Source organism: Actinomadura macra NBRC 14102, assembly GCF_001552215.1.
GTDB lineage: Bacteria > Actinomycetota > Actinomycetes > Streptosporangiales > Streptosporangiaceae > Spirillospora > Spirillospora macra.
The window spans coordinates 283,159-508,323 of sequence record NZ_BCQT01000002.1 but is presented as its reverse complement, the minus strand read 5'-3'; the positions used below and the strand labels follow the sequence as shown (position 1 = coordinate 508,323).

221 protein-coding genes, 5 tRNA genes, 2 pseudogenes and 2 riboswitches (2 of these 230 cut by a window edge) are annotated in these 225,165 nt (G+C 70.1%); of the genes and pseudogenes, 124 read left to right on the top strand and 104 right to left on the bottom strand.

Features of this window, described 5'->3' with window-relative positions; translation table 11 throughout:
- The 3 genes in view from AMA02S_RS03620 to AMA02S_RS03610 are tightly spaced (each overlapping or abutting the next) and all read left to right on the top strand, a layout consistent with a single transcriptional unit that may run on beyond the window.
- Positions 1–1,016: the 3' portion of a replication initiator gene (locus AMA02S_RS03620; RefSeq protein ID WP_084264492.1), read on the top strand. Its footprint begins 676 nt before the window's first position; 1,016 of the gene's 1,692 nt are visible here — the last part of the coding sequence; its start codon lies beyond the left edge, outside the window; it ends in the stop codon at positions 1,014–1,016.
- Positions 1,013–1,261, top strand: a complete 249-nt coding sequence (locus AMA02S_RS03615; protein ID WP_245667331.1) for an excisionase family DNA-binding protein — start codon at positions 1,013–1,015, stop codon at positions 1,259–1,261. Before AMA02S_RS03620 ends, AMA02S_RS03615 begins: the two co-directional genes overlap by 4 nt.
- Positions 1,261–2,442: a tyrosine-type recombinase/integrase gene (locus AMA02S_RS03610; protein ID WP_067451391.1), complete on the top strand. Its 1,182-nt coding sequence runs from the start codon at positions 1,261–1,263 to the stop codon at positions 2,440–2,442. The genes AMA02S_RS03615 and AMA02S_RS03610 overlap by 1 nt, the downstream gene beginning before the upstream one ends.
- Positions 2,443–2,515: 73 nt before the next feature.
- Here AMA02S_RS03610 and AMA02S_RS03605 read toward each other — a convergent pair.
- Positions 2,516–2,586: transfer RNA gene (locus tag AMA02S_RS03605), tRNA-Gly, on the bottom strand.
- A gap of 88 nt (positions 2,587–2,674) precedes the next feature.
- On the opposite strand from AMA02S_RS03605, the gene dcd reads away from it, so the two are divergent.
- Positions 2,675–3,250: a dCTP deaminase gene (dcd, locus tag AMA02S_RS03600; protein WP_067451388.1), complete on the top strand. Its 576-nt coding sequence runs from the start codon at positions 2,675–2,677 to the stop codon at positions 3,248–3,250.
- Positions 3,251–3,252: 2 nt separating this feature from the next.
- Here the strand turns inward: dcd and AMA02S_RS03595 are convergent, their stop codons facing one another.
- Positions 3,253–4,008: a ZIP family metal transporter gene (locus tag AMA02S_RS03595; protein WP_067451386.1), complete on the bottom strand. Its 756-nt coding sequence runs from the start codon at positions 4,006–4,008 to the stop codon at positions 3,253–3,255.
- Between the two features lie 309 nt (positions 4,009–4,317).
- On the bottom strand, positions 4,318–6,432 hold the full coding sequence (locus AMA02S_RS03590; protein ID WP_067451383.1) for a (Fe-S)-binding protein: 2,115 nt from the start codon (positions 6,430–6,432) through the stop codon (positions 4,318–4,320).
- Between the two features lie 259 nt (positions 6,433–6,691).
- On the opposite strand from AMA02S_RS03590, the gene AMA02S_RS03585 reads away from it, so the two are divergent.
- On the top strand, positions 6,692–7,285 hold the full coding sequence (locus AMA02S_RS03585; protein ID WP_067451380.1) for a TIGR03086 family metal-binding protein: 594 nt from the start codon (positions 6,692–6,694) through the stop codon (positions 7,283–7,285).
- 20 nt (positions 7,286–7,305) lie between these two features.
- Here AMA02S_RS03585 and AMA02S_RS03580 read toward each other — a convergent pair whose 3' ends face one another.
- Positions 7,306–8,514 (bottom strand): acetyl-CoA C-acetyltransferase, encoded by a 1,209-nt coding sequence (locus AMA02S_RS03580; RefSeq protein ID WP_067451378.1) that lies wholly within the window; start codon positions 8,512–8,514, stop codon positions 7,306–7,308.
- A 123-nt stretch (positions 8,515–8,637) separates the two neighbouring features.
- On the opposite strand from AMA02S_RS03580, the gene AMA02S_RS03575 reads away from it, so the two are divergent.
- Positions 8,638–10,191 carry a 3-hydroxyacyl-CoA dehydrogenase gene (locus tag AMA02S_RS03575; RefSeq protein ID WP_067451376.1) on the top strand — a complete coding sequence of 518 codons (1,554 nt, stop codon included), beginning with the start codon at positions 8,638–8,640 and terminating at the stop codon, positions 10,189–10,191.
- Positions 10,192–10,202: 11 nt separating this feature from the next.
- Here AMA02S_RS03575 and AMA02S_RS03570 read toward each other — a convergent pair whose 3' ends face one another.
- The 3 genes from AMA02S_RS03570 to AMA02S_RS03560 all read right to left on the bottom strand — a co-directional run bounded on the left by AMA02S_RS03570 (position 10,203) and on the right by AMA02S_RS03560 (position 13,519).
- Positions 10,203–11,282, bottom strand: coding sequence for a CU044_5270 family protein (locus tag AMA02S_RS03570; RefSeq protein WP_067451373.1), 1,080 nt, complete (start codon positions 11,280–11,282; stop codon positions 10,203–10,205).
- A gap of 2 nt (positions 11,283–11,284) precedes the next feature.
- Positions 11,285–11,884, bottom strand: a complete 600-nt coding sequence (locus tag AMA02S_RS03565; protein ID WP_067451371.1) for an RNA polymerase sigma factor — start codon at positions 11,882–11,884, stop codon at positions 11,285–11,287.
- Between the two features lie 135 nt (positions 11,885–12,019).
- On the bottom strand, positions 12,020–13,519 hold the full coding sequence (locus AMA02S_RS03560; protein WP_067451583.1) for an MFS transporter: 1,500 nt from the start codon (positions 13,517–13,519) through the stop codon (positions 12,020–12,022).
- A 123-nt stretch (positions 13,520–13,642) separates the two neighbouring features.
- Between AMA02S_RS03560 and AMA02S_RS03555 the strand changes: the two genes are divergently transcribed.
- From AMA02S_RS03555 to clpB, 6 genes are all read left to right on the top strand, one after another.
- Positions 13,643–14,362: a TetR/AcrR family transcriptional regulator gene (locus tag AMA02S_RS03555; RefSeq protein ID WP_067451368.1), complete on the top strand. Its 720-nt coding sequence runs from the start codon at positions 13,643–13,645 to the stop codon at positions 14,360–14,362.
- Positions 14,363–14,620: 258 nt separating this feature from the next.
- Positions 14,621–16,486, top strand: a complete 1,866-nt coding sequence (dnaK, locus tag AMA02S_RS03550) for a molecular chaperone DnaK (protein ID WP_067451365.1) — start codon at positions 14,621–14,623, stop codon at positions 16,484–16,486.
- Positions 16,483–17,103: a nucleotide exchange factor GrpE gene (grpE, locus tag AMA02S_RS03545; RefSeq protein WP_067451362.1), complete on the top strand. Its 621-nt coding sequence runs from the start codon at positions 16,483–16,485 to the stop codon at positions 17,101–17,103. The genes dnaK and grpE overlap by 4 nt, the downstream gene beginning before the upstream one ends.
- 141 nt (positions 17,104–17,244) lie before the next feature.
- A complete protein-coding gene (dnaJ, locus tag AMA02S_RS03540) occupies positions 17,245–18,408 on the top strand; it encodes a molecular chaperone DnaJ (RefSeq protein ID WP_067451360.1) in 1,164 nt (387 codons plus the stop codon).
- A gap of 3 nt (positions 18,409–18,411) precedes the next feature.
- A complete protein-coding gene (locus AMA02S_RS03535) occupies positions 18,412–18,864 on the top strand; it encodes a heat shock protein transcriptional repressor HspR (protein ID WP_067451358.1) in 453 nt (150 codons plus the stop codon).
- A gap of 37 nt (positions 18,865–18,901) precedes the next feature.
- The gene (gene clpB, locus AMA02S_RS03530; RefSeq protein WP_067451355.1) at positions 18,902–21,499 is read left to right on the top strand and encodes an ATP-dependent chaperone ClpB; all 2,598 of its coding nucleotides are present in this window, start codon (positions 18,902–18,904) and stop codon (positions 21,497–21,499) included.
- 7 nt (positions 21,500–21,506) lie between these two features.
- Here clpB and AMA02S_RS03525 read toward each other — a convergent pair whose 3' ends face one another.
- The 3 genes from AMA02S_RS03525 to AMA02S_RS03515 are packed head-to-tail and all read right to left on the bottom strand — an operon-like array spanning position 21,507 to position 24,459.
- The gene (locus AMA02S_RS03525; protein WP_067451352.1) at positions 21,507–22,754 is read right to left on the bottom strand and encodes an RNA polymerase sigma factor; all 1,248 of its coding nucleotides are present in this window, start codon (positions 22,752–22,754) and stop codon (positions 21,507–21,509) included.
- Positions 22,751–23,080: a YciI family protein gene (locus tag AMA02S_RS03520; protein ID WP_067451349.1), complete on the bottom strand. Its 330-nt coding sequence runs from the start codon at positions 23,078–23,080 to the stop codon at positions 22,751–22,753. Before AMA02S_RS03520 ends, AMA02S_RS03525 begins: the two co-directional genes overlap by 4 nt.
- Positions 23,068–24,459, bottom strand: a complete 1,392-nt coding sequence (locus AMA02S_RS03515) for an MFS transporter (RefSeq protein WP_067451347.1) — start codon at positions 24,457–24,459, stop codon at positions 23,068–23,070. The genes AMA02S_RS03520 and AMA02S_RS03515 overlap by 13 nt, the downstream gene beginning before the upstream one ends.
- A gap of 389 nt (positions 24,460–24,848) precedes the next feature.
- Between AMA02S_RS03515 and AMA02S_RS03510 the strand changes: the two genes are divergently transcribed.
- Positions 24,849–25,778, top strand: coding sequence for an SH3 domain-containing protein (locus AMA02S_RS03510; RefSeq protein WP_067451343.1), 930 nt, complete (start codon positions 24,849–24,851; stop codon positions 25,776–25,778).
- A gap of 15 nt (positions 25,779–25,793) precedes the next feature.
- Here the strand turns inward: AMA02S_RS03510 and AMA02S_RS03505 are convergent, their stop codons facing one another.
- Entirely contained in the window at positions 25,794–26,441 is a 648-nt protein-coding gene (locus AMA02S_RS03505; protein ID WP_157430351.1) for a hypothetical protein, read from the bottom strand.
- A gap of 105 nt (positions 26,442–26,546) precedes the next feature.
- Positions 26,547–26,843 (bottom strand): helix-turn-helix transcriptional regulator, encoded by a 297-nt coding sequence (locus AMA02S_RS03500; RefSeq protein WP_067451337.1) that lies wholly within the window; start codon positions 26,841–26,843, stop codon positions 26,547–26,549.
- A 185-nt stretch (positions 26,844–27,028) separates the two neighbouring features.
- On the opposite strand from AMA02S_RS03500, the gene AMA02S_RS03495 reads away from it, so the two are divergent.
- Positions 27,029–27,496, top strand: a complete 468-nt coding sequence (locus AMA02S_RS03495; RefSeq protein WP_067451334.1) for an STAS domain-containing protein — start codon at positions 27,029–27,031, stop codon at positions 27,494–27,496.
- A 150-nt stretch (positions 27,497–27,646) separates the two neighbouring features.
- Entirely contained in the window at positions 27,647–28,357 is a 711-nt protein-coding gene (locus tag AMA02S_RS03490; RefSeq protein ID WP_067451331.1) for a hypothetical protein, read from the top strand.
- A gap of 30 nt (positions 28,358–28,387) precedes the next feature.
- Here the strand turns inward: AMA02S_RS03490 and AMA02S_RS03485 are convergent, their stop codons facing one another.
- Positions 28,388–28,828 carry a VOC family protein gene (locus tag AMA02S_RS03485; protein WP_067451328.1) on the bottom strand — a complete coding sequence of 147 codons (441 nt, stop codon included), beginning with the start codon at positions 28,826–28,828 and terminating at the stop codon, positions 28,388–28,390.
- A 285-nt stretch (positions 28,829–29,113) separates the two neighbouring features.
- Complete coding sequence (locus AMA02S_RS03480; RefSeq protein ID WP_067451325.1) at positions 29,114–29,719, bottom strand: TetR/AcrR family transcriptional regulator; 606 nt, start codon at positions 29,717–29,719, stop codon at positions 29,114–29,116.
- Positions 29,720–30,019: 300 nt separating this feature from the next.
- On the opposite strand from AMA02S_RS03480, the gene AMA02S_RS41300 reads away from it, so the two are divergent.
- The 3 genes from AMA02S_RS41300 to AMA02S_RS03470 all read left to right on the top strand — a co-directional run bounded on the left by AMA02S_RS41300 (position 30,020) and on the right by AMA02S_RS03470 (position 32,136).
- On the top strand, positions 30,020–30,175 hold the full coding sequence (locus tag AMA02S_RS41300; RefSeq protein WP_157430349.1) for a hypothetical protein: 156 nt from the start codon (positions 30,020–30,022) through the stop codon (positions 30,173–30,175).
- Between the two features lie 362 nt (positions 30,176–30,537).
- Positions 30,538–30,969, top strand: a complete 432-nt coding sequence (locus tag AMA02S_RS03475) for a beta/gamma crystallin family protein (protein ID WP_218004825.1) — start codon at positions 30,538–30,540, stop codon at positions 30,967–30,969.
- A 171-nt stretch (positions 30,970–31,140) separates the two neighbouring features.
- Positions 31,141–32,136: an NAD-dependent epimerase/dehydratase family protein gene (locus AMA02S_RS03470; RefSeq protein WP_067451319.1), complete on the top strand. Its 996-nt coding sequence runs from the start codon at positions 31,141–31,143 to the stop codon at positions 32,134–32,136.
- On the opposite strand, the gene AMA02S_RS03465 is transcribed toward AMA02S_RS03470, so the two are convergent.
- On the bottom strand, positions 32,118–32,639 hold the full coding sequence (locus AMA02S_RS03465; protein WP_067451316.1) for a tetratricopeptide repeat protein: 522 nt from the start codon (positions 32,637–32,639) through the stop codon (positions 32,118–32,120). The two genes, AMA02S_RS03470 and AMA02S_RS03465, sit on opposite strands and share 19 nt — an antisense overlap.
- A gap of 386 nt (positions 32,640–33,025) precedes the next feature.
- On the opposite strand from AMA02S_RS03465, the gene AMA02S_RS03460 reads away from it, so the two are divergent.
- Positions 33,026–34,639 (top strand): alkaline phosphatase D family protein, encoded by a 1,614-nt coding sequence (locus AMA02S_RS03460; RefSeq protein ID WP_067451313.1) that lies wholly within the window; start codon positions 33,026–33,028, stop codon positions 34,637–34,639.
- Here AMA02S_RS03460 and AMA02S_RS03455 read toward each other — a convergent pair.
- On the bottom strand, positions 34,629–36,377 hold the full coding sequence (locus tag AMA02S_RS03455; RefSeq protein ID WP_157430347.1) for a hypothetical protein: 1,749 nt from the start codon (positions 36,375–36,377) through the stop codon (positions 34,629–34,631). The genes AMA02S_RS03460 and AMA02S_RS03455 overlap by 11 nt on opposite strands.
- A 345-nt stretch (positions 36,378–36,722) precedes the next feature.
- Here AMA02S_RS03455 and AMA02S_RS03450 point away from each other — a divergent pair, with 345 nt between their 5' ends.
- The 3 genes from AMA02S_RS03450 to AMA02S_RS03440 all read left to right on the top strand — a co-directional run bounded on the left by AMA02S_RS03450 (position 36,723) and on the right by AMA02S_RS03440 (position 39,563).
- Positions 36,723–36,938: a hypothetical protein gene (locus AMA02S_RS03450; RefSeq protein WP_067451308.1), complete on the top strand. Its 216-nt coding sequence runs from the start codon at positions 36,723–36,725 to the stop codon at positions 36,936–36,938.
- 522 nt (positions 36,939–37,460) lie between these two features.
- The gene (locus AMA02S_RS03445; protein ID WP_067451305.1) at positions 37,461–38,825 is read left to right on the top strand and encodes an NYN domain-containing protein; all 1,365 of its coding nucleotides are present in this window, start codon (positions 37,461–37,463) and stop codon (positions 38,823–38,825) included.
- Positions 38,826–38,915: 90 nt separating this feature from the next.
- Positions 38,916–39,563 carry a tetratricopeptide repeat protein gene (locus AMA02S_RS03440; protein WP_245667330.1) on the top strand — a complete coding sequence of 216 codons (648 nt, stop codon included), beginning with the start codon at positions 38,916–38,918 and terminating at the stop codon, positions 39,561–39,563.
- A 36-nt stretch (positions 39,564–39,599) separates the two neighbouring features.
- Here the strand turns inward: AMA02S_RS03440 and AMA02S_RS03435 are convergent, their stop codons facing one another.
- Positions 39,600–40,151 carry a lipase family protein gene (locus AMA02S_RS03435; protein ID WP_067451299.1) on the bottom strand — a complete coding sequence of 184 codons (552 nt, stop codon included), beginning with the start codon at positions 40,149–40,151 and terminating at the stop codon, positions 39,600–39,602.
- A 115-nt stretch (positions 40,152–40,266) separates the two neighbouring features.
- On the opposite strand from AMA02S_RS03435, the gene pyrE reads away from it, so the two are divergent.
- Positions 40,267–40,803, top strand: coding sequence for an orotate phosphoribosyltransferase (gene pyrE, locus AMA02S_RS03430; protein ID WP_067451296.1), 537 nt, complete (start codon positions 40,267–40,269; stop codon positions 40,801–40,803).
- Between the two features lie 27 nt (positions 40,804–40,830).
- Here the strand turns inward: pyrE and AMA02S_RS03425 are convergent, their stop codons facing one another.
- Together AMA02S_RS03425 and AMA02S_RS03420 are read right to left on the bottom strand one after the other, a co-directional pair.
- On the bottom strand, positions 40,831–41,292 hold the full coding sequence (locus tag AMA02S_RS03425; protein ID WP_067451293.1) for a hypothetical protein: 462 nt from the start codon (positions 41,290–41,292) through the stop codon (positions 40,831–40,833).
- Between the two features lie 9 nt (positions 41,293–41,301).
- Positions 41,302–42,045 carry a DedA family protein gene (locus AMA02S_RS03420; protein ID WP_067451290.1) on the bottom strand — a complete coding sequence of 248 codons (744 nt, stop codon included), beginning with the start codon at positions 42,043–42,045 and terminating at the stop codon, positions 41,302–41,304.
- 326 nt (positions 42,046–42,371) lie between these two features.
- Here AMA02S_RS03420 and fbaA point away from each other — a divergent pair, with 326 nt between their 5' ends.
- The 7 genes from fbaA (at position 42,372) to AMA02S_RS03385 (ending at position 48,739) form a co-directional block, all read left to right on the top strand.
- On the top strand, positions 42,372–43,394 hold the full coding sequence (fbaA, locus tag AMA02S_RS03415; protein ID WP_067451287.1) for a class II fructose-bisphosphate aldolase: 1,023 nt from the start codon (positions 42,372–42,374) through the stop codon (positions 43,392–43,394).
- Between the two features lie 68 nt (positions 43,395–43,462).
- Complete coding sequence (locus tag AMA02S_RS03410; protein ID WP_067451284.1) at positions 43,463–43,912, top strand: winged helix-turn-helix transcriptional regulator; 450 nt, start codon at positions 43,463–43,465, stop codon at positions 43,910–43,912.
- Between the two features lie 153 nt (positions 43,913–44,065).
- Complete coding sequence (locus AMA02S_RS03405) at positions 44,066–44,551, top strand: GNAT family N-acetyltransferase (protein ID WP_067451281.1); 486 nt, start codon at positions 44,066–44,068, stop codon at positions 44,549–44,551.
- A gap of 47 nt (positions 44,552–44,598) precedes the next feature.
- Positions 44,599–45,018, top strand: coding sequence for a DUF3151 domain-containing protein (locus AMA02S_RS03400; protein WP_067451278.1), 420 nt, complete (start codon positions 44,599–44,601; stop codon positions 45,016–45,018).
- Positions 45,019–45,239: 221 nt separating this feature from the next.
- Entirely contained in the window at positions 45,240–46,400 is a 1,161-nt protein-coding gene (locus AMA02S_RS03395) for an FAD-dependent oxidoreductase (protein ID WP_067451275.1), read from the top strand.
- Between the two features lie 9 nt (positions 46,401–46,409).
- Entirely contained in the window at positions 46,410–47,225 is an 816-nt protein-coding gene (locus tag AMA02S_RS03390) for an alpha/beta fold hydrolase (protein WP_084264488.1), read from the top strand.
- 200 nt (positions 47,226–47,425) lie between these two features.
- Positions 47,426–48,739 (top strand): MFS transporter, encoded by a 1,314-nt coding sequence (locus AMA02S_RS03385; protein ID WP_084264486.1) that lies wholly within the window; start codon positions 47,426–47,428, stop codon positions 48,737–48,739.
- 12 nt (positions 48,740–48,751) lie between these two features.
- Here AMA02S_RS03385 and AMA02S_RS03380 read toward each other — a convergent pair whose 3' ends face one another.
- Positions 48,752–50,200 carry an FAD/NAD(P)-binding protein gene (locus AMA02S_RS03380; protein ID WP_084264534.1) on the bottom strand — a complete coding sequence of 483 codons (1,449 nt, stop codon included), beginning with the start codon at positions 50,198–50,200 and terminating at the stop codon, positions 48,752–48,754.
- Between the two features lie 118 nt (positions 50,201–50,318).
- On the opposite strand from AMA02S_RS03380, the gene AMA02S_RS03375 reads away from it, so the two are divergent.
- The 6 genes from AMA02S_RS03375 (at position 50,319) to AMA02S_RS03350 (ending at position 56,145) form a co-directional block, all read left to right on the top strand.
- Entirely contained in the window at positions 50,319–51,410 is a 1,092-nt protein-coding gene (locus AMA02S_RS03375) for a response regulator transcription factor (RefSeq protein WP_218004824.1), read from the top strand.
- A 120-nt stretch (positions 51,411–51,530) separates the two neighbouring features.
- Positions 51,531–52,814, top strand: a complete 1,284-nt coding sequence (locus AMA02S_RS03370) for an adenylosuccinate synthase (RefSeq protein ID WP_067451269.1) — start codon at positions 51,531–51,533, stop codon at positions 52,812–52,814.
- A 37-nt stretch (positions 52,815–52,851) separates the two neighbouring features.
- Positions 52,852–53,229 (top strand): VOC family protein, encoded by a 378-nt coding sequence (locus AMA02S_RS03365; protein ID WP_067451266.1) that lies wholly within the window; start codon positions 52,852–52,854, stop codon positions 53,227–53,229.
- A gap of 60 nt (positions 53,230–53,289) precedes the next feature.
- Complete coding sequence (locus AMA02S_RS03360) at positions 53,290–54,153, top strand: glycerophosphodiester phosphodiesterase family protein (RefSeq protein WP_067451263.1); 864 nt, start codon at positions 53,290–53,292, stop codon at positions 54,151–54,153.
- Positions 54,154–54,486: 333 nt separating this feature from the next.
- On the top strand, positions 54,487–55,332 hold the full coding sequence (locus AMA02S_RS03355; protein ID WP_067451260.1) for a radical SAM/SPASM domain-containing protein: 846 nt from the start codon (positions 54,487–54,489) through the stop codon (positions 55,330–55,332).
- 63 nt (positions 55,333–55,395) lie between these two features.
- Complete coding sequence (locus AMA02S_RS03350; protein ID WP_245667329.1) at positions 55,396–56,145, top strand: protein kinase; 750 nt, start codon at positions 55,396–55,398, stop codon at positions 56,143–56,145.
- Between the two features lie 452 nt (positions 56,146–56,597).
- Here AMA02S_RS03350 and AMA02S_RS03340 read toward each other — a convergent pair whose 3' ends face one another.
- Entirely contained in the window at positions 56,598–57,677 is a 1,080-nt protein-coding gene (locus AMA02S_RS03340) for a magnesium and cobalt transport protein CorA (RefSeq protein WP_245667328.1), read from the bottom strand.
- A gap of 358 nt (positions 57,678–58,035) precedes the next feature.
- Between AMA02S_RS03340 and purD the strand changes: the two genes are divergently transcribed.
- The 4 genes from purD to AMA02S_RS03320 are packed head-to-tail and all read left to right on the top strand — an operon-like array spanning position 58,036 to position 62,323.
- A complete protein-coding gene (purD, locus tag AMA02S_RS03335) occupies positions 58,036–59,280 on the top strand; it encodes a phosphoribosylamine--glycine ligase (protein ID WP_067451247.1) in 1,245 nt (414 codons plus the stop codon).
- 52 nt (positions 59,281–59,332) lie between these two features.
- On the top strand, positions 59,333–60,643 hold the full coding sequence (gene purB / locus AMA02S_RS03330; RefSeq protein WP_067451244.1) for an adenylosuccinate lyase: 1,311 nt from the start codon (positions 59,333–59,335) through the stop codon (positions 60,641–60,643).
- Positions 60,644–60,689: 46 nt separating this feature from the next.
- Positions 60,690–61,469, top strand: a complete 780-nt coding sequence (locus tag AMA02S_RS03325) for an MOSC domain-containing protein (protein ID WP_067451240.1) — start codon at positions 60,690–60,692, stop codon at positions 61,467–61,469.
- Complete coding sequence (locus AMA02S_RS03320) at positions 61,466–62,323, top strand: phosphoribosylaminoimidazolesuccinocarboxamide synthase (RefSeq protein ID WP_067451237.1); 858 nt, start codon at positions 61,466–61,468, stop codon at positions 62,321–62,323. The genes AMA02S_RS03325 and AMA02S_RS03320 overlap by 4 nt, the downstream gene beginning before the upstream one ends.
- Positions 62,324–62,388: 65 nt before the next feature.
- Here the strand turns inward: AMA02S_RS03320 and AMA02S_RS03315 are convergent, their stop codons facing one another.
- Entirely contained in the window at positions 62,389–63,435 is a 1,047-nt protein-coding gene (locus AMA02S_RS03315) for a suppressor of fused domain protein (RefSeq protein ID WP_067451574.1), read from the bottom strand.
- A gap of 293 nt (positions 63,436–63,728) precedes the next feature.
- On the opposite strand from AMA02S_RS03315, the gene murA reads away from it, so the two are divergent.
- Positions 63,729–65,015 (top strand): UDP-N-acetylglucosamine 1-carboxyvinyltransferase, encoded by a 1,287-nt coding sequence (gene murA / locus AMA02S_RS03310; protein WP_067451571.1) that lies wholly within the window; start codon positions 63,729–63,731, stop codon positions 65,013–65,015.
- 910 nt (positions 65,016–65,925) lie between these two features.
- Positions 65,926–67,257 (top strand): transcriptional regulator, encoded by a 1,332-nt coding sequence (locus AMA02S_RS03305; RefSeq protein WP_084264482.1) that lies wholly within the window; start codon positions 65,926–65,928, stop codon positions 67,255–67,257.
- Positions 67,258–67,403: 146 nt separating this feature from the next.
- Here AMA02S_RS03305 and hisC read toward each other — a convergent pair whose 3' ends face one another.
- The 7 genes from hisC to AMA02S_RS03270 all read right to left on the bottom strand — a co-directional run bounded on the left by hisC (position 67,404) and on the right by AMA02S_RS03270 (position 72,993).
- Positions 67,404–68,504: a histidinol-phosphate transaminase gene (hisC, locus tag AMA02S_RS03300; RefSeq protein WP_067451236.1), complete on the bottom strand. Its 1,101-nt coding sequence runs from the start codon at positions 68,502–68,504 to the stop codon at positions 67,404–67,406.
- A 53-nt stretch (positions 68,505–68,557) separates the two neighbouring features.
- A complete protein-coding gene (locus AMA02S_RS03295) occupies positions 68,558–68,845 on the bottom strand; it encodes a DUF6401 family natural product biosynthesis protein (RefSeq protein WP_067451233.1) in 288 nt (95 codons plus the stop codon).
- A gap of 50 nt (positions 68,846–68,895) precedes the next feature.
- Complete coding sequence (locus tag AMA02S_RS03290; protein WP_067451230.1) at positions 68,896–69,585, bottom strand: NUDIX hydrolase; 690 nt, start codon at positions 69,583–69,585, stop codon at positions 68,896–68,898.
- A gap of 82 nt (positions 69,586–69,667) precedes the next feature.
- Positions 69,668–71,011, bottom strand: coding sequence for a flotillin family protein (locus tag AMA02S_RS03285; protein WP_067451227.1), 1,344 nt, complete (start codon positions 71,009–71,011; stop codon positions 69,668–69,670).
- 100 nt (positions 71,012–71,111) lie between these two features.
- Positions 71,112–71,315, bottom strand: coding sequence for an NfeD C-terminal domain-containing protein (locus AMA02S_RS03280; protein WP_067451224.1), 204 nt, complete (start codon positions 71,313–71,315; stop codon positions 71,112–71,114).
- A 112-nt stretch (positions 71,316–71,427) separates the two neighbouring features.
- Positions 71,428–72,153 carry a hypothetical protein gene (locus AMA02S_RS03275; protein ID WP_067451220.1) on the bottom strand — a complete coding sequence of 242 codons (726 nt, stop codon included), beginning with the start codon at positions 72,151–72,153 and terminating at the stop codon, positions 71,428–71,430.
- A gap of 165 nt (positions 72,154–72,318) precedes the next feature.
- Entirely contained in the window at positions 72,319–72,993 is a 675-nt protein-coding gene (locus AMA02S_RS03270) for a lysophospholipid acyltransferase family protein (protein WP_067451217.1), read from the bottom strand.
- 395 nt (positions 72,994–73,388) lie between these two features.
- Here AMA02S_RS03270 and AMA02S_RS03265 point away from each other — a divergent pair, with 395 nt between their 5' ends.
- On the top strand, positions 73,389–73,787 hold the full coding sequence (locus AMA02S_RS03265) for an STAS domain-containing protein (RefSeq protein WP_245667326.1): 399 nt from the start codon (positions 73,389–73,391) through the stop codon (positions 73,785–73,787).
- A gap of 63 nt (positions 73,788–73,850) precedes the next feature.
- Here the strand turns inward: AMA02S_RS03265 and AMA02S_RS03260 are convergent, their stop codons facing one another.
- The 5 genes from AMA02S_RS03260 to AMA02S_RS03240 form a co-directional block, all read right to left on the bottom strand.
- Positions 73,851–74,675: a glutamate ABC transporter substrate-binding protein gene (locus AMA02S_RS03260; protein WP_067451214.1), complete on the bottom strand. Its 825-nt coding sequence runs from the start codon at positions 74,673–74,675 to the stop codon at positions 73,851–73,853.
- Positions 74,676–74,719: 44 nt separating this feature from the next.
- Entirely contained in the window at positions 74,720–76,231 is a 1,512-nt protein-coding gene (locus tag AMA02S_RS03255) for a GlnX family signal transduction membrane protein (RefSeq protein WP_245667325.1), read from the bottom strand.
- The gene (locus AMA02S_RS03250; RefSeq protein ID WP_067451211.1) at positions 76,228–77,106 is read right to left on the bottom strand and encodes an FHA domain-containing protein; all 879 of its coding nucleotides are present in this window, start codon (positions 77,104–77,106) and stop codon (positions 76,228–76,230) included. The genes AMA02S_RS03255 and AMA02S_RS03250 overlap by 4 nt, the downstream gene beginning before the upstream one ends.
- A gap of 3 nt (positions 77,107–77,109) precedes the next feature.
- On the bottom strand, positions 77,110–78,492 hold the full coding sequence (locus AMA02S_RS03245) for a vWA domain-containing protein (protein WP_067451208.1): 1,383 nt from the start codon (positions 78,490–78,492) through the stop codon (positions 77,110–77,112).
- 75 nt (positions 78,493–78,567) lie between these two features.
- The gene (locus AMA02S_RS03240; protein ID WP_067451205.1) at positions 78,568–80,628 is read right to left on the bottom strand and encodes a serine/threonine-protein kinase; all 2,061 of its coding nucleotides are present in this window, start codon (positions 80,626–80,628) and stop codon (positions 78,568–78,570) included.
- On the opposite strand from AMA02S_RS03240, the gene AMA02S_RS45250 reads away from it, so the two are divergent.
- Entirely contained in the window at positions 80,564–81,133 is a 570-nt protein-coding gene (locus AMA02S_RS45250) for a hypothetical protein (RefSeq protein ID WP_439951578.1), read from the top strand. The two genes, AMA02S_RS03240 and AMA02S_RS45250, sit on opposite strands and share 65 nt — an antisense overlap.
- On the opposite strand, the gene AMA02S_RS03235 is transcribed toward AMA02S_RS45250, so the two are convergent.
- Positions 81,096–82,310 carry a hypothetical protein gene (locus AMA02S_RS03235; RefSeq protein WP_067451202.1) on the bottom strand — a complete coding sequence of 405 codons (1,215 nt, stop codon included), beginning with the start codon at positions 82,308–82,310 and terminating at the stop codon, positions 81,096–81,098. The genes AMA02S_RS45250 and AMA02S_RS03235 overlap by 38 nt on opposite strands.
- 336 nt (positions 82,311–82,646) lie before the next feature.
- On the opposite strand from AMA02S_RS03235, the gene AMA02S_RS03230 reads away from it, so the two are divergent.
- From AMA02S_RS03230 to AMA02S_RS03220, 3 genes are all read left to right on the top strand, one after another.
- A complete protein-coding gene (locus tag AMA02S_RS03230; RefSeq protein WP_157430345.1) occupies positions 82,647–84,032 on the top strand; it encodes a hemolysin family protein in 1,386 nt (461 codons plus the stop codon).
- Positions 84,020–85,036: a hemolysin family protein gene (locus AMA02S_RS03225; RefSeq protein WP_067451196.1), complete on the top strand. Its 1,017-nt coding sequence runs from the start codon at positions 84,020–84,022 to the stop codon at positions 85,034–85,036. The genes AMA02S_RS03230 and AMA02S_RS03225 overlap by 13 nt, the downstream gene beginning before the upstream one ends.
- A 161-nt stretch (positions 85,037–85,197) precedes the next feature.
- On the top strand, positions 85,198–87,768 hold the full coding sequence (locus AMA02S_RS03220; RefSeq protein ID WP_157430344.1) for a hypothetical protein: 2,571 nt from the start codon (positions 85,198–85,200) through the stop codon (positions 87,766–87,768).
- A 22-nt stretch (positions 87,769–87,790) separates the two neighbouring features.
- Here AMA02S_RS03220 and AMA02S_RS03215 read toward each other — a convergent pair whose 3' ends face one another.
- Both AMA02S_RS03215 and AMA02S_RS03210 read right to left on the bottom strand, forming a co-directional pair.
- A complete protein-coding gene (locus AMA02S_RS03215) occupies positions 87,791–88,165 on the bottom strand; it encodes a phage holin family protein (RefSeq protein WP_067451188.1) in 375 nt (124 codons plus the stop codon).
- Between the two features lie 117 nt (positions 88,166–88,282).
- Complete coding sequence (locus tag AMA02S_RS03210; RefSeq protein WP_067451185.1) at positions 88,283–88,774, bottom strand: hypothetical protein; 492 nt, start codon at positions 88,772–88,774, stop codon at positions 88,283–88,285.
- 194 nt (positions 88,775–88,968) lie between these two features.
- Between AMA02S_RS03210 and AMA02S_RS03205 the strand changes: the two genes are divergently transcribed.
- A complete protein-coding gene (locus AMA02S_RS03205; protein ID WP_084264480.1) occupies positions 88,969–89,631 on the top strand; it encodes an HAD family hydrolase in 663 nt (220 codons plus the stop codon).
- A gap of 45 nt (positions 89,632–89,676) precedes the next feature.
- On the top strand, positions 89,677–91,527 hold the full coding sequence (recQ, locus tag AMA02S_RS03200; protein WP_067451178.1) for a DNA helicase RecQ: 1,851 nt from the start codon (positions 89,677–89,679) through the stop codon (positions 91,525–91,527).
- Positions 91,528–91,609: 82 nt separating this feature from the next.
- Here recQ and AMA02S_RS39855 read toward each other — a convergent pair whose 3' ends face one another.
- Positions 91,610–91,756, bottom strand: a complete 147-nt coding sequence (locus tag AMA02S_RS39855; protein ID WP_084264478.1) for a sigma factor — start codon at positions 91,754–91,756, stop codon at positions 91,610–91,612.
- Positions 91,757–91,958: 202 nt separating this feature from the next.
- Between AMA02S_RS39855 and AMA02S_RS03195 the strand changes: the two genes are divergently transcribed.
- The 3 genes from AMA02S_RS03195 (at position 91,959) to AMA02S_RS03185 (ending at position 94,701) form a co-directional block, all read left to right on the top strand.
- The gene (locus AMA02S_RS03195; RefSeq protein ID WP_067451174.1) at positions 91,959–92,429 is read left to right on the top strand and encodes a hypothetical protein; all 471 of its coding nucleotides are present in this window, start codon (positions 91,959–91,961) and stop codon (positions 92,427–92,429) included.
- Positions 92,430–92,692: 263 nt separating this feature from the next.
- Positions 92,693–93,370, top strand: coding sequence for a response regulator transcription factor (locus tag AMA02S_RS03190; protein WP_067451169.1), 678 nt, complete (start codon positions 92,693–92,695; stop codon positions 93,368–93,370).
- Positions 93,367–94,701, top strand: coding sequence for a sensor histidine kinase (locus AMA02S_RS03185; protein ID WP_067451167.1), 1,335 nt, complete (start codon positions 93,367–93,369; stop codon positions 94,699–94,701). The genes AMA02S_RS03190 and AMA02S_RS03185 overlap by 4 nt, the downstream gene beginning before the upstream one ends.
- 272 nt (positions 94,702–94,973) lie before the next feature.
- Here AMA02S_RS03185 and AMA02S_RS03180 read toward each other — a convergent pair whose 3' ends face one another.
- Positions 94,974–95,390 (bottom strand): hypothetical protein, encoded by a 417-nt coding sequence (locus tag AMA02S_RS03180; RefSeq protein ID WP_067451559.1) that lies wholly within the window; start codon positions 95,388–95,390, stop codon positions 94,974–94,976.
- A 309-nt stretch (positions 95,391–95,699) separates the two neighbouring features.
- Between AMA02S_RS03180 and AMA02S_RS39850 the strand changes: the two genes are divergently transcribed.
- Positions 95,700–97,379 carry a serine/threonine-protein kinase gene (locus AMA02S_RS39850; RefSeq protein ID WP_084264476.1) on the top strand — a complete coding sequence of 560 codons (1,680 nt, stop codon included), beginning with the start codon at positions 95,700–95,702 and terminating at the stop codon, positions 97,377–97,379.
- 38 nt (positions 97,380–97,417) lie between these two features.
- On the opposite strand, the gene AMA02S_RS03175 is transcribed toward AMA02S_RS39850, so the two are convergent.
- A complete protein-coding gene (locus AMA02S_RS03175) occupies positions 97,418–97,981 on the bottom strand; it encodes a helix-turn-helix transcriptional regulator (RefSeq protein ID WP_067451164.1) in 564 nt (187 codons plus the stop codon).
- Positions 97,982–98,104: 123 nt separating this feature from the next.
- Here AMA02S_RS03175 and AMA02S_RS03170 point away from each other — a divergent pair, with 123 nt between their 5' ends.
- Entirely contained in the window at positions 98,105–98,452 is a 348-nt protein-coding gene (locus AMA02S_RS03170) for a hypothetical protein (protein WP_067451161.1), read from the top strand.
- Positions 98,453–98,603: 151 nt separating this feature from the next.
- Positions 98,604–99,323 (top strand): hypothetical protein, encoded by a 720-nt coding sequence (locus AMA02S_RS03165; protein WP_218004823.1) that lies wholly within the window; start codon positions 98,604–98,606, stop codon positions 99,321–99,323.
- A gap of 155 nt (positions 99,324–99,478) precedes the next feature.
- Here AMA02S_RS03165 and AMA02S_RS03160 read toward each other — a convergent pair whose 3' ends face one another.
- Positions 99,479–99,652, bottom strand: a complete 174-nt coding sequence (locus tag AMA02S_RS03160; RefSeq protein WP_157430343.1) for a hypothetical protein — start codon at positions 99,650–99,652, stop codon at positions 99,479–99,481.
- A 405-nt stretch (positions 99,653–100,057) separates the two neighbouring features.
- On the opposite strand from AMA02S_RS03160, the gene AMA02S_RS03155 reads away from it, so the two are divergent.
- From AMA02S_RS03155 to AMA02S_RS03140, 4 genes are all read left to right on the top strand, one after another.
- Positions 100,058–100,267, top strand: a complete 210-nt coding sequence (locus AMA02S_RS03155; RefSeq protein WP_169806763.1) for a transposase family protein — start codon at positions 100,058–100,060, stop codon at positions 100,265–100,267.
- 224 nt (positions 100,268–100,491) lie between these two features.
- Positions 100,492–100,878 (top strand): hypothetical protein, encoded by a 387-nt coding sequence (locus AMA02S_RS03150; RefSeq protein WP_157430342.1) that lies wholly within the window; start codon positions 100,492–100,494, stop codon positions 100,876–100,878.
- A gap of 514 nt (positions 100,879–101,392) precedes the next feature.
- Positions 101,393–101,695 carry a DUF6247 family protein gene (locus tag AMA02S_RS44885; RefSeq protein WP_067451147.1) on the top strand — a complete coding sequence of 101 codons (303 nt, stop codon included), beginning with the start codon at positions 101,393–101,395 and terminating at the stop codon, positions 101,693–101,695.
- Between the two features lie 255 nt (positions 101,696–101,950).
- Positions 101,951–102,226 carry a tyrosine-type recombinase/integrase gene (locus AMA02S_RS03140; protein WP_067451144.1) on the top strand — a complete coding sequence of 92 codons (276 nt, stop codon included), beginning with the start codon at positions 101,951–101,953 and terminating at the stop codon, positions 102,224–102,226.
- Positions 102,227–102,232: 6 nt separating this feature from the next.
- Here AMA02S_RS03140 and AMA02S_RS03135 read toward each other — a convergent pair.
- Positions 102,233–102,305, bottom strand: a tRNA-Arg gene (locus AMA02S_RS03135).
- Between the two features lie 213 nt (positions 102,306–102,518).
- On the opposite strand from AMA02S_RS03135, the gene AMA02S_RS03130 reads away from it, so the two are divergent.
- Positions 102,519–102,734, top strand: a complete 216-nt coding sequence (locus AMA02S_RS03130) for a hypothetical protein (protein WP_067451141.1) — start codon at positions 102,519–102,521, stop codon at positions 102,732–102,734.
- Positions 102,735–103,030: 296 nt separating this feature from the next.
- Complete coding sequence (locus AMA02S_RS41295; RefSeq protein WP_157430341.1) at positions 103,031–103,168, top strand: hypothetical protein; 138 nt, start codon at positions 103,031–103,033, stop codon at positions 103,166–103,168.
- A 105-nt stretch (positions 103,169–103,273) separates the two neighbouring features.
- Here the strand turns inward: AMA02S_RS41295 and AMA02S_RS03120 are convergent, their stop codons facing one another.
- Positions 103,274–104,038, bottom strand: a complete 765-nt coding sequence (locus AMA02S_RS03120; protein WP_157430340.1) for a hypothetical protein — start codon at positions 104,036–104,038, stop codon at positions 103,274–103,276.
- Between the two features lie 403 nt (positions 104,039–104,441).
- On the opposite strand from AMA02S_RS03120, the gene AMA02S_RS03115 reads away from it, so the two are divergent.
- The 5 genes from AMA02S_RS03115 (at position 104,442) to AMA02S_RS03095 (ending at position 109,103) form a co-directional block, all read left to right on the top strand.
- A complete protein-coding gene (locus AMA02S_RS03115; RefSeq protein ID WP_067451133.1) occupies positions 104,442–104,861 on the top strand; it encodes a hypothetical protein in 420 nt (139 codons plus the stop codon).
- 121 nt (positions 104,862–104,982) lie between these two features.
- Positions 104,983–105,072, top strand: a tRNA-Ser gene (locus tag AMA02S_RS03110).
- Between the two features lie 733 nt (positions 105,073–105,805).
- Positions 105,806–107,032, top strand: a complete 1,227-nt coding sequence (locus tag AMA02S_RS03105) for a hypothetical protein (protein ID WP_067451130.1) — start codon at positions 105,806–105,808, stop codon at positions 107,030–107,032.
- 323 nt (positions 107,033–107,355) lie between these two features.
- Complete coding sequence (locus AMA02S_RS03100) at positions 107,356–107,862, top strand: RNA polymerase sigma factor (RefSeq protein WP_067451127.1); 507 nt, start codon at positions 107,356–107,358, stop codon at positions 107,860–107,862.
- Positions 107,859–109,103 (top strand): hypothetical protein, encoded by a 1,245-nt coding sequence (locus AMA02S_RS03095; protein WP_067451124.1) that lies wholly within the window; start codon positions 107,859–107,861, stop codon positions 109,101–109,103. The genes AMA02S_RS03100 and AMA02S_RS03095 overlap by 4 nt, the downstream gene beginning before the upstream one ends.
- Positions 109,104–109,691: 588 nt before the next feature.
- Here AMA02S_RS03095 and AMA02S_RS03090 read toward each other — a convergent pair.
- Both AMA02S_RS03090 and AMA02S_RS39845 read right to left on the bottom strand, forming a co-directional pair.
- Complete coding sequence (locus tag AMA02S_RS03090) at positions 109,692–110,441, bottom strand: alpha/beta fold hydrolase (RefSeq protein ID WP_084264472.1); 750 nt, start codon at positions 110,439–110,441, stop codon at positions 109,692–109,694.
- A gap of 89 nt (positions 110,442–110,530) precedes the next feature.
- Positions 110,531–111,481, bottom strand: a complete 951-nt coding sequence (locus AMA02S_RS39845) for a TauD/TfdA family dioxygenase (RefSeq protein WP_157430339.1) — start codon at positions 111,479–111,481, stop codon at positions 110,531–110,533.
- Between the two features lie 185 nt (positions 111,482–111,666).
- Between AMA02S_RS39845 and AMA02S_RS03085 the strand changes: the two genes are divergently transcribed.
- The gene (locus AMA02S_RS03085) at positions 111,667–113,355 is read left to right on the top strand and encodes a hypothetical protein (protein ID WP_157430338.1); all 1,689 of its coding nucleotides are present in this window, start codon (positions 111,667–111,669) and stop codon (positions 113,353–113,355) included.
- A 264-nt stretch (positions 113,356–113,619) separates the two neighbouring features.
- Here AMA02S_RS03085 and AMA02S_RS03080 read toward each other — a convergent pair whose 3' ends face one another.
- From AMA02S_RS03080 to AMA02S_RS03045, 8 genes are all read right to left on the bottom strand, one after another.
- The gene (locus tag AMA02S_RS03080; protein ID WP_067451114.1) at positions 113,620–114,003 is read right to left on the bottom strand and encodes a VOC family protein; all 384 of its coding nucleotides are present in this window, start codon (positions 114,001–114,003) and stop codon (positions 113,620–113,622) included.
- An 83-nt stretch (positions 114,004–114,086) separates the two neighbouring features.
- Entirely contained in the window at positions 114,087–115,295 is a 1,209-nt protein-coding gene (gene kynU, locus AMA02S_RS03075) for a kynureninase (protein WP_245667324.1), read from the bottom strand.
- A 207-nt stretch (positions 115,296–115,502) separates the two neighbouring features.
- A complete protein-coding gene (locus AMA02S_RS03070) occupies positions 115,503–116,546 on the bottom strand; it encodes a ribonucleotide-diphosphate reductase subunit beta (protein WP_245667323.1) in 1,044 nt (347 codons plus the stop codon).
- The gene (locus AMA02S_RS03065) at positions 116,537–118,816 is read right to left on the bottom strand and encodes a ribonucleoside-diphosphate reductase subunit alpha (protein WP_067451108.1); all 2,280 of its coding nucleotides are present in this window, start codon (positions 118,814–118,816) and stop codon (positions 116,537–116,539) included. Before AMA02S_RS03065 ends, AMA02S_RS03070 begins: the two co-directional genes overlap by 10 nt.
- 99 nt (positions 118,817–118,915) lie before the next feature.
- Positions 118,916–119,143, bottom strand: a riboswitch (cobalamin riboswitch).
- A gap of 64 nt (positions 119,144–119,207) precedes the next feature.
- Positions 119,208–120,296 (bottom strand): TolB-like translocation protein, encoded by a 1,089-nt coding sequence (locus AMA02S_RS03060; RefSeq protein WP_067451105.1) that lies wholly within the window; start codon positions 120,294–120,296, stop codon positions 119,208–119,210.
- Entirely contained in the window at positions 120,293–120,862 is a 570-nt protein-coding gene (locus tag AMA02S_RS03055; protein WP_245667322.1) for a SigE family RNA polymerase sigma factor, read from the bottom strand. Before AMA02S_RS03055 ends, AMA02S_RS03060 begins: the two co-directional genes overlap by 4 nt.
- 177 nt (positions 120,863–121,039) lie before the next feature.
- Positions 121,040–121,432: a hypothetical protein gene (locus tag AMA02S_RS03050; RefSeq protein WP_067451102.1), complete on the bottom strand. Its 393-nt coding sequence runs from the start codon at positions 121,430–121,432 to the stop codon at positions 121,040–121,042.
- A complete protein-coding gene (locus AMA02S_RS03045) occupies positions 121,432–121,833 on the bottom strand; it encodes a rhodanese-like domain-containing protein (RefSeq protein ID WP_067451100.1) in 402 nt (133 codons plus the stop codon). The genes AMA02S_RS03050 and AMA02S_RS03045 overlap by 1 nt, the downstream gene beginning before the upstream one ends.
- Before the next feature lie 278 nt (positions 121,834–122,111).
- Between AMA02S_RS03045 and AMA02S_RS44880 the strand changes: the two are divergent.
- Positions 122,112–122,234, top strand: a pseudogene (locus AMA02S_RS44880) (helix-turn-helix domain-containing protein); the annotation flags it as partial.
- A gap of 414 nt (positions 122,235–122,648) precedes the next feature.
- Here the strand turns inward: AMA02S_RS44880 and AMA02S_RS43910 are convergent.
- Complete coding sequence (locus tag AMA02S_RS43910; protein WP_245667321.1) at positions 122,649–122,798, bottom strand: hypothetical protein; 150 nt, start codon at positions 122,796–122,798, stop codon at positions 122,649–122,651.
- A 100-nt stretch (positions 122,799–122,898) separates the two neighbouring features.
- On the opposite strand from AMA02S_RS43910, the gene AMA02S_RS43905 reads away from it, so the two are divergent.
- Positions 122,899–123,312 (top strand): hypothetical protein, encoded by a 414-nt coding sequence (locus tag AMA02S_RS43905; RefSeq protein WP_067451094.1) that lies wholly within the window; start codon positions 122,899–122,901, stop codon positions 123,310–123,312.
- Positions 123,313–123,457: 145 nt separating this feature from the next.
- On the opposite strand, the gene AMA02S_RS03030 is transcribed toward AMA02S_RS43905, so the two are convergent.
- Positions 123,458–123,832, bottom strand: coding sequence for a hypothetical protein (locus AMA02S_RS03030; protein WP_157430337.1), 375 nt, complete (start codon positions 123,830–123,832; stop codon positions 123,458–123,460).
- Positions 123,833–124,076: 244 nt separating this feature from the next.
- On the opposite strand from AMA02S_RS03030, the gene AMA02S_RS03025 reads away from it, so the two are divergent.
- On the top strand, positions 124,077–124,601 hold the full coding sequence (locus AMA02S_RS03025; protein WP_067451090.1) for a peptidylprolyl isomerase: 525 nt from the start codon (positions 124,077–124,079) through the stop codon (positions 124,599–124,601).
- 46 nt (positions 124,602–124,647) lie between these two features.
- Entirely contained in the window at positions 124,648–125,535 is an 888-nt protein-coding gene (locus AMA02S_RS03020; protein ID WP_067451088.1) for a rhomboid family intramembrane serine protease, read from the top strand.
- Positions 125,536–125,685: 150 nt separating this feature from the next.
- Here the strand turns inward: AMA02S_RS03020 and AMA02S_RS03015 are convergent, their stop codons facing one another.
- A complete protein-coding gene (locus tag AMA02S_RS03015; protein WP_067451086.1) occupies positions 125,686–125,943 on the bottom strand; it encodes a cell division protein CrgA in 258 nt (85 codons plus the stop codon).
- 81 nt (positions 125,944–126,024) lie between these two features.
- On the opposite strand from AMA02S_RS03015, the gene AMA02S_RS03010 reads away from it, so the two are divergent.
- The 4 genes from AMA02S_RS03010 (at position 126,025) to AMA02S_RS02995 (ending at position 128,269) form a co-directional block, all read left to right on the top strand.
- A complete protein-coding gene (locus tag AMA02S_RS03010) occupies positions 126,025–126,777 on the top strand; it encodes a DUF881 domain-containing protein (protein ID WP_084264466.1) in 753 nt (250 codons plus the stop codon).
- A 97-nt stretch (positions 126,778–126,874) separates the two neighbouring features.
- Positions 126,875–127,489, top strand: coding sequence for a class E sortase (locus AMA02S_RS03005; protein WP_245667320.1), 615 nt, complete (start codon positions 126,875–126,877; stop codon positions 127,487–127,489).
- A gap of 8 nt (positions 127,490–127,497) precedes the next feature.
- Entirely contained in the window at positions 127,498–127,683 is a 186-nt protein-coding gene (locus AMA02S_RS03000) for a hypothetical protein (protein WP_067451080.1), read from the top strand.
- A 1-nt stretch (position 127,684) separates the two neighbouring features.
- Entirely contained in the window at positions 127,685–128,269 is a 585-nt protein-coding gene (locus tag AMA02S_RS02995; protein ID WP_067451077.1) for an anthranilate synthase component II, read from the top strand.
- A 257-nt stretch (positions 128,270–128,526) separates the two neighbouring features.
- On the opposite strand, the gene pknB is transcribed toward AMA02S_RS02995, so the two are convergent.
- Genes pknB through AMA02S_RS02960 form a run of 8 tightly spaced genes read right to left on the bottom strand, consistent with a single transcriptional unit; the run spans position 128,527 to position 137,826 of the window.
- A complete protein-coding gene (gene pknB, locus AMA02S_RS02990) occupies positions 128,527–130,338 on the bottom strand; it encodes a Stk1 family PASTA domain-containing Ser/Thr kinase (protein ID WP_067451074.1) in 1,812 nt (603 codons plus the stop codon).
- 22 nt (positions 130,339–130,360) lie between these two features.
- A complete protein-coding gene (locus AMA02S_RS02985; protein ID WP_067451071.1) occupies positions 130,361–131,797 on the bottom strand; it encodes a serine/threonine-protein kinase in 1,437 nt (478 codons plus the stop codon).
- A complete protein-coding gene (locus tag AMA02S_RS02980) occupies positions 131,794–133,275 on the bottom strand; it encodes a peptidoglycan D,D-transpeptidase FtsI family protein (RefSeq protein WP_067451068.1) in 1,482 nt (493 codons plus the stop codon). Before AMA02S_RS02980 ends, AMA02S_RS02985 begins: the two co-directional genes overlap by 4 nt.
- Complete coding sequence (locus AMA02S_RS44590; protein ID WP_281181832.1) at positions 133,272–133,400, bottom strand: hypothetical protein; 129 nt, start codon at positions 133,398–133,400, stop codon at positions 133,272–133,274. Before AMA02S_RS44590 ends, AMA02S_RS02980 begins: the two co-directional genes overlap by 4 nt.
- A 10-nt stretch (positions 133,401–133,410) precedes the next feature.
- The gene (locus AMA02S_RS02975; protein ID WP_067451065.1) at positions 133,411–134,997 is read right to left on the bottom strand and encodes an FtsW/RodA/SpoVE family cell cycle protein; all 1,587 of its coding nucleotides are present in this window, start codon (positions 134,995–134,997) and stop codon (positions 133,411–133,413) included.
- The gene (locus AMA02S_RS02970) at positions 134,994–136,559 is read right to left on the bottom strand and encodes a Stp1/IreP family PP2C-type Ser/Thr phosphatase (protein ID WP_067451062.1); all 1,566 of its coding nucleotides are present in this window, start codon (positions 136,557–136,559) and stop codon (positions 134,994–134,996) included. The genes AMA02S_RS02975 and AMA02S_RS02970 overlap by 4 nt, the downstream gene beginning before the upstream one ends.
- A complete protein-coding gene (locus tag AMA02S_RS02965; protein ID WP_067451059.1) occupies positions 136,556–137,059 on the bottom strand; it encodes an FHA domain-containing protein FhaB/FipA in 504 nt (167 codons plus the stop codon). The genes AMA02S_RS02970 and AMA02S_RS02965 overlap by 4 nt, the downstream gene beginning before the upstream one ends.
- Before the next feature lie 11 nt (positions 137,060–137,070).
- On the bottom strand, positions 137,071–137,826 hold the full coding sequence (locus AMA02S_RS02960; protein WP_067451055.1) for an FHA domain-containing protein: 756 nt from the start codon (positions 137,824–137,826) through the stop codon (positions 137,071–137,073).
- 128 nt (positions 137,827–137,954) lie between these two features.
- Between AMA02S_RS02960 and AMA02S_RS02955 the strand changes: the two genes are divergently transcribed.
- Together AMA02S_RS02955 and AMA02S_RS02950 are read left to right on the top strand one after the other, a co-directional pair.
- Positions 137,955–138,037, top strand: a tRNA-Leu gene (locus AMA02S_RS02955).
- Between the two features lie 659 nt (positions 138,038–138,696).
- A complete protein-coding gene (locus tag AMA02S_RS02950) occupies positions 138,697–140,445 on the top strand; it encodes an alpha/beta hydrolase (protein WP_218004822.1) in 1,749 nt (582 codons plus the stop codon).
- 76 nt (positions 140,446–140,521) lie between these two features.
- On the opposite strand, the gene AMA02S_RS02945 is transcribed toward AMA02S_RS02950, so the two are convergent.
- The 5 genes from AMA02S_RS02945 to AMA02S_RS02930 all read right to left on the bottom strand — a co-directional run bounded on the left by AMA02S_RS02945 (position 140,522) and on the right by AMA02S_RS02930 (position 144,782).
- On the bottom strand, positions 140,522–141,775 hold the full coding sequence (locus AMA02S_RS02945; RefSeq protein ID WP_218004821.1) for a DEDDh family exonuclease: 1,254 nt from the start codon (positions 141,773–141,775) through the stop codon (positions 140,522–140,524).
- A 64-nt stretch (positions 141,776–141,839) separates the two neighbouring features.
- Complete coding sequence (locus tag AMA02S_RS41290; RefSeq protein ID WP_157430336.1) at positions 141,840–142,115, bottom strand: hypothetical protein; 276 nt, start codon at positions 142,113–142,115, stop codon at positions 141,840–141,842.
- A 41-nt stretch (positions 142,116–142,156) separates the two neighbouring features.
- Complete coding sequence (gene lexA, locus AMA02S_RS02940; protein ID WP_067451046.1) at positions 142,157–142,819, bottom strand: transcriptional repressor LexA; 663 nt, start codon at positions 142,817–142,819, stop codon at positions 142,157–142,159.
- A 92-nt stretch (positions 142,820–142,911) separates the two neighbouring features.
- The gene (locus AMA02S_RS43900; RefSeq protein WP_067451043.1) at positions 142,912–144,135 is read right to left on the bottom strand and encodes a M48 family metalloprotease; all 1,224 of its coding nucleotides are present in this window, start codon (positions 144,133–144,135) and stop codon (positions 142,912–142,914) included.
- Between the two features lie 5 nt (positions 144,136–144,140).
- Positions 144,141–144,782, bottom strand: coding sequence for a hypothetical protein (locus AMA02S_RS02930; RefSeq protein WP_067451039.1), 642 nt, complete (start codon positions 144,780–144,782; stop codon positions 144,141–144,143).
- A gap of 203 nt (positions 144,783–144,985) precedes the next feature.
- Here AMA02S_RS02930 and AMA02S_RS02925 point away from each other — a divergent pair, with 203 nt between their 5' ends.
- On the top strand, positions 144,986–146,938 hold the full coding sequence (locus tag AMA02S_RS02925) for an Hsp70 family protein (RefSeq protein ID WP_067451036.1): 1,953 nt from the start codon (positions 144,986–144,988) through the stop codon (positions 146,936–146,938).
- 45 nt (positions 146,939–146,983) lie between these two features.
- Here the strand turns inward: AMA02S_RS02925 and AMA02S_RS02920 are convergent, their stop codons facing one another.
- Together AMA02S_RS02920 and AMA02S_RS43365 are read right to left on the bottom strand one after the other, a co-directional pair.
- Positions 146,984–147,199 carry a heavy-metal-associated domain-containing protein gene (locus AMA02S_RS02920; RefSeq protein WP_067451033.1) on the bottom strand — a complete coding sequence of 72 codons (216 nt, stop codon included), beginning with the start codon at positions 147,197–147,199 and terminating at the stop codon, positions 146,984–146,986.
- Entirely contained in the window at positions 147,196–147,414 is a 219-nt protein-coding gene (locus AMA02S_RS43365; protein ID WP_067451030.1) for a hypothetical protein, read from the bottom strand. Before AMA02S_RS43365 ends, AMA02S_RS02920 begins: the two co-directional genes overlap by 4 nt.
- A 75-nt stretch (positions 147,415–147,489) precedes the next feature.
- Between AMA02S_RS43365 and AMA02S_RS02910 the strand changes: the two genes are divergently transcribed.
- Complete coding sequence (locus AMA02S_RS02910; RefSeq protein WP_067451027.1) at positions 147,490–148,089, top strand: TetR/AcrR family transcriptional regulator; 600 nt, start codon at positions 147,490–147,492, stop codon at positions 148,087–148,089.
- Here the strand turns inward: AMA02S_RS02910 and AMA02S_RS02905 are convergent.
- Both AMA02S_RS02905 and AMA02S_RS02900 read right to left on the bottom strand, forming a co-directional pair.
- Positions 148,078–148,755, bottom strand: coding sequence for a permease prefix domain 1-containing protein (locus AMA02S_RS02905; protein WP_067451024.1), 678 nt, complete (start codon positions 148,753–148,755; stop codon positions 148,078–148,080). The genes AMA02S_RS02910 and AMA02S_RS02905 overlap by 12 nt on opposite strands.
- Positions 148,752–149,087, bottom strand: a complete 336-nt coding sequence (locus AMA02S_RS02900; RefSeq protein WP_067451021.1) for a PadR family transcriptional regulator — start codon at positions 149,085–149,087, stop codon at positions 148,752–148,754. The genes AMA02S_RS02905 and AMA02S_RS02900 overlap by 4 nt, the downstream gene beginning before the upstream one ends.
- A gap of 81 nt (positions 149,088–149,168) precedes the next feature.
- Between AMA02S_RS02900 and AMA02S_RS02895 the strand changes: the two genes are divergently transcribed.
- Together AMA02S_RS02895 and AMA02S_RS02890 are read left to right on the top strand one after the other, a co-directional pair.
- Complete coding sequence (locus AMA02S_RS02895; RefSeq protein ID WP_067451018.1) at positions 149,169–149,627, top strand: hypothetical protein; 459 nt, start codon at positions 149,169–149,171, stop codon at positions 149,625–149,627.
- Positions 149,628–149,630: 3 nt separating this feature from the next.
- Complete coding sequence (locus AMA02S_RS02890) at positions 149,631–149,891, top strand: hypothetical protein (RefSeq protein WP_067451015.1); 261 nt, start codon at positions 149,631–149,633, stop codon at positions 149,889–149,891.
- 10 nt (positions 149,892–149,901) lie between these two features.
- Here AMA02S_RS02890 and AMA02S_RS02885 read toward each other — a convergent pair whose 3' ends face one another.
- A complete protein-coding gene (locus tag AMA02S_RS02885; protein WP_067451012.1) occupies positions 149,902–151,200 on the bottom strand; it encodes an APC family permease in 1,299 nt (432 codons plus the stop codon).
- 103 nt (positions 151,201–151,303) lie between these two features.
- Here AMA02S_RS02885 and AMA02S_RS02880 point away from each other — a divergent pair, with 103 nt between their 5' ends.
- The 3 genes from AMA02S_RS02880 (at position 151,304) to AMA02S_RS02870 (ending at position 154,178) form a co-directional block, all read left to right on the top strand.
- Positions 151,304–151,765, top strand: coding sequence for an Lrp/AsnC family transcriptional regulator (locus AMA02S_RS02880; protein ID WP_067451009.1), 462 nt, complete (start codon positions 151,304–151,306; stop codon positions 151,763–151,765).
- A gap of 123 nt (positions 151,766–151,888) precedes the next feature.
- Positions 151,889–152,695 (top strand): SDR family NAD(P)-dependent oxidoreductase, encoded by an 807-nt coding sequence (locus AMA02S_RS02875; protein WP_067451006.1) that lies wholly within the window; start codon positions 151,889–151,891, stop codon positions 152,693–152,695.
- A 115-nt stretch (positions 152,696–152,810) separates the two neighbouring features.
- A complete protein-coding gene (locus AMA02S_RS02870; RefSeq protein WP_067451003.1) occupies positions 152,811–154,178 on the top strand; it encodes an FAD-binding oxidoreductase in 1,368 nt (455 codons plus the stop codon).
- 110 nt (positions 154,179–154,288) lie between these two features.
- Here the strand turns inward: AMA02S_RS02870 and AMA02S_RS02865 are convergent, their stop codons facing one another.
- The 6 genes from AMA02S_RS02865 to AMA02S_RS02840 form a co-directional block, all read right to left on the bottom strand.
- A complete protein-coding gene (locus AMA02S_RS02865) occupies positions 154,289–155,764 on the bottom strand; it encodes a DHA2 family efflux MFS transporter permease subunit (RefSeq protein WP_067451000.1) in 1,476 nt (491 codons plus the stop codon).
- Positions 155,761–156,333, bottom strand: coding sequence for an NADPH-dependent FMN reductase (locus AMA02S_RS02860; protein ID WP_067450997.1), 573 nt, complete (start codon positions 156,331–156,333; stop codon positions 155,761–155,763). The genes AMA02S_RS02865 and AMA02S_RS02860 overlap by 4 nt, the downstream gene beginning before the upstream one ends.
- Positions 156,334–156,650: 317 nt before the next feature.
- Positions 156,651–157,199 carry a TetR/AcrR family transcriptional regulator gene (locus tag AMA02S_RS02855; RefSeq protein WP_067450993.1) on the bottom strand — a complete coding sequence of 183 codons (549 nt, stop codon included), beginning with the start codon at positions 157,197–157,199 and terminating at the stop codon, positions 156,651–156,653.
- A 346-nt stretch (positions 157,200–157,545) separates the two neighbouring features.
- A complete protein-coding gene (locus tag AMA02S_RS02850) occupies positions 157,546–158,055 on the bottom strand; it encodes a lytic polysaccharide monooxygenase auxiliary activity family 9 protein (RefSeq protein ID WP_067450990.1) in 510 nt (169 codons plus the stop codon).
- A gap of 443 nt (positions 158,056–158,498) precedes the next feature.
- Positions 158,499–159,362, bottom strand: a complete 864-nt coding sequence (locus AMA02S_RS02845) for a hypothetical protein (RefSeq protein ID WP_067450987.1) — start codon at positions 159,360–159,362, stop codon at positions 158,499–158,501.
- Entirely contained in the window at positions 159,359–160,048 is a 690-nt protein-coding gene (locus AMA02S_RS02840) for an RNA polymerase sigma factor (protein WP_245667319.1), read from the bottom strand. The genes AMA02S_RS02845 and AMA02S_RS02840 overlap by 4 nt, the downstream gene beginning before the upstream one ends.
- Before the next feature lie 125 nt (positions 160,049–160,173).
- On the opposite strand from AMA02S_RS02840, the gene AMA02S_RS41280 reads away from it, so the two are divergent.
- The 3 genes from AMA02S_RS41280 to AMA02S_RS02830 all read left to right on the top strand — a co-directional run bounded on the left by AMA02S_RS41280 (position 160,174) and on the right by AMA02S_RS02830 (position 163,803).
- Positions 160,174–160,671: a hypothetical protein gene (locus AMA02S_RS41280; RefSeq protein WP_157430334.1), complete on the top strand. Its 498-nt coding sequence runs from the start codon at positions 160,174–160,176 to the stop codon at positions 160,669–160,671.
- 38 nt (positions 160,672–160,709) lie between these two features.
- The gene (locus AMA02S_RS02835) at positions 160,710–162,929 is read left to right on the top strand and encodes a bifunctional polysaccharide deacetylase/glycosyltransferase family 2 protein (RefSeq protein WP_067450981.1); all 2,220 of its coding nucleotides are present in this window, start codon (positions 160,710–160,712) and stop codon (positions 162,927–162,929) included.
- A 265-nt stretch (positions 162,930–163,194) separates the two neighbouring features.
- Entirely contained in the window at positions 163,195–163,803 is a 609-nt protein-coding gene (locus AMA02S_RS02830) for a TenA family protein (protein ID WP_067450978.1), read from the top strand.
- 14 nt (positions 163,804–163,817) lie between these two features.
- On the opposite strand, the gene AMA02S_RS02825 is transcribed toward AMA02S_RS02830, so the two are convergent.
- Positions 163,818–164,900, bottom strand: a complete 1,083-nt coding sequence (locus AMA02S_RS02825; protein ID WP_067450975.1) for an alkene reductase — start codon at positions 164,898–164,900, stop codon at positions 163,818–163,820.
- 103 nt (positions 164,901–165,003) lie between these two features.
- Here AMA02S_RS02825 and AMA02S_RS02820 point away from each other — a divergent pair, with 103 nt between their 5' ends.
- Positions 165,004–165,447: a MarR family winged helix-turn-helix transcriptional regulator gene (locus tag AMA02S_RS02820; protein WP_067450972.1), complete on the top strand. Its 444-nt coding sequence runs from the start codon at positions 165,004–165,006 to the stop codon at positions 165,445–165,447.
- A gap of 78 nt (positions 165,448–165,525) precedes the next feature.
- On the opposite strand, the gene AMA02S_RS02815 is transcribed toward AMA02S_RS02820, so the two are convergent.
- From AMA02S_RS02815 to AMA02S_RS02800, 4 genes are all read right to left on the bottom strand, one after another.
- Entirely contained in the window at positions 165,526–166,293 is a 768-nt protein-coding gene (locus AMA02S_RS02815; RefSeq protein ID WP_067450969.1) for a GOLPH3/VPS74 family protein, read from the bottom strand.
- A gap of 164 nt (positions 166,294–166,457) precedes the next feature.
- Positions 166,458–168,791, bottom strand: a complete 2,334-nt coding sequence (locus AMA02S_RS02810; protein ID WP_067450966.1) for a heavy metal translocating P-type ATPase — start codon at positions 168,789–168,791, stop codon at positions 166,458–166,460.
- 30 nt (positions 168,792–168,821) lie between these two features.
- Complete coding sequence (locus AMA02S_RS02805; RefSeq protein WP_067450963.1) at positions 168,822–169,775, bottom strand: DUF8832 domain-containing protein; 954 nt, start codon at positions 169,773–169,775, stop codon at positions 168,822–168,824.
- A 55-nt stretch (positions 169,776–169,830) separates the two neighbouring features.
- Positions 169,831–170,037: a heavy-metal-associated domain-containing protein gene (locus tag AMA02S_RS02800; RefSeq protein ID WP_067450960.1), complete on the bottom strand. Its 207-nt coding sequence runs from the start codon at positions 170,035–170,037 to the stop codon at positions 169,831–169,833.
- Between the two features lie 307 nt (positions 170,038–170,344).
- Between AMA02S_RS02800 and AMA02S_RS02795 the strand changes: the two genes are divergently transcribed.
- Positions 170,345–171,208, top strand: a complete 864-nt coding sequence (locus AMA02S_RS02795) for an Fpg/Nei family DNA glycosylase (protein WP_067450957.1) — start codon at positions 170,345–170,347, stop codon at positions 171,206–171,208.
- Between the two features lie 89 nt (positions 171,209–171,297).
- Here AMA02S_RS02795 and AMA02S_RS02790 read toward each other — a convergent pair whose 3' ends face one another.
- A complete protein-coding gene (locus tag AMA02S_RS02790) occupies positions 171,298–171,738 on the bottom strand; it encodes an SSI family serine proteinase inhibitor (RefSeq protein ID WP_245667318.1) in 441 nt (146 codons plus the stop codon).
- 70 nt (positions 171,739–171,808) lie between these two features.
- On the opposite strand from AMA02S_RS02790, the gene AMA02S_RS02785 reads away from it, so the two are divergent.
- From AMA02S_RS02785 to AMA02S_RS02770, 4 genes are all read left to right on the top strand, one after another.
- The gene (locus AMA02S_RS02785; RefSeq protein WP_067451545.1) at positions 171,809–172,141 is read left to right on the top strand and encodes a rhodanese-like domain-containing protein; all 333 of its coding nucleotides are present in this window, start codon (positions 171,809–171,811) and stop codon (positions 172,139–172,141) included.
- A 26-nt stretch (positions 172,142–172,167) separates the two neighbouring features.
- A riboswitch (TPP riboswitch) is annotated at positions 172,168–172,281 on the top strand.
- Entirely contained in the window at positions 172,274–173,626 is a 1,353-nt protein-coding gene (locus AMA02S_RS02780; RefSeq protein ID WP_067450953.1) for a purine-cytosine permease family protein, read from the top strand. It overlaps the preceding riboswitch by 8 nt.
- Before the next feature lie 143 nt (positions 173,627–173,769).
- Positions 173,770–175,776 (top strand): sensor histidine kinase, encoded by a 2,007-nt coding sequence (locus AMA02S_RS02775; protein WP_084264463.1) that lies wholly within the window; start codon positions 173,770–173,772, stop codon positions 175,774–175,776.
- A gap of 398 nt (positions 175,777–176,174) precedes the next feature.
- Entirely contained in the window at positions 176,175–176,720 is a 546-nt protein-coding gene (locus AMA02S_RS02770) for an ATP-binding protein (protein WP_067450950.1), read from the top strand.
- A 798-nt stretch (positions 176,721–177,518) separates the two neighbouring features.
- Here AMA02S_RS02770 and AMA02S_RS02765 read toward each other — a convergent pair.
- A complete protein-coding gene (locus AMA02S_RS02765) occupies positions 177,519–178,739 on the bottom strand; it encodes an arginine deiminase (protein WP_084264462.1) in 1,221 nt (406 codons plus the stop codon).
- A 42-nt stretch (positions 178,740–178,781) separates the two neighbouring features.
- Here AMA02S_RS02765 and AMA02S_RS02760 point away from each other — a divergent pair, with 42 nt between their 5' ends.
- The 3 genes from AMA02S_RS02760 to AMA02S_RS02750 all read left to right on the top strand — a co-directional run bounded on the left by AMA02S_RS02760 (position 178,782) and on the right by AMA02S_RS02750 (position 182,461).
- Positions 178,782–179,981, top strand: a complete 1,200-nt coding sequence (locus AMA02S_RS02760; RefSeq protein ID WP_067450948.1) for an MFS transporter — start codon at positions 178,782–178,784, stop codon at positions 179,979–179,981.
- Between the two features lie 235 nt (positions 179,982–180,216).
- Complete coding sequence (tuf, locus tag AMA02S_RS02755; protein ID WP_067450945.1) at positions 180,217–181,401, top strand: elongation factor Tu; 1,185 nt, start codon at positions 180,217–180,219, stop codon at positions 181,399–181,401.
- A 157-nt stretch (positions 181,402–181,558) separates the two neighbouring features.
- A complete protein-coding gene (locus AMA02S_RS02750; RefSeq protein ID WP_067450942.1) occupies positions 181,559–182,461 on the top strand; it encodes an endonuclease/exonuclease/phosphatase family protein in 903 nt (300 codons plus the stop codon).
- A 10-nt stretch (positions 182,462–182,471) separates the two neighbouring features.
- Here AMA02S_RS02750 and AMA02S_RS02745 read toward each other — a convergent pair whose 3' ends face one another.
- Positions 182,472–184,028, bottom strand: a complete 1,557-nt coding sequence (locus AMA02S_RS02745) for a long-chain-fatty-acid--CoA ligase (RefSeq protein ID WP_067450940.1) — start codon at positions 184,026–184,028, stop codon at positions 182,472–182,474.
- A gap of 85 nt (positions 184,029–184,113) precedes the next feature.
- Positions 184,114–184,284: a hypothetical protein gene (locus AMA02S_RS42750; protein ID WP_169806762.1), complete on the bottom strand. Its 171-nt coding sequence runs from the start codon at positions 184,282–184,284 to the stop codon at positions 184,114–184,116.
- 266 nt (positions 184,285–184,550) lie between these two features.
- Here AMA02S_RS42750 and AMA02S_RS02740 point away from each other — a divergent pair, with 266 nt between their 5' ends.
- Together AMA02S_RS02740 and AMA02S_RS02735 are read left to right on the top strand one after the other, a co-directional pair.
- Positions 184,551–185,246, top strand: a complete 696-nt coding sequence (locus tag AMA02S_RS02740; protein WP_067450937.1) for a response regulator — start codon at positions 184,551–184,553, stop codon at positions 185,244–185,246.
- 7 nt (positions 185,247–185,253) lie between these two features.
- Entirely contained in the window at positions 185,254–186,369 is a 1,116-nt protein-coding gene (locus AMA02S_RS02735) for a sensor histidine kinase (RefSeq protein ID WP_067450932.1), read from the top strand.
- 69 nt (positions 186,370–186,438) lie between these two features.
- Here the strand turns inward: AMA02S_RS02735 and AMA02S_RS02730 are convergent, their stop codons facing one another.
- Positions 186,439–186,810, bottom strand: coding sequence for a hypothetical protein (locus AMA02S_RS02730; RefSeq protein ID WP_067450929.1), 372 nt, complete (start codon positions 186,808–186,810; stop codon positions 186,439–186,441).
- Positions 186,811–187,062: 252 nt separating this feature from the next.
- Between AMA02S_RS02730 and AMA02S_RS02725 the strand changes: the two genes are divergently transcribed.
- From AMA02S_RS02725 to mptB, 3 genes and pseudogenes are all read left to right on the top strand, one after another.
- On the top strand, positions 187,063–187,398 hold the full coding sequence (locus AMA02S_RS02725; protein ID WP_067451538.1) for an STAS domain-containing protein: 336 nt from the start codon (positions 187,063–187,065) through the stop codon (positions 187,396–187,398).
- Between the two features lie 90 nt (positions 187,399–187,488).
- Complete coding sequence (locus tag AMA02S_RS02720; RefSeq protein ID WP_067450927.1) at positions 187,489–188,220, top strand: glycosyltransferase family 2 protein; 732 nt, start codon at positions 187,489–187,491, stop codon at positions 188,218–188,220.
- Positions 188,217–189,458, top strand: a pseudogene (gene mptB, locus AMA02S_RS43895) (polyprenol phosphomannose-dependent alpha 1,6 mannosyltransferase MptB); the annotation flags it as partial. The gene AMA02S_RS02720 and the pseudogene mptB, both read left to right, overlap by 4 nt.
- A gap of 181 nt (positions 189,459–189,639) precedes the next feature.
- On the opposite strand, the gene AMA02S_RS43890 reads toward mptB, so the two are convergent.
- Positions 189,640–191,946, bottom strand: coding sequence for a hypothetical protein (locus AMA02S_RS43890; protein ID WP_245667317.1), 2,307 nt, complete (start codon positions 191,944–191,946; stop codon positions 189,640–189,642).
- 209 nt (positions 191,947–192,155) lie between these two features.
- On the opposite strand from AMA02S_RS43890, the gene AMA02S_RS02700 reads away from it, so the two are divergent.
- The 6 genes from AMA02S_RS02700 (at position 192,156) to AMA02S_RS02675 (ending at position 198,227) form a co-directional block, all read left to right on the top strand.
- Positions 192,156–193,547: a glycosyltransferase 87 family protein gene (locus AMA02S_RS02700; protein WP_084264459.1), complete on the top strand. Its 1,392-nt coding sequence runs from the start codon at positions 192,156–192,158 to the stop codon at positions 193,545–193,547.
- Positions 193,547–194,005: a DUF4446 family protein gene (locus AMA02S_RS02695; protein WP_067450915.1), complete on the top strand. Its 459-nt coding sequence runs from the start codon at positions 193,547–193,549 to the stop codon at positions 194,003–194,005. Before AMA02S_RS02700 ends, AMA02S_RS02695 begins: the two co-directional genes overlap by 1 nt.
- Before the next feature lie 210 nt (positions 194,006–194,215).
- Positions 194,216–195,145 (top strand): prephenate dehydratase, encoded by a 930-nt coding sequence (pheA, locus tag AMA02S_RS02690; protein WP_067450912.1) that lies wholly within the window; start codon positions 194,216–194,218, stop codon positions 195,143–195,145.
- A 17-nt stretch (positions 195,146–195,162) separates the two neighbouring features.
- On the top strand, positions 195,163–195,969 hold the full coding sequence (locus AMA02S_RS02685) for a class I SAM-dependent methyltransferase (protein ID WP_067450909.1): 807 nt from the start codon (positions 195,163–195,165) through the stop codon (positions 195,967–195,969).
- A gap of 90 nt (positions 195,970–196,059) precedes the next feature.
- Positions 196,060–197,319, top strand: coding sequence for a serine--tRNA ligase (gene serS / locus AMA02S_RS02680; protein WP_067450906.1), 1,260 nt, complete (start codon positions 196,060–196,062; stop codon positions 197,317–197,319).
- Between the two features lie 104 nt (positions 197,320–197,423).
- Positions 197,424–198,227 (top strand): HAD family hydrolase, encoded by an 804-nt coding sequence (locus AMA02S_RS02675; protein WP_067450903.1) that lies wholly within the window; start codon positions 197,424–197,426, stop codon positions 198,225–198,227.
- A gap of 220 nt (positions 198,228–198,447) precedes the next feature.
- Here the strand turns inward: AMA02S_RS02675 and AMA02S_RS02670 are convergent, their stop codons facing one another.
- Positions 198,448–198,990, bottom strand: coding sequence for a bacterial proteasome activator family protein (locus AMA02S_RS02670; protein ID WP_067450900.1), 543 nt, complete (start codon positions 198,988–198,990; stop codon positions 198,448–198,450).
- 13 nt (positions 198,991–199,003) lie between these two features.
- Positions 199,004–199,960, bottom strand: a complete 957-nt coding sequence (locus AMA02S_RS02665) for an NAD(P)H-quinone oxidoreductase (protein WP_067450897.1) — start codon at positions 199,958–199,960, stop codon at positions 199,004–199,006.
- 154 nt (positions 199,961–200,114) lie between these two features.
- Between AMA02S_RS02665 and AMA02S_RS43885 the strand changes: the two genes are divergently transcribed.
- The 5 genes from AMA02S_RS43885 to AMA02S_RS42745 all read left to right on the top strand — a co-directional run bounded on the left by AMA02S_RS43885 (position 200,115) and on the right by AMA02S_RS42745 (position 203,504).
- Complete coding sequence (locus AMA02S_RS43885) at positions 200,115–202,211, top strand: MinD/ParA family ATP-binding protein (protein ID WP_245667316.1); 2,097 nt, start codon at positions 200,115–200,117, stop codon at positions 202,209–202,211.
- A gap of 54 nt (positions 202,212–202,265) precedes the next feature.
- Positions 202,266–202,640 carry a cupin domain-containing protein gene (locus AMA02S_RS02655; RefSeq protein ID WP_067450894.1) on the top strand — a complete coding sequence of 125 codons (375 nt, stop codon included), beginning with the start codon at positions 202,266–202,268 and terminating at the stop codon, positions 202,638–202,640.
- Positions 202,641–202,666: 26 nt separating this feature from the next.
- Positions 202,667–203,095 (top strand): hypothetical protein, encoded by a 429-nt coding sequence (locus AMA02S_RS41275; RefSeq protein ID WP_157430333.1) that lies wholly within the window; start codon positions 202,667–202,669, stop codon positions 203,093–203,095.
- 59 nt (positions 203,096–203,154) lie between these two features.
- Positions 203,155–203,246: transfer RNA gene (locus tag AMA02S_RS02645), tRNA-Ser, on the top strand.
- Positions 203,247–203,336: 90 nt separating this feature from the next.
- The gene (locus AMA02S_RS42745) at positions 203,337–203,504 is read left to right on the top strand and encodes a hypothetical protein (protein ID WP_169806761.1); all 168 of its coding nucleotides are present in this window, start codon (positions 203,337–203,339) and stop codon (positions 203,502–203,504) included.
- A 30-nt stretch (positions 203,505–203,534) separates the two neighbouring features.
- Here AMA02S_RS42745 and AMA02S_RS02635 read toward each other — a convergent pair whose 3' ends face one another.
- On the bottom strand, positions 203,535–203,927 hold the full coding sequence (locus AMA02S_RS02635; RefSeq protein ID WP_067450885.1) for a hypothetical protein: 393 nt from the start codon (positions 203,925–203,927) through the stop codon (positions 203,535–203,537).
- Positions 203,928–204,029: 102 nt separating this feature from the next.
- Positions 204,030–204,776, bottom strand: coding sequence for a M15 family metallopeptidase (locus AMA02S_RS02630; RefSeq protein WP_067450882.1), 747 nt, complete (start codon positions 204,774–204,776; stop codon positions 204,030–204,032).
- A 161-nt stretch (positions 204,777–204,937) separates the two neighbouring features.
- Here AMA02S_RS02630 and AMA02S_RS02625 point away from each other — a divergent pair, with 161 nt between their 5' ends.
- A complete protein-coding gene (locus AMA02S_RS02625) occupies positions 204,938–205,363 on the top strand; it encodes a hypothetical protein (protein WP_067451529.1) in 426 nt (141 codons plus the stop codon).
- Here the strand turns inward: AMA02S_RS02625 and AMA02S_RS02620 are convergent.
- Positions 205,353–205,814 (bottom strand): MarR family winged helix-turn-helix transcriptional regulator, encoded by a 462-nt coding sequence (locus AMA02S_RS02620; RefSeq protein WP_067450879.1) that lies wholly within the window; start codon positions 205,812–205,814, stop codon positions 205,353–205,355. The genes AMA02S_RS02625 and AMA02S_RS02620 overlap by 11 nt on opposite strands.
- Positions 205,815–206,014: 200 nt before the next feature.
- Between AMA02S_RS02620 and AMA02S_RS02615 the strand changes: the two genes are divergently transcribed.
- Both AMA02S_RS02615 and AMA02S_RS02610 read left to right on the top strand, forming a co-directional pair.
- The gene (locus AMA02S_RS02615) at positions 206,015–207,028 is read left to right on the top strand and encodes a pirin family protein (protein WP_067450876.1); all 1,014 of its coding nucleotides are present in this window, start codon (positions 206,015–206,017) and stop codon (positions 207,026–207,028) included.
- 247 nt (positions 207,029–207,275) lie between these two features.
- Positions 207,276–208,469 carry an ATP-binding protein gene (locus AMA02S_RS02610; protein WP_067450873.1) on the top strand — a complete coding sequence of 398 codons (1,194 nt, stop codon included), beginning with the start codon at positions 207,276–207,278 and terminating at the stop codon, positions 208,467–208,469.
- Between the two features lie 347 nt (positions 208,470–208,816).
- On the opposite strand, the gene AMA02S_RS02605 is transcribed toward AMA02S_RS02610, so the two are convergent.
- Together AMA02S_RS02605 and AMA02S_RS02600 are read right to left on the bottom strand one after the other, a co-directional pair.
- A complete protein-coding gene (locus AMA02S_RS02605; RefSeq protein ID WP_067450870.1) occupies positions 208,817–209,668 on the bottom strand; it encodes a MauE/DoxX family redox-associated membrane protein in 852 nt (283 codons plus the stop codon).
- Positions 209,662–210,687 carry a hypothetical protein gene (locus AMA02S_RS02600; RefSeq protein WP_245667315.1) on the bottom strand — a complete coding sequence of 342 codons (1,026 nt, stop codon included), beginning with the start codon at positions 210,685–210,687 and terminating at the stop codon, positions 209,662–209,664. Before AMA02S_RS02600 ends, AMA02S_RS02605 begins: the two co-directional genes overlap by 7 nt.
- A gap of 338 nt (positions 210,688–211,025) precedes the next feature.
- Here AMA02S_RS02600 and AMA02S_RS02595 point away from each other — a divergent pair, with 338 nt between their 5' ends.
- Positions 211,026–211,523 carry a SigE family RNA polymerase sigma factor gene (locus AMA02S_RS02595; RefSeq protein ID WP_084264457.1) on the top strand — a complete coding sequence of 166 codons (498 nt, stop codon included), beginning with the start codon at positions 211,026–211,028 and terminating at the stop codon, positions 211,521–211,523.
- 183 nt (positions 211,524–211,706) lie between these two features.
- Here the strand turns inward: AMA02S_RS02595 and AMA02S_RS41270 are convergent, their stop codons facing one another.
- Together AMA02S_RS41270 and AMA02S_RS02590 are read right to left on the bottom strand one after the other, a co-directional pair.
- Complete coding sequence (locus AMA02S_RS41270) at positions 211,707–211,910, bottom strand: hypothetical protein (protein WP_157430332.1); 204 nt, start codon at positions 211,908–211,910, stop codon at positions 211,707–211,709.
- Positions 211,911–212,144: 234 nt separating this feature from the next.
- Entirely contained in the window at positions 212,145–212,399 is a 255-nt protein-coding gene (locus tag AMA02S_RS02590; RefSeq protein ID WP_067450865.1) for a hypothetical protein, read from the bottom strand.
- A gap of 212 nt (positions 212,400–212,611) precedes the next feature.
- On the opposite strand from AMA02S_RS02590, the gene AMA02S_RS02585 reads away from it, so the two are divergent.
- Positions 212,612–214,462: an RNA polymerase sigma factor gene (locus AMA02S_RS02585; RefSeq protein WP_067450862.1), complete on the top strand. Its 1,851-nt coding sequence runs from the start codon at positions 212,612–212,614 to the stop codon at positions 214,460–214,462.
- 4 nt (positions 214,463–214,466) lie between these two features.
- Here the strand turns inward: AMA02S_RS02585 and AMA02S_RS02580 are convergent, their stop codons facing one another.
- Positions 214,467–215,234, bottom strand: coding sequence for a MerR family transcriptional regulator (locus AMA02S_RS02580; protein ID WP_067450859.1), 768 nt, complete (start codon positions 215,232–215,234; stop codon positions 214,467–214,469).
- A gap of 91 nt (positions 215,235–215,325) precedes the next feature.
- Here AMA02S_RS02580 and AMA02S_RS02575 point away from each other — a divergent pair, with 91 nt between their 5' ends.
- Positions 215,326–216,312 (top strand): adenylate/guanylate cyclase domain-containing protein, encoded by a 987-nt coding sequence (locus AMA02S_RS02575; RefSeq protein ID WP_067450856.1) that lies wholly within the window; start codon positions 215,326–215,328, stop codon positions 216,310–216,312.
- A 170-nt stretch (positions 216,313–216,482) separates the two neighbouring features.
- Here AMA02S_RS02575 and AMA02S_RS02570 read toward each other — a convergent pair whose 3' ends face one another.
- From AMA02S_RS02570 to AMA02S_RS02560, 3 genes are all read right to left on the bottom strand, one after another.
- Complete coding sequence (locus AMA02S_RS02570; RefSeq protein ID WP_067450853.1) at positions 216,483–217,451, bottom strand: aldo/keto reductase; 969 nt, start codon at positions 217,449–217,451, stop codon at positions 216,483–216,485.
- A 26-nt stretch (positions 217,452–217,477) separates the two neighbouring features.
- Positions 217,478–218,329 (bottom strand): inositol monophosphatase family protein, encoded by an 852-nt coding sequence (locus tag AMA02S_RS02565; protein ID WP_084264455.1) that lies wholly within the window; start codon positions 218,327–218,329, stop codon positions 217,478–217,480.
- A 66-nt stretch (positions 218,330–218,395) separates the two neighbouring features.
- Entirely contained in the window at positions 218,396–219,832 is a 1,437-nt protein-coding gene (locus AMA02S_RS02560; RefSeq protein ID WP_067450850.1) for an amidase, read from the bottom strand.
- A 93-nt stretch (positions 219,833–219,925) separates the two neighbouring features.
- Between AMA02S_RS02560 and AMA02S_RS02555 the strand changes: the two genes are divergently transcribed.
- The 6 genes from AMA02S_RS02555 to AMA02S_RS02530 all read left to right on the top strand — a co-directional run.
- Complete coding sequence (locus AMA02S_RS02555) at positions 219,926–220,849, top strand: LysR family transcriptional regulator (protein ID WP_067450847.1); 924 nt, start codon at positions 219,926–219,928, stop codon at positions 220,847–220,849.
- A 157-nt stretch (positions 220,850–221,006) separates the two neighbouring features.
- Complete coding sequence (locus AMA02S_RS02550) at positions 221,007–221,864, top strand: ABC transporter ATP-binding protein (protein ID WP_218004819.1); 858 nt, start codon at positions 221,007–221,009, stop codon at positions 221,862–221,864.
- Entirely contained in the window at positions 221,861–222,763 is a 903-nt protein-coding gene (locus tag AMA02S_RS02545; RefSeq protein ID WP_067450841.1) for an ABC transporter permease, read from the top strand. The genes AMA02S_RS02550 and AMA02S_RS02545 overlap by 4 nt, the downstream gene beginning before the upstream one ends.
- Entirely contained in the window at positions 222,760–223,875 is a 1,116-nt protein-coding gene (locus tag AMA02S_RS02540) for an ABC transporter substrate-binding protein (RefSeq protein ID WP_067450838.1), read from the top strand. The genes AMA02S_RS02545 and AMA02S_RS02540 overlap by 4 nt, the downstream gene beginning before the upstream one ends.
- Positions 223,872–224,510: an NADPH-dependent F420 reductase gene (locus tag AMA02S_RS02535; protein ID WP_067450836.1), complete on the top strand. Its 639-nt coding sequence runs from the start codon at positions 223,872–223,874 to the stop codon at positions 224,508–224,510. Before AMA02S_RS02540 ends, AMA02S_RS02535 begins: the two co-directional genes overlap by 4 nt.
- 11 nt (positions 224,511–224,521) lie before the next feature.
- A protein-coding gene (locus tag AMA02S_RS02530; RefSeq protein ID WP_067450833.1) for an amidase family protein crosses the window boundary here: on the top strand, positions 224,522–225,165 show its beginning. It continues 766 nt past the right edge of the window; the window shows 644 of its 1,410 coding nt (coding positions 1–644); it begins with the start codon at positions 224,522–224,524; its stop codon lies off the right edge, out of view.

Below are 225,165 nucleotides of genomic sequence, written 5' to 3'. Positions count from 1 at the left end.
GCTCGGACGGAACGCCGGTCGACCCGGCCGCCTACGACTACACGCGGGCCGCGCGGGACGCGCTGCATTTCTCCAAGCTGGTGGACCGGTTCGTGCAGAACCTCCGCCGGTTCGTCGGCTACGACGTGCAGTACTTCGCGACCGTCGAGCCGCAACGGCGGTTGGCGCCGCACCTGCACATGGCGATCCGCGGAACCATCTCCCGCACTGAGTTGCGTCAGGTGGTGGCGGCGACCTATCACCAGGTGTGGTGGCCCTCGACCGATCGGGTTGTCTACGAGGGGGATCGGCTGCCGGTCTGGGACCAGGCCGCGGGCGAGAGCGGCGGCTATGTCGACTCGGCAACCGGCGTGGTGCTGCCCACCTGGGATGACGCACTGGACGAGCTGGGCCAGGACGAGAACACCGAACCCTTGCATCTGCTGCGGTTCGGACGCCAGATCGACGCACAAGGCGTCATGGCCGACACACCCCAGTCCCGAAAGCTGATCGGCTACCTCACCAAGTACCTGGTCAAGGGCGTCGCCGAATGCCACCGAGCCGACACCGGTCCGCAGCGTGAGCACGTCGACCGGATGGCCGAGACGCTCCGCTACGAACCGTGCTCCCCGACGTGCGCGAACTGGCTGCGCTACGGCATCCAGCCCAAGAACCCCCGGCGGGGGATGGCTCCGGGGTTCTGCAAAGGCAAAGCCCACCGGCGCGAACACCTGGGTTACGGCGGGCGCCGTGTGCTGGTCTCGCGCAAGTGGTCGGGCAAGACCCTGGCCGACCACAAAGCCGACCGCAAAGCCTGGGTGCTCGCGCGGCTGGCAGAGGCCGGAATCCCCGTGATCAACCCGACCGACCCGAACACCGTCTACGTCTGGGAACGCGCCGGACCCGCCGACCCCGACGTCAAGCCCATCGAACGACGCCTCCAACTCCTGATCACCGAACGACTCACACGACACGCCCAACTCGATCAAGCAACCCAGCCCACTTCGGATCTTTCGGCAACTGCGGAGGCAGCGTGACCGGTAGGCGTAAGAACTTGACGGACCTCGACCCTGATGACCGTCTCCTGACCTACACCCAAGCGGCTGGGGTGCTCAACACCACTCCGCGCTTCCCCCGGCGTCTGGTGGAGGAACGGCGCATCCGCTTCGTCAAGGTCGGGCGGTTCGTCCGTATCCCCGAATCCGCGCTCCGAGAGTTCATCGCGGCCGGTCTCGTCGAGCCGATCACTCTTCGCGGCAAGCACGCAAGGAGGGCTGCCTGATGGCTGGCAAGCGACGCTTCGGGCGCGTTCGGCAACTTCCCTCCGGACGCTGGCAAGCCCGTTACCCGGGACCAGACGGCAGAGATCACAACGCTCCGCACACCTTCCCCCGCAAGAAGGACGCGGAACAGTGGCTCACCCTCAAAGAGGCGGACCTCAAGCGGGGTGACTGGTTCGACCCTGCGGCCGGTGCCATCCCGTTCGCCGTCTACGCGGCCGATTGGGTCGAAGAACGGGAGTTGAGCCCGAAGACGGTCCAGCTCTACGAACTGCTGTTGCGCCTCCACCTCAACCCGACGTTCGGAGAGACGCACATCAGTGACGTCCGTCTGGAGGATGTTCGGAGGTGGCGGGCGTCCCGTCTTAAGGCGGGTCCAAAGAGCAAACCATCCTTCGGGCCGGTGACGGTGGCCAAGGCGTACCGGCTCCTCCGGGCGGTCCTCAACACGGCAGTGCAAGACAAGCGCATCAAGGAGAACCCGTGTCAGATCCCTGGCGCCGATCGGGAGTCGAGCCCAGAACGGCCAGTACTGAGCGTGGCCGAGGTCTTTCGGATCGCTGAGGCGATCGCCCCTCGCTACCGGGCCCTGGTGCTCCTCGCGACTTTCGGCAATCTGCGTTGGGGCGAGCTGGCGGGTCTCCGGCGCAAGAACCTCGATCTGGACGCGGCAACGGTCCGCGTGGACGAAACCGTGTACGAGTTGGGTCCCCTGGTGAAAGGAACGCCCAAGTCGGAGGCCAGCCGGCGGAAGGTCGTGATCCCTGATCTGATCATCCCGGACCTGCGGAGGCACCTGAACGAGTACGCCCAACCAGGCTCGGCCGGGTTCGTGTTCGTCGGTGTCCGGGGCGGTCAGCTCCGGCGCAGCAACTTCTCCAAGCCTTGGGCGCGGGCACTGGAGAAGGCGGAGTTGGAGGTCGGGGAGATCCATGTGCATGACCTTCGGCACACCGGTAACACGTTCGCGGCCGAGTCGGGTGCTTCACTGGCCGAGATGATGAGCCGGATGGGCCACTCGTCCACGCGGGCAGCGCAGGTCTACTTGCACGCGCGGCGGGAGCGTGATCGGGAGATCGCTTCCACGCTCGGGAAGATGGCCGCGCGCGAACTCAAGAAGGCGAAGAAGGCCGAGAAGCGCCGGAAGGGGCCGGGAGGCTCCGGCGAGACATCGGGCACGTAGCGGGCACGGCGGGCGATGAACGCGAAAGGCCCAGCGTCAGTGATAGGTCACTGGCCTGGGCCTTTGTGGTGGGAGCGGGTGACGGGAATCGAACCCGCGCTGTCAGCTTGGGAAGCTGAAGTTCTACCATTGAACTACACCCGCGTGGGGCGGTGTGGGTGCCCGCCGCCCGGTCATCGTACCGGATAGTCGGTGTGCGCGTGCGGGTGGTGGGGACGGTAGCTTTTCTGACGTGCTGCTCTCCGATCGCGACATCAGGTTCGAGCTCGAGTCCGGGCGAGTGAAGATCGACCCGTATGAGCCGGGGATGGTCCAGCCGTCCAGTGTGGACGTGAGGCTGGACCGGTACTTCCGGGTGTTCGAGAACCACAAGTATCCGCACATCGATCCGGCCGTGGAGCAGAGCGATCTGACGCGGCTGGTGGAGGTGGAGGCGGACGAGGCGTTCGTGCTGCATCCGGGGGAGTTCGTGCTCGCGTCGACGTACGAGGTGTTCGGGTTGCCGGACGATCTGGCCGCGCGGCTGGAGGGGAAGAGCTCGCTGGGACGGCTGGGGCTGCTCACGCACTCGACGGCGGGGTGGATCGATCCGGGGTTCGGGGGGCATGTGACGCTGGAGCTGTCGAACGTGGCGACGCTGCCGATCAAGTTGTGGCCGGGGATGAAGATCGGGCAGATGTGCCTGTTCAGGACGAGCTCGCCGGCGGAGTATCCGTACGGGTCGGAGAAGTACGGGTCGCGGTACCAGGACCAGCGGGGGCCGACGCCGTCCAGGTCGTATCTCAACTTCCATCGGACCCGGGTCTAGCGTCAGCCTGCGACGCCGACGCTGAAGACCACGGCGAGCAGGCCGAGCCCGGTGGCGCAGAGCGTCATCACGCGGGGGTGGCCGCTGTGCGCCTCGGGCAGGATCTCGGCGGCGGCGAGGTAGAGCAGGACGCCGCCGAACACCCCGAGGTAGGGACCGAGGACCGCGTCCGGGACGGTCACCAGCAGCGTGAGCGCGGCCCCGACGATCGGGGCGGCGGCGTCGGCGAGCAGCAGGAGCATGGCGGGACGGCGGTCGTCGCGGTTCAGCGATGCGGCGGTGAAGGTGTTGAACCCGTCCGCGAAGTCGTGGGTGATCACGGCGAGGGCGACGAACACGCCGGTCTCCATCCCGGACTGGAAGCCGAGGCCGATGCTGAGGCCGTCCACCAGGCTGTGCCCGACGAGCGCGCACGCGGCGAGCAGCCCGGCCTTCCCTTGTGGTCCGCCGTGCGAGTGGCCGCCGGGGTGGTCGTGCGGGGCGTACTCGCCCTCGTGCCCGCGGTGAATCGCGACCGCCTGCTCCACCACGTGCAGCAGCAGGAACCCGCATGCGAAGCCGATCATCGGCGCGGGGACGCCGAAGACGAGGTCGTGGGTCATCTCCAGCGATTCGGGGATCAGGTCGAACGCCACGACGCCCAGCATCAGCCCGCCGGCCAGCCCGAGGACGAGGTGCCGGTGGTCGCGGACCCGCATCGCGGCGAGACCACCGGTGAGCGTCATCAGAAACGCCAGAAGGGACACGAGCACGGCCATCCCCGGTTAATACCAGTCCGGGGCCCTACAAAGCACCATGAACCGCTACAGAACGCTTGACTTCTCATGAAAACCCCGTGCATCACATGGCCCGGAATCATCAAAAAGCCACACCCGAAAATTCACCCCAGACACGCACATCCTGCCCTGCCCCGCGCGCCGCTTACCTCAGCCAGGGCAGTTGCGAGCCTGTGAGCAGCTGATCGCGTAGCGAGCCCTCTAGGACGAGCCGAAGCGATGCGGCGATCGCCGCAGGGCCCGCCGGAGGAGGGGCCGTCAAGGCCCGACCGCCAGGGGCCCTGCGCTGAACTACGCGCTCCCCTTGATGGAGCGGATCAGCAGTTGGGAGACGTCGACTACCTCCAGCGACTCCTTGGCGTCGCCTGAGTTCTTCTTCTCGTTGATGGCGTCGCCCAGCATGACGAGGCAGAACGGGCAGGCCGTCGAGACGGTGTCGGGGTCGGTCTCCAGTGCCTCGTCGACGCGCTCGGTGTTGATGCGCTTGCCGATGCGCTCTTCCATCCACATCCGCGCGCCGCCGGCGCCGCAGCAGAAACCGCGGTCCTTGTGCCGGTGCATTTCGCGCGTCCGGATGCCGGGGACGGTGGCCATGATGTCGCGCGGCTGCTTGTAGACCTTGTTGTGGCGGCCGAGGAAGCAGGGGTCGTGGTAGGTGATGTTCTCCTCGATCGGGGTGACCGGAGTGAGCTTGCCTTCCTCGACGAGGTGCGCGAGCAGTTGGGTGTGGTGGACGACCTCGTACTCCCCGCCGATCTGCGGGTACTCGTTGGCGAGGGTGTTGAAGCAGTGCGGGCAGGTCGCGACGATCTTCTTGGCGCCCGCCTCGTTCAGCGTCTCCACGTTCTGCTGGCCGAGCATCTGGAAGACGAACTCCATGCCGAGGCGGCGCGCGGGGTCACCGGTGCACGCCTCCATCGGGCCGAGGACGGCGAACTTCACGCCGGCGATGTGGAGCAGTTCGGCGACGGCCTTGGTCGTCTTCTTGGCGCGGTCCTCCAGGGCGCCGGCGCAGCCGACCCAGAAGAGGTACTCGGTGTCCTCGGGGAGCTTCTCGTCGACGACCTGGACCTCGAAGTCCAGTTCCTCGATCCAGTCGAGGCGCTTCGTCTCGGACATGCCCCACGGGTTGCCCTTGTTCTCCAGGTTCTTCAGCATGACGCCGGCCTCGGACGGGAACGAGGACTCGATCATGACCTGGAAGCGGCGCATGTCCAGGATGTGGTCGATGTGCTCGATGTCGACCGGGCACTGTTCGACGCAGGCGCCGCAGTTGGTGCATGACCAGAGGACGTCGGGGTGGATGACGCCGTCCTCGGCGACGAGTTCCTTGTCGACCTGCATGGCGAGCTTCTGCTCGTCGGTGAACTTCTCGCGCTGCTCCTCGGACGCGGTGAAGTACGGCGCCTTGGCGAGGGCGTGGTCGCGCAGTTCCAGGACGACCATCTTCGGCGACAGGGGCTTGCCGGTGTTCCAGGCGGGGCACTGCGACTGGCAGCGGCCGCACTCGGTGCAGGTCGCCATGTCGAGGAAGCCCTTCCAGGTGAAGTCCTCGATCTTGCCGCGGCCGAAGACGTCCTCGTCGGGGTCGGCCTCCTCGAAGTCCAGCGGCTTGCCGCCCGACATCATCGGCTGGACGGCGCCGAGGCCGTCCGGGCGGCGCTTGAACATGACGTTCAGCGGCGCCAGGAAGATGTGCAGGTGCTTGGAGTGGACGACGAAGACCAGGAAGATCAGCGCGACCGCGATGTGCAGCAGCAGGCCGACGGACTCCAGCACTTCGAGGGTGTCATGGCTCAGCCCGTCGAACAGGTGGCCGACGGCGTAGGAGAAGTAGGCGGCCTTGCCGTAGTCCAGGTTGCCGCTGGCCCATTCGACGCCCCGGAAGAAGAACATCGTCCAGATCACGTTGAAGATCATGAAGAGGGTGATCCAGGCGCCGCTGAGGTGCGAGCCCTTGAAGCGGGATCGGCGGCCGATGCGCTGGGGGGAGTTCTTGACGCGGATCGCGGTGAAGGTGATCAGTCCGGCGGTGCAGGCGAGGGCGATGGTGTCCTGGACGAAGCCGATCGGGCCCCAGGTCTGTAGCCACGGGATGTGCTTGTCGAGCCCGAACAGCAGGGCGACGGCCGCCTCAAGGTAGACGGTGGCCAAAAGGAAGAACGCCCACATGACGGCGGCGTGCGCGGCGCCCGCGACCGACCATTTGAGCAGCTTGCGCTGGCCGAGAACTTCGGTGACCTGGCCTTCGATGTCGGCCTTCGGGTCACGTTTGACCTGGAGGACCCGTTCGGGGTCGGGCTGTCCGCTCTTGGCGATGGCGTAGAGGAACTGCACCCGCCGTCCGGCGAGCGCCAGCGCGACCGCGGTTCCGGCGAGTCCAATGACCAACGTGATCCAGAACACTGTTCCGTCCTCCTGGGGTACGGGCGATGGCAGTCAGCGTAAGGCTGGCGACAAACCGCACGTCATCCGGGGCCCGAATACTACTCGGCGGTAGCTTATGCGTCACACTCGCAGGTCAGCGGCAGACCGTCCCGCGGGGTCGCGCGACCACCCGCCCGCCGTTGACCATCCCCACACCTTAGAGATGAGGAGCGGCGATGAATATCGTGCGGCTTCGGAGTCCACTCACCAGGACCGGACGACCATCGAGGAGCGAAGGATGACCTCTGCACCCGACCTCGCGCCCGCCGCCCGGCGGCTGGGCCTCCTGCTCGCCGGCGTGCGCGACTCGCAGCTCACCGCGCCGACGCCCTGCGAGAACTACACGCTCGGGGACCTGATCGACCACGTGAACGGCCTCTCCATGGCCTTCACCTGGGCCGCCGCGAAGCACTGGCCGGACCTCCCGTCCGCACCGCCGTCCGGCGACGCCTCCCAGCTCGCCCCGGACTGGCGGACGCGCATCCCCGAGCAGCTCGACGCGCTCGCCTCGGCCTGGAACGACCCGTCCGCCTGGGAGGGCATGACCAAGGCCGGCGGTGTGGACCTGCCGGCCGAGGTCGCCGGACGGGTCGCGCTGAACGAGATCGTCGTTCACGGGTGGGACGTCGCCCGGGCGAGCGGGCAGCCCTACGAGGCCGAGCAGCGTGAGATCGATCTGTGCATGGACTTCGTGGGCGCGGCCGTCCAGGACGGCGACGCCGCGCCCGACGGCCTGTTCGGCGCCCCCGTCCCGACTCCGGACGACGCCCCGCCCCTCGACCGCATGATCGGCTTGACCGGACGCGACCCCGCCTGGGCCCCGCCCGTCTGATCAAGCCCGTCCGAATGGCGTCACACTCGTTCGAACACCGCCGCGAGGCCCTGGCCACCGCCGATGCACATGGTCTCCAGCCCGTAGCGGGCCTCGCGGCGGCGCATCTCGCGGGCGAGCGTCGCGAGGATGCGGGCGCCGGTCGCACCCACCGGGTGGCCGAGGGAGATGCCCGAGCCGTTGACGTTCACGCGGTCCCAGTCGTCGTCCTTCAGCCCCCACTCGCGGGCGACGGCCAGCACCTGCGCGGCGAACGCCTCGTTCAGCTCGATCAGGTCCATGTCGGAGAGGGACAGTCCCGCCGCCTCCAGCGCCTTGGCGGTGGCGGGCACCGGGCCGATGCCCATCGTGCGGGGCGGGACTCCGGCGCGTGCCCACGAGACGAGCCGGACGAGGGGCCGCAGCCCCAGCTCGGCGGCCCGCTCGGGGGTCGTGACGACGCACGCGGCGGCGGCGTCGTTCTGCCCGCTGGAGTTGCCCGCGGTGACGGTCGCGGCGTCGTCGGACTTGCCGAGGACGGGACGCAGCTTCGCCAGCTCTTCGACGGTGGTGTCGGGACGCGGGTGCTCGTCGGTGTCGACGACCGTGTCCCCCTTGCGCGACCGGACGGTCACCGGGACGATCTCCTCCGCGAAGACCCCCGACTGCTGGGCGGCGACCGCGCGCTGGTGGGAGCGGACGGAAAGCTCGTCCTGCTCCTCGCGGCCGATGCCGTACTCGCGGCGCAGGTTCTCGGCGGTCTCCAGCATCCCGCCCGGCACCGGGTGGCTCGCGCCGCCGGCCGTGACGCGGCCCCGGGCGAGCGAGTCGTGCAGGTTCAGGCCGGTGCCGCGGATGCCCCAGCGTGCCTCGGTCGTGTAGAAGGGCGCGCTGCTCATGCTCTCCGCGCCGCCGGCGATGATCACGTCGCTGACGCCGGTCTGGATCTGCATGGCGGCGTTGACGACGGCCTGGAGCCCCGATCCGCAGCGCCGGTCGATCTGCAGCCCGCCGACCTCGATGGGCAGCCCGGCGTCCAGCGCGGCGACCCGTCCGATGGCGGGGGCGTCGGACGTGGGGTAGCAGTGGCCGAGGATGACCTCGTCGATCGCGTCGCCGGGCAGCCCGGTCCGTTCGACCAGGGCCTTGATGACGGTGGCGGCGAGGTCCACGGGCGAGACGGTCGTGAAGACGCCGCCGAACCGGCCGATCGGGGTACGCAGCGGCTCGCAGATCACCGCGTCGCGCATGGTGTGCTCCTCAAAGTCCGGGTCAGGGGGGCTATTGGCAGGTTACGGCGTCGCTTTGACAGACCGGACGGCGGGCTTCCATCCAATGGACGGTTGAATGGGCGGACGAGCGAGGAGGCGGCTATGGAGCAGTGGGCGCGGCGGGTCTCGACGGTGCGGGTGATCGGCACTGGGGCGATGGGGCGTGGGATCGCGCAGTGGGCGGCGGCGGGCGGGCTCACGGTGGAGCTGGCCGACGTGCGGTTGGAGGCGGTGGCCGAGGCGGTGGAGTACGTCGGCGGGATGTTCGCCCGGCTGGCGGCGAAGGGACGGATGTCCGCCGACGACGCGGCTGCGGCCACGGCGCGGCTGCGGCCGGTCGGGGAGCCGCTCACGCCCTTCCAGAACTGCGATCTCGTGGTGGAGGCCGTCCGGGAGGACCTGGAGACCAAGCGGGAGTTGTTCGCGGCACTGGAGAAGGTCGTCCCCGAGCACACGGTCCTGGCGACCAACACCAGTTCGCTGCCGGTCACGGCGATCGGTGCGGCGCTGTCGGACCCGTCCCGGCTGGCGGGCCTGCACTTCTTCAACCCGGTCCCGCTGATGAAGCTGGTCGAGGTGATCCCCGGCGCGCGGACGGCGGGCTGGGTCACGGACGGGCTGGCGGAGCTCGTCCGGAGACTCGGCCACGCGCCCGTTCTCGCCCCGGACACGCCCGGGTTCCTGGTCAATCACGCCGGGCGCGGGCTGGTCACCGAGGCGTTGCAGATCCTGTCCGAGGGCGCCGCCGAGCCCGTGGACATCGACCGCATCGCGCGGGACGTTCTCGGGCTGAAGATGGGGCCGTGCGAGCTGCTCGACCTCACGGGGCTGGACGTGTCGCACCCGGTGATGGAGAGCATCTGGACGGGCTTCTACACCGAGCCGCGGTTCCGTCCGTCCCGTATCGCGCGTGCCCGGGTGGAGGCGGGGCTCCTCGGACGCAAGACGGGTCAGGGTTTCTACAAGTACGCGGACGGCGCCAAGCAAGAGCCGGCTGAGGTCACCGCGCCGGACGTGGAGGCGCGTCCGGTCTGGATCCACGACGGGGAGCCCGGTGTAAGGGAGGGGCTGGGGGCGCTGCTGTCCGAGGGTGGCGTGCAGGTCGAGTCCGGTAGCGAACCGTCCGCTGAGGCGATCGTGCTCGTGGCGCCGTTCGGACGGAGCGTCGTGGACGTCGCTCAGGGGTCGCCTGGTGGTCTTCCCCTTGAGCGCACCCTGGGCGTGGACCCGTTCGGTGGGTTCTTCACCCGCCTCACTCTTACCGTGCACCCCGGCGTCGACAGGGAGGCGGGGCGTGCGGCGCTCGCCGCCCTCATCGCGACAGGACGGGACGTGAGCGTCACCCGGGACGCGCCCGCGACCGTCGCGCAGCGGCTCCTTGCCTCGGTCGTGAACGTCGGCTGCGGCATCGCGGAACAGCGGCTCGCCGGCCCGGCGGACATCGACACCGCCGTCCGGCTCGGCCTCGGCTACTCGCGCGGACCGCTGGAGTGGGGGGACAACGTGGGTGCCGGGCGGGTGCTCGACCTCCTGCGCGGGCTGCACGCGGCGACCGGCGATCCGCGTTACCGTCCGAGCGCCTGGCTGGCCGAACGGGCGGCGCTCGGCCTCCCTCTCGTGGAGTCCGGCACCGTTCCGTCCGACCTGGCGGGCTGACGGGGTCCGCGTCAGGGAAGCGCGGGCACCCGCGGGCCGTCGTCGGTCCAGCCGACCTGGAGGTAGACGGTCACGCCGGACTTGCTCTTCAGCTTCGCCAGCTCACCGGTCTGCGCCACCGACTCCGTCAGGACGAGGGAGGTCTTCGGGTCGATCACCAGGCGGGTGACCGGGCGGCCGGCGCCGTCCTGCAGGACGAGGCCGATCCCCTTGCGTCCGCGCTCGTCGGCGGTCGGGCCGGTCACCTTGACGCCCGGCATGGTCGCCAGCGCCCGGTAGGCGGCTCCGCGCACCTTCGGGTGCGCGGGAATGTCCGCCAGCAGGCCCACCAGGCATTGCTGGACGAACCCGTTCTGCGCGTCGGCGGGCACCCGGCCGTCGTCGTTGTTCCGCATCGCTTTCACGACGGCGTTCTTGAGGGCGGCAGGCTCGGCGGGCAGCGCACGCACCTGCTTGTAGGACATCTCCTTGTCACACACGTTGAAGGTGTTCGACCCGGCGGTCTTGGTCACCCGACCGGGTTGGGGGGTGGCGTAGACGAAGATGTGGGCGCCGTCCACGGTGTCGCCCTTGCCGAGGTCCCACTTGACGGGCGAGCCGTCGCGCTTCCACGCCGCCGCGTCGGCCTGTGAGGAGGGGCGGGCGCCCACCTCGCGGAAGCCGGAACTGGAGCGCCCGCTGGGCTGGGTCCAGGTCTCGTCGACGAACCGCCGGTCCACCCAGTACCGGTTTCCCGCCGGCCCCACCTGGACGGGTCGGGTCATCATGATGCGCACGTGCCAGTACCGGCCGGTGGCGGGCGCCGCCTCGGCCTGTCTGGCCGCCGAGAGCAGCACCGCCTGGGCGGACATCGGACGGGCGTCCACGGGGTCGGGTGCGCGGGGAGAGGTTCCGGAGGACAACAGCAGCACACCCGCGACGCCCGCCGCGGTGGCGGCCAGGCCGATGCCCCCGAAGAGCGGCAGGCGCTGCAGCGCGGGACGGCGGCGCGGGTGGCGGATCTCCGTGGTGAGGCGGCGTCGCCCGGCGGCGGCGGCTTCGCCGGACGGGGGCTCGTCCAGCAGGGTGGCGATCATCTGGAACTCGTCCATGGTCACGGTCCTTCCGTGTCGAAAGCGTCTGGGGGCAGGTCGGCGCGCAGCTTCCTGCGCGCCCGGTTGAGGCGGGAGCCGACCGTCCCGTACGGGATACCGAGCACGGCGGCGATCTCCTCGTGCGAGAGCTGGCCGAGCGCCTTGAGGAGCACGACGTCGCGGTCCTTGCGCGACAGCGCCGCGAGCGCGCGGGCGAGCGCCGGCTGCATGCGCTCGGCGGTCACGGAGGCGGCGACGCTGTCCTCGTGGCCGCCGGGGTCGGGTTCGGGGCCGAGGCGGGCGAGTGCCTGGTAGCGGCGCGTCTCCACCCGCCTGTGCTGGGCGATCAGTTTGGTCGCGAAGCCGAACAGCCAGGGGCGGACGTCGCCGCGCGAGGGGTCGAACGTCGCCCGGCGGCGGAACGCGGCGAGGAACGTCTCGGCGACGACGTCGTCGGCGACCTCACGTCCGAGACGTCCCGCGACGTAGCGGTACACGGCGGGGAAGTGCCGGTCGTAGACGGCGGTGAAGAGCTCGGCGTCGCGCAGGGACGCGGCGACGAGCCCGGCGTCGTCCTCGCGGGTCCCGCCCGGCTGGGCGAGGTGGGGCGGGGCGGTCACCTGTCCGCCCCGCTGGTGGGGTCGGGCATGAAGAACCTCCGGGGGTCGGTGTCATCCTGTACTCCGCACCGTCCCCGGATCGCTTTCACGCGCGCCGGACGTTTACGCGTCCGGACCGTCCACGTGCGCTGGAGCTCACGTGTGCGGGACGGATTCGCGTGCCGGGGTGGAGTCTGTGACGGGTCGGTGGCCGCCGCGTAGGACGAGCAGTGCGAAGACCGCGGCGGCCAGCATCGTCGCGCCCGCGGTGAACGAGCCCACCGCCTGTGCGTGGACGAACGCGTCGCGGGCGGTGCGGGCGAGGCCGGGGTCTCCGAGGGCGAGGGCCTCGCCGAGGGAGTGCCGCGCGGGGGCGGGCGCCGCGTCCGGGAGGTCTTGCCTGTACGAGGCGGAGATGACGCTGCCGATCACGGCGACGCCGAGCGCGTTGCCGAGTTCCTGGCCCGCGTCGTTCACGGCCGAGCCGACGCCGGCCTCCTCGCGCGGGATCGCGGCCATCAGCGTGCTGTAGGCGGCGGGCGCGCCGAGGCCGGCGCCGAAGCCGAGGACGACGAGCCCGATGACGATCGCGCCGAAGCCGTCGCCGGGGCCGACGAGGCCGAGCGCCGCGAATCCGGCCGCGGCGATGGCGAACCCGGCGGCGATGGCGTTCCGCCCGCCGATCCTGGCCTCCAGTGCGGCGCCGAGGCCGTTGCCGAGGCCGGCCGACACGGCGACGGGCAGCATGGCCAGTCCCGCCTTGAGCGGCCCGTAGCCGAGGACGAGCTGGAACATCTGGGTGAGCGCGAACAGAGTCCCGGCCAGCGCGAACCCGAAGGCCGCGATGATGACGGCGGCGCCGGAGAACTGGCGCCGCCGCAGCAGCCGCAGGTCGAGCATCGGCTCGGGGTTGCGGTGCTGCCAGCGGACGAACAGGCCGAGCGCCGCCACGGCGACGGCGAGCCCGCCGAGGGTACGCGGTCCCGTCCAGCCGTGCTCGGGCCCGGTGATGATCGCCCATACCAGCGCCGACATGCCGAGCGTGGACAGCACGGCGCCGAGCACGTCCGGGCGGCGCCGCGGTCCGCGCGTCTCCGGGACGAGGACCAGCAGCCCCACGACGGCGAGGACGGCGACGGGCACGTTCACCAGGAAGACCGAGCCCCACCAGGAGTGCTCCAGCAGGAAGCCGCCGAGCGTCGGTCCGGCGGCGATGCCGACCATGGACGTCGCGCCCCAGATGGCGAACGCCTTGGGGCGCTCGTCCGCGCCGAAGACCTGCGCCATGATCGACAGCGTTCCGGGCATCAGGAACGCGCCGCCGACGCCCATCAGCGCGCGCATGGCGACGAGCTGCGCCGGGTTCTCGGCGAAGGCCGCGAGCAGCGAGCCGAGCCCGAACAGCGCGAACCCGATCAGCATGGCGCGGCGGCGGCCGTACCGGTCGCCGAGGCTGCCCGCCGTGACCAGCAGGCCCGCGAAGACCAGCGAGTAGGCGTCGATCACCCATTGGACGTCGGACGTGGTGGCGTCCAGGTCGTCCAGCAGGGACGGGATCGCGACGTTGAGGATCGTGTTGTCCACCACGACCACGAAGAGGCTCAGGCAGAGCACGCCGAGGATCTGCCAGCGCCGCGGATGCGCGGCCGGGCTCATGGGGTCCACTGGGTTCGCTCCCTCTGCTCGTACAGTGTTCTAGTTGCCTCGAACACTGTATGAGCTTCCTCGTACACTGTTCAAGCCCCGGTACCCTGTACGAGAGTCAGCAGAGGAGGCCCCATGGCCGAGGCACCGGCGCGCCCGACGTCCGTCTGGACCCGTCCGGCGAGAGCACGGCGCGACCAGCCCACGCTCACCCGCGACCAGATCGTCGACGCCGCGCTGGAGTTGCTCGACGCCGAGGGGCTCGACGGGCTGAGCATGCGGCGGCTCGGCACGCGCCTCAATTCCGGCGCCACGTCCGTCTACTGGCATGTCGCCAACAAGGACGAGCTGCTGGAGCTGGCGCTCGACCGGGTCATGGCCGAGGTGGAGGTCCCGGACCCGGCGGACGGCGGCTGGCGCGCGGCGGCCACCGGCTACGCGCGCAGCTACCGCGCGATGATCCACCGGCACCCGTGGACGGTCACGCTGTTCGGCAGCCGTCCCATGGTCGGACCCAACGCCGTCCGTGTCCTGGACGAGGCGCTCGTGCTGTTCGGCGCGGCCGGGTTCACCGGCTTCGGGCTGGAGTACGCGTGGTCGCTCGTCGTGGACTACGTGATCGGCGCGGCCGGGAGCGAGGCGAGCTGGCAGGTCAACCAGGCGGGCACGACGGTCGCCGCCTGGATCGAGACGCTCGGCCCCTTTCTCGCGGAGACCGCCGAGCGCAGCCCCCGCCTCGCGGCACACCTCCGCCAGATCTGGGAGGACGAGACCGCCGACGTCCTGGAGGGCCGTTTCGCGTTCGGGCTCGACTGCGTCCTGGACGGCATCGAGCGCCGCAGGCCCGCCCGGTAGCGGTATCCAGTGGTCGCGGCCCGGTAGCGATCAGTCTCAGCAGGCCCTCGTCAGGACCAGCCCCGGGAACCGGAATAGGGCGCTCAATCGTCCTGTTGTAGAGGACGTCAGCAAAGTTGAGTCGGGTAGGCTCAAGTCATTTGACAACACGGAACGGGCCCGGCACTCTTGCGAGCAGAGACTCGACCGGACGCAGGACCCAGGGGGACGCGGCCGGAACGTGATAACCCGGCACGTAACGACGGAGGACGAACAGACATGGCATCACGTGCGGTCGGCATCGACCTCGGGACGACCAACTCGGTCGTCGCGATCCTGGAGGGCGGCGAGCCCACCGTCATCGCGAACGCGGAGGGGTCGCGGACCACGCCGTCGGTCGTGGCCTTCGCCAAGAACGGTGAGGTGCTCGTCGGCGAGGTGGCCAAGCGCCAGGCGGTGACCAACGTGGACCGGACGATCCGTTCGGTCAAGCGCGAGATGGGCACCGACTGGAACACCACGATCGACGGCAAGGACTTCACCCCGCAGCAGATCAGCGCATTCGTGCTGCAGAAGCTGAAGAGGGACGCCGAGTCCTACCTCGGTGAGACCGTCACCGACGCGGTCATCACGGTGCCCGCCTACTTCTCCGACCACCAGCGGCAGGCCACCAAGGAGGCCGGGCAGATCGCGGGGCTGAACGTCCTGCGCATCATCAACGAGCCCACCTCCGCGGCGCTGGCCTACCACCTGGACAAGGAGAACGAGGCCACCATCCTGGTGTTCGACCTGGGCGGCGGCACGTTCGACGTGTCCCTGCTGGAGGTCGGCGACGGCGTGGTGGAGGTCAAGGCCACCAGCGGCGACAACCACCTGGGCGGCGACGACTGGGACCAGAAGATCGTCGACTGGCTGGTCGAGAAGTTCAAGAACGCCAACGGCGTCGACCTGTCCAAGGACAAGATGGCCCTCCAGCGGATCCGTGAGGGCGCGGAGAAGGCCAAGATCGAGCTGTCCGGCTCGTCCGAGACGACGATCCACCTGCCCTACATCACCGCGTCGGCCGAGGGCCCGCTGCACCTGGAGGAGAAGCTCACCCGCGGCGAGTTCCAGCGGATGACCTCCGACCTGCTCGACCGGACCAAGGCGCCGTTCCACTCGGTGCTCAAGGACGCCAAGATCTCCGTCGACGGCATCGACCAGGTCGTCCTGGTCGGCGGCTCGACCCGGATGCCCGCGGTGTCGGAGCTGGTCAAGGAGCTGACCGGCGGCAAGGAGCCCAACAAGGGCGTCAACGCCGACGAGGTCGTCGCGATCGGCGCGAGCCTCCAGGCGGGCGTGCTGAAGGGCGAGGTCAAGGACGTCCTGCTGCTGGACGTGACGCCGCTGAGCCTGGGCATCGAGACCAAGGGCGGCATCTTCACCAAGATCATCGAGCGGAACACCACGATCCCGACCAAGCGCTCGGAGACCTTCACCACCGCCGACGACAACCAGCCGTCCGTGGAGATCCAGGTCTACCAGGGCGAACGCGAGATCGCCGCGTACAACAAGAAGCTCGGCACCTTCCAGCTCACCGGCCTGCCGCCCGCGCCGCGCGGCGTCCCGCAGATCGAGGTCACCTTCGACATCGACGCCAACGGGATCGTCAACGTCTCGGCGAAGGACCAGGGCACCGGCCGCGAGCAGTCGATGGTCATCACCGGCGGCAGCGCGCTGCCCAAGGACGACATCGAGAAGATGATGCGTGACGCCGAGCAGTACGCCGAGGAGGACCGCCAGCGCAAGGAGGAGGCCGAGGTCCGCAACCAGGCCGACACCCTCGCCTACTCCACCGAGAAGTTCCTGCGGGAGAACGACGAGAAGGTCCCCGCGGAGCTCAAGACCGAGGTGGGCGACGCGGTCGCCGAGGTCAAGAAGGCCCTCGAAGGCACCGACGTCGAGGCGATCAAGTCCAGCGCCGAGAAGCTCGCCCAGATCAGCCAGAAGATGGGCGCGGCGATGTACGCGCAGAACCCGGAAGGCGCGCAGGCCGGTGAGCAGGACCACGGTCCGACCGCCGGCGCCCAGGCCGGTGACCAGGACGACGAGGTCGTCGACGCCGAGATCGTCGACGAGGACAAGCCGAAGGGTGACGCGTCGTGACGACCTCCCCCGATGAGGGCGAGGAGAAGGAGGGCCCGGTGATCCGCGACAAGCGGCGCATCGATCCCAAGACGGGGAAGGTCCGGGAGTCCGGCGGCACGCCGGCCCCGGAGGCCCCCGCCACGGGCGACGCCGCGGTCACCGGCGAAGCGGACTCCACGCTCAAGACCCAGCTCGCCGAGCGCCTCGCCGATCTTCAGAGGCTCAAGGCGGAGTACGACAACTACCGCAAGCGCGTCGAGCGCGACCGGGTCGCCGTCCGCGAGCAGGCCCTCGGGCAGGTGTTGTCCGAGCTGCTCCCGGTGCTGGACGACATCGGCCGGGCCCGCGACCACGACGAACTGACCGGCGGGTTCAAGTCCGTCGGCGACCGGCTGGAGTCGGTCACGGGCAAGCTCGGGCTGGAGCGGTACGGGCAGAAGGGGGAGCCCTTCGACCCGACCGTGCACGAGGCGCTCATGCACTCGTACTCGGCGGAGGTGACCGAGACGAGCGTCGCGGACGTCCTCCAGCCCGGCTACCGGATCGGTGAGCGGATCCTGCGCCCCGCCCGCGTGGCGGTGGCCGAGCCCGACCCGAACGGCGGCTCCGGCGAGGAACCGGCCGGCGCAGAGTGACCTCCTGGCTCTCGCCAGGGGGACCGGGGGCCCGAGCCCCCGGAATCGACCCGAGGGTCCCGTCCCGGCCGTGCGGCCGGGACGGGTCTCCGGGGCATGGAAAGACATGTGGCAAGTGGCGATAGCAGAGAGCGGGGCGCCGTGAGCACCAAGGACTACCTGGAAAAGGACTACTACAAGGTCCTCGGTGTCGCGAAGACGGCCTCGCAGGAGGAGATCAAGAAGTCCTACCGGAAGCTGGCCCGCAAGTACCACCCGGACGCCAACAAGGGCGACACCGACGCCGAGGACCGCTTCAAGGAGGTCTCCGAGGCCTACGACGTCCTGTCGGACGAGAAGCGCCGCAAGGAGTACGACTCGGTGCGGTCGATGCCGGGCGGTTTCCGCGGCCAGCAGGGCGGCGGTTTCCCCTTCGACCTGGGGGACATCTTCGGGCAGCAGGGCGGCCCGCAGACCGGCGGCGCCGGCGAGCGGATCGGCGACCTGTTCGGCGGGCTGTTCAACCGGGGCGGCGGCACCCGCACGACCGGGACGCGGCGGGCCAGGCGCGGCGCGGACGTCGAGACGGACGTGACGCTGTCGTTCGGCCGCGCGATGAACGGCGTGACCGTCCCGATCAAGCTGACCAGCGAGGCCGCGTGCGACGGCTGCCGCGGGACCGGCGCGAGGGCGGGGACCGTCCCGCGCGTGTGCCCGAACTGCGAGGGCACCGGGCACGAGACCCGCAACCTCGGCAACTTCGGCTTCCAGGAGCCGTGCAAGGAGTGCCACGGCCGGGGCCTCGTCGTGGACGACCCGTGCCCGAAATGCCACGGCAGCGGCCGCGCGACCGGCACCCGCACGATCCAGGCGCGCATCCCGGCGGGCGTCGCGGACGGGCAGAAGATCAGGCTCAAGGGCAAGGGCGCGCCGGGCGAGAACGGCGGCCCGAGCGGCGACCTGTACGTCAACATCAAGGTGCGGCCGCACCAGGTGTTCGGCCGCGGCGGCGACAACCTGACACTGACCGTCCCGGTGACGTTCCCCGAGGCGGCGCTCGGCGCGGAGATCCGGGTGCCGACGTTCCAGGGGCAGCCGGTCACGCTGCGCCTGCCGGAGGGCACCCCGAACGGCCGCACGTTCCGGGTCAAGGGCCGCGGCGCGCCCCGCCGCGACGGCACCAAGGGCGACCTGCTGGTCACCGTGGACGTCCAGGTGCCGCAGAAGCTCGACGACCAGGCCCGGGAGGCGCTGACCCGGCTCCGCGAGGCCGGCACCGGCGACGATCTGCGCGCCGACCTCCTCCAGCAGGCGAGAACGGAGTGAGCCATGCAGACCGATCCCTTCGGTGACAGCACCCCGGTCTACGTGATCTCCGTGGCCGCGCAGCTGTCCGGGCTGCACCCGCAGACGCTGCGGACCTACGACCGGATGGGCCTGGTGTCCCCCGGCCGGACGGCGGGACGCGGCCGCCGCTACTCGATGCGCGACATCGTGATGCTCCGCGAGATCCAGCGGCTCTCGCAGGAGGAGGGCATCAACCTGTCGGGCATCAAGCACATCCTGGAGCTGCAACGCGACAACGTGCGGCTCCGCGAGGAACTCGCCAAGGCGCACGCCGCGCTGGCGGACCTCGCGAACGAACTCGAATCGACCCGGGCGGTAGCGGCGCGGCTGGCCCAGCAGCGCCGGCACGGGGAGCCGGGCGGCACGCCGGGCTCCGACCTGGTGCCGATCAGGCATACGAGTGTCGTGGTCTGGCACGAGCGGAACCGGGACTGACCCTGGGGGGCGTCCCTCGTCGCAGGGGAGCGGAACTATGGACGTCAAGCTGACGCAGAAGAGCCAGGAGGCGGTGTCGGTCGCGGTCCGCCGGGCGGCGGCCGAAGGACATCCCGAGGTCGAGCCGCAGCATCTGCTGGTGGCGCTGATCGGGCTGCCGGAGGGCACCGCGGTGCCGCTGCTGGAGGCCGTGGGCGCGGACTGGCAGGCGATCCGGCGGCGGGCCGAGGAGCAGCTCGCCGCCAAGCCGAAGGCGGCGGGCTCGACGGTCGCGACGCCGCGGCTGTCGGGGCAGTTGCAGCGGGCGATCAACACGGCGGGCAACCGGGCGAAGCAACTTGAGGACGAGTACGTCTCGACCGAGCACCTGCTGGTCGGCCTCGCGGCCGACGGCGGCCCGGCGGCGGGGCTGCTGAAGGAGTTCGGCGCGACGCCGCAGGCGCTGCTGGAGGCGTTCGAGAAGGTGCGCGGGCACGCCCGGGTCACCAGCGAGAACCCCGAGAGCACCTACCAGTCGCTGGAGAAGTTCGGTGTCGACCTCACCGCGGCGGCCCGCGACGGACGGCTCGACCCGGTGATCGGACGGGACGCGGAGATCCGCCGGGTCGTCCAGGTGCTGTCGCGGCGGACGAAGAACAACCCGGTGCTGATCGGCGAGCCGGGCGTCGGGAAGACCGCCGTGGTCGAGGGGCTCGCGCAGCGGATCATCGCGGGCGACGTGCCCGAGTCGCTGCGCGGCAAGCGGCTGGTGTCGCTGGACCTCGGCGCGATGGTCGCCGGCGCGAAGTACCGGGGCGAGTTCGAGGAGCGGCTGAAGGCCGTCCTGAACGAGATCAAGGAGAGCGACGGGCAGATCGTCACGTTCATCGACGAGCTGCACACCGTCGTCGGTGCCGGCGCGGCCGAGGGCGCGATGGACGCGGGCAACATGCTGAAGCCGATGCTGGCGCGCGGCGAGCTGCGGATGATCGGCGCGACGACGCTGGACGAGTACCGCGAGCGCATCGAGAAGGACCCGGCGCTGGAGCGCCGTTTCCAGCAGGTCCTCGTGGGCGAGCCGTCGGTCGAGGACTCGATCGCGATCCTGCGCGGGCTGAAGGGCCGCTACGAGGCGCACCACAAGGTGCAGATCAACGACTCGGCGCTGGTGGCGGCGGCGACGCTGTCAGACCGCTACATCACGTCCCGGTTCCTGCCGGACAAGGCGATCGACCTCGTGGACGAGGCCGCGTCCCGGCTGCGGATGGAGATCGACTCGCGGCCCGTCGAGATCGACGAGCTACAGCGCGCGGTGGACCGGCTGAAGATGGAGGAGCTGAACCTCGCCAAGGAGACCGACGAGCCGTCCCGGCAGCGGCTGGAGCGGCTGCGCGCCGACCTCGCCGACAAGCAGGAGCAGCTCAACGGCCTGGTCGGGCGGTGGGAGCAGGAGAAGGCCGGGCTGAACCGCGTCGGTGAGATCAAGGAGCGGATCGACCAGCTGCACGGCGAGGCCGAGCGCGCCCAGCGCGACGGCGACCTGGAGACCTCCGCGCGGCTCACCTACGGCGAGATCCCCGAGCTGGAGAAGCAGCTGGAGGAGGCGTCGCAGGCGGCCGAGCACCGCGACGCGATGGTCAAGGAGGAGGTCGGCCCGGACGACGTCGCCGACGTGGTCGCGTCCTGGACGGGCATCCCGGCGGGGCGCCTCCTCGAAGGCGAGACCGAGAAGCTGCTGCGCATGGAGGACGAGCTCGGCCGGCGCCTGATCGGCCAGGCGTCGGCGGTGCGGACGGTGTCGGACGCGGTGCGGCGGGCCCGCGCCGGGATCTCCGACCCGGACCGTCCGACGGGGTCGTTCCTGTTCCTCGGCCCCACCGGCGTCGGCAAGACCGAGCTGGCGAAGGCGCTCGCCGAGTTCCTGTTCGACGACGAGCGGGCGATGACCCGTATCGACATGAGCGAGTACTCGGAGAAGCACAGCGTCGCGCGGCTGGTCGGCGCGCCTCCCGGTTACGTCGGATACGAGGAGGGCGGGCAGCTCACCGAGGCCGTGCGGCGCCGCCCGTACTCGGTCGTCCTGCTGGACGAGGTGGAGAAGGCGCACCCCGAGGTGTTCGACATCCTCCTCCAGGTCCTCGACGACGGGCGGCTGACGGACGGGCAGGGCCGCACGGTCGACTTCCGGAACACGATCCTGATCCTCACGTCCAACATCGGGTCGCAGTTCCTCGTCGACCCGACGCTGGAGAACGGCGCGAAGCGCAACGCAGTGTGGAACGCCGTGCGCAACTCGTTCAAGCCGGAGTTCCTCAACCGGCTCGACGATGTGATCCTGTTCGACGCGCTGTCGACCGACGAGCTGACCCGCATCGTGGACCTCCAGGTGGACCGGCTCGCCGAGCGCCTCGCCGACCGGCAGCTCACGCTGCGCGTCACCGACGCGGCCCGCGAGTGGCTGGCGCTGACCGGCTACGACCCGCTGTACGGGGCGCGCCCGCTGCGGCGGCTCGTCCAGACGGCGATCGGCGACCAGCTGGCGCGGGAGCTGCTGTCGGGCGAGGTCCGCGACGGCGACGAGGTCGTCGTCGAGCTGGACGAGGCCGCCGACCGCCTGACCGTCGGACCTTCCCGGGGCCTGACCTTGACGAAGTGATCGGCGTTCAGGCGCCCGGTCCGGGTGGTCTCTCAGGTCCGGGTTGTGTTTCGGCGAGCCGGCGGGTGAGGAAGCGGCGGTCCGCTTCGGTGCGGGCCAGCTCAAGCGCGGCGCGGTAGGCGTCCGCCGCCTCGGCGTCGCGGCCGAGGCGGCGGAGCAGGTCGGCGCGGGTGGCGGGGAGCAGGTGGTAGCCGTCCAGCCGCCCGTCCAGCTCCCGGACGAGTGCGAGACCCACCGCCGGCCCGTCCGCCATGGCGACCGCGACCGCGCGGTTGAGCCGGACGACCGGCCCCGGGTTCATCTCTTCGAGGCGCCCGTACAGGGCGGCGATCTGCGGCCAGTCGGTTTCCGCCGCCGTCGGGGCGGACGCGTGACAGGCCGCGATGGCCGCCTGCACCTGGTAGGGGCCGGGCTTCCCGCGGCGCAGCGCGGCATCCAGCAGCCCGGTGCCCTCGGTGATCGCGCCGCGCTCCCATCTCGTGCGGTCCTGCTCGTCGAGCGCCACCAGGTCTCCGGCCGGATCCATACGTGCGTTACGGCGGGAGTGCTGGAGCAGCAGCAGGGCCAGGAGCCCGCGGACCTCGGGCTCGTCCGGCATCAGCTCGTCCAGGACGCGGGCGAGCCGGATCGCCTCGGCGCACAGGTCAGCGCGGACCGGGCCGCCCTCCGTCGCCGCGTACCCCTCGTTGAAGAGCAGGTACACCACGCCCAGCACCGCGGCCGTCCGCTCGGGCAGCAGGTGCGCGGCGGGAACCCGGTACGGGATGCCGGCCTCGCGGATCTTGCGTTTGGCCCGGACGAGCCGCTGCGCCATCGCCTGCTCCCGGGTCAGGAACGCCCGCGCGATCTCCGCGGTGGTCAGCCCGAGCAGGGTGCGCAGGGTGAGCGCGACGCGGCCCTCGATCGGCAGCGCGGGATGGCAGCAGGTGAAGATCAGCCGCAGCCGGTCGTCGGCCACCCCGGCGGTGCCCGGGGGTTCGTCCGCGCCGGTCATGACGCTCACCTGCCTGAGCTTCTCGATCTCGGTCGCGCCGCGGCGCAGCCGGTTCAGCGCGTGGTTGCGGGCCGTGGTGGTCAGCCAGGCGCCCGGCCGCCGCGGGACGCCATCGCCCGGCCACCGTTCCAGGGCGCGCGCGAACGCCTCCTGCGCGCACTCCTCGGCGAGGTCCCAGTCGCCGGTCACGCGGATGAGGGTCGCGACGACCCGGCCCCACTCCTCGCGGAAGGCCGCCGCGACCTCGTCCTCGACGGTCATGGCGTCCAGATCGGCCTGACCTCGATCCCGCCCAGCCGCGCCGAGGGATGCTTGGCGGCGATCTCCAGGGCCTCCTCCAGGTCGGCGCAGTCGATCAGGTCGAACCCGAGGATCTGCTCCTTGGTCTCGGCGAACGGCCCGTCCGACAGCAGCGTCTCCCCGTCCCGCACCCGGACCATCGTCGCGGTCTCGGTGGGACGCAGCCGGTTGCCGGTCTTGCGGACGCCGCGCTCCTCCATCTCCGCGACCCATGCTCCGGTGTCGGCGAAGACCTCGGGTGCCACCTCCGCGTGCTCGTCACCGCAGATCAGCATCATGTACTGCATATCTTCTCCTCCTCGATAACAGTGACCTCCGGCGGTCCCGGAACTCGTCGCATCACGAGCGCGAACCCCGCGACCGCCCCTCCCGCGAGGGCGATCCCAGCCGACACGTCGAACGCCAGGCGGAAGCCCGGCAGCGCGGCGCGCGAGAGCTCCACGGTCGACGCGACGGCCACGCCGAGCGCGCCGCCGAGCTGGAACGCCGCCGTGTTCAGACCGGACGCGAGGCCGGAGTCCCGCTCCGTCGCCCCGGCCAGCGCGGTCACGGCCGCCGCCACCCCGCACGCCCCCAGCCCGAACCCGAACACCAGCAATCCGGGCAGCAGCCCCAGGACGTAACCGCTGCCGGTGGTGACCCGGCCGAGCGCGAGACAGCCCGCACCCATGAACCCCATGCCCGCCACCGCCACCGGCCGGGTCCCGACCCGTCCGATCGCCGCCTGCGCCGCGTAGGATCCGGCGACCGCCATCACCGGCAGCACGGCCGTGGCCAGCCCGAACTCCAGTGGCGTGTACCGGAGCAGCCCCTGCGCGTACCGCGACACGGTGAACGACGTCCCGAACGCGGCCATCGCCGTCAGCAGCATCACCAGGTTCCCGCCCACCACCGGTCGCGACCGGAAAACCCGCAGCGGGACCAGCGGCGCCGCCGACCGCGACTCGATCCACACGAACAGCGCGCCCGCCAGGACGGCTCCGCCGAACACTGCCATCGTGGACGTACTGCCCCAGCCGACCTCGGGCGCCCGCACCACCGCGTACACGGCGGCCGACACCGCCACGGTGACCGTCAGAGCACCCGCCGGGTCGTAGGCCCGCGCCCGCCCCCGGCTCTCGCTCAGCAGCAGCGGACCGAGCACCAGCAGCGCACCGGCGACCGGCACGTTGAGGAAGAAGACGGCGGGCCATCCCCACAGGTCGGTCAGGCTCCCGCCCACCAGCAACGCCGCTGTGGCCCCGAATCCGCCGACGCTCGACCAGATCGCCAGCGCCTTGTTGCGTTCGGGACCCTCGGCGAACATCGCGGTCACCACCGCGAGCGCACTGGGCGCCATCAGCGCGGCCGACACGCCCTGCACCACCCGCGCGGCGATCAGGATCCCGCCCGTCCAGGCGAACCCGCACAGCAGGGACCCGACGAGGAACAGCGCCGTCCCGCTGAGGAACGTCCGCCGCCTCCCGAGGAGATCCGCCGTGCGGCCGCCGAGCAGCAGCAACCCGCCGAAGCCGAGCAGGTAGGCGCTCAGCACCCACTGTGCTCCACCTTCCGCGAACCCCAGGTCCCGCTCGATGGACGGCAGCGCCAGCAACACGATCTGCGAGTCCAGGATCACCATGAAGTTCGCCGCGCACAGCAGTGCCAGCGCCGTCCACCGTCGCATGTCCGTCTCCTCCCGCTCGGGCCCGTCGTCCTCTCGACAAACGGGATCCGGCGGAATCGACACCACGGCGAAAATTCGTCGCCGGCACTTCACGATCCCGGCTGCGGCCGGTGCCGTGCCGACGGCGTCCGACACCCGTGTCCAAGGGAGTGGGCGAGCGCCTTGCCGGTGACGCACGCATTGATCATCCGTGGCCGCGGATTCTAGAAGAAACGTGCCATGCGTGTGCGCCCTCTGACGAATTCCGAATGTGCGTTCCGATGAAGACTTGGACAGGCCAGAATCAAACGTGGCCCCCCGCCCCATGACCTGACCCGCGGTGGGACACAACGAAAGATCGAGATACGCAAGGTTGTGACCTGCACGAACGTCGCTATGGGACGGGACGGGTGACCAAGGTGGAACAGCAGCGCGAACCGGACCCGGATCGGCTTCCGTCCCCCGAGCGGCACACTCTGAGCGCCATGATCGACGCACTGGCGAAGCGGACGCGCCAACCCACGATGAGAACTCAGGCCGAAGCACTGGGACTCGACAAAAGCACTCTGGAACATTGGATCAAGGGCCTGAGTCTTCCCGATCAAGTGGCCTACGCTGATCTGCTCGAACGGGCCGATCTACCCGCCGACGAACTCCACGAACACTGGACCGCCTACCGGGTCGCCGCCTCCAGCCCGTCCGTCCACCTGCCGGCGGGCACGCCTGATCCCGGCGAGGAACGCGAGCCCACCACGCCTCGGCCGGATGCCCCGATCAGGCTGTCGCTCGTCCCCGCCGCCGCGCCGCCGCCCGTCCCGCCCGTCCCGCCTCGCCCGCCCGCGAAGCCCCTCCCCGACCCCGACCCGTGGCATCCGCCGCGCTTCAGGTCGTGGGAGAACCCGGCCGTGCTCGCCCTGATCGGCACGGTCGCCCTGGTCGGCGTGACAGCCCTGCTGATACGCAGCTCCGGCCAGTTCTCGCCACGGGACCGGCCGACGGCACCCGCGCAGTACCCGGAGACGACACCGACCGAACGTCGTGACGACTCCAGCGAGGACGACAGCAGCGCCCAGGGCCCCAGCCCCGCTGTCTCCTCCACGGCTTCCCGCCGGTCCGGGCCGGCGGCCCAATGCGACCGTTATGTAGTCATCGCAACGGACCTGTCCCTGCGGACGCGGGACGACGAGCGAACCGGTGAGGTCGTCACGCAGGACACCGAACTCACCGTGAGAAAGCGCGGTGCCCCCGACGACCCCACCGGACTCTGGTACGTCACCGCCGCCGACGGCCGGTCGGGCTGGATCCATCCCGACCGCCGCCACTGGAAGCCCCTCTGCTGAACCGCACGCCCGCGATCAGTAGGCGAGATCCGCGGACGTGCAGGCCACCTGCTTGCCGTTCTTGTTCCAGGTGCACTTGTCGTCGAACGTCCAGAACTTCTTGGCGTATCCAGATCCCACGTACTTGTACTTGCCGTTGAACACGCAGTACGCCCCGCCCTGACCCCCGGCCTGGAGGTTGCCCAGGGCGTCGTAGACGTTGAACTTGTAGACCTTGAAGCCCTGGCCCATCCGGAGGGTGTAGTGGCGGCGCTTCTTGAGCCGCCACCGGTGGGAGACGTCGGTCGAGTTCTCCTTCGTCACCTGGAAGCCGACGGCCGCGTTGATCGACTTGATCGGCGCGCCGAGGGTTCCGGTCACGACATTGGAGACCTTCACCCCCTTCTTGATCTCAACGCTCTTCGGGCCCCAGGCGGAGGTGCGCCAGGGGTAGACGTTCTTCCAGACGTACTCGGTCCTCTCGAAGTGCCGGTACTTGGCCGTCCTGGCGCCGGAGACGATGCACGGCGCCCCCGCCTTGGAGAGGCTCTCGCCCGCCGACACCGTGGCCGCCCTACCGGTGGCCTCCTGGTTCTGGACGAGCGCGGTCAGCCCGGCCCCGCCGACACCGGTCACCGCCGCCGCGATCACCGCGACGCGCACTGCTTTTCGAGACACCCGCATGGAGGTTCCTTCCGACCATGACTCGCTTCTGGGAAGGAATCTAAGAGCGGAACAGGCACGCAGGTCAGAGCCCTAGGACCCCAGTGGCGGCAGGGCCCTAAGGCCCTAGTCGGCGAACAGCTCGATCAGTGCCTGGACGTCGTGGTCGGCCTCGGCGGGGTGCCGGAAGGGCCGGTCGGCGTTGATGGTGTAGGTGTTGCGGCGCCCGACGCGGACGCGGGTGAGGTAGCCCGCCTCCTCCAGGTCGGTGATGATGAGCTGCGCCGCGCGCTCGGTGATCCCGATCTCCTGCGCCACGTCCCGTACCCGGAGGTCGGGGCTACGGGCGATGCAGATCAGCACCCGCGCATGGTTGGTCAGGAACGTCCACGGCTTGTCGGGCCACTCCGGCGTGCTCCCCATCACTCCACCCCGTCATGTCCTGCTCACTCGCACCCCGGCAGCCCCGGGTGCGCTCCATCACGGGCAGTGCGATGGAGATCACCGGATCATCATACGAGAAACTTTTACCGAAGAATCTTTCGTGTAATATTCTTGAGGTGTCCGCACCCCTCGGTGAACCGGCGAACGTAAGGAGGGTGCTTGTCATGCTCGCGCAGCCCACCCCGCAGCCCACAACGATCGTCGTCCCGCCCGTGCCCAGTGCCCCGGTGACCCACGCCTCACCCTCACCCGACCGGCCGAGGCTGACCATGAGCTCCGCAGCCCACGACGAGGGAGTGGTCCTGACCATGACCGGCCACCTGGTGTCGGAGACGGTGGTGACCGCGGAGGCGAACATCCTGACCACGATCGTGCTGGCCGAGCAGCCCCTGCGGCTGGCGCTGGATCTCTCGCGGATCGACGTGATCGACGCCCAGGGCGCCAACCTGCTGACCAAGGCCCGCTTCACGGTGCGCGCCGCCCGCGGCACGCTCTACCTGATCGCCCCGGAGGGCAGCCCTGCCCGACGGATGTTGAACCGGCACCTGCTGAAGTCCGTGGTAGAGCGCAGGGAGGACCTCCCACCGGCGGGTTGCCTATCCACCTATACCCCCACCGAAAGCGCCGCCTGACGCCCGTGCCGCGCCTGGGCCCCGCAAGCCGCCCCATAGGGCCCTAAGGCCCTGGTGACGAATTTCGCACCATTCTAGATTCAACTCCCAGCTGGACACCTGAAGTGCCCATTCGACACATGGGCGAGGGTTCACGCGGAGGAGAAGAATATGAATAACGCGAAGCGCGCGGCGGTGCTGGTGGCGTCCGGGCTCGTCCTGGCAGGCCCCATGCTGACCGGCTGTTCGGGGGACGCGACGGAGAAGGCGGCTGCTCCGCGAGCGGCCCACGCCAAGCAGGGCGAGGCGGAATCGCAAGGTAAGAGGGCCCCAGCGAGAACGCACTACACCAAGAAGTACAGCCGATGGGAAGAGAAGTATTTCTCGGGAATCAAGCGGTGCGTGCGAGTGAGCATCTGGGGCACGGCGAAATACGATGTCGAGCACACCGTCACCGGATCGGTGCCGGTCCACGCCTATAAGAGTCTCAAGGTCTCCGCCCCCACGATGCGCGCTTCCGTCCTTGCCAAGTGCGGCAAGAAGAAGACCTCGAAGGCCAAGGCCGCCAAGCTGACCCAGAACTGGTACCAGACCACCTGTTCGGCGGACGTCCAAGTGGGCATCCCATGGTCGGTCGGCGCCACTCCCCACTGCGGCAACGGCAAGGTCGCCGGACGGACCACCTCCCACAGCGGCACGAGCACGACCTACACGCAATACAACTCCCAGGCCAACCCCGTGAAGTGGTCCGACCAGGGCCTGCCGAGCTGGGCCACCGTCAAGAAGTCGATGTGTCTGACCACGTACTCCACGGCGGTCATCTCGGTGGGCTCCAAGTCCGACCGGGGCAGCTACAAACTGACCCAGTGCTGGAAGCCGTAAGGGCCGTTGACGAGAAGGGCCGGGCAGCCTTCAGCCGAGCTGCTCGGCCAGTCCGACGATGATGCCCTCGGGGCCACGGACGTAACAGAGTCGGTAGATGTCCTCGAACCGCGCCACTTCGCCCACGAGTTCGGCACCGTGGGTTCGCAGGCGGGCGATGACGTCCTCGATGTCGTCGACGGCGAACATGATGCGACGAATGCCCAGCGTGTTCGCCGGCGGGTCCTTCGGCTCGGGTGTGATGGCCTTCGGCGTGTGGAACTTCGCCAGCTCCACTCGGCCATGGCCGTCCGGAGTCCGCAGCATCGCGACGTCCTGCCGGACGTCGTTGAGCGCGATGACGCGCTCCGCGAATCCTCCCTCAAGTGACCCCTTGCCCTCCAGTTCCATGCCGAGTTCGACGAAGAACGCAATGACCGCGTCCAGGTCGTCGACGACGATAAGGACGTTGTCCATCCGCTGAATCGCCATGCTGGGTCTCCCTGTATGTGGTGTGGCCACGTCTACCTCTGAGACGGAACCGACAGGCCATTATCGACAACCGCCGTCCGGTTGCCGGCGAGCACGGCACCGCGAAGCCGTACAGCCTGACGTCGCGGCACCGGCCCCAGCGCGGCGATGTACCCATGCTCGACCTGCTGGCGGCTGTCAGGTGCGCTGACGCTCGTCCTGCTGCCGGATCAGTTCTCATCCGGTCGCACCCCTCGCCGCGCTACGCCAGGCCGCCTGCCCCGGCGAAACGCATGGTGTTTCGAGCTAGGCGGTGCCTTGCGGATCTTGGGGGTGATGGTCGGGGATGAGACGGCCGATGAGGTGGGCGACCAGGTCGTCGGTGTGGGTGATGGGCAGGGCGCCGGGGATGAGGACCTGGTGGGTGACCAGTGAGTGCAGTGCCATGTACATCAGGGTGAGATCGCGAGTGTCGCCGGGGCTGTGGCGGGCGGCGAGGTCGGTGAAGTCGTCGCCGATGCCGGTGCGGGTCATCTGAACCATGATCGGTTGCAGGTCGGGCGTACGAGCAGCCTCCAGGGCCAGCTCGATCGAGGCGATCTGGAGGGTGGGGTCGGCGACGGCCTGACGGACGCTGCGCTGGAACAGGGCGATCATGCCGTCACGGTCGAGCGGGCCGGTCACGGCTTGGCGGTGCTGGTCTTCGCGCCGCCGGTAGCGCTCCAGGACGCGGTCGGCGATCTGGTGGAGCAGTTCCTTGCGGTTGCGGAAGTAGTGCAGCGCGGTGCCGGTGGGCATACCGGCGTGGGCGTCCAGAGCCCGATAGGTGACGCCGCGGGCTCCACGCTGGGCCAGCAGTTCGATAGCCGCGTCCAGCAGAGCCGCTCGCCGTTCAGGGTTGGTCCGCACCATCGGCCGTCCTGTCCGTGTTCTCGATCGCGGAGACCCACTCGCCGCGCGTTCGGGCGGTGCTCTTCGCCGCGGTTGACGCTCCAGGTAGCCGATCGGTGACAGCATCCTCGCACTTCAAGGCGATCTCTTGTCGTTCTGTGAGTATAGAACTACCGTCAGTGTTGACCGCAGCAACTGTACCGATCTGATCGTAGCGAATCACTTGTAGCGGTATCGCCCCCTCGTCACCCGTGCCCGCGGTCGGCCCGGGCCCCACAACCCGTCCCCAGGGCCGACACCAGTACCGGCCCGGCTCTGACTATGCGCGGCGACTTGGTCTACATGACCTGGAAGGGAGTGGACGGCGACCAGCGCATCCTCTTCAGCCGTCGCAGCGGCGTCACCTGGACCCCTCCCCAGTCGATACCGGGCGCCAACACCAGCTTCCGACCCGCCCTGGCAACCACCGGCGACTGAATCAGACATCGCCGAGACCACGAGCGCGACGCCCATGCCACCGCCCCGGTACCAGTCGCTCCCAGTCGCGCCCGGACGAGGACTCCGCTCGCAATCCAGAACCTCACCTCAGAATCGAATCGGAGAGCACAATGCGCAGATCAATGATGAAGATGCTGCTTCCTGCCCTCACCATGCTCGGCGGTCTCTGCATCGCCTCGAATGCTTCGGCGGCCCCGTCAGTTCGTCCGGGATCCCAGCCGGCCCTGGGCGACGTCCAGATCGCCCCGACGCCGGGAGGGGCCGGCCAACCGTCGACCGGCTCGGCACCAAAGGCACCAGCGGGCCGGCACTGCGTGGTCGATCTGTCCCACGACAACGCCATGACCTGTCACGGCAGCTTCGCGGAGGCGATCGCCGACGCGACCGGTGGCCGGATCACCAACGCACCCGGCAAACCGGGCGACGCCCTACGGGACCCGCGGTTCAACGCCGCCATCGAGGACGCCGGCAGGCGCGACGGCCAATACGTCACCTCCATCGAGTTCGTGGACGGCAACTTCGGCGGCCAGAGCGTCGCCTTCTCCACCGACCATGCATGCACCGGGCCCACCTCCGACGTCGACTATGAGTACCCCAACCTGCACGCCATCGGCTGGGGCGACCTGATCTCCTCCTACAGGACCTACTCCGGCTGCTGGGTGAGCCACTTCGAGCACACGACTTTTGGAGGCACCAGCACCGGCTACCAGTCGACCCGCAACTACATCGGCAACGCCATGAACGACCTGACCAGCTCCCTGCGCTGGTCGTAAACACCTACAGGTGACACGAGCGGGGGCACCGGGATCGTGACCGGGCTCCGGACGGGTTCCCGCGCATGGCGCGGGAACCCTTTTCCGTCGTCGAGTCAGGGAGGCGCTGGGGGTTCCGCTGTCAGCGTGCAGGTGTTCCGTACAGTACGTACGTTTGGCAGAGTTTCAGGCATGAGGCTTCTGATGCTGGGCGGGACCGAATTCGTGGGGCGCGCCATCACCGATGACGCTCTTGCGCGTGGCTGGGAGGTGACGGCTTTCCACCGGGGGCGTCACGAACCGCCAGAGGGTGTGGGTTCGTTGCACGGCGACCGGACGGAGGACGACGGGCTCAAGGCGCTCGCCGAAGGGGAGTGGGACGCGGTCGTCGACACGTGGTCGGGTGCACCGTCCGCAGTGCGCGACGCCGCGCGGATGCTCTCCCGACGTGTCGGACGCTACGTCTACATCTCCAGCCGTTCCGTCTACAGGTTCCCGACACCGCCCGGGCTCGACGAGGGGGCGCCCGTGGTGGACGGCTCCCCCGATGACGGCGACGTCGAGTACGCCGAGGCCAAGCGGGGTGGTGAGCTCGCCGCGATCGACGCGTTCGGGGATCGGGCGCTGCTCGTACGGGCGGGGCTCATCATCGGCCCGTACGAGAACATCGGGCGGCTGCCCTGGTGGCTTACGCGGATGGCGCGCGGCGGACGGGTGCTTGCTCCCGGCCCACGTGACCTCGGGTTGCAGTACATCGATGTCCGTGACCTCGCGGTGTGGACGCTGGACGCCATCGAGAACGGCCTTGGCGGCCCGTACAACCTCGTCAGCCCGCCCGGCTTCACGACGACGGGCGAGCTTCTGGAGACCTGCGTCCGGGTGACCGGCTCGGACGCGGAACTGGTCTGGAGTGATCCGGCGCCCCTTCTCGCCGCGGGAATCGAACCCTGGATGGATCTCCCGCTCTGGCTTCCGCCCGGCGAGACCTACGACTCGCTGCACCGGGGGGACGTGACGAAGGCCCTGAACACCGGGCTTCGCTGCCGTCCTGTAGAGGAGACGGTCGCCGACACGTGGGCGTGGCTCCACCGGATCGGCGGGCAGGCTCCGCTGCGTCCCGACCGTCCAGGAGTGGGGTTGAGCCCGGAGAAGGAGGCCGAGTTCCTGAGTCAGGCGGAATCGACCTGATCGGGTGGGGTTCGCTGGCCCTGGTCGAACTCGGACTCGAAACGGGTCGCGCCCAAGGCCGCGCGGGCTGATGCGGTGATTCGGTCAACGTCGGTGCGTTCGGCAGGGGGCAGCGGGGCATCGACGGACGTGCGGAGCGCGGCGGCCGAGCCGAGCAGGCGGGCCGCCGCTGCGGGGTCTCCGTCCAGGGCGCGGACGCCCGCGATGCCCTCGAAGGCGACCGCGACGGCGCGCGGGTCGCCGATCTTACGGGCGGATTCGAGGCCGTCGCGGTGCCTGGCGAGTGCGGTGGACGGGTCGCCGCGGAGTTCGGCGATGAACCCGAGTTCGGCCAGGTCGAGCGCCAGGCCGGGCTCGCCGTGCACCGTCCGCACCCAGGGCAGCCACGGGGCGAGGTGCGCCTCCGCGTCGTCCAGGTCGCCGCGACGGCGGGCGGCGAGGGCCAGGCCGACTTCGGCGAAATGCTCGGCGACCCTGTCGGACTGCCGGGCGGCGAGACGCATCGCGCGGCGGTGGTGATCGGCGAGGGTGTTCGCGGCCGCCGTAGATCAGCCTCTACGAGGGACTCTCCGCTTATCAGGCTGTCGACAACTTCCAGTACCTCACGCAGGCTCTCCGCGACATGAACGCCTGGTCGGTCGACCAGGGCCTGAGCCCAGAGGTTCTTCCTGACCACCAGGTCGGTCATTATGACGGGCGTCCGTGCTCGACCGCCATGCGTGCCTGGGCGCGGGCTCCGCTGTGTTCTCCTGCCTCCACGACGACCGTCGCCCGTCATGCGCGAGAAGGTCATCCGGCTCCCGTGAGGCACGTTCCCGGGGTGCTGTTCACCTTGTAGATCGTCTCTTCAGTGGACGCGGCGCCCTCCCGTCCGCTAGAGAGACGTTCTATGACCGCTTTGGTACTCGGGCCCCACCTCCGGCATGTGAGCGCGCACACCGCGACGATCTGGGTCGAGACCGACCAGCCGTGCGAGGTCCGCGTCGTCAACGCCGAGCATGGGCTGGACGCGGGCGCCCGCACGTTCACCGCGCACGGCCACCACTACGGGCTCGTCGAGATCGACGGGCTCGACGCCGGCGCGCGAATCCCCTACGAGGTCGTCCTGGACGGCGAGAAGGTCTGGCCCGAAGCCCCCGACGGCTTCCCCGCCAGCCAGATCAGGACCCTGGACCCCGGCGGCACCCTGCGGATCTCCTTCGGGTCGTGCCGCCGCTCGCCCGGCACGACGGAGGAGTTCGGCCACGACGCGCTCGCCGCGTTCGCCCACCGCCTCCGCAGCGGCGCCGCCGAGGTGTGGCCCGACATCCTGCTCATGGTCGGCGACCAGGTCTACGCCGACGAGTTGAGCGAGGAGATGCGCACGTTCATCCGCGGCCGCCGTGACGCCGACGAGCCGCCCGTGGACGAGGCCGCCGACTTCGAGGACTACACCCAGCTCTACAAGCTGGCCTGGCGCGACCCGGCCGTGCGGTGGCTGCTGTCCACCATCCCCACCTTCACGATCTTCGATGACCACGACATCCGCGACGACTGGAACACCTCCTACGCCTGGCGGCAGGACATGTGGTCGCGGCCCTGGTGGAGGGCCCGCATCACCGGCGGCATCGGCTCCTACTGGATCTACCAGCACCTCGGGAACATGTCGCCGCGGGACCGCGCGTCCGACCCCGTCCACAAGGCGGTGCGCGCCGCGTCCGGCGACGTCGGTCCCATCCTGGACGAGTTCGCCGAGCAGGCCGACAAGGAACCCGCGACCACCCGCTGGAGCTACGCGCACGACTGGGGCGGCACCCGGTTGATCGTCGTGGACAGCCGCTGCTCCCGGCTGCTCACCGCCGACCGGCGCGGCATGCTCGACGACGAGGAGTTCCGCTGGCTGGACCAGCAGTGCCGCGGCGGCATGGACCACCTCCTCATCGCCAGTTCCCTGCCCTACCTGCTGCCGCGTGCGATCCACCACGCCGAGTCGTGGAACGAGGCCGTCGCGGGCGGCGCGTGGGGCAAGCGCGGCGCCGGGCTCGGCGAGAAGATCCGGCAGGCCGCCGACCTGGAGCACTGGGCCGCGTTCGAGCGCTCGTTCCGCGAGGTCGCGGGCGACGTCATCGCGGTCGGACGCGGCGACCGCGGACCCGCGCCGGCCAGCATCTCCTTCCTGTCCGGCGACATCCACTACTCCTACCTGTCACGGGTCATCGCCCCCGACACCCAGTCGAAGATCACCCAGATCGTCTGCTCGCCCCTGCGGAACCCCCTCATCGGAAAGTTCCGCTGGGCGAACCGGATCGCGTGCGCACGCGTGACGTCCGCCCCCTTCCGCGCCCTGGCGAAACTGTCGAAGGTCCCCCCGCCGCCCCTGCGCTGGCGGATGACGGACGGCCCCTGGTTCGACAACGCCATCGCGACCGTCGAACTGTCAGGCCGCGAATGCAAGGTCCGCTGGGAGAGCCCGCAGAACGAGAAGACCCTCACCGAAATGGGCCGCGCCACCATCACCGACTGACCGTCCGACCGTCGGCGTCATGGCGGCGAACGGCGCGAACCCCTGGGCTGCCGCACCGCCCTTCCAACAGAGCGGCCTGCGGGTTCGCGCCCATCCGCCGCAACGCGTCCAGGAGTCGCCGCACGGCGTACGAATTGGTGACACGGCAATCGGCTGCGACTCGCTCAGCGAGCCGGGCGGCCTGCGCGTCCGCACCGATCCGGCGCATCGCGTCCAGCAGTCCCGCGACCTCGGCCGGGTCGCGGACCGGGCAGGACAGGGCGGCCCGCTCGGCGAGCGCCGCAGCCGGCGCCTCAGCCTCGATCCACTGCAGTGTGTCCAGCAGCCGTCCCACCGTGTTCAGCTCGCTGACCGGGCAGTCGGTGGAGATCCAGTCAAGGAACGCGTTGGCCTCCGGTGCCTCCAGGGCCTGGATCAGCGATCCCATGCCGTTCCGATTGATGGAGGCCTCGAGCGCGGCTCGTGTGGTCAGCTTCACTGCCTGCGCCTGCCCGCCTCTATCCTGCAGCACGATCAGAAGCCTCTTCACCTCCAGCGGATCTGTGAGGGGGAACTGCAAGACCGCGCGCTCGGCCAGTCTCAGCGTCTGCGTGGTAGCCCCTGCCTTCGCCAGGACGTCCAGCAGCCCTCCTACGCTGCCCGCAACTGCGCACGGGGCAGTGTCGGCGACCCGCTCCGCGAAGGCTGCGGCTTGCCGATCGGCTCCTGCCGCCCGCAAGCCGCGCAACACCAGTGCCACGTTCCCCGGGTCGGCGGACGAAGCTTCGGAGGCGATCCGTGCGGCGTACACACCGATCTGCGCTCGCGCCCCCATCTTCCGCAGAGTGCTCAACAACTCCCCAGCGGCGGCCGCATCGGTGCATGGGCATTGCTCGGCGGCCAGTGCCGCGAGTGTCGCAGCCTGCGTTTCGGCCCCCATCTCACGTAGATCCCGCAGATGCTCCGCTACGGCGGCCGGCAGTGCGAATGGGGCTTGGGCCGCGACCCGTTCGGCGAACTCCGTGGCCAGCAGGTCGGCCCCCAACTTCCGCAAGGCATCCAGGAGCAGCCTCGCACCGGTGCTGTCGGTGAACGGACAACCGCCGGCCGCCCTTTCGGCGAGTGCCACGGCCTGCTCTTCGGCCCCCATCTCGCGAAAGGTGTCCAGGAGCCGCGCCACGGCGCCCGCATCGGTGAGAGGGATGTCGCGAATGGCGCCGCCCGGGGCACTCGGCGACGAGGACTCCAGCCGGTCGAGGAGGTCTTCGAGGGACTGGCAGCGTTGCTCGGCCTGTGCGGTGCGATGGCGGGCGTGCTCCAGCGAGCTGGTGAGATCTGCGATCTCCCGTTCCAGGCGCTCCCTCTCGGCGCGCATGGCCGCGCGGTCGGCGTCATGGGCGGCCCGTAACCGGCAGTGCTGGTCGTTGAGCTCCTCGAACCGGCGGATCCGGTCGGCGAGTTGCTCCTCCAATGAGCGGGCGTAGCGTTCGGCCTCGCGGCGGCCCACGTCCGCCACTTCCAGTTCGTCGCTGATCAGCCGCACCCGGTATTCCTGCGGGTGGGCGACTTCAAGCGCCTCCAGTTGGAGCCGGGCCAGATGCTCGCGAACCTCCTGGGAGACCTCTTTGCCCTGCTCGGCCAAGACGATCAGCAGCTTGTCCAGGAACCAGTGGTCGCGGGGCACGCGCTTGCCGTTCAGGTAGCGCGACAACGTGCCCTTGTCGACGGGGTACAGGGCCGCGAAACGGTTGATCGACATCCCCGCGATCCGCCAGACCTCGCGTAGCTCCCCTGCCCAGGCCCGCACCTGCGGGGAGAGGGTGGGGTCCAGTTTCTTAAGGGCGGCTGAAGTTCCGGGGACGAGATCTGTCATGGCGCTCATCTTCGGTGTCCGAAGGCGCGAGCACAGTGTCGTTGTCCATGTCCGGGTGTTGCCATTCGGTGCAACCCCCGACGAACCGTCGTTGCGGCGTGGTGCAACCCAATGCGGGGCTGGCTTTCTGGAACCGCACCCCGGCGCCGCACGCGCATCGGGGCCAGAGAGGAAGACGACGTGGGCTCCGAAAATCGCCCGGTTCCGGCCAGATTCCCCGATGTTCGCGCGGTGGTGATCCTGATAACCGCCTGCCTCGCCGGGGCCATCGCCGGCACCGTGAGTTTCCTGTGCTTCCGGTCACCGGCTCAGGCGCTGCGCGACGCCGTCACCGCCCTGTGCGGGGTCACCGGCCTGCTCAACCAGGTCAGTGCCGCCAGCGCCGCACCGCCCGTCCGGGAGGGCGGCGAGCGGAACGCCGGCGATGAGGATGAGGACGGCTCCTAGCTGGCCAGGGTCTGTCTCGAAGTGGCCCAAGCCGCGGCGCGAGCGCGCTACCTGACCGGTGCGGCGACGCCGGCGGCGAGCCTCACCGGGAAGATCGCGAAGCGATGTCACACTCGCCCGGGCACGGTCACGGTGCGAGCCGCCAGGCGAGCACCGTGGGCCGGGACTCTGAAACACTGCCGCCATGGGCGCCTTAAGGGCGGGTAGCGTGCACCTCAAGTGAACCTTCGACCTGCTGCTTCCCGTAAAGATCATGGGGTTCCCTCAGGACGAGCCGGAACGGCTGGTAGCGTCCGCCGCGGCTCCCGATTCGTAGTTACCGGGGAGTCGCGAACCGGCGCGGCGTCATGAAAGAGTGGCGAATCACCGTATTGGCCTACGGGGCTTATGGGCTTCACTACGCTATAAGCGGCCCCGAGGTCACTACGCCGGCCCGCATCCCCGAGCGCAGGAAGGCAGGCCGCCGCACGATGGTCACTCCCGCCAGCCTGACGGCCCCGTGTTGAGGAAGGGCGGTGTCGCATGGATCGCTGCGCGCTGTTCGTAGACGCCGGCTACCTGCTGGCCGATGGCGCGATGGCGGTGCACGGAACCCGCCATCGCGAGACGGTCTCGTGGGATTTCGGCGGCCTCCTGCAACTGCTGAGCAACCTCGCGAGGGAGCGCACCGGCATCCCGCTGCTGCGCTGCTACTGGTACGAGGCCACCATCGAGGCCAGGCGCTCCGCCGAGCATGAGGCGCTCGCCGACCTGCCCGGGCTGAAGCTGCGGCTCGGCCGGATCCGGCCCGGCCGGCGCGAGGGCGTGGACACCGAGATCCACCGCGACCTGATGACGCTCGCCCGCAACGAGGCGCTCGCCGACGCGGTCGTCGTCAGCGGCGACGAGGACATCGCGCGGGTCGTCGCCGACGCCCAGGACCTCGGCGTCCGCGTCACCATCGTGCACGTGGCCGTGGACGGCAACTGGACGATCTCCCGGGTGCTGCGGCAGGAGTGCGACGACCTCATCGAGATCGGCTCCGGGCACCTGCGGCCCTACGTCAACCTGCTCGCCGGCGTGGACGGGTCGTCCTCGCTCGGGACGAGTCCGCTGTCCAATGGGCACAGCAACGGCAGCAGCAGCTCGCTCGGGTCGCTGCAGTCGACCCCGCAGAACGGGCCGCCGCCGTCGTCGCCGCTCGGGGGGCAGCCGGTGCCGTCCGCGCCGTCCGTCCGCGATCTGGGGCCGGCGATGACGTCGAACACGTCGATGGCCACCGGTCCCCTTCCGCTTCCCAGCTCCAACGGGCCCGGAGGGGCGACCAGGCCCGGCGGCTCTGCCGGGTTCGGCTCCTTCGGCAATGGTGCCGTGCAGCCTCCCGCTCCGCTCCAGGCAGCACCCACGTACGGCCCGTCCTCCACGCAGGCGCCGCCACAGTTGCCGGCGACCGGTTCGCAGTACAACTCGCCGGCCCCGTCACCGTCCTCACAGCCACCGCCGCAGTCCTTGCCGCAGTCCTTGCCGCAGCCGCTGCCGTCCAACCAGTCGCAGCCGGTGCAGCAGCAGATGCAGCAGCCGGCGCAGCAGCCCACCGGGCAGCCGCACGGCCCCTACACCGGCCCGCAGCAGATCGCACCCGCCCCGGCCCAGCAGAGCGCCCCCACCCTCGCGGACGCGGTCAAGGCGGCGCACCAGGAGGGGCAGGACTTCGGTGAGTCCGTCGCCCGGGACGCGCCGGCGCTGTGGCTGGAGGCCGTCCTCGCCCGCAAGCCGCGCATGCCGTCCGATCTTGAGGCGCGCCTGCTCCAGGGCTCCTCGCTGCCCATCGACTTCCTGCTGCACGACGAGGTACGGCACGCTCTGCGGCGTGGGTTCTGGGATGCCCTAGAACGTTCCCGCAGGTGAACGACATCCACCGGACGCATTCGCGTAGGTAATTCACGATCATCATCGATTCGCCCGCTTCGGTCGCCGGACGACGGGTAGCGTTGAAGCGTGACGCATGTGACGGAAGACGATCTCGACGATCTGGAGTTCGACACCCTGCGCACCGGCGATCACATCTCGGCGGCCCGGCGCCTGTCCGAGCTCGCCGAGGCGGTGTCGGGCGGGGTCTCGCGCGCCAACGTGCTGCTGCGCGCGGGCGAGCAATGGCAGCACGCCGGCGACCATGCCAGGGCCGCCGAGCTGTACCGGCGGGCGCTGGACGACGGCGGCGAGGTCTACGGCGACCCGCGCGCCTACCTGGCCGACGCTCTCTTCGAGCTGGGCCGGGGCGACGAGGCGCGCACGCTCGTCGAGGAGATCCGCGCCGACAAGCCCCGCGACCCCGAGGTCTATCGCGCCGTCGCCGAGGTCCTCTACGCCCAGGGCGACGCGTCCGGCGCCCACGAGTGGGCCACCAGCGGCGCGGACGTCGTCCTCGCGCTACGCGACCGCGTGGTCGGCACCGGCGTCGGCGGCCCCGACGCGGCGCCCGCGCCCGTCGCCGAGTCGCTCACGCCCGGCCTCGACGACGTCGCGCTCGCCGAGGACAGCCTTGAGGCGCTCCTCCGCCTGCGCTACCGCGCCCGCATCGACCTGGGCCGCGCCGAGGACGACTACGACGCGCTCCTCGACGACCTCCTGAAGAACGACGCCTGACCTCCGCGCCCGCACGTCCCCGCACGTCCCCGCACGTCACAGGGTCGCGACCAGCTCGCCGAGTGCCTGGGCGACCGCCGCCGGAGGTTCGTGCTCGATGACCGGCCAGCCGCGCAGCCGGGCCTCCCTGACCATCTGACCGTGCCGCGACGCGCCCTCCGACGCCCCGATGCGGTCGGCATGGGTGCGGAGATAGCCGCAGGGGGCCTCCGGCCAGTCGGGGGGTATCGGGACCCGGCCCTCGTCCCGCGGGGCGTCGTGGTCGTGGTCATGGGCGCGCAGGGGGCGCGGCAGGTCCGCGTCCAGGAACACGTAACCGCCCACCGGACGGTGCGCCGCGCGCTGCGCCAGCGCGATGGCGGGCAGCAGCGGCCCCGCCGCGCCGTGCGCGATCAGGACGAGCGGGACCACCGGGTCGGTCGCGCTGATGATCAGAGAGACGTGGGCGACATAGCGGGCTCCGGTGCCGTCCGGTACGTCCGGGGCGATCACGTCCAGGCCGTAGGAGCGCAGCATCTCCGGAAGGTCGCCCCAGGACGCGGACGTGGCGTTCGGGGCGTGCAGCAGGACGAGGGAACCGGGCGTCACGTCCTCACCGCCTCGACCACCGTGCGCGAGGCGGCCCGCCGCCGCGTCGCCTCCGGAAACCGTATCGGGCGGAGCGCGTGCACGGGCGCCGGGCAGGGTGAATAGGGTTCCTTCCGTGACCGATCGTGATGAGCTGCTGAACGCAATCAAGGACAAGGCCGTCGTCCACGGCGACTTCGTGCTCTCCTCCGGCAAGCGCGCGTCCTGGTATGTGGACCTGCGCCGGGTGACGCTGGACGGGACGGTCGCGCCGCTCGTCGGCCGGGTGATGCTGGACGAGACCGCCGACCTGGCCTACGACGCCGTCGGCGGGCTCACCCTCGGCGCCGACCCGGTCGCCGCCGCCATGCTCCACGCGGCCGCCGCACGCGGACGGAAGCTGGACGCGTTCGTCGTCCGGAAGGCGGGCAAGGCGCACGGGCTTCAGCGGCGCATCGAGGGCCCGGACGTGACCGGACGCCGCGTCCTCGCCGTGGAGGACACCTCCACCACCGGCGGCTCGGTGCTGACCGCCGTCGAGGCGCTCCGCGAGGCCGGCGCCGAGGTGGTCGCGGTCGCCACGATCCTGGAACGCGGCGCCGCCGGACGCATCGCCGCGGAGGGTCTGGAGTACCGCCACCCGTTCGACGTCACCGATCTGGGCCTCGGCTGACAGGTTCGTGGGGGAGTTCCGGGTGGCTCAGCCCCTCGCCGCCACGAACCATTGGCCGCGCTGGCCGGCCGGCTTCGCCGGCTGCTGCCTGCCGTAGATCACGACCCGCAGCGAACCGCCGTTGGTGGCGACGACCTGGAGGGGCGTTTCCTCGTACTTGCGGATATCGCCGGTGGACAGGGTGCCCTGGGTGAGTACCTCACCGGTGTCGGCCACCCGGACGACCACGGCGGTGGCCGGCCCGGTCACCGTGATCACGAGCGGCAGCACCGCCGACGCGGAAGTCGGCGTCCGGCTCGGACCTGCCTTGTTCTGCCCGCCCTCCCCCGGTGTCGGGGAGACGGTCGTCGGATCGGGATCGGGATCGCCAGAGACCGCGTTCACCAGAGCCGTGCCGCCGACGACGAGCAGAGTCAGTGCGGCGACCACGGCTACGGCCGCGATCAGTATGCGCGCGAGACCACGAGGGTCCGACCGATGACGTCCCACATGGGGAGGTTAGCGATAACTGTCACCGCTGAGCGACGGACGTGACTCTTCAGAGCCATTCTTATTCGTACCGTTGTGCTTTGCCCCCTTGTGCGAGGATCCGCGACCCTTCATGATCTCGCGCACGATGGGGATGACCGACAGGATCAGGATCACGGCGACGCCGGGCAGGATGTAGCGCTCGACGTCGGGCACCTCGGAGCCGAGGAAGTGGCCGAGCAGGAACAGGGCGTCCGTCCAGATGACGCCGCCGACGACGTTCCAGATGAAGAACTTGCGGGTGTCCATGCCGAGCATCCCGGCGAGCGGGTTCAGGAACGTCCGCACGATGGGGATGAACCGCGCCAGGACGACCGCCCTGGCCGGGCCGAACCGGTTGAAGTAGTACTCGGCCTTCTCCACCCACTCCTGCCGGAAGATCTTGGAATCGGGTCGTTCGAAGAGTCTGCGGCCATAGCGCGCGCCGAGCCAGTGCCCGAGCTGCGCGCCGGTGATCGCGGCGATCGGGCCGCCGATCAGCAGCCAGGGCAGCGACAGCGGCTGGAATTCCTGCCCGTTGACGGTCGAGACCGCCGTGAGGATCCCCGCCGTGAACAGCAGCGAGTCGCCCGGCAGGATGCAGCCGATCAGCAGTCCGGTCTCCGCGAAGATGATCGCGAGGACGCCGATCGTCGCGAACGTGCCGAACAGCTGCAACCAGGCGGTCGGGTGCAGCCACTCGGTGATGTCAAGGGGAAGGGTCGTGAGATCCACACAGCGAGCGTACCCGTCCTGACGCTGCGAATAGGTGGGAAACCGCACCTGACGCGCCGTCCGGACACCCCTGAGCAGCAGGCTGGCGTACGCACGGGAATCCGAGATACTGGTGCTTCCGCAGAGGCGAGCAATCCAGGGACAGGAGACTGGCCGATGCGGCGCCCCCCTGTGGAGTGGGCGACTCTCGCAACGAAATACTGACCGTGGACGGCATGCCCTGCCCGGACCGCGTGACCAGGGCGCTCACCTGGGTACGCGGTCGACGGGTGCTACCGCCCGGCCGGATGCCCGGCGGCACCGCTGCGTACGAAAGGACGCTGACAATGCCCATCGCAACGCCCGAGGTCTACGCGGAGATGCTCGACCGAGCGAAGCAGGACGGCTTCGCCTATCCCGCCATCAACGTGACGTCCAGCCAGACGCTGAACGCCGCGCTGCGCGGCTTCGCCGAGGCGGAGAGCGACGGGATAGTCCAGGTGTCCACCGGAGGCGCCGAGTACCTTTCCGGCTCCACGGTGAAGGACATGGTCACCGGCTCCACCGCGCTGGCCGAGTACGCCCGCGTCGTCGCCGCCAAGTACCCGGTGAACATCGCCCTGCACACCGACCACTGTCCCAAGGACAAGCTCGACGGCTTCATGCGCCCGCTGATCAAGATTTCCCAGGAGCGGGTGGCGCGCGGCGAGGAGCCCCTGTTCCAGTCCCACATGTGGGACGGCTCCGCCGTGCCGCTGGAGGAGAACCTGCAGATCGCCACGGGCCTCCTTGAAGAGTGCGCCAAGGCCCGCATCATCATGGAGATGGAGATCGGCGTCGTCGGCGGCGAGGAGGACGGCGTCGCCAACGAGATCAACGAGAAGCTCTACACCACGCCCGGCGACGCCATCGCCACCGCCGAGGCCGTCGGCGTCGGCGAGAAGGGCCGCTACATCCTCGCCGCGACGTTCGGGAACGTCCACGGCGTCTACAAGCCCGGTTCCGTCAAGCTCCGCCCGGAGGTCCTGAAGGAGATCCAGGACGCGGTCGGCTCCAAGTACGGCAAGGAGAAGCCGTTCGACCTGGTGTTCCACGGCGGCTCCGGCTCCAGCCTGGAAGAGATCCGGGAGGCCGTCTCCTACGGCGTGATCAAGATGAACGTCGACACCGACACCCAGTACGCGTTCACCCGTCCGATCGCCGACCACATGTTCCGTAACTACGACGGGGTGCTGAAGGTCGACGGCGAGGTCGGCAACAAGAAGCAGTACGACCCGCGCTCCTGGGGCAAGGCCGCCGAGGCCGCGATGGCGGCGCGCGTCACCGAGGCCAGCGAGCACCTGCTGTCGGCCGGCAAGAGGCTGAAGTGACCCCGCGGGGCCCGGACCTGCGGTTCGGGCCCCGCGTTTCATGACAGGACTCCGGTAACCTCGAAGGCGTGGCACTGCCCCGCACGTACGAGTCACAGAACTGCTCGATCGCCCGCTCCCTGGAGGTCGTGGGCGACCGCTGGACCCTGCTCGTGATCCGCAGCGCCTTCGAGGGCATCCGGCGCTTCGACGACTTCCAGGACGCCCTGGGCGTGGCCCGCAACGTCCTGACCGAACGCCTCTCCCGCCTGTGCGACGAGGGCATCATGCGCCGCGTCCCCTACCAGGACCGCCCCGAACGCTTCGAATACCGCCTCACCCGCAAGGGCGTCGAACTGTGGCCCGCCATGATGACCCTCCTGATGTGGGGGGACCGCCACTACGCCCCCGACGGCCCACCCCTGCTCATAGGCCACCAGGGCTGCCCCGGCATCCTCACCCCCCGCTTCACCTGCGACACCTGCGACGCACACCTAGGCCCCAGCGACGTAGAACCCCGCCCCGGCCCAGGACTCTGACCCCAGCCAGCACGGCAGGTGTGGCCCCCAAGCCTGCCAGGCATGAAACTCCAGTTGCTTCACGCAACTTTGTGCGGTGCAATGGGTTGCATGACGCAACTCGATGTTCGCGGGGCTGCTCGGGTCGTTTCGCCGGTTTCTGGGTGGCCTGGGGTGCCCACCCTGGAGGACGTGCGGGTCCGGCCGTACGGGGTGGGGGACCGGGAGCGGCTGCGGCGAATGTCGAGGCATCTGTCCAGGAACAGCCTCTATCTGCGGTTCTTCTCGGGGACGCCGCGCATCCCCGATCACTACGTCCGGGCGATGGACCGGCTCGACCACTGGGACCGGGAGGCCATGGTCGCGTTGCTGGCGGGCGAGATCATCGGGATCGCCGAGTACGTCCGGGACGATCAATCGACGTGGCGGGCGGAGATCGCCGTGCTGGTCGCCGATCCCTGGCAGCGGTGCGGAATCGGGGGGCGGCTGGTGGCCGACCTCGCCGGGCTGGCCGGACGGCGGGGGATCACCGAGTTCCGCGCGGACGTCATCCAGACCAACCGGGAGGTGGTTCTCGCCGTCCGCGACGCGTGGCCCACGGCGACGTCCCGGACCGCGGAGGGCGCCACGCGGTTCCGGTTGCCGCTGCCCATGCCGTGACCACGCATGCCACCCGGGTTGATGCGGACGGGCCACGTCGACTTACGATGACCCGCATGACCCAGAACCTGCTCGGCGGCCTGCCTCCGACCGAACTGCCGGACAACGCAGAGGCCCGCGAGGCCCTGGCGAACGGCGTGGACCCGTTCGAGGTGGCCGCGCGTCACCCGGATCACCCGGGGGCGTGGGCCGAGCTGGCCGACCGTGCCTTCGCCAGGGGCGGTGTCATCGACTCCTACGCGTTCGCGCGCACCGGCTACCACCGGGGCCTCGACCAGCTGCGCCGGGCCGGTTGGAGGGGGCAGGGGCCCGTACCGTGGGAGCACGAGCCGAACCGGGGCTTCCTGCGGGCCCTGCACGCCCTCGGCCGGGCCGCCGCCGCGATCGGCGAGGACGACGAGGCCGAGCGGTGCAAGACGTTCCTGCGCGACAGCAGCGCCACGGCGGCCGACGAGCTCGGCGCCTGAGGTCCGATCCCGCTCTGGAGCGTCGGCGAGTCTTCTAGCGCGCAGAAGCCGGTCAGGATCGGCGATCTGGGTCGAAGTGGCTGAAGGGCATAACGAGACGTATAGCCGTCTCGTTATGCCCTTCTGCGAAAGAAGCATTAGTCAGGTATGAGCCCTGGTCACAAGATGGTCTGCATCACACCACACCTGATGCCGCATCACCCGACCGGGAGGAAACGACCGTGCAGCCGAGGAAGACCGCGGAAGTGATCGGGGCCGGGCTGGCCGGGCTCACCGCCGCGACCGCGCTGGCTCAGCGTGGCTGGTCGGTGCGCCTGCACGAGCGCGACACCGAGATCCGCGCGATCGGCGCCGGCATCTACGTGTGGGGCAACGGCCTGGCCACGCTGGAGGCATTGGGCCTGTACGAGGAGGCCGCGTTCAACGCGCACGTCGGCCCGGTGCTGGAGACCCGCGACCACCGCGACCGCGTCGTCGAGGAGGTGCCCATCAACGGGCCCGGCCAGGCGCGCGTGCTCACCATCATGCGGGATCACCTGATCAGCACGCTCATCGGCGGCGCCGAGAAGGCCGGGGTGGACATCCGCACCGGCTCGGAGGTCGTCGAGGCGAGCCCCGACGGCCGCGTCATCACGCGTTCCGGTGAGGCGTCCCGCGCCGACGTCGTGCTCGCCGCGGACGGGGTGAACTCCCGGATCCGCGGCCAGTACGACATCGTGGCCCACCGCGCCCAGGCGAGGCAGGGCGCGACGCGGCTCACGGTGCCTCGCTCGTCCGGGTTCGTGGCTGAACAGGATCAGGGCAAGTACATCGAGTACTTCAGTGGACGGCGCCGCGTCCTGTACACGCCCAGCAGCGAGAGCAGCCTGTACGTCGCCCTCGTCGCCGACGAGCGGGACCGGGCGGCGAGCCGCATACCGGTCGACACCGCGGCGTGGATCCGCTCGTTCCCCCATCTGGAGACCCTGCTGAGCGCATGCGCCGGGCTCCCGGGGCGCTGGGACACCTTCCAGTTCCTCACCCTCACCCGCTGGTCCATGGGCAGGCTGGCGTTCCTCGGCGACGCCGCGCACGCGCAGCCGCCCTACCTCGGGCAGGGCGGCGGCTGCGCGATGATGAGCGCCCTCGGCCTGGCCGACGCCCTCAGCGGCTCCGCCGCCCCCGTCGACCAGTTGCTCCGCGACTGGGAGTACGCCGAACGGCCGACGGTCGAGCACACCCAGCGCTGGTCCCACCGGCTCGGCCGGCTCAACTACGTTCCCGACGCCGCCCGCGCGTCCCTGCTGAAGGGCAGCAGGTACCTGCCGCGTCTCGGCGCGTCCCGGCTGCGGGCGGCACTGACGGTCCCGACCGGCGCGGGCCGGTTCGCCGGCGGCCACTGAGAGGAAGGCATGACCCACACCGACCTGAAGACCCTCTGGATCGACGGCAACCCGATCAGCTACCAGGACCAGGGGCCGCGGGGGGCGCCCACCGTCGTGCTCCTGAGCGGCTGGTGCCACGACCATCGGCTCTTCGACCAACTCGTTCCGTTCCTGAGCGACGATCTGCGCGTTCTGTGCGTCGACTGGCGCGGGCACGGCGAGGACCGCACCCCGGTCGCCGACTTCGGCTACCGCGAGCAGGCCGCCGACACCATCGCCGTCCTGGACGCCCTCGGCGTCGACCGTTTCCTCCCGCTGTCCCACTCGCACGGAGGCTGGGCGCTCCTGGAGATCGCCGAGCGTGTCGGCACCGCGCGCGTGCCGCGGATCCTCGTCGCCGACTGGTTGATGACTCCCCCGGCTCCGGAGTTCGCCGCCGGGCTCGCCGCCATCCAGGACCCGGCCCGCTGGATCGAGGGCAGGCGGAACCTGTACGAGGTGTGGCTGAACGGCCGGGACCACGAGCGTGTGCGGCGCCACCTGGACGAGGAGATGTCCGGGTTCGGGTTCGAGATGTGGGCCCGCTCCTGCCGGGTCATCGCGGGCGCCTACGCCGAGTTCGGCTCCCCGCTCCAGCGGATGGCCGGCCTCACCGAACCCCGTCCGGTCAAGCACCTGTTCTCCCAGCCCACCGACCCCGAGTACGAGCGCGCGCAGATCGAGTTCCGCGCCGGGCACCCGTGGTTCGACTACCACGTGCTCGGCGGCCCGACGCACTTCCCGACCCTCGACGTCCCCGACAAGGTCGCCGCCGAGATCCGCGGTCACCTCGTCCAGGGCTGACCACGTCATCCTCTTTGCAGGACACCGCACCGCATGGCGGACACCCACCGCCGGTGAGGACGCAGGCGGTCCCGGACCGGGACGACGCCGAGGTGTTCCTGCACTCCACCGCTCCCCTTACGCGGACGTCCTGACGGAGCCGGCCGGCCTCAGGCTTCCCAACCGCTCACCTGCCGTTCCGTCCCCGCAAGGAGCCCACCATGCGCGACCCAGGTCCCACCATGCCCGAAAACGACCCGCCGGCCACCCGATGGGTCATGCTCGCGATCGTCTCCGCCGGATTCATCGCCATGACCATCAACTGGTTCGACATCTCCACCGGCTTCCCCGCGATCGGGAAGGAGTTCGACAAGCCGATCCCGGACGTGGCGTTCCTCATCTCGGTGTTCGTCGCCGCGTACGGCATCCTGCACATCCCCGGCGGCCTGCTCGCCACCAAGTGGGGCCTGCGCCGGACGCTCGCGCTCGGTCTCGCGATCGAGGCGGCGGGATCGCTGCTGTCGGCGACGTCGACGTCCTTCGCGCAACTGGTGCTGTGGCGCGCCGTCGCGGGCGTCGGCGCGTCCGTCTTCGCCGCGGTCGGCATCGCCGCTGTCAGCATCTGGTTCCGCGACCACCAGCACGCCCTCGCGCTCGGCATCTCCTCGGCCGCCTTCAGCGTCGGCACCGCGCTCGGCCTGTACGCCTTCGCCGACCTCACCGACGCCACCTCCTGGCGGACGTCGATCGTCATCGGCGGCGTGCTGTGCCTCGTGGTCGCCGCGGTCAGCGCGCTGTTCTTCCGGGTGCCGCGCGACGCCGGTCCCCTCGCCGGCGCCCACCTGACCCGCGCCGGCCTCCAGCAGGCCCTGTTCAACAAGGACATCTGGCTGTACGGCCTGGCGTTCTTCGGCGCGTACGGCTCCTACCTCGGCGCCTCCCAGCTGATCTCGGGCTACGGCGACGACCGGCACATTCCCGGCGACCAGGTGGGCGCGGCCGCCTTCCTCATCGGCATCGCCGGCGTCCCCGGCAGCATCGCCGCGGGCTGGCTCGCCGACCGCTACCTGAGCCCGCGGACCCTGTTCGCCGCCGGCGCCGTCCTGGAGGCGGTGGCGCTGGCCTGCATCCCGCTGTCCGGCCCGCACACGTTCTGGATCCCCGCGTTCGGTGTCGGGTTCATGTTCAACTTCGTCTTCGCGGTCTGGCAGACCGTCCCGGGCGGCATGAAGGGTCTCGCGCCGGAGAACATCGGCACCGCCATCGGGCTCATGCTCACCATTTCGGCCGTCGGCGGGTTCGTCCTGCCCTGGGCGTTCGGGCACATCGTGGACGGCCCCGGATACGCCGCCGCCTGGACGTTCCTGGCCGCGGTCAGCGCCGTCACCGTCGCGTTCTGCCTGTTCACCCGCTCCGGCAGCCGTTCCCTGGCCACGGCGCCGGGCCCGGCAGGCGGCCCGGCGCCCGACGCCGGCAGGGGCACGTCCTTCCTGCGCGACAGCAGCCCCGCGGCGGCCGACGAGCTCGGCGCCTGACCTGAGCCGACCTCAGGCGTCGCGCAGTGCCACGCTCATCCGAGACCGGTCAGGGGACTCATCCCCCGACCGGTCTTGGATGGAGCGCGCCGTCCGGTGGGCCTGGGCGGCCACGCCGGCAATGCCCGAAGTGATGAAGGGACCGCCGCCGGCGAGGTCACCCACCACGTGCAGGCGCGGGTCAGCGCGTCCGGCGACGACGAGATGCCCGGTGTCGACGGTGAGACCGCCGTCGAGGTGCCGGGACGCGCCCTGCGCGAGCAGGGACGTGACGAGCGGCTCGGCGCGCTGGGGGATCGCGTGCGGCGGCGGGTTGACGGCGTTGATCACGACGTCGGCGGCGCGGGTCCCGGTGGCGTGGCCGAGGCGGAAACCGGCCTCGATCCCGGTCATTCCGGAGAGCAGTTCCAGGGCGCCGGCGTCCAGCAGTTCCAGCAGGACGGCGGCGTTCCCCGGGATCATGGGCGAGGCCAGGCCCGTGATCGTCCGGAAATGGTCCTCGCGCAGCCGCCGCCGGTCGGGTTCGGGAAGGAGCCGCCAGACGGCGGGGCCCAGCGTGTGCGCCGTCTCCTGAAGGATCCGGCGGCCCCGCAGCGGCGCGTCCACCAGGGCGAGTTGTTCGCGCAGGGCCGTCACGGGGTCCGGCGGCATGGCGATGGCGGCGGCCAGGTCGTCCCAGTCCTCGTGGTGTTCCGCCAGTTCCCGGCGGATCAGGTCGGACAGGGTGCCGAGCGTGACCGGGCCCCGCAGCCGGTCGGCCGTCAGGTGTTTGATCTCCGTCTCGACCGGGCGTTGCCAGACGTACGGAAGCGCACCGCTGCGCGACGCCAGGCTGATCCTTCCGGTGTGCCCGCGCGCGGCGAGCGAGACGACGATGTCGACGGCGGTCAGGCCGCTGCCGAGAACGATCACGTCCTGGCCGGACGGGATCGTCGCGAGGGTCTGTTCCAGCGGGTACGGATCGGCCACGAAGCCGGGAACGCCCGTCAGGCCGTAGAGGTCGCGGGGAGTGCCGCCGCCCACGCAGAGGACGACCTGGTCGGCTGTGTAGCGGGCGCCTGCGGTCTCCACCACCGGCCGCTCGCCCAGCGAGATCCCGGTGACGGCCTCCTGAACCAGCCTCGCGGCGGGGAAACGGGCGAGGGCCGTCTCCGCTGTCTCCGCCAGGTACTCCCCGTAGACGGCGCGGGGTGGGACGGGCCGTCCGAGCCGTTCGTCGAGGTAGGCGCCCGGAACATTCTCGTCGAGCCAACCCGCGTAATGGTCCCGGTCACCGGCCCGGATCGACATGATCTCCGGAGGGGCGTTGACGAGGACGGACGCCAGGTCGGGCCGGTACGGGCGACCACGCCACGGCAGCGGCGCGGGGTCGAACACGGTGACGGTCTCCACAAGGGCGGGGTCCAGTGCGTCCAGCAGCCCGACGGCGGCGGCACCGGCCCCGATGATCGCAATGTTCATGGCGTCAGCGTCGTCGGCCGCCCACGCGCGTCCCATCCCTTCGGCGCGGGGTTCTCCCAGCCCGGAATCCCCCATGTGAGGGGGTCAGGCCGCGCCGGACGCGAGGCAGCCTGGACGGGTGATCGACCAGCGGGAACGGCGAACGATCCTCGACCGGGCGAAGCACGCACACGACGCCTCCGACCTCTTCAGAGGCACGTCCGCGCGGCTGCGCCGCCTGGTGGGGTACCAGGCGGCGGCCTGGTCCGCGACCGACCCGGACACGGGACTCGTCACCGCGCCGATGCGGGTGGAGAACCTCGGACGGGGCGAGGAATGCTTCGCCTACTGGGAATGCGCGCTGCTGGAGGAGAGCGTCATCCCCTACCGCGAGCTGGCGCGCGCCGCCGTCCCCGCCGCCGGGCTGCGCGCGAGCACCGACGACCTGCCCGCGCGCAGCGCCCAGTACCGCAAGCTCCTCGCGCGCCGGGGAGTGGGGGACGAGCTGCGCGCCGTCCTGCGCGTGGGTGGACGTCCGTGGGGCGTGGTCAGCCTGTTCCGCGACGAAGGACGGGGGCCGTTCGGGCCGGACGAGGTCTCCCTCGTCGCGAGCCTGTCCGCACCCCTGGCCGCGCGGCTGCGCGAGCTCACCCGCCCCGTCAGTGCTCCCGGATCCGTACAGGGGCAGGATCCGGGCCTGATCCTTTTCGACCCGTCCGGCACGCCGATCTCGATGAACGACGAGGCGCGCCACTACCTCGCGCTGCTGCCGGACGGGCCGTCCGCCCCCTCTCCGCTCGGTCCGCCGCTGCCGATCTGGCTCGCCGGCACCGCCGCCCAGGCGCGCGCCGTCGCCGCCGGACACGACCGCGGGGCCGCCCGCGTGCGGATCCGCACCCGCGAAGGCCAGTGGCTCGTCTGCCACGCGTCCTGCCTGGACGGCCCCTCCGGCGGCCACGTCGCGGTGATCGTCCAGCCCGCCGCCAGCTCCGACATGGCGCCGATCATCGCCGAGACCTACGGGCTCTCCGCCCGGGAGCTGGAGATCACCCAGCTCATCGCGCGCGGGCTGTCCACCGGCGGCATCGCCGCCGCGCTGATGATCTCGCCGCACACCGTCCGCGACCACGTCAAGACGGTGTTCGCCAAGACACGCGTGTCCAGCCGAGGCGAGCTGGTGGCCAGGCTCTTCGCCGAGAACTACTGGCCGCACCGCGCCACGCGGCCGTGACCAGCGGGTGAGCACCGCTCCGGTTTCCTTGTCGGCCCGGTACGGGTACGATTTGATCGCAAGAGGCCCCTTCGCTCTTGCAGCGACCAGGGGCCTTCGTCGTGGGAAGGAAACAGCCGCATGCCGGCCATCGTTCTTGTCGGAGCCCAATGGGGAGATGAGGGCAAGGGCAAGGCCACCGACCTGCTGGGCGGGAGCGTCGACTACGTCGTCCGCTACCAAGGTGGCAACAACGCCGGCCACACCGTGGTCATCGGCGAGAAGAGCTACGCACTGCACCTGCTGCCGTCCGGGGTCCTGTCACCCGACGTCGTCCCGGTGATCGGCAACGGCGTGGTGATCGACCCGGCCGTACTGCTCCAGGAGATCGACGGCCTGCGGGACCGCGGGATCGGCTGCGAACGCCTGCTGATCTCGGCGAACGCGCACCTGATCATGCCCCACCACCGGGCCCTGGACAAGGTCACCGAACGGTACCTGGGCAAGGCCCGGATCGGGACGACCGGCCGCGGCATCGGCCCCGCCTACGCCGACAAGATCAACCGGATGGGCGTCCGGGTCCAGGACCTGTTCGACCCGAACATCCTCACCCAGAAGCTCGACCTGTCGCTGCGCGAGAAGAACCAGGTCCTGACGAAGGTCTACAACCGGCGCCGCATCGAGACCGGCCCGATCGTCCAGGAGTACCTGGCCTACGGCGAGCGCCTCAAGCCGTTCGTCGCCGACACCACGCTCGTCCTGAACCAGGCACTGGAGGACGACAAGGTCATCCTGCTGGAGGGCGCCCAGGGCACCCTCCTGGACATCGACCACGGCACCTACCCGTTCGTGACCTCCTCCAGCCCCACCGCCGGCGGCGCCTGCGCGGGCTCCGGTATCGGCCCCACCAGGATCACCCGCGTGATCGGCATCCTGAAGGCGTACACGACCCGCGTCGGCTCCGGCCCGTTCCCCACCGAACTGCTCGACGAGTGGGGCGAGTTCCTGCGCACGACCGGCGGCGAGTACGGCGTGACCACCGGCCGCGACCGCCGCTGCGGCTGGTTCGACGCCGTCATCGCCCGCTACGCCACCCGGGTGAACGGCATCACCGACTACTTCCTCACCAAACTGGACGTCCTGTCCGGCCTGGAGCGCGTCCCCGTCTGCGTCGCCTACGAGATCGACGGGCACCGGGTCGAGGAACTGCCGACCACGCAGACCGAGTTCCACCACGCCAAGCCCATCCTGGAGTACCTGGACGGCTGGCAGGAGGACATCACCAGCGCCAAGACGTTCGACGACCTGCCGAAGAACGCGCAGGCGTACGTCCGGGCGCTGGAGGAGATGTCCGGCGCGCAGATCTCCGCGATCGGCGTCGGCCCCGGCCGCGACCAGACACTCTCGCTGCGCCCCCTCATCTAGCGCCGCGCGCCAAGTCTCACGATCATAGGGAGAGGCCGTGGCAAGCCGCATCACCGAACTCGTGCTGGACTGTCGTGACCCGGAGCGCCTCGCCGCATTCTGGTGCGAGGTGCTGGGCTTCGTGATCCTGCTGCGAGATGGCGAGGACATCGAGATCGGTCCCCCACCAGGAACCGGCGGTCTCCAGCTCACCCTGGTGTTGAGCAAGGCACACGAGCCGAAGAACGGCAAGTTGCCCCTGCACTTCGATATCAACGCGACCGACCGCGACCAGGACACCGAGCTCGAACGCCTCCTGGCCGCGGGAGCACGGTTCGCCGACATCGGCCAGACAGGCGAAGAACCCTGGCATGTCCTCGCCGACCCAGAGGGCAACGAGTTCTGCCTGCTCCAAGCGCGCGTATCCGCCACCTGACCAGGCGTTTTCACCCTTCATCCACCGGACGTTCGGCCACGAGAGGTAACGTGCGGTGCCGTGTCCGCCCCTGAGGTCCACGGTCACCGCGGCGCGCGTGGCCTCCGCCCGGAGAACACCCTGCCCGGCTTCGTCCACGCCCTGGAACTGGGCGTGGACGCCATCGAGCTGGACGTGGGCATCACCGCCGACGGTGTGGTCGTCCTCTGCCACGACCAGCTCCTCTCCCCGGTGACCCTCACCGACACGGCCCCAGTCCACTCGGGCGACCCCGCGTTCCCCTACGTCGGCAAGCCGATCAGGGACCTGACGCTGGCGCAGCTGAAGACCCTGGACGCCGGCGTCCGGCATTCCGACGACGCCTTCACGGCGACGCAATTCCCCATGCCCGGCACCCCGATCCCCACGCTCGCCGAGGCCTGCGCCCTCCTCGCCCCGTCCGACGTCCGGCTCGCCGTCGAGCTGAAAACCGACCCCACCTGGCCCGACGAGGACGTCGCCCGTTTCACCTCGGCCGTCGCAGCCGTCCTGGAATCCGCCGGTCTGACCCTGCGCAGCCGCCTCCTGGCCTTCGACTGGCGCGTCCTGACCGAGGCCCGCCGCCACCACCCCATGGTCGGCCGAGTAGCGCTGATCGAGCGTAAGACCCTCGCTCCCGGCACCCCCTGGCTGGCCGGCCAGGACCCCGCCGACCCGATAGCCGCCGCCGTGGCAGCGGGAGCGACAGCCCTGTCCCCCGACCACACCCTGATCACCCCGGGCCTGGTCGAGGACGCCCACGCCCTGGCCCTCCCGGTGGTCGCCTGGACGGTCAACGACCCCGAGGACATGTCCCGCCTGACCAAATACGGCGTGGACGCCCTGGTCACCGACTACCCCGACCGCGCCCCCACCCCGCGAACAAAGCCGCGCACTAGCCGATAGTCAGCCGAATTCCGTGCGGTCCGAGGTTTCGCACGCCAGGCATGTCCGGAACTGCGCGCACACGCGATCTGCGGGGCCCGCCGCCAGGACGCCGCATATGCGCGTCCCGCAGCAAGCACGGCGTCACGTCCAACCCCGACACGACATCCCCTCCTGTCCGGAGCTGAGACAACCAAGCACAATGGTCGCTTTGTAGCGAAAATTCCACATTCTTGGACAGCAAATACATCACTTCACAGGAACACCATGCTCACACGCCTATGCACCTGGCCACTCAAGCCGTAGCGTCGATTAGTGCCACAGAAACTGTGATCAGAATAAGGAGACCACGCATTGATCACAGCGACGGAGATCAGCGAGCGGGCGGCCACTCGTTTCCTCTGGCTTGATCTGACCCGAAAGTGCCAACTCCAATGCGGTCACTGCTATAACTCATCGGGACCGGAGGGCACGCACGGCACCATGACGCGGGACGATTGGATCAGTGTCCTCGATCAGGCCACATGCTGCGGAGTGGGCGGCGTCCAGTTCATCGGCGGAGAACCGACCTTGCACCCGCATGCCGTCGAACTAGTGGAGTACGCACTCTCCCTGGGCCTGCGGGCCGAAGTGTTCACCAATCTGGTCAGCGTCCCTGGAGTGTGGTGGGAACTGTTCCAGCGCGACGGTGTCTCACTGCGCACCTCGTACTACTCAGATCAGCCCGACGAACACAAAACCGTCACCGGGCGACCGAGCCACCAACGGACACGCGAGAACATCATCAAGTCGGTCAAGCTGGGCATCCCGCTCCGTGTGGGAATCATCGCCACCAGGGATGCACAGCGCATTGACGCGGCACGTCGGGATCTGGAGGTTCTCGGCGTTCGCGACATCCGTGTGGACAGCACCCGGCCCTTCGGACGGGCCGCCGCCGATCAAGAGCCCGATCCCGCCCGTCTCTGCGGGGGATGTGGCTTCGGGCGCGCAGCGATCGGCCCGGACGGCACCGTGTCCCCCTGCGTCATGTCGGGATGGATGGGCGTGGGCAAGGTCCAGGAGGAGTCCCTCGCCGATATCCTCGGCGGTGTCACCATGTCACACGCGAAGGCCATCATTCAGGCGATGACCGGCGGGCCGGACGAGGACGACGAATGCACCCCGGGTTTCCCGGGTAGTGGGTGCAGCCCAAGGAATTGAGGTAGTTCTGTGCGGCTTCCCGGACCTGAATTCGTCGCGTTACTCCAACAGCAAACAGGCGAAGTGACCAACATTCGCCCATCCGAGGCCGGAAACAGCTCCGACGTCACTGCGTTGGTCGAGTGCGAAAAAGGGCCGTTCTTCGTCAAGGCGTTCCGAAACCGGCCCGGTGGGCGGCGTGACTCCCTGATCCGGGAAGAGTCGATCAATCCGCACGTCGTCCCCCTCTCCCCAACGGTGTTGTGGCGGGTCGAGGACGAGGCGTGGCTGGCGATCGGGTTCGAAGTGATCGAGGGGCGGCCGGCGGACTTCACCCCAGACTCGCGGGACCTGCCTGCGGTGATCGACCTCCTGAACCGGATCGGAGGCCTGCCTCTGCCCGAGGTGGCCCGAGACTGGCCCGAAACACGATGGGATCGGTTCACCGCCGGCAATGCTGAAGCCGCCATGTTCCAGGGCGACAGCCTCCTGCACACCGACATCAACCAGTCCAACCTGATCATTGGGGCCGGACGGACGTGGGTGGTGGACTGGTCTTGGCCGACACGCGGTGCGGCCTTTATCGACGCGGCCCTGCTCGTCTTCCAACTTATCGCCGCCGGGCACACTGCCTTGGCGGCCGAGACGCTGGCCGCCGGATGCGTGGCGTGGGCAGATGCCGACCCTCGCGCGATCGATGCGTTCGCTGCCGCGAATCTGCGCATGTACCGACGGCGGGCGGACCGGTATCCCAACGAGTCGTGGCTTGAGGCTATGGTGGCCGCCGGCCGGCGGTGGACTGAACATCGCGGAGTCGTGGCGCAAGGCCACTGATGCGAGGTTCCCGAGGTCCGGCGCCTCACATGCCCGCAACGGGCAGGACAGCGAGTCCTAGAGCGGACTACCGGGGGCGCAAGGTGGCCCCCAAGACCTGGTGGACGGTAGTTGTGGGGTGGCCGATGGTGACTTCCAGCGTGGGGTTGGTCCGGCCAGTGATGCGGCTGAGGATTTCCGCCACGTCGCCGAAGTCCAGCGTGTAGGGAGCCGTCAGCGGTGGCGTGATCCCGTCGAGGGCGGGCGTCTTCGGACAGGTCGAGGGCCGCGGCCTCTGCCAGGTCCTCGTGGGGACTCTCAGCAAGGCTGAGGCCACGCTCCTCGACGAGTGGCTACAACGCTGACCCAGCCGTCGTCTCCCGTTCCCGAGGGTTACGGGACAGGCACGCGGAGCGAGCTCTGCGAGTGAGGAGGAGGGCGAGCAGCCGGGGGGCTGGGTGCTCCCCCAAGAACTACAACCAGCCGTTGCGGCGGAAGCCTCGGTAGAGGGAGAAGCAGGCCAGGGCGATGAAACCGAGGATCATGGGATAGCCGTAGCGCCATTCGGTTTCGGGCATGAAGTCGAAGTTCATGCCGTAGACGCCGGCGATGGCGGTGGGGACCATGAAGAGGGCACCCCAGGCGGAGATCCTGCGCATGTCCTGGTTGTCGGCGACGGTCACCTGGGTCATGTGGGCTTGCAGGATCGGGTTGAGGAGCTCGTCGTAGGACTCGACCTGCTCGCGAACGCGGGTGAGGTGGTCTTCGACGTCGCGCAGGTATTCCTTGATCTCGGTGGGGACGAAGCGGCGGCCCGAGAGGTTGCGCAGGGGGCCCGCGAGGGGGCCGACGGCGCGCTTGAGCTGGATGACCTCGCGCTTGAGGCGGTAGATGCGGCGCGATTCGTCGGTGCGTTCGGGAGAGAAGACGGCCTCCTCCACCTCGTCGATGTCCTCCTGGACGGCGTCGGCCACGCAGACGTAGCCGTCGACCACGCGGTCGGCGACGGCGTGCAGGACGGCCGCGGGGCCCTTCGCGAGCCGGGCGGGGTCGTCTTCGAGGTGTTCGCGGACGGAGCCGAGCTCGCCGTGGGCGCCGTGCCGGACGGTGACGACGAAGTCCGGGCCACAGAAGATCATGATCTCGCCGGTCTCGACGACCTCGGCGCCGCCGGAGCCGCTGGCGACGTAGCCGACGGTCTTCATGACGACAAAGTGGACGTCGTCGTAGCGTTCGAGCTTGGGGCGCTGGTGGGCGTGGATGGCGTCCTCGACGGCGAGCGGGTGGAGGCCGAAGACCTCGGCCAGCTCGGTGAGCTCGGTCGCGGACGGCTCGTGCAGGCCGACCCAGACGAAGCCGGCGGAGTCGCCGTCGGCGGTGAGCCTGCCGTCCCGGATGAGGCGGACGGCGTCGCCGACGGTGGCCGTGGAGACGCGGTGGCCGTCGATGTAGGCGGCCCAGTCGATGACGGCGGAGTCGCGGCTCTGTACCGGCACTCCGGTGGGGCGGCCGCGCGTCTTGAACAACGCGCGGCTGGGACGAACTCGTGTCATGGCCATGAGGTGCTCCTAACCCTCCGGCCACGCACGTATCGCGCGCTCGACCCTGCTTGTCAGCGAAGGGAGCGCGCGGAGGCGACGGCCGGACGCATGGAGGCGGACGGATGGACAGTCCTGTCCGGACTATGAGGGTTCTCCGGCGAACTGCAAGGATCACCAGGAATCATCCCGACCACCTCCTTTCACGCGCCTCGACAGCGGGGCGTCAAGCCCGTCGCAGCTTACCAGCCGACATTTAAGACGCCGCCGCCCTCGGGAAGGTTCACCTGGGGCATGTGTGACGGCCGCCTCATCGTCACCGGAGGCCGTCCGCGGGACGTTTCGGGAGCGGGGCGCACTAAGCTCGCGTGACGTGCGAGTACTCGTCCTTGGATCGGGTGGCCGCGAGCACGCGCTCGCCCGCGCCCTGCATCGTGACCCTGCCGTCACCGCCCTCCACTGCGCCCCGGGCAATCCGGGCACGGCCGAGATCGCGGACAACCACCAGCTCGATCCCACCGATCCCACCGCCGTGACCGAGCTGGCAGGACGGCTCGGGATCGAGTTGGTCGTGGTGGGCCCGGAGGCGGTGCTCGTGGCGGGGGTCGGTGACGCCGTCCGCGCCGTCGGGATCCCGTGTTTCGGGCCCGATCGCGCCGCCGCGCGCATCGAGGGTTCTAAGGCGTTCGCCAAGGAGATCATGGCGGCGGCGGGGGTGCCGACGGCGGCGGCGCACGTGTGCGAGACGACCGCGCAGGCAGAGGCGGCGCTGGAGGCGTTCGGCCCGCCCTATGTGGTGAAGGACGACGGGCTCGCGGCGGGGAAGGGCGTCGTGGTGACCGAGGACCGCGCCGCCGCGGCCGCGCATGCCGCGGCCTGCGAGCGGGTCGTCATCGAGGAGTTCCTGGACGGTCCGGAGGTGTCGCTGTTCGCGCTGTGCGACGGGCAGCACGCCGTACCGCTGCTGCCCGCGCAGGACTTCAAACGGGCCTACGACGGCGGCGAGGGCCCCAACACGGGCGGGATGGGCGCCTACACGCCGCTGCTCTGGGCGCCGCCCGGCCTCGTGGACGAGATCATGTCCACGGTCGTGCAGCCCGTCGTGGACGAGCTGCGCCGCCGCGAGACCCCGTACGTCGGCGTGCTGTACGCGGGGCTGGCGCTGACGTCCCGGGGCGTCCGGGTGATCGAGTTCAACGCCCGGTTCGGTGACCCGGAGGTCCAGGTCATCCTGGACAGGCTCGCCACGCCGCTCGGGACGCTCCTTCAGTCCTGCGCGATCGGCGGGCTCGACCCCGATCTGCGGCCGGAGTGGCGTCCGGGGGCCGCCGTCACCGTCGTGGTGGCCGCGGAGGGGTACCCGTCCGCGCCGGTCAAGGGCGACGAGATCACCGGCCTGGACGAGGCGGACGCGGTCGAGGGCGCCTACGTCCTGCACGCGGGCACCGCACGGGACGCGGAGGGGCGCCTCGTCGCGGGCGGGGGGCGCGTCCTCGATGTGGTGGGCTCCGGGCCGGACGTGGCCGGCGCCCGCGAGGCCGCCTACGAGGCCGTCGCCAAGATCGGTCTGCGGGGCGCCCATCACCGCACCGACATCGCCTTGAACGCGACTTCGTAAAGCATCCCGCCCCGGCCCGAACTCCGGTCGGCCGACCTGGGACAATCGTCGGGTGATTGAGCGGTACACACTTCCGGAGATGGGGCGCGTCTGGAGCGACGCGCACAAATACGAGCTGTGGTGCCAGGTGGAGGTCCTCGTCGTCGAGGCCCACGCCGAGGCCGGCACGATCCCGCCGGAGGTGGTCGAGCCGGTCCGCAAGGCGCCGCCGCCGACACCGGAGGCGGTGCACGAGATCGAGGCGGTCACGCAGCACGACGTGATCGCCTTCCTGTCGGCGTGGGCGGACAACACCGAGCCGCGTGAGGCGGCCCGGTACGTCCATTTCGGCATGACCTCGTCCGACCTGCTCGACACGGCGCTCGCGCTCCAGCTCGTCGAGGCGTCCGACATCCTGCTCGCCAAGGCCGACGCGCTCGTCGCGACGCTGCGCGACCACGCGCTGGCGCACCGGGCGACCCTGCGGGTGGGCCGGACGCACGGCATCCACGGCGAGCCGGACGTGTGGGGCCACCGCGTCGCGGACTTCGCGTTCGCCATGGCGCGCTCCCGCGACCGGCTCCGCCGCGCCCGCGAGGCCGTCGGCGTGATGGCGATCTCCGGCGCCGTCGGGACGTACTCCAACATCGACCCGGCCGTCGAGCTGCATGTCGCGCGCAAACTCGGGCTGAAGAGCGCGGACGTCTCGACGCAGGTCGTCATGCGCGACGGCATCAGCGAGTGGGTCTCGGCTCTGGCGATCATGGCGACGGTGTGCGAGGCGGTGGCGCTGGAGGTCCGGCACGGCCAGCGCACCGAGGTCCGCGAGTTGTGGGAGCCGTTCGGCAAGGGCCAGAAGGGTTCGTCGGCGATGCCGCACAAGAAGAACCCGATCATCTCCGAGCGGCTCGCCGGGATGGCCCGGATCGTCCGCGCGCAGATCGTCCCGGTGCTGGAGGGCATCCCGCTCTGGCACGAGCGCGACATCTCGCACTCCTCCACCGAGCGGATCGCGCTGCCGGACGCGTCCGTCGCGCTCGACTACATGCTGAACCTGACCAACAGGCTGATGTCCGGCCTGGTGGTGGACGAGGCGCGGATGAAGGCCAACCTGGAGTCGACCGGCGGGCTGATCTACACCTCGACCGTGCTGCTGGAGCTGGTCGAGGCGGGCATGTCGCGCGACGACGAGGCGTACCCGCTCGTCCAGAGGGCTGCGATGGAGACATGGGAGACGGGTGTCCCCTTCCGCGAGACGCTGCGCAAGCGCGCCGCCGAGGCCGGCCTCACCCTGGACGAGGCGCGCCTGGACGCGGTGTGCCGGCCCGAACGCTTCGTCGAACGCCTCACCCCCGTCTTCGACCGTCTGACGGCCCTCGCCTGACCATGGGGGGGTCCGTGGAGCGCATCCGAGCCCCGCTGGAGGGACCTTGCCGGCGACCCTGACCGAGCTGAACGTCTACCCGCTCAAGAGCGGCCGCGGCACGTCGCTGACCTCCGCCGAGCTGACCGCCCGGGGGCTGCGGTACGACCGCGAGTTCATGCTCGTCACACCCGAGGGGCGGTTCCTGTCGCAGCGGGAGCTCGCGCCGATGGCGTTGATGCGACCGTCGTACGACGGCACGGTCCTGACGGTGAACGCGCCGGGTATGGCGCCGCTCGTCCACAAGGTGGTGGACGACGGCCCCGTCCTGGACGTGATCATCCACCGGCACGACTGCCAGGGCATCGGGCAGGGTGACGAGGCGGACGCCTGGTTCTCCGCCCTCCTGGACCGCGACTGCCGGCTGGTGCGCTTCACCGGCCGCCGGGCCACGTCCCAGGGCGACGAGCTGATGTTCGCCGACCGGTATCCGCTGCTGGTCATCTCCGCCGAGTCGCTCGCCGACCTCAACGGGCGGCTGGACGAGCCGCTCCCGATGAACCGGTTCCGGCCGAACCTCGTCATCGAGGGGCTCGGTGCGTACGCCGAGGACTCCGTCCGGCTGCTGCGGGTCGGCGAGACGGTGATCGAGCTGCTCAAGGCGTGCAGCCGCTGCGTCCTCACCACCACCGACCAGGACACCGGCGAGCGTGGCCGCGAGCCGCTGCGGACCCTCGCGACCTACCGCACCATCGACCAGGGGATCATGTTCGGGCAGAACGGGACCCCTCGCACGCCGGGCCCGCTCGCGCTCGGCGACCCCGTCGACATCCTGGAGGCCACGTGAAGCACCTGCACAGCGGCAAGGTCCGGGATCTGTACGAGCTGCCCGGTGGCGAGCTGCTCATGGTGGCCCGCGACACGATCTCGGCGTTCGACTACATCCTGGACACCCCCATCCCGGACAAGGGCCGCGTCCTCACCCAGCTCTCGCTGTGGTGGTTCGAGCGGCTCGCGGACCTGCTGCCCAACCACGTCCTCTCCACGGACCTGCCGGAGGGCGCGCCCGCGGAGTGGGCCGGCCGGTCCGTCGTCGCCCGCCGGCTCGACATGGTCAAGGTCGAGTGCGTCGCGCGCGGGTACCTCACCGGCTCCGGTCTCACCGACTACCGGGCGACGGGGGCGGTCTGCGGGATCCCGCTGCCGCCCGGCCTCGCGGACGGCTCCCGGCTGCCCGAGCCGATCTTCACCCCGACGACCAAGGCCGATGTCGGCGAGCATGACGAGGCGATGACGTTCGCGCAGGTCGAGCAGGCCGTCGGTGCGGACGTCGCCGCCCGGCTCCGGGACGCGACCCTCGCGGTCTACCGGCGCGGCGCCGAGCTCGGCCGCGAGCGCGGCATCATCGTCGCCGACACCAAGATCGAGCTGGGCTGGGCGCCGGACGGCGAGCTCGTCCTCGCCGACGAGGTCCTCACACCCGACTCCTCCCGCTTCTGGCCGGCGGACGCGTGGGAGCCCGGCCACGCGCAGCCGTCGTTCGACAAGCAGTTCGTCCGCGACTGGCTGCTGTCCCCCGAGTCAGGCTGGGACCGCGCGTCCGGCGAGGCGCCGCCGTCCCTGCCACCCGCGATCGTCGAGCGCACCCGCGCCAAGTACGTCGAGGCCTACGAACGCCTCACCGGCCGCACCTTCGACTGACCGACGGGCTCGCCTGACCGACGGGCTCGACTGAGCGAGTCTCGGGTGAGCGATGCCCCCCGGCCTCAGCCGACGACCTCGCCGGTCTCGTTGCCGTAGCGGTCGCGCATGGCGGTGGGGACGATCTCGACGGTGAGGCCGGGGAACGCGCGGACGGGCCTGCTGCCCGCGGTCGGGCGCAGCGTGTCGGCGAGGTCGTCCAGGGCGGCGGGCGGGACGTGCACCACCAGCACACCATCTTCGGGCTCCTCCACCGCGAACGCGTCGGACGGGCGGAACGTCAGCAGCGTCTCGTCGGTCTGGAGGAGCAACTCACGTCCGAAGGGCAGCCGTCCGCGCAGGGATTCGGCGACGGCCGGGGCCTGAAGCGCTCCGAGCCGCAGCGTCGTCCCGTAGGCGCCGCGCGTCCAGTGCGCGGTGGTCACGTACAGCAGGCCGCTGTTCGAGCCGTCCCGGTCGACGCCCTCCCGGACGGTGCGCGCCAGCTCCGGACGGGCGAGCAGGGAGCCCCGGTCGACGTCAGTGACGAACAGCGGCAGATACGGGGCGAGCGCCTCCATGAAGGATGCCGCGTTCCATTGGCGGATCGCCTCGTACTCCTCTGTCGCGAGACCCACGACCTGGAGGAACTTCAGGCGCCCGTGCGGTGTCGAGATCTCCGCCAGCTCCGGGTCCAGGACGAAGGCGACGGCGCGGATGTCGGAGCCCTCGCGCTCGGCGGCGATCGGACCGTTGACGCTCATGTGGTGGCCGGGCTCGAACCAGTTGCCCGAGTGGAACACGTACCGGCCGAGGTTCTGCAGCAGGTTCGCCGCCCAGATCGGCGGCGTCTCCTCGGCCGGGTCACGCACGACCCGGAACGTGAACTCAAAGCCCCAGCCCGACTCGTCCGGGTCGCTGGTCTCCTGCTTGCCGTACAGCTCGGACATGCCGTAGGAGATGAGATGCCAGTGCGGCACCGGCTCGGTCCGCGCGTAGATGCTGATGCCGTCGAGCGGATCGGGGCCGCCGAGCGACCACTTCACCACCGACGCCAGATGGTAGGGCTTGACGTCCCCGTAAAGGGGGCGCAGCGCGGCGTCGATGGCGTCCCAGCCGGGCGTCTCGTCCATGAAGATCACCCTAACGGCGGGCGCGGACCCGCACGTCCGGGGGCCGAATTTGCTCGCCAGGCCGAACCTTTGCGATGGGCCGGGTATCTAAGCGAGCAGACCGGCGCCGAGGTGGCGCGGGCCGGACACCTCACACCCGGCTCGATGGTTTACTTGGGTCGCGTTGGCGCAGAGGGGGGACACCGTTCGGCGCTCGGCCCTTGTGATCCGCCGTAGTCCCACTTGATCCGGTGACACCTTGATCCGGTAGACACCGTTGACCGCACCCGAGAAGGAGTAAGGCGGAGATGAGCATGGGCCATGAGGTTCGCTACCGCGTGCGCGGAGGCCGGCAGCTGCAAGGCACCGTTTTCATCCAGGGGGCCAAGAACGCCGTCCTGCCGATGATCGGTGCCTCGCTGATGGCGTCCACGGGACGTACGGTCCTGCGGAACGTCCCGATCATCGAGGACGTGCGGCGCGCGGTCGAGCTCGCCCGGGCCATCGGCGCCAAGGCCGAGTTGCACGAGACCGAGCGGACGCTCGTCATCGACGCGTCCTCGCTCAGCACACCGGTGCTCCCCGCCGACATCGCCTCCCGGTTCCGCGGCTCGTTCCTGTTCGTCCCCGCGCTGCTGCACCGGCTCGGCGAGGCCGTGATCGAGGGCGTCGGCGGATGCAACCTCGGAAGCCGCAACCTGGACTTCCACTACAACGGCTTCAAGCGGATGGGCGCCACGGTCACCGAGCACGTGGCCGACAACGGCGACGGGATCATCCACATCAAGGCCGGCGACCTGCGCGGCGGGACGCTGTACTGCGACACCCCCTCGCACACCGGCACCGAGAACCTGATCATGGCGGCCGCGCTGGCCCACGGCACCACGCTGATCAAGAACGCGGCGCTGGAGCCCGAGGTGCTGGACAACATCGCGATCCTGCAGGCGATGGGCGCCAAGATCAGCGGCGGCGGCACCGGGTTCATCACCGTCGAGGGCGTGGACGAGCTGACCGCCGTCGAGCACACCGTGATGCCCGACCGCATCGACGCCGGCGTGTTCGTGATGGCCGCCGCGATCACCGGCGGCGATCTGAACCTCGTCGGCGCCACCCTGGAGCACCTCGGCGTCGCCGCGGACAAGCTGGAGCAGATGGGCGTCGAGTTCCACCAGCAGGGCGCCGTCCTCCAGGTCCGCCGCGAGCGGACGCTCCGCCCGATCAACGTCATCACCGACGAGTACCCCGGCTTCGCCACCGACCTCCAGTCGCCGATCATGGCGCTGTCGTGCCTGGCCGAAGGCCCGTCCTATATCTACGAGCGGATCTTCGACGGCCGGTTCAAGCTGGCCGAGGAGCTCGGCAAGATGGGCGCCGACATCGAGGTGGACGGCAACCGCGCCAAGGTGAACGGGCCACGCGGCCTGCGCGGCGCCGAGGTCGAGGCGCACGACCTGCGCTGCGGAAGCGCGCTCGTCCTGGCCGGCCTGGCGGCCGAGGGCGAGACCACCATCACCTCCGCGTACTACCTCGACCGGGGCCACGCGCACACGGCCGAGCGCCTGTCCCAGCTGGGCGCCGAGATCGTCCGCGAAGCGGACTGACCCGGTTCGGGTCCGGTTGGCGGGTCGGTCCGCGAAGCGGACCGAAGCGGTTCGAGAGTCGGTTCGAGAGTCGGTTCGAGGGCGGGTCCGGACGGTCTACCCGATGGGGCGGGATGGCCGTCTGGGCCCGATTCGGCGGGGCCCGCAGGGTGACTCGGACACGGGCGCGCTGGCACGGAGCGTCACAGCCGACCGGGTGGTCACTCGCGGTTCGACAAACGGCCGCAAGTGGCCGGGGGTGGCCGCCAGACCTGACCAACTTTCAAGTGGGTCCTTACCGGAGCTGTTACCCCCCACTCCAAAACCCTTCAGCATGGCGTCACCTTCCCACTACACATAGCTGCGAGGTGACGGTTCTCTGTCTGCTCTGGCGCACCCCTGACCTGGGATGTAATCTCTGGAACGCTCCCGGTATGCACGACCGTAACGCGGTAAAAAATCACCGCTTCGGAGCGTGAGGGCCGTCCGAACGGATCACTCGTCTTTCCGGGCGTCCAGGCAACAGTACGTTCGATTTTCGGCCCGCGCGTAAACCAAACAGACACTGCAAGGGTCCCCTGTGTGCACAACAGCGTCAGGGAAGGGCCCTAGCGGTGTTTTCGGGTCTTGTTTTTCAACTTCGGACGACCGAAGATGCAGGATCAAGGCTGGCCGAATGGTGACAAATTACTGACCAGGGGGTCGCGTAGGTTACTTTTTCGCCGCACTCTTGATTCGATTTCGCGTCTGGGCGTCACACATCGTCGCCCTGACCCGATCTGCCCACTGAGGAACGAATCGCACGGGAACTGCGGTGCTGGGTCAGAAGGCAGGGGCGACAAGCCATGAGTCAACCGTTGGGCGAAGCGTGCGCGAACGCATGGGCGGGGGACCCCCGCCGAGAGGATGGACCGGAAGCGAGCGATCATCGATGACGGCCGCACGAACGGGATCGGTGACACCCGATCTCACCATCGGCGTCGTGGGTCCGCATGACCTTGTCGAAAGGGTCATGTTGATGGGCCACGGCCCCACACCGGTACCGAGCCGGCTAGTGGCTGCCGCATATCGGGACGAACAGGAAGCGGCCGACAAGGTCGTACGGTTGGGATCGGGCGTGGACGTTTGTCTGTTCGCCAGCCCGGTGCCGTACGACTTCGCCCGCAAGGCGGGCGTGCTGACCATGCCGGCCACCTACGTCCCGTTGAACGGCGCCGCACTCCAGGGCGCGCTGCTGCGCGCCTCCCTTGACGAACGATTCGACCCGTCCCGCGTGAGCATCGACGTGCTCGGCCGGGCCGAGGTCGAAGAGGCGTACGCCGAGATCAGTCTGGGCACCGAACAGGTGCACCTGCGAGAGGAGGCGGCCGGGCCCGGAACGCTCGCCGCCTTCCATGAGCGGCTGTGGCGGCGCGGCGCGACGACGGTCGCGATGACCTGCGTCCACGCGACGGCGGAACGGATGGAGATGGCGGGCGTGCCGACCATCCGGGTCCGCCCGACCGGCGCGGCCATCCGCAGTTCACTCCAGACGGCGGCGCTGCTCGGCGCCCACCACCGGCTGGAGGAGTCGCAGCTCGTCGTCGTGCTCGTGGACGTCCCGACGCTCCGCGAGACGCCGCGCCGCGTCACCCCGCGCTACTGGCGCGACGAGCTGAAACTCGCGCTGCACCGGGTGCTGCTCCAGGAGGCGCACCGCATGAACGCCTCGGTATGGCCGCTGGACGACCACAGCTACCTGGTCATCGCCACGCGAGGCTCGGTCACCGCGTCCACCGAGGGCTTCCGCACGCCGCCCTTCGTCGAGCGTGTCCGCGAGGAGCTGGGGCTCGCCATCGAGGTGGGCATCGGCATGGGACGGACGGCGCACGAGGCGGAGAACCACGCCCGCGCGGCGCTGGCCCGGTCGCAGAGCTCGCAGCGGGCGCAGGGCTTCGCGCTCGACCGCGACGGCCGGGCGCTCGTCCCCGCGCCGCGCACGCCCCCACGCAGCCAGCCGCAGGCCAAACCCAAGGGCCTGGAGATCCTTGCGCGCCTCGCCGACAAGCTCGGCGACCAGGAACAGCCGCTGATCGTGGACGCGGAGAACGCCGGCAAGATGCTCGGCGTCACCCCGCGCACCGCCCGCCGGCTGCTCCGCACCCTCGTCGAGGAGGGCCTGGCCTGGCCGCTCCCCCCGAACCGGACCCCGCAGCCGGGCCGTCCCCGCCAGCTCTACCGCCTGATCGTCGAGAAACTCGGGCCCAAGGCCACCACAGGCTGACACGACCGCCCCCGGACACGTGCCGGTCCGGGGGCGTGAGGAAGCCGAGCGGCCGGGCGCCCGCCTTCCGGCCGACAGCGCCTCACCGGCCCACAGCGCCTTACTGGCCGACGGCGGGGGGCGCCGCGAGTCGGCCGGCCGGGTCATCAGTTCCGGTGGTGGAAGGCCCTCGCGACGGCCAGGAAGGCGTCGTTCTCCTCCGGAGAGCCGATCGAGACGCGCGCTCCCTCCCCGGCGAACGGGCGGACGCTGACGCCCTCCGCATCGCACGCGTCCGAGAACTCCATGGTCTTGTCGCCGAGCCGCAGCCAGACGAAGTTCGCCTCCGTCGGCGGTACGGTCCAGCCGTCGTCGACCAGCCCGCGGCGGACCCGGTCACGCTCCTTGACCGTGCCCTCGACCCGCGCCAGCAGCTCGTCGGTCGCCGCGAGCGAGGCGATGCCCGCCGCCTGCGCGACGGAGTTGACGCTGAACGGCAGGAACGTCTTACGGATCGTTCCCGCCACCAGCGGGTGCCCCACGAGGTAGCCGATCCGCAGGCCCGCGAGCCCGTACGCCTTCGAGAAGGTGCGCAGGATCGCCAGGTTCGGCCGGTCGCCGTACAGGGTCAGGCCGTCCGGGACCTCCTCGTCTCGGATGTACTCGCGGTACGCCTCGTCCAGCACGACAAGGCAGTCCGCGGGGACGCGGTCCAGGAACGCCTCGATCTCGGCGCGGCGGACGACCGTCCCGGTCGGGTTGTTCGGGTTGCAGACGAAGATCAACCGGGTGCGGGGGGTGATCGCGTCCGCCATCGCGGCGAGATCGTGCGTCTCGTTGCGCAGCGGCACCTGGACCGGTGTCCCGCCCGACAGCGCCACCAGCAGCGGGTACGCCTCGAACGAGCGCCACGCGTACACGACCTCCGCGCCGGGTTCGGCGACGGCCTCCAGGAGCATCTGCGTCATTCCCACCGATCCGCAGCCCACCGCGACGTGGTCGACCGGGACGCCGCAGTGCGACGCGATGGCCTCGCTGAGCGCCGTGGCGTTGTTGTCGGGGTAGCGGTTGATGTTGCGCGCGGCCTCCCCGATCGCGTCCAGGACGGACGGCAGGGGCCCGTGCGGCGACTCGTTGGAAGACAGCTTGAACGAGCGCCCCTCAGGCGACACCACGACCTTGCCTGGCTTGTAGGCCACGAACCGGTCGAGGACGGATCGGAAGCGGGGAGTGGTTACTTCGGACACCGTTGTCCTCCAGGTGAACATGGGTGGTCGACACCAGCCTACGGCCGCCCGTGCGGCACCCGGCGGCCGGTCGTCTAGCGGTCCGCCACCTGCCGCATCAGCCAGCAGACGGCCACGATCCGGACGAACTCCCAGTCCCGGGTGCTGTGCGGCCACCAGCCCCGCCTGAAGGCGTCCTCCGCGAAATCCCGTAGATAGCCCATGAGCTCGTCCTCGTCGGGGCTGCCGAGCTCTTCCCGGAGGCTCGCCACGTGCTGGTCGACGGCGGCCGCGAGGCCCGGCGAATCTGCCATCTCGGCGACGCCGGCGTCGCCGATGTCCCGGACGAGGAGTCCCAACACTTCGGACGAGTCACCGTTCATAGGGTGAGAACCTAGCAACGCGCTCACCATGCTCGGTACATCGGCCCAGGTCAAACCACCCGGCGCTCCGGCGGGGGGCGCAGCATCGGGGGCCGGAGCTGCTCGGCGTCCCCCCGCCCGTACAGCCGGGCCGGGCGGCCGCCGTCGCGGGTCGTCGTCCGATCGGTGGGGACGAGGAACCCGTCCGCCCCGGTGACCTTCCGGTGGAAGTTCCGCGGGTCCAGGACAGTGCCCCAGACGATCTCGTACACGCGCCGCAGCTCCGCCACCGTGAACTCGGGCGGGCAGAACGCGGCGGCCAGCGAGGTGTACTCCAGCTTGGCGCGGGCCCGTTCCACCCCGTCGCACAGGATCCGCCGGTGGTCGAATGCCGCCCGGTCATGGTGGATGAGGTCATCCACGGCCGTCCACAGCACCTGCGCGCGGCTGGAGGCGGGCAGATCAGGAGCGAGCCCCAGATAGGCCACGCTCACCACGCGCTGCCGGGGGTCGCGGTCGGGATACCCGTAGGTGGCGAGCTGTTCCAGGTGGATCCGCACGTCCGCGAGCCCGGCCCGCTCCGCCATCAGCCGGGACGCCGCGACCGGCAGGTCCTCCTCCAGCTGGATGAAGCCGCCGGGCAGCGACCACGCCCCGTCGTAGGGCGCCCGGTCCCGCCGCCACATCAACGCGCAGAGCCGCTGCTCCCGCACGGTGAGGACGACAAGGTCGACGGTGACGGCGAGCCGCGGGACGGACATGAACGAAGTCTATGGGGGTGTCGTCGTCACGAAGGCCCTGCCGGAAAGTCCGGCAGGGCCTGGGTGGGGCGGGCGAAAGACCTCAGTCTTGCTTGGGGGTTTCCAACGGGACGGTGGGGATGGAGGCGGTGGAGGTGGCCGACCCGTTCTGGCCGTTGCCGCCGCTCATCCCCGCCAGGAGCTGGCGGGCGACGCCGAGGCCGGTGCCGCCCAGGGTGAGGGCCTTGGCGAGCATGTCCTCGATGCCCTCGGCCCCGTTGAGGACCACCATGTTGTCGACGTTGCCGAACACCCGCGCGCCGGCCTCGACGATCTCGGGCCACTGCTCGGCGAGCTGCTGGGCGATGACCGCGTCGGTGTTGTGGGCGAGCGCCTCCGCACGGGCCTTGATGGCCTCGGCCTCTGCGAGGCCCTTGCGGCGGATGGCGTCGGCCTCCGCCTCGCCGAGCAGGCGGGTGGCCTCGGCTTCCCGCTGGGCCCTGAGCTGGATCTCGGTGGCGGCGGCCTGGGCCTGGGCGATGCGCTGCTCGCGGTCGGCCTCGGCCAGCTTCACCTGCTCGTACGCGCGGGCGTCGGCCGGCTTGCGGACCTCGCTCTCCAGCCGCTTCTCGGTCCGCTCGGCCTCCAGCTCGGCGTTGCGGGTCTCCTTGAGGATGACCTCCTGGCGGGCCTGCTGCGCGGCCTGGCTGACCTGGCCCTCGTACTCGGCCTTCTTGATCTCGGTGTCCCGGATGACCGCGGCGTTCTCGCGCATGGCCTCCTGCTCGCGCTGGGTGGCCTCCTGGTCGCGTTCGGCCTCGGCGATGCGGGCGACGGAGGCGACCTTCGCGGCGTGCGGACGGCCCAGGTTGGTGATGTAGCCGGTCTCGTCGTCGATCTCCTGGATCTGCAGCGAGTCCACGACGAGGCCGAGTTTGCTCATCTCGTCGGCGGCGGACCCGCGGGTCTCGCTGGTGAGGCGCTCGCGGTTGAGGATGAGGTCCTCGACGGTGAGGCCGCCGATGATCGAGCGAAGGTGGCCGGTGAACAGCTCGTGGATCGCGCCGTCCATGGAGCCCTGCTGCTCCAGGAAGCGGCGCGCGGAGTTGGCGATCGAGACGAAGTCGTCACCGACCTTGTAGATGACGACGCCGCGGACCTTGACCGGGATGCCCTGCTGGGTGACGCAGTTGACCTCCAGGTTGGCGGCGCGGCTGTCGAGCCGGAGCCTGCGGGCGACCTGGAAGCCGGGCAGTACCGAGGTGCCCTTGCCCGTCACGATCTTGAATCCGAGGCTGTCCAGACCGTCGATGGGCTTGGATCTGGCGCCCAGCCCGGAGATGATCAGGGCCTCGTTGGGCTCGGCGACCCGCCAGACCATCTTGAACAGCACAATCAGCACGATGACGGCGACGACCACGGCGATCGCCACGACGACCACGGGCATTCGGCCTCCTCTCCGCTTGGACGCGGGTGCGCGTTTCCCCCTAGACGCAGGTAGAGCCTGATCGGTTCGCCTTTGGACCGTTTTGTTACAGACGAGTTCGTTACAGACCGAGCGCGGGGGCCACGTACACGGTGCGGGGCGGGTGGTACTCGACCACGACGATGATCGTCCCGACGCCGATCTCGTCGCGCGGATCGACCGGGTGGGCGTAGAACGCCTCGACACCGCCGCGGATCGGGATCATCACCTCACCGACCAGGCCCGGACCGATCTTGCCGGTGACCCGGCCCTCCTTGCCGATCAAGGGACCCCCACTGGCTCACGTACTCGGTCGTCGCACGGCGCGCGGCGGTCACCTCGGGTGCGCCGCGTAAGGGAACGGTATCCGCTGGACGCGACACGCCGCGAGTGCGGTTTCAGCCCAGGATCCGCCGCGCCTGCACCAGCGACTCGCGGGCGAGCCGCTCGGCCTCCTGGCGGGTGGCGTTCGGGCCGAAGACGCTGACGGTCCCGACGTAACGGGTGTCCTTGAAGACCACGTACCAGGTGTAGGTGCGGTCACGGCCGGTGGTCGTCGCGACACCGATCGACCGGGAGCCGCCACCGATGTCGCCCTGCGGCGTCTCGACGACCCGGTGCTCGGACCACTGCCGGCCCACCTTCGTGCGGAACGTCAGGCAGCCCGGCGGGACGCGCGCGCCGACCTGCTTGTCGGCCTCGGCGGCCGACATCCCCATCAGCGTCTCGGTCACCATCTGGCCGTCGCGCCTGGTGAACGCGGCGAGCGCCGCGGGGACGTCCGCCTCCACGTTGCCGACCGGGCCGCCGGCACCGCCCGTCCCGCCGTTCTGGCAGCGCGGCTTGTCGACGGTCACCTGGCGGCGCAGCTGCGCGAGGTCCTGGAACGCCTTGAGCGCGCCGTACTCGCCCGAGTCGGGTTCGCCGTTGCGCGTGTAGCCGGGGGTCTCGATGAGCAGCGCCTGCTCCAGCTGGGCGGAGGTGTAGCCGCCGGCGAGCACGGCACGGCCGGTGCCGCGGACGGGCTGGGCGCGCTCGTCGCCACCGCCACAGCCCGCCACGGCGGCCGCCGCGACCGAGGTGAACGTCGTGAGCAGCGTGATCGGGAGGAGCCTGTGGGCCATGCGGGCGACCTTACGGCGCAGACCGCGCAAGTCCCCGCAGACGACACGCCCTCAGGACGATCCGGTGCGACATTCGGTCGCGACACCCGACCGGCGACACCCGGTGGCGACAGCCGACCGCGGAGCCGGAGCCGGAGCCGGTGGACGTCGAGGCCCGCCGGGCGATCACTCCCTCTGGTCGGCGCGCTCGTTGTAGACCCCGGCGTACTCCTGGCCGGACATCTTCTGGATCGTCTCGGCGATCTCGTCGGCGATGGCACGCCGGGCCTTGGCCGGCGGCAGATCGCGGTAGTGGGAGAAGTCCATCGGCGGCCCGATGCGCACGGTGGGGCGGGGTCCGAACACGCGCGGCAGCGAGGCGCCGATCGGCTGGATCTTCTCCGTGCCCTCCAGCGCCACGGGCAGGACGCGGGCGCCGGACGTCAGGACGAGCCAGCCCACCCCGGTGCGGGCGCGGTAGAGGCGCCCGTCCGTGGAGCGCGTGCCCTCGGGGTAGATCGCGAAGGCTCCGCTGTTGTCGAGGATCTCGGCGGCCTGCTCCAGGGCGCCCATGGCCGCGCGCCGGGCGCCGCGCCGGACCGGCACGTGCCCGAGGTTGGTGAGGAACCAGCGGACGAAGCCCTTCTTCAGCCCGCTGCCCTCGAAGTAGTCGGCCTTCGCGATGTAGGTCACCGGCCGCGGGACGGCCAGCGGGATGATGAAGCTGTCGATGAACGACAGATGGTTGCTGGCCACGATGAGCGGCCCGTAGCTGGGCACGTTCTCGCCACCCTCCACCCGCGGGCGGAAGAGCAGCCAGAGGATCGGACGCACCACGCGCGTCATGAACGTGTAGAACACCCAGCCTCCCGAATTCGGCACCGCCACTGTAACGTCTGCGCTGATCCGGGCCCTGGTCACCGCCTGCTTTTCCCCGAGCCGGGCAGGTCAAGAATGGCCCTGTCGCAGGTCACGGCGGTACCGGTGAGCTTATACTGGGCCGGGAGCTTAAACAGGCCGTCCGACGCCATTGGACGGGTGATCCAATCGAACCGCCATTCTTACCATCAAGTAAGTTCCTCTTCGGTAGGTTGTTGCGCCCGTTTCCACAGGGACCGGCCGCGGTGGCCGTCCCGGGCACCCGGCCCGGGCGCGGGTCCGGACGTTACGGTCCGGGGCATGGCCCGGCGACCTGGTCCTTTTACCAGGAAGTGCTTGGAATGCGGACACCGGTGCGCAATCCTGAGGAGTCACCTGTGACGGGCCAGTGGTGCCCGTTCGTGTGGGGGCGTGAGGTGACCATGGACTTCGACATCCACCTGATGTATGACGAACGATGCACCCTCGTCCGCGTACAGGGCGACATCGACGTGGTGTCCCGGGCGCGCTTCGAAGAGACGCTCTTCGACGTCGTGGACGCGGGCGGCCCGTTGGTCGTCGATATGCGAGAGGTCACGTTCTGTGACTCCACCGGGCTGAACGCCATCGTCGCGGCCAACCGCCGCGCCCTCGAAAGCGAGACCCACGTGGCGCTCGTCGCGCTCCCGCCGCGCGTCCAGCGCGTCTTCCACATCACCGGAATCGACAAGTTCATCCCGATCTACGACACGCTCCGCGAGGCGATTGGCGCGTTCCCCTCCACCACGACCCAGTAACGCCCGGGTGACGTCCGCGTGGTGATGGCGGCACGCCGCACCTGCGCGTCGCGTACAGGCCCGTCAGGTACAGCCCTCGAACTGGGGGACGCTGGTCGTCAGCTTGAGACCGGAGTTGCCGAACCACTTGGCGAGGAGGCGCTCGGCCGTCCCGTCCTGGTACATGCGGGTGATGGCGCGGTTGACCAGCTCACAGCCCTTCAGATCGCCCTTCTTCAGACCGACGCCGTACTTCTCGTCCGTGAACGGCGCATTGATGATCTTTCCGCCGCGGCCGGCGGCGAAGCCGGCCAGGATGAGGTCGTCGGTGGAGACCGCGTCCAGGCGGTCTGCGGACAGGGCGTCCATGCAGGCGCCGTAGGTCGGCACGGTGACCGGCTTCGCCGCGATCTTGCGCTCCTCGACGACCCGCCGCCACGAGTTCGACCCGGTCACCTCGCAGATCCGCTTGCCCTTCAGGTCACGGACGCCGCGGATGGCGGCGTCGGCGCGGACGAGCGTGTCCTGGTGCGCGACATAGTACGGCCCGCCGAACGTGACCACCTTCTTGCGCTTGGCCGTGATCGAGTAGGTCGCGAAGATCAGATCGACGCGGCCCGAGGCCAGCGCCGATTCCCGGACGGAGGAGTTCGTCGTGCTGAACCGGATCCGGCCGGCCGGCACGCCGAGCCGCCCCGCGACATAGGTAGCGACATCGACGTCAAAGCCCTCGTAGGTCCCGTTCGAACGGCGCATCCCGAGCCCCGGCTGATCGGCTTTCACGCCGATGACCAGGGACTTCTTCCCGGCGATGGTGTCGGGCCCCGATCCGTCCAGGCCACAGCCGGACGGCCCTGCCACGGCGACCAGGACACCGGCCGCCGCCGCGGCGGCGCGGGTGACGCGCATCGGCTCACCTCCTGTCAGAGCGGGGCCCGTCCGGCGGGCCCCTGTCAGCGGAACTCGGCCAGCCGGGGGCGGACCCCCGCGACGGCGAGCAGGGCGATGACCGCCGCGGCGACCGGCGGCAGCGCGATCCAGCCGCGCAGCCCCCCGTCGGCGTCCGAGATCGCCGTGTTGAACGCCTGCTGGTGGACGGCGGTCAGCGAGCCCAGCTTCGCGTCGTAGGCGGCGAAGTTGAGGATCGCGTTGGAGGTGAGCCCCATGCGCAGGTCGACGGCCCCGGCGCGGTCGCCCTTGGCCGCCAGCTCCCGCATCCGCCTGTCGTTGTCGAGGACGACCTCGTAGGACACGAGCACCTGCCGGAACGTCTCGCCCGCCTTGCCGCGCGTGCTCGCGCGCGCCTCGTCCCCGAAGAAGCCGAGGAACGGGACGGGTTCGTTGCCCGGCACGTACGTGCGGACCGTCTCCTTCAGCCCGGCGTAGTAGTTCTCCAGGTTCACCGGTTTGGAACCCATGTCGGGGTAGAGGACAGCGAGCGACTTGTCGAGGTACGTCTGCTCGTAGGTGTCGGCGCGTCCGGGATCGAGCAGGTAGCGGCTCTCGTCGGCGAACGCGCTGTGGCTGATCGCGCGGGCCCGCGAGAGCGCGAGGACCGACTCGAAACCGTCCTGCTTGGCCGTCTTGATGTGCTCGGCCTGCGCCGACAGCAGGCCGGTCGCGACACCGACGAGCGCGACCGTGGCGAGCGTGGCCAGCGCCAGCGCCGGGTTGATCACCCGGCGGAACGTCCGCGCGAGGAAGACCTGCCCGGCGAGCAGGAGCAGCAGGACGATCGCGCCGGTCGTCACGACCCACGCGCGTCCGGAGAGCACGGCCGAACGCTTCGTCTCGTACGCCTGCCGGACGTTCGCACCGCTGTCGAGCGTGATGTTGTACGCCTTCGGCAGGATCTCCAGCTTCATGAGGTCGGTCGCCTGCCGGTACGCCTCGACGACCTGCGCCGGCAGCTCGCCCGGCGGGTGCTTCGCCTGCCGGTCGAGGAGCATGGCCTCGCCGACGAGCCGCTCGTACCGTCCGAGGCCCTCAAGGACCTCCTGGACGGTCAGCTCCAGGTCCGCGTCCCGCCCGGCGAGCTGCGCGGCCCGCACGGCGGCCTTGTCCGCTTCCGCACGGCGCTTCTCGTAGACGCGGAGGGACTCGTCGTAGCCGATGCCGAGGTCATGCTCGCGGCCGATCAGCAGGATGTTGGAGATCTGCGCGTCCATGTCGCTGAGCGCGAAGTACAGCGCGCTGGTGGCGACGACCTGCGGGCCCGAGTCGTGCCCGATCGTCTGGACGGAGTCGCGGGCGTTCCCGATCGCGACGCTGAGGACGGCCAGCAGGGCCGCGACGGCGATCAGGACTACGACCACGTAGGCGCGGATCTGTCCGGGGATGGTCCGCAACCATCGTCCCCGGACGAAAGTGACCAGGCGGCCGCGGCGCGGCTCCGGGACGGGGCCGGTGGGTTTCTCCAGTGGACGGGCCTTGGGCGTCACCGTCCGCGGAGATGTCGTCGTCATGGCGGGCTCTCTCCCAGAGACAGCGTGAGGGTCGTCCAGGCACCGACATGGATGCGGTCTCCGTCACCCATCGGGACCGGCACGTTCACCGCGATCGGCTCTGTTCCGCCGTTCACGGTCGTTCCGTTGGTGGAACCGGGGTCGACCAGCGCCCAGGTGCCGTCCGGCTGGCGGAGCAGGACCGCGTGCATGTGCGAGACACCGGGGTCCTCCGGGGGCGTGCTGAGGTCGATCTCCGGCAGGAGCGCCCTGGACGTGCTGCGCCGTCCGATCCGCACCTCGTCTCCGGACAGCGCGACGCGACGATCAGGGCAGTACGGCGGGAACGTCAGCGCCGTGGAGTCGGGCCCCTCCAGCGCGATCACCGAGTTGTAGTAGTCCCGATCGGCGCAGATCAGCACCGACCAGCCCGTGTCTGACCGGCCTGTGTCTGGCCGGCCGATATCTGGCCGGGACGGCTCCGAACCGGGCGGCTCCGAGGCAGCGCCCACCCTGGGCGCCGGGACGTCCGTACCCGGCCCGCTGGTAGCGCCCCCGACAGCCTGCCCGGCGGCCTGCCCGGCGGCTTGGATCCGTGACGCCGGGACGGCCGACATCGCGACCGTGTGCGCTCCGCCCGCCTCGAAGTCGTGCCCGTCCACCTCGCAGAAGCGGCCGGAGCGGGGCGAGCCGCAGCGCGGGCACACGGCCTCCGCGGGTGACGCCTGCGGAGACGGAGGCGGCGAGGGCGACGGCCGTGCCCGGGACGGCGGTGAGGGCGGGGACGATGGCGTTTCGGCGGGGAACTCGGCGCGCGGAGCACCGTCCATGAGGTCGCCGCACACGTCGCAGTAGTCGGCGGACGCGGACGTGTGCCCACTCGGGCAGACCGGCATACCTCAGCTCCCGTCCTCGGCCGGGGGTGTCTCGCCCTGACGCGTCCGCACCGTCCGCACGGACCGGGTGTCCAGCGACATCTCATCGGCCTTGGAGACCTCACGTTTCAACCGGACCGTGCCCGTCTCCGGATCGAGGACGTCCACCACGCGGTCCAGCAGCCCGGCGATCTGCTCGTTCCCGACCCGCTGGGCCAGCACGACGGCGCGGCCGAGCCGGGCGGTCGCGGTGTCCTCGTCGCCCTCCCGCCGCGCCTCCAGGCCCTCCTGGATCGCCTCGGCCAGCTCGGACTGCCCGGTGTGGTGGGCGACGCGATTGTTGATCCGCGTGGACTTGCCCTCGTCGTCCGTCCACTCGGCGAGGATGTTGCCGGCCGCGAGGACCTGCTCGGGGTCCCCGCCCCTTCCCGGGACGACGAGCTTCACCCACGCGGCCCGCATCTGCCGTCCGACATCGCCGGGCGTCACCTCCACGCTCAGGTGGTACTCGCGCTGCTCACTGCCCCACGCGCCGAGCGGATAGTCGCCGGTCTGCGTCCCGGACGAGGAGCGGCGGCCGGTGAGGTCCTCCACGGTGGGCACCATCTGCTTGACGAACCGCAGCTCGGCCTGCTGCGGCGTCCACACGCGCAGCGCCACGTCCGCGACCTCCTTGCCCATCGCGGTCTGCGTCATCCTCAGGAAGTCGGCCTCCAGGTCCGCCGGGTCGGGGACGTCCAGGAAGCCGCCGAGCAGGGCCGAGGTGATCTTTCGCAGCTCGGCGACGTCCCAGTCGGTGCCGACGCCGCGTGCGTCGCAGAGGAACCCGCCCGCGCACTGCCCCAGCGCCGCGTCCAGCTCGTCGGCGCTCTCGTGCTGGTTCTTGCCGTCGGTGAGCAGGATGGCGTGCCGGACGGCGTCACCGTGCTCGGCGAACAGCCGGTCCGCGAGCCGCAGCCACGACCCGATCGCCGTGCCGCCCGCCGCGTCCAGCCGACCGATCGCGTTGGCGGCGCTCCGCCGCGTCTTGTCGCTGACCTGGAGGAGCCGCTCGCCCTGCGGGTAGACCATCCGCGGCTGGTTGGCGCCGGCGATCACGGCGAAGTACACGCCGTCGCGCAGGACGTCCACGGCGGCGCGGGCGGCGCGCTTGGCGGCGGCCATCTTCCCGCTGTAGGACATCGACCCCGAGGTGTCGATGATGATGATCTCGGCGGCCGCCGCGCCGCGCGCGGGCTCCGGCACCGCGTCGGCGCCGCCACCCAACGGGTCGCCGGACGCGGTGCCGGTGCCCCTCCGGGCCGACGAACGGGCCTCCACGGAGACGATCGCGTGCATCTCCCGTGCACCCGCCGGCAGGTAAGGGTTCTGGTCGACTCGGATCGTGAACTCGGGAAGGTCGCTCATGTGCCGTGCTCCCTGGTGTGGTCGGGCGGCTGCGTTCGCGGCGGCTGCGTCGGGGGTCGCATCGGGGTGACGGGGTCAGAAGAGCGTCCTCGGACGTACGGCGTTGGCCCGCTTGACCATCGCGTGCCGCTGCCCGGTACCGTCCGCCAGCTTGGCCAGCACCCGGTAGTACTCCTCCAGCCTCCCCCGCAGCCTCGACTCCCGCATCGCGACACCGAGGATCTCCTGCCGCCGTCCGGGCCTCGGCGGGTCGCCCTGCGCGCGCAGCCAGGCCACGGTGGCCTCCAGTACCTCGATGGCGAACGCCGCGTACCGGCCGGTGTCCAGCACCAGCGCCTGGAGACGCCGCCCGGCCTCGGCGAGCGTCGCCGCGTCCAGGTCCCCGGCGCGACGCCCGCGCACGGCCACCGCGACCGCCGCGAGCTGGGCGGCGAGGTGGTGGCTTGAGTTGCGGGGGACCGCGTCCAGGACCCGCAGGGCCGCGGCCCGGTCGCGGGTGGCCAGCAGGACGCGGGCCAGCCCGAACGCGGCGCTCACGTACGCCGGATCGGTGCGCCAGACCGTCTCGTAGAAGCGGGCGGCGCTCGCGGCGTCGCCGCGCTGCTCGTGGCAGAACGCGAGCGCGAGCTTGGGCGCCTGCTCACCGGGCATCAGGTCGTACAGGTCGTTGAAGACGGCCGAGGCGTCCTCGGCGCGCCCGTCCGCGAGGGCGCGGGCGCCGCGGTACCAGTCGACGCGCCAGTCGTCGGGCTGGTCCGCGGCGATGCCGTCGAGGAGCGTATGCGCCTCGTCCAGCTCGCCCAGCTCGATCCGCACCCGCGCGAGCGCGAGCTTGACCTCGCGGGACGCGACCGGGGCCGACTCCAGCGCGGTGGCGAGATCGCCCGGGTCGCCGGCGCTGAGCCCGGCGAGGAACCCCGCCGCCGGGTCCAGCCCGTACACCAGCGGGACGGGCAGCGCCACGGCCGCCGCGTGGGCCTCCAGCGGCGCGAGGACGGGCAGACCCCTGCCGTTCACGCGGGCACCCTCCAGGTCGGCGCGTCCGATGTCGATGATCTCGGCGCCGGCCGTGTGCTGCGCGGGCCCGAACAGCGGCGAGGCCGCTGGTCTCGGCCGCCCGTCCTCGGCCGACAGGACCTCACGGAGCACGCCGGTGAGCTGCTCTCCCATCTCGGCGGCGCTCTGGAAGCGGCGCACCGGGTCGGGATGCGTCGCGCGGCGCAGCAGCCGGTGGTACGACTCGTGCCGCTGGAACAGCGGCACCTCCTCGCGGGGCGGCAGGCTGCGCAGATGCCGCCCGGTGTAGCCGCGGAACGGGAAGCTCAGCACCGCGAGGGTGCGTCCCACCGTGTACAGGTCGGAGGTGACCGACGGCCCCGCCGAGCCGATCTCGGGCGCCTGGTAGCCGGGCGTCCCGTAGATCGGGCTGTCGGAGTCGAACGCGCGCCGCACCCCGCCGAGGTCGATGAGCTTGAGCTGCTCCTCGGACTGGATGGCGTTGTCGGGCTTGAAGTCGCAGTACAGCAGCCCGACACCGTGCAGGTAGCCGAACGCGCTCAGCACCTCCAGCCCGTAGGCGATCACCTGGCCGAGGGGCAGCGCCGTCTGCTCCCCCTCCGTGTCGCGGCGGCTGAGCAGGATCTCCTTCAGCGACCGGCCGCCGACGTACTCCATCACGATGTAGCCCGCGTCGGCGTGCTGGACGAAGTTGTAGATCTTGACGATGTTGGGGTGCTCGACCTCGGCGAGGAACGCCCGCTCGGCGGTCACGGCGGACAGCGCGTCGAGGTCCCCGGCGTCGAGCATCCCCTTGAGAACGACCCACCGGCTGCTCACGTTGTGGTCGCGGGCCAGGTACACCCAGCCGAGCCCGCCGTGCGCGAGGCAGCCGAGCACCTCGTACTGCCCGGCGATCAGCTCGCCCTGGCGCAGCTTCGGGGCGAACGAGAACGGATGCGCGCAGCCGGTGCAGAATCCCTCGGTGCGCCCGGGGCGCCCGTCGCGGCCCCGGCCGACCTTGTCGCCGCAGCGGCTGCAGAAGCGCCGGCTCTCCGGCACCTGCGGGTCCTTCATGATCGCGGACGCCGGGTCGCGGGTCGGGACGGGCGGTACCTCCACCAGCCCGGCGCCGAGCATCCCGCGCCTGGACGAGCCGCTGGAGCCCGTCCCGCGCCCGCCGCCCCGCGAGGCCGTCCGCCCGGAAACGGCCGTTGACCCGGAACCCTCCGAACCCGAACCGCCCGAACCGCCCGAACCTGCGGAGCCGCCCGAGCCGGCAGAGCCGCCGGAGGCCGAGCCGCCGGAGCCGCCGGGGGCCGAGCCAGCGTCTGGTGCGGCGCTCACCGGGAGCCCCGCGGCCGCGGGCGACGTCACGGCACTGCCCACCGACGAGCTACCCAAAGACGAGCTACCCAAGGACGAGCTGCCCAGCGACGGACCCCCCAGAGACGAGCCGCTGACGGACGAGCCGCCTACGGACGACTGGACGCTCATCGGGAGAGACGGGTCGACCGGTGGGGGCTCGGCGAGCGGGGCCATGCCGCAGGTGTCGCAGAAGCCGTCGGCTTCGACGGTGCCCGTACAACCGTCCTGGGCACATCGGGTCATCGCCGGGTCCCCGTCTCGCTCTCGCTCGCCCTGATCGCGCGCTGGTACTCCGCCACCGCGACGGTCGCCGCGCGCAGGTCACAGGGCGCCGTCCACAGCAGGTCACGGGCCTGCCCGTACAGGCGGGTGAGCGTCTCGTCCTCGGCCATGCCGATACGCGCGGCCTTGGCCCGGTACGCCTCCAGCCGTCCCCGCAACTCACCCCTGCGGTCGAGCAGTCCGGCACTGAGACGCAGGTCGCTCCTGGCTCGTTCCGCCGCGTCCTCGGCAGCGCGCTCCAGCTCGGCGACGCGTCCGGCCATCTCGACCCAGCGTTCGGCCTCCCGCAGCCGCTCCAGCGCGGCCAGCCGGTCGCGCAGCCCGGTGCCGAGCCCCCCGGACGGCTCCGGCAGCAGCGGCGACTCGATCTTGGCGATGGCGGCCTCGTAGGTCGCGCGGGCGCGCCGCTCGGTCTCCTCGACATGCTCGATGGACGCGACGAGCTGCGCCTTCAGCCCGGCGTAGTCGTCGCGCAGCCGGGCGACCCCGGCCAGTTCGACGCGCAGTCCCCCGAGGGTGGTCCGGACGCGGTCGAGCCGGGCGGTGTCGGCGTGCCCGTCCCGGACGAGGGACAGCGGGTCGGTGCGGATGAGCCGGCCGAGCGCCGTCAGCTCCCGGCCCAGCCGGTCCAGCTCGGGATGACGTGTGCCGTCCAGGGAGTGCGCCAGCCGCGCGGTCTCCCGCCACCCCTCCTCGGCCTCCTCAAGAGGGAGCAGCAGCGCCGTCCAGGCCGCGTCCGCCGCCGCGATCTCCCCGGCCACGAACGTGTACGCCTCCGACATCAGGGTGACGGCGTCGTCCAGCGTCACCCGGCGCTGCTGCGGGCCGAGCAGCGTGCGCGCCTCCAGCGGGATCTCGCCGTCGGGCATCTCCACCGACAGCCCCGACAGCATCCCGGTGAGCTCCATCAGCGTCGCCGCGTCCAGCCGGGCCGAGCGCTCGCGCAACTCCACCGCGGTGTCCAGGACGCGTTGGTAGGCGTCGAACAACCGCCACAGCATCGCCAGCCGCGCCTGCGCCGCGTCCCAGCGACGCCACGTCTCCCCGGCGAGCCTGGCGCCCTTCAGCAACCGGCTGCCATGGTGCCCGTCCAGGTCAAGGAGGGACGCGGCGATCCGCTCCCGCTCCTCCCGGAGCCCGCGCAGGGCATGGTCGACGCCCTCCCGGCTCATGGGCGCGGCGGCTCCTGCCCCGCTTTCGTCCACGTCAGTCCCGCGTTCGGTTCTCTCGGTCCCCGTGAGCGCCCCCGGGCCCGGACGGTCTGGGAGCGGAAACCGCTCCAGGATCGGATGTGCGCTCTCTGCCAAGTGTGATCCGTGACACTGTACGAAACAAGCGTCATTCTCACCGGGCACTCCGCACACCGCGCCACCGGGTGATCACCGCGGGACCGTACCCTTGCCTCCAGGAACCTCGCGCCGTGAGGTGACGTTACGCAGGTAGGCCGTCTACGAGAGGAGTGGTGAGTCCGCGGTGTCGGACCCCAGTCATAGACCCGGTGCCCCGTGGTGAGCGCGGCGCTGGGGGTTCTCGCGGTGATCCTTCTCACCGCCGCCACCGGATACTTCGTCGCCCAGGAGTTCGCCTACGTCGCCGCGGACCGTTCGGCGCTCGCCGAGGCCGCCAAGCGCGGGGACGCGTCCGCCCGCCGGGCGCTCAAGGTCATCGGCCGGCTGTCGTTCATGCTGTCGGGCGCGCAGCTCGGCATCACGATGACGACCCTGGTCGTCGGATTCATCGCCAAGCCGGCGCTGGCGGAGCTGATCGAACCGCTGCTGGACGTCGCGGGCGTCCCCGCCGGAGCCACCGGGGCCATCGCGCTCGCCACCGGCTTCGTCCTGGCCACGCTCGTCCAGATGCTGCTGGGAGAGCTGTTCCCCAAGAACCTCGCGCTCGCGCGCGCAGAGTCCCTGGCGCGCGCGCTGGCGGCGTCGACCCTCGTCTACCTGACCGTCGCCGGTCCGCTCATCCGGTTCTTCGACCGCGCCGCCGAACGCTTGCTGCTCGCCGTCGGCGTCGAGCCCGTCGAGGAGCTGCACAGCGGTGCCACGCTGGAGGAACTCGCCGACATCATCGGCAAGTCACACATAGCCGGGCATCTCCCGGCCGACCTGTCCGGCCTGCTGGAGCGCGCCCTGTCCTTCGGTGACCGCACGGCCGACGAGGTCATGGTGCCGCGGCCCCAGGTGCGGACGCTGCCGAGCACCGCCCCCGTGTCCGATCTGGTCACGCTGATCCGCGAGACCGGGCACAGCGTCTATCCCGTCTACGGCCAGGAGGTCGACGACGTCATCGGCGTCACCGGCGCCCGGGAGGTCGCCGACGACGCGCTCGACCCGGCCACGCCGGTGGGGGAGATCGCCCGCCCGGCGCTGCTCGTCCCGGGCAGCCAGCCGCTGTACGGGGTGATCGAGCACATGCGCGAGGCGGGCGAGGAGTTCGCCTGCGTCGTCGACGAGTACGGGGGCCTCGCGGGCATCCTCACCTTCGAGGACGTCGCCGAGGAGCTCGTCGGCGAGATCGCCGACGAGACCGACGCCCGCGCGGACGCCCCGACCTCCGGCCCCGACGGCTCCTGGCTGGTCGACGCCGGGATGCGCATCGACGAGGTCGGCCGCCTCACCGGCCTCGACCTGCCCGAGGGCGACGCCTACGACACCCTCGGCGGCCTCGCCATGGCGGAGTTGCGCCGCCTCCCGAGCCCCGGCGACCGGCTCACCATCGCCCTGGACGGCGCCGGGCACGTGGAGCTGGAGGTCGTCAGCGTCGCCCGGCGCGTGGCGGAGAAGATCCGCATCCGGGCCTCCGCCGCACCGCCCGCCGCCCCTCCCGGTCCACCTGACGGGGAACCGGACGCGGCGGCCCCCGGACAGGAGGTCTCGTGGACCCGCTGACCTCGCTGCTGATCACCGTCCTGCTGCTGATCGGGAACGGGTTCTTCGTCGCGGCCGAGTTCGCGCTGGTGGCGGCCAACCGCTCCCAGCTCGAACGCGCGGCCGCCAGGGGCAGCCGGCGCGCCGTGGCCGCCGTCGCCGGGGTCCGGGAGCTGTCGCTGATGCTCGCGGGCGCCCAGTTCGGCATCACGATGTGCTCGCTGGGCCTCGCGATCGTCACCGAACCCGCGTTCGAGCACGTGCTCGAACCGCCGCTGCACGCCGCCGGCGTGCCCGAGGCCGGGTCGAAGGCCATCGCGCTCGCCTGCGCGCTCGCCGTGGTGACCTTCCTGCACATGGTCGTGGGCGAGATGGCCCCGAAGTCGTGGGCGATCACGCATCCGGAGCGCTCGGCGCTGCTGCTGGCGCTGCCCTTCCGCGGCTTCGCGAAGGTGTCCCGTCCCGTTCTCGCGGCGCTCAACTCCACGACCAACGCGCTGCTGCGGCTGATCCGCGTCACGCCGCGGGACGAGCTGGACAGCCATACCGACCCCGCTCGGCTCAACCATCTGCTCGGCGAGTCGCGCCGCCGCGGTCTGATCGGCCGGCACGACCACGAGCTGCTCGGCCGCGCGATCTCCGCACGCGAGGCGACCGTCGGGCCCCTCGTCGTCCCGGCCACGTCCGTGACCACGATCGGCGCGGACGCGACCGCCGCGCAGATCCGCCGGACCGCGACCGCGAGCGGCCACAACCGCCTGCTCGTCCGCGACCGGGACGGCGCCATGACGGGCATCGTGCACGTCCGCGCGGCCATCACCGAGCCGGACGGCGGGCGCCGCGCCGCGGACCTGGCCCACCCGGCGCCCGTCCTGACCGCGGAGACGACCGTCCTGGACGCGGTCAGCCGGATGCGCCGGACCCGCGCCTCGCTCGCCGTCGTGAACGGCGCCGGCAACGAGTTCGCGGGCATCGTGACCCTGGACGACCTCCTCGCGGAGCTGCTCGCGGCGAATCCTCACTGATGTCCGGCACCGATGACGGGCCGGGACCGGCCGGGACCGGCCGTGTGAAGATCATCATGTGGTCCTGGCAGGGCAACGGCGATCCGTGACCTGTGAGACGTTAGTCCCGAGCAGAAGGGGAGAAATACGGCCCCGGGGTCGATCTGGACGGGATGGCGTCGGTGAATCAGTCAGCAGAGCCCAACGGGCCGAACGAAACCGAGGGGCCCGCGCACACCCCGGATCCGGAGGCGTCCGACCAGGACGCCCCGGACCTGGACGTTCGCGCGGACATGACCACGGTGCCGCTCGACGAGCCCACGGACACGCCGACGCCGCCGCTCGGCGTCTCCGGCGCGGGCGAGGCGTGGGGCGGCCCGGATCTGGTCGAGAGCGTCTTCGGGCCGCTGACCGAGATGTACGAGCGGCTTGAAGCCCGCCTGAGGGAGACGCCCGAGGACGTCCCTGCGGCCGGATGGGCCCCGCACATCGCCGCTCTCCGCGCGTTCCGCGAGCAGCGGGTCGCGGGCACCTGGGACACGCTGGCCCGGCTGCTCGTCGCGCCAGGGTCCCTCTCGTCCGATACGGATGAGGCCCACCTCGTCCAGGTGGAGAAGGAGTCGGACGAGGCCGCCGCCATCCGTGACACCGTCCGCACCCTTCTGGCGACAAGCGAACGGGCGCTCCTCCTGGCACCGACACAGCAGAGGGCAGAGGAACTGCTGCACAGCATGGAGGACGACCCGGACATCTTCGCCCTGCTGATCGAGACCCGCCCGGACACGCCTCTCGCAGCCCTCACAGAGCCCCCCGTCATGGAGGAAGAGACCGCCGAGCCGGCTCCCCGGGGAGACTTCGGCTCCAACGGAACGGTGGAGTTCCGTCCCATCACCAGCCCGTCCGCGGCCCCACCGTCGGACGAGTCACTTCAGGACGACGTGGAAGCGACGGCCGTGGCGCCCGGCAGCACGGAACCCGGCGTCACCGTGCCGAGTGGCATATCGGCGGTGGGCGCTGATCTCGACGAATCGCTGGCCGGCGGCTCGACGCTCCCTGAGCCGGGCATCGGACCGGGGCCGGCTCCCGAGACGTGGGTCCGGGAGGCGGTCGCCCGTCCGGTGGGGGAGTCGTGGCGGCAGTCATGGTCGGCGGAGTCGCGCATGCTGCAACGCGGGCTGATGTGGCTGGAACAGTGGCCCCGGGACGCGACGGCACTGGAGGCCGTCCAGGCCGAGGAGCTCCGGCGCCGCGAGGAGCTGGAGGCCGAGCTGGCCGCACTCGCCGAGGACATCGAGGGAGCGCGGGCTGCGGTCACCGCGGCCGATCAGGCCGCGGCCGACGCGCAGGCCGAGGCCGAGCGGCTCATCGCCGTCCAGGACGAGGCGGAGGCCGAGCTGGCCGCCCCCAAGGCGGAGGCCGAGCGGCTTCAGGCGGCGGCGGACGCGGCGGCGGGCGAGGCGGGCGAGCTGACCCGCGTCGCCGATGCCGCCCACGCCCGCTGCGCCCAGCTGGACCAGCGCGCCATCACCGCGCAGTCGGAGCTGCGCGCCGCACGAGAGCTGGAAGCCTCACTGAAGGACGAGCTGGCGCGGGCCCGGGAGGCGCTGCCCGGCGTGGCCGACGAGGCGGGCCGGCTCGCCGCGGCCGATGCCGACGCCGCCGCCGAGGGCCACGCGGCCTACTACCGGCTGGTCTCGGCGGAGTCGGCGCTGTCGGGGATGCGGCGGAAGATGTCGCTCGGCCAGCGCCTGCACGTGGCGTCGCCGCCGTCCGGGCTGAGCGGCCTGCGCGCCGAGGTCAAGGCCAGGACGCGGGAGGCGGACGAGGCGGCCAAACGGGCCAAGGCGGCCAAGGAGGCGGCGGAGCGGGCGGAGGGACGGCGTCAGGAGCTCGCCGCGTTCGTGTCCGACGGCGGATCGCGGCTGGCGACCGCGAAGGAGGCGCAGGAGCGCCTGGGAACGGAGCTCACCTGGCTGGCGACGGAGCGGGAGACCGCGACCGCCGATCACCAGGAGCAGGCGAGGCTCGCCGCCGAGTCCGTGGACCGGGCCACCCAGGCCGGCCTGGAGGCACGGGTGGCGCAGCAGGCCGCGCGGGCGATCGAGGAGCGGGTGGAGGCGGCGCGCGCGGCACGGGAGGCGGCCCTCGCGACCGCCGAACGCGCCGCGGCCGCCGCGGCGGCCGCCACCGCCCACGCGGCCGAGTCGCAGGCCACCCTGGAGCGGCGCACCGCCGAGGCCGCGGAGGAGCTGGCCGCCCGCTCCGCGGAGCTGTCGACGGCCGCCGAGGCGGAGGCCCGGTCGCGGGAGAACGTCCGGGAGATCTGCGGCGCCGATCCCGTGGACGAGCCCGACCTGATCGGTACGCACCAGCGGCGGGCGATGGCGCGCATCGAGCAGCTCACCGGTTACCAGGAGGGCGTCGACGCGGCCGACGGCGCGGCCGGTGTCCTGGTCCGCACCGCCGACCTGGTCATCGGCACCCCGCTGGGCGCCGGTCTGACCCTCGCCGACGAGGAGTTCGACTCGCTGATCGTCGCGGACGCGGGAACGGTCACGGACACGGAGTTCCTCATCGGCGCCGTCCGGGCACGCCGCTGGGTCCTCGTCGGCCGTCCCGGCACCCGGCCCCCGTCCTACCCCGAGTACACCCGCGCCGCCGACGCCGACGGGCTCGCCGAACGCCTGGCGCTCAGCCCCTTCGTCCGCGGCGCCACGGCCGCACCCGTCCTCGTGACCGGGCCGGGGGCCTAGCGCCCGCAGCGTCCTGAGCTGTCTAGTCGTCGTCGCCGAGGACGAGGTGGAGTAGCCAGCCGACCACGCCCACGACGATCGCGCCCCAGAACGCCGGGACGAAGCCCGAGACGTGGAACGGCAGTTCCAGGCGCCCGGCGACCTCGCTGGTCAGCCAGAGCAGCAGCGCGTTCACCACCAGCCCGATCAGGCCGAGCGTGAGGATGTAGAAGGCGCAGCCGAGCGTCTTGACGATCGGCTTGATGATGGCGTTGACCAGGCCAAAGATGACCGCGACACCGAGCAGGGTCAGGGCCCGCCGCCCGGCGGTGTCGCCGGTGACCGTGATGCCGTGGATCAGCGCGGTGGCGGCCCACAGGGCGACCGCGGTGATGCCCACCTTGAGAAGAATCCGCACACCACGAGCATGCTGGCCCAGAAGGCGCGCGCCATCCCTCTACGTGGCGATTTCGCTGCCGGTCTTCCTCATCATCCGGTACGAGGCGGCGCGCCCCCGCCGCGCCGCGGGCGCCGGTCAGTCCTTGCGGTCGAAGAAGGGGGACAGGGCCGGGTTCGTCGGACGGGACGCGGGGCGCCCGGCCGAGGCCGGTTGCCGCTGCCCGAAGTTCCCGGCGGAACCGGACGCGGCGTCCGAAGGCTGCGACGCCTCCGCGTTCTGGGGGGTGGCGTTCTGAGCGGGGCCGGCCTGGCGGACGCGGGCCAGTTCGCGCTGGAGGCGGCGCTTCTCCATCTCCAGGGTGGAGAGCGACTCCTCGTGCTCTTCCCGCAGGTAACGCAGGTCGCGGCGGGCGCGCATCATCCGCCCGGCGCCCATGAAGGTGAGCATCGCGCCGGCGATGAAGACGAGGGCCACGGCGCCTCCGGCCAGGAAGACCTGCCATTGGCTGTCCATGCCGGGCGCCGTCTGGCCGACGACGGTGAGGTGCGCGGGGCCTGTGTTGTCCAGGACGACGCCGACCGTGATGACGACGGCAGCCGCTACCAGCAGGAAACCGAGGAACACCATGGGTAGTTCTCCTCTGCGGTGACTCCGGAGGGGGGACGGAGATCACCCACCTTGCCAGACGTCCGCCACCCCATGTCGCATTCGCCGGATATATGCAGATAGGTGGACATTCTCCACCAGAGCACCTGGGTTCCGCGCCGTGCCACCGGGTAATGATCACTGCCGGAAGCCGTAGAGCGAACGCAGGAGGATCCATGTCCGCGCAGGCCATCGTGTTCGACCTGGACGGCGTGCTGATCGACTCCGAACCGGTGTGGGAGGAGGTCCGCCGCGCCTACGTCGCAGGCCACGGCGGACGCTGGCTGCCCGACACCCAGGAACGGCTGATGGGCATGAACACCGCCGAATGGGCCGACTACATCGCCACCGAACTCGTCGACGGCGTCACCGGCGACGAGGTCGCCTACGAGGTGATCGACCAGATGTCCCAGCACTACGCGGGCGGCCCGCCGGTGCTGCCGGGCGCGGAGGACGCCGTCCGCCGCTTGGCCGACTACCGTCCGCTGGGCCTCGCCAGTTCCTCCCCCCGCGCGCTGATCGACCTCGTCCTGGGCAAGCTCGGCGTGGACGGGCTGTTCCGCGCGACCGTGTCCACCGAGGAGGTCGACAGCGGCAAGCCCGCCCCGGACGGCTACCTCACCGTCGCCGCCCGGCTGGAGGTCCCGGCCACCGCCTGCGTCGCCATCGAGGACTCCGGCAACGGGCTGCGCTCGGCGCACGCGGCAAGGATGCGGGTCATCGCCGTCCCGCGCCCGTCCCATCCGCCCGCGCCGGACGCGCTGGCCCTCGCCGACCACGTCGCCGGCGGCCTGGACGAGATCACACCGCGGCTGATCGAGGGCCTCGGCTCGTCCTGAGCCGTTCCCGCGTGCGCTGTCGGCGCGGGCTCCTAGGATGGAGCGATGGCTTCCCCCGAGATCGGCACCCAGGTGAGCGAGGCGCTGGAAACGCTCCGGCGCGTGTTCGGGTACGACACGTTCCGGGACGGCCAGCGAGAGATCATCGAGCATGTGGTCGACGGCGGGGACGCCCTCGTCCTGATGCCGACGGGCGGCGGCAAGTCGCTGTGCTACCAGATCCCCGCGCAGGTCCGGAAGGGCACCGGGATCGTCATCTCGCCGCTCATCGCCCTCATGCAGGACCAGGTGGACGCGCTGCGGACGCTCGGCGTCCAGGCCGGGTTCCTGAACTCCACCCAGGACCACGACGAACGGCGCGTCGTCGAGGCCCAGTACGTCGCGGGCGAGCTCGACCTGCTCTACCTGGCGCCGGAGCGGCTGCGGCTCGCCTCCACGGTCGAACTCCTCGACCGCGGCACGATCGCGCTGTTCGCGATCGACGAGGCGCACTGCGTGTCCCAGTGGGGCCACGACTTCCGTCCCGACTACCTGATGCTGTCGGGCCTGCACGAGCGCTGGCCGGACGTCCCGCGCATCGCCCTCACCGCGACCGCCACCGAGGCGACCCGTGCGGAGATCGCGTCCCGGCTCGGCCTGGAGCAGGCGAAGCACTTCGTCGCGAGCTTCGACCGCCCCAACATCCAGTACCGCATCGAGCCGAAGACCGACGCCAAACGCCAGCTCCTGCGCCTCCTGCAGAACGAGCACCAGGGCGACGCGGGCATCGTGTACTGCCTGTCCCGCAACTCGGTGGAGAAGCACGCCGCGTTCCTCACCCAGAACGGCATCGAAGCCCTCCCCTACCACGCCGGCCTGGACGCGGGCACGCGCGCCGTCAACCAGTCCCGCTTCCTCCGCGAGGACGGGCTCGTCATCGTCGCGACCATCGCGTTCGGCATGGGCATCGACAAGCCCGACGTCCGCTTCGTCGCCCACCTGGACCTCCCCAAGTCCGTCGAGGGCTACTACCAGGAGACGGGACGCGCCGGCCGCGACGGCCTCCCGTCCACGGCCTGGCTCGCCTACGGCCTCCAGGACGTCGTCAACCTCCGCAAGATGATCGACTCGGGCGAAGGCGACGCCGCGCACCGCCGCCGGCAGAGCATCCACCTCGACTCCATGCTCGCGCTGTGCGAGACCGTCGAATGCCGCCGCGTCCAGCTGCTCGACTACTTCGGCCAGTCGAGCGAGCACTGCGGCAACTGCGACACGTGCCTGTCCCCGCCCGAGACGTGGGACGCGACGGTCGCCGCCCAGAAGGTCCTGTCAGTGATCGTCCGGCTCGACCGCGAGCGCCGCCAGAAGTTCGGCGCGGGCCACATCATCGACATCCTCCTCGGCAAGAAGAGCGCCAAGGTCATCCAGTTCGACCACGACTCCCTCAAGCCCTTCGGCGTCGGCACCGACCTCCGCGAGGTCGAGTGGCGCGGCGTCGTCCGGCAGCTCCTGGCGCAGGGCCTGATCACCGTCGAGAGCGATCACGGGACGCTGCTCCAGACCGACACCAGCGGCGACGTCCTGCGCGGGCGGCGCAAGGTCATGATGCGCCGCGAAGCCGACCGCCCCACCGCGAAGGCCGCGAAGACGGCGAAGGTCGCCAAGGACCGCAAGCCCCCCGTCGAGCTGGCCCCCGAGGCGACGCCCATCTTCGAGCGGCTGCGCGCCTGGCGCGCCGCCACCGCCAAGGAGCAGGGCGTCCCCGCATACGTGATCTTCCACGACGCGACCCTGCGCGAGATCGCGACCGCCCTCCCCTCGTCCCTGACCGAACTCGGCAGGGTGAACGGCGTCGGCGAGAACAAGCTGGCCAAGTACGGTGACCAGGTGCTGGAGACCCTCGCCGCAACCGACTGACCGCCGTCGCGGCCGGCCCGCGTCAGCCAGAACAATCCGTTCCGGGGCGTGGGGGGTGTCCCCCCACAAGGGAACGGTCCGGTCAGGTGGCACGGTCATAGATGCCGGCCAGCGCCGTCTGCAGAAGATCCTCGGCACGCGCCCAGTCCCTGGTGAGCAGGTACGCGGTCCTGAGCAGACGGTCCGAATGCTCCTCGACGTAGTCGGTGAAACCGGCACGATCCGCCATCCCGTCCTCCGCCCCTCGTTCACCGTCTCTACTCCCGGCTCCAGACCGACGGGGGACACCCCACCCCTAACTGAGACCTACATCACATACGTCCCACCCGCATCGCCGGGGGAGCCCCTCCGTTCCGCGAAGCGAATCCGTGGGCGATTCCCAGGCTTCTCCCAGGATTCTGTGAGGGCTCCTACCAGGCGGCCTCGGTTACATGAGCACCATGAAAACGAACAAGAAGACCCTCACGGCCGGTATCAGCGCGGCAGGACTGCTCGGACTCGGCCTGTACCTGGCCGTCCCGGCGGCCGCGGACGACCCCACCCCCCGCCCGTCCGCCTCCGGCAAACCGCACCCGGGCCACGGCGGGAAGCACACCTCGTCCCACGGCGCCCGCGGTGGTATCGGCATCCATGGCGAGGCGACCGTCCAGCGGAAGGAGGGCTTCCGCCTCGCCACCTGGCAGCGCGGAACGCTCACCGGACGTTCCGGCACCACCCTGACCTTCCGCAGCCTCGACGGTGCGACCTGGACGTGGACCACCGACTCGAAGACCCGTGTCCGCAAGGACGGCGAAAAGGCCACCATCGCCGACCTGAAGAACGGTGATCCGGCCCTCGTCTACGGCGAGCGCTCCGGCGACACCCGCACCGCCAAGCTCGTCCGCGTGCCGAAGAAGCACTGACCACGATTCGCCACAGGGATCGCAGCGGGTCGGGGGCCCGCTGCGATCGGCCGGCGCCCCACCGAGCCCGACCGCCGAGAACACCGCGAGCGGACCGTCGAGCGACGATCGCAATTGCCGAAGGACGCCCGCGACCGACGGACGAAGAACCTGGAAGGACGCTTCCCAAAGGTCCGTTCTCGCCGTTCCAGCGCGGTACCTTCGGTGCTACGACCGACCATGGCCGGTATGTGACGGCCGATAGGGACGACGTGCGGAAACTGATGGGCGAGAGCCGGCGGGTGCTCGTCGTGGACGACGAGGCGAACATCCGCGACCTCATCGAGGTCGCGCTGCGCTTTCACGGCTTCACGACCGCCACCACGGGCACCGGTGAGGGAGCGCTGCGGGAGGCGGCCGACACACGGCCCGACCTCATCCTGCTGGACGTGATGCTGCCCGACCTGGACGGTTTCGAGGTCTGCCGGCGGCTGCGCGCCGGCGGCGACCAGGTCCCAGTGATCTTCCTGACGGCCCGGGACACCCCGTCCGACACCGTCACGGGTCTCACCCTGGGCGGCGACGACTATGTCACCAAGCCGTTCTCGATCGAGGCGCTGGTCGCGAGGGTCCGGGCCGTCCTGCGCCGGACGGCCACCCCCGAGGACACGGTGCTCCGCGTCGGTGACCTCGAACTCGACGAGGCGCACTGGACCGTACGGCGCGGCGGCATAGGGGTCGACCTGTCGCCCACCGAGTTCAAACTCCTCGCCCACCTGATGCGCAACGCCGGGAAGGTCCTGTCACGCACCCAACTCCTGGAAGGGGTCTGGGGCTGGGAGCATCACGGCAACGCGCAGGTCGTCGAGACCTACATCAGCTACCTGCGCCGCAAGCTCGACCCGCTCGGTACCCCGCTCATCCACACCCAGCGCGGGGTGGGCTACGCGCTGCGGCCATGACGCTCAACGCGCGGCTGCTGACCGGGCTGCTGGCCGTCACGATCACCGGGTTGACGATCGTGAGCCTGGTGAGTGCGCTCGTCCTGAACGGGTACCTGATGCACCGGGTGGACGGACAGCTCGAGGCCACCCGCGACCGGGCGGCGCTACGCATCGCCCGCGCCGGGCTGCCCGAACACGACGTGGCGGCCGCCCAGTTCATCGTCCTGGCGATCATGCCCGGGGGGCAGACGAGGGTACTCAGCGGCGACGTTCCGTCCCCCCAACGAGCCGTCGCCGAACTCCAGGAGCTCGACCGGTCGACCCTCGCGGCCCACGCGAACGACCGCTCCCCGTTCTCCCTCCCCGGGCTGCGCGCCGTGGCCCGCCCCTGGCGCAACAGCATCCTCATCGTGGCCGCGCCGCTGGACGAGATCCGGTCGGCCGTCCGCAACCTGGTCCTGACCGAACTGGCCACCGCCGCCGCGCTGCTGGCGTTCCTCGCCCTTCTCGGACGCCAGCTGATCCGCCGCGGTCTCCTCCCCCTCGACCGGATGGCCGCCACCGCCCACGCCATCACGGCCGGAGGCGACCTGGGCGCCCGGATGCCGGACCCCGGCGAGCACACCGAGGCCGCCCGCCTCGCCACCGCCATCAACGTCATGCTGGACAGGATCGAGCAGGCGTTCTGGGCACGCAGCCGGTCCGAGGCACGCGTCCGCGAGTTCGCCGCCGACGCCTCGCACGAGCTGCGGACGCCGCTGACCACGATCCTCGGCTACGCCGAGCTGTACCGGCACGGCGCCCTCGACCCCGATGCACTCCCCGACGCGATGCGCCGCATCGAGGACGAGGCGCATCGGATGAACAACCTGGTCAGCGACCTCCTGGAGCTCGCGCGCCTGGACCGCGGCGCAGCGCTGCACCCCACCCCCACGGACCTCGCCGCCCTGGCCCGGGACGCCATCGCCGACGCGACCGCCGCGTCCCCCGACCACCCGGTGACGCTCGACGCCCCGGACACCCTCATCGCGACCGTGGACGAGGCCCGTATCCGGCAGATCTTCGCGAACCTCCTGGCCAACATCCGCGCCCACACACCCCCCGGAACCCCGGCGACCATCCGCCTCTCACCCGGCATCATCGAGGTCGCCGACGAAGGCCCAGGAATGTCCCAGGAGGACGCCGCCCGCGCCTTCGAACGCTTTCACCGGGCAGAACAGGGCACCACCGGCGCCGGCCTGGGCCTCCCCATCGTCGCCGCGATCGCCGCCGCCCACCGAGGCCGCGCCCACCTCCTCTCGTCCCCCGGCAACGGAACCACCGTCCGAATAGCACTTCCCCCGCCCTAGCACGGAAGGGCGCCGCACCCCACACTGTCGTTCACCGCGGTTACCCCGCCCCGATGGCTCCAGATAAGAGCAGCGCAGCGAATGATGGCGCGGCGAGAACGCCAGCGACCTTGCCGAATACCTGGAAGAGCTCGCCGCAGGCGGCTATGTGCGCCACCTGCACCGGCAGAGCCTTCTTCGGAAGACCTGCCACCAGTCCGGCACACCATGCGACCCACTCTCCGTAGCGGGCCACCTGAGCGTGCCGTCGTCCGTTCCCGTGCGGGACGTCCCTACCCGGCCGATCGCGCTCCGCCACCGGCGGAGCCCGCCCTCCGGTTCTGGACGCCATAGGCCAGGACGGCGATGACCAGGCCACCCGCCAGAAGGCCGAGGAGCACCAACGCGGCGCCGACGACCCAGAGGCCGGTGTCATCGTCGGACCAATCGAGACAGAGAGCCGTCATGGTGCCGAGGGCCGGGGCGGCCACGGCGGTGACGAGGCGGCGGAGGGCAGCCGCCACGACGCACAGCATCGTCAGGACCACCACGAGGCCCACAACCTGCCATACCTGGTACGGGCCGGTCTCATGGCCGTCGGGATGCACATCGCGCTCCTGATCCCAGCCGAGCCAGGCGGCCCAATTGCCGGCGGCCGCGACAGCGAGAACAAGGAAGGTAGCCGTCTCCACGGCGATGCGCTCAATCATGTTGAACAGCGTCGCCCCACGCCACCGAGCCACGACAGAGCCCTGCTACTCAACTCCGCCTGGGTAGCAGCACCCACAAGCGACAGCAGCCGAAGGACGACCAAAGCGCACACCACGCGGGCCGCAACCAGCCCGCGAACTGCGGACCCAGGCTGAAATTGCCTCAGTGAACAGCGGCGCAACGCTGGCGTGTCGCGTTGAAGTGATTCCGGTCGATCTGCGGAAATGAGATCTCTTGCCTCCGGATTCGGTCAACTTCCTGTCCTGATGGGGCATCAGCCGTAACATATAGGCGCATCCGCCCGGATCATGCCCATTTCGAGTGACCTGGCGATGGCAGGCGAGTGTGACGGTGATGCTGACCAGCGTGGACGGGTGCTCTGGTGCCGCAGAGCGGTGGTGAATGCCGAGAGTCGGTCACCTGCGGTGTCGGCATCGGGGCGCGACTGGAAGAGATCTTTGGTTTGGCGCCACGAGGTGGTGAAGCGGTTGCCGGCTGAGCCTTGGACGTTCGGCGCAGGTGTTGAATTGCCTGGTTATCGCGTGCTGCGGGAGATCGGCAGAGGCAGTATGGGGGTGGTGTACCGGGCGATCGATTCGGCCTTGGAGCGAGAGGTCGCGATCAAGGTCATGGCCGAGGCCACACTGGGTGATCACGGGGCGCTCGAAAGGTTCATGCGCGAGGCGCGAACTCTGGCGAAGGTCAGTCACCGGAACGTGCTGCCGATTTACCATGTCGGCACGCACGAGGGCAGATCGTTTATCGTGATGCAGTTGGTCCGTGGATGCACGCTGCGTGATCTGCTCGGTCGCCGTTCGGCGCTGGCGCCTGGTCATGCATTGACGTTGATGGCGCAGGTCGGTGATGCGCTCGACGCGGTGCACCGGAGCAATGTGGTGCACCGGGATGTGAAGCCGGAGAATATTCTGCTAGAGGGACCCGAGGGTGATGAGCATGTCCGGTTGGCCGATTTTGGGCTTGCCCGCCCTGTCGGTAACCGGATGACCGAATCCAGCCAGCACGTTGGAACCCTCTGGTATATGGCTCCTGAACAAATACGCGGTGAGCCGGATGTTGGGCCGCAGGCGGACTTGTATTCGCTGGCTTTGCTGTTATACGAGGTGCTCACTGGGGAACGGCTGGACATCACCCGGCGCCATGATCTTTCGGCGAATTTGCCAAAGGATGCCCCGTTCACCGGGCAGCTACGGGCGGTCTTCAGCAGGGCCCTCGCGCCGGTGGCCATGGATCGGTACGAGTCGGCCGGAGCCTTCGTGGCCGACGCCCGGGCCGCGCTGGCGCAAGTCGAGGCCCTGGCCAAAGGCGGCATGAGCCAGGCCGGCCGATCAAAAACCGGTGATGCCGGCGGCGATTCAGGATCCCTCGATTTGGGGATCACCAGCCCTTCTCGCCCGGTCGGTGGCGTGGCTGGGCAGCCGACTGCGGTTGAGCGGCCATCGCGTCGCAGAAACCAGACCATCTGGGCGGCGGCCCTGGGAACCAGTCTGGTTCTCATGCTGGGGGTCGGCGGTTTTCTCCTGCTCAGGCAGCAGGGCGGGCTTAGCGCAGGCGTGCTAGCGACACCGACCACAGCCGTCTCCTCAACGGCGCCTCCGTCTCTTCCCACGGCCACATCTTCACCTTCGCCCACAGATGGACGTACGACGAGCAGGCCAGTGGCGCCACCGGTATCGCCGTCCTCGAAACAGCCATCGCCCACGCGGCGCCCGACTTCCAGACCTCCGACAGGCCCCCCTTCACCCCGGCCGAGAGGCAGTTTGGGGCGGTATGAGGTTTGTGGGGATTCGGTGACTGTCCGCGCCGCTCCGGAACCCGAGGAAGAAACGACAACGGTCGCCACATTGCACTGGGGTGAGACCTTCGTCGTGGAGCATGTGAAGAACTCGGCGTGGGCGCGCGGTTACTCCCCGGAGGACTCCGCAGCCCGGGGCTGGGTGCTGAGAGGCTGGATAAAGCCCAGGTGTTAGCCGTCCTGGCGGCTTGATGAGTCTTCGTACCGATGCGGTCAGGCTCGATCGAGGCGGGCGAGAAGTTTGGTCACCTGCGGAACGACCTGTAGACAGGCGGCCAACAGATCGTCGGTCTGGAGACTGGGCCGGGTGCCGACGGTCCGCTCCGTCGCCTCGGCGGCCATGCCCGCCAGGGTGGCCAGGTCCTGCAGGCTGCGTTTGCTGCCCTCCAAAGAGCCGATCGCCTGAGCAAGGGGATCGTGCAACTGCCCCAAGCCGTGCAGCGCCCGCTGCATCTGCTCAGGACGGCGCTCCTCTTCCAGCAGCAACACCACCAGCCGGAACAGCCGACGCGCGGCCTGTTTCACCAATCCCGGCGTCAGGCTACCGGCGGCCTGAACCGCGGCCTCGTCCTCCAGCCGCGCCCGTGTTCGCTCAATCCAAGGCTCGATCGTCGCAGCCAGCCACAGCGGTCCCGACGCCAACTCATCATCCGGCGCCGGGATCCCGTGACTCGACCGCCGCCGCCACACGGTCACTAGCTGCCGATCCACCCCCAGCACCTCAGCGATCTCAGCAATCCCGTAGAACCTGCGCCCCGAGACGCGTGCGTCGTTCATCGGCATCCTCCAACTCGACCGTCATCCAAGAGAACAACTTGACATCATAGGCGTCGCTCGCTAGCGTCTATCAAGATGACGCGACGTTATCTGAGATGACGTTACCGAGCAAGGGAGCCACCCATGGCAGGACGCAAGACGATCATCGGTATCACTGGGAGTGCCATCCTGGCGGCCACGACCCTCACCACAACGCTTCCCGCCACCACCGCGCACGCCGCCACGCCCACCCGGAGCGCCTGCGAGTTCGCGACCTACCAGTACGTGTTCACGGGCCAGGACGGCACCTGGCGCGACGTCCCCGGCGGGAACGTCGGCGGCTACCTGTACAACGGCGACCTGGTAAACAGCGGATTCGCCCCCTCCAACACCGGCTGGATTCAGGGCAACATCTACACCTCCAACGGTACCTACAAGGGCACGGGCTATGTACTCCGCGGCTACCTGAGCTACCTGCGTAGCTGGTGCTGATCGCCCACGGCCGTACGACTCACACGCGCACCGCGACCGGGTTGGGCCGCCCTAAAGCCACATCTTCACAACGCGGCAGTCGATTGCGCACCATCTCCGGCAGACCCCGACCTTCCGACGGCCCCTGTGGCCATGTGATCTCGGGAGAACAATGCGTACCAGACTTCTAGGCACATTGATCCTCACCGGCGGAGTCACCGCTGCCGCCATCACCGGCGCGGTGGCACTGGACGCCCCAGGCGACACCCGTAACGCGCAGGCATCCGCCGCCTCCCAGGTACAAGCGGCCAAGCGGCAGCAGAACCTCTTCCTTCGATACGTCACCGCAGGACCCTGCACCGTCTACCTCAACTATCCAAAGTCCAAGGTCAAGGGCAACGGCCATCCGCTGACGGTTCCGGCCGGCCAGCAGATCATCTGGCGCTACAACATCGACGCGAAGCGGGCGATGATCTCGATCCCGGCCCGGGCGCACAACTACCCCTGGTGGGGCGTCACCGACCGCTCCTGCATCGGCAAGTCCATCCGGCAATGGCTGATCAGAGAAAAGACCGCCAAGGGCTGGAAGGTCGTCAAGCGCTATCCGGCCGGCCGCCCCATCCCGAATCGGATCAAGCAAGGCCGCAGCAACCAGGCTGACGGCTGGCGCAAGGTCTATTTCCCCGAGACCTCGGCCCGCATCGTCGCCCGCCACCAGCAGACGCACCGCAACGCGACGCTACGCGACCGGCACAACTTCGTCATCGGCAACGTCCCCGCGAACTGGCACGTCAACGTCAGCTCGGCGTACCGCTCCGGCAGGCACTGGGTGAAGGTGTACGTCCCCAACGCCAAGCGCTGGGGCTACATCGAATCCTCCGTCCTGCACTGACCTCTGCTGCCAACACCCACGGTGGGCTCGTGCCAGCACCACACCGCCGCTGGCACGGGCCCACCGCCACATATGCCTCAAGTCAACCACGCACCCCACGGACGGATTCGCCGGCAACAGACCAGGGATGGGATTAATCATTCTTCCGAATTCACCTACGCGCGCGGGCACGGCCGGTCAGAATGCACCCGGTCGCAGGCGATGAGCGTTCCGTCCAGCACCAGCAGGTGCAGCCCGTCCTTGCGCAACGCCCCGTCGACTTCGGTGACCGCGCTGACCACAGAGCCCACCGCTTCCTCGACGTAGCGCCAGGCCCTGTTCGTCGACACCTCGAGACCCGCACCGAGTTCGGTGCACGTCTGCCTCAAAGAAGGAGGACGGGCTTGATCCGTCCTCGGACACCATCGGCCTTTCCACGGTGGCCAGTCGAGTCCGGGTCGAGATCGCTCTCAACCCAGACTTTTTCGCGTTCGGGACAATGAGGCGATCTCAACCTGGGTCCGCAGTTCGCGGGCTGGTTGCGGCCCGCGTGGTGTGAGCGACAACAACAGCGCTCCTGGTAGATCGGCATCTGCGACGATCTTGACCATCAGGAGTTCCGATGCTGTTCTAACGCGCCGCGCTCGATCTGTCTCGCTCGGCCCGCACCTTCGTGGCCGATCTGATCCGCGAGCATCGGCTCCGGGTGGGATCACGGTGGCGGCGGCTGCCGCCCGGCCGCCAGCGCACCGCTGGTGCTGGTGCACCTGCGCCGCAACGAGACCTTCGCCGGCCTGGCGGCGTTCGATATCGGTGCCGCGACCGCGCATCGCTACGTCACCGAGGTGCTCGAACTGCTCGCCGAACTCGCTCCCGACCTGCGGCAAGCCATGCGGATCGCGCAGCACAAGGCTTATGTCATCCTGGACGGCACGCTGGTGGCCACCCGACCGGTTGTCAGGTGAGAACGACCGGCTGTACTCCTCGGGCAGAGGTCGCTGAGCGGGCCGCGCGGGAGTAGGCGCACCTGACCCCGGACTGGGCGGCCCTCATCGGCTCGGTTCCGGTGGTCCCCCCGGCTGCCTGACCGGCCCGGCTCCCTTTCGCTCCTGCGGCTTGGCGTGAGCCCTGATCACGCCACGTCCCTACCCGCTCCATGCCCGAAACCCGCTCCATTGGAGGCTGCCCGATGACTTCCCGCTCCCCTTCCCTGGCCTGGCCCCGTCCCCGCCCTCGGTTCGCCGTCGTTGCGTCCCCGTCCCGCTCGTCCCGGTCGTCGCGGGTGTCGTCCTGGCACGTGTGGCCGGTCGGAGTCCAGTGGGACGAGTTCCGCGCCCTGCACATCGCTCGCTGCCAGTGCTGCGCCGAGTCGCTCGCCTCGTCCCGGGCTGGCGAGGCCGACGACTGGGCCGATGCGCACCGCTGTGACCCGGAACTGCTCCCCGCGTTCGCTGTGGCAGCTCTGCACGAGCATCGGGCGACACAGGAGGACGAGCAGGACACGGCACGGCTGTGGGAGGACGAGGGCCTCGTCTTCGCGACCACGATCGGAACGGTCGAACCCCTAACCTTCTGATCCGTAGATTCCCAAATGATCAACGAATCCGTTCGAATCAGTCCGCACGCTGGATCGTCGCTTGCCGCTTGTCCGGAGTAGTTCGCCACGATCCGAGATCATCCATCCGCGTGGCTCCCACCGTGGCTCCCGGGAGCCATCACAACGACCGACTTGCGAAGCCGATCACGGCCCCCAACCTCTGACAACCTGCCCGACCCGCACCCCCCAGGACGTTCGCCCCGCAAGCGACTGTGGCCCCTTGGCACCCTTCATCGCCCACCCGACAGGCTTTCGGTCCTGCCAGGATCCGTACGGGTTCCCTACTGTGGCCTGCACGTTCGCGAACCCCCCGTCTCCCACGACCCCAATCGTTCCGGACGTGTCCCAAGTCCTGAACCTGGGAGTCTTGCTGTGCTGACCAGCAGGAATCGACACCGAGCCTGAGCCGTAGACTCACCTCTAGTTGCAGCTAGTTGCAGTGAGCGTGCCACGACAAGCCGCTAGAAGAACATCAGACACCTGAGGGGGCACCATGACGGCTGAGCCGATCGACCATGGTCCGCTCGACCCTGACGACATCCTCCGTCGGCTGCCCGCCAGCGAACGTGATCGGTTCATCCGGGACTACAGGAGCGCCCTCGACGCCGCTCACGAACTCTGGCGCTACCGGCAGCTTCAAGACGTCCTTCGTCTGTGGCACATGCGGGCTGTGGCCTATGCTCATCCCGACTTCGCAGAACGAGCGGAACAGGCTCGGCAAGGTTCGGGGGTCGAGTTCGTGCCGGCGGATGAGGCGCTCCCAGGGTGGGCAGAGCGCGGGGACGGCGCTCGTTGAGCCATCGCGTCGTGCTCCACACGACAGCCCTTGCCCAGATCGGCGGCCTGCCAGCGACGCCTTCGATGCCTTGGTCTCGGCGCTCGCACACGTCTCCGAGCAGCCTTGGGATGCCATGCCCATGCACGCCGCTGAACCGGAGTTTCGGCAGACCGTGTTCGGCGGCTTGGGGCTGGTCTCGTTCTATGTCGATGACACGGCCGAGATCCTCCGCGTCTTCGACATCACCTGGACTGGCTCACGACCGCGTTCGCAGTGCGCCGAGAGCAACCCGCCGTCCTTCACGACCTGCGCCACATCCACGCGACAACGCTTCTCCTGGCGGGCGTCCGCGTCCACGTGGTGGCGGCGCGGCTCGGGCACGCTGACCCATCCATCACGCTCCGGGTCTACGCCCACGTGATCAATCAGCAGCTCGTGGCGGCAGCCGAGATCTTCGCCAACGAGTGGAGGATGTGGCCTAGCTCAGAGGCGCTGTTAGCAGACCCGTTAGCAAAAGCCCCCTTGCTGAAGATCGCAAGGGGGCTTTGACCTGTGCGCACCCGAAGGGATTCGAACCCCTAACCTTCTGATCCGTAGTCAGATGCTCTATCCGTTGAGCTACGGGTGCCTACCCTCCTGGCTCTCACCAGGAGTTTTACCAACGGGCCGAGAGTCTAGCAGCTCGCACGTAGGTGATTGAGCTTATGATTCCTCGGCCCGATGCCCTCTCCAGTGTAGGGCACTAGCGCCCGTGGCCCGTCCCGGGAGGACCCCTCCATGGCTACCTCCGACAACATCCGGGGGGCGTGCCCGATACCGGCGCGCCGGCGACAGGATTGAGGTGGCGGGACGGATCGGCGGCACGATCGCGATCGGCGGTGGAACCACCGTTCCCGCCGTCATGCCCGTCGGCGTCCGCCCGGCGACAGTGGTCAGCGCAACCGTCGACATGAGCTCGACCACCACCGGAACGGATCTTGCGCATCGACATCAGTTTCGACGACTCCATCGCCGCATCACCTGGCTCGGCCCTGACTGCGTGGCCAACCGCGTCTGATGGCCGCCTGGAGGTATGAGTTCGCCGACTCACCGACCGGCCGATCGCCGCCCTCGCCTTGACCAGCGTGACATTCGACCGGCGGATTGTTCAGGCGGGCAGGCTCAAGCGGCGTCCCTGACGCTCCTCCAGGTACGTAGCCACCCGGAGATCGTCCGGGACGGGGACTTCGGCTGCCAAGACTGAGAATGCGGTGAAGGCCGTCCAGGCGTAGGGCGGCACAACGTGGACGAGGAGGTCGGCCCGAAGACCGGGCCGATCCTCCTGCGCGTCCACCAGGCGAGGAGGACCTGACCGTGTACGCCTACCTGATCCGCACCCTCCTCCCGCTGCTCGACGGCGTGTGGGGAAGCGCGGCCCCCACGAACGCCCGCCCTCTGCTCCGGCAGGGGCGGGCGTTCGCGTCATCCCCGTTGATGCGCCGCCGGGCGTAGGCGAGCTGGATGGAATAGCCGCGGCCCTCGTCGATGCCTTCGCGGTCGGCCCTCAACGCGATCAACGGTTCAAGCGGCAGGCTGAAGGTGATGTGGGCGGACTGCTTAGCCGCCGGATCGCCAGGCGTTCAGGAACGGCCACTTGACATCGAGGTTCACGAGTTCCAGAACCTGGCCCCGGTCGTTGACGATGAGGCGTTCGTTGCCCTTGTAGTAGCTGGTCTTGGTGGTGTTCCTCTCGATTTCGACCGAGACGTCATCAAGGTCGCTTCGGAAGCGCTCGGGGAGGTACGGGAGACCGGAGAGCGGGGAACCAGGGATCGTGAAGTTCTGGTCGAAGAAGAACCCCATGTTCCCGCCCCGTACGGCCATGTGGAAGATCCGGGACGTCTCGCGGGGTGAGTTGTTGTAGTCGCTGATGCCGTCGTAGGGGGTGGGGATCGCGAAGGGACCGGTGGCGGGGCCGGTGTCCTCGAAGACGATCGCCTGGGTGCCCTTGGTGAAGGTGTACCGCGGGCGGAACGCGGGGCCACCGAAAGCGGCCCCCGCGGCGTCGATGTCGTGGGTGAACTGCTCGGGCAGGAACGGCCATTTATCCCGGATCCGCGCCGGACCCTGGATGATGCCGGAGTCGTTATACACCACGAAGGTGTCGCCGATGAACGCGATGTGTTTCCACACGTTCCGCTCGTTTACCGTGGTGACAGCGTCGAAATTGCGCAGCCCCGCTACGGACGCACTGGCCCGGTGCGCGGTGGACGGGGAGGACGCCGCCGCGGACGCGGGCATGGCTCCTGCACTCGTCACGACCGCGGCGGCGAGCAGTGCCGTCCACCGCCATCGCCGGGACCCTGCTTGCTCCTCGCGCATTTTCCACTCCGTTCTTCCCCGTGGATCCGCTTGGGGTTCGCCAGCCGTGATCTTCGCTCTGCATTCGCCCGAGGACCACGCGGTGGATGAAGGGGAAGAGGAAACACCTTCTGAGCCCGGAGTAAGGATGCTCAGGAGGGCCATTGTCTGGTGAACGTAGGTGTCGAAGCGTTCCGTCGATGCGGCGACGCTGATCGAGGCGGCGCCGACCTCGGCGAGGTCGAGCCCTGTCCCCGCTCTCTGGACCTCATCGCGAATCGATCGGACACCGGCACGATATGAAGTGTGACCTGGGTCACGGAACCGTTCGTGGCGAGATGGCGCCAAAGGGGTAATCGAGACGGATGTGACCTGCGGGGTCTACTCTCGTCCGAAGTCCCAAACCCCCTGAAGGAGAACCCCCATGCGCATGTCTGCCACCAAGCTGGTCGGCGTCCTCGCCATAGGTGGCGCGATGCTCGCTTCCACGGCCTGCGGGCCGATCGACTCCGTTACCGGCGGAGGCAAGAAGAACACCGCCTGCAAGAACATCGAGACGGAGCTGCGGAACATCGCGTCGGGCGGTGTGTCGAGCGGGTCTGCGGGGAACGCGCAGAAGTTCTCCGACGCGGCCACCAAGATCCGCGCCGAGGGGCAGAACGCCGGCGGCGATGTCGAGAGCGCCGCGACCAAGTTCGCGGGCGACCTGGACGACACCGCCGCCACGCTGCGGCGTCTCAGCTCTGGCAACCTGTCCGGCGGCTCGCCCGACTTCACTGCGATGCAGCGGCACGGCAACGAGCTCGGCAAGGCGTGCGGCTACTCCGGCTTCCGCCTGGGCTGACGCGCGCGGCACTCCGCTCCCGCGGCCCCGGGGGCGGAACGTCATCATTCGGACTATGCTGCTGTGACCTCGGCCAGGCTTTGCCGGTTGGCGCGCTGAACCGGTACCCTGTGCTGAGCCTGGAGGATTCGCCTAGTCCGGTCTATGGCGCCGCACTGCTAATGCGGTTTGGGTTTACCGCCCATCCGGGGTTCAAATCCCCGATCCTCCGCCTCTACCAGGGGTTCCACATGATCTGCTGTGGGACCCCTGGTGCTTTCATCGCCTCCGGTTTCAGTTTTGGCTGCAGTTCAGCCCTTTCCGGCGCCGCAGAGTCCGCTCGCGTCCCGAACCTGTGGCAGCACCTGGACATGCCGATCGGTGCTCGTCATCCGAGCGTGTCGGAGGATTGTCCGGATGATTCAGATGAGCACACCTTGGGCCCTCTGGCAGGGCGGTCTGGCGGGCATCATGCAGGTGGCCTCTGGTGCCCCGATCTCCTCGGGAACGCCTTCCACGTCCTCTGATCCCGGTCCCCTCGTGCCGGCGAAGATCAGGCGTCAGGCTGTCGCCAGCCCCGGTTCTTCTCGCCTGCTGCGTGAGGGTGGGGACGAGTTGGTCGCGGGTGATGGTGCGCCCGCGGTCAGAGCGGGTCTTCGATGACGACGCCCTAGTTGCACGGCACGGCGGCGTTCAAGATGGGTGTGCGAGCGGGGGGGACCTCCTCTCCGTCGCTGACATGTGGGTGGAGTCCTGTTGACCAGGATGGATGCGAGAGCGCATCCCGATGGCCAAATCGCGGCCCGCGCCTGTTCGGTCAGTATTGGCGAGCGTGTTTGCCCAGGACGGGCGGGTGCCGTGGATGGCATGGGGTCGGTTGCTCTCTGCATAGTGCCCATGCGCACCCGCGTGTTTGCCCTTTCGCTTCTGGTCCCCGGGTTCCGCGGCCTTGTAGAAAGAGGATCATGCGCAACCCCCAGATGGCGGCCCGGTCCGATGTCGAGTCGGAGCGCCTGGCGGCCCGTGCTCAGACGGTCGAGCGGTCGGAGGCTCCCCGGCGTGCGGTGGAGGAGGGGTCTCCGCTGGGAATTCTGGGGCTGCAGGGGACCGCCGGTAACGCCGCTGTGGTTCAGATGCTGCAGAGGAGCAACGGGTGTTCCGCCCAGGACCATCAGCATCACCATGACGGGCCGTTGCAGGTCCAGCGTTACAACGGCCAGCGCGGCAGCCGGGCGAGGCCCGTTTCCCCGATGGCCGCTGCGCGCTTGAGAATGGCCGAGGACGCCATCGCCCACGTTAAGCATTACATTCCGAACGCCGGAAACCAGATGCAGGGGCTCAAACGCTCAGACTACAACTCGCGTATGCGTTCGGCAGGCGTCGAGAACGATGGATTCTGGGACTTCAGTTCCCTCCCCCCGGGTTTCACGCGCAATGACGTCAGGGCGGCGAAGGTATACCATTCGAACGGCGGGGTCTGTCAGGACTACGGTCTTGCAGCCTTTTACTACCTTCGAGAGAAGGGACCGACAGGGCAACCTGTCCGGCTGGTAGGTATTCGTGGCGAGGACCATGCCCTGGTGATCATCGGCGCGAACAACGAGCCCGACTCGGAATGGATCGCGGTCGATCCCTGGACGCCACGATCCAGAGGTGTGCTGTGGATAGATCACTTTGCCTACACCCCGGACAGGAGCGCCGTGATGCCGCAGATGGCGGCGGTCACGGACGGTAGCAACGTGGCGTCGTACGTGGCAGGCCTGATCCGCTTGAACCGGGCCGGGCGGTACGTGGTGGAGTGGGACCTCAATCGAATCGGCGCCAACCCGGACATCATCCTCGACAAGATGGAGGGGCACGGCTTCGAGATAGACCGCAACACCTCACTCACACACCGCATACAACAGGTCTTGGCCCACCGAAGAGGGATTTTCGCAAATCCCCAATGGAACCCCTCAACCGCCATTACGTGGAGTGAAGACAAACTCTGGTTGTGGTGCCTTTGGATGGTCAACCCCAATGTAATCGCCCAGACCATGCGGCGGGGTTATAGGGGCGAAGAAACAATCGAAGATGCCGCGGGAACCGGCTGGACCGGTGAGCCTGGTGGCGTGGAGATATGGACTCAGGACGCCACCTCAAGGTTGAGCCCCGACTATTATGAGCGCGATGATTACACGTCCCCTCGGTGAGAGCGGTACGTGGACGGCGTTGAATCTGGCGCGCTGCTCAAGCCATGCCTGAGTCTGGGGACGATTCGGAGGGCGTGAAGCGCAACTCCCCGACTGGGCGGCTTGGTTGGCGTTCGGTCAGCGCCGCGCAGGGCGGGGCGGGCTGTCGGCTAGTGGAGTGCGACGCCGCGGCCCCATCGGCGTGAGGCGGTTCGGCCGCCGTGTTCGTCGCACAAGGTCGGTCGAGCGGCGTCCGGTGAAAGACCCTTGAGATGGACTCAGCATTCAGTCGGCTGGCGCGTCTCTGAAGTGTGGGACCCGAATCCGCGCCCGGTGGGCGCACCATGAAGGGCATCGTGACCACGCCGCCGCCGACGCTCAGCGATCTGTACCGCACCCATGCCGCGGGACTGATGCGGTTGGCCGCGCTGATGGTCGGCGACCCGGTGACGGCCGAGGATGTGGTGCAGGACGCCTTCCTCGGGCTGCATCGCAAGTGGGCGCGGCTGCATGATCCGGCGGCCGCGCTGACCTATGTGCGCTCGGCGGTGCTCAACAGATGCCGCTCGGTGCTACGCCGACGCGCTGTCGCCGCACGGTTCGGGCACGCCTATGAGCCGCCGGTGTGGTCGGCGGAGTCGGTGGCCCTGATCGGGGAGGAGCGCCGGGAGTTGCTGGCCGCGGTGGCCGCGCTGCCGCGGCGGCAGCGGGAGGTGTTAGCGCTGCGCTACTTCTGCGAACTGCCCGAGAACGAGATCGCTCGCATTCTGGGGATCTCCCGCGGGACGGTGTCATCGACCGCCTCCCGTGCGATGTCGACGCTGGCCCGAACGTTGGGGGAGGAGCAATGAAGACCGTGCCGCCGCTGGAGGAGCGGTTGCGGGACGCGTACCGGGCGGCCGCCGACGCCTGGTGCCCGAGTACCGCGCCGCCGCTGCGTCTACCTGTCAGGGATTCCCGCCGGCACCGTGGCCTGGCTCCGCTGGCCGCTGTCATCTGCGTCATCGTGATCGCGGTCGCCGCCATCGCGGTCGACAAGGTGCAGCAGCGTCCCGCGCGGCCGGCCGGTACCCCCTCCCCCGTCCCGACGTCGCCGGGAACTCCTACTCGTGGACCGCTTCCGGCGCGTCCGGACGGGCCTCGCTTCATGGCCGTCGCCGACCTCGACCACAACGAGATCCGGATACGCGACACCGGCAGTGGTATCGTCACCGCGCGTCTCGCCCCGCCCCGTGGCGGCACGTTCGAGGACGTGGCGGTGGCGGGTGACGACCGGACGTTCATCGTGACCACCCGTGCCGCAAGTCCGAGCGGCGGTCCGACGCCGATCTCGGTCCACCGGCTGAGGCTGTCCGAGGATGGCACCGTGAAGGAGTTCGTCTCGCTGCCCCGGCTCGGGTACACCACCGAGCTCGCTGACGCGGACATGGCGGTGAGCCCGGACGGCACCAAGATCGCCTTCGTGGTGTACCGGGCGCACCCGGACAAGGAACGAACGCCCATCGAGAACACCATGATGAACATCGGCCGGATCGAGGTCGTCACCATCGCGACCGGTGAGCGCCGCGCCTGGTCCCAGCCCGATATGAGCAAGATCGGAAACCTGTCGTGGGCCGGTTCCACGCTGGCCTTCACCTTCACCCGCCTGGCCTCGGCGGCCCACAAGCCAGATTCCGGGCTCGGCATCACCACGGTGGGGCCCGTGCAGATCCGCACGCTGGACACCGATAAGCCTGGCGGCAGTCTGCTGGCAGGAACAGTCCTGGTCAGCCGCCCGGAGAGCCCCGAAGTGGCCTGGCTGCGCCCCGACGGGCAGTCGCTGATCACCAATGCGGGCCATCCGGCCACGCTGAGCGAGTACTCGACGCGGACCGGCCGCCGGATCCGGGATCTCGCCAAAGCGCCCGCGAATCGCGAGGACTCCACCGGTCTGAGCGTCAGGTGGGTGGGCCTGACCGCTGACCCCACCGGCCGACACCTCCTGGCCGTGCCCTCGACGGGCCCTCTCGTGCACCTCGACCTCACCAGCCGCAGGACGGCGCCGATTCCCTCCGACGGAGGAGACCAACAGCGCGTCTTGTCGGCATGGTGAATCCTCATCGGCCCATGCATCTGGACGTCGTCCAGGACAAGTCGGCGACCCGACCGGTGCGTGGTCCCATCTGCGCCGGGCTCGTTGCAAAGCTCCAACGGCGGAACCACCACTCGCTCGGCCGGTCGGCCTACGCACCGGTCCCTCGGGGGACGCGGTCCCTATGGGCCGGCGCGGGCGGAAGGGGCGGTTTTCTTCGGGTTCCATTGTTGAGTCATCGGCCCCTGAGCACGATGAGCCGACGCCGGTCGAGTGCATAGCAGCGCGTCGAACAACACGCGTCGGCTGGCTGCCAGAGAGGCGGCGGTATCCGGCGGTGAGCCAGCCGTCACCATCCTCCGCGAGCTCGTCGACAGGTACGCGAAGCCAGAACACTAGGCGATCTTGAGCAGGCGGCGGGGCATTGGCGGGTGGAGCGCGTTCGTCAGGCGGCGGGTCCTCCGACTGCTCTGCGCCCCCACCGCCTGCGGTAGCCCATGCGGTGCTGGAGTCAGCGGCACATAGGTGCTGGTCAAGAAGATATGCGCTATGCGCGCCCAAGAGATTCTGGACCGACGGCCAGGCACACCAGGCGCCCGGCGCGCCGGCTCAGCCGGTGCTCAAAGCCTCGACGAACATGAGCCGAGAAGGCGGCGACCCCGCGAACCATTTGCCCAGCTGATGCCCGGCCTGGTCGAAGACAAGCTCCCTGAAGCTCGAACGGCGCGCGAGAGCCTCTCTGATATGCGACGTCACTTCCGGCGGGATCACGGTGTCCAGGTCCGGGCGGGCGAGCACGGCTCGGCCACGAAAATCGCCGAAGGCATGGAGCGCCCGGCTGCTCCGCCAGCTCCCCTTTTTACGGATGATGCTAGTGAAGCCAAGCCCGAACTCGGCCTCCCACGCCTCACAAGCATAGACCGCAGGAGCGCACAACCCGATGGCCGTGACGCGGGAAGAGTAGCAGGTCAGCAGATCGGCGACCGTCTGTCCGCTCATGCTGAATCCCACCAGCAGGAGTTCGTCGTCATCTTCGGTGAAGGCGTCGATGAATCCTTTAGCCTGCCCGAACCGGGACTGCAGACTTTGCGTCTTTAGATCGCCCGCGCTCTCGCCATGGCCGGTGAAGTCGAGCGCCCCTGCGCGGTAGCCGGCCGCCACGAAATCCTCCATGAGAGGTATCGCCCTGTCCTTGTCGGCGGTACCGCCACCATGCAGAAAGACTGCTACCTTGGAAGTCCTATTTGCGCCCACCGACTCATTCTTGCATTCCACGCAGCCGAGCACTTCGGCGCCGTGGCGGTAGGCGAATCTACGGATTGCCATCACTACGGTAACCTCCTGAATGCACGGGGACATCCCGTGTAATCTTACCGAGACGATACTGGGCGGCGGCCTGCAGCACTACGCCGAGCGGGGACCACGGATTCGCTAAGAAGAAATCTGCGTCATCTCGGCTCTAGCGTAGGGTAAGGGGCGAAACTGGCCAGCCCGGCTACCTCGGCAGGATCACGATAAGCGACCACCCGCAGGAGCCAACGGTCCGAGCCATCGAAACTTGCCCTGAATGCCCGACGAGCATGGCATAGTCTGTAGTTGTTGATGACGAGGATGTCACCGGCGCCATGGGTGAGATCCTGAACATTCCGCAGCAAGGCGGCGCCTAGCTTATTGAGAGCCTTTTCCGCCAAGTCGACCCCAGGTCCCTTAACCGGCGTCGTACCAACCGCGTTGAAGCGCAGGAAGGGGCGGTCCGACTCGCCCCAGATTACCGGCCCAGGCCGCAACTTATCCTCACGCCATTCCCGCTGAGCCGGGTTCGTGCGCACGATGTAGCGAGGTTCACGCAGAGGTTCCAGCCACGGGCCGACATCCTCCTTCGACAGTCCCGATACGGTCGTCGGTACCGATTGAGGATTGCGCACACAGGCGAGCATCAGATAGCTGGGGCCTCGTCGCATGAAAGCGTCTTCGGTATGCAGGTCAAACGGTTTACTTGATCCGATGCCGACGTTCTCCGATCGACCCGCTGCCGGAGAGGGCGCGATGTTGTTCACGAGCCGGCCGAGTTGCTGTGTCCGGTACCCGAACGGAGTGCCGAGCACTCCGATCATCGCGAGAGCCACCGCGTGGTATCCGAGTATCGTACGCGGAGCCTCCACCGGGTCACGCGGAGTGGCTACCGCTCCCATGACCCCTAGCGGGACCCCTCTGACAAGTAGGGCGTCCTGCTCTCGCCCTTCCCGAAAACCGACCAGTCGGCCGATGACCGAAGTGGGCAATAGTGAGACGAGTTCAGGAAGGCGTGCATACGCCTCCCCCTCACTCAGCCGTTCCACGTCGATCTCGGCGACGAGCCGTTCTAGTGATTTCCGAGCCATCGGATCGACGACGAACAAGCGCGAAAGCACGGTGTACCTCCAAGGCTGTACTCGTAGACGAACGAGCGTCGCGACCGCGCAACTCTCGGCAGAGATCGCTCCTAGATCTGCTGTGCGCCCTTCGCACCAGGCGAGGATGGCATGGTCGTCCACATGGTCCAATGGTTCTTACAGCCGCGAACCGACTGTGAGAGAATGCTTTAGTGGATCTTGAATCCGGCCGCAGGCGAGGTGGGCGCCCGGCGATAATTCGCCCGGAGATCGATCATTCACCGTCCGGTTCGCGCTCCGTCCGGCATCGCATCGCATGGCTTCTGCGGGTGAACAGGATCTTCGGCCATGAAGGTCGATGGGCCCGGGGTTCGGCGTTCGCGAAGTCGTTCCGCGGCGGTTCGTGGCCCGAGGAGGCCACGGAGGCGCGCATATCCAGGTGGGAGACCGCAGCCGTAAAGGTGCCGTACCAGGCTATCCGGCGTTATGAGGAAATGCTGGAACTGGTGCCTGGATCTCTGGTCGCGGTCGTGGACACCCTTAATCGATACGAGTATCCCCAGGCGGGGCCGTCGCTTCTCGACCGACAGATCGACGGCTTGAACGACTCGACCGAGAACCGGCTGGAGGATTTGATCGACCGCGCCTGCTCGGAAGCAGAACTGAGTGCACAGGAATGGGACGAGATGACAACGCTCATCTCTGTGATACCCGATCTCGTGCTGATACCGAAAGCCTTATGGGCTAAGATAACTCAACGTCTTCTTCTGGAGACGATCGTTTCGAGCGGGTTCGCTTGGTTGCCGAGATACGAATCCTTCAACCGGTTGATGGGGCACCCGCGCGCCCAGCACGCGGCCATCGCCGCCTGCGCGGCGCTGGCGGACGACCGAACGAACCTTATCTTCGTCGAGCCCGTATGCTCCCTAGACTCCTCGCGCCATCCGGATGCGGGACGGCACGTGCTCAAGCAGCTTCACCACCCGACCAACGACCAGGCCTTCTACGGTGCGCTCCTCGCTTGTGTCCGCAAGACGAAGTTCGGTCACTTCACTGCGGACCAGACCGGCGAACTGCTCAGCATCCTCCGGGGCACCCTCCAGGACGAGCGGGTGAAACATGAGGATGTCCGGCCCGTGGCGGTCCATCTGTTGAAACAGGTGCCCGAGGACGTCGGGCGGCCGTTCGCCGAAACACTCGCGCGCGCTGCCCAGCGGGACCGAGCGGTGCAGGATATCGTCAAATCCGGACGGCTTGCCGAGCAGCACCAAGCGAAGATCTTCATCGGACGCGTCCTCGACCACGTCGCGGCCTGCCTGCCCCGCGAGACGGACGGGTACCGGGACGAGTTGCTTCCGTCCCTGGTCAATGACCTGATTTTCCATCCGATCCTGGACATACGACTCAACGCGGGCCTGCTGATCTCGGCCACCCCCTACGCGCCGCTGCTGGCCTCAGCGCTTGCACTGCAGATCTCCGATGCGCGAACCGCGTACGCGGATGTACGGCTCTCCCGGTCGGTTCTCGGCGCCCTCCGGACCTTTGGCACGGCGAGGGAACGGACCTTGGTCGAGAGGTTCGTGCTGAGCGCCGCCCATCCCGGCGTCGCGGAGGCGGCGACGTTCGCCATCGGACACATCGGAGGCGGCAGCGACCAGCGCTTCTGGCTTCGCGCCATCACCCGCTACGCCGCACTGTACGATCGGTCGCCCACTCCCACGAACCTGAGGTGCCTGACCAACATCGTCTACGCGCTGGGCATAGCACGCAGCAACGATCTTCTGAGGGGTCTCCAGGACGGCCACCGGTCAGCCGCCGTGCGCAGCGCGGCGTCGTGGTGGTTGAACCTTCCCCGACCCATCTATGAGGGCGTGTTCGGCCACCCTGATCCACGCGGCTAGGTTCCCGCTGCGGCGAGCCGAGGAACTGCGGCGCTGGGCCACACGGGCTCAGCGTTCCGGGTTCGGGACGAGATCTGAGGGTCGCGCTTGTTCGGTCGGCGGGCCGTGCGCCGGCCGAGCCGACCTCGCGGATCGACCTACATCGGGTCCGCCCAATTCCCGGGCTGGACAACCCCCGGCCCGCGTGACCGCTGAGCAGCGGTCGGAACTCGCCCGCCCTGACGACCTGCCAGCAACGATCTTTCGGTCGATCTTGGAGATCCGCTACGCCGGACCCGAGGGAGCCCTGCTCAGGTCCACGACGCAGAAGACGTTGCCGTCCGGATCGGCGAGGACGACGAAGTCGGGGTTCTGCGGGTAGAGGTCCCACGCGACTTCGCTGGCTCCGAGCTCGATCAGGCGCTCGACCTCGGCCTGCTGCTCGGCTTCGGTTTCCGTCAGCAGGTCGAGGTGGATACGCGGGTGTTCTTGAGCGGGTGACTCGCTGAGCATCAGGGCGAGTACCTGCGAGCCGTCAGGATGCTCCAGGGTTCTCCAGGTCGGGCTTTCCCGCTCGGGTGTGGCGACGAGATCCAGCGCAGACGTCCAGAAGGCCACGGCCCGTGGAATGTCGGTCACGCCTATCACCGGATATCCGAGTCTGATCATGGGCCCGAGTCTAGGGAGCGCTGGAACCGCTCAGGAGCGCGCCAGGTGGATCGTCCTGCCACCACCTGCGGAGAGCTCGCGGCTCACGCCAGTAGGTCGTGCAGGGTTCGGACCGCGGCGTGTACTTCGCGGTGGGTGGTGTAAAGGGGGTGCAGCCCGAAACGGATCAGGTCCGGTGGCCGGTGGTCGGCCGCGACGCCGTTGTCCCTGAGAGCTTGGACGATCTTGGGGGCGTCGCTGTGGCAGATCGCGACGTGGCCCGCTCGGCGATGTGGCTCCCGTGGCGTGGCGACCGTTGCCGCCGTCCCTACCAGGAGTTCGTCCGCACATGTCATGAAGTAGCCCGTCAACGACAGGCTGCGCCGGCGCACCTGGTGCATGTCGACGGCGTCATAGGCGTCCAGGGCCGCTTCAAGGGCGATCATCGAGATGATCGGCGGGGTGCCGATCCGGGCCCGGGCGATGCTGGGGGCACCCTGGTAGGTGTCCCCCATGCTGAAGGGGTGCTCGTGGCCGTTCCAGCCGGGAAGCGGCTGGTCGAACGCCTTCTGGTGGCGTGTGCTGACATAGGTGAAGGCCGGTGAGCCGGGCCCGCCGCACAGATACTTGTAGGTGCATCCGACCGCCATGTCCACCCCGTTGGCGTCCAGATCGACCGGGACGATCCCGGCGGCATGGCACAGATCCCACACCACGATGGAGCCGGCGGTGTGGGCGGCGTGGGTGAGGCCCGCGAGATCGTAGAGTTCGCCGGTACGGAAGTCGACGGGCTCGTGAAGCAGGACCCCGATGTCGTCACCGTCCGTGCGAAGACATCGGTCGATCTCGTCGGGCGGTACACGTCGTACGGTGAGCTCCAGCAGGCGTGCCGCGGAGTCGGTGATGTAGCGGGCGGTCGGGAACTGAGTCGTGACGCTCAGGATCACCTTGCGATCCGGCCGCAGTCGTGACGCCGCGACCAGGGCGTTGAACAGCTGCACCGTGGTGGAGTCGCTGACCACCACCTGCCCGGGGGCGGCGCCCAGAAGCCGCCCGATCTTGTCGCCGGCGCGGGCGGGGGCCTCCCACCACCCGTCCTCCCACCATCCGTCGATGAGCCGCTGACCCCATTGGACGTCGACCGCCTCACGTACGGCGGCGGACACCGAGGACGTCAGCGGCCCCAGACAGGTGCTCTCCATGTAGATCTGATCGGCAGGCAGGACGAATCGCTTCCGCACATGGGCCAGCGAATCCGCGGCGTCCAGACGCTCGGCTTCCTCGGTCAGGGCCTTGGCTACGCGCACGTTCACGTTCGACCTCTCGCCTGGTGACCTTGCCTGTGGTTTGTGTTCGGGAGCCCACGACGAATGCACAGCACCAAGAAGGGGGCGCCTCCGAATGTGACGTGCCTTGTGGAGCGCGTCAAATGACCTGGCATGTTTGGCAGATATATGTCGTGCCCGGCGCCGATTGGGTCTGCGCCCCTTGCTGCGACGCCCGGACCGTCCCGCCTCGGTTCAGAACTCCTCGTCCAGGCTGACCGTGCCTTCGGTGCCGATCTGGTAGGCCGAGACTCTGCGCTCGAAGAAATTGGACAGTTCCTGGACGTCCTGGAGGTCCATGAAGGCGAAGGGGTTGGCGGTGCCGTAGCGGGTGGGCATGCCCAAGCGGGCCAGCCGCTGGTCGGCGACATACTGCAGGTACGCGCGCATGTCGTCGGCGCTCATTCCCGGCAGGCCGTCGCCGCACAGGTCGTGGGCGAAGGCGAGTTCGGCGGCGACGGCCTCCTCCATCATCCGCGTCACCTGGCCGGTCAGGTCCTCGTCGAACAGGGACGGTTCCTCGGCTCGGATGGTGTCGACGGCGCTGAAGGCGAACTGCATGTGCATGGATTCGTCACGGAAGACCCAGTTGGTGCCGGACGCCAGTCCGTTGAGCAGTCCCCGGGAGCGAAGCCAGTAGACGTAGGCGAACGCACCGTAGAAGAACAGGCCCTCGATGCAGGCGGCGAAGCAGATCAGATTGAGCAGGAAGGCCCGCCGGTCCTGGCTCCCGTGCAACTGGTCGGTGTGGGTGAGGGAATCGATCCAGCGGAAGCAGAAGGCGGCCTTGTCGCGGATGGAGGGGATGTTCTCGACCGCTGCGAACGCCTTGGCCCGTTCGTCGTGGTCAGGCAGGTAGGTGTCGAGCAACGTCAGGTAGAACTGCACATGGACGGCTTCTTCGAACAGTTGCCGGGACAGGTACAGGCGTGCCTCAGGGGCGTTGAGGTGCTTGTAGAGATTGAGCACCAGGTTGTTCGCGACGATGGTGTCACCGGTGGCGAAGAAGGCCACCAGCCGGTTGACCAGGTGGAATTCTTCCGCGCTGAGACGGGTCAGATCGGAAAGGTCGGAATGCAGGTCGACCTCTTCGACGGTCCAGGTGTTGCGGATCGCGGCGCGGTAATGGTCGTAGAAGCCCGGGTAGCGCATCGGCCGCAGGGTCAGGTCCATGCCGGGGTCGAGCAGCATTCCGCGACGCGGGACAGAGGTGTTCGTGGTCGGCGCGTTCACTGGCATGCCTCGCAGATTTCCGGGTTCTCCAGAGAGCACACTGTGGCGTCGGGAGCGGCCTGGACCGTGGCGGTGGGGGCGGTCTGGGACGTGGCGGTGAGGGTGGTCTGGGCGATCTTGGTGGCGGGACGGGACCGCAGGTAATAAGTGGTCTTCAGTCCGCTGCGCCACGCGTAGGCGTACATCGACGACAGCTTTCCGATCGTCGGCGTCGCCATGAACAGGTTGAGCGACTGGCTCTGGTCGATGTACGGCGTGCGGGCGGCGGCCAGGTCGATCAGCGCCTTCTGCGGCAGTTCCCACGCGGTGCGGTACAGGCGCCGCAGGTCGTCGGGGATCTCGGGGATGTGCTGGACGGATCCGTCGCCCCGTTTGATCGCGTCGCGGATCTCGGCCGTCCACAGGCCGCGGGTCTTCAGGTCCTCGACGAGGTAGTGGTTGATCTGGAGGAACTCCCCCGACAGCGTCTCGCGTTTGAACAGGTTGGACACCTGGGGCTCGACGCACTCGAAACAGCCGGCGATGGAGGCGATCGTCGCGGTCGGCGCGATGGCGATCAGCAGGGAGTTCCGCAGCCCCGTCTCGGCGATCGTCTGGCGCAGCGCCTCCCAGTCCGCGGTGTGGTGCGGACGGGCGTCGGGCCAGTGGTCGGGATGCAGGACGCCGCGTGCGGCGCGGGTGCGGGAGTAGGCGGGGTGCGGACCGGACTCGCGGGCCAGTTCGGCGGACATGCGGTAAGCCGCCAAAGCGATCTCCTCGGCGATCCGGGCGGACAGCTCCAGCGCCCGTGGCGAGTCGAACGGCAGGCGGAGCTGGAAGAACACGTCCGCCAGGCCCATCACGCCCAGCCCGACCGGCCGCCAGGCGGTGTTGGCCGCCGCGGCCTCGGGCGTGGGGTAGAAGCCCCGGTCGATGGTGCGGTCCAGGAACCGGACCGCGGTGCGGACGGTGGCGCGCAGCCGATCCCAGTCCAGACCGGCGGTCCCGGCGGTGTCGACGAGGGCGGCCAGGTTGATCGAACCGAGGTTGCACACGGCCGTCTGGTCGTCGCTGGTGACCTGGAGGATCTCGGTGCACAGGTTGGAAAGATGCACCACGTTTCCGGGTTCGGCGGTCTGGTTGCAGGTCCGGTTGGAGACGTCCTTGAACGTCATCCACCCGTTGCCGGTCTCGGCGAGGGTGCGCATCATCCGCCCGTACAGCTGCCGCGCCGGGACGGTCCGGACCGCCATGCCCGCGGCCTCGGCGGCACGATAGGCGGCGTCGAACTCCTCCCCCCACAGGTCCACCAGCTCAGGGACGTCCTTGGGGTCGAACAGTGACCAGGGGCCGTCGCCCTCGACGCGGCGCATGAACTCGTCCGGCACCCAGTTGGCCAGGTTCAGGTTGTGGGTGCGCCGCGCCTCCTCCCCGGTGTTGTCACGCAGCTCCAGGAACTCCTCGACATCGGCATGCCAGGGCTCCAGGTACACGCATGCCGCCCCCTTGCGGCGTCCGCCCTGGTTGACGGCGGCCACCGAGGCGTCCAGGGTCCGCAGCCACGGCACGATCCCGTTGGAGTGCCCGTTGGTGCCCCGGATCAGCGACCCGCGGCTGCGGACCCGGTTCCAGGAGATCCCTATACCGCCGGCGTACTTGCTGAGCCGCGCGACCTGCGCGTACCGCTCGTAGATCGCCTCCAGCTCGTCGCGCGGGGAGTCCAGCAGGAAGCACGATGACAGCTGCGGACGCGCGGCACCGGAGTTGAACAGCGTGGGCGAGCTCGGCAGGTAGGACAGCGAGCTCATCAGCGCGTACAGTTCGGCCGCCTCGGCGACGGTCTCGGCCAGCCCGCAGGCCACCCGCAGCAGGAAGAACTGCGGACGTTCCATCACCCGTCGCGTCCGCGGATGGCGGAGCAGGTAGCGGTCGTAGACGGTCCGCAGCCCGAAGTAGGTGAACCGGTCATCGGCGCCGTGGTCGATCAGCCGGTCCAGTTCGACGGCGTGCGCGGCGACGAACTGGGCCGTCCGCTGGTTCAGCAGCCCCGCGGTGTGTGCCGCCGCGACCGAGGCGGCGAAACCATGGTCGCCGGCCTCGTCCGCGATCTGGACGGCCAGCAGCCGCGCGGCGACGACCGAATAGGCGGGCTCGGTGGCGACCAGCGCCGCCGCCTGCGCGATCGCCGCCGCCGGCTCCGCGGGCAACCGCCGGGGGTCGACGCCGGTAAGCCCGGCGCACGCTCGTGCGATCTCCTCGGTGACCGCGCTCGGCGGCGCGACCAGTTCCTGTGTCACGTGCTCTCTCCCTCGCGAGCCGGCCCCGGGGAATCAGGGGCACGCGAGCAGAGCACGGCAGGGCACCGGCACCTGCCCACAAGCCTTCCCGCGAGGCCATGGACGACCAACACGTCGGCAGGTCTTCGGACTCGCGGGCATCACGCCTACCGAAAGGCATGTCCTACTGGCCGTCGCTTCCCAGGCCGCGGCTCTCCGCGGCCCAGTGCTGGTGACGGCGGTCGTTCCCGCTCACCGCTGCGGGGCAGTCCCGGATTCGCACCGGGTTCCCTCTTACGACACCCGTCCCCTAGCGAGGACGGGTGAACCAACGCTCCACGAACCATACATCTTGTGGCGCCACCGTCCCACCAACCCCACATGTAGAAACACCGTGACCATGATCACTCCGCTACCAGGCGGCGTCCTCGTAGTTATGGGCATTTCCTAGCCAGGAGAAACGGGTGTCTTCAACGCGTGACAGGCGGCCGTCCGTGAGCTGGATGAGATGGGTTCCGGATTCGTCGATCCGCTCGGTCAACGAGTCTTCCGGCAACCGGACGGACCAGCCGGTGGGCTTTCCGGTTCGGACGGAGAATCTCATCAGCAGGTTCTTGGATTCGGCGTCATCCATAGAGGGGAACTGCGCCGCGGCCGTCAGGGTCTGGCCGTCCGAGTTGAGAACGAAACAGTCGATCTCACCGTTGTCTCCTGTTCCTATGTTCCGCACGGGGCGCGAGTCGTAGAGGTCGTCACCGGGTTTCGTGGTGTCGAGCAGGCGCAAGTGACCGAGCTTGGTCACTATGGACGAGTCCTCCCACCAGATGAACCCGAGCGTGCGGTTGTCGGGCGACCAGGTGGGGCTCTTGATCCAGCCTGTGGCGGGGGCGCTCCACGTCCTTCGGGTTCCGGTGCGGACGTCGATGACGATGACCTCGGAGCGGTCGCCCACGCGTCCGACGGCGGCGACCTTCGAGCCGTCCGGGCTCGCCGCGTAGCCGCGAGGATCGATCTCCCGCGCCAGGCGGATCGCACCGCCGGGAACCGGTTTCGGACGGGACGGCCTGCCGCTCGCCGAGAGCATGACCCGGTAGAGGAAGTGCTCGTCCGTCTTGGTCTCCGCGACCAGGAAGAACGTGCGGCCCGAGCCGGCCACCGACACGTATCTGTCCTTGACTTCGGGGATGACGGCGATCTCCCGGCCGCGGAGGTCCCGCACCGCCGCCCGGCCCTTGGTGATCGTCAGGAGGTAGGACGGGGTGCCGGCCACCGGGACGGAATTCTCGTTGGGGGCTCGTCCTATGCGCATGCCCAGCGCGGTGGCGCCGACCAGGACGAGAACGAGCGCCGCGGCCACTGCGGACGGGACCGTCCACGCCGGCCTCTTTCGCCGGACCGGAACGGTCAGCGGCGCGAGGGTACCCGGGTCTACGGTCTGGGCGGCGGTGTCGAAGGCGTCGCGGAGGCGCTCCTCGGTCCTGCTGGTGTCGGTCCCGGTCATGATTCCTCCCCGCGCTTGGTTTCGAGCCTCTTGCCGAGCGTTCTCAGGCCCCGTGACGTGGTGGACTTGACCGTTCCGCGGCTGACCCCCATGACTTCGGCGATCTCGGACTCGGTCAGGTCCAGGTAGTAACGCAGGACGAGCGCCTCCCGCTGGCGTGCGGGAAGCCTCCTCAAGGCCAGGAAGACCTCGCGCCGCTCCTCACCGAGGAGCGCCGCCGACTCTGCCGACCAGACGGGAGGCTCGTGTGTGCGGCCGGTACGGAGCGCGAGCCTGCGCCTGCGCAGCACGTGGCGACACCTGTTCACGACCGTTCCGCGGATGTACGGCAGGATCCGCTCGTGATCGAGCAACTTGTCGATCTTGCGATGCAGGATGACGAAGGCGTCCTGCACCACGTCCTCGGCGGTCGCACGGTCGCCGACGATCATGAGGGCGGTGCGGACGAGGCTGAGGTGGTGGTCACGGAACAGTGTCGTCAGCGTGACCGCGAGGGCACCCTCGTCCGGGGCGGACGACGCCCGGGAGCGGGGCTGCCCTTGGGCTTCCGCTATGTCGATTTCCACATCTTCTACTGCCGCGAAAGCTCCGATCGGTTGCTCCTGCCGGCCCCGCGATATCCGCGGAGCCGGCACATCGGCAGGGCGCTGACCCTGACCTGCGGCGACCGCGCCGGCAATCTTGACAACTGGTCGAGCAGGGTGGGCGACGGCGCTATCGCCCGTCGATCCCGGTGTCCGGGGTCACACCGCGCTCTCGGACGGGACGGGACGAAACCCCGAGCAAAGGACGCGAAGCCAGACGATCCGGTCGTCGAGGGTGGCGTAATAGACCTGCTGCTCGACGTGGTGACGGCTGTCTTCGGTGCGGACCTCAAGGCGGTAGGCGAGGTGTTCGCGGTCGCCCACACGGCCGGTGCTGACGTGCAGGAGACGTTCGATGTGGTCGCCCGGTTCGAACCAGCGGCCGAGGACGATCTGGTCGACGACCTCGTCGGCGCTTCCGGCGTCCCAGTGCCGTCCGGGGGTCAGGGCCTTGAAGTCGATCGGGTCGTCGAGCAGCGCCCGGAGCGCGTCGCGGTCCTTGGCGGCCAGGGCGTGCGCGAACCTCTCGCCGAGCGTGGGCGCGGCTTCCATCACTGCCCGCCGTCGTGTTCCTGGAAGGCCACGGGGCGGCCGTGCTCCTTCCAGGCCGCCAGGCCACCGTCGAGGTGCGCGACATCGGTGTACCCGAGTTCCTGGAGCGCCAGGGCGGCGAGCGCGGAACGGCCGCCCGAGGCGCAGTACAGGATGGTCTTGGACGCGGGGTCGAACCCGTCGCGGTAGTACGGGCTGGTCGGATCGGCCCAGAACTCGAGCACGCCCCGGGGGACCAGCACGGCACCCGGAACTCGGCCTTCGCGCTCGACCTCGTCGGGCTCGCGCAGATCGACCAGTGTCACCGGGCCGGACTCCAGCGCCTCGGCGACCTCGTCGGCCGACAGGTTCCGGATCTGGGTGCGAGCGCGGGCGATCATTTCGGTGACGGAGCTTCCCATCGACGGTCCTTTCGCAGGTGCTTCCCGTCATCACACAGCAGTCGGAAGAAGATCGCATCTGTTGCCGGCGCGCGACCTCCCGAAACGTTCACGCCAGGGGCGCTCTACAGGCCCGAGATCAAGGAGCCGGACGGGCAGATCGTCGCCGATGCGGGCGGTTCGCCCACCAGATCGTCACGACCGTGTGAGTGTCGAGCCCTGCGGCCGGGACGTAGGTTTCCCGGACCGCAGGATCGTTCGGTCGCGGGGCGGGGGACGTGGTCGCGTCGTAGCCTGAGGTGTCGAGACCCTCACGAAGGGCACGCCGCTGGCGCGGACTCTCCCTCAAGGCCCTTGCCGACCTGGCCGGGCTCAGCCAAGGATTCCTGTCCAGAATCGAGAACGGGCAACTCGCCCTCGACCGCCGCTCCCATATCGCCGCGGTCGCCGCCGCTCTGAGAGTGTCGGAAACAGACCTCGTCGGCGGCCCGCACCTCAGCACCGACCATGAGCAGTCCGAACCGCATCTCGCCGTCCCGGGGCTGAGAGTGGCCATCCAGACCAACCGGTTCGGAGACGCCATCGTCGAGCGGGCCCGCTCGCTGCCAGACCTGCTGGCAGAGCTCCGACACCTTAACAGGGTCTTCCTGGCCTGCGACTACCCCTCGCTGGGTGAGCGCCTGCCGGGTGTCATCGATGAACTGCACTGGCATGTCGCCGAGCCAGGGGATGAGGCCGCACAGCTTTCTGCCCTGAGGGCGCTGATCGAGGCGTACATGTACGCCACTCTCCGGATAAAAGATCTGGGATACCTGGACCTCGCGCATCAGGCAGCGTCACGCGCGGACGAGGCCGCCCGCCTCCTCTGCGAGCCCGTCGCGGGCGGCAAGGCCGATTTCCTGCGCGTGCAGACGATGCCACGCGGGAGTAGTTGGGGACGGGCACAGCAGATCGCGGAGCGTGCGGCGGACGCACTCCAGCCGCACGCGACGGAACCTCTCGGCGTCCAGGTGCTGGGCATGCTGACGCTGTCGGCGTCGCTCGCCGCCGCCGCGCAAGCACAAGGGGACCGCCGCGAAGGGATGGATGTCCGAGGCGACGGCCCTCGCCGCACGGGTGCGCGACGAGCCCCACGAGAACTGGTCGTCGTTCTCAGCGACGAACGTCAAGGTATGGGGCGTCGCGATCGCGACCGAATGCGGCGAGCCGGCAGGCGCCGTCTTGAAGCTCGCCGAGGGCGTCGACGAGGACAGGATCCGTGGACTGAACTCGCGTCACGCCGCGTTCCTCGCCGATGTAGGGCGCGGTCTGGCTCGCGACCCGCATCGCCGCCAGGAGGCGCTCCGGTGGCTGAGGCGAGCCGAGGAGGCCGCCCCGCAGCGGATTCGCAACTCCAACCCTGTCCGCGAGTCGGTGACGGTGATGTTGGAGCAGGCGCGGGTGGCTTCGCAAGGCCGTGAGTTGCGGGGTATGGCGGCGCGGATGGGTGTTCCGCACTGACCTGCCGCTCAAACTGTGACCGTCGCATGGCTGGACGCGCGGCGCAGGCGAAAGGTGCTTGTGAGCGGGGACGTGTGATGCCTAAGGGCCGCCTGGTACTGGCGGAGGGCCCAGCCGACGAAGGCCGGGCCCTCCGGGTCGTGCGTCAGTGTGACGAGCGCACCTGACCGTCAACGTCGGAACCGGAGACCGTCATCGAGTCGGCCGAGGTGGCCTCGTCCTGGTCGCCGGAGCCGATCACGTTGCTGCGCCGGGTCATCACCGCGCCCGCGACGCCGATCGCGGCGACGGCTCCGACCATCGCCATGACGGCGCCCCGGCGGGGGCGTTCCGGCCTCGGTGGTTCGACCCGGTGGGCGACGTCACTGAGGAACGCGCTCACCCGCGGAGCAAGGCCGGTCTCCACGTACCTGGCCGCCTGCCTGAGCCTGGGTGCACCCCAGCCGCGGGCAACGAGCACGCGGCTGGCGGCGGCCGGGCCGATCCGCTCAGCGGCTACGGAGGCACGCTGACGCGCCATGTCGGCGCCGTGTCGGGCCGCTTCCTGAGCGCGACCGAACCGCGTGCGGGCTTCCTCCCGCGGCTTCCGGCGAGTACTGATCATTAGGGACACGCTAACCTCCCTGTTTGCGAGGTCCTGTCTGCACCCTTCCCTGCGGCTGGAAGGTAAACCCCGTCCGCGTGATCGATCAGTTACTTAGCGTGATGGATTCGTGCATGTCCGGGACCGACCGGTACACCCAATTCACGAGGAGGCGGCCAGCGTGGCCAACGAGATCTTCGCAACGCTCAACACGTCGCTCGGCAAGATCGTGATCCAGCTCTACCCAGAGCAGGCGCCCGAGACGGTGGCGAACTTCGTCGACCTGGCGGAGGGCAACAAGGTGTGGCACCATCCGCGCACCGGCCAGAAGACCGAGGCGCGCCTGTACGACGGGACGATCTTCCACCGGGTCATCGACGACTTCATGATCCAGGGCGGTGACCCGCTGGGAACCGGTACCGGCGACCCGGGCTACAAGTTCAAGGACGAGTTCCACCCGGACCTGAAGTTCAACAAGCCCTACCTGCTGGCGATGGCCAACGCCGGGCCCGGCACCAACGGCTCGCAGTTCTTCATCACCACGAACGTCGCCGCGACGCAGCATCTGACCGGGCGGCACACGATCTTCGGGAAGGTGATCGAGGGAACCGACGTCGTCGACCGGATCGGCAAGGTCCCCACGGGCGCGGCGAACCGTCCGAAGGAGGACGTCGTGATCGAGTCGGTGACGATCGAGCGACGTTAGTCGTTTTACTGGGGGAGAACCCGCACCGGCACGACGGAGCGCCCACATGAGCACTGAGCCCAAGCCCGACACCTCGGTACCGACCTGCTACCGGCATCCGGGGCGGGAGACGTACGTGCGCTGCACGCGGTGCGACCGCTACATCTGCCCCGAGTGCATGCGGGACGCGGCGGTGGGGCACCAGTGCGTCGAGTGCGTGACCGTAGGCAACCAAGGCTCGCGGGGCGCCAGGCGGGTGACGCCGCTCGGGGTGCCCGGGGCCGCGTCGGCGGTGCCGGTCGTCACGTACACGCTCATCGGGCTGTGCGGGCTGGCCTACCTGATCGAACTGTCGTCCTGGCGCTTCATCGCGGACTACATGATGGTGGGCCAGGCCGCCCTCCCCAACGGGGACGTCGTCGGGGTGGCCGACGGCGAGTGGTACCGGCTCGTCACGTCGATGTTCCTGCACCAGCGCGGCGGGTCGTTCGGGATCGCGCACATCGTGTTCAACATGTGGGCGTTGTGGGCGATCGGCCCGGCGCTGGAGCAGGTGCTCGGTCGGTGGCGCTACCTGGCCCTGTACATGCTGTCGGGGCTGGGCGGGTCGGTGCTGCTGTACCTGGTGGCCCCGGGTGACTCCGCGGTGGGCGCGTCCGGTGCGATCTTCGGCCTGTTCGGGGCCTACTTCGTGATCGGCCGCCGGCTGGGCGGTCAGGTCGGGCCCATCGTGTTCCTGCTGGGGATCAACCTGGTGATCACGTTCTCGGTGCCCGACATCTCCTGGGAGGGACACATCGGCGGCCTGGTGGTCGGCGGTGCGCTGGCGGCGGCCATGGCGTACGCGCCGGCCGCGCGGCGGCAGCTCGTCCACATCGCGGCGCCGCTGGTCGTGCTGGGGTTGCTCACCGCGCTCGTGGTGGCCAAGACCGCGGAGTTGAGCTCGGCCCTGTAGGCCGGGTCCGGTCGTCCGGGCCGAGCTCAGCTCCGCGCCTGTGGATAACCTGGGGAAAACCGGGGTGGGAGATCCCCAGCCTGTGGATAACTTTCGTGGATTCGTTCGCAGCTAAGGCGGGTAACACACCTGGATGGCTCTGGGACGCGCTCAGCGCCAGCGGGTCGAGAGCACCACGCCGAGGATGATGGCGGCGAAGCCGATCCCCAGGTTCCAGTTGTGCAGATCGCTCATGTACGGGACGTCGGTGTTCGTGCTCGCCGTCACGTAGAAGACCGCGATCCAGGCCAGGCCGACCAGCCAGAGCCCGACCATCGTGGGCACCAGCCAGCGTGGGCTGACCTCGGGAGCCTTGGACCTCTGCGGGGGCGTGTAGACCGCCTTCTTGCGCACTTTGGACTTGGCCACGGTGGGATCGATCTCCTCGGGCGTCCGGCGGCCGGAGCGCCGGTCCGCGCATGGGTGTTTTGTCGGTTAGCGTAGTCGCTGGTGAGCAGCGTACGGCGTCCGGCGTGGGGAAGCATCATCCCAGGTATCACGCTTGTCGCGGGCACCTTGTTCGCGGCGAGCGCGAGCACGGCCCGCGGCACGAGCCTGCGCGACGAAGGCCGGACGCGGATCACCGACCTCATCTCCGCAGAACAGCGCCAGGGTCACCGTGAGCGCGAAGAGTACCGGCGGCTGCGCCACGAGGTCGACACGATCTCCCGTGCGGCGGGACGGCACGATGCCCGTGTGAAGCAGGCGCAGGGAGAGGCAGACGATCTCGCTGCCGAATCCGGGTTCGCTCCTGTCGCCGGATCCGCCGTCCGGGTGTCCCTCGACGACGCACCGCTCCCCGCATCGGGCGATCTCCCCCACGGTGTCCGGCCGGACGACCTCGTCGTCCACCAGGGGGACGTCCAGGCCGTCGTGAACGCGCTGTGGGCGGGCGGAGCGCAGGCCATGCAGATCATGGACCAGCGGGTGATCTCGACGAGCGCCGTGCGATGCGTGGGCAATACCCTGATCCTTCAAGGGGTCGTGTATTCGCCGCCGTTCCGGATCACCGCCCTGGGGAATCCGGACCGGCTGCGGTCGGCGCTCGACGCCTCGCCGCAGATTGGGACGTACCGTAAGTACGTCCGCGCGTACGGGCTGGGATACGCGGTCCGTACGCTGGAGCGGACCACCTTGCCCGCATACACCGGGAACGTCACCATGAACCACGCGACGGTGCCCGAGGGCGACGGCGGTCCCTAGCGCGAAGAGCGCGGGGCAGGACGGGGTTTCGGCGGAACCGGAACGACGCCGAGACACAAGCAGAGGGGGATGCCCGGTGCGGGTGATCATCCGTGGCATGGGCGAGCTGATCATCACCGCGGGGCTGATCCTGATGCTGTTCGTCCTGTACGAGCTGTGGGGCACCGGGCAGTACACGCGCGCCCAGCAGGATCGCCTCGGCCGCGAGCTGGCGAAGACCTGGCGGTCGTCGCAGGTGACCACCGAGAAGGTGAAGCTCGGCTCGGGGCTGGCGATGATCCGCATCCCGCGGTTCGGCGACAAGTACCACTTCGTCGTCATCGAGGGTGTCGACCGCGCCGACCTGCGCAAAGGCCCCGGCCACTATCCCGGTAGCGCGATGCCCGGCCAGATCGGCAACTTCGTCGTCTCCGGCCACCGGACGACCTACTCCGCGCCCTTCAACCGGCTCGGCGAACTGCGTGCCGGGGACAAGATCCTCATCGACACCCGGGACCGGCAGTACGTCTACAAGGTCACCGGCCGCGAGATCGTGAAGCCGTCGGCGGTCGAGGTGACCGCGCCCGTCCCCCACCACCCGAAGAAGCGGCCGACCGAAAAGCGGATCACGCTCACCACATGCCACCCGAAGTACTCCGCCGCCGAGCGGATGATCATCTTCGGTGAGCTGTCCACCGAGCTGCCCCGCGCCGCCGCCCCGACAGGAAAGTAGAGGCCACCGTGTACGCCTGGATCTGGCGCCATCTGCCGGGGACCTGGCAGACCAAGACCGCCGTCGCACTCCTCCTCGCCCTCGCGGCCGGCATCGTGTTCTGGTATCTCGTGTTCCCCTGGCTGGAACCCAAGGTCCAGTTCGACCACGGCGTCGTCAACGGCACGCCGTCCAGCCCGCCCGGGCCCGGGTGAGATGATGCGCGTCCTCGTCGTGGACAACCACGACAGCTTCGTGTTCAACATCGTCCAGTACCTGCGGGAGCTCGGCGCCGACTGTGTCGTCAAGGACCGCTCGGACGTCACGGTCCGGGACGCCGCGGCGGCCGGGGGCGTGCTGCTGAGCCCGGGCCCCGGGCACCCCGCCGGCTCCGAGGTGTGCCTGGATCTCGTCCAGGACGCGGAGCGCCGCGCCGCGCCCCTCCTCGGCGTCTGCCTCGGCCATCAGGTGATCGCCCATGTGTTCGGCGCGACAGTGTCGCGGGCGCCGGAGGTCGTCCACGGGTACGCGAGCCCCATCGCGCACGACGGCGCCGGCGTGTTCCGCGGTCTGCCCGACCCGTTCCCCGCGACCCGCTACCACTCGCTCGCCGTCGAGCCCGCCACCGTGCCCGGCCACGTCCTGCGGATCACCGCCCGGACGCCGGACGGGGTCGTCATGGGCCTGCGGCACAGGACGCTCCCCATCGAGGGCGTCCAGTTCCATCCCGAGTCCGTGCTGTCCGCCGACGGGCACCGCCTCCTCTCGAACTGGCTTGAGATGTGCGCATCCCTCGTATGACCTGCGTATTCACCGTGGTGGGGTGACGTCGGCGAGCCGTTCGCCGCCGTGTACCGAAAAAATCCGCTGAAACCCGTAACGTCCCGACATCTCACTCCGAAGACCCTACTGAGGGCTTCCGCCATTGCCCCCGAGTGGCGGAGGCCCTCCCTTATGCCCGGCGCCATGCCCGGTGACCACGTGTCGCCGACCGACGACGACCAAGGCCCCGGCCCCCTCAGCTGAGGGGGCCGGGGCCTTGTCATGTACGGGCGCGCTCAGTCGCCGTTCGGGAAACCGGGGAGCCCGGTCGGCGTTCCGGTCGGCAGCGTCGGGGTCGGAGACGGCTTCTGCGCCACGAAGATGGTGACGACGTCGCCCGGCGCCACCGTCGCGTCCGGGCCCGGGGACTGGTCGTACACGAAGCCGACCGCGACCTGCTTGTCCGGCGGCGGCGTGCCCCGCTGCACCGAGCACTTCAGCCCGAGACCCTCCAGCCTCGCGCAGGCGGCCCGCTGGCTGCTGTTCGTCAGGTTCGGCACCTTCAGGTTGCTCGGCCCGTTCGACACGTACACGATGACGGTCGACTTCTTCGGCGCCTTCTCCCCACCGGCCGGGTCGGTGCGGATCACGCTGAGACGCGGGACGGAGTCGCTCGTCTCCACCCGCTTCTCGACGTCGAAGCCCTGGGCCTCCAGCAGGTTCTTCGCCACCGTGTACGGCTTGCCGGTCACGTCCGGGACCTCGATCGTGGCGGGCGGCCGCTTGCCCCTGGAGACCGTCAACGTCACCGTCGCGCCCTCCTCCAGCTCGCTGCCGGGCCTCGGGTCGGAGCTGAGGACGTTGCCGCGCCGAATATCGTCGCTGTAGTCGAACTTCGGGTCGCCGACCTTCAGCCCGAGCTTGGTGAGCTGCGCCTTCGCCTGCGCCTGCGGGACGTCCACGATGCTCTGCGGGACCACGACCTTCTTGTCGTCCTTACCGTTGCCGCCCGACATCATGAAGCCGATCACGGCGGCGCCGCCGATGAACAGCACGGCGAGCGCGATCCAGATCGCGGCCTTCTTCCCGCCGCCGCCGCGCTCAAGGCCGTCCTCGTCGTACTGGGCGGGCGGCAGGTCGTATCCGTTGCCGACCGGACGCTGCACCTGCGTGCGCGCCGGACCGCCCTGCGGGTAGCCGCCCATCACCTGGGTGCCGCCGGGCTGCGCGCCCATCAGCATCGTGGACGCGGCGGTCGAGGCCACCGGCTGCCCCTGGAGGACGCGCTGGATCTCCTGCCGGAACTCGTTCGCGTTCTGGTAGCGGTGCGCCGGGTCCTTGGCCATCGCCTTCAACACGATCGCGTCGGCCCAGTGCGGGATCTCCGGGTCCACCTGGGACGGCGGGACCGGCTCCTCCCGGACGTGCTGGTAGGCGATGGCGACCGGGGAGTCGCCGGTGAACGGCGGCTTGCCGGTGAGCAGTTCGTACAGCACGCAGCCGGTGGAGTAGATGTCACTGCGGGCGTCGACGCGCTCGCCGCGCGCCTGCTCGGGCGACAGGTACTGCGCGGTGCCGATCACCTGGGCGGTCTGCGTCATCGTCGCCGCCGAGTCGGACATGGCACGGGCGATGCCGAAGTCCATGACCTTGACCTCGTGCGCCCGGGTCATCATCACGTTGGCGGGTTTGATGTCGCGGTGCACGATCCCGCCGCGGTGGCTGTAGTCCAGCGCGCGCAGGATCCCGTCGGTGATCTCCAGTGCCTTGTCGGGCAGCAGCGCGCGGTTCTCCCTCAGCAGGTCGCGCAGCGTGCTGCCGTCCACGTACTCCATGACGATGTAGGGGATGGACGTGTCGCCGATCATGTCCTCGCCGGTGTCGTACACGGCGATGACCGAGGGGTGGTTCAGCGACGCGGCCGACTGCGCCTCACGCCGGAACCGGGCCTGGAACGTGGGGTCACGGGCCAGGTCGGAGCGCAGCGTCTTGACCGCGACCACGCGATCGAGACGCAGGTCTCGGGCACGGTAGACCTCGGCCATGCCGCCCCGCCCGATCACCGTGTCGAGCTCGTAGCGGCCGCCGAGCAGCCGAGGTTGACTCATATGTGCACTTTCCCTCGTACGTCTACACCTTGTCCTCCGAACCTAGCTCCCCGTTATGCGTGGGTGAGGGATCCGGGCTCGGAGTTGACGGAGTCGTGGTGCTCACCGTCGGTGGCGGTGTCGGGTCTGGGGCGCTGCGAGTCGCCCGGGGCGGTTTCCTCGTTGGCTTCTGTGTAGTGGACGCGCTGCCCGCTCCAGGCGTTGACGGACGGATACTACGCGTCCCATGCCGCCTCGTGACGGCCGGTGCCGGACGCCGGGTCTTTCGGACGGACGGTGTGCCTGGTGGGGCGGCGGGGTCCTCCTCGACTTCGCCGCCGGCCGGACCCGTTGCCGGAGCCGGTGCAGGGTCGCGCTTGTTACCGGAACCGGCGACCGCGAGCCCTTTCCACAGGGACGCGGCCAAGACGCCGACGAGCAGCAGCCCGGCGGCGACCGACGCGTACGCCATGGCCGAGCGTCGTTGCCCGGTCCCCTTGGTGAGGTTATCCGGCCCAGAGGTAACGTCAAATCCCGACATATTGGACGTCTGCCCCACGTTTCGGACAGTCGGTCCCGCCGTAGGACGGGCAGCGCCCAGCCCCACCACCGCGGTGACGGCGCTCACACCGGGTTTCTCCCCGGGCCGCACCAGCCGGCCGGTGCTCAGCGAAGCCCGGATCTGTAGCGCCCGGTCCGCCACGGCGTTCGCGTTCGCCGGACGCTCCGCGGGCACCTTGGCCAGCATCTGCGAGATCAGCGCCCGCGCCGCCGCGGGCACCCGCGCGGGCAGTTCCGGCGGCGCGTCCTTCACATGCTTCAGCGCGATCTCCACCGGCGTCCGGCCATCGAACGGCGGCGCGCCGGTCAGGCACTCGTAGGCCACCACGCCCAGCGAGTACACGTCGGCGGACGGGCTGATCTGCTGCCCCGACGCCTGCTCCGGCGAAATGTAGTGCGCCGTCCCCATCACCATGCCGGTCGCGGTCTGCGACGCCGCCGCCAGCCGCCGCGCGATCCCGAAATCAGTGATCTTCAACGTGCCGTCCGGCGACACCATCAGGTTCGCCGGCTTCACGTCCCGATGCACGATCCCGGCCTCGTGCGCCACCGTCAGCGCCCGTCCCGCCTGCACCATCAGGTCCAGGACGGCCTCCAGCGGCAATCCGCCGTCGCGAGCGAGGATCGCATCGAGCGGCTTGCCCGGGACCAGCTCCATCACCAGGTACGTCCGGCCGTCCTGCTCACCGAAATCGAATACCTGTGCGATACCGCGATGCTTGAGGCCTGCCGCGAGATCGGCCTCCGACTCGAACCGGCGGCGCGCCGACACATCCGAGCCGAGCTCCAGGCGCAGCAGCTTCACCGCCACCAGCCGCCCGCGCACCGCGTCGGACGCACGCCAGACCTCGCCCATCCCCCCGGTCGCCAGCCGCTCCAGCAGCCGGTACCGGTGGTTCAGGACGAGGCCCGCGCTCACTTCCTCAGCACCGCCGCCATGATCTCCGCAGCCACGGGACCGGCGTTGGTCGCGCCGTCGCCGGGACCCTCGGTGATCACCGCGAACGCGTACCGCGGGTTCTCCACCGGGCCGAACCCGACGAACCAGCGGGAGTTCGGAATCGGCGCTCCCTGCTCGGCCGTACCGGTCTTACCCGCGATGTTGCGGCCCTGGAGGTTCTTCGCGGTGCCCTCGGAGACCACCGCGCGCATCATGTCCGCGAGCTGCCCGGCGTGGTCGGACGACATGGCCTGCGCGTACACCTTCGGCGAGGCGTTGTACAGCTCGCTCTGGTCCTTCGCCCGCACCTTCTGCACCACGTACGGGTTCATGATCTTGCCCTTGTTCGCGATCGCCGCAGCGACCATCGCCATTTGCAGCGGCGTGGCCCGCACGTCCTGCTGGCCAATGCCGGATCGCGCCGTCGCGTCGCCACCGGTCGGGATCGTCTTGCCGCTCGCGTCCCGCGTCGTCAACGGCACGTCGCTCTCGGCGGCGTACATGTCCGGCTCCAGCGTGACCCTCTTCCCGAAACCGAACTTCTCCGCGCCCTGGTGCAGCTGCTGGATCCCGAGATCGAGCGCCATCTTCGCGAACGAGGTGTTGCAGGACTCGGCGAACGCGCCCTTCAGCGGCGCCTGCCCCGCGCAGCTCCCGCTGTCGTGCGAGTTCGGCAGCGGCTTCCCCGACTCCGGCAGGATCAGCTGGCCGGTGTTCACCGTGGACGAGCTGCTGAGGTTGAGCCTCTCCATCCCCACCGCCGACGTCACGGCCTTGAAGGACGAGCCCGGCGGGAACGTCTGGCTCAGCGCGTTGTCCACCAGCGGCTTGATGACGCCCTTCGCGCCGTCCAGCTCCTCCAGCCGCTTCGCGCCCTTGTCACCCGCCTGCGGTGCCACTTCGTTCGGGTCGAACGACGGCCACGACGCCGCGACCTGGATCGCGCCGGTCTTGATGTCCATCACCACGGCGCCGCCGCGGCGGCCCTCCTGCGTCTGCGCCCGCAGCCGCTGGTAGGCGACCCGCTGCGCCTCCGTGTTGATCGACAGCTCCAGGTTCGCCCCCTCGGCCTTCTTGCCGATGAACGTGTCGAACCAGCGCTGCTGCGTGATCCGCTTGTCCTTGCCGCCGAGCAGCGAGTTGTAGGCCCGCTCCACCTGCGTGGCGTTGCCGTTGAAGTACCCCGTCACGGGAGCGAAGATCGGGCCGTCCTTGTAGGACCGGCCGTACTTCGGGTTGTCCTTGCCGGTCTCCTGCGACGTCACGAGCACCACGCCGCCCGCCGAGATCGTCCCGCGGGGCGAGTTGAACAGGTCCGAGTACTGCCGGCTGTTGTTCGGGTCCGTGCGCAGGTCCTCCGCCTGGCTGCCCTGGACGTAGTTCACCTGCGCCATCAGCCCGAAGAACAGCAGCAACCCGAAGATCGCCACTCGCCTGATCGGCTTGTCCATGTTCATGTGGCCTCGCTCCGCTCGGCGCCGAGCGAGCCCGGGAAAGCACGGCCCTCGCTCGTCGCGTGCTCGCTCCTTCGTCGCTGCGCGCGCTCCTCGGTCAGGACCGCGCCGGCTCGCTCGGGGTTCATGAGGGGGAGATCACCTCGTGCTCACGATCTGGGTCATGCCCTCGTCCTGAATCGCCTGGGGGGCGGGTTTGCGTGCGTCATGGCTCATCCGGACCAGGATCGCGATCAGAATCCAGTTGGCCATCAGGGACGAGCCGCCCTGCGAGAGGAACGGCGTCGTCAGACCGGTGAGCGGGATCAGCCGGGTGACGCCACCGACGATCACGAACACCTGGAGGCCGAGGACGAAGGAGACGCCCCCGGCGAAGAGTTTCAGGAACGGGTCGCGGGCGGCGACGGCGGTCTTCATCCCGCGTTGCACGATCAACGCGTACACCAGCAGCAACACCATCAGACCCGTCAAGCCGAGCTCTTCGCCCAGCGAGTCGAAGATGAAGTCGCTGAACGACAGCGGCGTCCGCCACGGTTCGCCCTGGCCGAGTCCGGTGCCGAGCACCCCGCCCTGGCCCAGCGCGAACAGGCCCTTCATGAGCTGCGCGCTGTCGGAGTACTCCCCGCCGAGCTCCGCGCAGGCGCTGAACCCCGGGGAGATGCTGCCCTGCGCCTTGTACTTCTTGAAGATGTCGGTGTCGGGATTGACCGGGACGACCTTGCCGCTGTCCAGCAGGCAGCCGCCGTCGAAGTACGGCTTCGGGTTCTGCCAGATGTCGATGCGCTGGTTGACGTGACCCATGAACGGCAGCAGCGTCGCGATGAACACGCCGATCGCCAGCAGGCCGATACCGATCATCACCCAGGACACCCGCTGCGTGGCGATGTAGAGCATCGACACGAACAGGCCGAAGAACAGCAGCGCGGTGCCGAGGTCCTTCTGCATGAACAGCACGCCCAGGCAGAAGAACCACATCACCAGGATCGGGCCGAGGTCACGTGCGCGCGGCAGGCTGATCGGGCCGACCTTCTTGCCGATCAGCGACATGGCCTGGCGCTTGTTCACCAGGTACCCGGCGAAGAACACGACCAGCAGCAGCTTGGCGAACTCGCCCGGCTGCACCGAGAACGGGCCGAGGCGGATCCACACGCGGGCACCGTTGATCTCGGCACCGATGCCGGGGACGATCGGCAGCAGCAGCAGGATGACCGCGCCGAGGCCGATCAGGTACGTGTAGCGCTGCGCGGTCTTCGGGGTGAACGACAGCGGCGCGTCGGACTTGTCGGTGTCCCGCATGATCAGGACGGCGGCGACGAACAGCACGATCCCGACGAACGTCCACATCAGCTGGCCCGGCGCGTCCGCCGCGTCCGCGACCAGCTTCTTGCCGGCGGCCGCCGCGGCCTTCTTGTCCTCGCTGGTGTCCAGGTCGAGCCGGTAGATCATCGCCAGCCCGATGCCGTTCAGCGCGACCGCCAGCGGCAGCAGCAGCGGGTCGGCGTACGACGCGAACTTCGCCTGGACGAAGTAGGCGGTGAACGCCAGCACCGCCAGGCCCCCGCCGTACACGAACAGCCCGCCCGGGATCTTGCCGTCCCGGGCCAGCCCGACCTCCGCGAACGCCGACAACGTCAGCACCATCGCGAAGATCAGCAACGCGAACGAGGCGGCATTGCGCCGCTGGTACGGCAAATGCGCCTTGAGCTGCGCCCCGAGGCCGCTCATCTGGGTTTACCCCCGTCCGAGGGACAGTCCTTGATGGCCGGGTTGTTCGCCTTGCACTCCTCCCGCCGCACGCGCAGCTCGTTCAGCTTGGCGTCCGCGGCGGCCTGGCCGACGAACACGAGGCTGCCCTTGCTGACCGCGGTGGCGTCCGAACCGGGAAGCTCGGCCACCGGGATGTCGCTGGGCTTGGGCTTGCCCTGCGGGCAGTCCTTCTGTCCCCTGCCCTGCGCGACGGCGACCTTGCCGCCCTCCTCCATGAGGACGTACTTGCAGACGCTGTTCTTCAGCTGGTTCAGAGCAGCCGGGCCTTTCACCGAGTAGGTGGCCTTCACCTGCTGCTGGAGGTTCTGCGGAAGGTCCACGACCATGATCGGCGGGTTCGGCTGGTCCTTCGCGGGGGCCTTGCGGGACAGGTCGAGAAGCGGGAACTCGTCGGTCGTCCCCCGGTAGAGGACGACCCTGCCGCCCTCCTCGCCGATGTAATAGCCGTTCCGGACGTTCTGCACCAGATAGACGCCGCCCACGGCCACGGCCACGACAACCACGCCCGCAACGACGACCAGCCACGTCCACCTGCGGGTACCACCCCGCCTGGCCCGCCTGGGAACGGTCTGCGGCATCGTCCCCTGCTGCGCGGGCCCCGCCATCGGCGCGGGCGCCGGCGGCGGCATCTCATCGACCGCGACCGGCGGCTGCGGCATCGTGTCACGCAGCTGTGCCGCCCGCCCGGCGGGGGTGTCCGCGGGCCCGGCGCCCGGACCGCCGCCCGGCGGCTCCGGCGGCGAGGCGTTCGCCGCCGCGCCCACCGCGTGGCCCGGCCCGCCCGTCGGCGGCTGCTGCCCGAGATCGACGACGTCCGCGACCACACAGGTGATGTTGTCCGGGCCGCCACCGCGGTTCGCCAGGTCGATGAGCTGGCGGACGGCCTGCTCCGGGTCCGCCACGTCCGTCAGCACCTGGAAGATCGTCTCCGCCGTGACGACGCCCGACAGGCCGTCCGAGCACAGCAGGTAGCGGTCGCCGACCTTCGCCTCGCGCAACGACAGGTCCGGATCGACCTCGCCGCGGCCGTCGAGCGCTCGCAGCAGCAAGGAGCGCTGCGGGTGCGAGGCCGCCTCGTCCGGGCTGATCCGGCCCTCGTCGACGAGGGACTGCACCAGCGTGTGGTCATGGGTGATCTGGAAAAGGCTGCCGTCCCGCAGCAGGTACGCGCGGGAGTCCCCGATGTGCACCAGCGCGACCTGGTTGCCCGCCCACAGCATCGCCGTCAGCGTCGTCCCCATGCCCTGGAGGGCGGGATCGGACTCCACGATGCGGTGCAGGTTGTCGTTCGCCGTCTTGACCGTGTGCTCCAGCGCGGCCAGCAACTCCGTCGCGGGCAGGTCCTTGTCCAGCCCCCGCAACGCCTCGATCGCGGCGGCGCTCGCGATCTCGCCGCCGACATGCCCGCCCATCCCGTCGGCCACCGCGAGCAGGTGCGCGCCCGCGTACGCCGAGTCCTCGTTGCCCTCGCGCAGCATGCCGACGTCGGAGCGCGCGGCGTAGCGGATTCCCAGAGTCATTTGCGCAGCTCGATCACGGTCTTGCCGATACGGACCGGGACCCCCGGGGGTACCGGCATCGGCCGGCTCACCTTCGTGCGTCCCAGATATGTCCCATTGGTCGAGCCGAGATCTTCCACGATCCACTGACCGTCCTGCGCATAAAGTCGGGCATGCCGGCTCGAAGCGTAGTCGTCGGTCACCACGAGCGTGGCGTCATTCGCCCGACCGATAGTGATGGGCACACCGGTCAGATCGATGACGGTGCCCGCCCGTTCGCCCTGGACGACCACCAGTTTTGTCGGGGCGCCGTGCTGGGCGCCGCGCTGCGGCGCGCGCTGCGCCTTGGGCTGTTTGGCCGCCTTCGCGGGCCGCGACGGCTGCGCGGACCGCGTGGCCGCCTTGGAGGCCGCCTTCGATCCGAACAGGTCGGCCCTGATCACACCGACGGCCGCGATGACGAAGAGCCAGAGCACCGCGAGGAACGCCAGCTTGATCAGCGTAAGGGTGAATGGGGACATCGGAGTCGGGGTTACTCCCTATCGCGGCGGAACACAAGGGTGGTGCGGCCCATCGTGACGCGGGAGCCGTCGACCAGCGTCACCCGCCGGATCGGCTGCCCGTTCACGAACGAGCCGTTGGTCGACCCTAGATCCACGAGAACGATTTCGGGACCTTCTACGCGGATCTCGGCATGGTGCCGGGACACGCCCGGATCGACGAGACGCAGGTCGCAGTCGGTGCCGCGACCCAGCAGGGTGACCGGAGTGTTGATCTCATACGTGCGCTGAGTGGTGTCGGAGCCCTCCACCGCGGTCGTCACCAGCAGCCGCGGATGGCCCCCGAAGGCGCCTCCCCGTCCCCCCTGCGGCACGTCGCTCACCGGCTGGCGGATCTCCCCGCCCTCGACCGTCGAGCCCCTGATGACACCTGACCTGATGCGGAACATGCCCGTGGCGAGATCGCCGGCGTTCTCGAACCGCACCCGTACCGGCCCCACGAAGGAGTACCCCTGCTCCTTCGCGTACTCGCGCGCGAGGTTCGCCAGCTCCTGGCTCAGGCTGTCGGCGTACACCTGCAGCCGCTGCCCGTCCTGCTGAGAGATCTCGACGACGAAGTCGTTCGGAACCAGCGTGCGGCCCTGCGCCACGATCGCCGCTCGATCGTCCATCTCGCGCTGCACAGCACTGGCCACCTCGACCGGCTGGAGCTCCGACTTGAAGGCACGCGCGAAGGCCCCTTCGACCATGCCCTCCAGCCGTCGCTCGAAGCGCTGAATGACGCCCACGGGCACCTCCCTTCCCCACTGGTAGACGATCGTATCGGTGCGAAGGTTCGCTCAAAGTATCTGGATACCTAACCACCCTCAGCACCGTGCTAGCCTTTTCGAGCGCCCGGAGACGGGCCGACACCCTGGGGCGGGTGGCGGAACGGCAGACGCGCACGGTTCAGGTCCGTGTGTCCGAAAGGATGTGAGGGTTCAAATCCCTCCTCGCCCACACAACACATACCTAGGGGTATCAGCGAAGCTCGTACTCCCACAGTGACGGAACAGGCCCCGGAGCAGCAAGCTCCGGGGTTCTTCGTGTTTCAGGGTCAGTCTTCTGTGACTCCAGAGACTGATGCGCCGGACACTCGCCAGAGTGACCCGCCGGTGCGAGGTCGAGAGGCCGCCGGCGGCGAGGGCGCGCTGCGCGATCCACGCCTCGCGGCCCGGCTTCCCGAGGCCGGTCTGGAACGGTGTCGGAACGCAGGGTCGTCGATGACCACCCGCGTGCGTTCGCGCCGCACCACCGACCGGTACCGGTCCTTGGCCGTCGAGGACGATCTGCCCTGGTCGCGGCGGACGGCGGGACGCTCCTGGCGGCGGCCCGAACGACGTCGAGACAGCGTCCGTAAAGGGGATCTTGGCGACCGCATTGGCCTCCCGGTCCACCGCTGGGAGGACGTCAATCGGTCTTCGGAATGATCTTCCCTGGCGGATGTCGAGTCCGCTGGTGGATCACGCGACAAGTGGCGCAAACAAGAATCAGTGGGACCAATCCCCGCCTTGCGCGGGAAGGTAATCGATCCCCACGAAGGGAACCACATGCGCCCTAGACACAGGATCCTCGCACGACACAGGATCCTCGCAGCCGGCGTTGCCGGGGCGACGCTCGTGCCCGCCTTAGTCGTCACCGCCCTCGCCGACCCTGGCGCCGCCGGCGTCCGGGCCGCCGACACGACGAGCCCGGTCGAGCAGAAGCGGGTCGACAGCGTGCCCACTCCGAAGCTCGGCTGGTACAAGTGCTACGGCAACGCCGAGTGCGCGACCGTCCGGCTCCCCCTGGACTACGACGATCCCAAGGGCGCGACCACCGAGATCGCCGTTCTGAGGATCAAGGCACGGAACGCCAAGAAGCGGATCGGCAGCCTGTTCGTCAACCCGGGCGGGCCCGGCGGCCAGGGCACCGCTCTCGCCTACCAGGCGCCCGACTTCCTCGGCGCGGACGTCCTCGACCGCTTCGACATCGTCGGCTTCGACCCCCGCGGCATCGGCTTCAGCGACAACGTCGCCTGCTTCAAGTCCACCAAGGACCAGACGCTCGCGCTGGCGGGGCTTGATGTGGCGTTCCCGGTCGGCGCGAAGCAGGAGGCGGCCTACATCAAGTCGGCCAAGGCTCTCGGCAAGGGTTGCTCGACGACCGGCAAGAAGCTGGCGGGCGCGATGTCCACCGCTCAGGCGGCGCGCGACATGGACGTCCTGCGCCGCGCGGTCGGCGACAAGACACTGTCCTACCTGGGCTTCAGCTACGGCACAGCGCTCGGTCAGTACTACGCGAACATGTTCCCCGACCGGCTGCGCGTCTCGGCCGTGGACGGTGTCATCAACCCCGTCTCCTGGACCGGCACCCCCAAGACCGCGGACCAGACTCTGGACGACCGGCTGCTGTCCGCCGACGGTGCCTACAAGGCGCTGAGGGAGATCCTCGTCCGCTGCGGCAAGGCGGGCAAGACGAAGTGCCAGTTCGCGGCATACGGAGATCCCGTCAAGAACTTCGATGTCCTCGCCAAGCGGCTCAAGACGAAGCCCGCCGACATCGACGGCATGAAGGTCACCTACGCCGACCTCATCGGCGGCATGCTCGGCTTCTTGTACCTCCCGGACGGCTACGAGATCGTCGACGCCATGGTCACCGACCTGTGGAAGGCGACCTCGTCCACCTCGACGGCGGCGGAGGCGGCCGCGGCGCGCAAGGCCCTCGCCGCCCGCATCGCGCAGCGCCGAGCCGAGGTCGAGCAGCAGAAGAAGTCCGCGCAGAAGATCCTGGACTTCCCCTATGACAACTCCCTCGATGCGTTCAGCAGCGTCGTCTGCACCGACGGCCTGCACCCGAAGAAGGCCGGGAACTGGCCGGCGCTGACGGCGGCGTCCGACAAGCGGGCCCCCTACTTCGGGCGTGCGTGGGGTTGGAGCAGCGTCCAGTGCGCCGGTGACGCCTGGACGGTCCGCGACGAGGACGCCTACACCGGTCCCTTCAACCGGCGGACGAACGCTCCCGTCCTGTTCGTCGGGAACTACTACGACCCGGCTACGAACTACGTCGACGCGGTCTCCTCCAGCAAGCTGCTGCCCAACAGCCGGCTGCTGTCCAGTGACAGCTGGGGGCACACCGCCTACGGCACGTCGGCGTGCGTGACGAAGGCAGTCGACGGTTACCTCGTCAACGGGACGCTGCCGCCCGTGGGCACGGTGTGCGTCGGCGACATCCAGCCGTTCGCGAAGGACCCCGAGCCGGCTCTCGATACCCGGGGACCGGCGGACGCGAGCGCGATGGCGACCCAGGTGGGCGCCGCCGGGAACGGCGCGAAGCTCCCGCCGGTCGCGACGCGGGTTCCCACGTCCGTCCTGCTCGGGACGCGGTGAACTGAGCGGTCGTGACGCCGGGCGGGGGCGGCTACAGGGCCCGCCCGGCGTTCGCGCGAAAGCGCCGAAGAACCGTTCAGGACGCCCGGATTGCGAGCCGAGGTTTCGGCGTCGTCCCGTGTTCGGCAGGGGGTGCGCTCGTCGGCGCGTCGAGCCAGGACTCCTCGTGCACCGGCAGGACGAGCGACTGGATCCGGGGCATGCGCCGATCCGCCTCACCACCGGGGAGCAGGACGACATCGGTCACGCTGTTGGACAGGTTCACCGCGGCGGCGCCGCCGAGTTCGGTGACGCGCGCCCGCGTCGCGGCCGCACGCGGATGCGAGCCGCCCAGGACGAGCACGCGCCGTCCCGATAGCGGCGTGGCGGGACGAATCTGGTGTGGAGGGGGCGGGGCCTGAAGCGCAGGGGCGCTGCGCGGTGCGGACATCGGCTCGTGGAGGACGCCGGGACGCACGTCCTGTAGCAGGCGCAGAAAAGTGGCCTCATCAATGATCGGGATGCCTTCGGTGCGGGCGCGTCGCATCTTGGCGGTGGCGGAACCCGGCACGTTGGTCACGAGAACGCTGGTGTGGCGGCTGACCGTGGACATCATGTTCAGCCCCGCGGTGGTGGCCTGAGCCGTGAGCTCGGCGCGGTCCCTGCGGGTGTCGCCCGTGATCGCCACCTTCATGCCCTGGACGAGCGGCCCGCCGGCGGTGAGGCGTCCCGGGTTGCGATGGGCGCAGGCGGCCTTGGGAACGCGAGCCGGGTACCGGGTCCGCGGAACGGCCTCGCGTGGCGGGCAGGGCACCAGCGGGAGGCTGAGACCGAGCCGGGCCGCCGCCGCCAGCGAGCCCCGTAACACTCCGGCGAGGACGCGCGTGTCGTCCGCTGCATCATGTGCCCTGCGCTGGACGACGCCGTAGTGGGCGGCCAGCGTTCCCAGGCGCATGTTCGGTGTGGGAGGGGACAGCCGTCGATTGAGAGCCAGGGTGCACAGCCGTTGGTCGACCGGTAACCGCTGCCCGGCGCGGGCGAACTCCTGCGCCAGGAAGTCGTAATCGAAACGAGCGTTATGGGCGACCATCACGCGCTTGTCAAGAAATGTGGCGACGTCGGAGGCGATCTGCTCGAACCTGGGGGAGCCCGCCAGACGCTGTGCGGTCAGCCCGTGCACATGAACGGGCCCGGGATCACAGCCGGGATTCAGCAGGGACGAGAACTCGCCCGTCACCTGCCCGTCCGCCCCGATCGTCAGCAATGCAATGGACAGCACCCGATGTTCCGAAGGTCGGAACCCTGAGGTCTCAACGTCGACCAAGGCCCAATCCGAGGGGTAACTCTGCATGGCAGCGCGCGTCCCAACCATCAAGTTCCGCTTGTATCGACAGGGAATACTAATCGCGATGCCGTCATCGCCGCCCGACCTTGCGAGGTGTGACCACATCGGCATATGGCCGTTGTCGGTCATGTTTATGCAGGAGATCCGGGCAGGGCGGTACCTCATCGGACCCGCCTGGTTTAGGAGTGATCTCCTCGAAGCGGGCGGGCGCCTTTGAGAACTGGTATTCGAGCTCGGTGGCGGATGCGGTGCCACCAAGCGAAATCTGCTCACCACGCCGCAGAGTGATGAACTTCGTGTCGGTGAAGCGTCCTTGAGGGACGCCGGTTTCGGTCGTCTTCTGCACGCTGGTTGCGCGCTGAGCCGCAGGTCCTGTCGGCGGAGGGATCAGATGCTGCGCAGGACCGAGACGACGATTCCCAGGACGACGGCGCTGTCTCCGTCGATGACGTCGTAGGCGGGGTTGCGGGGTTCGAGGAGGACGTGGCCGTCGCGGCGTCGATACACCTTGACGGTGGCCTCGCCATCGATCATCGCGGCGACGATCTGGCCCGAGTGCGCCTCGGGTTGCTGGCGGACCACGACGATGTCGCCGTCACAGATCGCGGCTTCGATCATCGAGTCACCGCGCACCCGCAGGCCGAAGACGGTGCCGCGCCCGGTGAGCTCGCGGGGCAGCGACAGGGTGTCGTCGGCGTGCTCTTCGGCCGTGATCGGGGCGCCGGCGGCGATATCGCCGACCACCGGCACGCTCACCGGTTCTTCGGCGGACCGTCGTGCCGTGCTGCCGTGCAGGAAGGACCGTACGTCGATCGGCCGGGTCATGGCGGCGCCGCGGCGCAGGAAGCCCTTCTCCTCAAGGCTCGTCAGGTGCCGCGACACCGACGAGGAGGACCGCAGGCCGACGGCGTCGCCAATCTGGCGCGTGCTCGGGGGATATCCGTACCGGACGACCCAGTCCCGGATCGTGGCCAGGATCCGCTGCTGGCGTGGAGGCAGGGACGAGGTGTCCAGGCCCTCGAACACATCGTGATCATCGTAGGCGGCCACGCACGGAATTGTAGAGGTCGGCGGCCGGGACCGGCGGGACCGCAGCGCGCGGCCGGCCGAGGGCTCGCGGTCCGGTTGGACCGTGCCCTCGGTCAGGGCGCGGCAAGCGGCACGAAGGAGGCGATCAGGAGGGCCGCCGGGAAGAACGTCGCGGCCTGGTAGACGCGCGGGCCGTCGGATGGGATCGACGGCGCGTCCGGGAGCCACCAGCGCGTCCAGGCATGGACCAGGTGCGGCCATAGGAGCAGCACCACGATGCTGGCAGCGGTGAGGGGACGGACGTCCACGAGGAAGGTGTGAATGCCCGCGATCAGGCCGTCGACGGTGCCGGATGCCGAGCGGCCGATCAGGAGGAAGGCAGGTGCCGCCGTGGCCAAGGCGACCAGCAGCGAGAGGACGAGCGCGACCGGCCACGCCGCGAGCAGGGCCAGGGTGCCGAGAGGCCGGGGAGCGGACGTCCACCGCCGCACGGCGCGCGGAGGGTGGGACAGCAGCGAGCGGAGCTTGGGACGGCTGCCCTGCTCCAGGCCCCGCCGCAGGACGTCGGGGCCGAGGACCTGGGCGGGCAGGCGATCGGCGCTGAGCTCGGACAGCCACAGCGCGACCACCGGCAGGATCAGCAGCCGGATCGGTCGGGTCGACAGCAGGACGACCTGGGCGCTGACGACCGTGGCCAGGGCGTGCGGAGCGATCACGAAGTAGATCAGGATGGGCAGCAGACCCAGCAGCACGAACAGCGGCGCCCATGTGCCGACCAGCCACAGGAAGGGGCTGCCGAGCCCGACCACCAGGTAGTCGCCTTGACGGATGTGAGCGATCTCGTGCAGGAGTATCGCTTCCGCCGCACGCCGGTCTTCGCGCCACACGGTGACCAGTGGCCGGAAAACGGCGATGCGGGCCCGTCGCCGTCCCGCCGGGTAGGCACGGGCCAGCCGCTTGGCACTCAGGGTGAAGCGCAACTGAGTGCCGGGCGCGTAGCCGTCGACGAACCGCTGCATCTCCGCGATGACGGGACGGTCGTCCGCGGGCCAGAGTTCCAGCCTCCATTCCACCCAGCGGGCCCGTAGGGCGGGGAACGCCACGCTGAGGACGCCCGCCACGAGCATTGCGATGGGCAGCAGTTCCACCACCACGAACAGCCTCAGCAAGGTCAACGACGTTCGCCCCACCAAGGGCGCGTAGTCGCCGTCTCCGCTGAAGGCGTCGATCCACCGGCGCGCGTTGCCGATCTGGCCTCGAAGCCCCCAGATGAGATAGAGGGTGAAGAACAGCCAGATCCACGGTGGCAGGATCCCGCCCGCCGGTGTCCGCCTCATCCGAATTATTCGCCCCTCAGCCGGCGGAGATAGCCCTCGCCGCCCTCGGGGTCGGACAGCAGCATGGACAGCAGTTCGTAGGCGTACAGTTCGGCCTGCTGATGAGGCATCCCATCGTTCTCCAGCCGCTCGCGTAATTGCTGGACAGCCGATTCCAGCGCCGCCATCTCCGGCCCGGCGCCACCAGCGGTGCTGTGCGATCCGTGGCTCGCGTCACCGGGTGCGGCTACCGGCTTCGCGCGGCCGCTGGTGTCCGGTTTCTCGACAATCGCTCCGTCAGCCGGCTGGATGCCATTACCTTGCTTTTTGTCCGATTGATTACCATCGTCCGTTTTCCGGTCGTCGGGTTTCCGGCGCCGCATCGCGACTCCGAGGGTGACGATGGCGACGATGTTTCCCAGTTCCCGTGACGCGAGCAGGGGTCGCAGGCTTTCGACGGAGTCGGCCAGCGCCCGCAGGATGACGGGAAGGTCGCCGGCCAGGGCCGTCAACCCGAACCCGCCGGGCTCCGCCCCGGGACGGGGGAACAGCGCGGCGCGGGCCTTCCCTCCGGATGCGTACGCCTGGCCGACCTCGGCGGCGAAGTCGATCTCGTTCGGGGCGACCCGCTCCGCGATCTTCACCGTCCAGTCCGCGACGTCGTCCATCCGAGATCCTTTCGACGAGTGGGCCCGCTCCATTCGACCCGCGCGCCCGGGACGGAATCATGTCACGCGTATTCCCGCCCCAACGAAGATCATTTCTTTTGGGCCGAACGTAACTCACCGAAAATGCGACCGTGAATGGGAGATTGGCCAGCGGAGACCGGCACACGTATCGTCGGCGGCCACGAGGGAATTCAGGGAGCATCATGGGACGACCGATCCTGGCCATCGACTTCGGCGATTCGTTCACCGCGGGGGCCTCGCGCATAAATGATCTGGACGAGCCGGTAGGGGGCGCCGATTCCCGCCACCTTCCGTCGCTGGTGTTCGTCGGACCCGACGGACGACTCACCGCCGGCGGCCCGACCGAGCAACTGGCGGAGGCGTTTCCCGAAAGGGTCGTCCACGATCTCCGGCATCTATTGATCACCAGCGAGTCCGTACGCGTCGCCGACCGCGACATACCGGCCACCACGCTCGCCGCCGCGCTGCTGCGCCAGGTCATGCTGGACGCCGCCGGGCAACGCAAGGCCACGGGCGGTCTGGGCGGAGAGTTCGACCGAGTCGTCCTGACCTACCCGGCCCGCTGGGGGCCGCGTCAGCTGAGGCCGCTCGGCCAGGCGGCCACCGAAGCGGGGTTGCCGCGGCCCTGGTTCCTCACCGAGGCGGAGGCCGTCGTCGCGTTCCACGACCCCCCGCCAGGCAGCACCGTCGCCGTCTACGATCTCGGTGGCCGCTCCCTCGACGTCACCGTGCTGCGCCGCGCCGAGCAGGGGTTCGAGATCCTGGAGCAGCCGGGCGGGCACGACCGCTTCGGTGGGGGCGACCTCGACCAGGCCCTGCTCCGCATCGTCGCGGAACGAGCCAGAGACCTCGACGCCGCCGCCTGGGAAGAGCTGACAGGGCGGCGCAACGGCCCCGAACTGCTCCGCCAGGAGATCGTTGGGGCCAAGCACACGCTCTCCGACCAGGACGGCGCGTCCCTCCTGCTCGATGGCTTCAGCGAAGCCATCACCGTCACGCGCGCCGAGTTCGAGGACGCGACCGACCAGATGCTCCGCTGGAGCGTCGACGAGCTGCCGGCGGCCATCGAGCGCGCCGGCTTGTCCTCCGCGGATCTGGCCGCCGTCTACCTGGCCGGCGGCGCGACCCGGATGCCCAAGGTCGCCGAACTCATCACCGAAAGGTTGGGCCGAGCGCCTACCACCGCGCCCGACCCCAAGGCCGTGTTCGCCCTCGGCGCGCTGAGCGCCTACGCGCAGACCGCGCAGCAACCGGCCCTACAGGGGCCTCCCGTGCAGGCGACCGATGTGCGGGCGCCAACCGTACAGACGGCTGCCCTCCCCGTCCTGGACGCCGGGTCCCTCCCCGATCGCACCGCTCCGGTTCCCGCCCGCCGATCCGGCTCCCGACCGGGCGGTCCGCGCTTAGCGGCCCTCGCGATGATCCCCCTGACCGTCGCCGTGGTCGCGGGCGGTTTCGTCCTACGTTCGCACCTGGGCCCGTCCGAGAGCACCGGCGCCTCGTCGAGCACCACCACGTTGCCCGGGGCGCCGACGAACTCCCCCACGTCGGCCCTCCCGTCGCCGACGATCTCGGAGACCGATACATCCGGCGCGCCCGACCCATCGACGTCCCCCGAGGAGTCGCCCACTCCCGAGGGCGGGTCGGGCATCGAGGAGGGCACGTACTCGGTGAGCCTCAGCGGAACCGTCAGCGGGCAGGCCTTCGAGCGCACCGCTCAGCTACAGGTGATGTCCACGGTCGCTCGCGTCGGCACGACCGACGACGTCAACCCGATCGAGGTATGCCTGCGCTCGGGTTTCCCGGCCGGGACACCCGAGGTGGGCGCCATCTGGTTCGGCACCACGACCGCCTGCTTCCCCGAGCGCGGGGCCCAGATCGACATGGCCACCGTCGAGGTGTCCGGCGACACCGTCACCGTCCGGCCGGTGGAGCGGATCGCCGCCGGAGGTCTCAACCAGTTCACCGCCTCGGGGAACTCCATCTACGCCTGCCTGTACCAGCCAGTGGCGGGCAGCATGACGGTCACCTTCTCCGGCGACTCGGCCAGCGGCGAACTCGACATCAACGGCTACGGCGGCCCCTGCCAGGCCATCGGTACCAACGCCACCTACACCGCCCGCTTCGCCAGCTGAGCCCCTTCACCAGCTGTTCCGGACGCGCCCGCGGCGGGTCGCGGCTCAGGTGACCGGGGTGGCCAGGGCGTAGCCCGCCTCCTCGACCGCGGCGCGGACGTCGGTGATCGCCAGCGGGTCGTCGCTGGTCACCGAGAGCCTGCCGTTCTCGACGTCCACCCGCACGGCGGTGACGCCGGTGATGCGCTCGACTTCCTCGGTGACGAAGGCGGCGCAGTGTCCGCAGGTCATGCCGCTGACGCTGTAGGTGCTCTCGGTCATGCGGATGCCTCCTGTGCGGTCGGGGATTCCGGGGTCGTGGTGCGGGTGTAGGGCGCGGCGAGGCGGTCGCCGTTCAACAGGGCTTCGTGCATCTCCATCCGGCTGGTGGCACGGTTCTTGCGCACCGGACGGGTGTGCGCGATAGGCGTGGCCCGATCGATCCGATGGCCGTCCGCCACCGTGAGGAACTCTGCGGGGTCGGTGCCGTGGTCCATGGGGCTCCTGGCTCGGAAATAAATCTTACGGCTTGTAAGATATGGAGCGGCGATAACTTTGACAAGGTGTATGAGATGACGTACCCCGGACGGAACCGGCGGGCCGACGCCCGGCGGAGCAGGGCGGCGATCCTGGACGCGGCGGTGCGGCTCCTCAACGTCGAGCCGGACATCAGCGTCGAGGCCATCGCGGCCGGCGCGGGCGTGACCCGCCAGACCGTCTACGCGCATTTCCCCTCGCGGGAGCGGCTGCTGGTGGCGGCCCTCGCCCGGCTGACCGAGGAGGCCGTTGCCGCCATGGACGCCGCCGGCCTGGACGAGGGGCCGGCCATCGAGGCGCTGCTACGGCTCATCGACGCTGGTGGACGGACGGCCGGGCGCTATCCCGTCCTGCTCCAGAAGATCGGCACGCTGAACCTCAGCGCGCAGGACGATCATGAGCTGCACACGCCGGTCGTCGAGCGGCTCACCCGGGTGATCGGACGCGGCCAGCGCAGCGGGGAGTTCGACGGCGGGCTGCCGGCCGGCTGGCTGGCCTCGGTCGTCGTCAAGCTCGGACATGCCGCGAGCGAGGAGCGGGAGGCGGGCCGGATGTCCGGCGCGGAGGCGGCGAACGCGCTGCGGACCAGCCTGCTGCGTGTGCTCGGGGCGGACCGTCCGGGCTCAGCCGTATAGCGGGGAGATCGCCGGGGGGATGCCCGGCAGGCGGGCGCAGCGGCGGCAGGCGCGGGCCGAGGCGGCGATCCTGGCGTGCGCGACGATGGTGAGCGCGCCGATGAGCAGGGTGAGCGGCCAGTCGGTGGCCATGATCGAGGCGCCGGTGAGGGTCAGCGCGCTGATCGCGAGGGCGACACAGGCGGTGGTGCCGGTCCACGCCATGACCAGCGGCAGCCGGTCGGGGACGGGGAGGCGGCGGGCGAGGGCGCCGGTGGCGGCGAGGGACGCCGCGGCCAGGAGGGCGGTGAGCGCCGCGACACCGCCCAGGTGGGCGGCCAGGAGTTGGACGGGACCGGGCAGATGCCGGCCCTGGCCGGTCGTCTCCACCAGGTACCAGCAGCCGAGCAGCGCCGGGACGGTGAGCGCGACGGCGCGGGCGGTGTGGCGGGCCTGCGCGATGGTCAGTTCCCGCTGGAAGACCGGCGCGATCTCCTCGACCGCGCCGAACTCGCGGACCGCCTGGCGGACGGCCTCGTCCTCGGGTGCGCCGTCGTGGGCAAGGTCGGCGGCGGCGTCGGTGAGGCCGTCGCGGACCTCGTCCAGCATCCGTGCCTTGAGGCGCGCGGGTCCCTGGAGTTCGGCTGTCAGGGCCGTGACGAGTTCGTCGATGGGATGGTGCGTCATGTCGCCGGCCCGGGTGCGGGGTGGAGGACGGAACCGATCGCGGTGGTGAACTCGCGCCAGGCCGCGCGCTCATCGGCGAGGCTGCGGCGTCCCGCGTCGGTCAGCTCGTAGCAGCGGCGGCGGCGTTCGCCGACCGACTGCCAACTGCTGCGCAGCAGCCCGAGCCGCTCCAGCCGGTTCAGTGCCGGATACATCGTGCCGGTGCGCAGCTCCAGGACTCCGTCGCTGCGGTCCTGTACGGCGGCGATGATCGCGTACCCGTGCAGCGGGCCCGTTTCCAGGACGGCCAGCAGCAGCCCGTCCAGATGCCCGCGTACGGCGTCACCCTTCATGAACAGGCAGTCTACGCACCTACGTATTGGTGTGCTACATATTGGTAGCCAATACATTGGCTTCCTAGTCAAGGAGTCAGGGTGACGAAGCTCTTGCTGTGCGTGCATGTGCTGGTGGCGATCCTGGCCATCGGGCCGATCGCGGTGGCCGCCTCGCTGTTCCCCCGCTTCGTCCAGGAGGCCGCCCGGGAGCCGGACGGGCGACCGGTCGCCGCGTTCCTGCACCGGACGTGCCGCGCGTACACCGTCGTCGGGCTGGCCGTCCCGGCCTTCGGGATCGCCACCGGCGCCCGGCTCGGCGTCCTGACCGATGTCTGGCTGCTGACGTCGGTCGCGCTGACCGCCGGCGCGGCGGCGCTGCTGGCGCTGGCGATCCTGCCCGGCCAGCGGCGCTTGCTGGCGGACGCGCGGACGGACACGGAGCCGAACGTCCGCGCGGAGGCGGCGCGGCTGGCCATGCTCACCGGGACGTTCAACCTGCTGTGGGCGGTGGTCGTCGTGCTGATGATCGTCCGTCCCGGCTCCACCACGGGGGCGTGACCCGTGCGCACCCTGCGGATCGCCTCCGCCCTGGAGGCCGTCTCCCTGGCCGTCCTGTTGATCAACCTGGCCACCGTGCACACCGAGGCGATCACGTCGCTCGGCGGGCCGCTGCACGGCACCTGCTACCTCGTCGTCATCGCGGTGACCTGGATGGTCCCGGAGGCGGCGTTCCCCGGGATACGGCTGCGCGCCGTCGTCCCCGGCGTCGGCGGGCTGCTGGCCTTGCGGCAGATCCAGCAGCGCCGGACCGGAGCGGGATGACAGCCGGTTCTCAGGCGCGGGGGGTTGCGAGGGCCGGGGGACCCTCCACGTCCGGTTCGGACGGCGCGGGACTCGTCCGGACGCCGCGACGGAGCGCCATCGCGGCCAGGGCGGCGGGAACCACCAGGTAGAACCCGCAGGACAGGAGCACCACGCCGGTGAAGACGGTGCCCGCGCGGGCCAGTGTCCGTCCCCGTCCGGGAAGGAGCCGGGTGGCGGACGCCATGCCGATGAGGGTGACGGTCGCCAGGCAGGCGGCGGTGACGCGCATCAGCGGGTCCAGACCCGCGCCGGTGGCCAGGACCGCCACGCAGAGCGCCGCCGTCAGCACGGCGAGCAGGGCCAGGCTCCGGCGCGGGACCTGCCCGCCGGCCGAGCCGCGGGCGAGGCGGGCGGGCAGCGCGCCGTCGCGGGCGAGCGCGGCGCCGAGGCGCGCACCACCCGCGATGTAGGTGTTCATCGCGACGAAGCTGAGCACGAGCGCGGCCGCCGCCGTCACCGGACGGGCCGCGGCGCCGCCGATCCCGTCCGCGAGCAGCAGCGCGAGCGGCACCGGTGAGGACGCGGCACGGTCGCCGAGGACGCCCGTCACCGTGACCGCGAGGCCGAGGTAGAGCACGCCGACGATGGCGAGGGTGAGCGCGGTCGCACGGGGCAGCAGTCTGCGCGGGTCGGCGAAGTCCGCGGACAGGTGGCTCGCCGCCTCCCAGCCCGCGAACGCGAAGAACAGGACCCCGGCCGCATGCGCGACGCCGAGCGGTCCGTGCGGGGTGAACGGGGTGAAGTTGTCCGCGCGGATGTGCGGCGCGGAGGCCAGGGTCGCGACGACCAGCAGCGCCGCCAGCACCGCGACGAGGACGAGCTGGATCCGGCCGGACAACCGCAGGCCGCCGTGGTTGGCGGCGAAGGCGGCGAGCAGCAGCGCCACCGTCACGCCGGCCGCCCCGGGCCGCCCGGCACCGGCGGCGGACGCCACGTGGTCGCCGCCGATCATCGCGCCCGCCAGCACGCCGACCGGCACGACGCCGTAGAAGCAGAAGCCCGCGACCAGCGCGGGCCGGGGCCCGAACGCGCGGGCGGCGAAGGTGGCGACGCCGCCCGCGTCCGGATGGCGGGCGCCGAGCGCCGCGAACGTCAGCGCGACCGGCACGCTCAGCGCGAGCAGCGCGGTCCACGCCACGATCGAGGACGGCCCGGCCGCTGCCGCCGCCAGGTGCGGCAGGGCCAGCACGCCCGGTCCGAGCACCGCGCCGACGAACAGCGCGGTGCCCTGGCCGAGGCCGAGCCTGTGGCCGCTTGAACGGTCCATTTCCCCTCCGATCGATCGACGTCCCGGGTTGAAAGTAGCCATCTGTACGGGTTTGGCCGGGCTCAGATGAACGTTCGATCGGAATCGCCCCGATAATCCCGTCATGGACGAACTTGATGCGGAGATCGTGCGGCTTCTCCAGACAGATGCTCGGCAGTCCAACCGCGAACTGGCCCGGACGCTCGGCATCGCGCCCTCGACGTGCCTCGAACGGGTCCGGTCACTGACGCGGCGCGGTGTGATCCGCGGATACCACGCCGACATCAGCCCGGCGGCGCTCAACCGCGCGGTCCAGGCGCTGGTGGCCATCCAGGTCCGCCCGCTCAGCCGGACGGTCATCAACACCTTCAAGGACTACGTGTCCGGGATGCCGGAAGTGATCGGCGTGTTCGTGGTCGCGGGCGGCGACGACCTGGTGCTGCACGTCGGTGTCCAGGACCTCGACCATCTGCACGCGTTCCTGCTGGACGGGCTCAGCAAGCGCAAGGAGATCGCCGGATTCCGCACGTCGGTGATCTTCCAGCATGTCCACAACACCGTCCTGAGCCGGCTGGACGATGCCTGACGGCCGCCGCCGATCACCTCGCTCTCCCCACAAGCACATCTCCCCCGCAACCCGCATGTAGTGGACGGGGTTCATGGAGGGCAGCGCGCCCGGCCGGGCGCGCGCACCGAGGAGAGGAACTCCATGGACATGCAGCTCACCGGCCGCGTGGCGGTCGTCACCGGCGCCTCGAAGGGGATCGGGCTGGCCGTCACCCGGACCCTGCTGGACGAGGGCGCCCGCGTGGCCGCCGTGTCCCGCACGTCCGGCGCCGACCTCGACGCGCTCGCCGGACCGAACCTGCTGCACGTCCCGGCGGACCTGATGGACCCGGCCGCCCCCGCCGTCGCGGTGCAGCGCGCGGTGGAGGCGTTCGGCGGGCTGGACGTGGTGGTCAACAACGCGGGCGGTCCGCCGCCCGGCGCGACCCTGCCGCGCTTCGGCTTCCTGACGCCGACGGACGCCGACTGGCGCGAGATGTTCGAGTTCAACCTGTTCGCCGTCGTGCGGATCGTACGCGCGGCCCTGCCGCACCTGCTGGAGAGCGACGCGGCGGCGATCGTGAACATCTCGTCCGGGAACGCGCGCCGCCCGGGCCCGATGAACTTCGACTACAACGCGGCCAAGGCGGCGCTCAACAACATGACGAAGGGGCTGTCGGAGGAGTTCGCCCCGCAGGGTGTGCGCGTGAACACGGTCTCGCCCGGCCCCGTCCGGACGGCGTGGTGGACGAAGGAAGGCGGTGCGGCCGACGTCCTCGCCGGTGCCACCGGCGCCGACCGCGACGCCGTGCTGGACAGCGTCGCGCCCGAGATGATGAACCTGACCACGGGCCGGCTCGCTGACCCGCAGGAGGTCGCGGACGTGGTGGCCCTGCTGGCGTCCCCGCGTTCGGCGAACACGACGGGCGCGGAGTTCGCCGTGGACTCGGGCTACCTGAAGGAGCTCTGACCGACAGAGCCATAAGCATTCCTGCTCGATCTCAGAAGATCTATCTCTTGGACTTCTTGGATCGTGCTACCCAAGATGGAGGTGGGAGCAAGGCGAACGACCTGAGGGGGACCCCATGAGCACGCACGGAACGCTGGCCGCCACGATCACGGGACCGATCTTCGAACCGGGCGGCGAAGGCTACGACGACGAGCGCTCGGGGTTCCAGCTGGCGGGCCCGCACCGTCCGGACGTGATCGTCGGAGCGGTGGACGCCGAGGACGTGCGGGCCGCGGTCGAGTACGCGGCCGGGCACGGGCTGCCGGTCGCCGTGCAGAACACCGGGCACGGGCTGCCGGCGGGCGCCGGCGGCGGGCTGCTGATCAGCACCCGCCGGATGACCGGTCTGCGTGTCGACGCCGAGGCCCGCACCGCCTGGATCGAGGCGGGCGTGCGATGGGCCGAGGTCGTCCCCGAGGCCGCGGCCCACGGGCTAGCGCCGCTGAGCGGATCGGCGCCGGGCGTGGGGGCGGTCTCCTACGTTCTCGGCGGCGGGATCGGGCTGATGTCCCGCAAGTACGGCAGCGCCGCCGACCACGTCCGCTCCGTCGACGTCGTCACCGCCGACGCGCGGCTCCGGCACGTGACGCCCGAGAGCGACCCGGACCTGTTCTGGGCGCTGCTCGGCGGCCGGGCCAACTTCGGCGTGGTGACGGGCCTGGAGATCGGCCTCCTGCCGGTCGAGCGGCTGTACGGCGGCGGCCTCTACTTCGACACCGGCCTGTGCTCCGAGGTCATGGAGACGTGGCGGACGTGGTCGGCCACCGTCCCGGACGAGATGACCTCGTCGATCGCCCTGATACCCGTCCCCGACGTTCCGGCGTTCCCCGAGCCGCTGCGCGGGCGGCATATCACGCATGTCCGCATCGCCTACGTGGGGGACAGCGCCGACGGCGAACGGCTCGTCGCACCGCTGCGCGCGATCGGGCCCCGCCTGATCGACACCGTCGCGGACATGCCGTACACCGAGTCGGGCGCGATCCACAACGAGCCGCCCGTCCCGATGGCGTACACGTCGACGAACATCGTGGTGAAGGACCTCGGCGCGGACGTCGTCCGAACCCTTCTCGACCTGGCCGGGCCAGGCGCACCGGACCGCGCCGTCGTCGAGATCCGGCAACTGGGCGGGGCGCTCGCCGCGGCACCCGCCGTCCCGAACGCGGTCGGCAACCGGGACGCCGGATACCTGATCGGCGTGCTGTCCAAATTCGGACCCGGCACCGACGAGGACGCCGTCCACGCCCTGCACACCCGCTGCCGCGAACTGCTGGGCCCGCACTCGTCCGGGCAGATCCTGAACTTCCTCTTCGGCGCCGACGCCACACCCGAACGCGTGCGCGAGGCGTTCGCCCCGGCCACCTACCAGCGGCTCGCCCAGCTCAAGGCCGTCTACGACCCGGCCAACCTGTTCCGTCTGAACCACAACATCCCGCCCGCCGCGTAGAAGCGCGCCACGACGCGAGGCCCCGCGGAGGCGGCAGGGCCAGCCGGCCTCCACGCGCCCTCACGGCAGAACCCCGGCCCGGCACCTCCGGGCCGGGGTCCTTGTGCCCCTCACACCTTGCGCCTCGGCAGGAACAGCGCCGGGACGAGGGAAAGGGCCATGATCCCGAGCGCGACCAGGTAGGTGTGCTGGAAGGCGTCCGAGAGAGGCTGCGCTATCGCGGCGTGCCCCTGCGGGCTGAGCCGGTGCAGCGCCTGGAGCGTCCCGTCACCGTCGTCCGGAACGATCCCGCTCATGAACGCCGACAGCACCACCGACGTGACCGCCAACCCGACCGCCGCGGACGTCGTGTTGACCAGGTTCACCGACGTGCTCGCCGCCGGTGCCTGGTCGTGCGACATGCCCCGGGTCGCCGTCGTCATCGTCGGCATCATCGTCGCGCCACCGCCCGCACCCATCAACACCATCGCCCCGCACAGCCCCCAGTACGAGGCATCCGCGCTGAGCTGGAAGGTGAACAGCGCGAATCCCGTGAGCGCCGTCGCGATCGCCACCGGGACGAGCCGTCCCGCCGGGATCCGGTCGATCAGCCGCCCCGCGAACTGCATCGCCGTCCCCGATCCCAGTGCGAACGGGATGCCGAGAAGCCCCGCCACCGTCGCGCTCTCGCCCCGGACGACCTGGAAGTACAGCGGTAGCAGCAGCATCGTCCCGAAGTAGCCGAACGCGAACAGCGTCAGCGTCCCGCTGGCCGCCGCGTACGTCCGGTTCCGGAACGGGCCGAGGTCGATCAGCGGGTTGCGGGCCGTCAACGCACGCCGTACGAACGCGGCGATCAGCACCACGCCCGCCACCAGCGGTACCAGCACTCCGGGCGCCCCGAACTCCCCGCTCTCGCCGCCCGTCGTCACGCCGTAGAGCAGGGCGGCGAGGCCCGGGGAGAGCATCAGCAGCCCCGGCACGTCCAGCGGGCGCGCGGTCGCCGGGACGTCACGGGGGAACATCCGGATCCCGAGCGCCACGACCGCCACCGCGACCGGCACGTTGATGAAGAACATCCACCGCCACGACACCTCGTCGATCAGCCAGCCGCCGAGCGCCGGACCGGCCAGCGGACCGACGAGGATCGCCAGGCCGAGCGTGCTCATCAGCCGCCCGAGCCGCTCCGGGCCCGCCACCCGCAGCAGGATCGTCATACCGACGGGCATCACCATGCCGCCGCTGAGCCCCTGCACGACCCGGAACGCGATGAGCGACTCGATGTTCCACGCCAGCCCGGCGAGCACCGACCCCACGGCGAACGCGACGATGGCCCCCAGGTACAGCCTGCGGGCGCCGAACCGTCCGACCGCCCATGCGGTGCTCGGGATGACCGCGCCGAGCGCCAGCGAGTACCCGGTCGCCACCCACTGGATGGTCGCGAGCGGCGCGTCGAAGTCCTGCGACAGCCGGTTGATCGCCACGTTGACGACGGTCGTGTCCAGCGTGATCATGATCGCGCCGAGCACCAGCACCAGCACGACCGCCATCGCCCCCGGCCCCGGCCCGGACGCGGACTCCGTCCGGGGGCCGGCCACCGTCGTCATGACCCGTACGGACGGACCGCCCGTGCCTCGCGCAGCGCGTTGCCCCACCAGCTGAGCTGGTCGAGCATCCCCTTGGCGGCGGCGCCCGCGCCCTCCGCGTCCTGCGGCGTGCCGTCCTCGCCGAACCAGTTCCAGGGGGCGTGGAAGCTCACCGTGTCGCGGACCGTGACCGCGTGCAGTTCCGCGAAGACGCCCCGTAGATGCTCGACGGACCGCAGCCCCCCGGCCAGCCCGCCGTACGACACGAACCCGACCGGCTTGGCGCGCCACTCGGAGAAATGCGTGTCGATCAGGTTCTTCAGGGTCCCGGGGAAGCTGTGGTTGTACTCGCAGGTGACCACCACGTAGGCGTCCGCCGCCTGGAGGGACGCGGTCACGTCCGCGAACCCGTCGGACACGGCCGTGCCGAACGCGGAGGGCGGCAGCGCGTCCGCCACGTCCACGATGTCCACGACCATGTCCTCGCGCCGTGCGGCCTCGTCGGCGAACCAGGATCCCACCGTCGGCCCGAACCGTCCTGCCCGTGTACTGCCGATGATGATCGCGATGCGCAGCGGATTCTCGGTCATGTCCCTCTCCTCAGGTCGTCCCAACGGGACCGAAGTTACGAAGACCGACCGGCCCGGAAGCTCTGTCACTCGCCTGGGTCGGATGACCGGCCTACGGGACACTCTGAAACCTCATCATTACTTGAGGTCAAGTCATCACGAGAAGGTTTCTGGAGTACGCGCTCACCGCGCTGGAACGGGGCGACGCCACCGGCAGCGTGCGCCATCGGTTGACCAGGCGGATCCTCGATGAGATCCCACCGGCTGCGCGGGAGCCTTCTGCGGCGCGGGAGTCCGCGCGGTGAGCGCTACCACCTGACCTGAGCCTGGTTTCTCCCTCAGACCCTGATCAGCCTTGCCGCGTGTTCGTACACCTCCTCGCGTGTCCGCGCGCCGTGGTCGGCCGCCAGGAAGTGATTGCCGATCAACAGCGCGAAGGCGAGCATGCAGCGCGCCTCGACCTCGTCCTCGTCGGAACAGAGGTCGCGGAAGAGCGCGCGCATGTACTCCATCCGCTGGTTGTCGACGCGCCGCAGCCGGTCCGCGACGACCTGGTCGCGGCGGGCCCAGTCGCGGATCGCGAGGTCGATCGCCAGCAGCCGGTCGCTGGAGGCCAGCATGCCGGCCCTGCGCATCCTGGCCGGGGCGTCAGAGCCCCCGCGCTCGACGCGGGCGAGCAGGTCGTGGACGCTCTGCTGCTCCCAGGCGTCGAGCATCTCCTCCAGCAGGGCGTTCCGGTCGGCGAAGTATCCGTAGAAGCCACCCTTGGTGACCCCGAGCGACTTCGCCAACGCCTCAATACGGACGGCGTCGGGGCCGCCGACGGCGAGCGCTCTGAGCCCCTCCTCGATCCATCTGCCGCGAGGCGTGCGGATCTCGGCACCCATGTTTCTCCATTCCCTGTCGCAGGTCGCGGCCGGAGGCCGGCGGCGCCGCTCGCGGTGACCACGATGGATACGGCGCCGTATAGCGGGTTCATGCCTCCGTCCCGTGGAGGCGGCCACGGGACCGAGGCGAGGATCGCGGCGGTGGCCGACGATCCGGCACCGGGACGCCTTTCGGCCGCATGCCGGGGAACCGTCACCGGCGTCGCGGTGTTTCCGATCGCACCAGGGCGTCCGAGAAGGCGATCGCCTCGTCGTTCGCCACTGCAAAGGGGGGCGGGGGCGGCGCCCGGCCACGGGTAACCGTGACGGGCGCCGCCCCCGAACCGTGTCGTCTGAGCGCTGGGCCCTAGCCGACCTGAACGTCCACGCAGGCGTAGAAGGCGTTCGACGTGTCGGCGACGTTCCAGATCGCCAGAATCTTCTGACGACCGGTGTGGCCTGCGAGGTTGACGGTGTGGGAGACGGTGGCGGGGGGCTGGGCGTTGTTGCCACTGACATTGGCGATGCGCGTGCCGCCGATGTAGTACTCCCAGTTGGTGGTGCGATGGCGGGCGGTGAAGGTCCAGGTGAAGGTCGCCGAAGTGCCGACCGGCGTTGCGGTCCAGCCCTTGCTGTCATCGTTGAGCTCGGCGAACGCGGAGTTACCGCCGTTGCAGGTGCGCTGGCCCTTGGGGCCCTCGACGCTCTGCGGTTCGTATTTGACGCCGCCGCACTGGACCGTGCCCTTGGCGCACTGCGCCTGGCGGCTGGGCGGGGCGTTGACGTAGCCGTGCGCGCTGGCCGTGCCGGCGAGGACGACGACGAGGGCGGGGGTGAGGGCCACGCCTGAGGCTGCGGCGATGAGCCTTTTCTTCATGGGGGAGCTCCGAATCTCATGGTCTATGGCCGCGCGAGCGGCCACTGCGGGGGGTCGTCCGTGTGCTCCGGATGGGGTGGGCGGGTCGCGTGCCGCCATGACCATCTCCGTCTGTGACCAGGCAGAATCTAATAGGAAAGTTTCCTATTAGCGAAAATTTACCGCGATATCGTCCGGTGTTCAATGCTGAACGTTGCTCACCTTGCCCGGCACGGTACGCCCATCACGACATGATCGCGAGGCGTCCCGCGTACGCCCACCGGAGGAACTCCAGGTAAACCAGTGGATTGCCACTCCTGCCTACTTCGGGGCGGGAGTGGAGCGATGCAGGCGATGAATACGGGCACGCACGCGGAGCGAGCGCCAGCGAGCGAGAAGGTGGTGAGCCGTGCGGCCGGGGCCGGGGGCGCTGCCGGCCTGGCTTTCCACCGGGGAGGGCGGGACTAATCTCGGCCCATGCTCGGCACTGGCGTGATCTTGTCGACCGGGGGGCCGCCGTAGTTCGGCGGTTCGTCCTCGCCCGGCTCGCTGCCGTAGCCGGGAGGCGGTCTCACGGGCTTTTCCGGTTTCGTTGGTTCCCTAGGTTTCTTTGGTTCCTCCGGCTTTCTGGGCTTCCTCGGCTTCTTCTCGTGCCCGCTCCTCTTGTCACCCTTCTTCTTGGCCTTGGCTTTCGGTGTCCGGGTGGGCGAGGGCGGCCTCAGCGGGCCCGGCACGATCGACGGGCCCGGCACCGGCGACGTGCCGCCGTTCCCACCGATCTTCGGCGAGCGGTGTGTCGGTGCCGGCGTCGGATCCTGGCCGGGAAGGTGTCCGGTGCCCGCCGCGACGGCGACCCCGCCGGACGCGACCAGGATGGCGACGCCGACGAGGATCTTGACCACCATCACCCGGGGCAGTGCGGCCAGCCGGCGAACGTGCGACCTCGCGCGGCGGGACGACCCGAGCGCACCGGCCGCTTGGACGGGCCGGGCCGGGCGGGCGGCGAGGAACGCCGCGACGGCGGCGTCCTCGCCCGTCAGTTCCTCCGGGCGCGCGGGCGCCGCCGCGGCGGCCAGCACCTCCCGGAGACGGGCGAACTCGTCCGCCGCCGAACCGCCGGAGAGGTCGTCGGCAGCGGGGTCGTGGGGGGCATGACCGATCACCGAGAGGTCGTCCGTGGCGCTCTCGTGCGCGGCGCGGCGTTGCGCGGCGCAATTCTCTGGGGTGGTGCCGGGCGCGGAGCGGTCGGCGGCTGCCTGCGCTGCGGTGTCGAGCAGTTGCTCGGCGGTGCGCGGGTCAAGCCCTCCGGCCCTGTGCTGGTCGTTCATCTCACCCCTTCAGCGCCGGGTCCGCCACTTCTGTCACCTCGTTGTGCGGGCAGGGCGCCGGGCGGCGGATCCGCGGTCTCCGGTGGAACCGTGTCGGCGGGCGCCTCCGGCGAGGGGGGCGCGAGCCGCTCCGCAAGGCGGCGGAGGCCACGGTAGGCGGCGGTGCGCACGGCGCCCGCGCGTTTGCCGAGCACCTTGCCCGCCGACTTGGCGTCCAGGCCCATCACCACGCGCAGCAGCACCGCTTCGGCCTGGTCGCGCGGAAGGTCGCAGATGAGGCGCAGGGCGTCGCCGGTGGCGAGGCCGTCCAGGGCGAGCGACTCGGTGTCGCCCTCCGCCGCCATCGTGACCAGCTCCTCGACGGGCAGATCGGAGGCGGGACGGCGGGACCTGCGGCGCAGGTGGTCCAGCGCCCGGTGCCGGGTGATCGTCGCGGTCCAGCCGCGAAAGCCGTCCAGGTCGCCGCGGAAGGCGTGCAGGTCACGGGAGATCTGTAGCCATGCCTCGGACGTGACGTCCTCGGCGTCCCCGCCGACCATCGCGCCGGCGAACCGGATCAGCCGCGGCTGCACGTCGCGGTAGAGGAGGCGGAAGGACGCCTCGTCGCCGTTCTGCGCCGCGCGTAGTGCCCGGCTGAGTTCGTCCTCCTTCACCACATCTTCCGCCCGTACCTCCGCTTTCGTCACCCGGGCCATTGTGCAGGGATTTCGTGGGCGATGTGACACGAAAGGCGGGCGTGACGCTGAAGCGGTGAACGCCCCTGGCGCATTCGCGCGCCGACCGTTCCCCTACCTCCGAAGTGACGGCCAAAATGATCAGGGATGCCACGGCACGACGTCCACTCCTGGACGAGCCGCCCGCCGCGCCCGCGGTGTTCGCTGATCCGAGCGGACGGCGCCGGCGGCTCGGGCGGCGGCTCGGTTCGGCCGCCGGGGCGTTGCTCGTCTGCTACCTCGGGGCGCTCGGCGTCAGCGTGGCGACGGGCGCGGACGTGCCGCTCACAACGTGGACCGGCCCACCCGACCACCGCCGCGTGGACGGCACCGAGCGCACCGGACCGGGCACGACGCCTGAAAGCGCGCGACGCCGGGACGGAACGCCCGGGGTGCGCGGGCCAGGGGGAGGCGCTGGAACGCCGATGACGGGCCCCTCACAGGCCGGTACGGGGGGCTCGGGTGCAGCGCCGTCCGGGAGCCCGGGGACGCCTCGGCCGCCGGCCGCGACACCGACCGGAGACACGTCCACCTACCGGCCCGGCAACTCGCACGCGTCCCCACCCCAGTGGGGTCGCAAGAAGAAGTCGCGCTGACAGTGCGACCAGACGAGCCCATGCGACCAGACGAGCCCATGCGACCCGACAAGCCCGTGTGGTCCGGCGAGCCCGTGTGGTCCGGCGAGCCCGTGCGCCCCCGCGAGCCCAGGGGGCACTGGGTGCTGCTCCTCCTCGGCGCCTTGGCGCTTGCCGTTCTCCTCGTAATGGACGGGTTCGCCCGCGGCGCGGTGGGGGAGGCGCCGCACGAGGAACCGGCCGATCCGGTGCCCGCCCCGTCCGCCGTCACCGGCGGCGGACCGGTGATCAGCATGGCGGACGGCACGCCCCACGGCCTCCGGATGCCGGCCAGGACGATCGCGCTCACCTTCGACGACGGCCCCGATCCCGAATGGACACCCCGGCTGCTGGACGCGCTGCGCCGCCGGGACGCGCACGCCACGTTCTTCACGATCGGCGCCCATGTCGCCGAGCACCCCGCGCTGGCCCGCCGAATCCTGCGCGAGGGACACGAGATCGGCTCGCACACCTACACGCACGCCGACATGGCGGCGGCCCCGGCCTGGCGCAACCGCCTGGAGCTCGACCTCACGCAGCGGGCGCTGGCGGGCGCCACCGGCGTGCACACGCGATTGATGCGGATGCCGTACTCGTCCCGCCCGGACGGCCTCACCGAGGCGGAGTGGCGCGCCGCGAGACGGGCGGGCGAGGACGGGTATGTCGTCGTGCTCACCGACCGCGACACCGAGGACTGGGCCAGGCCGGGCACGGCGAAGATCGTCCAGTCGGCGCTGGCGGCGGGCCGGCGCGGCGAGGGCGCGGTCGTGATGCTGCACGACTCGGGCGGCGACCGGGCCCAGACCGTCGCGGCCGTCGCGCAGATCATCGACCAGCTCCGGCCGATGGGCTACCGGTTCACCACGCTGACCCGGGCGCTGGGGATGCCCTCGGCGCAGGTCACGGCGCCGGTGCGGGAGAGGGCCGTCGGCTGGGCGCTGGTGACGGCGCAGCGGGCCGCGGCGGCGCTGGACGGGGCGCTCGGCGTACTGTTCGCACTGGCCGGCGTCCTTTACGCGGTACGGCTCGCGGTCCTGCTGATCTTCGCGCATGTCCACGTGCGGCGGGTGCGCGGGCATCCGGGGCGGGTCTGCGGCGCGCCCGTCCTGCCCGGCGTACCCGGGTATGAGGAATTGCCGCCTGATCCGTTCCCGCCGGTGTCGGTGGTCGTCCCGGCCTACAACGAGGAGGCCGGGATCGCGGCGACGATCCGGTCACTGGTCGACACCGACTATCCGGGGGCCGTCGAGGTGATCGTGGTGGACGACGGCTCGACCGACCGTACGGCCGAGATCGTCGAGGCGCTGTCGCTGTCGCGGGTCCGGCTGCTCCGCAAGCCGAACGGTGGCAAGCCCGGCGCGCTTAACGCGGGTGTCGCGGAGGCGCGCGCGGAGATCCTCGTCCTGGTCGACGGTGACACCGTCTTCCAGCGTGACACCCTCGGGCATCTCGTCGCGGCGATGGCCGACCCGAGGGTCGGCGCGGTCAGCGGCAACACCAAGGTCGCCAACCGCGGCGGGCTCCTCGGCCGCTGGCAGCACATCGAGTACGTGATCGGCTTCAACCTCGACCGGCGGATGTTCGACGTGCTGCGGTGCATGCCGACCGTGCCCGGCGCGGTCGGCGCGTTCCGCCGCTCGGCGCTCGCGCGGGTGGGCGGCGTCCCCGGCGATACCCTCGCCGAGGACACCGACCTCACCATGGCGATCTGCCGGACCGGCCTCCGTGTCGTCTACGAGGAGAAGGCCCTGGCCTGGACGGAAGCACCGTCCTCGCTGCGGCAACTGTGGCGGCAGCGGTACCGCTGGTGCTACGGCACCATGCAGGCGATGTGGAAGCACCGCCGTGCGGTCGTCGAGCGCGGTGGTTCTGGCCGGTTCGGCCGCCGCTGTCTCCCCTACCTGCTGGTGTTCCAGGTGCTGACGCCGCTGCTCGCCCCGGCCATCGACCTGTTCGCGCTGTACGGCCTGGCGCTGCTCGACCCGGTCGGGCCCCTCCTGATGTGGTCGGCGTTCGCGGCGGTGCAGGCCACCGCCGGGGCCTACGCGCTCTGGCTGGACGGGGAGCGGCTCCGTCCGCTGTGGGCGCTGCCGCTCCAGCAGATCGTCTACCGGCAGTTGCTGTACCTGGTCGTCGTCCAGTCGGTGGCCACCGCCGTGCTCGGCGCCGGGCTCCGCTGGCACACGATCCGCCGGACGGGGACCTTCACCGATGTCCCGGAGATCCCAGCGGCGCGGTAGCGCGTCCGGACGGCCGGGAACAATCCCGGAAGGCCGTGGGTTACACAAGACAGCCGGTGTGCCTGGTGTCCCCGGGCCTCACCTTTTGCCTTCACGGAATACCGTTCGGCTGGAGCCGTGTTGTGCCTTTCGCCGAGAGGCGACCCCACACACCGGTGCACGACCAGAGCCCCGCCGGGTCGCACGACTCGGCGGGGTCTGGTCATTCCTGGGCCGGTCCCGCCCCTTCTCAGGCGGGTTCGCACCAGCTGGAAGACTTGCCGGCATGAGTCTCGCTGCGCATCTGGAGGACCTCGGCCGACCGCTCGTGGAGGAGCAGCTCGCTCATCCGACCGTCGTGGGGATCGGGCGCGGGGACCTCGCCGAGGCGGTGTTCCGATCCTGGCTGGAACAGGACTACCTCTTCCTGCACGACTACGTCCGGGTCTTCTCCCGGCTCGCCTGGCAGGCCCCCTCGGAACACCTCGGCGACCTCGTGGACCTCGCGCACGCGACGTTCCATGACGAACTCGACCTGCACCGTTCGCTTTCCGCCACCTTCGGGGCCGACCTGGACGCCGCGAAGAAGGGGCCGGCCTGCGCCGCCTACACCGCGTTCCTGCTGGACAGCGCCGCCTCCTACGCCGAAGGACTCGCCGCGCTCTACCCCTGCATGTGGGGCTACTCGACGCTCGGTGCCCGCCTCGCCGAGGACCCGCCGTCCGAGCCGCGCTACCGCCGCTGGGTCGATACCTACGCCGACCCCGGATTCGCCGCGCTGACGCGCCGCTGCGCCCAGATGATCGACGAGTCGGGGGCCGACGCGGGACGTGCCGAACGCCTGTTCCTGGAGGGGATGCGCCACGAGATCGCCTTCTGGGACGTCCCGCTCTGACCCCTCGAATCCGCTCAGCGCTGCGAGGCCAGGGCGGGGTAGTCGACGTACCCCTCCGCCTCCCCGCCGTAGACGAGTTCCGGAACGTACGGTGCCAGCGGAGCGCCGGTCGCGAAGCGTGAGGGCAGGTCCGGGTTGGAGATGAACAGCCGCCCGAACGAGAAGACGTCCGCCAGGCCCGCCGCGATGACCTCCTCGCCGGCGCGCTGCTGGGTGGCCTCCTCGCCGTTGAAGTTGCCGATGAGCGTGCCCGACCAGCGGGGCCGCAGGTCGGCGAGCGCCCCGTACGCGCCGCGCTCGATGACGTGCAGGTATGCGAGGCCGAGCGGGTCGATGGCGTCGACGAGGGCGCGGTAGGTGCCGCGCGGGTCGCGCTCGGCGATCTCGTTCTCGGGGTTGTCGGGGGAGATGCGCAGCCCGACCCGCTCCGGGCCGATCTCGGCGGCGACGGCCTCCACCACGTCCAGGGCGAAGCGGATCCGGCCGTCGAGCGAGCCGCCGAACCGGTCGGTGCGCAGGTTGGTGTTCTCGGCGAGGAACTGCTGGATGAGGTAGCCGTTCGCGCCGTGGATCTCCACCCCGTCGAACCCGGCGCGGACGGCGTTGCGCGCCTCGGCGGCGAAGGCGGCGACGGTCGCCTCGATCTCGGCGATCGTGATCGCGCGCGGCGTGACGTGGTCGACGTCCCCCACGTCCGTGAAGATCTGCTCCGACTCGATCCGTACGGGCGACGGCGCGAGGGGTGTCGCGCCGCCCGGCAGGTTGAGCGGGTGGGTCATGCGTCCTACATGCCAGAGCTGGGCGAAGATCGTGCCGCCCGCCGCGTGGACGGCCTCGGTGACCTCGCGCCAGCCCGCGACCTGCGCGTCGGTGACCAGGCCGGGGATGCCGGGACCCGCCTTGCCGTGGATGTCCGGGTAGATCCCCTCGGTGACGATCAGCCCGGCCGTCGCGCGCTGCACGTAGTAGTCCTTGGTCAGCGGATGCGGGACGCCGGTCAGGTCGTCGGCGCGTCCGCGCGTCATCGGCGCCATGGCGATCCTGTTGGGGAGCGTGAGGTGCGGCCCTTCGTACGGGTGGAGGAGCGGACTGGTCATCGTCTTCACCTTCCGTCAAGTATTTGCATGTACCTGTATTATATGTACATGCAGATATTTGCACCGCATGTACAGTGCTGTCAACGAGAGCCGAGGTGACGTGATGAGCGCGGACGGTAGTGGGACCGATGTCCAGATCTGGAACGGCGTGGTGACCTTGCACGGCCGCGTCGAGCACCGGCTGGCGAAGGCGCTGCAACGCGGCCACGGCGTCGGCCTCTCGGAGTTCCGCGCGCTCTGCCGGCTCGCGGGCGCCGACGACGGCGAGCTGCGGATGCAGGAGCTCGCCGACCTCATCGGCCTCAACCAGAGTTCGGTCAGCCGCCTCGTCGCCCGCCTGGAGACGGCAGGCCTCACCAGGCGCGCCATGTGTCCGAAGGACCGGCGCGGTGTCTACACCGTGATCACCGAGGACGGGCGGGACCTCCAGGAGCGGGCGTGCCCGACCTACCGGTCGGCCCTGACCGAGGCGCTCGACGAGGCCGCCGCCGACCCCGACCTCGGCCCGCTCGTCGTCGGGCTTCGCGGGCTGCTCGCGCTGAACTGACGTTCCCGCACCCGCCGGGGGAATGAGCGCGACCGCCGTCGAGTCGCGGTCACCACGCGCCCTCCGGCCGCCGGCCGGTCAGAAGCCGAAAGGCCCCGCCGTGCCGCCGGTGGGGATGGCGGCACCGCCGACCGCCTGCATCCGCGCGATCGCCCGGCCCACCGCCGGGGCCGCCCAGCCGCCCGCCGTCACCGCCGCGACGCGCCGGTCCAGGTCCACGACATGGGCGAACAGGACGCGGGTGAGATCGCAGGCGTGCGCGACCTCCAGCAGCGACGCCGTCCGCCGGCCGGGCACGGTGTTGTCCAGATCCGCGCCCGCGAGGGCCGCGTCGAGCCGCGCGATGATCTCCCGCCGCGGCACCGGGTTCATCTCGGGATGGCTGCTGGAGCGCAGCACACCGAGGATCCGCTGCTCCTCCTCCGCCAGGATGCCCCGTCCGATCAGCGCGTTGCGCAACCGCAGCCGCAGGGTGGCGCCGCTCAGGTCGGCGACCAGCCGGTGGGCCGGAGAGCCGGGGGCCCGGACGATCCGCGTGAACGCCTCGTCCAGCGCGGGATCGCGGAAGGACTCCTGATCGCCCGGCGACGCCGCGTCGCCGAAGGACACCGCATCACCGAAGGACACCGGATCGAGCGACGACACGGCCGGCGTGACGGGACCGTGCGGGCCGGCGTCCGCCAGAGCCGGGTGGACGCGGTCACCGTCGAGCCGGGCACGACCGGACAGCACCAGCTCGGAGAGGATCGCGCCGGCCAGGGCCAGATCGAGCTTCGCGGCGCCGATGACGGGACGCCCGCCGGCCGGATGGATGGCCAGCAGGAGAAGCTCATCGGCAATTCTCATCTGCTCGTGCTCCCTTCGCCCTCACCCCATGTGAGACGACGCGAGTCGATACCAGGTTGCCAAAAACACCCGAAAAACGTTAGCGCGCGGCCCCAGAGAAAGGGCCGCGCGCTCGTATCGCAAGGTCAGCGAACCGACCGACGGTTAAGAAACTTTCGAGATGGTCAGTGCGGCGCCGCGACCTCCCGCCGCGCCGCCGCGGCCACCGCACCGGCCGGCGTCGCCGACCCCGCGAGCGTCCGGAAACGGCGCAACCGCAGGCTGTTGCTCACCACGAACACCGACGAGAACGCCATCGCACCACCCGCGATCATCGGCGTGAGCAGCCCGGTCGCCGCCAGCGGCAGCGCCGCCACGTTGTAGGCGAACGCCCAGAACAGGTTCCCCTTGATCGTGCGCAGCGTCCGGCGGGACAGCCGGATCGCGTCCGCCGCGGCCCGCAGATCCCCGCGCACCAGCGTCAGGTCGGACGCCTCGATCGCCACGTCCGTGCCGGTCCCCATAGCGAGGCCCAGGTCGGCCTGGGCGAGCGCGGCGGCGTCGTTCACGCCGTCGCCGACCATCGCGACCGTCCGTCCCTCGTCCTGAAGGCGCTTGACCACATCGACCTTGTCCTTCGGCAGGACCTCGGCGATGACCTCCTCGATCCCGACCGCGTCCGCGACCGTCCGCGCGACGCTCTCGTTGTCTCCGGTCAGCAGGACGGGCCGCAGCCCGAGGCCGCGCAGCCACCCGATCGCCTCCGCCGAGGTCGGCTTGACCTGGTCGGCGACGGTGACCACCGCGCGGGCCGCACCGTCCCACCCCACGGCGACGGCGGTGTGCCCGAGCGCCTGCGCGTCCGCCATCGCCTTCTCCAGGACCGGCGTCAGCTCCTGCGCCCACTCGGCCAGCAGTTGCGGGCGGCCGACAAGCACGCCGTGCCCGTCCACCATCCCCTGCACGCCGAGGCCCTCGACGTTGGCGAAGTCCTCGACGGTGCCGAGCGTCCCGACCCGCTCCACCGCGCCCTTGGCGATGGCCTGGGCGATGGGGTGCTCGGACGCGTCCTCCAGCGCCCCGGCCAGCCGCAGGACCTCGGCCGCGTCCACGCCCTCGGCCGTGACGACGTCGACCAGGGCCATCCGGCCGGTGGTGACGGTGCCGGTCTTGTCCAGCACGACCGTGTCGATCGCGCGGGTCGACTCCAGCACCTCCGGACCCTTGATCAGGATGCCGAGCTGCGCGCCGCGGCCCGTCCCGACCATCAGTGCCGTCGGGGTCGCGAGGCCCAGCGCGCACGGGCAGGCGATGATCAGCACGGCGACCGCCGCGGTGAACGCCCCGGCGACGCCACCGCCCGTCCCGACCCAGAAGCCGAGCGTGCCGATCGCCAGCGCGATGACGACCGGGACGAAGATCCCCGAGATCCGGTCGGCGAGCCGCTGCACCTGCGCCTTCCCGGTCTGCGCGTCCTCCACCAGCCGGGCCATCTGGGCGAGCTGGGTGTCGGAGCCGACGCGAGTGGCCTTCACCAGCAGCCGCCCGCCCGCGTTCACGGTCGCGCCGGTGACGGTGTCGCCCGGCCCGACCTCGACCGGGACGGACTCGCCGGTCAGCAGGGAGGCGTCCACCGCGGACGACCCCTCCTCGACCGTCCCGTCCGTGGCGATCTTCTCGCCGGGGCGCACGACGAACACGTCCCCCACCGCGAGCCGCTCGACCGGGACGCGCTCCTCCCCGCTCGTGCCGTCCGGACCGTCCCGGATGACCGAGACCTCCTTGGCACCCAGTTCCAGCAGCGCCCTCAGCGCGGCGCCCGCACGGCGCTTGGAGCGCGCCTCGAAGTAGCGTCCGGCGAGGATGAACGCGATGACGCCGGACGCGGCCTCCAGGTAGATGTTCATCGACCCGTCCGAGCGGGTCATGGTGAACTCGAAGCCGTGCTTCATCCCCGGCGCACCTGCGGTCCCGAAGAACAGCGCCCACAGTGACCAGCCGAAGGCCGCCAGCGTGCCCACCGACACCAGCGTGTCCATGGTCGCGGCGCCGTGGCGCAGGTTGGTGAACGCCGCCTTGTGGAACGGCCAGCCCGCGTAGACCACCACGGGCGCGGCCAGCGTCAGCGACAGCCATTGCCAGCTCTCGAACTGCAGAGCCGGGACCATCGCCATCGCGATGACCGGCACGGACAGCACGACCGAGGTGACCAGCCGCTCCCGCAGCGTCCGCAGGCCGTCGTCGGGCTCGTCCTGGACGGTCGCGCCCTCCTCCCGCGGCGGCGGGGGCAGCTCGGCGGTGTAGCCGGCCTTCTCGACCGACGCGATCAGATCCGCGGTCGACACCTCGGGTGAGAACTCCACCCGCGCCTTCTCGGTGGCGTAGTTGACCGTGGCGGTGACACCGTCGATCTTGTTGAGGCGCTTTTCGACGCGGGCGGCGCAGGACGCGCACGTCATCCCGCCGATCGCCAGCTCGATCCGCCCGGGTTCCGCGTCGGGTACGGCGCCGGTCGTCATCGCTCCTCCTCTTCCTCGCTCGTACGGACGTCAGTGCGTGTGGTTGTGGCCTTCTTCGGGCTCTTTCGCGGGGGCGGGTACCTGTGCCGCCGAGCCGGCGTGCACGGTGAACTCCGCGGTGCGGACCTTGCCGCCGTGTTGGAAGTCCAGGTAGAGACGGTAGGCGCCCGCGCTCGGCACCTCGGCGTAGAAGGTGATGTCGGGTCCCGCCTTCGTCTTCCCGTCGCCCGGTTCCCCGTCCGGGTGGACGTGGAGGTAGGCCAGGTCACCGTTACGGAGCGCGACCAGGTGTCCGTACGCCTCCAGATACGGTTGCAGGTCCGTGACCGGCTCACCGTCCTTGCTCACCGACAGGACGAGCTTGCTGGTCCGCCCGGGTGCCAGGCTGCCGGCCAGCCGCACCTCGTAGCCGTCCACCTTGGCGACCTGCTCGGGCTTCGGCAACGGCGTGAACCGGTCGTCGCCCCCGGCGAAGATGTCGGCGCCCAGGGTCAGCTGCTGCTTCGCGCCCTCGGGCTGGACGTCGGTGAAGAACCGGTAGGTCCCCGCCTTCGGCAGCACCACCGCCACCGCCCAGACGCCGCCGCCGACCTCCGCCGGGTGCAGGTGCTGGAAGCCCGACAGGTCGCGCCGCGCGATGATCAGGTGCAGCCGCTTGCCGTGCAGAGGTGTGAACCCGGTGACGGGCTTGCCGTCCGGGCCGTTGACCGTGAACCTGAAGTCGGTCAGCTCGCCCGGCCGGAACGTCGTCCGCCGCGGGACGAGCGTGTAGCCGTCCTGAGAGATCTGGAGGCCGCCGGGTACCGGGGTACCCGTATCGCCGCCCGGCTTTCCGCCCCCGTGTTCGCCGCCCCCGTGCCCACCGTGTCCGCCGGTGTCCGCGGTGGCGCCCACCGGACCGGCGACCTTGCCGATCCCGGCGGCGCCGCCGAAGACGACGGCCAGGCCCAGGGCGTAGGCCCCCAGCTTGGTCGCTGTGTTCATCGTCCCGCTCCGTCCCTCATGCGCCCTGTCCTTAGTGCGGCACTGTCTTGCGCGCTTACTGCCTGAGTTCGTAACCGGCCTCCTCGACGGCGCCCTTGATCAGGACGTCGTCGACGGGGCCGTCGCTGGTGACGGTCACCGTGCCGGTCTTGAGGTCCACCTCGACGCCGGTGACGCCCGCGACCTGCTCGACTTCCTCGGTGACCGAGCTGACGCAGTGACCGCAGGTCATGCCGGTCACGGTGTAGGTGGCGGTGCTCATCTCGCGGCTCCTCGATTCCTTCTTACCCCTGGGGGGTATTTCATGGCCCTCATGCTGCCATAACCGGACATCCGGCACAACCCGTACCCCCTAGGGGTTATTTCGAGATCCAGGTCACACTCTCGCCGCCCCGCGCCGGGGAGGTTATCCACAGCCCGAACCCCGCCCTCTCCTCGCACTTTGTGGATATTCGTAGAGGTATCGCCCCCGGAAACCCGCCTCCCGCACCTGGATCCGACGTTGTGCACAGGTTTTTCCACAGGCATCTGCGGCCCTGTGGACGAGTTCATCGCGGATACTGGGGAGCATGCCTGAGTTGCCTGAGGTGGAGGCGCTGACCGGCTTCCTGCGGGAGCGCGCGGTCGGCCACGCCATCGCCCGCATCGATGTTCTCGCCATCTCCGCGCTGAAGACCTACGACCCGCCGGTGACCTCGCTCGGCGGCCTCACCATCACCGGCGCCGCCCGGCACGGCAAGTTCCTCGACCTCGATGTCGACGGCCTGCACCTGGTGATCCACCTGGCTCGCGCGGGTTGGCTCCGCTGGCGCGACGAGATCCCGGCGCGTCCCGTCCGCCCTGGGGGCAAGAACCCGCTCGCCCTGCGCGTCCACCTCGACGACGGCTCCGGCTTCGACCTCACCGAGGCCGGCACCAAGAAGGGCCTCGCCGTCTACGTGGTCCGTGACGCCGCCGACGTCCCCGGCGTCGCGGCGCTCGGCCCCGATCCCCTGGACCCCGCCTTCACCGCCGCGGCCCTCGCCGCGATCCTCGCGGGCAAGCGCACCCAGATCAAGGGCCTGCTCCGCGACCAGAAGGTGATCGCCGGTATCGGCAACGCCTACTCCGACGAGGTCCTGCACGTCGCGAAGATGTCCCCGTTCAAGATCGCCTCCTCCTTCACCCCGGACGATGTGACGACCCTGCACGAGGCGATCAGCACGACGCTCCGGGACGCCGTGGAGCGTTCCCGCGGGCTGGAGGCACAGGACCTCAAGGGCGAGAAGAAGACCGGCCTCCGCGTGCACGGCCGCACCGGCCAGAAATGCCCGGTCTGCGGTGACACCGTGCGCGAAGTCTCCTTCGCCGACTCGTCCCTCCAGTACTGCCCCACCTGCCAGACCGGCGGCAAACCCCTGGCCGACCGCCGGCTCTCCCGCCTCCTCAAGTAACCGGCTCCGGCCAAAGTGAAGGACCCTGACCGTGGGTCAGGGTCCGTGAGCGGGCGGCGGGGATGGGGACTGGGCGGGGACGAGTCCGATCAACGGACCTTCGGGACGTCGCCGAACAGGACGCCCACCGCGGTCCAGCGGTGGAGCTGGCAACCGTCCTTGCGGGTGAACTTGGTGTCGATCTGCTGGCCCTGCCAGGTGCCCTTGACCGTGGCGATCTCCGGACCGCCGTAGATCTGGGTGCACATCTGGTCCTTGGGGACGGGCTTGAAAGGCTGTTTGACCTTGGTGAGGGCGGCGCACGCGTCGGCGGCCTTCGGATGGTCGCCACCGGGCGGCGCGCAGTTGAGGGTCCAGGTCTTCACCGGGGCCTCCGCGGAGGCCCTGACCTGGATCTTGAGGCTGTCCACCGGACCGCCCGAGGGCTGGACGGACGTCGTGCCCGAAGGCTGGTCGGCCGCCTTGCCGGAGGACTGTTCGTCGCCGCAGGCCGCCAGTGAGAGGATCATGGCGAGGCCGGGCGTCGTCAAGAGGAGCGTCCGATACCGCATGGGTGATTCGACGCAGTGGGGCCATGCGCGGTTCCATGGGGGTGTGATGATTTTCGGGGACGATGTGCCGGCGGTGGACGCCGCTGACGTTCCGCAGGAGGGCTACCTGCTGGACGTGCGCGAACAGGAGGAGTGGGACGCGGGGCACGTGCCCGGGGCGGTCCACATCCCGATGGGCCAGCTCGGCGACCGGGCCTCCGAGGTGCCCCGTGACCAGGAGGTCTTCGTGATCTGCCGGTCCGGCGCCCGGTCCGCTCAGGTGACCGTCGCGCTCAACCAGGCGGGGTGGCTGACCCGGAACGTCGACGGCGGCATGAAGCGCTGGGCCGAGGTGGGACGTCCGATGGAGGGCGGCGGTGACGGACCGCCGTACGTTGCCTGAGTTTTAGGCACTGTACGATCGGTTTGACCGATATCCGCGGGAGCTCGGGCCAACCGGGCTGAGAGGGTGACTCGAAGGCGTCACCGACCGCATGAACCTGTCCGGGTAATGCCGGCGTAGGGAGCGTGTCCCATGACGTCCGCCGTTGACGAGCGCCGCGGAGGCGACCGCTCTCGGGACGAGGTCCCCTACACCCTCGACGAGCCGGCACCCAAGGTCCTCGGTTTCTGGGACCAGAGCGCGTTCTGGGCGAATCTCGGGGTCAGCCTGTTCGCGTTCTCCGGCGCCTACACCGTGCTGGCACCGGACGCGACCGGGAAGCCGACACTGCCGATCGTGGCGGGGATCGTCGCCATGGCGGTCGGGACGGCGCTCGGCGGGCTGATGCTCGGTCTTGCGGCGGCGCCGGGCGCGCGGACCGGGAAGCCGGCGATGGTGCTGCTGCGGGGCCTGTTCGGCGCACGGCTCTCCTACGCGCCCACGGTGTTGAACGTCGCCCAGCTGGTGGGGTGGGGGACCTTCGAACTGATCGTCATCGCGGACGCGGCGCGCGCGCTCTGGGACGGCGTCCCCCGGTGGACCTACGTCATCGCGGCCGGGATCCTCACCACGGTTCTGACCATCTGGCCGCTCGGGTCGGTGCGGATGCTGCGCCGGTACGTGACCGCGGCCGTGATGGTCGCCCTCGTGTACTTCTACATCCAGCTCGTGCGCGAGCCTCTCCCCGACCTGACGGAAGGGTCCTGGGGCGGGTTCTGGATCGGAGCCGACGCTGCGCTGGCCGTTTCCATCTCGTGGGTTCCGGTCGCCGCCGACTACACACGGCATGCCCGAAGCGCGCGCGGGGCGTTCGGTGCCGCGTCCATCGGCTATTCGGTCACGCAGATCATCGCCTACGTTCTCGGACTGCTGGCCCTGGCGCTGGTCGCGGGCGACTCCTCCAAGGTCTTCGATCCGTTCCTGAACGTGACCCTTGGCGTGTTGTTCTTCGCGGTGTTCGTCCTGCGGGAGGCCGACCAGTCCTTCGCCAACGTGTACTCGACGGCCGTCTCGATCCAGAACCTCGTCCCGCGTGCGGACCGGCGGGTCCTGACGATCGCGCTGGGCACGGGCATCACCGTCCTCGCGCTGGTCCTGGACATCGGCGACTACGCGAGTTTCCTGTCGCTGATCGGCTCGGTGTTCGTGCCCATGCTCGGCGTCCTCGCCGCCGACTTCTTCCTCGGCCGGGGCAGGGGACGCGGGTGGGACATGTCGCGGACGGCGCCGTCGCGGTGGGGGATGGTCGCGGCGTGGATCCTCGGCATCGCCGCCTACCAAATGATCAACCCGGGCACCGTGAGCCGCTGGGCGGCGTTCTGGACGGACGCCCAGGACGCGCTGCACTTCACCCCACAAAGCTGGATGAGCGCCTCACTGCTGTCGTTCCTGGTGGCCGCGACCGCCGCACTACTCATCGGTAGGGCGACCCGGGCGGCGCGCTGAGGGGCCGTCCGGCACGCCCGCACCGAAGGCCGATTTCACCGCCTTCGAGGCCCCTGAAGTGGCGTTCTTCCGGTAGATCGGTCGAGCCGGTGGGAACTTTTCGGCCCGGGTTGCCGGGCGCCGAGCCCGGATGCGGTGGCACGATGACAGACGTGCACCACCACGTCCACGACCCCATCGCGCGCGCCGTCATCGAGAGCGCCGCCGACGCGATCGTGGCCGTCGACCAGCGGCACCGGGTCACGGTATGGAACCCGGCGGCCGAGCGGATGTTCGGTTGGACGGCCGAGGAGATGGTCGGACGTATCCCCCCGATCGTCCCGGACGAGCTGAAGGCCGAGCACAACGCCGTCCAGGAGCGGCTGCTCACCCGGCGGCCCGGAGAGGGCGAGAGCGGGCAGATCTCGATCGCGACCCGGCGGTTCCATCAGGACGGCCGGCTCATCGACGTGCGCATCGACACCAGCCTCCTGAAGGACCCCGCCGGCACGCCGCTCGGCTGGGTCGGGGTGTACCACCCGGTGGAGGACGACGAGATCGTCCAGCACCATATGGCCGAGCGGGCGCGGCTCGTCCGGCGGCTGAACGACATCGTCGCCGACCTGAACGCCGAGCTGGATCTCGCCGTCGTGCTCGACCGGATCACGGCCGCGCTCATCGAGCTGACCGGCGCCGACGCCGGCGGGTTCGTGCGGATCGAGGGGGAGCGGCTGCGGCTGGTGAGCATGTCCGGGCTGCCCGAGCACATGCGCGGCACGTCCGCCGAGCTGCGGCCGAGCCTGGTCGGCGAGCTGCTGCGGTCGGGCAAGACGGTGAAGCTCGCGACGGGCGAGCGGCGCCTCGGCGATCTCGTCTGGTCCGAGCTGGACGGCCTGCACACGGTCGCACTCGGCCTGTCCTATTTGCAGAACCGTCCGTACGGCGCCCTGTACGCGCTGTTCTCCGGCCGCAAGATCGGGCACATGGAGCTGGAACTGCTGGAGCTCCTCGCCGGCCACGCCGGGGTCGCGGTCGGCAACGCCGTCGCGTACGCGGAGGTGGTCCGGCAGCGCGCGCACGAGCGCGCCGTCATCGACTCCAGCGCCGACGGCATCGCGGTGCTCGACCATGACCTCGTCGTCCGGCAGTGGAACCCCGCCGCGCACACCCTCACCGGCATCCCCCCGGAGGACGCCCTCGGCCGCCCGCTGCCGTTCGCGATGCCCGCGCTCGGCGAGATGCTCACGTTCCCGCTGGAATCGGGAACCTGGCTGAACGTGCTGGCCGCCGAGATCGAGGAGACCGGCGAGCTGGTCGTGGACTTCCGGGACGTGTCCGAAGCGAAGGCCCTCGAAGAGGCCAAGGACCTGTTCCTCGCGACGACCAGCCACGAGCTCCGCACCCCGATCACGGTCGTCCAGGGCTTCGCGTCCACGCTGGTCAACCGGTGGGACGAGCTGGCCGACCCCGACCGCCGCGCCGCCGTGGCCACGATCGCCGAGCGTGCCCAGTCACTCGCCCGCCTCGTCGAGCACCTGCTGCTCGGCTCACGCGCGGGCGCCGACGAGCTCGCCGTGACGATCGAGCCGTTCGACGTGAGGCGCGTCCTGGAGGGCGTCGTCGGCGGGTTCCGATCACTCTCACCGCTGCACCGCGTGGAGTTGGAGATCGCACCGGACCTCCCGTCCGCCCAGGGCGACCCCATGGCGACCGACATCGTCCTAGGGCAGCTTCTGGAGAACGCCTTCAAGTACTCACCGGACGGCGGCACAGTCTGGGTACGCGCGCGCGCCGACGGCCCCGACGTGGTCGTGACGGTCGTGGACGAGGGCATCGGCATCGCCCCCGGCGATCACGACCGGATCTTCGAGCGGTTCGTCCAGGGCGAAGCCGGGGACCGTCGCCGGTTCGGGGGCATCGGCCTCGGGCTCTACATCGTCAAACGCCTCACCGAGGCACAGGGTGGAGCGATCTCCGCCCATCCGGGCCGCCCTTATAGTGATGCATTTCACACTAACCCACGAAAAACCCCGTCGAGTGTGACGACAATCTCAGAATCCGGGGGCCCCGCCCGTCGAACGGATGTCCGGAAAGGCGTCACGACCGGGCACGACACCGCCCCCACGGGGGAGGGCACGTGCATGCGCCTGGCCCTCCGGAGGGCCGAATGAGCGCCGCCACGCGGCGCCCGCGACGGTCACTATCCGTAACGATAGAAGGCACTGAACCGGCGGGTGAGAACGCTGTGACCGGCGCTTTCCCCCTTCCTGACAGGTGGCAGCCTGGGCTTCTGCGGGAAAGTTCGGTGGCTGCAGGGTGTGATGGACGAAACGCGCGCGTGAGGAGTAATCCGCCGTTGGCTGGATAGATCCATTGTTGGTCGCCGTTGGTAACGAGATTCCGTTCCGACGCCACAAACGGGGGTGATCACCGTGACCGGATGGCCGGTGACTCGTTGTGCAGGTGGCGAACCACATCTCCCGTGTTTCCGGTCGGTGACATCGGGGCATTTCGGTCGTACCGGAAGAGCGGCGACGGGTCTCGTCCGAGCAAACGAATCCACGAGGAGGTGAGGGCGTCGAGCGTCGTACTGCTCCCACACGCGCCGTCCAGCGTCGCGGTCGCCCGCAAGCGCCTCAGCTCCGAGCTGGTCGCCTCGGGGGTCTACGAGTCCATCGTGGACGACGCCAGCGTCATCGTGAGCGAGCTCATCAGCAACGCCCTCCGGCACGCGCGCCCACTCCCGTCCGGTCAGGTCAAGGTCTGCTGGCTACGGCGCGGCGACATGCTCGAACTGGAGGTCAGCGACGGCGGCGCGATGACCGAACCTCGCCGCGGCCCCGGCACCCTGTCCTCACTGGGCGGCCGCGGCCTTGGCATCGTCGAGGCCCTCTCCGAAGGCTGGGGCGTCCGCCACGAGGACGGCGCCACCACCGTCTGGGCCATCCTCCGCGCACCCCGCTCATCCAGCCCGAACGGCTCCGCCGCCCCCACCGGCGCCCACGCCGTCGTCCCCGAGCGAACCGACCTCCCGGACGCCGTCGACGAACCGGACAGCCACCTTTTCACCGGAACCAGGTATGGAGCGGCCCCAAGTCGGGCATACCCCGGCTAGAGAGACCAGCACTTCACCTTGTATGGTCCTCTTCAAGCTCGGGCGCTGTCGTGCCCCCGTCGACACCGCCCGAGCTGTTTATATTGTGTTGTTCTTGGCGTCGGGCCTGGCGGCCCTCCTTCGGCGAACAACACGGCGATCGCTGCATCGCTTTCGACTCGCCCCAGAGGGCTCGCTTCGCGATCAGTTCCTCGCAGGCTCGGAACTGGCTTCGCACGCGATCGCAACGTGACCGGTCGGCACCACCTGGGCTTACAGCTTCCTCCGGTACAGGCTGGTGGTCATCTGCCACGCGTTGGCTCGCCTGGCGGCTCGCCTCGCGACGACATCTGGATGGTCCGCGACACCCTGGGTAGGGCCGGCGCAGGCCCGAATCGGCCGACATGACCCGATCTCGACCCCAAACCATCGTTGCCTGCACCCCCCACCCGAACACCCGCACGCCGACCTCAGCCACCACCCAAGCCACCAACGACCCAAACCGCTGCGATCGCGTGCGAAGCCAGGTGCGAGCGAAGCGAGAACCTGATCGCGAAGCGAGCCGCTAGGCGAGTCGGGAGCGATGCAGCGATCGCCGCAGTGCCCGCCGAAGGGAGGGCCTCCAAGGCCCGACCGCCAAGGGCACTGCAATAAACACGCGCATCGACGCCAGCCCCTGCCCAGCCGTCGACGCCCTCAAGGCGTGCGATCGCGTGCGAAGCCAGTTCCGAGCCTGCGAGGGACTGATCGCGAAGCGAGCCGCTAGGTGAGTCGAAAGCGATGCAGCGATCGCCGCACCGCCCGTTGAAGGGAGGGCCTTCAAGGCCCGACCGCCAAGGGGGGTGCTCTAAATATCGGACACGACATGCAGCGGGGGCCGCCTCGGCCGGTGCCTAGTTCGCTGCCGGTTATGCGGATGACCTCGATGCCTGCTGTTTCCAGTTGGGCGTTGGTCTCGATGTTGCGTTCGTAGGCGACGCAGAGGCGGGGGGCTACGGCGAGAGTGTTGTTGCCGTCGTCCCACTGTTCGCGTTCGGCGGTGACGGGGTCCAGGCCGGTGTCGATGACCTTGAGGCGGTCCAGGCCCATGGCTTCGGCGGCGGCTTCGAGGAAGGGGCGGGGTTCGGTGACGTGGAGGTCGCCGTTCGACAGGGTGACCGTGTAGGCGGTCAGAGAGTGTGCCACCGGGGGGTACATGACGACGGTGTCGACGTCCACCATGGTGCAGACGGTGTCAAGGTGCATTGTGGCGCGTTCCTGGGCGATCGGAACGGCGAGGATGGTGTGGGCGAGGCCCGCTCCGATGACCTGGCGAGCCAGGCGTTCGACGCCTGCGGGGGTGGTTCGCTCGCCGGTGCCGACGGCGATCACGCCGGGGCAGAGGAGGAGGACGTCGCCGCCTTCCAGGTGTTCCATCTCCGGGGTGTAGATCGGCTCCACGCCTGCGAAGCGGGGGTGGTGGGCGTAGATCAGGCCGGTCAGGGTGGCTTCGCGGCGGCGGGCCTCCATCGCGAGGCTGGTGACGGCGACCCGGTCGCCGATCCAGGTGCTGTTGTCGCGGGTAAACAGCAGGCCGGGGAGGGGGTCGACGATGAAGTCCATGCGGTCCATGAGGCGGTAGACCAGGCCGTGTCCGGCCTTCAGCTCCTCGTGGGCCAGTCCGGCGATCAGGGTGTGGGCGAGGTTCTCGGGGTCCTGGTCGCGTAGGTAGCCCTCGACGACGCCGCGGAGCTGGTCGCCGAGACGGAGGTCGGCGGTGGCGTCGGCGATGGCACGCTCCCGGGCGGCCTCGTACTCCAGGGCGTCCTGGAGCAGTTCGGTGACGTACAGGACCTCGACGCCGCGTGAGCGGAGCGCCTCGGCGAAGGCGTCGTGCTCCTCCTGGGCTCGGCCGACCCAGGGGATGGCGTCGAACAGCAGCTTGTCGCTGTTGCGCGGGGTGAGCCTCTTCAGCTCCGCGCCCGGACGGTGCAGCATGACGGTGCGCAGCCGCCCGACCTCGCTGGTGACCGTGTGCTCGTACGCCGTTGTGTCCGTCACAAGAGAAAGTCTAGGTCGCCGGGGTTGTGACAGGATTCCGGGGTGATCGGCAGGACCGCCGCACTCCCCCTTCACCTGACGGCCGCCACACTGCTGCGGGTCTCCGCCGAGGGCCTGGCGACGGCGTTGGTCCTGACCGTGCAAGCGCGGACGGGGCACGCCGCAAGCGCCGGGTACCTCCAGACCGCGATGACGCTCCCGTACGTGCTGAGCGGGCCGGTGATCGGCAATGTGATCGATCGGGTGGCGCGTCCTCGGCGTGTCGCGGTCGTCCTGGCGGTCGGTTACGCCGCCGCGACGGCGGTGCTGCTGCTGATGGCGGGGCGTTCCCCGATGGTGCTCGCGTTGTGCGTGGCGGGGGTGATCGGGTGCACGGAGCCGGTGGTGGTGGCTCTGACCGGGTTTCTTCCGCGTTTCGTGGCGGTCGGGCGGCTCTCGCGGGCCTATGGGTTGGAGGCTTCCAGTTACAACCTTGCTGCTATTGCGGGACCCGGGCTGGCGGCGGCGCTCGCCGCGTCGCTGGGGGGCCAGTACGCCGGGATCGCGATCGTCGTCAGCGCTGTCGTGGGGCTGTTCGTGCTGCCCCTGCTGCCCTTCCCGGGGGCCGGGGGCGACGTTCCGGAGGGCGGGTGGACGGGGGTCGTCTCGGGTGGGCTGGTCGTCCTGGCCAGAGGGCGGGTGCTGCGGGCGCTGACGGCGGCGACGACGCTGGCGTGGCTGGGGTTCGGCGGGGTCGCGGTGACGGCCGTGCTGCTCGCCCAACACCTCGGGGATGCGCCGAGTGCGGGCGGGCGGATGCTGGTGGCGATGGCGATCGGGTCGTTCCTCGGGGCCCTCGCGGCCAGCCGGTGGCTGACGCCGCGGCATGCCGAGCCGGTGATGCTCGGCGGGCTCGTCGCGTTCGGCGTGTCGCTGGCGTCGCTTTCGGTGGTGCCGTCGGTTCCGTGGGCGATGGCCTCCTTCGCCGCCGCGGGAGTGTTCGAGGGACCGGTGTTCGCGGCGACGCTGATGCTCCGGCAGCGGGAGTCACCGCCGGATCGGCTCGGTCAGGTCAACACGACGGCGGGCAGCCTCAAGATCGGCGCTTCGGCGCTCGGGGCGGCGCTGACCGCTGTGACGGCGGACGCGGTGGGGCCGGTCGGGCTCGTCCTGGCGATCGCGTCCTTCCAGTTCATGGGGGCTGCGCTGGGGTGGTACCTGCTGCGCGGAAAACCGGTCGACTTCCCGGGTGCCGGCTCGTAGTCTGCGAACCATGTTCCTCGCAGCCGGCACCCGGACGCTCGCAGGCGAATGCCTGCAGGGCGCGGTGCCGGCTGCCTTCCTGGCAGCGGCAGCAGTCGCGGTCGCCAACGGCGGCGCGCGAAGCTGACCCCTCTCCGTCCACCTCCGGAGAACCAGCGGAGGGGGGTGGGCCTGAACGCGTGTCCTGTGCGGACGCGCGTGGTTCTCACCGGATCCACCAGTGAGGACGAAGATCATGGCCAAGCAGGTCTACGAGCGCGCCAAGCCGCATCTCAACATCGGGACGATGGGGCACGTCGACCACGGCAAGACCACCCTGACCGCGGCGATCACCAAGGTGCTCGCCGGGCGGGGGCTGGCGTCCGCCATACCGTTCGAGGGCATCGACCGCGCCCCCGAGGAGCGCGACCGCGGCATCACCATCAACGTCGCGCACGTCGAGTACGCGACCGAGACCCGGCACTACGCCCACGTCGACATGCCGGGGCACGCCGACTACGTGAAGAACATGATCACGGGTGCGGCGCAGGTGGACGGCGCCGTGCTGGTCGTCTCGGCGCAGGACGGCGCGATGCCGCAGACACGGGAGCACATCGTGCTCGCGCATCAGGTCGGCGTCCGGCACATCGTCGTGGCGCTCAACAAGGCCGACATGGTCGAGGACGGCGAGATCCTCGACCTCGTCGAGCTGGAGGTGCGGGAACTGTTGTCGGAGTACGGGTTCCCCGGCGAGGAGATCCCCGTCGTCCGGGTGTCCGGGTTGCGGGCGCTGGAGGGCGACCCGTACTGGATGGCCCGGATCGGTGACCTGCTCGACGCGATCGACGCGTACGTGCCGGTTCCCGAGCGGGTGCTGGACAGGCCGTTCCTCATGCCCGTGGAGAACGTGCTCACCATCACCGGACGCGGGACGGTCGTGACCGGCGTGGTGGCGCAGGGGGCGATCCGTCTCGGCGACGCGATCGAGGTCGTCGGGCTGGGCGAGTCGTTCGGCTCCGTCGCGACGGGGCTGGAGACCTTCGGCCAGTCGATGGACCATGCGGAGGCGGGCGACAACACCGCCATGCTGCTGCGCGGCGTCCGGCGCGACCAGGTGCGGCGCGGTCAGGTGATCAGTACGCCGGGCGCGATCCGGCCGCACACGCGGTTCCGCGCGCGCGTCCGGGTGCTGACTGCGGGGGAGGGCGGCCGGAGCAGGCCGTTCTTCCACGGCTATCGCCCGCAGTTCCACTTCCGCACCACGGACGTCGTCGGCGGCGTGGACCTCGGCGGTGACGGCGGCATGGCGTTGCCCGGCGACTCGGTCGAGATGGCCGTCGAGCTCGGCAAGCCGGTCGCGATGACCGAGGGGCTCGGCTTCGCCATCCGCGAGGGCGGCCTCACGGTCGGCGCGGGCACGGTGACCGTGCTGCTCGACTGACCGGCTGCTCGACCAGGAGTCGGAGCCCGGCGGACGACCCGTCCGCCGGGCCTTCGAAATTCTCACGATCGAGCCGTCGCGAACGGCTGGCGAAAGCGATCTTGATGTGGTGGGATTTCGACATCATTCCCGGTGAAACCCCCATTCTGGAGACCGTGTGCGAGTCCCCCGCGCCCTGATTCCCCTGCTCTCGGTCTGCGGAGCCGCCGCGGTGGTCGCCGCGGCGGGCGCCGGCGCCGCCATCGACGGGCTGCCCGGCGGCGGCGGTCCCGCGCACGCCGACGGGGTACGCGAGGTGTCCGCGGTGACGGTCAGCGCGATGACGTGGAACGTGTGCGGCGCACCCGGGCCCGGCTGCCCGCTCGGCGCGCGGCCCGCGGAGCTCACGCAGCGGATCGTCCAGCAGATCAACGGGACCGAGGTCGGCGGACGCAAGGTCAGGCCGACCGCGGTGTTCCTCCAGGAGGTCTGCTCCGGGCAGGTCCAGACCCTCAAGAAGACCGGCAGGCTGGCGCGGTGGGGCTGGGCCTTCGCGCCGTTCAGCACAGGGCCCTCCTGCGCGGACGGGCAGGGGCGGCTCGGTGTGGCCGTCGGGGCGGCGGCGCCGATCACCGGCGTCCGCACCTCCCCCCTGCCCTCCCCCGCCGGGACGGGACGGGTCGCGGTGTGCGGCGACGTACCGTCCTGGAACACCCGGGTCTGCGCGACGCAGTTCAGTGCCGCAGGCGAGGACCCGAGCGGCGAGTGGCGGCAGAAGCAGGTCGACACTCTGGGTCCACTCGCCGGGATCGGCACCCGTGTCGTCGTCGGCGGTGACCTGACCGACGGCCCCGGCAGCGCGGTACTCGACCCGCTGTACCGTTCCTACTCCGAGTGCGACCAGGGGACCGGCGGGGCCCGGATCGGCGCCAGAACCGTTCAGGACTGGCGGGGTACCGCCACCGACAAGGCCGACTACCTGTTCGTCACCAAGAACGCCGTGGCCTCGTGCAGTGTCCCGGCCGTCCCGGTCACCTCCTCCGACCACCGCCCCCTGTCGGCGGTGATCCACTTCCGGTAGCCCACGGCGTTCAGTTGACCGCGCGTTCGTGGTCCTGCCAGTAGGGGGCACGGAGCTCGCGCTTGAGGATCTTCCCGGTGGGGTTGCGGGGGATCGACTCGCGGCGCTCGATCGAGGTCGGGCACTTGAAGTGGGCGATGTTCTCGCGGCAGTGGCCGATGAGATCGGCGTCGGAAACGTCCGCGGAGAGCACGACGAGCGCCTTCGGCGTCTCACCCCACTGCTCGTCCGGGACGCCGATGACCGCGCAGTCGGTCACGGCGGGATGAGTCAGCAGGGCGTTCTCGACCTCGGCCGGGTAGACGTTCTCACCCCCGGAGATGATCATGTCTTTGATGCGGTCGTGGATGTAGAGGTAACCGTCCACGTCGAGGTAACCGGCGTCGCCCGTCCGGAACCAGCCGCCCGGCAGCAGCGCGGACGCGGTCGCCTCGGGCATCTCCCAGTAGCCCTTCATGTTCTGCGGGGTGCGGCACAGGATCTCGCCGACCTGGCCGAGCGGCAGTTCCTCCTGCGTCCCCGGATCGACGACCTTGAGCGTGCAGGACGGGTTGGGCAGTCCCGCGCTGCGCAGCCGGTGCGGGTTCGGGCCATCGGGGTCGTGGTCGCGCACGGGCAGCATCGTGATCGCGCCCGTGGTCTCCGTCAGCCCGTAGACCTGCATGAACCCGGTGCCCGGCAGCATCCGCATGGCGCCGCGCAGGACGTCCTCCCCGATCGGCGACGCCCCGTAGAGCAGCAGCTGGAGGCTCGACATGTCGGCCTCGGCCACCTCCGGGAGCAGTTGCATGAACTGCATCAGCACCGGGACGAGGAAGATGTGCGTGACGCGGTGCCGCTCGATCGCGCGGGCGATGGCGGTCGGGTCCGGCTCGCGGTTGATCACACCGGTGATGCCGTCGAAGATCACGCAGACGGTGAGCGCGCTGCCCGCGACGTGGTACATCGGCATCGCGACCGCCATCACGGACGTGTCGTCGATGCCCCACGCATCGTGGGTCAGCGGCAGGATCGAGATGAAGTTGTCGTGCGTCAGCATCACGCCCTTGGGCAGGCCCGTGGTGCCGGACGAGTAGAGCTGGACGAACACCTCGGCGGTGTCGACGTCGATCTCGGACGGGGCCGCGTCCGCCTCGGCCAGCCAGGCGGCGTAGTCGCGGTGGGCGTGCCCGGTACCGCCGATGACCAGCGTGTGGGCGGTGTGCTCCAGCTTTCCCGCGACCGCGTCCAGGACGGGGACGAACTCCGACCCGACGATGAAGGCCTTCGCCTGCGCGTTGTTGACGACGTAGGCGACCTCGTCCGGCGCCAGCCGGTAGTTGACCGGCACCTGGACGGCCCCGATCCGCGCCGCGCCGAACATCTGTTCGGCGTATTCGAGGGAGTTCTTGTCGAGGATCGCGACGCGGTCGCCGCGGCCGATCCCGGACGCCGCCAGCGCCGCGGCGGCCCGGTCGACGCGCCGGTCGAAGTCCCGGTAGGTGATCTGGACGTCGCCCGCGATGAACGCGACGCGGTCGGGATGCCGGTCCGCGCGCTCGCGCAGCACCTCAGTCAGACCCGGCACGGGTAGGTCCTTTCGCCGACGGCCGCCTGGTTACTGCGCATCATCCGGGTACGCGGCGGGCTCGACAAGAGCAGTGGACCGTCCGCTATCGGCTCTTGGACATCTTGGAGACCAGGGTCACCGCGAGGACGACCAGCACGGCGACGAACCCGATGAAGAAGAAGAGCTTCAGCATGGAGATGAGGGCGCCGATCACGCTCATCGCCAGCCAGATCGCGAGCACGACACCAAGGATTGTCAGGATTGTCTTTCCCATGACCTCACCGTATGCGGTGCCCCGTTGATCGTCATCACACCAGGGGACGACCCTGGACACCCTCCGGCCCGCCGTTCGGCGGAGGGCCACCCTGAGGCGTCCCCGGGGCCGCACCCTGAGCCGGCTACGGGAACGGCTCCGCCCCAGTTTCATACGGAGCTGGATCAATTCCTTACGGAGTGGTGACGGGACCGGTGTGATCGCAGCTCGGCCCCGTAGCGTGAAGGGATGACCTCTCCGCGCGCGTCCGGGCGGGACGGCGGCCCGTGACCCACGCCGGCCGCGTCCTCGTGGTCGACGACGACCCGACGGTGGCCGAGGTCGTCGCCCGCTACCTGGCGCGCGACGGCCACGAGGTCAGTTGCGTCGCGGACGGACGGGCGGCGCTGCGCGAGGCCCGCGACCACCCGCCCGACCTCGTCGTCCTGGACCTGATGCTGCCGGGCATGGACGGGCTGGAGGTGTGCCGGCGGCTCCGCGAGACCTCGACCGTGCCGATCGTGATGCTGACCGCGCTCGGCACGGAGACCGACCGTCTCGTCGGGCTGGAGACCGGCGCCGACGACTACGTGACCAAGCCGTTCAGCCCCCGCGAGCTGGCGCTGCGCGTCCGGTCGGTGCTGCGGCGGGCGCGCGGCGCGCTCGTCCCGACCGGGCCCGGGGGGCCGCTGCGCGACGGCGACCTGGTCGTCGACGTCGGCGCGCACGAGGCGACCAGGCGCGGCGCGCGGCTGGCGCTCACCGCCCGCGAGTTCGACCTGCTGGCGTTCCTGCTGCGCCACCCGCGGCAGGCGTTCACCCGCGACGAGCTGCTCGAACGCGTCTGGGACTGGACGTTCGGCGACTCGTCCACGGTCACCGTCCACGTCCGGAGGCTCCGCGAGAAGATCGAGGACGACCCGACCACGCCGCGCCGTATCGTCACGGTCTGGGGCGTCGGCTACCGGTACGAGCCGCGGTAGGGGACCGATGATCCCGTTCGAGGACCTGCTGTGGGTCGTGTTCTACGCCGCGTCGGCCGCGTTGGTCGTCGCGGGGGTCGCGCTCGGCCTGCTGTACGCGCTGCGCGGGCGGTCGGTGGCCGTCCAGCTGATCGTCGTGGGCGCGGCGACGGTACTGGCGATGATCTCGGGCATCCTCGTGATCTCGTACCTGATGCTGCTGAACGATCATGACCGCTCGGTCGTGCTGGCGGTGGTGACGACCGCGGGGCTGGTCGCGATGGCGGTGTCCGTGCTGCTCGGGCGGCGCCTGGTGGCCGCGAACCGGGTGCTGGTCGAGGCCGTCCGCGCGGACCGGTTCCGCCCCCCGGCCGCACACCTGCCCGCCGAACTGGCCGAGCTGTCCCGCGAACTGGAGGCCGCCTACGACCGGCTGGCCGCCGCGCACGAGCGCGAGCAGGCCCTGGAGGCCAGCCGCCGCGAGCTGGTCGCCTGGGTGAGCCACGACCTGCGCACGCCGCTGGCCGGGCTGCGCGCGATGGCCGAGGCGCTGGAGGACGGGGTGGTCGCCGACCCGGGCACCGTCCGGCGCTACCACGAGCGGATCCGGGTCGAGGTGGAGCGGCTCACCGAGATGGTGGACGACCTGTTCGAGCTGTCCCGGATCCACGCGGGCGCGCTGCGGCTGTCGCGGCGGCGCGTGGGCCTCGCGGATCTGGTCGCCGAGGCCGTCGCGGGGGCGGAACCGCTCGCACGGGCCAAGGGGGTGCGCGTCCACGGCGACGTCCGGGAGGGGCTGCCCGTCCAGGTGGACTCGGGGGAGCTCGGCCGGGCGCTCCGCAACCTCGTGGTGAACGCGATCAGGCACACTCCGAGCGACGGCGCGGTGGAGATCATCGGTGAGGTTCGGGACGGCGAGGCCCGGGTGACGGTCGCCGACGCCTGCGGGGGCATCCCCGAGGAGGATCTGCCGCGCGTGTTCGACGTGGCGTTCCGCGGGGAGGCCGCCCGCACGCCCGGGGGCGGCGCCGGTCTCGGCCTCGCCATCGCCCGCGGCATCGTCGAGGCCCACGCCGGCAGGATCGGCGTCGCGAACGAGGGCCCCGGCTGCCGCTTCGAGGTCCGTCTCCCCCTCCACGTCTAAGCCGTGTCCGCTGCGATCCCGTCCGAAGGGTCTGCTTGCCCCGGCCTGTGCGTACTACTTGTCTACGGCTTACTTGTCTACGGCGTCGTCCACCGCGCGGAAGGTGGGGCAGGGCCAGCGCCACATGCACGCGCGGCAGCGCTGGATGGGGCTGTCGGGATCGCTGGTGATGCCGCCCGCCTCCTGGGGGCGGTGCAGTTCGAGCAGGCGAATTCCCAGGTCGGCGAACGCGATCACCTCGTCGCGTGCGCCGGCGAGGAAGGCGATGTCCTCGCGGGCGAGCCGGGTCCGGACCGGGACGAAGCCGTGTTTGTTCACCAGGCGGTACAGGTACCGCGTGGAAGACCGCCAGGACGTGGACTTCTCCGAGCGCGCGCGGATCGTTTCCAGTCGCTCGCGGAGCCGGGTCTCTCTCGGGTCCGTCGCTCGATCGGCCTTCACGTGCTGCGCACCTCCTCAAGCCGCTGTTGCACGCGCCCAGCCTTCCCTACTCGGACGCTCCGCGAGGTGGAACCACGCAGAACGCCGGACCGGCCGTCACCATCACGGACACCCGAAACCACATCATCACTCAACGTAGTTCACAAAGCGTACGGGCTGTTCCAGCGGCGACGCGTCCCGGACACGCCCGCGCCACACGGGACTTGGTGAACTGTCTGGCCCGCACGCCTTCGGCGAGATAGTGTGCCGAACGTGGAGTTGAACGTCTCGACTGCGTCTCAGGGTGGTCACGCCGTCGTCACGGCGACCGGCGAACTCGACCTGTACACCGCACCCAGGTTGCAGGCGGCCCTCGCGGGCCTGCTGCGCGACCAGGTCAACCGCATCGTGGTCGATCTGGGCGGTGTCGAGTTCTGTGACTCGACCGGCATGAACGTGCTCCTTGCGGCCATGAAGCGGCTCAAGGAGCAGGGCGGCGCGCTCGAGCTCGCCGCTCCGCGTCCGGCCGTGAAGCGGATCCTCCAGGTCACCGGACTCGACACCGTCTTCACCGTCATCGATGCGGCGCCGGCGCTGGACGCCGGCTGACCGTCCCAACCCGGAAGGCGGCCCGCGGGGATACCCGCGGGCCGTCGCGCTTTGCGGACGCCACCGCGCGGGCCGCACTACGATCACGGTATGCAGGACGTAGCGGTGATCATCCCGGCCAAGGACGAGGCCGACCGGATCGCGGCCACCGTCAAGGCCGCGCAGGAACTGCCCGGCGCCGGCCTGGTCGTGGTGGTCGACGACGGCTCGTCCGACGGCACCGGACGGGTCGCACGGCAGGCCGGGGCGCGGGTCGTGCGGCACGGCCGCAACCGCGGCAAGGGCGCGGCGATGGAGAGCGGAGCGGAGGCCGTCCGGCTGCTGGACGAGGACCTCGACCAGCCGCGTCACCTGCTGTTCCTGGACGCCGACCTCGCCGAGACCGCCCACGAGGCGGCACCGCTGGTCGAGCCGGTACGGGCCGGCGAGGCGGACATGACGATCGCGGCGTTCTCCTCGACGGTGAAGCTCGGCGGGCACGGGTTCGTCGTCCGCCTGTCCCGGGACGGGATCAGGCGCGCCACCGGCTGGGAGGCCACACAGCCGCTCAACGGGCAACGCTGCCTGACGCGGGCCGCGTTCGACGCCGCGCTCCCCCTGGCCCCCGGCTTCGGCGTGGAGACCGCGCTCACCATCGACCTGCTGCGCAAGGGCTTCCGGGTGACGGAGGTGGAGGTGCCGCTGGCGCACCGCGCGACCGGCACCGACTGGCGTGCGCAGGTGCACCGGGCACGGCAGTTCCGTGACGTGGCCAGGGCCCTCGCCGTCCGCGAGCCCATGGTGGCAGGACAACTCGCCCGCCTGGGCGGCCGCAGGCGATGACCCGTCCCGGCCCTGGCGCGTCCCGCGCGGGCCACGCAAGCCCCCCAGACGACGACCCCGCCGAGGGGACGGGCCACGGACAGAAGATCGGGACCGCCGGGCTTTGTGCCATCGGCGCCGCCGTCGCGTGTTTCCTCGCCACGGCGCTGCTGGGTCCGTCGGCGTTCGTGCCCTCGCTGGCGGGAAGGAGCGGCCGGCCGCCCTACTCGCTGGATGCCCATCCCTCGCCGTACGTGGTGATCGGGCTGGCCGTCGCCGGTGTCCTGATGGGGACCGCCGGGCTCGGGCTGTGCTTCGCCGGCGTCGGGCGCGGCTGGCGGGTACGGGCGTTCCCGCTCGTCGTCGCCGGGTTGCTGGCCGCGGTGGCGTTCACGTGCCTGCCGCCGGCCGGGTCCACCGACCATCTGAACTACGCCTCGTACGGGCGGATGGCGGCGACAGGACACGATCCGTACGTCACACGCGCCGTGGACATGGCCGGCGACCCCGTGGCCGGTGCGCCCGAGGAATGGCGCTTCACCCCGTCGGTGTACGGGCCGATCGCGACCGGGTCCCAGGCGTTCGCCTCGTGGATCGGCGGCGGGTCGGTGCGGCTGACGGTGTTCGTGCTGTCCCTGATCAACACGCTCGCGTTCGCCTTGACGGCCCTCATCCTCTACCGGACGTCCCGGAGCGAGGAGCGGCGCCTGCGCACCGCCCTGCTGTGGACGTGCAATCCGCTGCTGCTGTACCACCTGGTCTCGGGCGCGCACAACGACGTCCTGGCGATAGCTCCCATGGTGGCGGCCCTCGCGATCTTCACCGGACGGGCACCGGGGCCGGGCCGGGCGCTCGCCGCGGGCGCGCTGATCGGCGCCGGTGCCGCGATCAAGCTGCCCGCCGCGCTGGTGGGCGGCGGACCGGCCTGGACGCTGCTGCGCGACGCCTGGTCGTCCCGGAACCGCAGGGCGGTGACGGGTCTGGTCGCCCTGGTCGGCGGCGCGACGGTCGTGGCGACGGCCTCGTACCTGCTCGCGGGCCCCCACGCGCTGGACCAGGTCAGCCAGGCGAGCAACATGGTCTCGCTCGCCACTCCCTGGCATCTGGTGGACGTCCTGCTGGGACGAGGCGAGCACCGCACCGTCATCAAGATCGGCTCGATGGTGCTCGGCGTCATCCTGTTCGTCCTGCTGGCGCGCGCGCTGCCGAGGAGCGAAGAAGACCAACACCGGATAGCCGCAGCCCTGATCCTCGCCTGGCTCCTGGCGGCCCCCTACGAACTGCCCTGGTACGACGGGTTCGGCTGGGCGCTCCTGGCGCTGCTCCCCTGGACCCGCTTCGACTGGGTCTTGCTGGCCCACACCAGCGCACTCAGCCTGGCCTACCTGCCCGCGCGCGCGCCCGAACGCATAGGACTGCCGGACGAGCTGTCCTGGCTCGTCACTGTCGTTCGGCCGACGGTGATCCCGTGGACGCTTCTCGCGGTTCTCGCGGCTCTGACCGTCCTGTGTCTGCGATCAGGTCGAGCTCCAGCGACCGGACGCCCGCCGCGAGCATCAGCGGGGTCGCCAGGCTGAACGCGACCGACATGATCACCACGCCCGAGTCGTTCACCAGCGTGCCGATGACACCGACCGCCAGCGCGCAGACCAGCGCCGGGCGCATCGTGATGCTGTGCTCGTACGAGCGGTTCAGCAGCGAGACCCGCCACCGGTTCGGCCGCACCAGCACGAAGAACAGGAACCCGAGCGCCGCCGCCAGGGGCAGCGTGAACGGCCAGTAGCCGAGACTGCCGATCATGGCCGTGAACTTGCGCTTCACGACGTCCCAGGCGTCCCCGTCCATGAGGTCCTGCCAGAAGCGGCCGAGGTGCGTCGGGTTGGCGCTGCGCGAGTTCACATAGGAGATCAGCAACACCAGCACGAGCCCGCCCACGCAGAACAGCAGCAACCTGAACGGCGACACCCGCCGTCCCGCGATCATCATGCCGAGCATGGCGAACGCGGGCACGATCGCCAGGACGCCGCCGAAGTCGCTGCCCCACGCGGGCAGCCCGTCCACTGCCACCGCGATGACGCCGACCAGCGCGACCACCCCGACCGCGGCGGCCTTCCCGTCCCGGTAGGCCAGCCAGCGGGGCGGTGCCGCGCCGTGGCCCGCGCGCAGCGGATACTCGGCCAGCCACGCCGCCGTGAGGATCGCCGCGACGGCGAACAGCGCGAACGCCTGGTTCCCGAACCCGTAGAAGCGGCCGGCGACCAGCGCCGTGTAGCCCATCAGCGTGTTGAGCTGGAGCGTCGAACCCGTCATCACGTCCAGGGCGAGGATGAGCGCGGTCAGCCCGGTGATGACCAGCCCGGGTGCGAACGACGATCGGCGCCACGGGCCGGCCAGCGCCGCGCCCGTCATCAGCCCGGCGAAACCCAGCACGGCGCAGATCAGTACCAGCGTCGGGTGCGCGGACCGCCACCACGGCATCAGCCCCGCCAGGAAGGACGCGCCCGGGGCCGAACCGCCGAGCAACGCGATGACGCGGGTGCCGCCGAGGACCCGCGCCCGCGAGCGAAGGTCACTGCCCACCCGTCGCAGCGCCAGCGCCGCGATCCCGTACAGCACGAGCTGCACCGCGAACAGCATCCAGTAGAACGACGTCTGGACGTTGCGGATCGCCTGTGCCGCGACGTCCTCGTCCTCCAGCGCGCCCACCCTCGCCTTCGTGGACGTCCCCGACGGCTGGGAGCGCCACTGCGAGCCGACGGCCTCCTTGGGCTGCGGCAGCCCGAGCAGCTTCAGCGCCGTCGCGGTGAGGTCGGTCAGCGTGACGAGACCGTCCTGCCGGGTGGCGCCCGAGGTCAGGAAACCCGGCTCATATCCCCCGCCCTTGACGACGGCGACGCGCAGACCGGGCCGGACACCGGTGTCGGAGAGCCCCGCGACCAGCACCGTCGTGCCGCCCGGGACACCGGACAGCACCTGCGCGACCCGACGGTCGACGGCGGACGCGGCGGCGGCGCGCTGGTCCTCCTCGACCGGCACCTGGTCCCCGTGCGGATCGACCCCGGCGTCGAGGAAGGCGCGGAACATCTCGTCCACGTCCACGGCGGTGATCGCGCAACGCGACCACTCGGCGGCGGTGACCCTGTCCGGGGACGCGGCGTAGTGGTCGACCCGCCCGTTGCCGTCGCCGAGCCCGAACACCGCGCCGGGTCCGATCGCCGTCGTGCAGCCGCCCGCCGCGTGGACGGCGTCGCCGAGCAGCCCCACCTGCGCGTGGTAGGACGTCCCGGCGTTGTCGCTCTTGATCGCGGGCCAGCCCGGCGCCACCGCGCCGCCCGGAGGCGGCGGCCCGCTGGGGGAGGGCTGCCCGGAGATGATGGGGGAGGAGGGCAGCGCGCAGTCGCCGTGCGCCAGCCGCGCCCGCTGCCCCGCCGACAGCGTCAGCCACCCGTCCGTCGGGCACGTGTTGACCTTGGTGGTGCGGACGCTGAGCCCCCCGGCCGCCCCCTGCCCGGTGAGCCCCCAGAGCGCCGGGGTCCGCTGCGGATCGACGTCCTTCCACAGCAGCCCGGGGATCCCGATGATCACGACCCGGCCGCTGATCGTCGGCGCCCCCGCCTGTCCGCCCGGCATCGCGTTCCCACTGGTGACCGGCACGTTCCCGGCCGCCAGCGCCGATCCGGCGAGGCCGCCCAGAACCGCCACGACGACGGCGAGGAACACCCCGATCCCCGTCCCCCGCGCAATCATGGCCCTCAGGCTACAAGAGGGTCACCAGCACGCGCGGGGCGTCCGCGACAGCGCCGGAGAAGGGCCGCGGCGGCGCCGCCACGGGACCGCCACAGGGCCGCCACGCGACGACAGGCGCGGCGCGGCAGGGGTTCGCGGATGCATATCCTGCATGCCCGGAACGGTCTGCTCCGGACGGGCCGGCGTCCCACTTACGCCAGGATGAGGGCATGCGCGAAGTCAGTGGTGCGCGTGAAAGGGCCGAGCCCGCACGCGCCGCGAGGCGGTGGGGCACGCCGCCGGATCTGCTGATCCTGCTGGCCGGGATCGCCCTCGCGGTGGTGGCGGTGACGCCGATCGTCACCCGGTGGCTGGGCAACCAGCCCGACCAGAGGCTCGTCGACCTGGAGGTCTACCGGGACGGCGGGCGCGCGCTACTGCGCGGCGCGCCCCTGTACGACGTCCTGACGCAGCCACCGCAGTTCCTGCCGTTCACCTACCCCCCGTTCGCGGCCGTGCTGGCGGTGCCGTTCACGCTGCTCCCCTGGCGCGCGGCGCAGTGGGTGTGGACGATCCTGCTGTACGTCGCCCTGGTGATCTCCGTCTGGTACGCCTTCCGCGACCTCGTCCGCCGCGCGGGCCGCTGGACGCCGCTCGCACTCGGCGCCCTGGTCGCGGCGATGGCCTGGCTCGATCCCGTCCGCGACCAGATCCGGTTCGGGCAGGTGGGGCTGTTCCTGCTCGCGCTGTGCCTGGCCGACTGCTGCACGCGCTCGGCCCGCTGGCCGCGCGGCATGCTCGTCGGCCTCGCCCTGGCGATCAAGCTCGTGCCGGGTGTCTTCCTCATCTACTTCCTCATCACCGGACGGCGCGACGCGGCGGTCAACGCGCTGCTGACCGCCGCCGCCGCCACGCTCGGCGCGTTCGCGCTGCTGCCGTCCGACTCGGCCGACTACTGGTTCGGCGCGCTGCTCCAGGGAGGCGACCGGACCGGCAGCGTCAGCGGCACCACCAACCAGGCGATCAACGGGATCGTCGCGCGGATCCTGCCCGAGGGGCCCGCCAGGTCGCTGGTGTGGCTCGTCCTCGTCCTGGCCATGGCGTACTACGGTTTCAAGGCCGCACGCCGCGTCACCTACGGGGCGGACGAGAAGGCGGGCCTGCCCTCCCTCACCGGACGCGTCCGCGGCACCGACCACTACGCCGCCGCCGACCGGCTCGCCGGCCCGGACGCCTACAGCCTGCTGCTGGCGGGGGTCGCGATCGTCGGGCTGCTGTCGGTCCTGCTGTCCCCCGTGGGATGGATCCACCACCTGGTGTGGATCATCCCGGTTGTCGGCGCCCTCGCCGGAGATGGACGGGACACGCGAAGATGTCTGATCGCCGCCGTCGTCTGGACCTATTTCCTGTTCCCCCTGCCCTGGTGGGGGACGAAACTGATCGGCCCGGACCACTCGCTTTTCTCGGTTTTCTGGGGCCGTGTGATCCAGGACGCGTTCGGCGCCGCCGCGATCCTGATGGTGATCGTCCTCGGTACATGGCTGGTGAAACGGCTCTTTCCCGGGCCCAGTGACGAGGATCCTTCGCAACGTGACGTCGAGGTCGGTACGCTCGCCCCGTGATGCTTGTCGCGGTGGCCGTCGCCGGCCTGGTCGCCGGGGTGGCCGGACTGTCCATCGCGGTGGTGGCCCACAACAGGGTCAACCAGGTCGTGGACGAGTGCGGAGAAATGCTCAGGCGCCAGCTCCAGGTCGCCAGTGGCTCGGTGGACGAGCGCGCCATGCGCGACCTCGCCATCGTGCACTACGACGCGCTCAAGGAGATGTCCGGGCACCGGTCCTTCTCGCTCGCGCTGATCAACGCCGTGGGGGACGGCGTCGTGATCAGCTCGATCAACGGGCGGACCGAGACACGGACCTACGCCAAGGTCGTCCAGGAGGGGCATCCCGTCGAGATGCTCTCCCCCGAGGAGAACCAGGCCCTGCGCGCGGCCCGGCTCGGCAAGGGTCCGGTCGTGTCCATGGACGACCCGCTCGCCGACTATGGCAACGGCGATCGCGCCTCAACCGCCCGCGCCTGACCTGGCCTCCTGACCAGTCCGCTCGATCGGGCACCCCGCTCGGACAGGCGAGGCGGAAGGTCAGGACGGACAGGCCCGATCGGACGGGTCGATCGAGCCGGACGATCAGACGCACGTGCGGCCGGGAACCTTCCAGTCCGGGGCAAGTAAACTCGGCAGTCACAGCACCTTCCCTGCCGCACATCAGCTTCCACAGCCCCGGGGGACCACGTGACCGACGCCAGCAGGCCCGAACGCTACGCCTACCTCGGCCCGCACGGCACGTTCACCGAGGCGGCGCTCCTGTCGATCCCGGGCGCCGCTGAGGCCGAGCACGTCCCGTACGCGACGGTGCCCGCCGTCCTGGACGCGTTGCGCCGCGAAGAGGTCGACTCCGCCGTCGTCGCGCTGGAGAACTCCGTCGAAGGCTCCGTCCCCGCCACGCTGGACGAGCTGGCCACCGGTGAGCTCCTCCAGATCGTCGCGGAGATCCATCTGCCGGTGTCGTTCGCGCTGCTCGTCCGTCCCGGCACCGAGATGGCCGACGTCAAGTCCGTCGCCTCGCACCCCATCGCGCAGCCGCAGTGCCGCCGCTGGCTCGCCGGGCACGTCCCCGACGCCGAGTGGCACGCCGCCACGTCCAACGCCGAGGCCGCCCAGCACGTCGCCGACGGACACTACGACGCGGCCCTCGCCGGCTCGTTCGCCGCCGCCCGCTACGGCCTGTCCGTCCTCGCCGAGGACATCCACGACGTCGCCGACGCGGTCACCCGGTTCATCGCCCTGCGCCGCCCCTGCGCCCCGCCCCCGCCCACCGGCACCGACCGCACGACCGTCGTCGCGTTCATCGGCGAGGACCACCCGGGCGCCCTGCTGGAGATCCTCACCGAGTTCTCCGTCCGCGGCATCAACCTGACGCTGATCCAGTCCCGTCCGACCGGCGCCGGCCTCGGCTCCTACCTGTTCTGGATGGACTTCGAGGGCCATGTCGCCGACGCCCGCGTCGGCGAGGCACTGATGGGCCTGCGCCGCGTGTGCGCCGACGTCCGCTTCGTCGGCTCCTACGCCCGCGCCGACCAGGTCCGCCCGGAGATCCGCCGCGGCACCCACGACGACGACTTCATCGAGGCGTCCACATGGCTGGAGTCCATCCGCGGCTAGCGGGCTACCCTGCCGGGATGGCCAAGGACTTCGATCTTTACGAGCGGGAGCTGTGGGCCGGCCGCGCGCCCGCGTACGAGCGGGGATTCGCGCACGTGACCCGCTACCTGGTCGGTCCCCTGCTGGACACGGCGGGCGTCACGGACGGCACGCGGCTCCTGGACGTCGGCACCGGCCCCGGCATCGTGTCCGCCGCCGCGACCGGGCGCGGCGCCACGGTCGCGGCGATCGACGCGGACCCCGACATGGCCGACACGGCGCGCAGGAACGTCCCCGGGCTGGACGTGCGGGTCGCGATCCTGCCGGACGTGCCGTTCCCCGACGCCTCGTTCGACGCGGTCGCCGGCAACTTCGTGATCAACCATGTGGGAGCGCCCGAGGTCGTCCTGGCGGAGCTGCGGCGGGTGTTGCGGCCGGCCGGCCGGCTGGCGCTGAGCTGCTGGGTCATGCCCGGCAGCGGGGCGCTCGCGATCGTCCGCGAGGCGATCGAGGCGGCCGGGGTGCCGTGGCCGGACGACATCCCGCAGCCGCCGTTCCTGGAACACGGCGAGACCACGGCGTTCCGCCGCCTGGTGGCCGGGGCGGGCTTCACCGACGTCACCGTCGACGAGGTGACGTGGGAGCACGTCGTCGACCCCGAGGTGTGGTGGGAGACGGGCGCGCTGTCCAGGGTCGGCACCAACGGCGTCATCGTCGGCCGCCAGGACGCCGCGACCGTCGAGCGGATCAAGACGGAATACGACCGGATCATCGCCGGGTACGCGGTGGCGGACGGAAAGGTCGCCCTTCCCGCACACGCGCTGCTGGCCGGCGCAGCCCGCTGACCGGGGACGCCGTCCCGCCGGGCGTCGCGGTCCGTCCGGAACGGCGATACCCGCGCGCGGACGGGGTGCCGGGCCGGTAGCCTCGGGTCTGTGATTGACCTGCGAGCTCTTCGAGAGGATCCCGAGCGGCTGCGCGCCTCGCAGCGCGCCCGCGGCGAGGATGACACTGTCGTCGACCGGCTGCTCGACCTGGACGGGAGGCGCCGCTCGGCGCTCACCTCGTTCGAGCAGCTGCGCTCCGAGCAGAAGAGTTTCGGCAAGTCGGTGTCCAAGGCGCAGGGCGAGGAGCGGCAGGCGCTGCTGACCCGCGCGAAGGAACTGGCGCAGCAGGTCAAGGACGCCGAAGCCGAGGCCGACCGGCTCGGCGGAGACCTCGACACGTTGCTGAAGGGGATACCCAACCTCATCGAGGAGGGCGCGCCTCCCGGCGGCGAACAGGACTTCGTCGTCCTGGAGACGATCGGCGAGCCACCCGCGTTCGACTTCGAACCCAAGGACCACCTGGAGCTGAGCGAGGGCCTCGGCGCCATCGACATGGAACGCGGCGCGAAGGTCGCCGGCGCCCGCTTCTACTACCTGACCGGCGTCGGCGCGCGGCTCCAGTACGCGCTGCTGAACCTCGCGATGGAACAGGCCATCGCGGCGGGTTTCGTGCCGATGTACCCCCCGGTGCTCGTCAAGCCGGAGGCGATGGAGGGCACCGGGTTCCTCGGTGCACACGCCGCGGAGGTGTACCAGCTCCGCCAGGAGGACCTGTACCTCGTCGGCACCTCCGAGGTGCCGCTCGCCGCCTACCACATGAACGAGATCATCGACGAGCTGCCGCGACGGTACGTGGCGTGGTCGTCGTGCTTCCGCCGCGAGGCCGGCTCCTACGGCAAGGACACGCGCGGCATCATCCGCGTCCACCAGTTCGACAAGGTGGAGATGTTCTCCTACTGCGACCCGGCCGACGCCCACGCCGAGCACCTGCGGCTGCTGGAGTGGGAGAAGGAGATGCTCGCGAAGGTCGAGCTGCCCTACCGGGTGATCGACGTCGCGGCGGGCGACCTCGGTTCCAGCGCGGCCCGCAAGTACGACTGCGAGGCGTGGGTCCCGACGCAGGACACCTACCGCGAGGTCACGTCCACGTCCAACTGCACCGAGTTCCAGGCCCGGCGCCTGTCCGTCCGGCACCGCGACGCCGACGGCAAGAACCAGCCGGTCGCGACGCTGAACGGGACGCTCGCCACCACCCGCTGGATCGTCGCGATCCTGGAGAACCACCAGCGGCCGGACGGCTCGGTCCGCGTCCCGGAGGCGCTCCAGAAGTTTCTGGGCCTGGAGATCCTGGAGCCCGTCAAACGCTGAGCCGCCGTCCGACGGTGTTCGGGCCCGTCCCTTCGGGGGCGGGCCCGTCGTCGTAACCAGGAGCATGTCGCCTAAGGTGTGTCCAAGTCGCACTGGAAGGTGACATGTCCGAGTCCTCGCCGCGCCTGATCGCCACCGACCTCGACGGCACGATCGTGCGCTCCGACGGGACGATCTCCGCCCGCACCGTGGCCGCCCTCGCCCGGGTGGAACGCGCCGGAGCGATGCTCGTCATGGTCACCGGCCGCCCACCGCGCTGGATGACCGAGATCGCCGCCGCCGTGGACCACCGCGGCGTCGCCATCTGCGCCAACGGCGCCGTGGTCTACGACCTGCACACCGAAGCCGTCATCCGCGCCCACGAGATCACCCCCGACGTGCTCGCGGAGGCGGTGCAGCGACTCCGCACGATCTCCCCCGAGCTGCGCTTCGCCGTCGAATACCCGCACGGTTTCGTGTTCGAGACACGCTACGGCCTCGGCCGCTGGGACGCCACGGCCCTGGGCGGACGCCCCGTGGACGGCGAGGAACTCGTCAGCCGGGGCGGCACCAAGCTGCTGGCGTTCCACCCCGACGCCGACCCCGATCCGCTCGTGGAAAAGGCCGTGCAGGCGGTCGGGGACCTCGTCACCGTGACCCACTCGTCCGGCCGCGGTCTGCTGGAGATGAGCGCCCAGGGCGTCACCAAGGCCACCGCGCTGGCGGCCCTGTGCAGCGAACACGACATCCCCTCCGACGAGGTCGTCGCCTTCGGTGACATGCCCAACGACCTGCCGATGCTCACCTGGGCAGGAACCTCGTACGGCGTAGCCAACGCGCACCCCCTCGTCCTCGCGGCGGTCACGCACACCACGTCCCGCAACGACGACGACGGCGTCGCCGAGATCGTCGAACGCCTCTTTCCGTAGTTTATTGGGGGGCTGGTTCTTATTGGGGGGGCGACCCCCCATACCCCCCGGCTGCGCGGCTCGGCGCCTTCCCTCTCGCCGGTGCTGCTGGGGGATTCTGTGCCTGCACGCAGCGGCTTGTTCTTCGCTATCAGCCTGGTGGGGTGTCCCACCAGGCTGATAGCGGCGTTCGCGTGACGGGTGAGGCATCCCGCCCGGCGCGGCTTCCAGCTTCTGGGGTTTACAGGTAGGGGCCGGACGAGTGGCGCGGGCCTGGCTGCTCTTCCTCTACGCCTGGGGGGACCATGCCCGCGGGCAGGGCGCGGCGCATCTGTTCGAGCTGTGCGCGCGCTGCCATCTGCTGGGCGAAGAGCGTCGTCTGTATGCCGTGGAAGAGGCCCTCCAGCCAGCCGACGAGCTGTGCCTGTGCGATCCGCAGCTCGGACTCGCTCGGCACGACACCCTCGGTGAAGGGCAGGGACAGCCTGTCCAGCTCCTCGACGAGTTCGGGGGCGAGGCCGTCCTCCAGCTCCTTGATGGACGACTTGTGGATCTCCCGCAGGCGCGCGCGGCTCGCCTCGTCCAGCGGGGCGGCCTTCACCTCGTCGAGGAGTTGCCGGATCATCCCGCCGATCCGCATCACCTTCGCGGGCTGCTCGACCATCTCGGTGATCGGTTTGGTCTCGCTCTCACCGTCCCCGGCGCCCTCGATCGCGATGCCGTTCGGGCCTACCACGAGAACCTGCGGTTCCTGTTCTGATTGGTTCTTCGAAGGCTCGTTCATAGTCCTCTCATCCTCACACGGTCAGCAGGATCTTGCCGACGTGACCGCTCTCTTCGAGCAGTCTGTGTGCGCGCGCCGCGTCGGCCATCGGGACCCTCTGGTCGATGACCGGGCGCACCTCCCCCGACGCCAGCAGCGGCCACAGATGCTCGTGGACGGCCGCCACGATCTGTGCCTTCTCCTCCAACGGACGGGACCGAAGGCTGGTTGCGTGCACCAACGCCCGTTTCCGCAGCATCTTCCCAAGGTCCAGCTCCGCCCGCGCGCCGCCCTGGAGGCCTATGACCATCAGCCGTCCGCCGGTGGCCAGCGCCTCCACGTTCCGGGCCAGGTACTTGGCGCCCATCAGGTCCAGGATCACGTCGTAGGGGCCGCTTTCGACGAAGTCCTCCTCGCGGTAGTTCACCACGAGGTCCGCGCCCAGTTCCCGGCACCGGGCCGCCTTCTCCGCGCTGCCCACCGTGCACACCACACGCGCGCCCCGCGCCTTGGCCACCTGGATCGCCATCGTCCCGATCCCGCTGCCGCCGCCGTGCACCAGCAGCGTCTCCCCGGCGGACAGCCCGCCGAGCATGAAGACGTTCGACCACACTGTGCACGCCACCTCCGGCAGCCCGGCCGCGTCCACCACGTCCACCCCGCGGGGCACCGGAAGCACCTGGGTCGCGGGGACGGTCACCCGTTCGGCGTACCCTCCCCCGGCCAGCAGCGCGCACACCTCGTCCCCGGCCTTCAGCCCCGTCACGTCCGGACCGACCTCGGCGACCCGCCCCGACACCTCCAGTCCCGGGTACGGGGGAGCGCCCTCGGGGGGCGGATACAGCCCCAGGCGCTGCATGACGTCCGCGCGGTTGACCGCACTTGCCGCCACCTCGATCAGTACCTCGCCCGGCTGCACGGCCGGGTCCGGCACGTCCGTCCATTCGAGGACCTCGGCGTCTCCCGGTTCGCGGATCACGATCGCATGCATACCGATCACGCTACCGGCCACCCGGAACTGACGTTCCTTCACCAATGTGGATCTACGCGCGGGATGCGTGGTATTGGCACACAGGTATCCTGCCTGGGGGCCTTTCGCCTACCTGCTCCGCAAGTGATCGTCAGAGGTGCCGAGGGGAGAAACGGTGGCAAGGAACGAGCACGACGGGCGTTCCCTGGAGGAGCGGCTGGCCTCTCTGGACGCGATGAGCGGGGAGACGGCAGGTCGGCCCGCCGCCGAGGGCGAGCCCTCCCCCGAGCGGCCCGCTGTGCAGGAAGGCGAGCAGACCCTCGACCAGAACGGCAACCCGTGGCTGGCCGCCCCGCCCGCCTTCCAAGGCCCCCCGGAGAACTTCGGCCCGCCCCAGGAACAGCCTTCGCAAGGCGAAGCACAGGACCAGGGACCCCCGGCCTTCCCCGCACCGCCTCCGTTCGACGGCCGGCCCTACGAGGGCGGCCCGATGCCCCAGCCGTTCGAGGGGGGCATGCTTCCCCCGCCGTACGCCGGATACCAGGACTACGATCAGCCGCCCTCCGCGCCTCCCGCTCCCCCCGCGCCTGCCAGCACCGGCTCCCCTGCCACCCAGCCTCAGCAGTCGCCCTACGGACAGCAGCAGCCCTGGGAAACGGGCCCGCAGTCCTACGAGACCACCGCCAACGGCGAGGCCGCGCCTCCGCTCGACCAGCTCCCGCCCTACATGCCCAACCAGTTCGTCGGACCTGACCCGAACAGCGGGCCGCCGCCGTACGCACAGGATCCCAGCGCCGCCACCGGCCAGCAGTACCCGCCACAGGACCCGAACGCCGGCCAGCCGTACGCGCAGGAGACGACCGCCGTCGGCCAGTTCCCTCCGATCGACCCGAACAGCGGGCAGCCCTTCCAGCAGGACGTCAACGGGGCCGGCGGGCAGTACCCGCCGCCCAGTCCGCCCGCGGGACAACAGCAGCGCTACGCCCAAGACCCGAACGCCGGGCAGCCGTACCCGCCGCTCGACCCGAACACCGGGCAGCCGTACGCACCGGGCCCCGGCACCGCGGGGCAACCGTACGGGCAGAACCCCAACGCGGCGGGGCAGCCGTACGCGCCGCAGGACCCGAATGCGGCGGCACAGCAGGGCTACGCGTACGACCCGAACACCGGGCAAGCGCTTCCGCAGGCTGTACCCGGCGCCGAGGTTGGACCGCCTCACCAGGGCTACGCCTACGGCCCGCAGGGGCAACCCGGCGCCTATCAGCAGATGCCAGGCCAACCCCCCGGAGCACCGCAAAGCCCGTACCCGGGGCAGCCGCAGCCGGATCCGCAGAGCTCCGAGAGCCTCAGCTCCGAGAACCTGCTCGGCGAGCGGCGGATCGCACCGTCCTCGGGCTGGCGGCGCGCCGTCTACAAGGCCACCGCAGGGAGCATCCACCCGGGCGAGTCGCAGGGTGACCTGCGCCGCAAGGATCTGATCGCGCGGGCTCGGACGACCGTGGCGGGCGGGCACCACCGGGTGGCCGTGATGTCGCTGAAGGGCGGCGTGGGCAAGACCACGACCACGACGGGTCTCGGTTCGATGCTCGGCTCGTTCCGCGGCGACCGGGTCATCGCGGTGGACGCGAACCCCGACCGCGGCACGCTGTCGGACAAGGTCAAGCTGGAGACGGCCGCGACCGTCCGGGACCTGCTGAACAGCCGGGATAAGATCCACCGGTACGCCGACGTCCGCGCCTTCACCTCGCAGAACGTCGCTCGTCTGGAGGTTCTGGCGTCCGACCGCGACCCGGCCGTCAGCGAGGCGTTCAGCGCCGAGGACTACGCGGCCGTGGCGGTCGTCCTGGAGCAGTACTACTCGATCTGCATCACCGACTGCGGGACGGGCCTGCTGCATTCGGCGATGGCGGGCGTGCTGAGCCTGGCCGACCAGCTCGTCCTGGTCAGCTCCCCGTCGGTGGACGGTGCCCGCTCCGCGAGCGCGACCCTGGACTGGCTGGAGGCGCACGACCACGGCCACCTCGTCCGTAACGGCGTGGTGGTGCTGTCGATGGTCCGCAACCGCACCCGCAGCCAGGTCGACCTCGACAAGCTCCAGGCCCACTTCGAGAGCCGCTGCCGCGCGGTCGTGCGCATCCCCTACGACGACCATCTGGAGGAGGGCGCCGAGGTGGAGTTGGAGCAGCTCGCCCCGGCGACACGCGAGGCGTACCTGACCCTGGCCGCCGTGGTCGGCGACGGCTTCGCCCATCCCCGTCCGGAGGGACCCTGACCGTCCCGCGGCCGGCGGAACGTTCCTCGCCGCCCGGACGCTAGAGTCTCGCCCGTGGTGGACGTGTACGTGGGGAAGGCGGCGCCGGACGCCGCCAGTGATCGCGGCTGGCTGCTCGGGCACTTCAAGCCTCCCGGCGACCTCCGGCACAGCGACGAGGTCGAGATCAAGTGGGGCGTCCATCCGAAGGGCGAACGGCGTGCCCGATGGACCAGCGGCGAGAAGCGCATCGCGCTGCTCGTCCTGATCAGCGGCCGGTTCCGGATGGAGTTCCCGGAGCGCGACGTCCTGCTGACCGAGCAGGGCGACTACGTCGTGTGGGGACGCGGCGTCGACCACTCCTGGCACGCCGAGGAGGAGTCGGTCGTCATGACCGTCCGCTGGCCCTCGATTCCCGGCTACGCCGTCCCAGACGGCAGGGAACCGTGAGGGCCGCCGGGGGCGTCTAAGCGTCCATGATCAACCGAGCGCTGGGCGCGGCCGCGCTGGCGGTGTGCGCGGGATGCTCGTCCTCGTCCGGCGGTCAGGTGATCTGCTCGCCGTGCCGACCGCCGGCGATGGTCACGGTCACCGGAGTGACCGCCCTTCCGGGGGACGGCTGGCGTCTGCGGCTGTGCGTCGGCGATCAGCCATGTCAGGTCATTGGTGTCCCTCGCCGGGCGGCGGACTGTGGACGGGTGGCGTGCTCCCTGACCGACACGGGCGCGCTACAGGTGATCCTCGATCAGCGGGACGCGCGCGCTTTGGCCAACATCCCCGTGCGGGTCACGGCCTACAGGCCGTCCCGGCGGGACCAAAGGCAGGGCGCGACGACGATGAAGTTCGTCCCCGATGAGGGACCGTGCCGGTGCGAGTACTCGTATGCCATCGTCACCCTTGCCTGAACCCTGATTATGCGGTCGATGGTGGTGTCCGTGACCGCTATCGTGGGCGGTGGTCATCTGGAGAGTTCGCATAGTGGACTAGTGCAGGCGCCTTGAAAGCGCCCAGGGCTGGGGACAGTCCTCGTGGGTTCGAATCCCACACTCTCCGCCAGAGAGCTGCGGCGGGACGCGTACGGCCAGGGGCGGCCGATCGGACGAATGCCCACGAAGCGGCATGGATCCGTCCGTTACCCTCTTCGGCATGTCCGAGACACCGAACGACCCGGCCGGTACCACCCACCAGTTCAAGACCTTCGCGAGCCAGGGGCAGCCCGACAAGTCCGCAGGCCCCAGCCTGGCCCTCATCGTCGGCATCGTCGCCGTGGTCGCCATCGTGGCGATCATCGTTGTCGCCCTCATGCTGATGTGATCGAGCCCTCGCACCCTCGGCCAGGCCATCTCATTTGCATTCGGCGACAGGGCGAATCGCCACCGCCACGCACGCGATGGCCAGCGTGGCAAGCCACGCGGCGCGGCGGACCGCCCGGGAGATCCGTCGAAGCTCCGCACGCGTCCATTCCCGCAGCGCCTCCCCGGCGCGCAAGATCTCCTGCCCCGGACGCCCCGACGCCGCACGCACCGCCAGCAGAGTCGCCGTCACCAGCATCACCAGCGCCAGGCCGAGCAGCAGCACGACGGCCCACCGGTACCCGGGCGCCAGCGTGGTGATGTTGTCCCGGCCTTTGACGATCAATACCGCGCTCAGCAGAGCCGTCAGGCCGCCCAGTCCGGTGCGCCAGCCCTCGGCCTGCTTGCGCGCCGAGTAGACGAGCAGCACGCCGTCCTGCGGCACCTGCTCGCAGGCGGCCTGATCCTGCGCTTGATCCGGGTCAGCGTCTGCTCGTCCTTGCCGCCCTCAAGGCCGAACGTCGTCACCTCGTAGCCGGACTGCTTGTCAGCGGCCGGAGCTGGAGAAGTGCTGGTAGTCCTTGGCGCCGCTCCATTCGCCGCCCCAGCCCCAGCCGATCGAGGCGAATGCCTTGACGACCTTGTCGCCGGCGTGGATGACGCCGGGGGCGCGGCTCTTGCGGTTCTTGTATTTCACGCAGTCCTTGTGGGCGACACGACCGTCGGCGTAGACGTAGGGGTTCTCGCAGGTGTTGATGTCGACCGCGAGGCCGTAGGCGTGCTGGGAGAAGGAGGTCGAACCGGTCGCGTTGCGGCAGTTGAAGGCGGAGGTGTTGTCGGCCTCGATCGAGTCGAAGTCGCTGCCCTTGTAGACGTCGACCGGTTCCATGCGGCGGATCGGATAGCGGATGTCGTACAGCCGCTTGAAGACCTTGACCAGGTCGCGGGCCGCCCTGGCGTTGACGACGAGCTTTCCGCCCGGGTGCGTCTTGTCGTCCATGCCCCAGTAGGTCATCTCGATCATCCGCAGCCCGGACGGCGCGACCGGGCAGCCCTTGCGCCAGGAGTACTTGAGGTCCGCGGCCGTGACCCTCTTGATCTGGGACTGGAAGCCCTGCGGCGCGGTCTCCGTGGCGGACGCGCTCGGGGTGGCGGTGGCGGTCGCGGTGGGCGGGGTCGCCGACCCGCTCTGCGCGGGCTTGTCCGATCCCCCGCCGCATCCGGTCATGGCGCACGTCGCGACGATGAACGCGGCCGTGAACGTCGTGGTACGAATGGGCCCTCTGCCTGGCATCTTTGCAGGATCGCACGTCGGGTGCCCTTCGCGTTGGACCTTGGATTCGCTAACGTGCGAAGGAGGGCGTGTTCGCCGAACGGGGCCGGGGCGGACGCGTCGACGACGTCGTCTACCCGCCGGGCATGTCTTCCGGTGTCCACCGGCCCCAGGGAGCCGGCATGGCGGATCCTCAGGAGAGGGACTTTCCGAGCCTCGAAGACGACATCTTTGCCGTCGCGCACAATGTGGAGGTCGAGCAAGGGCAGGCACAGCCGCGTATTCGCCTGGATTCGGCGCGGGCGCAGGATTTCGCGGAGCGCGCACGGGCGCTCGGCAGCCGGGACATCGGCGCGACCGCGGCGGGTTTCGGGATGTTCGTGTTCGTCGACGCCGTGATGATGTGGGCGCCGCTGATGATGAGCAGGCGTCCGAGCCTGCTCCCTCAGTTCGTGACGCTGCTCGTCCTGGCGTTCGGGCTCGGCGGGCTGCTGGTCTGGAAGGTCGGCGGGCGGTGGAAACCCTTCGGCGTCGGCATGATGCTCGCCTGGGTGTTCCTGACGCTGGTGTCGGTCGGCTTCCTCACCGGCCTCAGCGTCACCCTGTAGCGCCCATGCGCTTGAGGACGGCGCTGAACGCGCGACCGATCGCTTCGAGGTCGTTCGGCTCGACGACGTCGATGAGGTAGGTGCGGACGGTCTCGACGTGGTCGCGGGCGGCGCGTTCGAGCGCGGCGAAGCCCGCGTCGGTGAGGTGGGCGAAGACGCCGCGCTTGTCGTTCGGGCAGCTGTCGCGCATGACCAGGCCCTTGGACTCCAGGCGCGAGCAGGTGTGGGACAGGCGGCTGCGCGACTGGCTGGCGTTGTCGGCGAGCTCGGCCATCCGCAGCCGGCGCTCGGGGGCCTCGGAGAGCCGGACGAGGATCTCGTACTCCGACACCGACAGCCCGTGCTTGGTCTTGAGGTCGCGGTCCATGATCTCGGTGAGCCGGACGCTGCCGTCGACGTAGGCCCGCCAATGGCGCTGCTGGGTGGCATCGAGCCAGCGTGGTTCACTCATGGTGAGAGTATACGACATTGTTGAAGGTTCAACTAACTTCGGTAGGCGTCATCGTGGGAGCGACGCTACCCGCGGGCGTCGGCGGAGGAAATAGTTGAAGCATCAACTATGTTGGAACGGGCGCCGCTCCAGCCGGAGCGAGCACGGTGAGACCGCCCCTGGTACGGACGGGGACGGCCACGAAACCAAGGGAGGCACCCATGCCCGCAGTGACGGCCAACCCGCTGACCCTGCCCCGCCTGCCCCTGCTGTCGGAAGGCGACACGGACTGGCGCCGCGTCGCGAAGGTCGTGACCGCGAAGCGTCACGTCGAGGGCGAGGGCTTCCAGGTGCGACGTCCGTTCCCCGGCATCGACCTGTCCCTGGCCGACCCGTTCCTCCTGCTCGACCACATGGGCGCGGTGGAGTACGCGCCAGGGGAGGCCAAAGGCACACCGTGGCACCCGCACCGGGGCTTCGAAACGGTCACCTACATCATCGACGGCGCCTTCCAGCACCAGGACACCACCGGCGGCGGCGGTCTGATCTCGGACGGCGCCACCCAGTGGATGACCGCCGCGTCCGGAATCCAGCACATCGAGCAGCCGCCACCGGACCTCGTCGCCAAGGGCGGCCTGTTCCACGGCGTCCAGCTGTGGGTGAACCTGCCGCGCGCCCAGAAATGGGTCGAACCGCGATACCAGGACATCGAGGCGCGGGACGTGAAGCTGCTCGCCGCCGACGACGGCTCGTCCCTCGTCCGCGTGATCGCGGGGTCGCTCGCCGGGTACGACGGGCCGGGCGTCACGTACACGCCGATCAACTACCTGCACGCGACCGTCGCCCCCGGCGCCCGGCTGACACTGCCCTGGCCACGCGAATTCAACGCGCTGGTGTACGTCCTGTCCGGACGTGGCACGGCCGGTGTCGAGCAGGCCGGGGTGGAGGAGGGCCAGCTCGCGATCTTCGCGGGTTCGCACCACAAGGGCACCGGCGACGGGCTCGTCGTGCGCGCGGCGGACCTCCAGCCGCAGGGCAGCGCGCAAGGGTGGGAGATCCTCGTCCTCGGCGGCCTGCCCATCAGGGAACCGGTCGCGCGGTACGGGCCGTTCGTGATGAACACCCGCGAGGAGATCGTCCAGGCGTTCGAGGACTTCCAAGCCGGGCGCATGGGGACGATTCCGGCGGCCAAGTTGCCGCACCAGACATCGGAGGACGAGACGCTCGGGCGCTGAACGCCGTTCAGTTGCGGTGTCCGGGTGACGGGACGGGCGCCATACGCTAGTGTGTTCGAATAGTCGAACAGAGGTTCGACTGGCCCGTTCGAACGCGTTCGCCCCGGGAGGCGCCATGGTGGCGACGATGGCCACGGAACAGGCTCTCCCCAACCGGCGAGCCACGACCTGCCCCGCCGCGACACGCCGCAGCGGTTTCTACGCAAATCTACGGCCTCAGCTATATCGCCTCATAGAGTCCGAGAGCGTGGACCCCGTACGCAATCCCTACGCCCCCGGGGCCGGGCAGCGTCCCCCCGAGCTGGCCGGCCGCGACCGCGAGCTGAAGCAGTTCGAGGTCGTGCTCGAACGGGTGGCCCGCGGCCGCCCCGAACGCAGCATGATCATCACTGGGCTGCGCGGGGTGGGCAAGACCGTGCTGCTCAACGCGTTCCGCTCGATGGCGATCCAGCGACTGTGGGGCACCGGCAAGATCGAGGCGCGGCCCGACCAGTCGATCCGGCGGCCGGTGGCCTCGGCGCTGCACATGGCCGTCCGGGAGCTGGCGCCCCGGCACCGTGCGCCCGACCGGATCGAGGAGTTCCTCGGCGTGCTGAAGGCGTTCGCGCAGGCCGGTCCCGAGCCGTCCGGGAAAGGGAAGGCGCGCGCGCACCGCTGGCAACCCGGCATCGACGTGCCCGCGACCCGAGGACGCGCCGACTCCGGCGACCTGGAGATCGACCTCACGGAGCTGTTCGTGGACGCGGCGTCCGTCGCGACGGACGTCGGCGCCGGCATCGCCCTGTTCGTCGACGAGATGCAGGACATCCCCGCCGACGACGTGTCCGCCCTCTGCGCCGCCTGCCACGAACTGTCGCAGGTCGGCGGCCCGCTGATCGTCGTGGGTGCCGGACTGCCCCACCTGCCGGCCGTCCTGTCGGCCAGCAAGTCCTACTCCGAGCGGCTGTTCCGGTACGCCCGCATCGACCGGCTCGACCGGGAATCAGCAGACGTCGCGCTGCTCGCCCCGGCCGAGCGCGAAGAGGTCACCTTCACCGAGGACGCCCTCGACGCGTTGTACGGCGCCGCCGACGGCTACCCCTACTTCGTCCAGGCGTACGCCAAGGTCGTCTGGGACGTCGCACCCGACACCCCCATCACCGTCGACGACATCAAGGTCGCCGCCCCGGAGGCCGAGAGCGAACTCGCGGTCGGTTTCTTCGGCAGCCGCTACGAGCGCGCCACCCCGGCCGAGCGCGACTACATGCGCGCGATGGCCGGGCTGGGCGACGACCCCGTGCCCACCGCCGCCGTGGCGGACGAGCTGGGCCGCAAGCCGTCCAGCCTCTCACCCGCCCGCGACGGGCTCATCAAGAAAGGTCTCATCTACAGCGCCGAGCGCGGCATGGTCGCGTTCACGGTGCCGCACTTCGGCAAGTTCCTCCGCTCCCAGCCCGCCTGATCAGTCCGCTCGACCCTGCCGCCTCACTGCTGTCTACCACCGCCACTACCTCGTCACCGATTTCTACAGCTTTCTAGTCGAGGGGCTAGAGAGCTGTAGAGAGCTGCATCGAACGCTGACGTCCGCACACTATTCGGCTTTCTAGCGTCCAGCGTAGAGAGCCATAGATTTTCATCATCATGCCTCTGGCTCTCTATACGCCTTTCTAGGCACAAGAATAGGAAGCCCAATAGAGGTGGCGTGAAGCAGTGACCGCCTCGATGCCATGCCCGGTCCTCCCCGGCGGCGACCCGCCCCCACAGACATGAGCGTTCTCTAGCACCATCTTGGACGTGTCCAAGATGGTGCTAGAGAACGGCAGAGAGCAGACCGGTCATCGCCTCATCCGGCTGCACGAGCGCCGCCCGGACCGTCCGGTCGCGCTCGGCGGTCGACACGGCGAACACGATCTCCATGTCGCGCTCACCCAAGCGGGCGGGGAAGGACACGAACCGCCAGCAGCCCTCCCGCCACACGTCAAGAGGGACCGCACTGGTGACAACGTTCTCGTACGACAGCCAGACCCGGCTCTTGTACAGCGTCGCGTACGTCTCCGCGAGCGGGCTGCGGCGCCGCGCGCACGGCATCGCCGGACGACCCCGCCCACCCGGTAGCCCGCCCCGCTCCAGCAGCACCGACAACTCGGGCGACAGCGCGGCGAACAGCGCGAGCTCCATGAGCAGCAACAGCCCGACCTGCGCCTGAACGTCCCGCAGCACCTGGAACCCGGCGAGCGGCGCCCCGAGCGAGGCGACCGCGGCGGCGGTGAACAGCACGGCCCGCAGCACGCTGCGCATGCCGACCCGCTTACCGCTCAGCCCGCCGAAACACCCGCACCCTGCGTCCGGCCGATGGACCCGCAACTCACCGACCACCCAGGTGGCGGCGGCGAACGCGACCGTTGTCGCCAACCTCACCGACAAGTGCGAGGTCACCAGCATCGCCAGCCCGAGGACACCCTCACCGAGGCCGAGCCCCACATTCAGACCCCGGCTACGGCGCAGCGCCGTCAACCGGGCGAGCCCGGCGGGTACCGGCACCCCGTGCACGTGGTCCGGAGCGTCCGCCACGTGCTCGCGGACGGTCAGCTTCGCCAGGCACGCCGCCAGGAGGACCGCCGCCAGCAGCAGCACCTGCGTGTTCTGGATCGACGTCACCATCGTCCCGCCCTCCTGAGAACCGCCGCGCCCGCCGCCGGCACACGGGGGCGCACGACCGCGTTGAAGCACCCAGCCTCCAGATCACCGCCGAGGCCGACGAAGGCGGCGGGCGTCAGCTCGACGATCCGCCCGCGTGGGGACGTCCCGCACTCCACGCACCGGTCGCAGTAGCGGGCCGCGGTGCAACCGCACTCGACCACCGGCAGTGTCGCGGCCCGTCCGCTGCACTCGTTGTGGACGGTGACCTCGCTGCCAAGCGACAGGTAGGGCACCGCGACACAACCAGACGGCGCGTCCACACACCCCCCGGCGTCGCCCTCGGAATCCACCGCCGGATACGCCAGACCCGCGAAGGCCTCCTGGCCTACGCCGGGCCCCCTCTGCCCGGCGTGGGACCAGGTGCCCTCGTCATGGCCGCCCAGCGGACCCGTCAGGTCGGTGCCGAGGAAACCGAACCAGGTGGCCGTCCCGTGCGGTGCGTCCGGGACGGGCGCGGCCGCCTCGGGCGCCGCAAGGTCGTCGGCCCGATAGCCGGGCTGGGACGTACCGGGACGCACCGCCCTCGGGCCGCTCGCCGACCGGACACAGATCACGTCGATCAGGTAGCCGGGCTCCAACCGTGGATGCCGCACCAGCACCCGGCCGAGGGCGTGCGGGGGGACCACCACATGGGCTTGCCCTCGGTGCGGTCCCATGTCCACCTCCACGGTGTCCCTCCCGCACGCCAGGATCGTGCCGGTGACCCGTCCGATGTCCACCCAGATCCGATCGGCGCCGAGCCCGTCGCCCCTCGGCCGCACGATCGCCTCACGACCTGGCCGAAGTGCGGCGAGGCCCCCGCGCCCGCCGTACCAGACCGTCGTCGCCTCCGACATCGGCAGCCGCACCTCGCCGCCGTCCAGCCCGGCGGTGCGCAGCACGAGCAGGTGCGGGCTGGCGTCGAGGATCATCCCGGTCACGACGTCCAGCGCAGGCCCGTACCGCTCCGGGAGCCCCGCGTGCGGGACCGCTCCGAGCACGGCCTCGCGGTGTCGGCGACGCCTCGCTGCACGGGGGCTGGGTAGCGGCATGGCGGGGACTCCGGCATCCATCTTCAACTCGCGGCCACAACTGTTAGGACGGCGAGTCAAGCTTCACGCGCCGTGACCCCACAGTCGACGGATTTGTCGCGATAAGTCGCTGGACGGAGGACGATCCCTCAACGTCGGTAGAAGATTATGCACTGGTTGACCCGAAAATATGTTTACAGTAGACCCGTAATTACGCTCTGACTGCGATCGTCAACTGTACCGGGAGTCGCCCGCAGTCAAGATCAGTAAAGGCCCGGCGGCTCCACAACCCCTGGTTCGGTGGTGATGTGAACAGGACGCGGCACGAGGAGTTCCGCGAGTACATGGCGGACCGCGGGCCCGCCCTGCTGCGTGCGGCCACCCGGCTGACCAGCGACCACACCGAGGCAGAGGACCTCCTTCAGGCCGCCCTCGCCAAGACCTACCTCGCCTGGGACCGCATCAACGACCGCGCCGCCATCGACGGTTACGTCCGCCGCGCCATGGTCAACACCCAAATCTCCTGGTGGCGCCGCCGCAAGCTGGAGATCTACCCCACCGACGAGCTCCCCGACAGCCCCGTCGACGACCACACCCGCCGCAGCGAACTCCACGACGCCCTCGGCCGCGCGCTCCGCCGCCTCCCCGAACGACAGCGACTCGCCGTCATGCTCCGCTACTACGAGGACATTTCCGAAGCCGAGATCGCCAAAGTCCTCGGCGTCAGCATCGGAACAGTAAAGAGCACCGTCTCCCGAGCCATGACCAAACTCCGCAATGACTTTTACTGGGAGGAATCGAGTTGATCGGAGGGCGACCCCCAGCCCCCAGACTGGGTGGCTCGCCGTCTTCTCGGTGTTTACCTGGGGGCGGTTCCTTAGGTGAGTTCGATCCGTTTCGGCATGCGTCTTCTTACTCTGCGTGCATTGGACGTGGTGCTGGCCGAGGACGGGGCGGCTGTCGGGGAGATCGAGATCCGGGGGCCGGGGTCACCGGCGCCTACCCCCGGGACGAGGACCCGGGCAGGTTCCACGATGGCTGGCTGCGCAGGCGTCGATGTCCTGGGCGGCTCCGGTGAGGTCATAGGTCACCCCGGCCGAGCCGTCGTCGGCGAGGCGGACGGTCACCGTGCCGGTGCGGTGTCCTGGTGTGGCCCGGGCGTAGGAGATGTGGCGGCCGTGGTCGCGCGCCACGACCACCCAGGTCGTCGGATTCCGTCCCGGACGGTCTCGAAGACCGTCCCCGGCTCGGTGTCGTCAACGGTCAGTGCGGGGAAGCGGGGATGCCAGCCGGGCGCACAGCGTTCCTCGCCGCGGGGAGTGAAGAGCGGGAACGCCCTTTCGGGGGGCAGTCCGATGTCGATCCGGCCGGTCATCCTTCGCCGACGCCGGACGCCGGACGCCGGACGCCGGGCGACGGGAGGCTCGTCATCGTGGGCCCTTTCCGTCGGTAAGCCGGTGGGCGTCGGCGGCGGTGAGTTCCAGGCCGTAGACGTCCTTGAGCTGCTCGATCTTGCCGAGAGTCTCGACCGAGAAGGGTGTACGGCCCTCGAAGGCGTGCAGCGCGATGCCCTCGACGAGGTCGCCGAGTGAGATGTCCAGATACTCCGCCAGCCCCTTAAGGACTTTCAGGACATCTCGCTCGATGCGCAGCCCGGTCTGGACGCGATGAACCGTTACCATGGTACCAAGATAACATCCTCGGTCTGGAAAATGACTCGAATCTGGTGCTTTGTCGTCACACAGTGGCGCGGCATCTCACCCCAAGGTCACAGTCGATGTCGTTTTCGGGGATCATGTGGTGTTCGAGGGGTGGGTGGGTGTATGCAAGGTGGGCTGATTGTCCGGAAGACCCCTCTGGGGGCGGACTTCCACGCCGGTGCCGGGGAGCGTGTATGTCCAAGGTGTCCCCCTCTGATGCCACCGCCGACCGCAAGTTGGTCAAGGGGCTGAACGAAGGCGACAAGGCGGCCCTGGCTGCGCTCTACGACGAGTACGGCGAGCGTCTCTACGACTACGGCCTGTCGATGACCGCGGACGAGAAGGTCGCCGCCGGAATCGTCCACGACACGTTCATCGACGCCTGCCGCCGCGCGCCGCGCATGCGTGACCACCTGCACCTGAGCTCCTGGCTGTACGGCGCGGTCCGCCGCCGCTGCATCCGCCGTGGCCGCGTGAGCACGCTGTACTGGGATCGGGACGGCGAGTTCTCCGACGTCCCCCTCCTTGACCGCACCGACTCCGACGAGCCCGTCCCGGACTGGCCGCCGTCCGAGGAACTGCACGACCTGCTCCAGGCCGCGCTCGCTCCGCTGGACCCGGTCGACCGGGAGGTCGTGCTGCTGGCCTTCCGACACGGTCTGCACCCCGCACGGCTCGGTGCGACCCTCGGGCTGTCGCCCCGCCGCGCCGCGGTACGGATCCGCCGGGGCCGTGAGTCCATGGAGGCCGCCCTGATGGCGGAGCTCCGCGGTACCATCCTCGCTTGTGTCGCCGGTTCGGGCGGGCCTGGAGGCACCGCCGGTTCCGTCGAGTCCGCCGGATCCCCCGGGCCTGATCCGGAGGCGCGGCCGACGGCCGTCGCGGTCCTGGCCGCCCGCGGCCCGACCGGGACCGGAGCTCCGGCGCGTCCGGGCCGCTCGTCCTCCGAGCCGCTCGCGGGAGTGGCCGCCGCGGCGAAGAAGCCGCCCACCGGTACCGGTCCGGGCGAGCCCGACGACGAGTCCGCTGGGCGGACCGCCGGTTCGTCGGCAGAGCAGCCGCCCGAGCGTCACGGCACGGACGTGCACCGAGGGCCGCTCTCCGCCGCGCTGTGGCAGACGTTCCACCGGCGAGGCGAGATGCCCGGTTCGGACACCTCGGCGTCCGGCCCGACCGGTGACCTGGAGCTCGACGCGCACGCCGCCGAGTGCCCGGGCTGCCGGCGACGCGGCCAGGTCCGCGCCGTCGCGCTGCTCAAGAGGGCACCGGCGCCGGTGCTGCCCGCGGCGCTGCGCCATCGCGTCATGCACACGGCCACCGACCCCGAGCTGGCGGGATACCGGGCGGACATCGCCGCCCGCGGCGGCACACTCACCCCCGAGGGCCTGCCGAGCCAGCCGGACGTGCCCTCGCCGTTCACCCGCCGGTGGCTGTTCACCGGAGGCGGGATGGCCGGGGCGCTCGTGGCCGCGCTCGTGGCCGTGTTCGCCATGGGGTCCGGCATCGGCGGCAACTCGCTGTCCTGGCCCCCGTTCCGGACGCATCCGCAGCCGTCGATCACCCATCAGAAGCCGCACGGCGGCTCCGGGCACGACGATCCCCACAACGCCGCGGGCCCGCGGGGCGGGGGGCCCGGACCTCAGGGGGCGCCTCCCGTCCGTCCTCAGACCGATGACCAGGAGCCGACCAGCCCGACGGGGCCCTCGCCGTCGCCGCCCACGTCGTCCTCGCCGTCCCCGCCGGCCCAGCCCCCCACCGGTGTTCTCGTGGTCGCCCCGGCGAAGATCGAGTTCCGCGGGACCAAGACGGCGAGGGTCCGGCTGGCGGCCCGGAGCGGACCCGTGACCTGGACGGCGATGACGTCCACCAACCAGCTCATCCTGTCGCAGACGCAGGGCGGTATGCCCAAGGACGGCACGGTCGAGCTGACATTGACCCTCCGCACCACACTGATCGGCCTGCCCGGCAAGGGAACCCTCACCTTCAAGGACGCCGAGGGGACCGAGCACGCCGTGCCCGTCGCCTGGGGCGCCACCATCCTCTAGGGGGCTACGACGCCTCGTCCGCACCGGCGAGATGGTCCCTGATCGTTTCGAGTTGCTCGCCGAGCGCCGCCTGGACGCGGGCCTCCATCGCGCGGGCGATGAACGGATCCACGACCATCTTCACCAGCGGGCGCATCCGCCGGACCACGTCGGCGATCTCGGCGATCTCCTCGCCGGTGGGCACCGGTTGCTCGTCCAGCCGCCGGAAGACGTGCTCCTGGACGAGATCCACGAACCGTCCGGCGATCACGTCGCAGTCGTCGCGGATCCGCGCGGCGATGTCGAGCACCGAGTCGAGCGGGATGCCCGCCGCGACCAGTTCCGCACCCACGTGCAGCAGCCGCGGGCTCGGCACCCGGAAGTGGTCGCCGGCCGGCTCGATCAGCCCGATCTCGACGGTCCGCCGCTGGAAGCGGGCGATCTCATCCTCGTCCAGGCCGGTCCCGAAGATCGCGACGAGCTCCTCTTCGGTCGCGGTGCCGGGGATCTCGTCCGACCACGGTTCGGTGAGGACCTTCTCCAGACCGAGGACGTCGCCGACGTCGCGCCCCGTCTCCCACGCCGACAGCAGGTCCTTGATGATCGCGAACGTGTAGCCCCGGCCGAGCAGCTTACCGATCAGCCGCAGCCGGGCCAGGTGCGAGTCGTCATACCATCCGACCCGGCCCGCGAGGCGGGGCGGGGGCAGCAGGCCCCGGTCCTGGTAGGCGCGGATGTTGCGCACGGTGCTCCCGGACGCCCGCGCCAGGTCGTCGATTCGGTACTCGGCCATGCCCCGCCCGCCGGACTCGTCCCACCTTGACCGCAGTGATCTTACTCCGGCACTATTGTGACATTGACTGATGACACATAAAGGCGGCCCGATGGCGGACCCCCGAGCGCCCCGGGATATCGAAGAGACCCTCCTCGGCGGCCCCCTGCGTTACACGCGCAAGGAGGTCGAGACCCTCGCGGACGTCTCGGATGACTACGCGCGCCGCATCTGGCAGGCACTGGGCTTCCCGATGCCGCCGGACGACGAGGTCGCCTTCACCGACGGGGACGTGGACGCGCTCCGCGAGATCAAGGAACTGCTCGGCAACGACCTGGTCGACGAGGCCATGGTCCTCCAACTCGTCCGCGCGGTCGGGCAGACGATGGGACGGCTCGCCAGCTGGCTGGGGGATGTCTGGCTGCAACGGCTGGGCGACCTCCCGTCCGGCGAGCAGCCGTCCAGCGATGCCGTCCTCGCCGCGCTGGCCGCCACCGAGGAACTGCGCCCGGCGTTCGAACGCCTCCTCCTGCACGGCTGGCGCCGGCAGCTCGCCGCCGCCGGGATGCGCGCCGCCGCGACCACGGCCGCCGCCGACCCCGCCGCCGGGATCGCCCGGCTCGCGGTCGGTTTCGCCGACGTCGTCTCCTTCACCCGGCTGAGCCGCCACCTCGACGGCGACGCCCTCGCCGCGTTCGTCGAACGCTTCGAGTCCACCGCTGCGGAGGCCGTCGCCGAACAGGGCGGACGGGTCGTCAAGACCCTCGGCGACGAGGTGCTGTTCGTCGCCTCCGACCCTCGCGCGGCGGCCGAGATCGGGCTGCGGATCGCCGAGCGCTTCAACGCCGACCCCGACGTCCCCCAGGTTCGCGTCGGGATGGCGTACGGCGAGGTCATCCAGCGCTTGGGCGACGTCTTCGGTACCCCGGTCAACCTGGCGGCGCGCCTGACCGCGACCGCCTACGCGGGAACGGTCCTCATCGACGGCGCCCTGGCGTCCGCGCTCCCTGCCGGCGCCTACGACGTCCCGGGCCTGCGGCCTCGCCCCTTGCAAGGGCTGGGGAAGGTCCGCCCGTGGCTGCTTCGGCGCCCGCCCTGAACTGGCCCGCACTCATCGCCCAGCGAGCGGCGCGCGACGACCGGAATGATGATCGCGGCGGCCAGCAGGGACCGGCACGCTGACGCCGATCGTGTTCTTGACCAGTCTCCGCACGTGCTCGCCCGCCATCGCCGCCGCGTCGGCGGTCGCGGTCTTGCGCCGGAGTCCCGTCAGGAGAAGATGTCGGAGATCCGGGCGTGCTCCGTCGCGTCGAGCCGGATCGCCGCGGCGTCCCGGACGGCGTCCCATTGGGCGGACGTGCTCGGCGCGACGATCGGTGCGGTGACGGCTGGATGGTCGCGAAGCCAGGCGAGGGCGAGGCCGGAGACGCTGGTCGCACGTTCCCTCGCCAGGTCGCGAAGCGCGGCGACCTTTTCCAGGTTCTCGGGCGAGTAGAAGCCCTTGTAGTACATGTTTCCCGCCACCGCGATCCGGCTCCCCGCCTCCGGAGTCGCCCCGTCCAGATACCTTTCCGAGAGCACACCGCCGGCGAGCGGAGAGAACGGCGTGTAGGCGAGTCCCTCGTCGACGACCAGCGGGAGCAGGGCGGCCTCATCGGTGCGATCGAGAAGGTTCAGGCGGTTCTCGACGAGGACGGGCCGGTGCAGGTCCCTCTTGTCGGCCGTGCTCAGAATGGTCTCCAGTTGTTGCCGGTCCACATTGCTGACGCCGTACGCACCGATCAGGCCGTTCTCCTGAGCGCGGGTGAAGGCCGCGAGCGTTTCCTCGACGGGTGTGCCGGGGTCGGGCACGTGCGACAGGAAGAGGTCCACCCGGCCGAGACGTTCGATGCTCTGCTCAAGCCGCCGCTCGATGTGCTCTTTTGAAAGGTCCACGCCCCGGGAGCCGTCCGACTTGCTGATCAGTCCCACCTTGGTCGAGACGACGAAATCCGCGGGTCGCCGGTCGTGCAGCCAATGCCCGACGATCTTCTCGCTCTCGCCGCCGCCGTAGGAGTCCGCCGTGTCGACGACGGTGATGCCGAGTTCGCGTGCCTCGTCGAGGCGTTGGAGCCCCTGCTCGGCGCTCAACCCGAGGCCCCGCGTGCTCGTGGACGCGCCGACCCCGCCGATGGAGCCGGCGCCGAAGACGAACTCGCTGATCTCGAAACCGGACGTGCCGAGAACGGTCGTGCGCATGATGAGAGCCTCTCTGGCCGTGGTGGTCAATCGATTGTGGAAAGAGTTCGGACCGCTTCTGCGTGCAGCATCGGGGTGGTGGCGAGGAAGTCGTCGCTGGCGAGGCTCCAGGGCCCGCCGCGCGTGTCCGTCACGACGCCACCGGCCTCCACGACGAGCAGCGCACCCGCGAGCAGGCCGGAGCGCACCTGGCTGAACTGCCAGAACGCGTCCATCCGGCCGGCGGCGACCTGGATCAGTTGGAGGGTCGCCGGCACCGACACGCGGATCACCATGGCCTCGCGGAGCATCGCCGTCGCGGACGCACCGATGCGGCGGAACGCCTCCGGTGATTCACCCGGCTTGGCCTGTCCCGTCCCGACGAGTGCGCCGTCGAGGGCCTTCTTCTGCGAATGGCTCAGGCGCGTCTCGTTCTGGAAGGCTCCGCCCCCTTGCACTGCCGTGTAGGTGTCGCCGGTCAGTGGCAGATGCACCACGGTGACCACGGGAATGTTGTCGCGGACCAGTGTGGCGGTGACGCCCCAGTCGCTCATCCCGTGAACATGGTTGATGTTGCCTTCGACGGGATCGGTCACCCACCATTCGCCATCGGGAAGCGCGCCTCCCTCCAGTTCGTCGTCGACCCAGCCGGCGTCCGGGCGGAGCCGGTCGAGCCCGGGTCTCAAGATCTCCAGCGAGGCATCGTCGTTGGCGTGGATGGCGGTCACCACCTCGTCCCGATCGGTGAGCCGGGGCGTGCTCGTGAACCGGTCGATCATGCGTCGGCCGGCGGCCCGCACCACCGCGGCGACCTCCGCCATCAGCGGCCGGTCGTCGTCCAGGACGGGATTTCGGCCACCGAGGGTGGGGGTCGTGCGGTCGTCCAGGTGCGATGACATGGCGGCTCCTCTCGTTCTCGGATCTGCGCCGTGCTCAGATGGAGCCGTGCTCAGGCGGCGCCGTGCTCAGGCGGCGCCGACCGGCTCTACGGGGATCAGGAGGCCGGATCGGGATTCGATCACCTCGGCGGCGGCGAAGACGGCGTCCTCCTCGAAGGGGCGCCCGATCACCTGGACGCCGACCGGGGCGGCCCCCGCCGGAGGAACGGTGGGCAGGCCGAGCGCCGGCAGCCCGAGGACGGGCACGGACATGAGCGGCCACTGCCGTCCCATCAGCTCCGCGGTCCGCTCGACCGACTCGGCGTCGGATCCGAGGGGGAACGGCGGCTCACCGGACACCGGCGTCACGACGAGGGGATAGCGCTCCGCGAACACCGACATCTCGCGGCGGAGCATGCCGCGGCGGGCCCAGCCGGCGACGAAGGCGGCGAGGTCGACCTCGCCGAACTCCTCCCGGTAGACGGCGTACATGAGGTCGAAGAACCGGCGGAACCCCGGGTCCCCGACGCGCTCCACCTCCGCGGTCAGCCCGATCGCGAACTCCGTGAGCGCCAGCTGCCACCACAGCCGCGCCGCCTCGCCGAGCAGGGGCAGTTCGACCTCGTCGACCTGGTAACCGGCGTCGGCCAGCCAGGCGGCGGCGGTCCGCGCGGCCGCGGCGCTCTCGGCGGTCGAGGTGCCGAGCAGCCCCGGCCCGCCCGGGTCGGTGACCACCGCGACCCGGGGGAGGCCGGGGGACACCGGAATCCGGCTGGTCCGGGCGACGGCCCTCGGATCCCTCGGATCGTAGGTCTCCATCGCCCGCAACCCGAGCCGCAGGTCCGCCACGTTCCGCGCGAGGGGCCCCTGCTCGACGAACGCCTGGACCGCCATGGGCGGGTCGAACGACGGCGATCCCGCCCAGGCGGGCACCCGTCCGGACGTCGGCCTGAGACCGGCGACCCCGCAGCACGCGGCCGGGTAGCGGATCGAACCGCCGATGTCGCTCCCCTGGGCGAGGGCACCCATGCCGACGGCCACCGCGACGGCCGCACCGCCACTGGAGCCGCCGGGCGTCACCGCCGGATCCCATGGGTTGACCGTCGCGCCGTACAGGTCGTTCTCCGTCGTCCAGCGGGTGGCGAACGGCGGGCAGTTCGTCCGCCCGATGAAGATCGCACCGGCGTCCAGCCAGCCGGTGGCCTGCGGGTCGGTCTCGGTCGCGATGCGACCGGTGTAGGCGGCGACCCCCTCGGTGGTGGGCAGGCCCGCCACGTTGGTGTTCACCTTGAAGGTCACGGGCACGCCGTGCAGCGGACCCACCGGACGGCCATGGCGGAGCCTCGCGTCCGCCTTGCGCGCGGCCTCCAGCGCCTCGTCCTCGCGCACCTCGACGAGCGCGTTGACCCGCGGGTTGACGTCGGCGACCCGGTCGAGGGCCGAGCGTGCGGCCTCGACCGACGAGAAGGCGCCGGTGCGGACGCCGTGGGCGATGTCCGTGGCGGACATCTGCCAGATCTCCATGCTGCGCTCCTTCGGCCTGCCGGGTTCAGCCCGACAGTAGAGCGGCGCTCGGATACTAGCCAGTGCATCTTTGCTAGGGCTAGATTTACTCTGGTGCACTTGGATCTGAACCTGCTGACGGCCCTGGACGCGCTGCTCGAAGAGAACAGCGTCGCCGGCGCCGCGGAGCGGCTGAACCTGTCGGCACCGGCCATGAGCCGCACGCTCGGACGGATCAGGCGCATCACCGGAGACCAGATCCTCGTGCGGACGGGCCGGACGATGGTCCCGACGCCGCATGCACTCGCGATCCGCGGCGAGGTCCACGATCTGGTGCAGCGAGCCCGCGGGGTCCTCGAACCGGAGCGTGAGCTCGACCTCGGGACCCTCAACCGGGTGTTCTCGATACGCGGTCACGACGCCGTCAGCACCGCGATCGGCCCCAGCGTGCTCGCCGTCGTCCGCGAGCAGGCGCCGGGCGTGGCCATCCGGCTGCTCGCCGAGGCAAGCGGCGACACCAACGACCTGCGGCACGGCCGGGTGGACCTGGAGATCGGCTCGACCGAGCCCGATCTGCCGGAGATCAGCCACGTGCCGATCGGGCGCGACAGGCTTGTCGCCGCCTGCCGGCCCGATCACCCGTGCGCCGGCGGCGACATGACCGCGGAACGGTTCGCCCAGGCGGACCACATCATCGTCTCCCGGCGCGGCCGGTTGCGGGACCCGGTGGACGAGGCCCTCCGGGGCCTTGGGCTGCGGCGCCGCGTCATCGCGTCCGCGCCGACGAGCACGGGGGCGCTGTACCTGGTCGCCAGGAGCGAACTGCTGGTCGCGGTGCCCGAGCATGTGTGCGGGCCGACGCTCCAGGTCCTCGGCCTGCGGACGCTTCCGCTTCCGTTCGACCTGCCGCCGGTTCCCCTGTTCCTGGCGTGGCACCAGCGCTACGACAACGACCGGGCACACGCATGGCTTCGCGACCGCATCCGCGACGCCTTCGCGTTCTTCGAGCAGGTCACGGCACGGCCGGACGCCGTCTGACCTGCTCGGACAGTTCCGGCGCCCGCTGACGAGGCGTGGATGCCGACCACCCGCTCAGTTGCACCACGGTAAATCATCACGTACCAAGGATGCATTTGTGGTTGCGTGTGATGCGTCTTAGGTTGGCCCTACCGACGTGTAGCGAACGGTTTATCCGTTGGCCTCGACCAGGGAGGCGCGCATCACCATGACACTGGGAAACCTGAATTCTTCAAATGGCGGCCTAGCGCTCGGAACATCCGCCGGAGCGGCGGTGCGGTTACGTGAGGTCTGCAAAAAATTCGACGGCGGTATCGACGCGATCGGTGGCGTGAACCTCTCGGTCGCCCCCGAGGAATTCGTTTCGATCGTCGGCTCCAGCGGCTGCGGAAAGTCGACCCTGCTACGGATCATCGCGGGGCTGGTCCCGAGCACGGGCGGAACCGTCGAGGTCCATGGCGAACCGGTCATGGCGCCGCGGCGGGACGTCGGCATGATGTTCCAGCGGCCCGCCCTGCTCGCATGGAAGACGTCCCTTGAGAACGTCCTGCTCCCCCTCCGTATGCGCCGCACAGTGCAGGTCAGCGACCTTGAGGACGCCCTGCGACTTCTTGATCTCTTCCATCTCGGGGGTTTCGAACACCACTTCCCCCGGCAGTTGTCCGGAGGAATGCAACAGCGCGTGGCCCTGGCGCGGCTCATGATGACCGGGGCAGACGTCCGCCTGCTCGACGAGCCTTTCGGTGCCGTCGACGAACTGACCCGGGAACTGCTGAACCTCGAACTGTTGAAGATCCACGATCGGACGGCATCGGCGACGATCTTCGTCACCCACAACATCTCCGAGGCCGTCCTGCTCTCCGACCGGATCCTGGTGATGTCACCGCGTCCAGGAATGATCGCGGCCGACATTCCCGTCCCGCTGGAGCGCCCACGGTCCCCTGAGATGGCCTATTCCACCGCCTTTCAGAAAATCGCCCTGAAGGTGCGGTACCACATTCAGCTTTCCCAGTCGGAAAGGGGAATGACAGGATGACCCGGCCGATGCCCACCGGACGCGGCCGAGTGGTCGCACCGATCGCCCTTTTCGTTGTCGTCCTGGTCGTCTGGGACCTGGCGCACACCCAGGGCTGGGTCAGCGAGCTGATCCTGCCCCGCCCGGTCGCCGTCGTGACCGCGACAGCCGACCTCTTGTCCACCGGTCTCGTCTGGGAGCACCTGGTCGCGACCCTCTACGAGACCCTCGCCGGGTTCGGCCTGGCCGCGGCGCTGGGCGTCGGCCTGGCCCTGGCCGCGGGGTCGTCCGTCCTGATCAGGCAGATGATCTACCCGTACGCGGTCACGCTCCAGGTCCTGCCGATGCTGTCGATCGTGCCGATCCTGATCTCGGCCTTCGGTTTCGGTTACACCTCGAAGATCGTCATCGCCGGGTTGATCTCCTTCTTCCCGATCTTCGTGAACTCGCTCACCGGCCTGCTCGCCCCCGACCCCGACGCGGAGGAGCTCTTCCGGTCGCTGGGGGCCGGCAAGAAGCGGACCTTCGTGCACCTGCTGCTCCCCACCGCCGCGCCGATGATCTTCGCTGGGCTGCGGATCGGTCTCACCCTGGCCCTGGCCGGCGCGGTCGTCGCCGAGGTCGTCTCGGCACAGAAGGGGCTCGGGTTCCTCGTCCAGCGGTACAGCTCCCAGCTGAACCAGGACGACGCCTTCGCCGTCGTCGTGGTGCTGACCGTGATGGGGCTCCTGCTCTACGGCGCCATCGGCTACGCCGACCGCACCGTCGTCTTCTGGCGTCACGCGGGCCTCCTGCCGTCCAGGACGAAGCGCCGGGAAAGGCGCGTCCGGCGGCGCCTCTCGACGGTCCGGGCCGAGTTCGGGGCACCGCGGCCATCGGCATCCGCCCTGCCGGCCACTTCGGAGGAGAACGTCTCATGAGGGGATCGCGGCCCGGACGACGCGGACGACTGACCGGCATCCTGATCGCCGCCGGTCTGACCACGGTGCTGGCCACCTCGGTGTCCGCCTGCGGTGGTGGAGGCAAGACCTCGGACGGCGCGAACGGAAGGCTCACACTCGCCACCCCGGCACCGAACTCGCTCTTCACCTTCAACGAGGTCCTCGCCCGACAACTCGGCTTCTTCGAGGACGAGGGCATCGAGGTGAAGCTCGCCCCGGTGACCGACAACATTCCGATCGCCGGCCTCGTGCAGAGCGGCAAGGCGGACATCGGGCTCGTCGCGGCGACCGACGCGATCACGGCGGCGCTCAAGACGGACGACCTGCGCATGCCCTATGACGAGCGGACCGGTGGCAACGGCTTCCTGGTCGGTCTGGTCGTCCCGGAAGGCAGCGGGATAAAAGGAGCCGCCGACCTCAAGGGCAGGAACATCGGCCTCGCCTCGCCCGACCAGGATCGCGCCTATCTCACCGCCGTCCTGAAGAAGGTCGGGCTGACCATCGACGACGTCGACACGACCGTGGTCGGGCCCGGCAGCCCCTCCGTGGCGCGGACGCTGGAGTCCGGACGCATCGCGGCCTACGCGGGGACCCTCACCGACTTCTTCGCCTTCGACGAGGCCGGACTGCCGGTCCGGGACGTCACGCCCAGCGATCTTGAGGGTCTTCCGGTCGGCGGCTACCTCGTGCGAGCCCACACGCTGCAAAAGAGCGACGTTCTGGTGAGGTTCTTCCGGGCTCTCGCGCGGGCGACGTTCGTGGGCCTTCAACGTCCCCGGACGGCGGAGACGGCGGCGCGAAAGGTGGCGCCGGAGGAGTGGAGCGAGCCCGAGAAGGCCCGGGGCCTGCTCAAGGAGCTGTCCACGACCCTCACTCCCTTCGACGGGAAACGCTTCGGCGAGGTGAAGGCGGACCGGTGGGGCAACGCCCAGCGGCTCCTCCGCGAAGCCGGGGTGATCAGCGACTCCGTGGACCTCGGAACCTTCCTCGTCACGGACGTCGTGCAGAAGATCAACAACTTCGACCGGAAGGCCACGCTGGCCAAGGCGGACCAGTGGCCGGCCCAACCCACCACAAGGAGCGCACCTTGACGAACATCGCCATTCTCGGCTCCGGACGCGTCGGCGGCGTCCTGGCCGCCAAGCTCGCGGACTCGGGTCACCAGGTCACCATCGGCAGCAGGAACGCCGCCGACATCTCGGCCACCTGGGCCGGCACGCCCGTGGCCGTCGCGGACACCGCGACCGCCGCGGAGTCGGCCACGGTGATCGTCAACGCGACACCCGGTGACAGCTCGCTGGAACGGCTGAGCGCACTGCGCAGCGCGCTCGCGGGAAAGATCCTTATCGACGTCTCCAACGCCACGGAGCGAGGGCCGGACGGGATGCCGGGAAACCTCCGCTACCCCAACGACAGCCTTGCCGAACACCTGCAAGCGGCGTTGCCGGACACCGCGGTCGTCAAGACCCTCAACACCATGATCTTCACCGTCATGGCGGATCCCCGCGGTCTCAAGATCCCGCCGACCGCGTTCCTGTCCGGCAACGACGGCGCCGCCAAGGACACCGTCACGCTGCTGCTCGCCGACCTCGGCTGGCCCGCCGAATGGATCCAGGACCTGGGGGATGTCACCACCGCGCGGGGACCGGAAGCGGTCATGCTGCTGGTACCGGCCCTGCTGCGCCGGCATGGCATGATCCCGTTCTCCCTCACCATCGCTCACTAGGACAAACGCAAATGCCGGAAGAACTGCACTGGCTCTCGGCCGTCGAAGCCGTCCGCCGTCTGCGCAAGGGCGAGCTGAAGCTCGCCGAGTACGTCGAAGCGCTGATCGAGCGGACGAGGCGGCTGGCGCACCTGAACACCTACGTCTCGCACGAGCCCGACCTCATCTGGCGCTCGCTCGGGAACGCTCCGCGACCGGACGGGCCGCTCCACGGCCTCCCCTTCGCACTGAAGGACATCATCGACACGGCGGACCTTCCGACGACGGCGACGACACCGGCCCTGCGTGGCTGGCGGCCGGAGCGCAACGCGCCGATCGCGCAACGGCTCCTCGACGCGGGCGGCACCCTCATGGGCAAACAGATGCTGGGAGAGCTGTCGTTCGGCATGACGGGCAACAACCCCGCCTTCGGAGCCGTGGGCAATCCCTACAACGTCGGCCACATTCCCGGCGGCAGCAGCGGCGGAACCGCCGCGGGCGTCGGCGCCGGGCTCGTACCCGTCGCGCTCGGCGCCGACACCGGCGGCTCCTGCCGCATTCCGGCGGCCCTGTGCGGCTGCGTCGGATTCCGGCCCACGAACGGACGCTACGACCAGCGCGGGGTCATCCCGATCTCCTCCACCCGGGACACGGTCGGCCCGCTCGCCCGCTCCGT

Coding starts and splice junctions, on each gene's coding strand:
- AMA02S_RS03610 (WP_067451391.1), top strand. CDS start 1,261: ATGGCTGGCAAGCGACGCTTCGGGCGCGTTCGGCAACTTCCCTCCGGA.
- AMA02S_RS03595 (WP_067451386.1), bottom strand. CDS start 4,008: ATGGCCGTGCTCGTGTCCCTTCTGGCGTTTCTGATGACGCTCACCGGT.
- AMA02S_RS03585 (WP_067451380.1), top strand. CDS start 6,692: ATGACCTCTGCACCCGACCTCGCGCCCGCCGCCCGGCGGCTGGGCCTC.
- AMA02S_RS03580 (WP_067451378.1), bottom strand. CDS start 8,514: ATGCGCGACGCGGTGATCTGCGAGCCGCTGCGTACCCCGATCGGCCGG.
- AMA02S_RS03575 (WP_067451376.1), top strand. CDS start 8,638: ATGGAGCAGTGGGCGCGGCGGGTCTCGACGGTGCGGGTGATCGGCACT.
- AMA02S_RS03570 (WP_067451373.1), bottom strand. CDS start 11,282: ATGGACGAGTTCCAGATGATCGCCACCCTGCTGGACGAGCCCCCGTCC.
- AMA02S_RS03560 (WP_067451583.1), bottom strand. CDS start 13,519: ATGAGCCCGGCCGCGCATCCGCGGCGCTGGCAGATCCTCGGCGTGCTC.
- AMA02S_RS03555 (WP_067451368.1), top strand. CDS start 13,643: ATGGCCGAGGCACCGGCGCGCCCGACGTCCGTCTGGACCCGTCCGGCG.
- dnaK (WP_067451365.1), top strand. CDS start 14,621: ATGGCATCACGTGCGGTCGGCATCGACCTCGGGACGACCAACTCGGTC.
- AMA02S_RS03535 (WP_067451358.1), top strand. CDS start 18,412: ATGCAGACCGATCCCTTCGGTGACAGCACCCCGGTCTACGTGATCTCC.
- clpB (WP_067451355.1), top strand. CDS start 18,902: ATGGACGTCAAGCTGACGCAGAAGAGCCAGGAGGCGGTGTCGGTCGCG.
- AMA02S_RS03525 (WP_067451352.1), bottom strand. CDS start 22,754: ATGACCGTCGAGGACGAGGTCGCGGCGGCCTTCCGCGAGGAGTGGGGC.
- AMA02S_RS03520 (WP_067451349.1), bottom strand. CDS start 23,080: ATGCAGTACATGATGCTGATCTGCGGTGACGAGCACGCGGAGGTGGCA.
- AMA02S_RS03515 (WP_067451347.1), bottom strand. CDS start 24,459: ATGCGACGGTGGACGGCGCTGGCACTGCTGTGCGCGGCGAACTTCATG.
- AMA02S_RS03505 (WP_157430351.1), bottom strand. CDS start 26,441: ATGCGGGTGTCTCGAAAAGCAGTGCGCGTCGCGGTGATCGCGGCGGCG.
- AMA02S_RS03500 (WP_067451337.1), bottom strand. CDS start 26,843: ATGGGGAGCACGCCGGAGTGGCCCGACAAGCCGTGGACGTTCCTGACC.
- AMA02S_RS03495 (WP_067451334.1), top strand. CDS start 27,029: ATGCTCGCGCAGCCCACCCCGCAGCCCACAACGATCGTCGTCCCGCCC.
- AMA02S_RS03490 (WP_067451331.1), top strand. CDS start 27,647: ATGAATAACGCGAAGCGCGCGGCGGTGCTGGTGGCGTCCGGGCTCGTC.
- AMA02S_RS03485 (WP_067451328.1), bottom strand. CDS start 28,828: ATGGCGATTCAGCGGATGGACAACGTCCTTATCGTCGTCGACGACCTG.
- AMA02S_RS03480 (WP_067451325.1), bottom strand. CDS start 29,719: ATGGTGCGGACCAACCCTGAACGGCGAGCGGCTCTGCTGGACGCGGCT.
- AMA02S_RS41300 (WP_157430349.1), top strand. CDS start 30,020: ATGCGCGGCGACTTGGTCTACATGACCTGGAAGGGAGTGGACGGCGAC.
- AMA02S_RS03475 (WP_218004825.1), top strand. CDS start 30,538: ATGACCTGTCACGGCAGCTTCGCGGAGGCGATCGCCGACGCGACCGGT.
- AMA02S_RS03470 (WP_067451319.1), top strand. CDS start 31,141: ATGAGGCTTCTGATGCTGGGCGGGACCGAATTCGTGGGGCGCGCCATC.
- AMA02S_RS03465 (WP_067451316.1), bottom strand. CDS start 32,639: ATGCGTCTCGCCGCCCGGCAGTCCGACAGGGTCGCCGAGCATTTCGCC.
- AMA02S_RS03460 (WP_067451313.1), top strand. CDS start 33,026: ATGACCGCTTTGGTACTCGGGCCCCACCTCCGGCATGTGAGCGCGCAC.
- AMA02S_RS03455 (WP_157430347.1), bottom strand. CDS start 36,377: ATGTCGATCAACCGTTTCGCGGCCCTGTACCCCGTCGACAAGGGCACG.
- AMA02S_RS03445 (WP_067451305.1), top strand. CDS start 37,461: ATGGATCGCTGCGCGCTGTTCGTAGACGCCGGCTACCTGCTGGCCGAT.
- fbaA (WP_067451287.1), top strand. CDS start 42,372: ATGCCCATCGCAACGCCCGAGGTCTACGCGGAGATGCTCGACCGAGCG.
- AMA02S_RS03400 (WP_067451278.1), top strand. CDS start 44,599: ATGACCCGCATGACCCAGAACCTGCTCGGCGGCCTGCCTCCGACCGAA.
- AMA02S_RS03390 (WP_084264488.1), top strand. CDS start 46,410: ATGACCCACACCGACCTGAAGACCCTCTGGATCGACGGCAACCCGATC.
- AMA02S_RS03385 (WP_084264486.1), top strand. CDS start 47,426: ATGCGCGACCCAGGTCCCACCATGCCCGAAAACGACCCGCCGGCCACC.
- AMA02S_RS03380 (WP_084264534.1), bottom strand. CDS start 50,200: ATGAACATTGCGATCATCGGGGCCGGTGCCGCCGCCGTCGGGCTGCTG.
- AMA02S_RS03370 (WP_067451269.1), top strand. CDS start 51,531: ATGCCGGCCATCGTTCTTGTCGGAGCCCAATGGGGAGATGAGGGCAAG.
- AMA02S_RS03340 (WP_245667328.1), bottom strand. CDS start 57,677: ATGACACGAGTTCGTCCCAGCCGCGCGTTGTTCAAGACGCGCGGCCGC.
- AMA02S_RS03315 (WP_067451574.1), bottom strand. CDS start 63,435: ATGGACGAGACGCCCGGCTGGGACGCCATCGACGCCGCGCTGCGCCCC.
- murA (WP_067451571.1), top strand. CDS start 63,729: ATGGGCCATGAGGTTCGCTACCGCGTGCGCGGAGGCCGGCAGCTGCAA.
- AMA02S_RS03305 (WP_084264482.1), top strand. CDS start 65,926: ATGACGGCCGCACGAACGGGATCGGTGACACCCGATCTCACCATCGGC.
- hisC (WP_067451236.1), bottom strand. CDS start 68,504: ATGTTCACCTGGAGGACAACGGTGTCCGAAGTAACCACTCCCCGCTTC.
- AMA02S_RS03295 (WP_067451233.1), bottom strand. CDS start 68,845: ATGAACGGTGACTCGTCCGAAGTGTTGGGACTCCTCGTCCGGGACATC.
- AMA02S_RS03290 (WP_067451230.1), bottom strand. CDS start 69,585: ATGTCCGTCCCGCGGCTCGCCGTCACCGTCGACCTTGTCGTCCTCACC.
- AMA02S_RS03285 (WP_067451227.1), bottom strand. CDS start 71,011: ATGCCCGTGGTCGTCGTGGCGATCGCCGTGGTCGTCGCCGTCATCGTG.
- AMA02S_RS03275 (WP_067451220.1), bottom strand. CDS start 72,153: ATGGCCCACAGGCTCCTCCCGATCACGCTGCTCACGACGTTCACCTCG.
- AMA02S_RS03260 (WP_067451214.1), bottom strand. CDS start 74,675: ATGCGCGTCACCCGCGCCGCCGCGGCGGCGGCCGGTGTCCTGGTCGCC.
- AMA02S_RS03255 (WP_245667325.1), bottom strand. CDS start 76,231: ATGACGACGACATCTCCGCGGACGGTGACGCCCAAGGCCCGTCCACTG.
- AMA02S_RS03250 (WP_067451211.1), bottom strand. CDS start 77,106: ATGCCGGTCTGCCCGAGTGGGCACACGTCCGCGTCCGCCGACTACTGC.
- AMA02S_RS03245 (WP_067451208.1), bottom strand. CDS start 78,492: ATGAGCGACCTTCCCGAGTTCACGATCCGAGTCGACCAGAACCCTTAC.
- AMA02S_RS45250 (WP_439951578.1), top strand. CDS start 80,564: ATGATCGCGGACGCCGGGTCGCGGGTCGGGACGGGCGGTACCTCCACC.
- AMA02S_RS03240 (WP_067451205.1), bottom strand. CDS start 80,628: ATGCTCGGCGCCGGGCTGGTGGAGGTACCGCCCGTCCCGACCCGCGAC.
- AMA02S_RS03235 (WP_067451202.1), bottom strand. CDS start 82,310: ATGAGCCGGGAGGGCGTCGACCATGCCCTGCGCGGGCTCCGGGAGGAG.
- AMA02S_RS03210 (WP_067451185.1), bottom strand. CDS start 88,774: ATGGTGTTCCTCGGTTTCCTGCTGGTAGCGGCTGCCGTCGTCATCACG.
- AMA02S_RS03205 (WP_084264480.1), top strand. CDS start 88,969: ATGTCCGCGCAGGCCATCGTGTTCGACCTGGACGGCGTGCTGATCGAC.
- recQ (WP_067451178.1), top strand. CDS start 89,677: ATGGCTTCCCCCGAGATCGGCACCCAGGTGAGCGAGGCGCTGGAAACG.
- AMA02S_RS39855 (WP_084264478.1), bottom strand. CDS start 91,756: ATGGCGGATCGTGCCGGTTTCACCGACTACGTCGAGGAGCATTCGGAC.
- AMA02S_RS03195 (WP_067451174.1), top strand. CDS start 91,959: ATGAGCACCATGAAAACGAACAAGAAGACCCTCACGGCCGGTATCAGC.
- AMA02S_RS03190 (WP_067451169.1), top strand. CDS start 92,693: ATGGGCGAGAGCCGGCGGGTGCTCGTCGTGGACGACGAGGCGAACATC.
- AMA02S_RS03185 (WP_067451167.1), top strand. CDS start 93,367: ATGACGCTCAACGCGCGGCTGCTGACCGGGCTGCTGGCCGTCACGATC.
- AMA02S_RS03180 (WP_067451559.1), bottom strand. CDS start 95,390: ATGATTGAGCGCATCGCCGTGGAGACGGCTACCTTCCTTGTTCTCGCT.
- AMA02S_RS39850 (WP_084264476.1), top strand. CDS start 95,700: ATGCCCATTTCGAGTGACCTGGCGATGGCAGGCGAGTGTGACGGTGAT.
- AMA02S_RS03175 (WP_067451164.1), bottom strand. CDS start 97,981: ATGAACGACGCACGCGTCTCGGGGCGCAGGTTCTACGGGATTGCTGAG.
- AMA02S_RS03170 (WP_067451161.1), top strand. CDS start 98,105: ATGGCAGGACGCAAGACGATCATCGGTATCACTGGGAGTGCCATCCTG.
- AMA02S_RS03165 (WP_218004823.1), top strand. CDS start 98,604: ATGCGTACCAGACTTCTAGGCACATTGATCCTCACCGGCGGAGTCACC.
- AMA02S_RS03150 (WP_157430342.1), top strand. CDS start 100,492: ATGACTTCCCGCTCCCCTTCCCTGGCCTGGCCCCGTCCCCGCCCTCGG.
- AMA02S_RS44885 (WP_067451147.1), top strand. CDS start 101,393: ATGACGGCTGAGCCGATCGACCATGGTCCGCTCGACCCTGACGACATC.
- AMA02S_RS03120 (WP_157430340.1), bottom strand. CDS start 104,038: ATGCGCGAGGAGCAAGCAGGGTCCCGGCGATGGCGGTGGACGGCACTG.
- AMA02S_RS03115 (WP_067451133.1), top strand. CDS start 104,442: ATGCGCATGTCTGCCACCAAGCTGGTCGGCGTCCTCGCCATAGGTGGC.
- AMA02S_RS03105 (WP_067451130.1), top strand. CDS start 105,806: ATGCGCAACCCCCAGATGGCGGCCCGGTCCGATGTCGAGTCGGAGCGC.
- AMA02S_RS03100 (WP_067451127.1), top strand. CDS start 107,356: ATGAAGGGCATCGTGACCACGCCGCCGCCGACGCTCAGCGATCTGTAC.
- AMA02S_RS03095 (WP_067451124.1), top strand. CDS start 107,859: ATGAAGACCGTGCCGCCGCTGGAGGAGCGGTTGCGGGACGCGTACCGG.
- AMA02S_RS03090 (WP_084264472.1), bottom strand. CDS start 110,441: ATGTCCCCGTGCATTCAGGAGGTTACCGTAGTGATGGCAATCCGTAGA.
- AMA02S_RS03080 (WP_067451114.1), bottom strand. CDS start 114,003: ATGATCAGACTCGGATATCCGGTGATAGGCGTGACCGACATTCCACGG.
- AMA02S_RS03070 (WP_245667323.1), bottom strand. CDS start 116,546: ATGCCAGTGAACGCGCCGACCACGAACACCTCTGTCCCGCGTCGCGGA.
- AMA02S_RS03060 (WP_067451105.1), bottom strand. CDS start 120,296: ATGACCGGGACCGACACCAGCAGGACCGAGGAGCGCCTCCGCGACGCC.
- AMA02S_RS03050 (WP_067451102.1), bottom strand. CDS start 121,432: ATGGAAGCCGCGCCCACGCTCGGCGAGAGGTTCGCGCACGCCCTGGCC.
- AMA02S_RS03045 (WP_067451100.1), bottom strand. CDS start 121,833: ATGGGAAGCTCCGTCACCGAAATGATCGCCCGCGCTCGCACCCAGATC.
- AMA02S_RS43905 (WP_067451094.1), top strand. CDS start 122,899: ATGTCCGAGGCGACGGCCCTCGCCGCACGGGTGCGCGACGAGCCCCAC.
- AMA02S_RS03030 (WP_157430337.1), bottom strand. CDS start 123,832: ATGGCGCGTCAGCGTGCCTCCGTAGCCGCTGAGCGGATCGGCCCGGCC.
- AMA02S_RS03020 (WP_067451088.1), top strand. CDS start 124,648: ATGAGCACTGAGCCCAAGCCCGACACCTCGGTACCGACCTGCTACCGG.
- AMA02S_RS03005 (WP_245667320.1), top strand. CDS start 126,875: ATGGGCGAGCTGATCATCACCGCGGGGCTGATCCTGATGCTGTTCGTC.
- AMA02S_RS02995 (WP_067451077.1), top strand. CDS start 127,685: ATGATGCGCGTCCTCGTCGTGGACAACCACGACAGCTTCGTGTTCAAC.
- pknB (WP_067451074.1), bottom strand. CDS start 130,338: ATGAGTCAACCTCGGCTGCTCGGCGGCCGCTACGAGCTCGACACGGTG.
- AMA02S_RS02980 (WP_067451068.1), bottom strand. CDS start 133,275: ATGAACATGGACAAGCCGATCAGGCGAGTGGCGATCTTCGGGTTGCTG.
- AMA02S_RS44590 (WP_281181832.1), bottom strand. CDS start 133,400: ATGAACCCCGAGCGAGCCGGCGCGGTCCTGACCGAGGAGCGCGCGCAG.
- AMA02S_RS02975 (WP_067451065.1), bottom strand. CDS start 134,997: ATGAGCGGCCTCGGGGCGCAGCTCAAGGCGCATTTGCCGTACCAGCGG.
- AMA02S_RS02970 (WP_067451062.1), bottom strand. CDS start 136,559: ATGACTCTGGGAATCCGCTACGCCGCGCGCTCCGACGTCGGCATGCTG.
- AMA02S_RS02965 (WP_067451059.1), bottom strand. CDS start 137,059: ATGTCCCCATTCACCCTTACGCTGATCAAGCTGGCGTTCCTCGCGGTG.
- AMA02S_RS02945 (WP_218004821.1), bottom strand. CDS start 141,775: ATGCAGAGTTACCCCTCGGATTGGGCCTTGGTCGACGTTGAGACCTCA.
- AMA02S_RS43900 (WP_067451043.1), bottom strand. CDS start 144,135: ATGAGGCGGACACCGGCGGGCGGGATCCTGCCACCGTGGATCTGGCTG.
- AMA02S_RS02930 (WP_067451039.1), bottom strand. CDS start 144,782: ATGGACGACGTCGCGGACTGGACGGTGAAGATCGCGGAGCGGGTCGCC.
- AMA02S_RS02925 (WP_067451036.1), top strand. CDS start 144,986: ATGGGACGACCGATCCTGGCCATCGACTTCGGCGATTCGTTCACCGCG.
- AMA02S_RS02920 (WP_067451033.1), bottom strand. CDS start 147,199: ATGACCGAGAGCACCTACAGCGTCAGCGGCATGACCTGCGGACACTGC.
- AMA02S_RS43365 (WP_067451030.1), bottom strand. CDS start 147,414: ATGGACCACGGCACCGACCCCGCAGAGTTCCTCACGGTGGCGGACGGC.
- AMA02S_RS02910 (WP_067451027.1), top strand. CDS start 147,490: ATGACGTACCCCGGACGGAACCGGCGGGCCGACGCCCGGCGGAGCAGG.
- AMA02S_RS02905 (WP_067451024.1), bottom strand. CDS start 148,755: ATGACGCACCATCCCATCGACGAACTCGTCACGGCCCTGACAGCCGAA.
- AMA02S_RS02900 (WP_067451021.1), bottom strand. CDS start 149,087: ATGAAGGGTGACGCCGTACGCGGGCATCTGGACGGGCTGCTGCTGGCC.
- AMA02S_RS02885 (WP_067451012.1), bottom strand. CDS start 151,200: ATGGACCGTTCAAGCGGCCACAGGCTCGGCCTCGGCCAGGGCACCGCG.
- AMA02S_RS02880 (WP_067451009.1), top strand. CDS start 151,304: ATGGACGAACTTGATGCGGAGATCGTGCGGCTTCTCCAGACAGATGCT.
- AMA02S_RS02875 (WP_067451006.1), top strand. CDS start 151,889: ATGGACATGCAGCTCACCGGCCGCGTGGCGGTCGTCACCGGCGCCTCG.
- AMA02S_RS02870 (WP_067451003.1), top strand. CDS start 152,811: ATGAGCACGCACGGAACGCTGGCCGCCACGATCACGGGACCGATCTTC.
- AMA02S_RS02865 (WP_067451000.1), bottom strand. CDS start 155,764: ATGACGACGGTGGCCGGCCCCCGGACGGAGTCCGCGTCCGGGCCGGGG.
- AMA02S_RS02860 (WP_067450997.1), bottom strand. CDS start 156,333: ATGACCGAGAATCCGCTGCGCATCGCGATCATCATCGGCAGTACACGG.
- AMA02S_RS02855 (WP_067450993.1), bottom strand. CDS start 157,199: ATGGGTGCCGAGATCCGCACGCCTCGCGGCAGATGGATCGAGGAGGGG.
- AMA02S_RS02850 (WP_067450990.1), bottom strand. CDS start 158,055: ATGAAGAAAAGGCTCATCGCCGCAGCCTCAGGCGTGGCCCTCACCCCC.
- AMA02S_RS02845 (WP_067450987.1), bottom strand. CDS start 159,362: ATGAACGACCAGCACAGGGCCGGAGGGCTTGACCCGCGCACCGCCGAG.
- AMA02S_RS41280 (WP_157430334.1), top strand. CDS start 160,174: ATGATCAGGGATGCCACGGCACGACGTCCACTCCTGGACGAGCCGCCC.
- AMA02S_RS02835 (WP_067450981.1), top strand. CDS start 160,710: ATGCGACCCGACAAGCCCGTGTGGTCCGGCGAGCCCGTGTGGTCCGGC.
- AMA02S_RS02830 (WP_067450978.1), top strand. CDS start 163,195: ATGAGTCTCGCTGCGCATCTGGAGGACCTCGGCCGACCGCTCGTGGAG.
- AMA02S_RS02825 (WP_067450975.1), bottom strand. CDS start 164,900: ATGACCAGTCCGCTCCTCCACCCGTACGAAGGGCCGCACCTCACGCTC.
- AMA02S_RS02820 (WP_067450972.1), top strand. CDS start 165,004: ATGAGCGCGGACGGTAGTGGGACCGATGTCCAGATCTGGAACGGCGTG.
- AMA02S_RS02815 (WP_067450969.1), bottom strand. CDS start 166,293: ATGAGAATTGCCGATGAGCTTCTCCTGCTGGCCATCCATCCGGCCGGC.
- AMA02S_RS02810 (WP_067450966.1), bottom strand. CDS start 168,791: ATGACGACCGGCGCCGTACCCGACGCGGAACCCGGGCGGATCGAGCTG.
- AMA02S_RS02805 (WP_067450963.1), bottom strand. CDS start 169,775: ATGAACACAGCGACCAAGCTGGGGGCCTACGCCCTGGGCCTGGCCGTC.
- AMA02S_RS02800 (WP_067450960.1), bottom strand. CDS start 170,037: ATGAGCACCGCCACCTACACCGTGACCGGCATGACCTGCGGTCACTGC.
- AMA02S_RS02795 (WP_067450957.1), top strand. CDS start 170,345: ATGCCTGAGTTGCCTGAGGTGGAGGCGCTGACCGGCTTCCTGCGGGAG.
- AMA02S_RS02780 (WP_067450953.1), top strand. CDS start 172,274: ATGACGTCCGCCGTTGACGAGCGCCGCGGAGGCGACCGCTCTCGGGAC.
- AMA02S_RS02775 (WP_084264463.1), top strand. CDS start 173,770: ATGACAGACGTGCACCACCACGTCCACGACCCCATCGCGCGCGCCGTC.
- tuf (WP_067450945.1), top strand. CDS start 180,217: ATGGCCAAGCAGGTCTACGAGCGCGCCAAGCCGCATCTCAACATCGGG.
- AMA02S_RS42750 (WP_169806762.1), bottom strand. CDS start 184,284: ATGGGAAAGACAATCCTGACAATCCTTGGTGTCGTGCTCGCGATCTGG.
- AMA02S_RS02735 (WP_067450932.1), top strand. CDS start 185,254: ATGATCCCGTTCGAGGACCTGCTGTGGGTCGTGTTCTACGCCGCGTCG.
- AMA02S_RS02720 (WP_067450927.1), top strand. CDS start 187,489: ATGCAGGACGTAGCGGTGATCATCCCGGCCAAGGACGAGGCCGACCGG.
- AMA02S_RS43890 (WP_245667317.1), bottom strand. CDS start 191,946: ATGATTGCGCGGGGGACGGGGATCGGGGTGTTCCTCGCCGTCGTCGTG.
- AMA02S_RS02700 (WP_084264459.1), top strand. CDS start 192,156: ATGCGCGAAGTCAGTGGTGCGCGTGAAAGGGCCGAGCCCGCACGCGCC.
- AMA02S_RS02695 (WP_067450915.1), top strand. CDS start 193,547: ATGCTTGTCGCGGTGGCCGTCGCCGGCCTGGTCGCCGGGGTGGCCGGA.
- AMA02S_RS02685 (WP_067450909.1), top strand. CDS start 195,163: ATGGCCAAGGACTTCGATCTTTACGAGCGGGAGCTGTGGGCCGGCCGC.
- AMA02S_RS02675 (WP_067450903.1), top strand. CDS start 197,424: ATGTCCGAGTCCTCGCCGCGCCTGATCGCCACCGACCTCGACGGCACG.
- AMA02S_RS02670 (WP_067450900.1), bottom strand. CDS start 198,990: ATGAACGAGCCTTCGAAGAACCAATCAGAACAGGAACCGCAGGTTCTC.
- AMA02S_RS02665 (WP_067450897.1), bottom strand. CDS start 199,960: ATGCATGCGATCGTGATCCGCGAACCGGGAGACGCCGAGGTCCTCGAA.
- AMA02S_RS41275 (WP_157430333.1), top strand. CDS start 202,667: ATGATCAACCGAGCGCTGGGCGCGGCCGCGCTGGCGGTGTGCGCGGGA.
- AMA02S_RS42745 (WP_169806761.1), top strand. CDS start 203,337: ATGTCCGAGACACCGAACGACCCGGCCGGTACCACCCACCAGTTCAAG.
- AMA02S_RS02630 (WP_067450882.1), bottom strand. CDS start 204,776: ATGCCAGGCAGAGGGCCCATTCGTACCACGACGTTCACGGCCGCGTTC.
- AMA02S_RS02625 (WP_067451529.1), top strand. CDS start 204,938: ATGGCGGATCCTCAGGAGAGGGACTTTCCGAGCCTCGAAGACGACATC.
- AMA02S_RS02620 (WP_067450879.1), bottom strand. CDS start 205,814: ATGAGTGAACCACGCTGGCTCGATGCCACCCAGCAGCGCCATTGGCGG.
- AMA02S_RS02615 (WP_067450876.1), top strand. CDS start 206,015: ATGCCCGCAGTGACGGCCAACCCGCTGACCCTGCCCCGCCTGCCCCTG.
- AMA02S_RS02605 (WP_067450870.1), bottom strand. CDS start 209,668: ATGGTGACGTCGATCCAGAACACGCAGGTGCTGCTGCTGGCGGCGGTC.
- AMA02S_RS02590 (WP_067450865.1), bottom strand. CDS start 212,399: ATGGTAACGGTTCATCGCGTCCAGACCGGGCTGCGCATCGAGCGAGAT.
- AMA02S_RS02585 (WP_067450862.1), top strand. CDS start 212,612: ATGTCCAAGGTGTCCCCCTCTGATGCCACCGCCGACCGCAAGTTGGTC.
- AMA02S_RS02580 (WP_067450859.1), bottom strand. CDS start 215,234: ATGGCCGAGTACCGAATCGACGACCTGGCGCGGGCGTCCGGGAGCACC.
- AMA02S_RS02575 (WP_067450856.1), top strand. CDS start 215,326: ATGGCGGACCCCCGAGCGCCCCGGGATATCGAAGAGACCCTCCTCGGC.
- AMA02S_RS02570 (WP_067450853.1), bottom strand. CDS start 217,451: ATGCGCACGACCGTTCTCGGCACGTCCGGTTTCGAGATCAGCGAGTTC.
- AMA02S_RS02565 (WP_084264455.1), bottom strand. CDS start 218,329: ATGTCATCGCACCTGGACGACCGCACGACCCCCACCCTCGGTGGCCGA.
- AMA02S_RS02560 (WP_067450850.1), bottom strand. CDS start 219,832: ATGGAGATCTGGCAGATGTCCGCCACGGACATCGCCCACGGCGTCCGC.
- AMA02S_RS02545 (WP_067450841.1), top strand. CDS start 221,861: ATGACCCGGCCGATGCCCACCGGACGCGGCCGAGTGGTCGCACCGATC.
- AMA02S_RS02540 (WP_067450838.1), top strand. CDS start 222,760: ATGAGGGGATCGCGGCCCGGACGACGCGGACGACTGACCGGCATCCTG.